At 67.0% G+C, this 224710-nt stretch carries 199 protein-coding genes, 1 tRNA gene and 2 pseudogenes (2 of these 202 only partly in view); 99 read left to right on the forward strand and 103 right to left on the reverse strand.

The annotated features are described in order from the left end of the window. From dnaK to LQ564_RS00935, 4 genes are all read left to right on the forward strand, one after another. Positions 1 to 475 carry the end of a molecular chaperone DnaK gene (gene dnaK / locus LQ564_RS00920; RefSeq protein WP_231056215.1) on the forward strand. Its footprint begins 1466 nt before the window's first position, so 475 of the gene's 1941 nt are visible here — the last part of the coding sequence; its start codon lies beyond the left edge, outside the window; its stop codon occupies positions 473 to 475. A gap of 132 nt (positions 476 to 607) precedes the next feature. Further along, positions 608 to 1738: a molecular chaperone DnaJ gene (dnaJ, locus tag LQ564_RS00925; RefSeq protein ID WP_231056216.1), complete on the forward strand. Its 1131-nt coding sequence runs from the start codon at positions 608 to 610 to the stop codon at positions 1736 to 1738. A gap of 102 nt (positions 1739 to 1840) precedes the next feature. Next, entirely contained in the window at positions 1841 to 2536 is a 696-nt protein-coding gene (gene can, locus LQ564_RS00930; protein ID WP_231056217.1) for a carbonate dehydratase, read from the forward strand. Continuing rightward, the gene (locus tag LQ564_RS00935) at positions 2514 to 2882 is read left to right on the forward strand and encodes a nucleotide pyrophosphohydrolase (RefSeq protein ID WP_231056218.1); all 369 of its coding nucleotides are present in this window, start codon (positions 2514 to 2516) and stop codon (positions 2880 to 2882) included. The genes can and LQ564_RS00935 overlap by 23 nt, the downstream gene beginning before the upstream one ends. 2 nt (positions 2883 to 2884) lie before the next feature. Here the strand turns inward: LQ564_RS00935 and LQ564_RS00940 are convergent, their stop codons facing one another. The 4 genes from LQ564_RS00940 to LQ564_RS00955 form a co-directional block, all read right to left on the reverse strand. Then, positions 2885 to 4492, reverse strand: coding sequence for a methyl-accepting chemotaxis protein (locus LQ564_RS00940; protein WP_231056219.1), 1608 nt, complete (start codon positions 4490 to 4492; stop codon positions 2885 to 2887). Positions 4493 to 4652: 160 nt separating this feature from the next. Beyond that, entirely contained in the window at positions 4653 to 4916 is a 264-nt protein-coding gene (locus LQ564_RS00945) for a hypothetical protein (RefSeq protein WP_231056220.1), read from the reverse strand. Between the two features lie 124 nt (positions 4917 to 5040). Continuing rightward, positions 5041 to 6495 carry an NADP-dependent succinate-semialdehyde dehydrogenase gene (gabD, locus tag LQ564_RS00950; protein ID WP_231056221.1) on the reverse strand — a complete coding sequence of 485 codons (1455 nt, stop codon included), beginning with the start codon at positions 6493 to 6495 and terminating at the stop codon, positions 5041 to 5043. An 84-nt stretch (positions 6496 to 6579) separates the two neighbouring features. Then, complete coding sequence (locus LQ564_RS00955; RefSeq protein WP_231056222.1) at positions 6580 to 7221, reverse strand: beta/gamma crystallin-related protein; 642 nt, start codon at positions 7219 to 7221, stop codon at positions 6580 to 6582. Positions 7222 to 7592: 371 nt separating this feature from the next. On the opposite strand from LQ564_RS00955, the gene LQ564_RS00960 reads away from it, so the two are divergent. The 3 genes from LQ564_RS00960 (at position 7593) to LQ564_RS00970 (ending at position 11357) form a co-directional block, all read left to right on the forward strand. Next, the gene (locus LQ564_RS00960) at positions 7593 to 8375 is read left to right on the forward strand and encodes a gamma-glutamyl-gamma-aminobutyrate hydrolase family protein (RefSeq protein WP_231056223.1); all 783 of its coding nucleotides are present in this window, start codon (positions 7593 to 7595) and stop codon (positions 8373 to 8375) included. 145 nt (positions 8376 to 8520) lie between these two features. Next, positions 8521 to 9891: a glutamine synthetase family protein gene (locus LQ564_RS00965; RefSeq protein WP_231056224.1), complete on the forward strand. Its 1371-nt coding sequence runs from the start codon at positions 8521 to 8523 to the stop codon at positions 9889 to 9891. A 32-nt stretch (positions 9892 to 9923) separates the two neighbouring features. Further along, the gene (locus LQ564_RS00970) at positions 9924 to 11357 is read left to right on the forward strand and encodes an aspartate aminotransferase family protein (protein WP_231056225.1); all 1434 of its coding nucleotides are present in this window, start codon (positions 9924 to 9926) and stop codon (positions 11355 to 11357) included. 165 nt (positions 11358 to 11522) lie between these two features. On the opposite strand, the gene LQ564_RS00975 is transcribed toward LQ564_RS00970, so the two are convergent. Then, positions 11523 to 12986: a high affinity choline transporter 1 gene (locus LQ564_RS00975; RefSeq protein WP_231056226.1), complete on the reverse strand. Its 1464-nt coding sequence runs from the start codon at positions 12984 to 12986 to the stop codon at positions 11523 to 11525. 164 nt (positions 12987 to 13150) lie between these two features. On the opposite strand from LQ564_RS00975, the gene LQ564_RS00980 reads away from it, so the two are divergent. Continuing rightward, positions 13151 to 13996, forward strand: a complete 846-nt coding sequence (locus LQ564_RS00980; RefSeq protein WP_231056227.1) for a hypothetical protein — start codon at positions 13151 to 13153, stop codon at positions 13994 to 13996. Here LQ564_RS00980 and LQ564_RS00985 read toward each other — a convergent pair. The 10 genes from LQ564_RS00985 to soxR form a co-directional block, all read right to left on the reverse strand. Then, the gene (locus LQ564_RS00985; protein ID WP_231056228.1) at positions 13993 to 14310 is read right to left on the reverse strand and encodes a hypothetical protein; all 318 of its coding nucleotides are present in this window, start codon (positions 14308 to 14310) and stop codon (positions 13993 to 13995) included. The genes LQ564_RS00980 and LQ564_RS00985 overlap by 4 nt on opposite strands. 196 nt (positions 14311 to 14506) lie before the next feature. Then, entirely contained in the window at positions 14507 to 15892 is a 1386-nt protein-coding gene (locus LQ564_RS00990; RefSeq protein WP_231056229.1) for a sensor histidine kinase, read from the reverse strand. Further along, entirely contained in the window at positions 15889 to 16554 is a 666-nt protein-coding gene (locus LQ564_RS00995) for a response regulator (protein WP_231056230.1), read from the reverse strand. Before LQ564_RS00995 ends, LQ564_RS00990 begins: the two co-directional genes overlap by 4 nt. A gap of 15 nt (positions 16555 to 16569) precedes the next feature. Next, positions 16570 to 17211, reverse strand: coding sequence for a tetratricopeptide repeat protein (locus tag LQ564_RS01000; RefSeq protein WP_231056231.1), 642 nt, complete (start codon positions 17209 to 17211; stop codon positions 16570 to 16572). Positions 17212 to 17221: 10 nt separating this feature from the next. After that, on the reverse strand, positions 17222 to 18010 hold the full coding sequence (locus LQ564_RS01005; RefSeq protein ID WP_231056232.1) for an SDR family oxidoreductase: 789 nt from the start codon (positions 18008 to 18010) through the stop codon (positions 17222 to 17224). Further along, complete coding sequence (locus tag LQ564_RS01010; protein ID WP_231056233.1) at positions 18010 to 18684, reverse strand: iron-containing redox enzyme family protein; 675 nt, start codon at positions 18682 to 18684, stop codon at positions 18010 to 18012. Before LQ564_RS01010 ends, LQ564_RS01005 begins: the two co-directional genes overlap by 1 nt. Continuing rightward, on the reverse strand, positions 18681 to 20174 hold the full coding sequence (locus LQ564_RS01015) for an AMP-binding protein (protein WP_231056234.1): 1494 nt from the start codon (positions 20172 to 20174) through the stop codon (positions 18681 to 18683). The genes LQ564_RS01010 and LQ564_RS01015 overlap by 4 nt, the downstream gene beginning before the upstream one ends. Then, complete coding sequence (locus tag LQ564_RS01020; RefSeq protein ID WP_231056235.1) at positions 20152 to 20772, reverse strand: thermostable hemolysin; 621 nt, start codon at positions 20770 to 20772, stop codon at positions 20152 to 20154. The genes LQ564_RS01015 and LQ564_RS01020 overlap by 23 nt, the downstream gene beginning before the upstream one ends. 79 nt (positions 20773 to 20851) lie before the next feature. Continuing rightward, positions 20852 to 21511, reverse strand: coding sequence for a glutathione S-transferase family protein (locus tag LQ564_RS01025; RefSeq protein ID WP_231056236.1), 660 nt, complete (start codon positions 21509 to 21511; stop codon positions 20852 to 20854). Positions 21512 to 21541: 30 nt separating this feature from the next. Continuing rightward, positions 21542 to 21994, reverse strand: coding sequence for a redox-sensitive transcriptional activator SoxR (gene soxR / locus LQ564_RS01030; RefSeq protein WP_231056237.1), 453 nt, complete (start codon positions 21992 to 21994; stop codon positions 21542 to 21544). 75 nt (positions 21995 to 22069) lie between these two features. Here soxR and LQ564_RS01035 point away from each other — a divergent pair, with 75 nt between their 5' ends. From LQ564_RS01035 to LQ564_RS01045, 3 genes are all read left to right on the forward strand, one after another. Continuing rightward, positions 22070 to 22522 (forward strand): ester cyclase, encoded by a 453-nt coding sequence (locus LQ564_RS01035; protein WP_231056238.1) that lies wholly within the window; start codon positions 22070 to 22072, stop codon positions 22520 to 22522. A 173-nt stretch (positions 22523 to 22695) separates the two neighbouring features. Then, a complete protein-coding gene (locus LQ564_RS01040) occupies positions 22696 to 22959 on the forward strand; it encodes a helix-turn-helix domain-containing protein (protein WP_231056239.1) in 264 nt (87 codons plus the stop codon). A gap of 2 nt (positions 22960 to 22961) precedes the next feature. Continuing rightward, positions 22962 to 24308: a type II toxin-antitoxin system HipA family toxin gene (locus LQ564_RS01045; RefSeq protein WP_231056240.1), complete on the forward strand. Its 1347-nt coding sequence runs from the start codon at positions 22962 to 22964 to the stop codon at positions 24306 to 24308. Between the two features lie 71 nt (positions 24309 to 24379). Here the strand turns inward: LQ564_RS01045 and LQ564_RS01050 are convergent, their stop codons facing one another. From LQ564_RS01050 to LQ564_RS01060, 3 genes are read right to left on the reverse strand one after another with little or no spacing between them, the layout of a single operon-like run. Next, complete coding sequence (locus LQ564_RS01050) at positions 24380 to 25120, reverse strand: LytR/AlgR family response regulator transcription factor (protein ID WP_231056241.1); 741 nt, start codon at positions 25118 to 25120, stop codon at positions 24380 to 24382. Next, entirely contained in the window at positions 25117 to 26238 is a 1122-nt protein-coding gene (locus tag LQ564_RS01055) for a sensor histidine kinase (protein ID WP_231056242.1), read from the reverse strand. Before LQ564_RS01055 ends, LQ564_RS01050 begins: the two co-directional genes overlap by 4 nt. A gap of 54 nt (positions 26239 to 26292) precedes the next feature. Next, entirely contained in the window at positions 26293 to 27885 is a 1593-nt protein-coding gene (locus tag LQ564_RS01060) for a response regulator (protein WP_231056243.1), read from the reverse strand. A 179-nt stretch (positions 27886 to 28064) separates the two neighbouring features. Here LQ564_RS01060 and LQ564_RS01065 point away from each other — a divergent pair, with 179 nt between their 5' ends. Both LQ564_RS01065 and LQ564_RS01070 read left to right on the forward strand, forming a co-directional pair. After that, the gene (locus tag LQ564_RS01065) at positions 28065 to 28841 is read left to right on the forward strand and encodes a DeoR/GlpR family DNA-binding transcription regulator (protein WP_231056244.1); all 777 of its coding nucleotides are present in this window, start codon (positions 28065 to 28067) and stop codon (positions 28839 to 28841) included. Continuing rightward, the gene (locus LQ564_RS01070) at positions 28838 to 29977 is read left to right on the forward strand and encodes an MFS transporter (protein ID WP_231056245.1); all 1140 of its coding nucleotides are present in this window, start codon (positions 28838 to 28840) and stop codon (positions 29975 to 29977) included. Before LQ564_RS01065 ends, LQ564_RS01070 begins: the two co-directional genes overlap by 4 nt. Positions 29978 to 29983: 6 nt before the next feature. Here LQ564_RS01070 and senA read toward each other — a convergent pair whose 3' ends face one another. The 8 genes from senA to hda form a co-directional block, all read right to left on the reverse strand. Beyond that, positions 29984 to 31144 (reverse strand): selenoneine synthase SenA, encoded by a 1161-nt coding sequence (senA, locus tag LQ564_RS01075; RefSeq protein ID WP_231057337.1) that lies wholly within the window; start codon positions 31142 to 31144, stop codon positions 29984 to 29986. Positions 31145 to 31163: 19 nt separating this feature from the next. Further along, on the reverse strand, positions 31164 to 31673 hold the full coding sequence (gene thpR / locus LQ564_RS01080; RefSeq protein ID WP_231056246.1) for an RNA 2',3'-cyclic phosphodiesterase: 510 nt from the start codon (positions 31671 to 31673) through the stop codon (positions 31164 to 31166). A gap of 9 nt (positions 31674 to 31682) precedes the next feature. Next, positions 31683 to 32531 carry a 3-methyl-2-oxobutanoate hydroxymethyltransferase gene (panB, locus tag LQ564_RS01085; RefSeq protein WP_231056247.1) on the reverse strand — a complete coding sequence of 283 codons (849 nt, stop codon included), beginning with the start codon at positions 32529 to 32531 and terminating at the stop codon, positions 31683 to 31685. A 73-nt stretch (positions 32532 to 32604) separates the two neighbouring features. Further along, a complete protein-coding gene (locus LQ564_RS01090) occupies positions 32605 to 32952 on the reverse strand; it encodes a DMT family protein (protein ID WP_231056248.1) in 348 nt (115 codons plus the stop codon). Position 32953: 1 nt separating this feature from the next. Further along, positions 32954 to 33427, reverse strand: coding sequence for a 2-amino-4-hydroxy-6-hydroxymethyldihydropteridine diphosphokinase (folK, locus tag LQ564_RS01095; protein ID WP_231056249.1), 474 nt, complete (start codon positions 33425 to 33427; stop codon positions 32954 to 32956). Beyond that, on the reverse strand, positions 33424 to 34809 hold the full coding sequence (gene pcnB / locus LQ564_RS01100; RefSeq protein ID WP_231056250.1) for a polynucleotide adenylyltransferase PcnB: 1386 nt from the start codon (positions 34807 to 34809) through the stop codon (positions 33424 to 33426). The genes folK and pcnB overlap by 4 nt, the downstream gene beginning before the upstream one ends. After that, positions 34802 to 35476, reverse strand: a complete 675-nt coding sequence (locus tag LQ564_RS01105) for an HAD family hydrolase (protein WP_231056251.1) — start codon at positions 35474 to 35476, stop codon at positions 34802 to 34804. Before LQ564_RS01105 ends, pcnB begins: the two co-directional genes overlap by 8 nt. Then, positions 35473 to 36156 (reverse strand): DnaA regulatory inactivator Hda, encoded by a 684-nt coding sequence (gene hda / locus LQ564_RS01110; RefSeq protein WP_231056252.1) that lies wholly within the window; start codon positions 36154 to 36156, stop codon positions 35473 to 35475. The genes LQ564_RS01105 and hda overlap by 4 nt, the downstream gene beginning before the upstream one ends. 226 nt (positions 36157 to 36382) lie before the next feature. Here hda and purM point away from each other — a divergent pair, with 226 nt between their 5' ends. Next, complete coding sequence (gene purM / locus LQ564_RS01115) at positions 36383 to 37426, forward strand: phosphoribosylformylglycinamidine cyclo-ligase (protein WP_231056253.1); 1044 nt, start codon at positions 36383 to 36385, stop codon at positions 37424 to 37426. Positions 37427 to 37627: 201 nt separating this feature from the next. Here purM and LQ564_RS01120 read toward each other — a convergent pair whose 3' ends face one another. Beyond that, on the reverse strand, positions 37628 to 39643 hold the full coding sequence (locus LQ564_RS01120; RefSeq protein ID WP_231056254.1) for a S9 family peptidase: 2016 nt from the start codon (positions 39641 to 39643) through the stop codon (positions 37628 to 37630). A gap of 263 nt (positions 39644 to 39906) precedes the next feature. On the opposite strand from LQ564_RS01120, the gene LQ564_RS01125 reads away from it, so the two are divergent. Further along, entirely contained in the window at positions 39907 to 40752 is an 846-nt protein-coding gene (locus LQ564_RS01125) for a sulfotransferase family protein (protein ID WP_231056255.1), read from the forward strand. Further along, positions 40749 to 46850: an Ig-like domain-containing protein gene (locus LQ564_RS01130; RefSeq protein ID WP_231056256.1), complete on the forward strand. Its 6102-nt coding sequence runs from the start codon at positions 40749 to 40751 to the stop codon at positions 46848 to 46850. Before LQ564_RS01125 ends, LQ564_RS01130 begins: the two co-directional genes overlap by 4 nt. Here the strand turns inward: LQ564_RS01130 and LQ564_RS01135 are convergent. The 4 genes and pseudogenes from LQ564_RS01135 to LQ564_RS01150 all read right to left on the reverse strand — a co-directional run bounded on the left by LQ564_RS01135 (position 46847) and on the right by LQ564_RS01150 (position 51465). After that, the gene (locus LQ564_RS01135; protein ID WP_231056257.1) at positions 46847 to 48904 is read right to left on the reverse strand and encodes a sodium:solute symporter family protein; all 2058 of its coding nucleotides are present in this window, start codon (positions 48902 to 48904) and stop codon (positions 46847 to 46849) included. The genes LQ564_RS01130 and LQ564_RS01135 overlap by 4 nt on opposite strands. A 92-nt stretch (positions 48905 to 48996) precedes the next feature. Then, positions 48997 to 49197, reverse strand: a pseudogene (locus tag LQ564_RS01140) (DUF4212 domain-containing protein); the annotation flags it as partial. Further along, positions 49187 to 50767: a sensor histidine kinase gene (locus tag LQ564_RS01145; protein ID WP_231056259.1), complete on the reverse strand. Its 1581-nt coding sequence runs from the start codon at positions 50765 to 50767 to the stop codon at positions 49187 to 49189. The pseudogene LQ564_RS01140 and the gene LQ564_RS01145, both read right to left, overlap by 11 nt. Continuing rightward, complete coding sequence (locus LQ564_RS01150) at positions 50764 to 51465, reverse strand: response regulator transcription factor (RefSeq protein WP_231056260.1); 702 nt, start codon at positions 51463 to 51465, stop codon at positions 50764 to 50766. Before LQ564_RS01150 ends, LQ564_RS01145 begins: the two co-directional genes overlap by 4 nt. Before the next feature lie 227 nt (positions 51466 to 51692). On the opposite strand from LQ564_RS01150, the gene recA reads away from it, so the two are divergent. The 6 genes from recA (at position 51693) to LQ564_RS01185 (ending at position 57614) form a co-directional block, all read left to right on the forward strand. Then, positions 51693 to 52775 carry a recombinase RecA gene (gene recA, locus LQ564_RS01155; RefSeq protein ID WP_231056261.1) on the forward strand — a complete coding sequence of 361 codons (1083 nt, stop codon included), beginning with the start codon at positions 51693 to 51695 and terminating at the stop codon, positions 52773 to 52775. A 28-nt stretch (positions 52776 to 52803) separates the two neighbouring features. Then, complete coding sequence (gene recX, locus LQ564_RS01160) at positions 52804 to 53262, forward strand: recombination regulator RecX (protein ID WP_231056262.1); 459 nt, start codon at positions 52804 to 52806, stop codon at positions 53260 to 53262. A gap of 809 nt (positions 53263 to 54071) precedes the next feature. Continuing rightward, positions 54072 to 54647, forward strand: coding sequence for a DUF2889 domain-containing protein (locus LQ564_RS01165; RefSeq protein WP_231056263.1), 576 nt, complete (start codon positions 54072 to 54074; stop codon positions 54645 to 54647). Positions 54648 to 54718: 71 nt separating this feature from the next. Continuing rightward, positions 54719 to 55888, forward strand: a complete 1170-nt coding sequence (gene sucC, locus LQ564_RS01170) for an ADP-forming succinate--CoA ligase subunit beta (RefSeq protein ID WP_231056264.1) — start codon at positions 54719 to 54721, stop codon at positions 55886 to 55888. A gap of 18 nt (positions 55889 to 55906) precedes the next feature. Continuing rightward, the gene (gene sucD / locus LQ564_RS01175; protein WP_227801952.1) at positions 55907 to 56788 is read left to right on the forward strand and encodes a succinate--CoA ligase subunit alpha; all 882 of its coding nucleotides are present in this window, start codon (positions 55907 to 55909) and stop codon (positions 56786 to 56788) included. A gap of 337 nt (positions 56789 to 57125) precedes the next feature. Beyond that, complete coding sequence (locus LQ564_RS01185; protein WP_272492071.1) at positions 57126 to 57614, forward strand: pilin; 489 nt, start codon at positions 57126 to 57128, stop codon at positions 57612 to 57614. A 90-nt stretch (positions 57615 to 57704) separates the two neighbouring features. Here LQ564_RS01185 and LQ564_RS01190 read toward each other — a convergent pair whose 3' ends face one another. Next, positions 57705 to 59759 (reverse strand): S9 family peptidase, encoded by a 2055-nt coding sequence (locus tag LQ564_RS01190; protein ID WP_231056265.1) that lies wholly within the window; start codon positions 59757 to 59759, stop codon positions 57705 to 57707. A gap of 121 nt (positions 59760 to 59880) precedes the next feature. After that, on the reverse strand, positions 59881 to 60336 hold the full coding sequence (locus LQ564_RS01195; RefSeq protein WP_231056266.1) for a fasciclin domain-containing protein: 456 nt from the start codon (positions 60334 to 60336) through the stop codon (positions 59881 to 59883). Positions 60337 to 60464: 128 nt separating this feature from the next. Here LQ564_RS01195 and LQ564_RS01200 point away from each other — a divergent pair, with 128 nt between their 5' ends. Further along, entirely contained in the window at positions 60465 to 61427 is a 963-nt protein-coding gene (locus LQ564_RS01200) for a MerR family transcriptional regulator (RefSeq protein ID WP_231056267.1), read from the forward strand. Here the strand turns inward: LQ564_RS01200 and LQ564_RS01205 are convergent. Then, a complete protein-coding gene (locus LQ564_RS01205) occupies positions 61414 to 62124 on the reverse strand; it encodes a flagellar brake protein (RefSeq protein ID WP_231056268.1) in 711 nt (236 codons plus the stop codon). The genes LQ564_RS01200 and LQ564_RS01205 overlap by 14 nt on opposite strands. 234 nt (positions 62125 to 62358) lie before the next feature. Between LQ564_RS01205 and LQ564_RS01210 the strand changes: the two genes are divergently transcribed. Continuing rightward, on the forward strand, positions 62359 to 62694 hold the full coding sequence (locus LQ564_RS01210; RefSeq protein ID WP_231056269.1) for a hypothetical protein: 336 nt from the start codon (positions 62359 to 62361) through the stop codon (positions 62692 to 62694). A gap of 9 nt (positions 62695 to 62703) precedes the next feature. Here the strand turns inward: LQ564_RS01210 and moaC are convergent, their stop codons facing one another. After that, entirely contained in the window at positions 62704 to 63216 is a 513-nt protein-coding gene (moaC, locus tag LQ564_RS01215; RefSeq protein WP_231056270.1) for a cyclic pyranopterin monophosphate synthase MoaC, read from the reverse strand. A 90-nt stretch (positions 63217 to 63306) separates the two neighbouring features. Here moaC and LQ564_RS01220 point away from each other — a divergent pair, with 90 nt between their 5' ends. Next, positions 63307 to 64896: a M48 family metalloprotease gene (locus tag LQ564_RS01220; RefSeq protein WP_231056271.1), complete on the forward strand. Its 1590-nt coding sequence runs from the start codon at positions 63307 to 63309 to the stop codon at positions 64894 to 64896. 208 nt (positions 64897 to 65104) lie between these two features. On the opposite strand, the gene LQ564_RS01225 is transcribed toward LQ564_RS01220, so the two are convergent. The 3 genes from LQ564_RS01225 to LQ564_RS01235 are packed head-to-tail and all read right to left on the reverse strand — an operon-like array spanning position 65105 to position 66897. Further along, complete coding sequence (locus LQ564_RS01225; protein WP_231056272.1) at positions 65105 to 65692, reverse strand: DUF2946 family protein; 588 nt, start codon at positions 65690 to 65692, stop codon at positions 65105 to 65107. 4 nt (positions 65693 to 65696) lie between these two features. Continuing rightward, positions 65697 to 66692: a YheT family hydrolase gene (locus tag LQ564_RS01230; RefSeq protein ID WP_231056273.1), complete on the reverse strand. Its 996-nt coding sequence runs from the start codon at positions 66690 to 66692 to the stop codon at positions 65697 to 65699. A 10-nt stretch (positions 66693 to 66702) separates the two neighbouring features. Beyond that, positions 66703 to 66897, reverse strand: coding sequence for a zinc-finger domain-containing protein (locus LQ564_RS01235; protein ID WP_159700734.1), 195 nt, complete (start codon positions 66895 to 66897; stop codon positions 66703 to 66705). Positions 66898 to 67138: 241 nt separating this feature from the next. Here LQ564_RS01235 and LQ564_RS01240 point away from each other — a divergent pair, with 241 nt between their 5' ends. The 12 genes from LQ564_RS01240 to LQ564_RS01295 all read left to right on the forward strand — a co-directional run bounded on the left by LQ564_RS01240 (position 67139) and on the right by LQ564_RS01295 (position 79900). Further along, positions 67139 to 67897 carry an AzlC family ABC transporter permease gene (locus LQ564_RS01240; RefSeq protein WP_231056274.1) on the forward strand — a complete coding sequence of 253 codons (759 nt, stop codon included), beginning with the start codon at positions 67139 to 67141 and terminating at the stop codon, positions 67895 to 67897. Further along, positions 67890 to 68234, forward strand: a complete 345-nt coding sequence (locus LQ564_RS01245) for an AzlD domain-containing protein (protein ID WP_231056275.1) — start codon at positions 67890 to 67892, stop codon at positions 68232 to 68234. The genes LQ564_RS01240 and LQ564_RS01245 overlap by 8 nt, the downstream gene beginning before the upstream one ends. A gap of 42 nt (positions 68235 to 68276) precedes the next feature. After that, on the forward strand, positions 68277 to 69488 hold the full coding sequence (locus LQ564_RS01250; protein ID WP_231056276.1) for a phosphoglycerate kinase: 1212 nt from the start codon (positions 68277 to 68279) through the stop codon (positions 69486 to 69488). A 76-nt stretch (positions 69489 to 69564) separates the two neighbouring features. Further along, positions 69565 to 71025 (forward strand): pyruvate kinase, encoded by a 1461-nt coding sequence (pyk, locus tag LQ564_RS01255; RefSeq protein WP_231057339.1) that lies wholly within the window; start codon positions 69565 to 69567, stop codon positions 71023 to 71025. A gap of 17 nt (positions 71026 to 71042) precedes the next feature. After that, the gene (gene fba / locus LQ564_RS01260) at positions 71043 to 72107 is read left to right on the forward strand and encodes a class II fructose-bisphosphate aldolase (RefSeq protein ID WP_231056277.1); all 1065 of its coding nucleotides are present in this window, start codon (positions 71043 to 71045) and stop codon (positions 72105 to 72107) included. Positions 72108 to 72484: 377 nt separating this feature from the next. After that, the gene (locus LQ564_RS01265; RefSeq protein ID WP_231056278.1) at positions 72485 to 73381 is read left to right on the forward strand and encodes a phosphoribosylaminoimidazolesuccinocarboxamide synthase; all 897 of its coding nucleotides are present in this window, start codon (positions 72485 to 72487) and stop codon (positions 73379 to 73381) included. Positions 73382 to 73385: 4 nt separating this feature from the next. Beyond that, complete coding sequence (purE, locus tag LQ564_RS01270) at positions 73386 to 73883, forward strand: 5-(carboxyamino)imidazole ribonucleotide mutase (RefSeq protein ID WP_231056279.1); 498 nt, start codon at positions 73386 to 73388, stop codon at positions 73881 to 73883. A gap of 3 nt (positions 73884 to 73886) precedes the next feature. Next, positions 73887 to 75080 carry a 5-(carboxyamino)imidazole ribonucleotide synthase gene (locus LQ564_RS01275; protein ID WP_231056280.1) on the forward strand — a complete coding sequence of 398 codons (1194 nt, stop codon included), beginning with the start codon at positions 73887 to 73889 and terminating at the stop codon, positions 75078 to 75080. Further along, complete coding sequence (locus tag LQ564_RS01280) at positions 75080 to 76105, forward strand: L-threonylcarbamoyladenylate synthase (RefSeq protein ID WP_231057340.1); 1026 nt, start codon at positions 75080 to 75082, stop codon at positions 76103 to 76105. Before LQ564_RS01275 ends, LQ564_RS01280 begins: the two co-directional genes overlap by 1 nt. A gap of 243 nt (positions 76106 to 76348) precedes the next feature. Beyond that, positions 76349 to 77719 carry an SGNH/GDSL hydrolase family protein gene (locus tag LQ564_RS01285; protein WP_231056281.1) on the forward strand — a complete coding sequence of 457 codons (1371 nt, stop codon included), beginning with the start codon at positions 76349 to 76351 and terminating at the stop codon, positions 77717 to 77719. Between the two features lie 55 nt (positions 77720 to 77774). Further along, positions 77775 to 78446 carry an OmpW/AlkL family protein gene (locus LQ564_RS01290; protein WP_231056282.1) on the forward strand — a complete coding sequence of 224 codons (672 nt, stop codon included), beginning with the start codon at positions 77775 to 77777 and terminating at the stop codon, positions 78444 to 78446. A 242-nt stretch (positions 78447 to 78688) separates the two neighbouring features. Further along, positions 78689 to 79900 carry an MFS transporter gene (locus LQ564_RS01295; RefSeq protein ID WP_231056283.1) on the forward strand — a complete coding sequence of 404 codons (1212 nt, stop codon included), beginning with the start codon at positions 78689 to 78691 and terminating at the stop codon, positions 79898 to 79900. 1 nt (position 79901) lies between these two features. On the opposite strand, the gene LQ564_RS01300 is transcribed toward LQ564_RS01295, so the two are convergent. Then, positions 79902 to 80831: a LysR family transcriptional regulator gene (locus LQ564_RS01300; RefSeq protein ID WP_231056284.1), complete on the reverse strand. Its 930-nt coding sequence runs from the start codon at positions 80829 to 80831 to the stop codon at positions 79902 to 79904. 177 nt (positions 80832 to 81008) lie between these two features. Between LQ564_RS01300 and LQ564_RS01305 the strand changes: the two genes are divergently transcribed. Genes LQ564_RS01305 through LQ564_RS01320 form a run of 4 tightly spaced genes read left to right on the forward strand, consistent with a single transcriptional unit; the run spans position 81009 to position 84361 of the window. Then, positions 81009 to 81734 (forward strand): MotA/TolQ/ExbB proton channel family protein, encoded by a 726-nt coding sequence (locus LQ564_RS01305; RefSeq protein WP_231056285.1) that lies wholly within the window; start codon positions 81009 to 81011, stop codon positions 81732 to 81734. After that, positions 81724 to 82143 (forward strand): ExbD/TolR family protein, encoded by a 420-nt coding sequence (locus LQ564_RS01310; protein ID WP_231056286.1) that lies wholly within the window; start codon positions 81724 to 81726, stop codon positions 82141 to 82143. Before LQ564_RS01305 ends, LQ564_RS01310 begins: the two co-directional genes overlap by 11 nt. Continuing rightward, positions 82140 to 83501 carry a cell envelope integrity TolA family protein gene (locus tag LQ564_RS01315; protein WP_231056287.1) on the forward strand — a complete coding sequence of 454 codons (1362 nt, stop codon included), beginning with the start codon at positions 82140 to 82142 and terminating at the stop codon, positions 83499 to 83501. The genes LQ564_RS01310 and LQ564_RS01315 overlap by 4 nt, the downstream gene beginning before the upstream one ends. Positions 83502 to 83506: 5 nt before the next feature. Beyond that, positions 83507 to 84361, forward strand: coding sequence for an alpha/beta hydrolase (locus LQ564_RS01320; RefSeq protein ID WP_231056288.1), 855 nt, complete (start codon positions 83507 to 83509; stop codon positions 84359 to 84361). Between the two features lie 77 nt (positions 84362 to 84438). Here the strand turns inward: LQ564_RS01320 and LQ564_RS01325 are convergent, their stop codons facing one another. From LQ564_RS01325 to LQ564_RS01345, 5 genes are all read right to left on the reverse strand, one after another. Then, positions 84439 to 85395 carry an IS1595 family transposase gene (locus LQ564_RS01325; protein ID WP_231056289.1) on the reverse strand — a complete coding sequence of 319 codons (957 nt, stop codon included), beginning with the start codon at positions 85393 to 85395 and terminating at the stop codon, positions 84439 to 84441. Between the two features lie 132 nt (positions 85396 to 85527). Continuing rightward, complete coding sequence (locus tag LQ564_RS01330) at positions 85528 to 88449, reverse strand: TonB-dependent receptor (RefSeq protein ID WP_231056290.1); 2922 nt, start codon at positions 88447 to 88449, stop codon at positions 85528 to 85530. 171 nt (positions 88450 to 88620) lie between these two features. Continuing rightward, on the reverse strand, positions 88621 to 90435 hold the full coding sequence (locus LQ564_RS01335; RefSeq protein ID WP_231056291.1) for a glycoside hydrolase family 28 protein: 1815 nt from the start codon (positions 90433 to 90435) through the stop codon (positions 88621 to 88623). Between the two features lie 11 nt (positions 90436 to 90446). Next, positions 90447 to 91649 (reverse strand): BT3233 family polysaccharide utilization protein, encoded by a 1203-nt coding sequence (locus LQ564_RS01340; protein ID WP_231056292.1) that lies wholly within the window; start codon positions 91647 to 91649, stop codon positions 90447 to 90449. Between the two features lie 18 nt (positions 91650 to 91667). Continuing rightward, entirely contained in the window at positions 91668 to 93080 is a 1413-nt protein-coding gene (locus LQ564_RS01345) for a glycoside hydrolase family 88/105 protein (RefSeq protein ID WP_231056293.1), read from the reverse strand. 148 nt (positions 93081 to 93228) lie between these two features. On the opposite strand from LQ564_RS01345, the gene garD reads away from it, so the two are divergent. The 4 genes from garD to LQ564_RS01365 all read left to right on the forward strand — a co-directional run bounded on the left by garD (position 93229) and on the right by LQ564_RS01365 (position 97469). Beyond that, complete coding sequence (gene garD / locus LQ564_RS01350; RefSeq protein ID WP_231056294.1) at positions 93229 to 94770, forward strand: galactarate dehydratase; 1542 nt, start codon at positions 93229 to 93231, stop codon at positions 94768 to 94770. Positions 94771 to 94851: 81 nt separating this feature from the next. After that, the gene (locus tag LQ564_RS01355) at positions 94852 to 95670 is read left to right on the forward strand and encodes an NAD-dependent epimerase/dehydratase family protein (protein ID WP_231056295.1); all 819 of its coding nucleotides are present in this window, start codon (positions 94852 to 94854) and stop codon (positions 95668 to 95670) included. A gap of 9 nt (positions 95671 to 95679) precedes the next feature. Continuing rightward, positions 95680 to 96567: an aldose 1-epimerase gene (locus LQ564_RS01360; RefSeq protein ID WP_231056296.1), complete on the forward strand. Its 888-nt coding sequence runs from the start codon at positions 95680 to 95682 to the stop codon at positions 96565 to 96567. After that, positions 96564 to 97469 (forward strand): alpha/beta hydrolase, encoded by a 906-nt coding sequence (locus LQ564_RS01365; RefSeq protein ID WP_231056297.1) that lies wholly within the window; start codon positions 96564 to 96566, stop codon positions 97467 to 97469. Before LQ564_RS01360 ends, LQ564_RS01365 begins: the two co-directional genes overlap by 4 nt. Positions 97470 to 97534: 65 nt before the next feature. Here LQ564_RS01365 and LQ564_RS01370 read toward each other — a convergent pair. Both LQ564_RS01370 and LQ564_RS01375 read right to left on the reverse strand, forming a co-directional pair. Then, a pseudogene (locus LQ564_RS01370) lies at positions 97535 to 98266 on the reverse strand (YdcF family protein); the annotation flags it as partial. Further along, the gene (locus LQ564_RS01375) at positions 98259 to 99152 is read right to left on the reverse strand and encodes a LysR family transcriptional regulator (RefSeq protein ID WP_231056298.1); all 894 of its coding nucleotides are present in this window, start codon (positions 99150 to 99152) and stop codon (positions 98259 to 98261) included. The gene LQ564_RS01375 and the pseudogene LQ564_RS01370, both read right to left, overlap by 8 nt. Positions 99153 to 99256: 104 nt before the next feature. Here LQ564_RS01375 and LQ564_RS01380 point away from each other — a divergent pair, with 104 nt between their 5' ends. Together LQ564_RS01380 and LQ564_RS01385 are read left to right on the forward strand one after the other, a co-directional pair. After that, the gene (locus LQ564_RS01380) at positions 99257 to 100117 is read left to right on the forward strand and encodes an SDR family oxidoreductase (RefSeq protein WP_231056299.1); all 861 of its coding nucleotides are present in this window, start codon (positions 99257 to 99259) and stop codon (positions 100115 to 100117) included. Positions 100118 to 100128: 11 nt separating this feature from the next. Continuing rightward, positions 100129 to 100617 (forward strand): AtaL-like protein, encoded by a 489-nt coding sequence (locus tag LQ564_RS01385; protein WP_231056300.1) that lies wholly within the window; start codon positions 100129 to 100131, stop codon positions 100615 to 100617. Here LQ564_RS01385 and LQ564_RS01390 read toward each other — a convergent pair. After that, positions 100604 to 101239: a DVUA0089 family protein gene (locus tag LQ564_RS01390; RefSeq protein WP_231056301.1), complete on the reverse strand. Its 636-nt coding sequence runs from the start codon at positions 101237 to 101239 to the stop codon at positions 100604 to 100606. The two genes, LQ564_RS01385 and LQ564_RS01390, sit on opposite strands and share 14 nt — an antisense overlap. Positions 101240 to 101268: 29 nt before the next feature. After that, positions 101269 to 103557 (reverse strand): pectate lyase family protein, encoded by a 2289-nt coding sequence (locus tag LQ564_RS01395; RefSeq protein WP_231056302.1) that lies wholly within the window; start codon positions 103555 to 103557, stop codon positions 101269 to 101271. A 272-nt stretch (positions 103558 to 103829) separates the two neighbouring features. On the opposite strand from LQ564_RS01395, the gene LQ564_RS01400 reads away from it, so the two are divergent. After that, positions 103830 to 104756, forward strand: a complete 927-nt coding sequence (locus tag LQ564_RS01400; protein WP_231056303.1) for a hypothetical protein — start codon at positions 103830 to 103832, stop codon at positions 104754 to 104756. Next, a complete protein-coding gene (gene cysC / locus LQ564_RS01405) occupies positions 104753 to 105376 on the forward strand; it encodes an adenylyl-sulfate kinase (RefSeq protein WP_231056304.1) in 624 nt (207 codons plus the stop codon). Before LQ564_RS01400 ends, cysC begins: the two co-directional genes overlap by 4 nt. Before the next feature lie 21 nt (positions 105377 to 105397). Here cysC and LQ564_RS01410 read toward each other — a convergent pair whose 3' ends face one another. The 7 genes from LQ564_RS01410 to LQ564_RS01440 all read right to left on the reverse strand — a co-directional run bounded on the left by LQ564_RS01410 (position 105398) and on the right by LQ564_RS01440 (position 116717). Next, the gene (locus LQ564_RS01410; protein ID WP_231056305.1) at positions 105398 to 107212 is read right to left on the reverse strand and encodes a glycoside hydrolase family 28 protein; all 1815 of its coding nucleotides are present in this window, start codon (positions 107210 to 107212) and stop codon (positions 105398 to 105400) included. Positions 107213 to 107282: 70 nt separating this feature from the next. Next, a complete protein-coding gene (locus tag LQ564_RS01415) occupies positions 107283 to 110099 on the reverse strand; it encodes a TonB-dependent receptor (RefSeq protein WP_231056306.1) in 2817 nt (938 codons plus the stop codon). A 254-nt stretch (positions 110100 to 110353) separates the two neighbouring features. Beyond that, positions 110354 to 111052 carry a FadR/GntR family transcriptional regulator gene (locus tag LQ564_RS01420; RefSeq protein ID WP_231056307.1) on the reverse strand — a complete coding sequence of 233 codons (699 nt, stop codon included), beginning with the start codon at positions 111050 to 111052 and terminating at the stop codon, positions 110354 to 110356. 110 nt (positions 111053 to 111162) lie between these two features. Next, on the reverse strand, positions 111163 to 112368 hold the full coding sequence (locus tag LQ564_RS01425; RefSeq protein ID WP_231056308.1) for a M56 family metallopeptidase: 1206 nt from the start codon (positions 112366 to 112368) through the stop codon (positions 111163 to 111165). Continuing rightward, positions 112358 to 112747 (reverse strand): BlaI/MecI/CopY family transcriptional regulator, encoded by a 390-nt coding sequence (locus tag LQ564_RS01430; RefSeq protein ID WP_231056309.1) that lies wholly within the window; start codon positions 112745 to 112747, stop codon positions 112358 to 112360. The genes LQ564_RS01425 and LQ564_RS01430 overlap by 11 nt, the downstream gene beginning before the upstream one ends. A 98-nt stretch (positions 112748 to 112845) precedes the next feature. Beyond that, the gene (locus LQ564_RS01435) at positions 112846 to 116010 is read right to left on the reverse strand and encodes a pectinesterase family protein (RefSeq protein WP_231056310.1); all 3165 of its coding nucleotides are present in this window, start codon (positions 116008 to 116010) and stop codon (positions 112846 to 112848) included. Continuing rightward, positions 116007 to 116717 carry a rhamnogalacturonan acetylesterase gene (locus LQ564_RS01440; RefSeq protein ID WP_231056311.1) on the reverse strand — a complete coding sequence of 237 codons (711 nt, stop codon included), beginning with the start codon at positions 116715 to 116717 and terminating at the stop codon, positions 116007 to 116009. The genes LQ564_RS01435 and LQ564_RS01440 overlap by 4 nt, the downstream gene beginning before the upstream one ends. 337 nt (positions 116718 to 117054) lie before the next feature. On the opposite strand from LQ564_RS01440, the gene LQ564_RS01445 reads away from it, so the two are divergent. The 6 genes from LQ564_RS01445 to LQ564_RS01470 all read left to right on the forward strand — a co-directional run bounded on the left by LQ564_RS01445 (position 117055) and on the right by LQ564_RS01470 (position 123785). Continuing rightward, entirely contained in the window at positions 117055 to 117786 is a 732-nt protein-coding gene (locus LQ564_RS01445) for a FadR/GntR family transcriptional regulator (RefSeq protein ID WP_231056312.1), read from the forward strand. Between the two features lie 100 nt (positions 117787 to 117886). Next, positions 117887 to 118804 carry a 5-dehydro-4-deoxyglucarate dehydratase gene (kdgD, locus tag LQ564_RS01450; RefSeq protein WP_231056313.1) on the forward strand — a complete coding sequence of 306 codons (918 nt, stop codon included), beginning with the start codon at positions 117887 to 117889 and terminating at the stop codon, positions 118802 to 118804. An 18-nt stretch (positions 118805 to 118822) separates the two neighbouring features. Further along, on the forward strand, positions 118823 to 120403 hold the full coding sequence (locus LQ564_RS01455; RefSeq protein ID WP_231056314.1) for an aldehyde dehydrogenase (NADP(+)): 1581 nt from the start codon (positions 118823 to 118825) through the stop codon (positions 120401 to 120403). Positions 120404 to 120494: 91 nt separating this feature from the next. Further along, the gene (locus LQ564_RS01460) at positions 120495 to 121901 is read left to right on the forward strand and encodes an MFS transporter (RefSeq protein ID WP_231056315.1); all 1407 of its coding nucleotides are present in this window, start codon (positions 120495 to 120497) and stop codon (positions 121899 to 121901) included. Beyond that, positions 121901 to 122797, forward strand: a complete 897-nt coding sequence (locus LQ564_RS01465; RefSeq protein ID WP_371873407.1) for an SMP-30/gluconolactonase/LRE family protein — start codon at positions 121901 to 121903, stop codon at positions 122795 to 122797. Before LQ564_RS01460 ends, LQ564_RS01465 begins: the two co-directional genes overlap by 1 nt. Positions 122798 to 122858: 61 nt before the next feature. Next, positions 122859 to 123785: a cupin-like domain-containing protein gene (locus LQ564_RS01470; RefSeq protein WP_231057342.1), complete on the forward strand. Its 927-nt coding sequence runs from the start codon at positions 122859 to 122861 to the stop codon at positions 123783 to 123785. Here the strand turns inward: LQ564_RS01470 and LQ564_RS01475 are convergent. The 6 genes from LQ564_RS01475 to LQ564_RS01500 all read right to left on the reverse strand — a co-directional run bounded on the left by LQ564_RS01475 (position 123757) and on the right by LQ564_RS01500 (position 130637). Next, the gene (locus tag LQ564_RS01475) at positions 123757 to 125868 is read right to left on the reverse strand and encodes a putative bifunctional diguanylate cyclase/phosphodiesterase (RefSeq protein WP_231056316.1); all 2112 of its coding nucleotides are present in this window, start codon (positions 125866 to 125868) and stop codon (positions 123757 to 123759) included. The genes LQ564_RS01470 and LQ564_RS01475 overlap by 29 nt on opposite strands. A gap of 118 nt (positions 125869 to 125986) precedes the next feature. Beyond that, positions 125987 to 126775, reverse strand: a complete 789-nt coding sequence (locus LQ564_RS01480) for a nucleotidyltransferase domain-containing protein (protein ID WP_231056317.1) — start codon at positions 126773 to 126775, stop codon at positions 125987 to 125989. Between the two features lie 13 nt (positions 126776 to 126788). Further along, positions 126789 to 127982 (reverse strand): acyl-CoA dehydrogenase, encoded by a 1194-nt coding sequence (locus LQ564_RS01485; RefSeq protein WP_231056318.1) that lies wholly within the window; start codon positions 127980 to 127982, stop codon positions 126789 to 126791. A gap of 178 nt (positions 127983 to 128160) precedes the next feature. Then, positions 128161 to 129105: an AraC family transcriptional regulator gene (locus LQ564_RS01490; protein ID WP_231056319.1), complete on the reverse strand. Its 945-nt coding sequence runs from the start codon at positions 129103 to 129105 to the stop codon at positions 128161 to 128163. Between the two features lie 43 nt (positions 129106 to 129148). Continuing rightward, the gene (locus LQ564_RS01495; RefSeq protein ID WP_231056320.1) at positions 129149 to 129988 is read right to left on the reverse strand and encodes an SDR family NAD(P)-dependent oxidoreductase; all 840 of its coding nucleotides are present in this window, start codon (positions 129986 to 129988) and stop codon (positions 129149 to 129151) included. A gap of 142 nt (positions 129989 to 130130) precedes the next feature. Further along, positions 130131 to 130637: a flavin reductase family protein gene (locus tag LQ564_RS01500; protein WP_231056321.1), complete on the reverse strand. Its 507-nt coding sequence runs from the start codon at positions 130635 to 130637 to the stop codon at positions 130131 to 130133. A gap of 120 nt (positions 130638 to 130757) precedes the next feature. Here LQ564_RS01500 and msrA point away from each other — a divergent pair, with 120 nt between their 5' ends. Then, complete coding sequence (gene msrA, locus LQ564_RS01505; protein WP_231056322.1) at positions 130758 to 131297, forward strand: peptide-methionine (S)-S-oxide reductase MsrA; 540 nt, start codon at positions 130758 to 130760, stop codon at positions 131295 to 131297. A 9-nt stretch (positions 131298 to 131306) separates the two neighbouring features. Here msrA and LQ564_RS01510 read toward each other — a convergent pair whose 3' ends face one another. Further along, positions 131307 to 132512, reverse strand: a complete 1206-nt coding sequence (locus LQ564_RS01510) for a class I SAM-dependent methyltransferase (protein WP_231056323.1) — start codon at positions 132510 to 132512, stop codon at positions 131307 to 131309. Positions 132513 to 132667: 155 nt separating this feature from the next. Then, entirely contained in the window at positions 132668 to 133864 is a 1197-nt protein-coding gene (pdxH, locus tag LQ564_RS01515) for a pyridoxamine 5'-phosphate oxidase (protein WP_231056324.1), read from the reverse strand. 89 nt (positions 133865 to 133953) lie between these two features. On the opposite strand from pdxH, the gene tcdA reads away from it, so the two are divergent. The 3 genes from tcdA to cysK are packed head-to-tail and all read left to right on the forward strand — an operon-like array spanning position 133954 to position 136402. Further along, positions 133954 to 134832 carry a tRNA cyclic N6-threonylcarbamoyladenosine(37) synthase TcdA gene (gene tcdA / locus LQ564_RS01520; protein ID WP_231056325.1) on the forward strand — a complete coding sequence of 293 codons (879 nt, stop codon included), beginning with the start codon at positions 133954 to 133956 and terminating at the stop codon, positions 134830 to 134832. A 35-nt stretch (positions 134833 to 134867) separates the two neighbouring features. Next, positions 134868 to 135410: an FKBP-type peptidyl-prolyl cis-trans isomerase gene (locus LQ564_RS01525; protein WP_231056326.1), complete on the forward strand. Its 543-nt coding sequence runs from the start codon at positions 134868 to 134870 to the stop codon at positions 135408 to 135410. 59 nt (positions 135411 to 135469) lie between these two features. Then, positions 135470 to 136402 (forward strand): cysteine synthase A, encoded by a 933-nt coding sequence (gene cysK / locus LQ564_RS01530; protein ID WP_231056327.1) that lies wholly within the window; start codon positions 135470 to 135472, stop codon positions 136400 to 136402. A gap of 17 nt (positions 136403 to 136419) precedes the next feature. Here cysK and LQ564_RS01535 read toward each other — a convergent pair whose 3' ends face one another. From LQ564_RS01535 to LQ564_RS01570, 8 genes are all read right to left on the reverse strand, one after another. After that, entirely contained in the window at positions 136420 to 136827 is a 408-nt protein-coding gene (locus LQ564_RS01535) for a hypothetical protein (RefSeq protein ID WP_231056328.1), read from the reverse strand. Next, positions 136787 to 137770, reverse strand: a complete 984-nt coding sequence (locus LQ564_RS01540) for a cation diffusion facilitator family transporter (RefSeq protein ID WP_231056329.1) — start codon at positions 137768 to 137770, stop codon at positions 136787 to 136789. Before LQ564_RS01540 ends, LQ564_RS01535 begins: the two co-directional genes overlap by 41 nt. Beyond that, positions 137767 to 138096, reverse strand: a complete 330-nt coding sequence (locus tag LQ564_RS01545) for an ArsR/SmtB family transcription factor (RefSeq protein WP_231056330.1) — start codon at positions 138094 to 138096, stop codon at positions 137767 to 137769. The genes LQ564_RS01540 and LQ564_RS01545 overlap by 4 nt, the downstream gene beginning before the upstream one ends. Positions 138097 to 138301: 205 nt before the next feature. After that, positions 138302 to 138538 carry a hypothetical protein gene (locus LQ564_RS01550; RefSeq protein ID WP_231056331.1) on the reverse strand — a complete coding sequence of 79 codons (237 nt, stop codon included), beginning with the start codon at positions 138536 to 138538 and terminating at the stop codon, positions 138302 to 138304. A 201-nt stretch (positions 138539 to 138739) separates the two neighbouring features. Next, a complete protein-coding gene (locus LQ564_RS01555; RefSeq protein ID WP_231057343.1) occupies positions 138740 to 140692 on the reverse strand; it encodes a metallophosphoesterase family protein in 1953 nt (650 codons plus the stop codon). Between the two features lie 105 nt (positions 140693 to 140797). Continuing rightward, positions 140798 to 143605, reverse strand: coding sequence for a M16 family metallopeptidase (locus tag LQ564_RS01560; RefSeq protein ID WP_231056332.1), 2808 nt, complete (start codon positions 143603 to 143605; stop codon positions 140798 to 140800). Positions 143606 to 143635: 30 nt separating this feature from the next. Next, positions 143636 to 144505, reverse strand: coding sequence for a metallophosphoesterase family protein (locus LQ564_RS01565; RefSeq protein WP_231056333.1), 870 nt, complete (start codon positions 144503 to 144505; stop codon positions 143636 to 143638). A gap of 10 nt (positions 144506 to 144515) precedes the next feature. Next, complete coding sequence (locus tag LQ564_RS01570; RefSeq protein ID WP_231056334.1) at positions 144516 to 144998, reverse strand: CinA family protein; 483 nt, start codon at positions 144996 to 144998, stop codon at positions 144516 to 144518. A 394-nt stretch (positions 144999 to 145392) separates the two neighbouring features. Between LQ564_RS01570 and LQ564_RS01575 the strand changes: the two genes are divergently transcribed. Together LQ564_RS01575 and LQ564_RS01580 are read left to right on the forward strand one after the other, a co-directional pair. Beyond that, complete coding sequence (locus LQ564_RS01575) at positions 145393 to 147429, forward strand: sensor histidine kinase, YfiR-like protein-associated (RefSeq protein WP_231056335.1); 2037 nt, start codon at positions 145393 to 145395, stop codon at positions 147427 to 147429. Further along, a complete protein-coding gene (locus LQ564_RS01580; RefSeq protein ID WP_231056336.1) occupies positions 147426 to 150101 on the forward strand; it encodes an EAL domain-containing protein in 2676 nt (891 codons plus the stop codon). Before LQ564_RS01575 ends, LQ564_RS01580 begins: the two co-directional genes overlap by 4 nt. Positions 150102 to 150181: 80 nt before the next feature. Here the strand turns inward: LQ564_RS01580 and thiL are convergent, their stop codons facing one another. Then, positions 150182 to 151144, reverse strand: coding sequence for a thiamine-phosphate kinase (gene thiL / locus LQ564_RS01585; protein WP_231056337.1), 963 nt, complete (start codon positions 151142 to 151144; stop codon positions 150182 to 150184). A 162-nt stretch (positions 151145 to 151306) separates the two neighbouring features. On the opposite strand from thiL, the gene LQ564_RS01590 reads away from it, so the two are divergent. The 5 genes from LQ564_RS01590 to LQ564_RS01610 all read left to right on the forward strand — a co-directional run bounded on the left by LQ564_RS01590 (position 151307) and on the right by LQ564_RS01610 (position 158215). Further along, positions 151307 to 153619, forward strand: coding sequence for an NADP-dependent malic enzyme (locus LQ564_RS01590; RefSeq protein WP_272492072.1), 2313 nt, complete (start codon positions 151307 to 151309; stop codon positions 153617 to 153619). 289 nt (positions 153620 to 153908) lie between these two features. After that, entirely contained in the window at positions 153909 to 154952 is a 1044-nt protein-coding gene (gmd, locus tag LQ564_RS01595; RefSeq protein ID WP_231056338.1) for a GDP-mannose 4,6-dehydratase, read from the forward strand. 3 nt (positions 154953 to 154955) lie between these two features. After that, positions 154956 to 155897, forward strand: coding sequence for a GDP-mannose 4,6-dehydratase (locus LQ564_RS01600; protein ID WP_231056339.1), 942 nt, complete (start codon positions 154956 to 154958; stop codon positions 155895 to 155897). Between the two features lie 35 nt (positions 155898 to 155932). After that, positions 155933 to 157036, forward strand: coding sequence for a glycosyltransferase family 4 protein (locus LQ564_RS01605; RefSeq protein ID WP_231056340.1), 1104 nt, complete (start codon positions 155933 to 155935; stop codon positions 157034 to 157036). Positions 157037 to 157045: 9 nt separating this feature from the next. Beyond that, positions 157046 to 158215, forward strand: a complete 1170-nt coding sequence (locus tag LQ564_RS01610) for a glycosyltransferase family 4 protein (RefSeq protein WP_231056341.1) — start codon at positions 157046 to 157048, stop codon at positions 158213 to 158215. A 57-nt stretch (positions 158216 to 158272) separates the two neighbouring features. Here LQ564_RS01610 and LQ564_RS01615 read toward each other — a convergent pair whose 3' ends face one another. Further along, a complete protein-coding gene (locus LQ564_RS01615) occupies positions 158273 to 159265 on the reverse strand; it encodes an HD-GYP domain-containing protein (RefSeq protein WP_231056342.1) in 993 nt (330 codons plus the stop codon). 25 nt (positions 159266 to 159290) lie between these two features. Then, positions 159291 to 162617: an MHYT domain-containing protein gene (locus LQ564_RS01620; protein WP_231056343.1), complete on the reverse strand. Its 3327-nt coding sequence runs from the start codon at positions 162615 to 162617 to the stop codon at positions 159291 to 159293. Between the two features lie 251 nt (positions 162618 to 162868). Between LQ564_RS01620 and LQ564_RS01625 the strand changes: the two genes are divergently transcribed. Then, positions 162869 to 163630: a substrate-binding periplasmic protein gene (locus LQ564_RS01625; protein WP_231056344.1), complete on the forward strand. Its 762-nt coding sequence runs from the start codon at positions 162869 to 162871 to the stop codon at positions 163628 to 163630. Positions 163631 to 163883: 253 nt separating this feature from the next. Here LQ564_RS01625 and LQ564_RS01630 read toward each other — a convergent pair. The 8 genes from LQ564_RS01630 to hutC all read right to left on the reverse strand — a co-directional run bounded on the left by LQ564_RS01630 (position 163884) and on the right by hutC (position 170424). Further along, positions 163884 to 163968, reverse strand: a tRNA-Leu gene (locus tag LQ564_RS01630). Positions 163969 to 164050: 82 nt separating this feature from the next. Next, positions 164051 to 164518, reverse strand: a complete 468-nt coding sequence (locus LQ564_RS01635; RefSeq protein ID WP_231056345.1) for a hypothetical protein — start codon at positions 164516 to 164518, stop codon at positions 164051 to 164053. A 243-nt stretch (positions 164519 to 164761) separates the two neighbouring features. After that, complete coding sequence (locus LQ564_RS01640) at positions 164762 to 166486, reverse strand: ArnT family glycosyltransferase (RefSeq protein WP_231056346.1); 1725 nt, start codon at positions 166484 to 166486, stop codon at positions 164762 to 164764. A 126-nt stretch (positions 166487 to 166612) separates the two neighbouring features. After that, the gene (locus LQ564_RS01645; RefSeq protein ID WP_036251257.1) at positions 166613 to 166882 is read right to left on the reverse strand and encodes a type B 50S ribosomal protein L31; all 270 of its coding nucleotides are present in this window, start codon (positions 166880 to 166882) and stop codon (positions 166613 to 166615) included. Positions 166883 to 167233: 351 nt separating this feature from the next. Continuing rightward, on the reverse strand, positions 167234 to 168496 hold the full coding sequence (rho, locus tag LQ564_RS01650; protein ID WP_231056347.1) for a transcription termination factor Rho: 1263 nt from the start codon (positions 168494 to 168496) through the stop codon (positions 167234 to 167236). A gap of 140 nt (positions 168497 to 168636) precedes the next feature. Next, entirely contained in the window at positions 168637 to 168963 is a 327-nt protein-coding gene (gene trxA, locus LQ564_RS01655; RefSeq protein ID WP_231056348.1) for a thioredoxin TrxA, read from the reverse strand. 231 nt (positions 168964 to 169194) lie between these two features. Continuing rightward, positions 169195 to 169593, reverse strand: coding sequence for a response regulator (locus tag LQ564_RS01660; protein WP_231056349.1), 399 nt, complete (start codon positions 169591 to 169593; stop codon positions 169195 to 169197). 111 nt (positions 169594 to 169704) lie between these two features. Then, a complete protein-coding gene (gene hutC, locus LQ564_RS01665; RefSeq protein ID WP_231056350.1) occupies positions 169705 to 170424 on the reverse strand; it encodes a histidine utilization transcriptional repressor HutC in 720 nt (239 codons plus the stop codon). Between the two features lie 157 nt (positions 170425 to 170581). Between hutC and ada the strand changes: the two genes are divergently transcribed. From ada to hutI, 9 genes are all read left to right on the forward strand, one after another. Beyond that, positions 170582 to 171637, forward strand: a complete 1056-nt coding sequence (ada, locus tag LQ564_RS01670) for a bifunctional DNA-binding transcriptional regulator/O6-methylguanine-DNA methyltransferase Ada (RefSeq protein WP_231057345.1) — start codon at positions 170582 to 170584, stop codon at positions 171635 to 171637. After that, positions 171634 to 172317 carry a 2OG-Fe(II) oxygenase gene (locus LQ564_RS01675; protein ID WP_231056351.1) on the forward strand — a complete coding sequence of 228 codons (684 nt, stop codon included), beginning with the start codon at positions 171634 to 171636 and terminating at the stop codon, positions 172315 to 172317. Before ada ends, LQ564_RS01675 begins: the two co-directional genes overlap by 4 nt. Before the next feature lie 93 nt (positions 172318 to 172410). After that, positions 172411 to 174081 (forward strand): amidohydrolase, encoded by a 1671-nt coding sequence (locus LQ564_RS01680; RefSeq protein WP_231056352.1) that lies wholly within the window; start codon positions 172411 to 172413, stop codon positions 174079 to 174081. 231 nt (positions 174082 to 174312) lie between these two features. After that, entirely contained in the window at positions 174313 to 176016 is a 1704-nt protein-coding gene (hutU, locus tag LQ564_RS01685) for a urocanate hydratase (RefSeq protein WP_231056353.1), read from the forward strand. A gap of 8 nt (positions 176017 to 176024) precedes the next feature. After that, complete coding sequence (hutH, locus tag LQ564_RS01690; protein WP_231056354.1) at positions 176025 to 177560, forward strand: histidine ammonia-lyase; 1536 nt, start codon at positions 176025 to 176027, stop codon at positions 177558 to 177560. Between the two features lie 19 nt (positions 177561 to 177579). Continuing rightward, a complete protein-coding gene (gene hutG / locus LQ564_RS01695) occupies positions 177580 to 178368 on the forward strand; it encodes an N-formylglutamate deformylase (protein WP_231056355.1) in 789 nt (262 codons plus the stop codon). Then, entirely contained in the window at positions 178365 to 179729 is a 1365-nt protein-coding gene (locus LQ564_RS01700) for a formimidoylglutamate deiminase (protein WP_231056356.1), read from the forward strand. Before hutG ends, LQ564_RS01700 begins: the two co-directional genes overlap by 4 nt. Positions 179730 to 179755: 26 nt before the next feature. Continuing rightward, a complete protein-coding gene (locus LQ564_RS01705; RefSeq protein WP_231056357.1) occupies positions 179756 to 180361 on the forward strand; it encodes a HutD/Ves family protein in 606 nt (201 codons plus the stop codon). After that, positions 180354 to 181568, forward strand: a complete 1215-nt coding sequence (hutI, locus tag LQ564_RS01710; RefSeq protein WP_231056358.1) for an imidazolonepropionase — start codon at positions 180354 to 180356, stop codon at positions 181566 to 181568. Before LQ564_RS01705 ends, hutI begins: the two co-directional genes overlap by 8 nt. Before the next feature lie 301 nt (positions 181569 to 181869). On the opposite strand, the gene LQ564_RS01715 is transcribed toward hutI, so the two are convergent. The 4 genes from LQ564_RS01715 to LQ564_RS01730 all read right to left on the reverse strand — a co-directional run bounded on the left by LQ564_RS01715 (position 181870) and on the right by LQ564_RS01730 (position 184912). Beyond that, complete coding sequence (locus tag LQ564_RS01715; protein WP_231056359.1) at positions 181870 to 182358, reverse strand: GNAT family N-acetyltransferase; 489 nt, start codon at positions 182356 to 182358, stop codon at positions 181870 to 181872. Then, positions 182355 to 183293, reverse strand: a complete 939-nt coding sequence (locus tag LQ564_RS01720) for a DMT family transporter (RefSeq protein WP_231056360.1) — start codon at positions 183291 to 183293, stop codon at positions 182355 to 182357. The genes LQ564_RS01715 and LQ564_RS01720 overlap by 4 nt, the downstream gene beginning before the upstream one ends. Positions 183294 to 183465: 172 nt before the next feature. Continuing rightward, a complete protein-coding gene (locus tag LQ564_RS01725; RefSeq protein WP_231056361.1) occupies positions 183466 to 183912 on the reverse strand; it encodes an Mpo1 family 2-hydroxy fatty acid dioxygenase in 447 nt (148 codons plus the stop codon). Positions 183913 to 183952: 40 nt separating this feature from the next. Beyond that, the gene (locus tag LQ564_RS01730) at positions 183953 to 184912 is read right to left on the reverse strand and encodes a LysR family transcriptional regulator (protein WP_231056362.1); all 960 of its coding nucleotides are present in this window, start codon (positions 184910 to 184912) and stop codon (positions 183953 to 183955) included. Positions 184913 to 185043: 131 nt separating this feature from the next. Here LQ564_RS01730 and LQ564_RS01735 point away from each other — a divergent pair, with 131 nt between their 5' ends. The 6 genes from LQ564_RS01735 to LQ564_RS01760 all read left to right on the forward strand — a co-directional run bounded on the left by LQ564_RS01735 (position 185044) and on the right by LQ564_RS01760 (position 192965). Then, positions 185044 to 185256 carry a hypothetical protein gene (locus LQ564_RS01735; RefSeq protein ID WP_231056363.1) on the forward strand — a complete coding sequence of 71 codons (213 nt, stop codon included), beginning with the start codon at positions 185044 to 185046 and terminating at the stop codon, positions 185254 to 185256. Further along, positions 185256 to 186098, forward strand: coding sequence for an alpha/beta hydrolase (locus LQ564_RS01740; RefSeq protein WP_231056364.1), 843 nt, complete (start codon positions 185256 to 185258; stop codon positions 186096 to 186098). Before LQ564_RS01735 ends, LQ564_RS01740 begins: the two co-directional genes overlap by 1 nt. Before the next feature lie 372 nt (positions 186099 to 186470). Then, positions 186471 to 187664: an efflux RND transporter periplasmic adaptor subunit gene (locus LQ564_RS01745; RefSeq protein WP_231056365.1), complete on the forward strand. Its 1194-nt coding sequence runs from the start codon at positions 186471 to 186473 to the stop codon at positions 187662 to 187664. Positions 187665 to 187668: 4 nt separating this feature from the next. Then, positions 187669 to 190863: an efflux RND transporter permease subunit gene (locus LQ564_RS01750; RefSeq protein WP_231056366.1), complete on the forward strand. Its 3195-nt coding sequence runs from the start codon at positions 187669 to 187671 to the stop codon at positions 190861 to 190863. 1 nt (position 190864) lies between these two features. After that, positions 190865 to 192352, forward strand: a complete 1488-nt coding sequence (locus tag LQ564_RS01755) for an efflux transporter outer membrane subunit (RefSeq protein WP_231056367.1) — start codon at positions 190865 to 190867, stop codon at positions 192350 to 192352. An 85-nt stretch (positions 192353 to 192437) separates the two neighbouring features. Continuing rightward, positions 192438 to 192965, forward strand: a complete 528-nt coding sequence (locus tag LQ564_RS01760; RefSeq protein ID WP_231056368.1) for a DNA-deoxyinosine glycosylase — start codon at positions 192438 to 192440, stop codon at positions 192963 to 192965. On the opposite strand, the gene LQ564_RS01765 is transcribed toward LQ564_RS01760, so the two are convergent. Next, on the reverse strand, positions 192966 to 194156 hold the full coding sequence (locus LQ564_RS01765) for a tetratricopeptide repeat protein (RefSeq protein ID WP_231056369.1): 1191 nt from the start codon (positions 194154 to 194156) through the stop codon (positions 192966 to 192968). Positions 194157 to 194223: 67 nt separating this feature from the next. Beyond that, complete coding sequence (locus tag LQ564_RS01770; protein WP_231056370.1) at positions 194224 to 195081, reverse strand: HDOD domain-containing protein; 858 nt, start codon at positions 195079 to 195081, stop codon at positions 194224 to 194226. Positions 195082 to 195238: 157 nt separating this feature from the next. On the opposite strand from LQ564_RS01770, the gene LQ564_RS01775 reads away from it, so the two are divergent. Then, a complete protein-coding gene (locus tag LQ564_RS01775) occupies positions 195239 to 195808 on the forward strand; it encodes a DNA-3-methyladenine glycosylase (RefSeq protein WP_231056371.1) in 570 nt (189 codons plus the stop codon). A 30-nt stretch (positions 195809 to 195838) separates the two neighbouring features. Here the strand turns inward: LQ564_RS01775 and LQ564_RS01780 are convergent, their stop codons facing one another. Then, entirely contained in the window at positions 195839 to 197536 is a 1698-nt protein-coding gene (locus LQ564_RS01780) for a methyl-accepting chemotaxis protein (protein ID WP_231056372.1), read from the reverse strand. Positions 197537 to 197563: 27 nt separating this feature from the next. Continuing rightward, entirely contained in the window at positions 197564 to 198019 is a 456-nt protein-coding gene (locus tag LQ564_RS01785) for a cache domain-containing protein (RefSeq protein WP_231056373.1), read from the reverse strand. 343 nt (positions 198020 to 198362) lie between these two features. On the opposite strand from LQ564_RS01785, the gene LQ564_RS01790 reads away from it, so the two are divergent. The 3 genes from LQ564_RS01790 to LQ564_RS01800 all read left to right on the forward strand — a co-directional run bounded on the left by LQ564_RS01790 (position 198363) and on the right by LQ564_RS01800 (position 202462). Further along, positions 198363 to 199742: a KamA family radical SAM protein gene (locus tag LQ564_RS01790; RefSeq protein WP_231056374.1), complete on the forward strand. Its 1380-nt coding sequence runs from the start codon at positions 198363 to 198365 to the stop codon at positions 199740 to 199742. A gap of 25 nt (positions 199743 to 199767) precedes the next feature. Then, positions 199768 to 201042, forward strand: coding sequence for an MFS transporter (locus tag LQ564_RS01795; protein ID WP_231056375.1), 1275 nt, complete (start codon positions 199768 to 199770; stop codon positions 201040 to 201042). A 100-nt stretch (positions 201043 to 201142) separates the two neighbouring features. Continuing rightward, positions 201143 to 202462 (forward strand): PQQ-dependent sugar dehydrogenase, encoded by a 1320-nt coding sequence (locus tag LQ564_RS01800; protein WP_231056376.1) that lies wholly within the window; start codon positions 201143 to 201145, stop codon positions 202460 to 202462. 134 nt (positions 202463 to 202596) lie between these two features. Here LQ564_RS01800 and LQ564_RS01805 read toward each other — a convergent pair whose 3' ends face one another. The 4 genes from LQ564_RS01805 to LQ564_RS01820 are packed head-to-tail and all read right to left on the reverse strand — an operon-like array spanning position 202597 to position 206754. Next, positions 202597 to 202926: a hypothetical protein gene (locus LQ564_RS01805; protein ID WP_231056377.1), complete on the reverse strand. Its 330-nt coding sequence runs from the start codon at positions 202924 to 202926 to the stop codon at positions 202597 to 202599. A 2-nt stretch (positions 202927 to 202928) separates the two neighbouring features. Further along, a complete protein-coding gene (gene ctaD, locus LQ564_RS01810; protein ID WP_231056378.1) occupies positions 202929 to 205430 on the reverse strand; it encodes a cytochrome c oxidase subunit I in 2502 nt (833 codons plus the stop codon). Then, a complete protein-coding gene (coxB, locus tag LQ564_RS01815) occupies positions 205427 to 206371 on the reverse strand; it encodes a cytochrome c oxidase subunit II (RefSeq protein WP_231056379.1) in 945 nt (314 codons plus the stop codon). Before coxB ends, ctaD begins: the two co-directional genes overlap by 4 nt. Further along, positions 206368 to 206754, reverse strand: coding sequence for a c-type cytochrome (locus tag LQ564_RS01820; RefSeq protein ID WP_231056380.1), 387 nt, complete (start codon positions 206752 to 206754; stop codon positions 206368 to 206370). The genes coxB and LQ564_RS01820 overlap by 4 nt, the downstream gene beginning before the upstream one ends. A gap of 90 nt (positions 206755 to 206844) precedes the next feature. Between LQ564_RS01820 and LQ564_RS01825 the strand changes: the two genes are divergently transcribed. The 3 genes from LQ564_RS01825 to LQ564_RS01835 are packed head-to-tail and all read left to right on the forward strand — an operon-like array spanning position 206845 to position 208635. Further along, positions 206845 to 207387: a c-type cytochrome gene (locus LQ564_RS01825; RefSeq protein WP_231056381.1), complete on the forward strand. Its 543-nt coding sequence runs from the start codon at positions 206845 to 206847 to the stop codon at positions 207385 to 207387. After that, complete coding sequence (locus LQ564_RS01830) at positions 207384 to 207737, forward strand: c-type cytochrome (protein WP_231056382.1); 354 nt, start codon at positions 207384 to 207386, stop codon at positions 207735 to 207737. Before LQ564_RS01825 ends, LQ564_RS01830 begins: the two co-directional genes overlap by 4 nt. A gap of 49 nt (positions 207738 to 207786) precedes the next feature. Further along, positions 207787 to 208635: a fumarylacetoacetate hydrolase family protein gene (locus LQ564_RS01835; protein WP_231056383.1), complete on the forward strand. Its 849-nt coding sequence runs from the start codon at positions 207787 to 207789 to the stop codon at positions 208633 to 208635. A gap of 170 nt (positions 208636 to 208805) precedes the next feature. Here the strand turns inward: LQ564_RS01835 and LQ564_RS01840 are convergent, their stop codons facing one another. Continuing rightward, on the reverse strand, positions 208806 to 209360 hold the full coding sequence (locus LQ564_RS01840) for a carboxymuconolactone decarboxylase family protein (RefSeq protein ID WP_231056384.1): 555 nt from the start codon (positions 209358 to 209360) through the stop codon (positions 208806 to 208808). Between the two features lie 117 nt (positions 209361 to 209477). On the opposite strand from LQ564_RS01840, the gene LQ564_RS01845 reads away from it, so the two are divergent. Beyond that, positions 209478 to 210803 (forward strand): aspartate aminotransferase family protein, encoded by a 1326-nt coding sequence (locus LQ564_RS01845; protein WP_231056385.1) that lies wholly within the window; start codon positions 209478 to 209480, stop codon positions 210801 to 210803. Positions 210804 to 211005: 202 nt separating this feature from the next. Here the strand turns inward: LQ564_RS01845 and LQ564_RS01850 are convergent, their stop codons facing one another. The 3 genes from LQ564_RS01850 to yjgA are packed head-to-tail and all read right to left on the reverse strand — an operon-like array spanning position 211006 to position 212886. After that, a complete protein-coding gene (locus tag LQ564_RS01850) occupies positions 211006 to 211674 on the reverse strand; it encodes an alpha/beta hydrolase (protein ID WP_231056386.1) in 669 nt (222 codons plus the stop codon). Beyond that, entirely contained in the window at positions 211671 to 212294 is a 624-nt protein-coding gene (gene mog / locus LQ564_RS01855) for a molybdopterin adenylyltransferase (protein WP_231056387.1), read from the reverse strand. The genes LQ564_RS01850 and mog overlap by 4 nt, the downstream gene beginning before the upstream one ends. Further along, positions 212284 to 212886 carry a ribosome biogenesis factor YjgA gene (yjgA, locus tag LQ564_RS01860; RefSeq protein ID WP_231056388.1) on the reverse strand — a complete coding sequence of 201 codons (603 nt, stop codon included), beginning with the start codon at positions 212884 to 212886 and terminating at the stop codon, positions 212284 to 212286. Before yjgA ends, mog begins: the two co-directional genes overlap by 11 nt. Positions 212887 to 212981: 95 nt before the next feature. Between yjgA and pmbA the strand changes: the two genes are divergently transcribed. The 3 genes from pmbA to LQ564_RS01875 are packed head-to-tail and all read left to right on the forward strand — an operon-like array spanning position 212982 to position 215014. Continuing rightward, the gene (pmbA, locus tag LQ564_RS01865; protein ID WP_231056389.1) at positions 212982 to 214334 is read left to right on the forward strand and encodes a metalloprotease PmbA; all 1353 of its coding nucleotides are present in this window, start codon (positions 212982 to 212984) and stop codon (positions 214332 to 214334) included. 11 nt (positions 214335 to 214345) lie between these two features. After that, the gene (locus LQ564_RS01870; RefSeq protein WP_231056390.1) at positions 214346 to 214585 is read left to right on the forward strand and encodes a hypothetical protein; all 240 of its coding nucleotides are present in this window, start codon (positions 214346 to 214348) and stop codon (positions 214583 to 214585) included. 9 nt (positions 214586 to 214594) lie between these two features. Beyond that, positions 214595 to 215014, forward strand: coding sequence for a DUF1801 domain-containing protein (locus tag LQ564_RS01875; protein ID WP_231056391.1), 420 nt, complete (start codon positions 214595 to 214597; stop codon positions 215012 to 215014). Here the strand turns inward: LQ564_RS01875 and LQ564_RS25885 are convergent. From LQ564_RS25885 to LQ564_RS01905, 4 genes are all read right to left on the reverse strand, one after another. After that, entirely contained in the window at positions 215005 to 216990 is a 1986-nt protein-coding gene (locus LQ564_RS25885; RefSeq protein ID WP_272492073.1) for a DUF4214 domain-containing protein, read from the reverse strand. The genes LQ564_RS01875 and LQ564_RS25885 overlap by 10 nt on opposite strands. A 241-nt stretch (positions 216991 to 217231) precedes the next feature. Beyond that, entirely contained in the window at positions 217232 to 217468 is a 237-nt protein-coding gene (locus tag LQ564_RS01895; RefSeq protein WP_231056392.1) for a hypothetical protein, read from the reverse strand. Next, entirely contained in the window at positions 217465 to 218604 is a 1140-nt protein-coding gene (locus tag LQ564_RS01900) for a M14 family metallopeptidase (RefSeq protein WP_231056393.1), read from the reverse strand. Before LQ564_RS01900 ends, LQ564_RS01895 begins: the two co-directional genes overlap by 4 nt. 63 nt (positions 218605 to 218667) lie before the next feature. Then, positions 218668 to 219522 (reverse strand): LysR family transcriptional regulator, encoded by an 855-nt coding sequence (locus LQ564_RS01905; RefSeq protein ID WP_231056394.1) that lies wholly within the window; start codon positions 219520 to 219522, stop codon positions 218668 to 218670. A 101-nt stretch (positions 219523 to 219623) separates the two neighbouring features. Between LQ564_RS01905 and LQ564_RS01910 the strand changes: the two genes are divergently transcribed. Beyond that, entirely contained in the window at positions 219624 to 220283 is a 660-nt protein-coding gene (locus tag LQ564_RS01910; protein WP_231056395.1) for an NAD(P)-dependent oxidoreductase, read from the forward strand. Here LQ564_RS01910 and paaX read toward each other — a convergent pair. Then, entirely contained in the window at positions 220280 to 221197 is a 918-nt protein-coding gene (gene paaX / locus LQ564_RS01915) for a phenylacetic acid degradation operon negative regulatory protein PaaX (protein ID WP_231056396.1), read from the reverse strand. The two genes, LQ564_RS01910 and paaX, sit on opposite strands and share 4 nt — an antisense overlap. A gap of 93 nt (positions 221198 to 221290) precedes the next feature. On the opposite strand from paaX, the gene paaA reads away from it, so the two are divergent. The 5 genes in view from paaA to paaE are tightly spaced (at most 16 nt apart) and all read left to right on the forward strand, a layout consistent with a single transcriptional unit that may run on beyond the window. Then, positions 221291 to 222280 carry a 1,2-phenylacetyl-CoA epoxidase subunit PaaA gene (gene paaA, locus LQ564_RS01920; RefSeq protein WP_231056397.1) on the forward strand — a complete coding sequence of 330 codons (990 nt, stop codon included), beginning with the start codon at positions 221291 to 221293 and terminating at the stop codon, positions 222278 to 222280. Positions 222281 to 222296: 16 nt separating this feature from the next. Then, positions 222297 to 222581 (forward strand): 1,2-phenylacetyl-CoA epoxidase subunit PaaB, encoded by a 285-nt coding sequence (paaB, locus tag LQ564_RS01925; RefSeq protein WP_159701094.1) that lies wholly within the window; start codon positions 222297 to 222299, stop codon positions 222579 to 222581. An 8-nt stretch (positions 222582 to 222589) separates the two neighbouring features. Continuing rightward, the gene (paaC, locus tag LQ564_RS01930; RefSeq protein WP_231057347.1) at positions 222590 to 223342 is read left to right on the forward strand and encodes a 1,2-phenylacetyl-CoA epoxidase subunit PaaC; all 753 of its coding nucleotides are present in this window, start codon (positions 222590 to 222592) and stop codon (positions 223340 to 223342) included. Continuing rightward, positions 223342 to 223854 (forward strand): 1,2-phenylacetyl-CoA epoxidase subunit PaaD, encoded by a 513-nt coding sequence (paaD, locus tag LQ564_RS01935; RefSeq protein WP_231056398.1) that lies wholly within the window; start codon positions 223342 to 223344, stop codon positions 223852 to 223854. The genes paaC and paaD overlap by 1 nt, the downstream gene beginning before the upstream one ends. 4 nt (positions 223855 to 223858) lie before the next feature. Continuing rightward, positions 223859 to 224710, forward strand: partial view of a 1,2-phenylacetyl-CoA epoxidase subunit PaaE gene (gene paaE / locus LQ564_RS01940; protein ID WP_231056399.1) — the 5' portion only. It continues 225 nt past the right edge of the window; 852 of the gene's 1077 nt are visible here — the first part of the coding sequence; it begins with the start codon at positions 223859 to 223861; its stop codon lies beyond the right edge, outside the window.

Here is a 224710-nt window from a genome sequence, read left to right on the forward strand (position 1 = left end):
CAAGGACAAGGCCACCGGCAAGGAAAACAAGATCACCATCAAGGCGAACTCGGGCCTGTCGGAAGAAGAAATCCAGAAGATGGTGAAGGACGCCGAGCTGAACGCGGAAGAGGACAAGAAGGTCAAGGAACTGGCCGAAGCCCGCAACCAGGGCGACGCGCTGGTGCACTCGACCCGCAAGTCCCTGACCGAATACGGCGACAAGCTGGAAGCCGGCGAGAAGGAAGCCATCGAAGCGGCGATCACCGACCTGGAGGGCGCGATCAAGTCGGGCGACAAGGCGGACATCGACGCCAAGACGTCAAGCCTCTCGGCCGCCTCGCAGAAGCTGGGCGAGAAGATGTACGCCGACATGCAGGCGCAGCAGGCCGGCGCGGCCGGCGGCCAGCAGCCGGGCGGCGAAGCTCCTGGCCAGCAGGCGCAAGCCGACGACGTGGTCGACGCCGACTTCAAGGAAGTGAAAGACGCGAAGTAATCTCCGGCGGCGCGGGTTGCGAGACCCGCTCCGCAGCACGGAACCACCGAGCCGCTGCGAACGAATGGTTCCCCGGCTCGGTTTTTTTGCATAAGACCGTTTCACAGAATTTAAACAAGCAAGGTGCCGCCAATGGCAAAGCGTGATTTTTACGAGATCCTCGGGGTCGCGAAGAATGCGTCGGAAGACGACATCAAGAAGTCGTACCGCAAGCTCGCGATGAAGTACCACCCCGACCGCAACCCGGACAACAAGGAAGCGGAGGAGAAGTTCAAGGAGGTCAAGGAAGCCTACGAGATGCTGACCAATCCGGAGAAGCGCGAGGCCTATGACCGCTACGGTCATGCCGGCGTCGATCCGAACATGGGCGGCGGCGGAGGCTTCGGCGGCGGCGCCGGCGGTTTCGGCGACGCCTTCGGCGACATCTTCGGCGACATCTTCGGCGGCGGCCGCGGCGGACGCAACGCCGGCCCGCAGGTCTACCGCGGCGCCGACCTGCGCTACAACCTCGAGATCACGCTGGAACAGGCGGCCAACGGCTACGAGACCACCATCCGCGTGCCGAGCTGGGACAAGTGCGACACCTGCCACGGCAGCGGCGCCAAGCCAGGCACGCAACCGGTCACCTGCACCACCTGCGCCGGCCATGGCCAGGTGCGCATGCAGCAGGGCTTCTTCAGCATCCAGCAGACCTGCCCGAAGTGCCATGGCAGCGGCAAGATCATCCCGGAACCGTGCGCGGCCTGCGGCGGCGCCGGACGCATCAAGCGCAACAAGACGCTGGAAGTGAAGATCCCGGCCGGCATCGACAACGGCATGCGCATCCGCTCGACCGGCAACGGCGAGCCGGGCACGAACGGCGGACCGTCGGGCGACCTGTATGTGGAAATCCACATCAAGCCGCACGCCGTATTCCAGCGCGAAGGCGACGACCTGCACTGCGAGATGCCGATCTCGTTCGCCAAGGCCGCGCTGGGCGGCGAAATCGAGGTGCCTACGCTCACCGGCAAGGTCTCGTTCACGGTGCCCGAAGGCACCCAGACCGGCAAGACTTTCCGTCTCAAGGGCAAGGGCATCAAGGGCGTCCGCTCGGGTTATACCGGCGACCTGTTCTGCCACGTGGTGGTCGAGACCCCGGTCAAGCTGACCGACAAGCAGAAAGACCTGCTGCGCGAGTTCGACCGCTCGACCAACGAGGGTGGCGCGAAGCATAGCCCGCAGAGCAAAGGGTGGATGGACAAGGTCAAGGACTTCTTCGAATAAGAAGCCGATCGAGGAACCGCCGACGGCAAATGCCCTCGGCGGTTTTTTTTCGTCCGGCTGGTATACTTTGCCTATTCAGTACGCATCACACAGGGAGAAAAATTGGATAACAAGACAACGGGCGTCACCGCCGAAGACCTTTTCGCTCGCAACCGCAAATGGGCCGCCTCCATGGTGGCCGAAGACCCGAACTTCTTCAAAGCGCTGTCGGAACAGCAGGCGCCGGAATACCTGTGGATCGGCTGCTCGGACAGCCGCGTGCCCGCGAATGAATTGCTGGGCATGGCGCCGGGCGAACTGTTCGTGCACCGGAACATCGCCAACGTGATCGCCCACTCCGACCTGAACGCCCTCTCCGTGCTGCAGTTCGCGATCGACGTCCTGAAGGTCAAGCACATTATCCTGTGCGGCCACTACGGCTGCTCGGGCGTGGGCGCCGCGCTGACCGGCGCCCGCGTGGGCCTGGCCGACAACTGGCTGGGACACGTCCGCGACGTCCGCGACAAGCACGGTAAATACCTCGGCAACGTGGTCGGCCGCCAGGCCGTCAACCGCCTGGTCGAACTGAACGTGGCCGAGCAGGTGATCAACGTGGCGCAAACGACCATCGTGCGCGACGCCTGGGAACGCGGCCAGCCGCTGACCATCCACAGCTGGGTCTACGGCGTGCACGACGGCTTGCTGCGCGACCTCGGCATCACGGTCAGCTCGTTTGAAGAGATCGCGCCGAAGCAGGCGCGCGTGCTGGAAGGCTACCTCGACGGCGACAAGGTCCGTGACGAACGCCGCGGACAGTGACTTGAACCGCCTGCGCGCGCTCGTGCGCACGTTCGTGGACGAGCGCGACTGGGACCAGTTCCACACGCCGAAGAACCTGGCCTCGGCCCTGACCGTGGAGGCGGCCGAGTTGCTGGAGCACTTCCAGTGGCTGCAGCATGGCGGCCCTGAAGAACTGGGCGACGCCAAGCTGCGTGAGGTGCGCCACGAGATGGCCGACGTGCTGGTCTACCTGGTGCGCCTGGCCGACAAGCTCGATGTCGACCTGTTCGCCGCGGTGGAAGAGAAGATGGTGCTCAACCGCGCCAAGTACCCGGCCGAGCAGGTGCGCGGCGACTCGCGCAAGTACTACGAGTACAAGAAGTAGCTTCAGGCCAGCGCCAGGGCGCGGACCTCGGAGGTTTCCTGCCGCCAGCCGCCGCGTCCCTGCGCCGTCCCCTCCAGCCGGAACACGCTGACCGCTTCCGCCAGCCGCGCCGACTGCTCCTGCAGCGACTGCGCCGCGGCTGCCGCTTCTTCCACCAGCGCCGCGTTCTGCTGCGTCACGGTGTCCATCTCGGCAACCGCGCCGTTGATCTGCTCGATCCCGGTTTCCTGTTCGCGGCTGGCCATGGTGATCTCGCCCATGATGTCGGTCACGCGCGCCACGCTGCGCACGATCTCGTCCATCGTCGCGCCGGCCTGCTCGACCTGGCGGCTGCCCGCGCCGACGTTCGCCACCGAGGCGTCGATCAGGCCCTTGATCTCCTTGGCCGCATTGGCCGAGCGCTGCGCCAGGGTGCGCACTTCGGAGGCCACCACGGCGAAGCCGCGGCCCTGTTCGCCGGCGCGCGCCGCCTCCACCGCCGCGTTCAGCGCCAGGATGTTGGTCTGGAAGGCGATGCTGTCGATCACGCCGATGATGTCGACGATCTTGTCCGCCGATGCGCGGATCGCGCCCATGGTCGTGGTCACGCCCGCGATCACCTCGCCGCCGCGCTCGGCCACGTGGGAGGCCTGCAGCGCCAGCTGGTTGGCCTGGCGCGCGTTCTCGGCGTTCTGGCGCACGGTGCTGGTCAGTTCCTCCATCGACGATGCGGTTTCCTCGAGCGAGCCGGCCTGCTGCTCGGTGCGGCTCGAGAGATCGAGGTTGCCGGTGGCGATCTCGCTTGACGCGGTGGCGATGGTCTCGGCGCCGCCGCGCACCTCGCCGACGATGGCGCGCAGGCTGGCGTTCATGTCGCGCAGGGCGCCCAGCAGCTGGCCGGTCTCGTCCTTCGATTCGGCCGCGATGACGCTGCTCAGGTCACCGGCGGCGACGGTGCGCGCCACCTCGACCGCACGGCGCAGCGGACGGGTGATCGAGCGCGTCACCAGCACGGTCGAGGCGCAAGCGATCAGCAGGGCCACCGTGCACAGCACGCCCAGCAGCAGCTGGCCTCGATGGCTCTCGGCGGCGATCGCGGCTTCCATCTTGCCGGCCTGCTCGCGCTCGTGTCCGGCCAGGGCGGCCAGGCCCGTGTCGTAGGCGCCGAGGGCGGTGGCCAGGCGCGCCTTGCCGTCCGCGATCGCGGCCGCGTCGCCGGCGGCATCGGCCGCCAGCAAGGCCTTGCGCACCTCGCTGTACTGCGCGCGCGTGGCCAGGATAGTCGCCAGCAGCGTCTTGCCGGCGTTGCTGGTCACGGTCCGGTCCAATTCCTTCATGATGACCGAAATGCGCTCGCTGGTCTGGCGCATGCCGGCTTCCGCCGCGCTGCGCTCGGCCGCATCTTCGGTGGCCAGCGCCAGCGCAGTGCGGTTCGCGTTCAGCACGATCGCGCTGCGCCATTCGGTCACCAGGCGCTCCTTCGGAATGGCGTCGTGCAGGATGCGCTGGCTCGCGGCATCGAAGTCGCGCAGCAGCCAGGCGCCGGCGCCGGTGAGCAGGATCATCAGGACCAGCAGCAGGCCATAGCTCGCGCCGAGGCGGGCGCCGATGCGCAGGTTGGATACGTTCATCTTCTTGTTCTTCCCAGTGAGGTACACGATGCTTCATGCGCTACGGTTGGTAGCGCGAAAGCGTTAACTAGCCGGGAAAAATTGTAGAAGGATTTTCAATGCGATTGAAAGAAATATATTAACCTGTGGAAACTGAACAACGACACCGTGGTCTCAATCCTCAACTGTCCAACTGGGCGATCGCCGGCTCCGGCCCGAGTTTCGGCTGGCCTTCGACGTAGCGCGACCTGGCCTGCGCCGCCGTCTCGATGCTGCGCACCATGTCGCGGATCGTCTTCGTGATCCATTCCTCGGGCGTGCCGACCAGGCGGCTGGCGAGGATCTGGTACATCTCGACCGTGGTGTTCTTCTGCGCGAGGTAGCTGTTGGTGCTGCCACAGGCGGCGAGCAGGGCCAGCGGGAAGAGAAAGGCGAGCTTGTTCATGGTGTCCCTTTCGTGGAGCGGTTCGAATGGGACGGATTGTAGGAAGCGACGCCGCCGGCGCACAGGTCTGCTGCGACCGGCGCGCCGAATCGCGGAATGGATGCGGCGTTTCGGGGAATGGGACTTACATTCCGCCCAGGCAGATGTACTTCAGGACCAGGTAGTCGTCCATCCCGTACTTCGACCCTTCGCGTCCCATGCCCGACTGCTTGACGCCGCCGAAGGGCCCGACCTCGTTCGAGATCAGGCCCGTGTTCACGCCCACGATGCCGCTCTCGATCCGCTCCGCCACGCGCCACACGCGGCCGACGTCGCGCGCATAGAAATAGGAAGCGAGGCCGAATTCGCTTGCGTTGGCCAATGCCTCCACTTCGTCCTCGGTCTTGAAGCGGAACAGCGGCGCCACCGGGCCGAAGGTCTCTTCGTCCGACAGGCGCATGGCCGGCGTCACGTCGAGCAGGATGGTCGGTTCGAAGAAGGTATGGCCGAGCGGATGGCGCTTGCCGCCGACCAGCACGCGGGCGCCCTTGGACAGGGCGTCCTCGATATGCTGCTCGACCTTCTCGACCGCCTTATCCTCGATCAGCGGGCCTTGCGTCACGCCCGGATCGACGCCGTTGCCGACCTTGAGCTTGCCCACGGCGGCGGCGAGCTTTTCCGCGAATGCATCGTAGACGCCATCCTGCACATAGATGCGGTTCGCGCAGACGCAGGTCTGTCCCATGTTGCGGTACTTCGAGGCGATGGCGCCTTCGACCGCCGCGTCGAGGTCGGCGTCGTCGAAGACGATGAAGGGCGCGTTGCCGCCCAGTTCCAGCGACAGCTTCTTGAGCGTCGGCGCGCACTGCGCCATCAGCTGGCGCCCGACCTGGGTGGAGCCGGTGAAGCTCAGCTTGCGCACCGTCGGGTTGGCGCACAGCTCGCCGCCGATGGCCCCGGAATCGCCGGTCACCACCGAGAACACGCCCGGCGGCACCCCGGCGCGCGCGCCCAGTTCGGCCATCGCCAGGGCCGAGAAGGGCGTCAGCCCGGCCGGTTTCAGCACGATCGGGCAGCCCGCGGCCAGCGCCGGGGCGACCTTGCGGGTGATCATCGCGGCCGGGAAGTTCCAGGGCGTGATGGCGGCGCACACGCCGATCGGCTCCTTGGTCACCAGGATGCGCAGATTGGGGGCGGGCGGCTCCAGCACGTCGCCCTCGATGCGCTTGGCCTGTTCGGCGAACCATTCGAAGAAGGAGGCGGCGTAGCCCACTTCGCCTTTGGATTCGGCGAGCGGCTTGCCCTGCTCGAGCGTCATCAGGAGCGCCAGGTCGTCGGCGTTTTCCATCATGAGCTCGTACCAGCGGCGCAGGACGGCGGCGCGCTCCTTGGCGGTCTTGCGGCGCCATGCGGGCCAGGCCTTGTCGGCGGCTTCGATCGCGCGGCGAGTTTCCTGCGCACCCATGTGCGGCACGGTGCCGAGGGTCTCGCCGGTGGCGGGATTGGTGACGGTGATGGTCGAGGCGTCGAAGGCATCAAGCCATTCGCCGCCGATGAAGGCCTGCTGGCGCAGCAGGCCGGGGTCGTTCAGTGTCGGCATGGCCGTGGTCTCCAGGGCTGTGTCGGGACAGCCATGGTAGACGTTTTCGCGCCGCGGGGGCGGACGGTCGGGAACGGGCCGGTGTCAGCGTACCCTGCGCACCGACGACACCATGCCGTCCAGGCCGCGCGGGAGCGAATGGCGGCCCGGCCCGTAGACGGCACAGCGCCCGCGGTAGTCGTCGTGCTCGCAGACTTGCCATTCGCCTTCGCGCACGATCATCGAACCCGCGCGGTCGTTGAAATTGCGTGAACGCAGGGACTGCACATCGCTTCCCAGCATCACGCCTTCACCGCTGAAATGGCGGTCGGCGAACAGCTCGACCGGTGGACCGCGCCGGTCGTCGTCCCTGGGCCCACGCCGTCCCCAGCCGCCATCGTCATGGCGCGGGTCGCGGTCCCGGTAGCCATCGCGTCCGCGTCCGCGCTCCAGTTCGCGTACCGACGACGCCTGGTCGTTGAAGCCGTCGAACATCCGGTATTCGCCCGGCCCCAGCACGATGCAGCGGCCGCCGAAATCCTTGTGCTCGCAGATTTCCCAAGTGCCCGAACGAACGATGGCCGACGACGCGCGGTCGTTGAACCCGATCCTGTCCAGGTTCGTGACCGGTTCACGCAGCATCAAGGGACGGCCGCGGTAGTCCGCATCCGTGAACAGCGAGATCTCGCCGGCGGCAGCGTGGTTGATCGATGCCAGCAAGGCGAGGGCGGCGAGCAGGGGTTTCATCGTTTCTCCATGAAATGCAGCGCGGGCACGACGCGCACCCGCTTGTCCTTACATAACGCAATTCCTCTGCAGCCGGTGCACTCGGCAGCTGTAACAGATTGCTACTGCATGACCATCCGATGGGATGAAAGAAAATTTCATCGAAGGCAGCCTCTTGAAATAATATTTCACGAATTGGCGATGTCTTAGCGTGTTGGCATGCTTCTCGAGTTACCGTTAAGCTTTTGCTATGAACACTAGGCAGATCAGCAGAACGCAAGCACCTTCTAGCGCCACATTGTTTTGGCGCAGTTGATCTGAGTCATAGGCCACTCGCGCCCGGACCAGAATGCTCTATCATGGTTTCGTGCGCTTCACGACAAGGTAGAGACATGCGCCCCATCGTCATCGTCCCCGCATGCACGCGTGATTTCGGCGAACATCCATATCACGCTGCCCAGCACAAGTACGTCGACGCCGTCGTCCTCGGCGCCGACTGTGCTCCCATGATCCTGCCCTCGCTGGGCGCTTCGCTCGACCTGGAAACCATGCTGTCCCTGTGCGACGGCATCATGCTGACCGGTTCGGCTTCGAACGTGCACCCGAGCTACTACTCCGAAGAAGTGCTCGACCCCAGCCTGCCGCAAGATCCGGCGCGCGACCAGACCACGCTGCCGCTGATCCGCGAAGCCGTGAAGCGCGGCATCCCGATCATCGCGATCTGCCGCGGCTTCCAGGAAATGAACGTGGCCCTCGGCGGTAGCCTGCACCAGGCGGTGCAGACCGTGGCCGGCAAGTTCGACCACCGCGAGAACCCCGAGCTCGGCATGGACGAGCAGTACGGCGACGCCCACAACGTGACGCTCACCCCGGGCGGCTGCCTGGAGCGCATGCTGGGCCAGTCCGAGATTCCCGTGAACTCGCTGCACGGCCAGGGCATCAATGAACTCGCGCCGGGAATGGTCGTCGAAGCAGTAGCGGAAGATGGGCTGGTCGAGGCGTTCTCGGTATCCACCGCGCCCGGCTTCACCCTGGCGGTGCAGTGGCACCCCGAGTGGCGCATCCAGCACAACCCCTATTCGATGAAGATGTTCGGCGCCTTCGGCAATGCCTGCCGCGAATACCAGGCGCAGAAGCTCGCCGCGATGCGCGAGCAACGACGGAGTTCCGCATGACCTTGTATGACCACCAGACGGCCGGCCTCTTGTGGGCTACCAGCGCCGTCCCCTAGCTTCCCTGCCTGACGCGAATGGCGCACCCGGCTGACGCCGGCGCGTGCGCGAGGTATCCGTAAAAGACAGACAGAGAAAAGGCAATATCATGGCAATCCGCGACAATTTTTCCTACACCGACATGGAGGAGTGGCTCAACGCGAAACGGGTCACCGAAATCGAATGCCTGGTGCCCGACCTGACCGGCGTGGCCCGCGGCAAGATCCTCCCCCGCATCAAGTTCACCGAAGACCGCGGCATGCGCATCCCCGAAGTGGTGCTGGGCATGACCGTCACCGGCAACACGCCGGAACGCGACGACTCCTACAACCGCGCCATCGCGGCCACCGACCGCGACATGATCCTGAAGGCCGACCCCACCACCATCACCATGGTGCCCTGGGCTGTCGACCCCACCGCGCAAGTCATCCACGACTGCTACTTCGCCGACGGCGAACTGGTCGACTTCGCCCCGCGCAGCGTGCTGCGCCGCGTGCTCAAGCTCTACGCCAAGCGCGGCTGGAAGCCGGTGGTGGCGCCCGAGCTCGAGTTCTACCTGACCGCGAAGAACATCGACCCCAACCTGCCGCTCTCGTCTCCGGTCGGCCGCAGCGGGCGCGCCGAGACCAGCCGCCAGGTCTACAGCATCGACGCGGTGAACGAATTCGACCCGCTGTTCGAGGACATCTACGACTACTGCGAGATGATGAACCTCGACGTCGACACCCTGATCCACGAGATCGGTGCCGGCCAGATGGAGATCAACTTCCTGCACGGCGACCCGCTGGGCCTGGCCGACAAGGTCTTCTACTTCAAGCGCACGCTGCGCGAAGCGGCCCTCAAGCACGAGATGTACGCGACCTTCATGGCCAAGCCGATGGCCGACGAGCCGGGGTCGGCGATGCACGTGCACCAGAGCGTGGTCGATGCGAACACGGGAAACAACATCTTCAGCAACCCGGACGGCAGTGCCTCGCCCACCTTCCGCCACTACATCGGCGGCCTGCAGCGCTACATGCCCTCCGCGATGGCGATCATCGCGCCCTACGTGAACTCCTACCGCCGCATCGTGCGCCACTCGGCCGCGCCGATCAACCTGCAGTGGGGCCAGGACAACCGCACGGTCGGCTTCCGCGTGCCGGTGTCGGGCGCCCAGGACCGGCGCGTGGAAAACCGCGTGATCGGCGCCGACGCCAATCCCTACCTGGCACTGGCGGTAACGCTGGCCTGCGGCTACCTCGGCATGACCGAACAGGTCGAGCCGAGCGCGATGGTGGAAGACAGCGCCTACAACATGCCGGTCGAGCTGCCGCAGGGATTGTCCGAGGCGATCACGCTGCTGCGCCGCGAAGACCGCTTGCGCGATGTCCTGGGCGAGCGATTCATCGACGTGTACTCTGCGGTGAAGGACCTCGAGCACCAGGAGTTCATGCGCGTCATCAGTCCGTGGGAGCGGGAACACCTGCTGCTCCACGTGTGATCGATTGGGTCCATTGAACATGGGAGCCAATCATGACCACCAATTCGCTGGTCTCCTCGCTGCGGATCGCAGCGCCGGAGACTTATGACACGCAAGAGCTGCAGCGGCTGGATGCCGCACACTACCTGCACCCTTTCACCGACCACGCCGCGCTGAGGGAACGGGGCGCGCGCGTGATCGTGCGCGCCGACGACGTCTACCTGTGGGACTCGGACGGCAAGAAGATCATCGACGGCATGGCCGGCCTGTGGTGCGTGAACGCCGGCTACGGCCGCGCCAGCATCGCCGACGCGGTCCACGCCCAGCTGCTGCAGCTGCCCTTCTATAACAGCTTCTTCAACACCACCAACGTCCCGGCCGTGAAGCTGGCCGCACTGCTGGCCGAGCTCTCTCCGACAGGCTTCCAGCACGTCTTCTTTACCGGCAGCGGCTCGGAAGCCAACGACACCATCGTCCGCATGGTGCGGCGCTACTGGCAGCTGGCCGGCAAGCCGGAGCGCGAGGTCATCATCAGCCGCCGCAACGCCTACCACGGCAGCACGCTGGCGGGGGCGTCACTCGGCGGCATGGCGGGCATGCACGCGCAGGGCGGCTTGCCGCTTCCCGGCTTCGATCACATCGGCCAGCCCAACTACGCCGAGGACGGGCGCGGCATGAGCGAGGCAGCGTTCGGGCTGCATGCAGCCGGCTGGCTGGAAGAGAAGATCCTCGAAGTCGGTCCCGAAAAAATCGCCGCCTTCATCGGCGAGCCGGTGCAGGGCGCGGGCGGCGTCATCATCCCGCCCGCCACCTACTGGCCAGAGATCCAGCGCATCTGCCGCAAGTACGACATCCTGCTGGTGTCGGACGAAGTGATCTGCGGCTTCGGCCGCCTCGGGGCCTGGTTCGGCTGCCAGCTGATGGGCTTCGAGCCGGACCTGATCGCGTTTGCGAAAGGGGTCACCTCGGGCTACGTGCCGCTGGGCGGGGTGCTGGTCGGCGCGCGGGTGGCGCACACCCTGATCGAGAAGGGCGGCGACTTCAACCACGGCTTCACCTATTCCGGCCATCCGGCCGCCTGCGCCGCGGCGCTGGAGAACATCCGCATCCTGCAGGCCGAGCGGCTGGTGGAGCGGGTGGCGCTCGAGACCGGGCCGCATCTGAAGGCGCGGTTTTCCGCATTGACGGCGCATCCGCTGGTCGGGCACGCCGAGACCTGCGGCCTGGCGGCGGGGCTGAACCTGGTGCGGCGCAAGGGGGCGTCGGTGCATGATTGCGAAGCGTTTCCGGCGCTGCAGGCGGTGGGGATGCTGTGCCGGAAGCATATGTTCGACAATGGCGTGATCATGCGCGCGGTGGGGGACCGGATGATCGTGGCGCCGCCCTTGTCGATGACGGTGGGGCAGATCGATGAGATGGTGGAGCGGATTGGGGTTTGCCTGGATTCGACGCTGGAGGAGGTGGTTCGGCGCGGGTGGTACGCGTAGAGCTTGGGTTCCGGCCTGCGCCGGAACGACGTTCAACTGCTAACGCAAGAATAGTCCGCAGCGGTCTCGGTCTTCTTCGCTAGCTGAAAAACCGTCGTACGCGCCACTGGCGCCTACGACTTCCGGCGAAGGCCGGAACCCAATTTCACGCAGAGCAGCGAGAACTCAAGCACTCGCCCCCGCAATATGCTTCGCCGGCTCACTCCGATTCTGGAACACCTGCGGCGCCAGCGACCCCGCGAACATGCCAACGAAGGCCGCTAGCAACCCCGCCAGCTGCCCCGGAAACGCCTCGCCCCACGTGGTCAGCTGCGGAAAGAACAGCACCCACACGAAGATCCCCGCCCCGATCGACAGGATCGCGCCCTGGGTCGTCGCCCGCTTCCAGTACAAGCCCATCACCAGCGGCACGAAGGCGCCGACCAGGGTCACCTGGTAAGCACTCGACACCAGCTCATAAATCGAGGTCCCTTCCATCGCGATCGCATACATCAGCACCAGCGCCGCGAAGATCACGATGGTGAGACGCATCGCGAACAGCTGCTGGCGGTCCGTCATCCCCGGACGCAGGTTCTTGAGGATGTTCTCGACGAAGCTGGTCGACGGCGCCAGCAGGGTCGCCGAGGAGGTGCTCTTGATCGCCGACAGCAGCGCCCCGAAGAACAGGATCTGCATGATCAAGGGCATCTTGGTCATGATGAAGGTCGGCAGCAGGCGCTGGTAGTCGTTCTTCGCGATCTCCATCGCCGAGTCGCCCATCACCACCACGGCCGCGGCCACGATGAACATCGGCACGAAGGCGAACAGGATGTAGCTGGCGCCGCCGATCACGGCGCCGGTGCGCGCGGTCGGCGCGTCCTTGGCCGACATCACGCGCTGGAACACGTCCTGCTGCGGGATCGAGCCGAACATCATGGTGATCGCCGCGCCGAAGAAGAACACGATGTCGGTGAAGCTCGGCTCCGGCAGCACGCGCCACAGGTCGGCCTGCTGCGCCATCGCCAGCACCTTGTCCGGGCCGCCGGCCAGGTCGGCGGCGAAGAAGGCGATGATGGCCATGCCGACCACCAGCACGATCATCTGGATGAAGTCGGTAATGGCGACGGCCAGGAAGCCGCCCACCACCACGTAGATCAGCACGGCCAGCGTGCCGATGATCATGCCGGTGGCCGGCGCCATCGCGCCATTGGTCAGCACCGTGAACACCAGGCCCAGCGCCGTGATCTGCGCCGCCACCCAGCCCAGGTAGCTCAGGATGATGGCCACCGAGCAGAACACCTCGATGCCCTTGCCGTAGCGCTGGCGGTAGTAGTCGCCGATCGTCAGCAAATTCAGCTTATATAGTTTGGTGGCGAAGAACAGGCCGACCAGGATCAGGCACATGCCGGCGCCGAAGGGGTCTTCGATGATCGCGTTCAGGCCGCCCTGCACGAACTTGGCCGGCACGCCCATCACGGTCTCGGCGCCGAACCAGGTGGCGAAGGTCGTGGTGATCACCATGATCAAGGGCAGGCTGCGGCCGGCCACGGCGAAGTCGGTGGTGTTCTTGATGCGCGAGCCGGCCCAGACGCCGATACCCAGCGTGCCGAGCAGGTAAAGCGCGACGAAAACGATCAACGTGGTGTTCATGCGGTGGCGGCTCCGGACAGGAAAATTATCGGGCGGAAAATCCGCGATTATAAAGGCAGATTCCGGCAGCAGGATCAACTTTGCGCGGTTTTGGACGCGAGTGTTGCTCTGCAGGGTAGAAAAGCAAATAATGTTCTCTTAACAATAGCTGATGGGGCTGGCGGATGGTGAGGAACGAAGCGTGGCACGACGAAATCGCCTGCGAGGGTGGGCCGGTGATGGTGGCGAACCTGGCCGATTTCATGCAGTGGCGGGGTTCTGAAGCGCTCCCTGCGTCGATGGCGACCGAACTGCATTACTGGTCCCCCTTCACGGGCGAGCTGCCCGAGGCCTGGCAGCCCAACGGGCCCAGCGGACACCAGTACCTGGCTTGCAGCGATCCGGCCGGCCGGCGCGCGGCGCTGATGGACTGGATCGTGGCGCGCTGGCCCGGCGCCGCGGTCGAGCGTGGCGACGGGCGCTGGACCGCCGTGCGTCCGGATGGGAAGAAGCTGCAGGCCGAACTGTCCCCCGACAGCGAATACGACCGCGCGATCCGCGACCTCGGCCAGGAGGGCATCCATCGCTTCGGGCAGGACGCCAGCGCCTATTTGTGGAGCGCCGCTCCCGGCCATGTCCGCATCGAGGTCGCCGCGTCGCGCAGCCTGGTGCTGCTCGCGCAAATCGAGTATGCCGACGGCGACGACGATGTCGCGCAGGCTTGGCGCCACGTGTCCGCAGCGGCTGCGCCGGTTGCCGGGGCGGGGCTGCGCTACCGGATCGACCCTGGCCCGGCCGTGCTGGCGTGGGCGCCGAACAGTGCGGGCGACGCCACCCGGCCGCTCGCCGCCATCGACGCGGGGCCCGGCCAGCCGGGCGTCCTGCTGGACCTCGCGCTTCCCGCCAGCGGCGTCTTGGTGTGGCTGGAGCCGGGCATCTACGCGTCCAGCCTGCACTACCACGAGGCCGACCGCTGGGCCGTTTCGTGGTGCAGGCTGGAACGGGTGCGGGACCCGCAGCTCGACGCCTAGTAGATCGTGGCGGGCGACCGTGTATCGACCGTGACGACCGCTTCCGGCGTCACGGTGGCGATGACCGTGTCGCCCGAACCGGCTGCGATATAGGTGTCGATCCTGAGCCGGCGATTGGCCCCGAAGCGCAGCTCGACGTGCGAATCGCCTTCCGGCTCGACCTCCACGGAGGTGACGACGCCGGGCATCAGGTCGCCGATCTGGTATGAGCGCCCCGAGACCTGCACGGTCACGGCGTGCATCGTCTCAGCGCTGACGTTGGTCAGGATGACCTTGGCCGGCTTCGGCAGCACCCCTTTGACAATGAGGAACACCAGTGCCGCGCAGACGAGGAACAACAGGTTCCTGCGCCACGATCGCGGCGCGCGGGGCGGCGCCGCCGGGCGCATCGCGCCCGTCATGGCCGGGCGTGCCGGGCGGGCGCGCGCCGGGAACAGCGGGGAGGGTAGACGGCGAGGCACATGGACAGCTCCTGACAAACGAATCCGGCAAGTCTACAACAGCCGGCGTTCAGACCAGCCCCAGCCCGACCTCCACCACCGTGCCCTGGCCGTCCGCCTTCGGCCTGATCGCGATGGTCCCGCCGTGCTGGTCGACGATCTCCTTGACGATGGCGAGCCCAAGACCGAAGCCGTCGCGGGTCGTGCCCTGCAGGCGGTAGTAGGGGGTGAACAGGCGCGCCACCTGCTGCGCCGGGATCGGGGCGCCGTCGTTCGAGACCGTCAGCAGCGCGCGGTTGCCCTGTCGCGCCAGCGTCACCTGGACGTCGCCGTGCGGCGTGCCGTGGACAGAGGCGTTATCGATCAGGTTCTGCAGCATGCGCCGCAGCTGGATGCCATTGCCGCGCACCCGGCAATCCTCGAGCGCCTCCAGCCCGATGCTCTGTCCGCGCCGGTCGATCAGCGGTTCGGTGGCGCCGATCACCTCGCAGCAGACTTCCAGCAGTGACAGCGTTTCCTGCGGCGCGGCATCGCCGCCGGAGCTGAGGCGGCTGAATGTCAGCAATTGCTCGGCCAGGCGGCTGGTGCGACGCGCGCCTGCCAGCGCCGACTCGATCGATCGGCAGCGCTGGGACTCGTCGGCGGCGCGCTGGGCGTTCTCCAGGTGCAGCTGGACCGCCGCGATCGGGGTGCGAATCTCGTGGGCGGCGGCGTCCAGGAAGCGCTGTTCGCGTTCCATGGCGGCGCGGGTGCGGTCCATCAGTTCGTTCAGTTCCGTCACGATCGGCATCAGCTCGACCGGCGCGACCGGCAGCGCGATCGGGTCGAGCGACTCCGGCTTGCGCGCGGCGATCAGGTCGGCCAGCTTCGACAGCGGCCGCAGGCCGCGCAGGATCAGGAAGTTGATCAGCGCCAGCAGCAACAGGCCGCCCAGCGCCAGCGGCGCCAGGATCGACATGCCGATGCCTTCGGCCAGCTCGCCGCGCACCTCTTCCTTCTCGGCCGTCATGATCCAGACGTTCCCGGAGCGCAGCACGAAGACTTCCCAGGTGACGCCGCCGATGACCTGCTCGGAAAAGCCGGGCTGCGGCGGCGCCAGCGCATGCATGGGCGCCGCCGCCGACTTCACCAGCAGGCGTCCGTCGCGCCATGCCTGGAAGGCGATCTTGGTTTCGTAGCGGTGGCCGAACACTTCAGGGAGATCGCTGGTGCTGGTTTCCAGCTCGCGCGGCAGCGTGATCACGATCGGGCTGCTGACCGTGGCCGAGGCAAGCTGATGCGCCGTCAACGCCTCCAGCACCCGCGCCGACGTCGCCAGGCGGGCGCTGAACAACTCGGTCGACTCGTGGCGCGCCACCCAGTGCGCGCCGAAGCCGATGCCGGCGAAGATCAGCAGGATGCCGGCCAGGCTGGCCAGCACCAGGCGCCGCCGCCCCGAGTACAGGCGCGGGCTCATGCGGCCAGGTCGCCGATGCGGTAGCCGACCCCGCGCACGGTCTTGACCACGCCGGGCGCCAGCTTGCGCCGCAGGTGGTGAACGTAGACGTCGATGGTGTTGCTCTCGCTGCCTTCGCCCCAGCCGTACAGCGATTCCTCGAGCTGGGCGCGGTTGAACACGCGCTGCGGGTTCTCGGCCATCTGCTTGAGCAGCATGAATTCCAGCCGGTTCAGTTCCACCGGCGCGCCGTGCCAGTTCACGCTCAGGCTGTCCAGGTTCAGGCTCAGGGGACCGAGCTGGAGCTGGTTGACCTGGCGCCCGCTGCGGCGCCGCGCCAGCACGCGCAGGCGCGCCAGCAGCTCGTCGAGTTCGAAAGGCTTGATCAGGTAGTCGTCGGCGCCCAGGTCGAGGCCGGCGATACGGTCGCGGGTGGCGTCGCGCGCCGACAGGATCAGCACCGGGATCGGGTTGGTGGCCGCGCGCAAGGCCTTGAGCACCGCGATGCCGTCCATGCCCGGCAGCCCGAGGTCGAGCACCATCAGCTCGAAATCGTTGTGCGCCAGCGCCGACAGGGCGGCTTCGCCGGTCGCCACGTGCTCGACCGTGTACTGGGCGCGGCGCAGCGCCAGCTGCAGGCCGCTGCTCAGCAGTTCATCGTCTTCAACCAGCAGAATCCTCAATGCTTGCTCCCCTGCTTATTTTCGCTTGGCCGCGATCTGTTCCAGCAGCTTGCCGATCTCGCCGCGCCGGCCTTCGTCGGCCAGCTTGCGGCCCGGGCGTGCCGGCGCCTGCAGCGCCTTGCGCAGCGCGCGTTCGGCGCCGTCGACGTCGCCCTTGCGCAACAGGTAGTCGCCATAGAAGAAGTTCGGGTCGATGCCGTCCGGGTTGATCGCCAGGCCGCGCCTGAGGTTCTCGAGCGCCTTCTTGTCGTCGCCGAAGCCGATCGGCCAGCCCGGCACCTGATAATACAACGAGCCGAGGCTGGTGTAGGCCGAGCCGGACAGCGCGTTTGAATCGAGCGTGATCGCCTGCTCCAGGTTCTTCTTCGCGTTCTTCACGTGCGACAGCGCGCCCAGGCCGCCCTTGGCGCCGGCATAGCTCGATTCGATGATCGCGTACCAGATCAGGACGTCGGCACTGTTCGGGTGCTGGGCGGCCACCTGGCGCGCCTGTTCGGTCAGGCGTTCGAAGCCCGCCTCCTGCTGGGCGGCCGGGACCTGGTACTTGACCTGTTCCCAGGCGCCCTGCAGGCGCGCGACCTCGTCGGGCACTGCGGCAGCCGCCGACAGCGCAACGGCGGCCATCAGGCCGGCCAGGAATCGGGTAAAGAAAGTCATGACGGTCTCCTTATGTCGGAAGGTGCTTGCGGATCACCGCGAGCTGTTTGCGGATGGCGCCGTCCGGGAGGCCGGGCAGCAGCTTGTTGACCAGCACGAAGAAGCGCTCCTGGCCGCCCAGGGTACGCTGCCAGGCGCGCGTGCCGAGGAAGTCCATGAAGGCGGCGGCCACCGCCTCGGGGCTGTCCTCCGCAGTGCGCAGCTCGCGGTTCATGGCGTCCACCGCAGTGCTGTTGATCGGGGTGCGGGTGGCGCGCGGCGCGAAGTGGCGCACCGCGACGCTGGTGTCGGACAGCTCGCGCCGCAGCGCCTGCGAGAAGCCGGCCAGGCCGGCCTTGCTGGCGCCGTAGGCGGCGAAGCCGGGAAAGCCGAGCATGCCGAACACCGAGCCGATGTTGACGATCTGCGCCGCCTGCGCTTCCTTCAGCAGCGGGATCAGGCGGCGCGTCAGCAGCATCGGCGCCAGCAGGTTGGTGTCGAGCATGGCGCGGATCTGCGCCGGCGACTGGGTCTCGAAGGCGTGGAAGTCGCTGACGCCGGCATTGTTGACCAGCAGGTCGATGCCGCCGGCGGCGCGCGCCGCCGCCTCGATCTCCACCAGGGTGCGGTCGTCGAGCAGGTCGCCGCAGACGATCCGGCACGGCACGCCCAGGCCCGCGGCCAGCGCCGCGAGCGGCTCGGCGCGGCGTCCGACCAGCACCAGCGCCGCGGCCCGCGGCGCCAGCGCGCGCGCGATGGCCGCGCCGATGCCGCCGCCGGCGCCGGTGATCACGGCGCGATAGCCCTGCGCGGCGGCCATCAGGCGGCGTCCCCGAACAGGGCGTCGCCGCGCGGCAGGCTGCGGAACACGTTGCCGTACAGGCCGTACATCATGCGCGCCATATGGGTCACGGCCTCGCGGTCGCGCTGCTCGTCGAGGCGGTTCACCAGGGCTTCGAAGAAGGCTACATGCTCCAGGTCCAGGCTGCCGTGCGAACTGAGGTAGCTGAACGCTTCCGGCGGCAGGCCGAGCGCGCCGCGCATGGTGTCGGCGGCGTGGGTGGCGAGCGCGGTGCTGGTCCCTTCCAGCACGTGCACCATGCCGAAGAAGGCCACCGGGTTATGGCGGTCGACCTGGTGGTAGGCGTACGCCACCATCAGTTCGGTGCTGGGGTGCGGGCGCGAGCGGCGCACCGCCTCGGCGTCGCCGCCGCAGGCCGCGATGTCGTTCAGGATCCATTCCTGGTGGCCGATCTCTTCCTCGATGTAGTCGGCGATCGACTGGCGCAGCCACTCGCGGCGCTCGTCCAGGCGGCTGCCGCAGGCCATCATCAGGGGCACGGTATGCTTGACGTGATGATAGGCCTGGCTCAGGAACGCGATGTACTGCGGCGTGGTCACGTTGCCCTGCAGGGCGTCCTGGATGATGGGGATGGAAAACAGCTGCTGCCGTTCCTGCTCGGTGTCTGCCTTGAGCTGGTCGAAAAAGGTCACGATGCGTGCTCCGTCTGGTCGAAAAGGGTGGCGATGCGGTCCGCGTACTGCTGCTGGATGAGCGGACGGCGCGGGCGGCCGTTGGCGGTGGCCAGGCCGTTGGCCGGGGTGAAGGGGGCGGCCGGCGCCCAGCGCCGCACCTGCGCGTAGTCCGGCAGTTCGCGGTTGGCCAGGTCGACCGCCTGTTGCAGCTGGGCCGCGGTGAGGTCGGCGCGCGCCGGCACCAGGAGCGCGCCGAGCCAGGGCTGGCCCTCGCCCACCACCAGCGCCTGCGCCACCAGGCCGGTGCCGAGCAGCGCCGACTCCGGCCACTCGGGCGACACGTTGCGGCCATAGCCGGTGATCAGGATGTCCTTCTTGCGGCCATCGATATGCAGGTAGCCGTCCTGGTCGAGGTGGCCGAGGTCGCCGGTGGCGAGCCAGCCGCCGCCCGCGCGCGGCTGCCCGAGGTAGTGGGCGGCGGGGCAGCGCACCTCGATCTCGCCGTCCTGGGCGATGCGCAGCGCGCGGTGCGCCAGCGGGCGGCCGACGCTGCCGTCGCGCAGCGCGCCCGGCAGGTTCAGCGCCACCACCGAGCAGCACTCGGACAGGCCGTAGCCCTCGAACACCGGGATGCCGCGCTCGCGCGCGGTGGCCAGGATGCGCGCCGGCGTGCGCGCGCCGCCGACGGCGACGAAGCGCAGGCTGGCCAGGCGCGGGTCGCCCGGCGCGGCGGCGGCCACCAGGGCGGCCAGCATCTGCGGCAGCAGGATCACGCTGCCGGCCTGGTAGCGCGCGATCGCATCCAGGCAGCGCTGCGGATCGAAGCCGCTGGCGCCGCTCAGGCCGACCTCGGCCAGCGGCGGGCAGATCGTGGTGGCGCCGCTCAGCAGGGCGGTGTAGGGGCCGGCGATGTTTTCCAGCAGGACCGCGAAGGGCAGCAGGCACAGGTGGCGTTCGATGCCCAGCGCGCCGAGTCCCTGGTGCAGGGCGCGCGCCACCTCCCATTGCTGGGCGCTGCCGAGGCATACGCCTTTCGGGGCCGCCGTGGTCCCGGAGGTGAAGGTGATCTTCTGCACGCCGTCCAGTTCCGCCGCAACGGCGGTGGAGGCGGCTGCGGGGCGCTGGCACAGCACCAGCGGGCCGCCGCAATCGATCAGCTCCGTGAAGCCGAGGGCGGCGCCCTGGAGCGGGTCGGCGCAGAACAGGGCCTGGGCGCCGCTGGCCTGGATCACGTGCTGCCACTGGGCCGGCGTGAAGAACAGCGGCAGCGGCACCAGGGTCAGGCCGGCGCGCTGGGTGGCCAGGTCGACCGCCAGCCATTCCGGGCTGTTGTCGGCCAGGATCGCGACCGGCGCGCCCGGCCGGCTGCGCAGCGCCAGCGCGGTGCGCAGGCGGGCGATGCGCTCGTCCAGCGCTGCGTGATCGAGATCGTGGACGCCGTCGGACAGCAGGGCGCGGCCGGCGGGGAAACGGTCGAAGGGGATGTCAGGAAAGCTGGTCGTGGCCATAGGAGATGTCGCCGAACATGACGTGGGGGTGGGTGTGGTAATAGCTGCCCCAGTGGCGCCCGCCGTCGGGCAGGCGCGCCGGGTCGGCCGGCGCCAGCAGCTGCGGCTGGAGGCGCAGGCGGCCGAAGGAATTCAGCAGGCTCGGGGTGGCGGTGAAGGCGACCCAGCGCAGGCCGAGGTTGTACAACAGGTGGGTGGTGCGCACGATCAGGGCGCGCGCCGCGCCGGCGTGGGCGGCGGCCAGGTTGCCGACTTCGACGATGCCGGCGCGTTCGACGGCCTGCCCGGTGCGCGCGGCGATTTCCTGCTCCAGCGGCGCGTCCAGGTACTGCTCGAGGAAGGTCGGACCACAGGCCGCCAGCGTGTAGCCGAGCGCCGCGATCCATTCGCCGCCGGCGCCGCGGATGCCGATCAGGGTGTCGCTGAAGTGCTCCAGGCGGGCGCCGTAGGTGGCGAGGAAGGTGGCGGCGATGAAGGCTTCGAGGCCGGCGCGCCGGCTGTCGCCGCGCGGCACGGTCTCGATGCGATGCTCGGGGCGCGCCGCGCCGCGCGCTGCCGGCGGGAGCAGGGTGTGTGCATCAGCGAAAACAGAGGACATGAACTTCTTCCAAATTTGTTGCGTTGGAAGAAGCCTATGGAAGCTGGATTAATCACAGATTAAACGCTCAGGCGTGCGCTCAGTCATGCTGGGGGGCACCCAGCGGGAACAGATTCCGGTAAGGTCGCGCTTCGTCGACCGCGCGGGCGAACGACGGCCGGGCCAGCAGGCGTGCGCGGTAGGCGGCCAGGCGTGGATATTTTTCTGAAATACGGTGCACCCAGTCTGCGTAGAACAGCGAAGGCGCGGCCGCGCAGTCGGCCAGCGTGAAGTCTTCGCCCACGGCCCAGGTTTTATCAGCCAGCTGCGACTCCAGCCAGCCATAGGCGCGCTCGAGCAGCTGCGCGGACCGCGCCAGCGCCTCTTCGCGCTTGATTGCATCGCCCGGGAGCGCGCCCGCCACGGCCGCCTGCATCGGCGCCATCACGTGGAGGTCGAAGAAGCGGTCGAGGAAGCGCACGTCGAGCGCCGCCATCGGATCGTCCGGCAACAGGCGAACCGGTCCCGGATGGGCAAGCTCCAGGTATTCGATGATGATGCTGGTCTCGACCAGGCGGCGTTGGCCGTCCGTCAGCATCGGGAATTTCGCGAGCGGCCAGTGCGCCAGCCATTCGTTCACGTGCTGCGGCGTGTCGGGGCCGAGGCTGCGGAAGTCGAAGGGGATATCGTTCTCGTACAGGGCGACGAGCAGCTTTTGCGTGTAGGACGAAAAGGGATGACCGTGGACGACGAGGGGCATTGCGGCTCCCGGCTGGCGAATCTGGCAAGTCTACAGCAGTTGCGCCCCGCTACCTTGATCGGCCAGTTCATCGAGAGGATTGCGCAGCTTGCAGGCCTTGATCGACAGGCAGCCGCAGCCGATGCAGCCATCGAGCTGGTCGCGCAGCCGGGTGAGCTGGGTGATGCGCTCGTCGAGCTCCGCCCGCCACAGGCGCGACATGCGGGCCCAGTCGGCGGCGGTGGGCGTGCGCTCGTCCGGCAGCGCGGCCAGCGCGGCGCTGATCGAGGCCAGCGAGATGCCGATGCGCTGCGCCACCTTGATCACCGCAACCCGGCGCAGGACGTCGCGGCCGTAGCGGCGCTGGCCGCCGCTGCTCCTCACGCTGCGGATCAAGCCCTTCGATTCGTAGAAGTGCAGGGCCGAGACGGCCACGCCGCTGCGCTGCGCGAGTTCGCCCACCGTCAGCGGCCGCGCCAGGTCGGCCGGATCGATCTTCGCCATGATGTTCCTCTTGACCTCAAGTTAACTTGAGGTTTTACACTCGCCTTCATCGATTGGCAAGTCCTGGAGGAAGTGGTGAACAATGGCCTGAGTACCGTCGCATGCAACAAGCAGCTGGTTCGCACCCTGTACGAGGAATGCATCAATGCGCGGCGGCTGGATCGGATCGAAGAACTGGTCGCGCCGGATTTCCTTGGCCCGCGCGGCGAACGCGGTCCACGCGAATTCCGCGCCACCATCGAGACCGTGCTGACCGGCTTTCCCGGCGTGCGCTTCCAGCTGCACGACCTGTTCGGCGAAGGCGACCGCGTGGCGCTGCGCTGGACCTTCCACGCCAACCACGGCGGCTGGTTCATCGGCCTGCCGCCCAGCAGCAACCGGGTGACGCAGGAAGGCCACGTCATCTACCAGATCCGCGACGGCCTGATCGTGCGCGCCTGGCTGCAGGCGGACCGGCTGGGCGTGCTGCAGCAGATCGGTGCGGTGCCGCGTTCCTTTGCTGACAGCAGGGCGCAGCGGCCTCTGTGAACGCCTGCCTTGTGTAGGCATTTCGCTGACCTGGAAAAATCGACGATTACCTGTTAGTCAGGGTCTGCCATTATCCGAATATCGGATAAATAAGTTTTATCCGACATTCGAATATATTGACTTTATCTGAAAATCAGATAAAGTGATGTTATCTGAATAACGGATATTTTCTCATGTCTTTCGCATCCAGCCACCACGCACTCTCGACGGCATCACACCTCGGGCAGCTCCTCAAGACTACGCGTAAACGGCACAAAATCACGCAAGCTGTGGTGGCAGGCTATGTCGGGATCAGCCAGAACCGCCTTTCACACCTGGAGAATCACCCCGAGGAAATCAGCGTCAAGCAGCTGCTCAGCTGGTGCGCGGCACTGGAGCTGGAGCTCAAACTCGGCGAGCGGGAAACGTCGGCAGCCAGCAGCTCGGCGGAGTGGTGATCGTGGGACGTCGCTCGCACAGCCAAACCCTCAATCTCTGGGCCAATGGAGAGTATGTCGGCCGCTGGACGGTCAACGCCGCTGGAAACTCGGAGCTGCAGTACGATGCCGGCTGGTGCGCCTCGGCGCGCGGGCGTCCTATCTCGCTGTCGCTACCCTTCAACCTGCACAATGAGCCGCTAAAGGGAGCCCGTGTCTCCCATTACTTCGAAGGCCTCTTGCCCGACAGCGATTCAATTCGCAGACGGGTTGCGGCCCGGTTCAAGACGGGCTCCATCGACGCGTTCGACCTGCTGGCCGCCATCGGCCGGGACTGCGTTGGCGCCCTGCAGCTGCTGCCGGATGGCGCGCAGCCGGAGAGCCTTGACCACGTGGACGGCACTGTCGTCGATGACGAAGCCATCGAGCGCCACCTGCTGGATGTGGTGAACCCAGACCAGCGCGGCGGCCCGCAGGACCCGGATGACGACTTCCGGATTTCCCTGGCGGGCGCGCAAGAAAAGGACGCATTCCTGTGGTGGGACGGCAAATGGATGAAGCCGCGCGGAGCGACGCCGACGACGCATATCTTCAAGCTTCCAATCGGGCTGGTCGGCGGTCGCAAAGCTGACTTCTCGACCTCGGTCGACAACGAGTGGCTCTGCCTGCGACTGTTCAAGGAATTCGGCTTGCCGACGGCGAACGCCGAGATTGCTGCCTTCGGCAAGCAGCGTGTCCTCGTCGTCGAGCGCTTCGACCGGGTGCGCGCGGCCAATGGCCGGCATCTGTTCCGGCTCGTCCAGGAAGATTTCTGCCAGGCCACCGGCGTGTCGCCTCTGGTGAAGTACGAGAATGAAGGCGGCCCGGGCCTGAAGCAAATTTTCACTTTGGTCCAGCAGTCGCAGCAGGCCAAAGAGGACATGCGCACGCTGATGGCGTCGCAGTTGCTGTTCTGGATGATGCGCGCGCCGGACGGCCACGCCAAGAACTTCAGTATCCAGCTGCTGGCCGGAACTGGCCGCTTCAAGCTGACACCCATTTACGATGTGATGTCGGCCTATCCCGTCATGGGCCCGGGCCCCAACCAGTGGTCGGAATACGACGTCAAAATGGCGATGGCCCTCCTCGGCAAGAACCGCCACTACCTGGCGCGTGACATCCAACGGCGGCACTTCAACAGCACCGCGAGAAAGGTCGGTTACGGTGATAACGCGGAGCCGCTGATCCAGGAGTTCATCGCCCGCACGACGGACGTCGTGGAGAAGGTCCGCAGCGAGCTTCCGGATGGCTTCTCAGCCGCAGTGGCGGACAAGGTCCTGGATGGCGTGCTGGCCGCGGCGCACGCGCTGGAAGCAATGCCGCCAAGTTAAGAACATTTGGCCGACCCTGGCTCAAGCAGCTCAGCGCGCTCTGCTCCTTGCGTCTGTTCCGAACGCCAGATTCAGATCGCCATATCCCGCAACACCTTCGACGCATCCCGGTTCGCCCCCAGCACCGTCCCATCGCGCATGTGGATCTGCAGCTGCGACTGTTCGTCCGCGCGCATCGACTCGACGAAGTCGAGGTTGACCAGGGCCGAGCGGTGGATGCGCACGAAGCGCGCTGGGTCGAGCTGGGCTTCGAGTTCCGAGATGCCGATGCGAACCAGGAAGCTTTGCCCGCGCGCCGCGATCACCGTGTACTTGGAATCAGCCTTCATGTATTCGATCTCGCCGATCGACAGCGGAAAGATGCGCCCACGGTCGCGCACCAGGATGCGTTCCAGGCGCGCCGGCGCCTGCGCTGCCTGGGTGAGCGCACTCTCGACGGTCTCGCGCGCATGCACGGGACCTTCGAGCAGCCGCTCCACCGCCTGCGTGAAGCGCGCCCCGGTGAAGGGTTTCAAGAGGTAGTCCACCGCATGCAGCTCGAACGCCGTCACCGCGTACTGGTCGTAGGCGGTGGTGAAGACGATCCTGGGAAGGTAGTCGAGCCGGCGCAGCACCTCCAGGCCCGTCATCTCCGGCATCTGGATGTCCATGAACACGACCTCGGGCCGCAGCTGGGTGATGCGGGCCAGCGCGCTGGCGCCGTCGGCCGCTTCGCCGATCAGGCGCAGGCCGGGATGGGCATAGATGGCGTCGCGCAGCACGTCGCGCGCCAGCGGTTCGTCCTCGGCGAAGAAAGCGGTGGTCGATGTCATGCGGCGAGCTCCTCGCGGACGGCTGGAATGGTGACGGAGACACAGAAACCCGCGCCCGGCGCGCTCTGCACGCGCATGGCGGCGCGGCTGCCGTAGTCGAGCTGCAGGCGCCGTTCGACGGTGCGCAGGCCGAGGCCGGGCGAGGCGGCGATGGTGGCCGGGTCGGCGCCGGGGCCGGTATCGCGCACCGTCATGGTCAAGACGCCGGTGGTGGCGTCGCGCCGGGTACGGATCTGCAGCACGCCGGGACGGCTGTGCGGATTGAAGGCGTGCTTGATGCTGTTCTCCACCAGCGGCTGCAGCGACAGCGCCGGCAGCGAATGGTCGCCCGCGTCCGCGTCCAGGTCCCACTCGACGTGCAGGCGCTCGCCCAGGCGCAGCTGTTCCAGCTCCAGGTAGTCGCGCACGAAATCGAGTTCGGCGTCCAGCGTTACGCGGTCGCTGCCGGTGCGCTCGGTGTCGAGCACATAGCGCAGCATGTCGGAAAACTGGAACAGCGCCGTCTCGGCCGCCGCCGGATTGCGCTGGGTGAGGGCGATGATCGAGTGCAGGGTGTTGAACAGGAAATGCGGATTGAGCTTGTTGCGCAGCGCGCTCAGTTCGGACGCGATCACCAGGTTCTGCGCGTCCTTCATCGCCAGCGCCTGGCGGTGCGCCTTTTCGCCCGCGCGGATCAGGTGAAAGATGCCGGCGCCGAGCAGGTAGGTCATGACGTGGTAGAGCAGCGGCCAGACATACCAGTTGATGGACCGGTTGACGGGGAACAGCACCCAGAACGTCCCCTGCGCGAGCAGCGCGAAGGCGATGGCCGCGACGACGTGGATGCCGAGGACCCTGAGCAGGCCGTACTCCTTGCGCTCGAGGATGCCGGTCAGCGGCCATGCCAGCGACAGCAGCAGGGCGGAAGGCAGCAGGCCGGCGAAGGTGACCACGCCGCGCATGAGGTCGAAGTGGCCTTCGGCCAGCTTGTCCAGCTGGTCGGCAAAGGACAGGAACAGCGCGTAGGCCAGCCAGGCCAGGATGTAGATGCGCCACATCAGGCTGAAGCGGGCTGGTTTGGAGGGTGAAGGGCTCATGTCGGTAGTGTCGCGCAGGGGGACGCCGGGCGCGAGCCGCATGCCGCGAATTGCGGGATCCGGTGCACGGAATGCGGCCCGGCGGCGCGAAGACGATCAGGGACAGGGCAGGGTGATCGTCAGCCGCGTGCGGCCGTGGCCCGTGTCCATGCTCACGCTGCCGCCCTGCACCTCGGCCATCAGGCGGATCGAGTAGGTTCCCAGTCCGCTGCCGCCGACCTTGTCGGACGGCGCGTACTTGTCGAAGAAGCGCTCGCGCGCCGCGGCCGGGACTTCGCCGGCGTTGTCGATCATGACGTGCAGGTTGCCGTAGCCCGGCGCGATGTTGACGCTGACCTTGCCGCCCGCGGGCGAGGCTTCGATGGCGTTCTTCAGCACGTTGTTGAACATCGAATAGCACAGCAGCGGCTCGCCCAGGCACATCACGTCCTCCGGCGGCGCGAACTGCAGCGCCACGTCGGCGCCGTCGCAGGCCAGCGCCACATGCCTGCATACCCGCGCCAGCAGCTCGCCCAGGTCGAACAGCTGCAGCGCCGCCTGGTAGCTGCCCTGCTCCATCTTGTAGACGTCCAGGGTCCGGTTGATCATCTCGAGCGCGTTCTCGGCCGCGGTCTCGATCATGTGGGCCTGCTCGCGCTGGGGTTCCGTGAGCTGGCCGGCGAGCAGGGACTGGCTGCCGTGCAGGGCCACCGCGATCGGGCTTTTCAGGTCATGGCGGGTGATGCGCTCGACGTCCTCGCGCAGGCGCGCGTTCTCGATCAGGAGTTCGTTCTGGCGCCGGATGTCCTGCATGGCGGTGGCCAGCAGCAGGTGGGCCGACAGGCGCGCCTTCAGGATGGTAGGGTCGGCCGGCTTCGACACGTAGTCCACCGCGCCCAGGCGCAGGCCGGCCACCACGTCCTCGCTGGCGTCGCGCGCGGACAGGAAGATGATCGGGATATGCGCGGTCTTCGGGTTGGCTTTGAGCTGGCGGCAGGTCTCGTAGCCGTCCATGGCCGGCATCATGATGTCGAGCAGGATCAGGTCGATGTGGAAGGCGTCCGCGATCTCCAGCGCCTTTTTGCCGCTGATCGCGACCTTGATCGCGTACTCGTCCTTCAGCACCCCGGCCAGCACCTCGATATTGGTCGGGATGTCGTCCACGATCAGCACCGTGGATTTCTTCACGCGCTCGCCGATCGGTGCGGTCAGGCCGATGACGTTCGATGCGGGCAGCAGGGCCGGCGCAGGTGCGGGCTCCGGCGCAGGGGCCGGGTTCGGCTTCGGCGCCGGTTGCGCAGGCCGCGCGAAGGGGTTTGGCGCCGCTTCCAGCGTCACGCCCAGCATGGCCATGAACTTGCTGGCGAAGCTGTGCACCGTGAAGGGCTTGATCATGTAGGCGTTCACGCCCGCCTGCAGCGCGGTGCGCACCGATTGCGGATTGGTCTCGGCGGTCAGCATCATGAACGGCGTGGTGGTGTAGCGGTGATCGGCGCGCATCCACTTGAGCAGGTCGATCCCGCTCATCACCGGCATGCCCCAGTCGCCGACCACGATGTCGATCTGCTGCTTGCGCATCAGGTCCTGCGCGGTCTTGCCGTTATCGGCCTGGAGCACGTTCAGGAACCCGAGCTCGGCCAGCACCTGGCGCACATGGGTGCGGATCAGGAGGTAATCGTCGACGATGAGGATGGCGGCGGACTTGTCCATGACGGTTCTCTTGCTTGAGTTGATGAAGTTTAGCAACTAATGATGAGGTCGCCTACGTGGAACGTTGTCGCCGTTGTGTGCATGCCCGCCTTGTTTTTGCGGGAACGGTCGTGTTTATCCGTAAACTTGCTTGTTTTTGCGTGTTTGCGTAGAGTGTCGGGCATTCAACAGGAGAATCCATGCAATTAGCCGAAGAACGGCGCCAGGCGATCGTCGACGCGGTCGAGCAGGATGGCCGGGTGCTGGCCGCCGAGCTGGCCCAGCGCCTGAACACGTCCGAAGACACGATCCGGCGCGACCTGCGCGAACTGGACGCGGCCGGCCTGCTGCGCCGCGTGCACGGCGGCGCGGTGCGGCGCGCGCCGCTGCCCAGCTTCGGCGAACGCGCCATCAGCGAGCTGCCGCGCAAGAACGCGCTGGCGCAGATGCTGCGCGACTGCGTGCGGCCCGGGGATACGGTGCTGATCGACGCCGGCTCGACCAACCTCGCTTTTGCGCGCCTGCTGGAAGACGGCCAGGCCGCCACCGTCGTCACCAACAGCCCGCAGGTGGCGCTGGCGCTGGGCGAATTCCGCCGCACCCGCGTGGTGCTGCTGGGCGGGACCTACAACGCGGCGAAGGGCGCGGTGATGGGCGCCTGGACTCTGGCCGAGCTGCAGGGACTGCGCGCCGACCTGTGCATCGTCGGCGTCTGCGCCATCGACCCCGAACGCGGCCTGGCCACCGAGGATGCGGAAGAAGCCACCATCAAGGCCGCCATGCTGGCCGGCAGCGCGCGCAGCGCGGCGGCGGTGCTCAATGAACGCCTGGGCGACAGCGCCGCCTTCCTGTTCGGCCGCCTGACGGAACTCGACCACCTGGTGCTCGAAGCCGACGCGCCGCCAGACACCATCGCCCGCCTGCGCCAGTCGGCGCCGGGTCTCGACATCCAACTCGCAGCAAAGGTCCGTGCATGACAGCGACAACATTGAACCAGGCCCGCTGGGCGGTCTCCACCGTCTTCCTGATCAACGGCGCCGGCATCGGTCTGTGGGCCGCGCACGTGCCGGTGGTGCAGGCGCGCCTCGGCATCGATACCGCGACCCTGTCGATGGTGCTGCTCACCATCGCCGCCGGCGCCCTGCTGGCGATGCCGCTGATGGGCGGCTTCACGGCGCGCTGGGGCACGCGCCGCATGACGCTGGTGGCGGGCTTCGCCTTCGTCCTCATGCTCGGCATCCTGATGGGCCTGAGCGACCTGACCCTGCTGTTCATCGCCGCCTTCCTGTTCGGCGTCGGCAACGGCGCGCTGGACGTCGCGATGAACGCCAACGCCAGCGAAGTCGAGACCGCGCGCGGCATCCCGACCATGTCGTCCTTCCACGGCTTCTTCAGCCTCGGCGGCCTGTTGGGCGCCGCGCTGGGCGGCGTGGTGATCGGCCAGGGCTGGGGCGACGGGCAGGGCGCGCTGGCGGCAGCCATTGTCAGCGGCGCCGTGCTGCTGGCTGTCGCGCCGCGGGTGATGTTCTTTGCCCCGACCCACGCGGGCGGCAGCCACTTCGCCCTGCCGCGCGGGGCCGCGCTCAGCCTGGGCCTGCTGGCGCTGCTGTGCTTCGCGGTCGAGGGCGCGCTGGTCGACTGGAGCGCCCTCCTGATGCGCGAACGCACCGGCGCCGAACCGGCCAGCGCGGCGCTGGCCTACTCCGCCTTCTCGATCGCGATGGCCGCCTGCCGCTTCGCCGGCGACCGCATGATCCTGCGTTTCGGCGCCATGCGCATCATGGTGCTGGGCGGCCTGGCCATGTTCGTCGGCCTGGCCACCGCGGTGCTGAGCACCGACTTCCTGCTGTCGGCCTGCGGCTTCGCCCTGATCGGCATCGGCGCGGCCAACGTGGTGCCGCTGCTGTTCGGCGCCGCCTCGCGCATCCCCGGCATGAGCGCCGGCGCGGGCGTGGCGGCGGTGGCGACGCTGGGCTACGGCGGCCTCTTGATGGCGCCGCCGGTGCTGGGTTATATCGCCGCGCACTCGAGCGTGATGGTCGCGCTGGGCATGCTGTCGCTGTCGGGACTGGTGATCGCGCTGAGCGCCGGCGTCATCAAGCGCAGCGCGTAGACACCTTCATAGGGCGCAACTGCGAAAGCCCGCGTAGATGTCGTCGCGCTCCGGCGTGAAGAAGTTGCGGTAGCGGGGCGAGCGCAGGCGCGGGGCGGTGGCGAAGGAGGCGCCGCGCAGGGTCTGGCGGCTGCCGAACCAGGGCGCCGAGTATTCGCGGTAGCGGTCGGGCGTGAAGCCGGGGTAGGGCAGGAAGGGCGATGCCGTCCATTCCCACAGCTGGCCCCAGGCGAATCCGGGGTGGCCGGAATGCGCGGCGAATTCCCATTCTTCCTCGCGCGGCAGGCGCCGTCCGGCCCAGCGGCACCAGGCCTCGGCCTCGTGCAGGGTGACGTGACGCACCGGGGCAGCGGGGTCCAGCGCCACCTGGCGGCCGAAGCGGATCCCGGTCCAGTCGTCCCCAGCGCGGCGCCAGTAGCGCGGCGCCTGCCGTCCCTGCTGCGCCAGCCAGTGGCGGCCGGCCCCGCTCCAGTGGCCGGGATCGTCATAGCCGCCGTCCTGCACGAAGCGGAGATAGGCGGCGTTCGATACCAGGCCGGCGTCGATCGTGAGCGGGGCGACGGTAAGCAGCGCCGCCGTTTTTTCGTTGTCGAACACGAAGCCGCGCGACTGGTCGCCGCCGCGCTGGAAAGCGCCGCCGGCGAAGGCGATCTCGCCTGCCGCTGCAGGCCAATCGGCGACGTCCTCCTCGACCGGGGCCGCCGCGCCCAGCGTCTGCAAGGTGTAGAGCAGGGCTTCGCCATGCATGTCTTCGTGCGCCAGCGCCAGCCGGTAGGGGTAGAGCGCGGCGTCGTCATCCGGCGCATGCGACAGGCGCGCGAGGATCGCCTTCAGCACGGCGCCGCAATAGGACTTGATGACCTCAGGCTGCAGGCCGAGGGTCCAGCGCGCCGCGTGCGCCACCCTGCCCGAATCGAACAGGGCGTCGCCCTGCGCCAGCAAGGACGCGCCGCCGGCCTCGCCCGGCGAACTGCCCGTCGCCTCGCGCAGCACGAACCATTCGGCGAACCAGGCCGCATGGCCCAGTTCCCACAGCGGCGGATTGACGATCGACAGGCGCGGCAGCCGCGCCGGGTCGTCGTAGCCTGCGGCCGCCAGCGCATCGAAGAGCGACAGGGTGCGCCGCCGCGCAGCGGCCAGGGCGGCGGCGAGCGCGCCGGCGTCCATCGTGCGCAACGACGCCTGCTCACCCATAGTCGCGCAGGACGGTGTAGACGCCGTCCTTCGATTCGACCAGCGCATAGCCGCGCACGTCCCACAGCACCGGCGGCCCTGCCGACGGCAGGACGGCAGTGCCGGCGCGGCGCGCCATCGTCACGTGCGGCCGGTAGGCGCGTCCCTCCGGCTTCAGCCCGAGGGCGACGAGGGCATCGGACAGGCGCGCGTGCAGCGCCAGCAGTTCCGGCGGCTGCACAAGCGGCTCCAGCACCGCGATCCCGTTATGCCACGCGGCCGGGCGGCCGAGCTCCAGGCGGAAGGGTGCGAAGGGGACGGCAAAGCCGTCGAGCAGCGCGGGCAGCCGCTCGCTCGGCAGGGCGCCGAGGAAGTGCAGGGTGACGTGCAGCTTGTCCGGATCGACGGGAGAGGCGCCCCTGGGCCAGGTCCAGGCGTCGCGCCATTGCGTGAGCAGGCGGCGCACCGCCGGATCCGGCCACAGGGCCAGGAACAGACGGGTGGTATCAGGCTTCCCGTCCATGGCCATCCTTCAGAAGCAGTGTTCCGGCGCCGGGAAGCTGCCGTCCTTCACCGCCGCCACGTAGGCGGTGACCGCGGCGTCGATGCTGGTCTGGCCCTCCATGAAGTTCTTCACGAAGCGTGCCTTGCGGCCCGGGAAGACGCCCAGCAGGTCGTGCATCACCAGCACCTGGCCCGAGCAGTCGGGACCCGCGCCAATGCCGATGGTCGGGATCGACAGCATGTTCGTGACTTCCTTGCCGAGCGCCGCCGGAATGGCTTCCAGCACCACCAGCGAGGCGCCGGCGGCCTGCAGCGCCAGCGCGTCGGCGCGCAGCTGCTCGGCCGCGGCATCGGTCTTGCCCTGCACCTTGAAGCCGCCGAAGGCGTGCACGAACTGCGGGGTCAGGCCGATGTGGGCGCACACCGGGATGCCGCGTTCGACCAGGAAGCGCACGGTCTCGCCGAGCCAGGCGCCGCCTTCGATCTTGACCATCTGGGCGCCGGCGCGCATCAGGGTGACGGCGTTGTTGTAGGCCTCGACGGGCGTGGTGTAGCTGCCGAAGGGCATATCGGCCAGCACCAGCGCCAGCTTGTTGCCGCGGGCGACAGACGCCGTGTGGTAGGCGACGTCCGCCACCGTGACGGGCAGGGTCGAGTCGTAGCCGGCGCAGACCATGCCCAGCGAATCGCCGATCAGGAGCACTTCGACGCCGCAGCGGTCCATCAGCGAGGCGAAGCTGGCGTCGTAGGCGGTCAGCATGGTGATCTTGTCGCCCGCCGCGCGCATGGCGAGCAGCGAGGGCGCGGTCACGGCCTTGCGCGCGCGCCTCAAGGCGTCGTTGGCGGCTGGGTTCTCGCCCTGCAGGTAAGCGCTCATGGGAATCCTTTAAAACGATCGTTCGGAAAACGCGTAGTGTAATCCGCTTGCGCGAAACGCGCAGCGAGGCGTTCTAGGAACGGAAGATGAAGTACACCGCCCCGACCAGGCACAGCGCCGCCCACACATAGTCGAGCTTGAACGGTTCGTTCATGTACAGCATGGCGAAGGGCACGAACACCGACAGCGTGATCGCCTCCTGCATGATCTTCAGCTGCGCCAGGCTGAACTGGGTGTGGCCGATGCGGTTGGCCGGCACCTGCAGCAGGTACTCGAACAGGGCGATGCCCCAGCTGATGAGGGCCGCGACGTACCAGGCGCGGTTGTTCAGGCTTTTCAGGTGCCCGTACCAGGCGAAGGTCATGAAGATGTTCGACAGGACCAGCAGGCCCGCGGTCTGGAACCAGATCGGCAATCCCATATCAGAAGACTTTCTTGACGGCCTGCTGGGCGACCAGCGGCAGGTAATCGTGGACCGGCCCGATGCCGGGAATGACGAGATCCGGCGCGATCTCGGCCAGCGGCGCCAGCACGAAGCCGCGTTCGTGCATGCGCGGATGCGGCACGGTCAAGGTATCGCTGTCGATCTGCTGCTCGCCATACAGCAGCAGGTCGAGGTCGAGCGTGCGCGGCGCGTTGCGGTAGGGGCGCTCGCGGCCGTGCGCCTGCTCGATGTCCTGCAGCGCGCCCAGGAGTTCGTAGGGATCGAAAGCGGTGTCGATGCAGGCCACCGCATTGATGTAATCGGGGCCGCTTGAATCGACCGGCGCCGTGCGGTACAAGCCCGAGGTCTCGGTCACGGTGGTGCCCTCCAGGAGGGCAAGCCGGCGCAGCGCATCGAGCACATTGGCCTGCGCGTCGCCCAGGTTGGCGCCGATCCCCACGAAGGCGATCATTCCTCGCCGCCTTGCGCAGCCGCCGGGCCTTCGCCGCCGGAGCGGCGCGGACCGCGGCGCGGCGGACGCTTGCGCTTCGCCGGTGCCCCGGCTTCGCCGCCGCGCGGACGCGCATTCGCCGCCGCCAGCAGCGCTTCGCGCTCACCGCCTTCGGCCGCATAGAAGGCCGTCCACCATTCGCCGATCTCGCCCGGCAGCTCGCCGGATTCGCAGCGCAGCAGCAGGAAGTCGTAGCCGGCGCGGAAGCGCGGGTGCTCCAGCAATTTATAAGGCGCCTTGCCGGTGCGGCGCTCGAAGCGCGGCTGCATGGCCCAGATGTCGCGCATGTCGGTGGCGATGCGGCGCTGCAGGGCCAGGTTCTCGGTCTGCGTTTCCAGCACGTCGTCGGCCGCCAGGTGCAGGGCCGGGATCGGCGCTTCGCCGGCGGCGCGGTAGGCGTTCCACTTCTCCAGCACCTGGTGCCACAGGAGCGAGGCGAACAGGAAGCCGGGCGAGACGCCCTTGCCGGCCTTGACGCGGCCGTCGGTCGATTCCAGTGCGAGCGTCACGAACTTCATGCCGATCGGCTGCTCCAGCACCACGTCCAGCAGCGGCAGCAAACCGTGGTGCAGGCCGGCCGAGCGCAGCTCCTTCAGGCAGGCCAGCGCGTGGCCCGACAGCAGGAGTTTCAGCATCTCGTCGAACACGCGCGCCGCCGGCACGTTGTCGATCAGCGGCGCCATGACGGGGATCGGCGCGCGCGTGGTCGGCTCGATGGTGAAGCCGAGTTTCGCCGCGAAGCGCACCACGCGCAACATGCGCACCGGGTCTTCGCGGTAGCGCGCTTCCGGCATGCCGATGATGCGCAGCGTCTTCGCGCGGATGTCCTCGATGCCGCCGTGGTAGTCCAGCACGGTCTGCGTCGCCGGGTCGTAGTACATGGCGTTGATGGTGAAGTCGCGCCGCGCCGCGTCCTCGTGCTGGGGACCGAAGTTATTGTCGCGCAGGACGCGGCCGTGTTCGTCCTTTGGCGCGTTGTCGCTGCCGTTGCCGCGGAAGGTCGTCACTTCGAGCAGGTCCTGGCCGAACATCACGTGCACGATCTGGAAGCGGCGGCCGATGATGAAAGCGCGCCGGAACAGGCGTTTCACTTGCTCGGGCGTGGCGTCGGTGGCGATGTCGAAGTCCTTGGGCTTCACGCCCAGCAGCAGGTCGCGCACGGCGCCGCCGACGACGAAGGCCTGGAAGCCGGCTTCCTGCAGGGTCTGGGTCACCGTGATCGCATTGCGCGACACGTTGCGCGGGTCGATCTTGTGCTCGTCAAAGCCGAGGATGACGGGCTGGGTCGGGTCGCGGCCGTCTTCTTTCACGCCGAGGATCTTGCGGATGAATTTCTTAATCATTGAATAGATGGAGTGTTGGCCAACCCTGCGCCTGGGCATGGGCGGCGAGCTTGGCGCTCGGGTTGGTGGCGACCGGGTGGCTGACGATCGACAGCAGCGGCAGGTCGTTGTGCGAGTCGCTGTAGAAGTGGCAGCGTTCGAAATCCTCGAAGCGCGCACCCAATCGTTCCAGCCAGGCGTGCATGTGAGCGATCTTGCCGGGGCCCGAGGTCGGGGTGCCGACGAGCTTACCGGTCAGGTTTCCGCTCGCGTCGTATTCCGGCATCGCGCCGATGTGGTGTTCGACGCCGAAGCGGGCCGCGATCGGCGCCGTGATGTGGTAATTGGTGGCGGTGATGATGGCCACCAGGTCGCCGGCGTCCTGGTGTTCGCGCACCAGCGCCAGCGCCTTCGGCTTGATGGCCGGCTCGATCACCTCGCGCATGTAGCGGGCGTAGATCGCGTCCAGCTCGGCGCGCGAAAAACGCGCCAGGGTGCCGAGGGCGAACTCGAGGTATTCGACCGGGTCGAGGATGCCGGCCTGGTACTGGGCGAAGAATTCGTCGTTGCGGCGGCGGAAGGCGGTCTCGTCCACGGCCCCGATGCGCACCAGGAACTCGCCCCATTCGTAGTCCGAATCGATCGGCAGCAGGGTATGGTCGAGGTCGAACAGCGCAAGGTTTTTCATTCTTTGGTTTCCGACTGCTGGTTTTCTTGCAGCAACAAATCACGCAGCAGCGGCAGGGTGACGGGGCGCTGGGTCTCGAGCGAATACTGGTCGAGGGCGTCCAGCATCGTCGCCAGCGACCGCATGTCGCGCTTGAAGTGAGACAACAAATAGGGTAACACGCTGGCCGACAGCGTCAAACCGCGCGCTTCGGCGGCTTGCGTGAGCGCCGCGATCTTCTCGTCGTCCGACAAGCCCTTGATCTGGTAGACCAGGCCCCATCCCATGCGCGTGCGCAGGTCTTCGCGCACCCCCAGCACGGCCGGCGGCACCGGGCCGGTGCAGACCATGTAGGCGCCGTGCTCGCGCACCTGGTTGAACAGGGCGAAGGCGTCGATCTGGCGCTTGGGCGACAGGCGGTCGGTATCGTCGAGCAGGTAGAGGGTGACGTCCGGGCTGTGCGTGAACTGGTCGGCCGGCGCGTCGAAGGGGATGTAGCGCGAGGCCGGGCTGGCCGCCAGTGCCTGCAGCAGGTGGGTCTTGCCGGCGCCGGTGTCGCCCCACAGGTAGGCGTAATGCTCGCGCGAAGCGCGCTGCGCGAACTGGTGCATCAGGTGCGCCAGTTCGGCATTCTCGCCCACCTGGAAGGTGTCGAGGCTGTGCGCCGGCTCGGCGCCTAAGTCGAGCACCAGCTGCTTCATGGCGTCATCAAGCCTGTGCTGGAGATCATCAAGCCACCGCCAGCCGGGATGCCGGGCGGAACGTGGATTGTGCGGGCTCCGGGGTCAGGAAAAAGGGCATGCCGATATTGTTATTCTGTTAAGCCGAGTAGAAACGGGAGTTCGATGGAAGCCGTTTTGTTAAAATAGCGGATTGACCAGGTTTGGGTCGCCGCCTTCTATTTTACCGCCTCCGCTGCCAAATACCATGAGCCAACCATCTAATGTTTCCCTCTCCTACCGTGACGCCGGCGTCGATATCGATGCGGGCGACGCCCTGGTCGAAGCGATCAAGCCCTTCGCCAAGCGCACCATGCGCGAAGGTGTCCTCGGCGGCATCGGCGGTTTCGGCGGCCTGTTCGAGATCAGCAAGAAGTTCAAGGAACCGGTCCTGGTCTCGGGCACCGACGGCGTCGGCACCAAGCTGAAACTGGCCTTCGAGCTGAACCGCCACGACACGGTCGGCATCGACCTGGTGGCGATGAGCGTGAACGACATCCTGGTGCAGGGCGCGGAACCGCTGTTCTTCCTCGATTATTTCGCATGCGGCAAGCTGGACGTGCCGACCGCGACCGCCGTGGTCAAGGGCATCGCCCAGGGCTGCGAAGAGTCCGGCTGCGCCCTGCTGGGCGGCGAGACCGCCGAGATGCCGGGCATGTACCCGGACGGCGAATACGACCTGGCCGGCTTCGCCGTCGGCGCGGTGGAAAAATCGCAGATCATCGACGGCAGCAAGATCGTGCCGGGCGACGTCGTGCTGGGCCTGGCCTCGTCGGGCATCCACTCGAACGGCTACTCGCTGGTGCGCAAGATCATCTCGGTCGCCAAGCCGGACCTGGAAGCCGACTTCCACGGCCGTAAACTGTCCGACGTGCTGATGGCGCCGACCCGCCTGTACGTGAAGCCGATCCTGGCCCTCATCGCGGCGATGGAAGTGAAGGGCCTGGTGCACATCACCGGCGGCGGCCTGGTCGAGAACATCCCGCGCGTGCTGGGCGAGAACCTGACCGCCGTGCTGGACGCCTCGTCGTGGACCATGCCGCCGCTGTTCACCTGGCTGCAGCAGCACGGCGGCGTGGCGGATTCGGAAATGCACCGCGTGTTCAACTGCGGCATCGGCATGACCGTGATCGTCTCAAAAGAAAATGCGGATGCGGCCATCGCCCAGCTGAAGGCGGCGGGGGAGACGGTGTATCGCATTGGCGAGATTCGTGCGCGTGAGGAAGGGCAGGCGCAGACGGTTGTTCAGTAATTCGATCTGCTGTTGACGAAACGGGCGCCGAGGCGCCCGTTTTTGTTTGCGTTTGTGGTACGCGACGAACCTGGATCCCGGCCTTCGCCGGGATGACGGTTTTGAAGCTGATGGATGAACAGCGTTAACTTAATTCTTGCGTTAGCAGGGGCCCGTCATTTCGGCGAAGGCCGGAATCCAATTTTGTTGAGCAGCCGTTGACTACTTGTTGGCCCCCGTCCCAATGTGCTTATCCAAAAACTTCTCCACCCGCCCCCAGAAATCCACCCTGGTCTCCAGCAGCGACCAACCATGCCCCTCCTCTGGATACATCACCCACTCCACCTCCTTGTTGTGCGCCGCCACCGCGTCGCGGAACTTGCTGCCGTGGTAGATCGGCACGCGGCGGTCGGCGCCGCCGTAGGCCAGCAGGACCGGCTGGGTGATGCGCGCCGCCTGCTCGATCGGTGAGGTTGCCTTGAGCTGGGCCGCATCCTTGACCTGGTCGCCGACCAGCAGCGGCATGCCGTGGATGCGGTAGTCGTCCTGCAGGTCGGACTTGAAGCTCCAGTGGCCGTCGTACAGCAGGTTGATGTCGGTGACGCCGAAGTAGTTGACCGCGCACTTGTACAGATCCGGGTCCTTCACCAGGCCCATCAGCGCCGCATAGCCGCCGTAGCTGCCGCCCGCGATGCAGATGCGCTGCGGATCGGCGTAGCCCTGGGCGATCGCCCAGCGCGCGCCGTCGGCGACGTCGTCCTGCATCGCCAGGCCCCACTGGCGCCAGCCGGCGCGGTAGTGGGCCTGGCCGTAGCCGCGGCTGCCGCGGAAGTCGGGTTCCAGCACCGCGTAGCCGCGCGACGCCAGGAACTGGGTCTGCCCATTCCAGCCCCAGTGGTTGCCGCGCACATAGGGGCCGCCGTGCACCAGCATCACCAGCGGCAGGTTCTTCTTCGCGCCGCCGGCCGGCAAGGTCAGCAGGGCCGGGATCTCGCGCCCGTCGCGCGCCTTGTAGCGCACCGGTTCCTGGCGTCCCATGCGGGCCGGGTCGATGCCGTCGCGGCTGCGGCCGACCGCGACCAGGGCGCCGGTCCTGGTGTTGTAGGCGCGGTAGAACACCGGCCGGGTGTCCGAGTACGAGCGCACCAGCACCCATTGCGCGTCCGGCTGCGAAGGTACCGAGATCGTATTGACGGTGCTGGGCAGCTGCTTGTCGACGGCTTCCTGGACCGCCTGCATGTCCTTGTCGAACCAGACGTTGGCGCGGGCGTCGGTCTCGATCGACACTCCCAGCACCTTGCCGCGCCGCGTCACCAGGCCGCCGGTGAAGTCGTAGCCGCGCGTAACCACCACCGGCTCGGGACTGAGCTTGCCGCTGGCCAGGTCGAAGGTGTGCAGCGATGCGGTGTCCTGGCCCGCCTGGGCCAGCACGAACAGGGCGCCGTCGGAGCCGAAGCCGACCGGCGCGAAGGCGCCCGGGCTGCCAGTATAAGTGGCGAATTCGGCGATGGTGCGCCAGTCGTCGCCACCCGGTTCGCGGTAGTGGATGGTGGTCTTGCCGCCCTCGCTCTGGGTGGCCAGGCGCGGCTCGCCCGCGTTGTCGAGCAGCCAGCGGTCGACGTTGCCGGGGCGCTTGACCGTCTTCACCTGTCCGGTCAGCGTGTCGAGCTGCAGCAGGTTGACGGTGCGGACCTCGCCCAGGTTGTTGAATTCGGGGCTGACGACGTAGGCCCGGCTCGAATCCTGGGCGCCGCGCTGGCCCAGCATGAAGGTATTCCAGGACAGCAGGCGGCGGTTGATGTTGGAGCCGGTCGCCATGGTCTCCTGCGGCGCGCGCCGGTTGGCCAGCTGGCGCATGGCTGAGCCGTCGCGGTTGACCGCATACAGGCCGCTGCCCAGGACCTGGCCGCCCGGGCCGGTCTGCTTGTCGCTGACGTTGTACAGCAGGCGCTCGTCGTTCACCCACTGGAAGTCGAGGATGTCGGCATCGCTGAAGCCGGCGACCAGGCGCGGCTTGTTGTCCTGCAGGTCGAGCACCACCAGCGCGTCGCGCCGGCCGGGCGCGCCCGAGATCGCGGCCAGGTAGCGGCCGCTCGGGGACAGCGCCGCGTCTTCCAGCAGCGGCTTGGAGAAGAAGGCTTCGATCGGGACCGGAGCCGGGGCCTCGGCCTGGGCAGGTGCCGCGGCGAGGAGGGCAAGGATGGCTGCGGCGGGCAGCGTGCGGGAAAGGATGGACATCGGATCGCTCGTTATAGTAGTCGTGGGCCATGCAGGCCCGGCCACCATACCAGTATTGATGCGCCGGCAAAATGGGCGGAAGTGCTTTCATGCTGGACGCATGCGCGAGACGTGAAGGCGATCCGATCGGGGGGGGGTGATTTTTCGATAAGACCGAAATCCAACGGTTGGCTGGGAAATCGGCAATTTCGTCATCTATTGATTGTGAGCAATTTCCTTTTGAGACATTATCAAGAACGATCGTTTGTCCATGATTTCCGGGTATGACCTCTCCGCATCGCACATTCCACTTCATCTCCGGTCTACCGCGCTCCGGCTCGACCCTGCTGTCCGGCATCCTGCTGCAGAATCCGCGCTTCCATGCCGGCATGACGAGCCCGGTTGGGTCGCTCTGCACCGCGGTGCTCGGGCAAGTCAGTGCCGGCAGCGAATTCGCACCGGTAGTCGGCGCCGACAAGCGCCGCGCCCTGGTGCGCGGCCTGTTCGACACGTATTACGCGGATATCGACAGGGAGGTGGTGTTCGACACCAACCGCGGGTGGTGCGCCCGCATGCCGATGCTGCACGACCTGTTTCCCGGCGCGAAGGTGATCGCCTGCGTGCGCAACGTGGCCTGGGTCATGGACAGCTTCGAGCGCCTGCACCGTGCCAATCCCTATGAGGGCACGCGCCTGTTCGGCGCCAATGCGCGCACCGTCTACAGCCGGCTGGAAGGGTTGGCCCAGCACGACAGCACCGTCGGCTTCGCCTGGTCGGCGCTGCGCGAGGCCTTCTATGGCGAGCACGCGTCTTCGCTGCTGGTGGTCGACTATGAACTGCTGGCGCGTGCGCCGGCCAAGGTGATGGGCCTGGTCTACGACTTCCTTGGCGAACCCCGTTTCGAGCATGACTTCGACAACGTCGCCTACCAGGCCGACGAGTTCGACGACCGCCTGGGCGCCCCGGACCTGCACCGCGTCAAGGCGCAAGTGAAGTTCACTCCGCGTCCCACGATCATTCCGCCCGACCTGTTCGAGCGCTTCGACAAGATGTCCTTCTGGAACGACAAGGCCGGCAGCGCCGCCAACGTCATCACCAGCCAGCCAGCACAACCAGGAAAAACAGCATGATGTCCAGCACCACCGATACCGCGGCCGACCAGCTCGTGATCGCCGCCGCACGCAAGGAAATCGTCTTCATCGAGGACAACGTTCCCGACATCACGACCCTGATCGGCGCCATGGGCGCGGGCAAGGAAGTCATCATCCTCGATGCGACCCGGGATGGCCTGCGGCAGATCGCCGACGCCCTCGCGGGCCGCGCCGGCATCGACGCTTTGCACATCGTGTCGCACGGCGCCGCCGGCAGCGTCGGCCTCGGCACCCTGCTGCTCGATTCCGCGGCGCTCGGCACGCATGCGGAGGCGCTGCGCACGATCGGCGCCAGCCTGGCCGCCGGCGGCGACATCCTGCTGTACGGCTGCGACATCGGCGCCGGCAGCACGGGGCAGGCCTTCGTCGACGGGTTGGCGATCGCGACCGGCGCCGACGTCGCCGCCTCGTCGGATCTCACCGGCAGCGCCGCGCTGGGCGGCGACTGGGACCTGGAAATCAGCAGCGGCGGCATCGAGACCACGGCGGCTGGAGATGCGTCCCTGTCGCAGCTGTATCGCGATACGCTCGGCATCACGGGCGTCACTGTCGATTTCGAGAGGACCGACCGCTTCCAGAACATTGGCGGTTACGGCGGCGGCGCCAATGACGTGATCTACCGGGTCAACGATAGCAGTGCCTATCAGTTGAAGATCGACGGCACTCAGCGCAACGTCGCATTGGTGAATGGCGCCGGCTTCATTTCGTCGGATACCGGCGGTGCAGGCGAGACCATGGTGACGTTCTCCTTCGCTGGCGGACAGGTTTTTTCCCCGACGTCCATCGGTGTGACAAGCTACCAATACGCGAACCAGCAACTGGTATTCAAAGGCTACGATAGCGCGAACAATCTGGTCGGCACCAAAACCGGTACGGCGGACTTCGGGATGGGTCATTACAACACGATCTCCCTGGCAGGCCTGGAAAATATCGCGACCTTGAAGCTCGTTGCCAACCCGGCGTCGAACATGGGCAAGCTGTTTTACCTGGCCTTCGACAACTTTGCGCTGACCAATATACAGCCAGCTGGTCCGGGAGTGAGTTCCGTCTCTTCGTCCAATGCGAACGGGGCGTACAGGGCCGGCGACACAATCAGCGTGACAGTGAACTTCGACCGCGCGGTCGATGTCGCGGGCGGTGTGCCGACCCTGCAGCTCGAGACCGGCAGCACTGACCGGTTCGCCGTTTACAGGAGCGGCAGCGGCACCAGCACCCTGACCTTCGAATATACGGTCCAGGCCGGCGACACCAGCTTCGACCTCGACTATACGAGCACCACTGCACTGGCATTGAACGGCGCGACCATCAAGTCGCACGCCGACGGCGTCGACGCCCTGCTGACCCTGCCCACGCCCGGCGGCATCGGCTCGCTCGGCGCCAACAAGGCGATCGCGATCGACACCACCGCTCCCGCCGCGCCGTCGCTGCCGACGCTGAGCCCGGGCAGCGACGGCGGAACGGTCGGCGACAACCTGACCAACCGCGACAAGCCGACCATCACTGGCACGGCCGAAACCGGCGCCACCATCAGGCTGTATGACGGCGCGACCGAGATCGGCAGCGTCACCGCCACCGGCGGCGCCTGGTCGATCACGCCTACCGCTTCGCTGGCGCAAGGCGCGCACGGCCTCACCGCCAGGGCGACGGACGCCGCCGGCAATGTCAGCGCCGCCTCCCAGACCCTGAACCTCACGATCGACACCACGCCGCCGACTTTGAGCATCGCCAGCTCCACGCCGGCGCTGCGCAGCGGCCAGTCCGCCACCATCACCTTCTCGTTCAGCGAAGACCCGGGCGCCAGCTTTAGCAGCGGCAGCGTCACGGTCAGTGGCGGTTCCCTGGGTACGGTCAGCGGCAGCGGCGCGACCCGGACCGCGATCTTCACCCCGACGTCGAACTTCCAGGGCAGCGCCAGCATCACCGTCGCCGCCGGCGCCTATCAGGATATCGCCGGCAACAACGGCGGCGCCGCGAACACGCCCTCGATCGTCATCGACACCCTCGCTCCGGCGGCGCCAGCGGTGCCCGACCTGGCCGCCGCCAGCGACAGCGGCGACCCGGACATCGCCAACGCGAATACCGACAACGTCACCAACGTCGCCATGCCGACCTTCGGCGGCGCCGCCGGCAGCGCGGAGGCCGGCGCTATGATCCGGGTGTACGACGGCGCGGCCCTGATCGCCACCACGACCGCCCTCGGCAATGGCAGCTGGTCAGTGGACAGCAGCGTCGCCCTGGCGGAGGGCCAGCACACCATTACCGCGATCGCCACCGACGCCGCCGGCAACGCCAGCGCCGCCTCCGGCGCACTGACGCTGACGATCGACCTGACGCCGCCCGGCGTGCCGGCCGTGCCCGACCTGGCCGCCACCAGCGACAGCGGCGCGTCCGCGGTCGATAACCTGACCAATGCCGCCACCCCGACCTTCGGCGGCGCGGCGGGCAGCGTCGAGGGCGGCGCCATCGTCAAGCTCTACGATACCGACGGCAGCGTGATCGCCAGCACGGTCGCCAACGGCGACGGCAGCTGGTCGGTCGCCAGCACCGCGCTGGCGGACGGCGCACACGCGATCAGCGCCAGGGCCATCGACGTGGCCGGCAATGTCGGTGCGGCCTCGAGCGCCCTGATGGTGACGATCGACCGCACGCCGCCCGCCGCCCAGGCGCTGAACGCCGTTTTCTCCGCCGATACCGGCAGCTCCAGCACCGACCTGGTTACCAGAGCTGCCGCGCAGACCATCGCGGGTACGCTGAGCGCGGCGCTGGCGGCAGGCGAGCGCGTCGAAGTCTCTCTCGACAACGGCTATTCCTGGACGACGGCCGTCGCCGACGGGACTGCCTGGTCGCTTGACGGGGTCACGCTGGCCGGCAGCAATACCTTGCAGGTCCGCGTCAGCGATGCCGCCGGCAACGCCGGCACGTCGTACACCAAGGCCTACGTGCTCGATACGAGCGCGCCGGCGGCGCCCTCCACGCCCGACCTGGACGCCGCATCCGACACCGGCAGCGCCGACCACGACGACATCACCGGCGACACCACGCCCATCTTCAGCGGCAGCGCCGAAGCCGGCGCCACCGTCTACCTGTACGACGGCGCCACCCTGATCGGGAGCGGCGTCGCCACCGGGGGCGCCTGGCGTATCGAGAGCACGACGCTGGCGGCGGGAAGCCACGACATCACCGCCCGTGCGTTCGACCTGGCCGGCAACACCAGCGCCGCCTCGCAGGCGCTGACGATCCAGGTCATCACCGATGCGCCCACCACGAAGGCGACCGCACTGCAGTTCTCGGCCGACAGCGGCGCGCTCGCGAACGACCTGGTCACCCGGGTGGCGGCCCAGACCCTGTTCGGCACGCTGGATGCGGCGCTGGCCTCGGGCGAGCGGGTCGAGGTCTCCATCGGCGGCGGCGCCTGGCTGGCCGCCACGGCCAGCGTCGGCAGCAGGACATGGGGCCTGCCCGCGACGCTGGCTGCCGGCACCCATCCGGTCGCGGTGCGCGTGACCAATGCCGTCGGCAACAGCGGCGAAGCATTCACGCGGGACTATACGCTCGACACCGTCGCCCCCACGGTGACGATCACCAGCGACGTCCCGAGCCTGAAGGCCGGGCAGAGCGCAGCCATCACCTTCACCTTCAGCGAAGACCCGGGCGCCACCTTCAGCTGGGACGGCAGCGCGGGCGACATCGTGGTCAGTGGCGGCGCCCTGTCCGCGCTGTCCGGCTCGGGCCTGGTGCGCACCGCCGTCTTCACACCGGCCGCCGATACCAACGCAGGCACTGCCAGCATCTCGGTGGCTGGCGCCAGCTATGTCGACCTGGCCGGCAATGGCGGCGCGAGCGGCTCGCTCGCGTTTTCCTACGACACGCTGGCGCCCGCGGCGCCGTCGGCCCCGGTCCTGGCGACGGGCAGCGATACCGGCGTGCTCGCCACCGACCGGATCACCGCCAACAACCGTCCGACCTTCACCGGCAGCGCCGAATCCGGCACGACCGTCACCCTGGTCGACGGCGCCGGCAATGCGATCGGCAGCGGCGTCGCCGTCGATGGCGCCTGGGCCATCGTCCCGACGGCGGCGCTGGCCAACGGCGCGCATGCGGTCAGCGCCAGGGCGACGGACAGCGCCGGCAACGTCGGCACGGCCAGCGCGGCGCTCGTCGTCCATATCGATACGGTCGCGCCGGCGCTGAGCATCACCAGCAACGTCGCGCAGCTGAAGATCGGCGACAGCGCGACCGTCACCTTCACCTTCAGCGAGGATCCGGGCGCGACGTTCACGCGCGCCGACATCACTGTCGATGGCGGCACGCTCGGCGTATTGAGCGGCTCCGGCCTGACCCGCAGCGCCGTGTTCACCCCGGCCGCCGGCATCGACGGCGGCGTGGCCACGATCACGGTCACGGCTGGCAGCTATACCGACGCGGCAGGCAATGCCGGCGGCGCCGGCACGACCCCGCTGCTGCGTTTCGACACGCTGGCGCCGGCGGCGCCGTCCATCCCCGACCTGGATGCCGCCTCCGACACCGGCGCGTCCGACAGCGACAATCTCACCACCGACACCACGCCGACCTTCAGCGGCACGGCGCCGTCCGGCGTCACCGTCAGGCTGTACGACGGCGCCACCGAGATCGGCTCCGCGCTCGCCACCGGCGGCACGTGGAGCATCACCAGCAGCGTGCTGGGAATGGGCGCGCACAGCATCACCGCGGTCGCCGTGGACGCCGCCGGCAACCGTTCGGCGGCGAGCCAGGCCATCGCCTTGACGATCGAAGCGCCGCCCGCCCCACCCAGCCCGCCGAGCCCGCCGCTGGTGGACGGCATGCCGGTCCAGACCGGTCCGGTGACCCTGCCGGGCGGTGTAAACGGCACCTCGGTCAGCGTGCCGATCGTCACTGGCGGACGCGCCGAGACCGACGGCGCCGCCGGCCTGGCCGATATTCCGCTGGCCACCGGCAACGGGGCGACCCAGCTGCTGGCCCAGCTGCCGGCCGGCTACGGCCTGTCAGGAATCGGCGCCAGCGTGGGGCCGGCCGCCGGGCTAGAATTCCTGATCGCCTCGATCAAGTCCGCCACGCCGGGCCACGCGGCCGGCGACCAGGGCCACCTGGTGGCGAACGGCGCCAGCTACCTGGCGGGCCTGCAGTATGGGTCCCTGCTGGTGCAGACGGTGAAGCCGGTGAGCACGGCCGACGCCACTGGCGCGCTGGTGCTGCGCGGCTTCGATCCTTCCGGCAGCCAGCAGACGGCGCTGGTGATCGATACCGCCGGCCTGGCGAACGGCGCGCGCCTGGAACTCGTCGACATCGACTTCGCGGCCGTGGTCGGCAAGGGCGCGGTCCTGGCCCGCGGCGACGGCGCCGTCCTCACCGGGGATGGCGCCAGCCTGCACTTCACGGTCGCGGCAGGCGGCTCCAGCCAGGTCTTCTCCGGTGGTGGCGCGGACCTGCTGACCTTCGGCCTGCCTGCCGCGCCGTCTTCCGCGAATGGACGCACCAGCGCCCGCCTCATGTCCGGCGAGGGCAGCACCATGCTGCACGGCGGACAGGATGCCGACACCGCAGCGTTCGCGGGCGTGCGCGCCGACTTCGACGTCGTGTCGCACAACGGTTATGTGGTAGTCAGCAGCAAGGCGACGCCGCAGTCGAAGGCGCTGGTGGTCAACGTCGAGCAGCTGCAGTTCAGCGACGGCATCGTCGCGGTCGAGAACGGGAAGCAGCTGGCCACGCTGGCCGGCATGTACCAGAGCGTGCTGGGACGCCAGGCCGACCTGGGCGGCTTTGAATTCTGGGCCGACCGCCACGACGACGGCGTCAGCTGGGGTGCGATCGCGCTGACGATGATCGGTTCGAACGAGCGCCTGTCGGGCAATGCCGGTTTCGACGGCGATGCCGCCCACGACATCGCCCTGCTGTACCAGGCATTGTTCAAGCGCGCGGCGGATGCCGACGGCATGGCCTTCTGGCTGCGCGCGATGAATGGCGGCATGGGCCTGGAGCAGGTGGCGGGCCATTTCGTCGAGTCGGCCGAAATGGTGGGTCACCAGCGCGCCGCCACGGACTGGGACTTCTTCGTTTAGCCTTCCTGTTCCGGCGCGCGAATGTAGTCGGCCATCCCTTCGCTGGTCCTGCTCGGCGGCGCGCTGAGCAGGCTGCCGGCGACGGTGGCCAGCAGCCCCGCCGGCACCCCGAACACGCCCGCCGCCAGCGGCTGGATGCCCAGCCAGGACGCATCCAGGCTGCCGCCCAGCGTCGGACTGGCGCGCAGCATGTACCACAGGCAGACCATCAGCCCCGTCACCATGCCGGCGATCGCCCCGGTATGGTTGGCGCGCTTCCAGAACACGCCCAGCACCAGCACCGGGAACAGGGTCGACCCGGCCAGCGAGAAGGCCGCCCCGACGAGCGACAGGATGTCGGCCGGCCGCTGCGACGCCGCATAGGCCGCGATGAAGGCCACCGCCAGCAGCAGGAGTTTCGAGATCGTCACCCGCTTCTGTGTCGAGGCGCCCGGGTCGACCATCTTGTAGTAGACGTCGTGCGACAGCGCGTTCGAGATCGCCAGCAGCAGGCCATCCGCGGTGGACAGCGCCGCCGCCAGGCCGCCGGCCGCGACCAGGCCCGAGATCACGTAGGGCAGGCCGCCGATCTCCGGCGTGGCCAGCACCAGCACGTCGGCGTCGATCGCCAGTTCGGCCAGCTGGACGATGCCATCGCCGTTGATGTCGGCCACCTTGATCAGTGGCGAGACCTTGTCGACGTTGGCCCAGTAGGAGATCCAGGTCGGCAGCGCGCTGTAGTCGCTGCCCACCAGCGAGGTGTAGATGTCGTACTTGGCCAGCACGGCCAGCGCCGGAATCGTCAGGTAGATCAGCAGGATGAAGAACAGGGTCCAGAACACCGACACCCGGGTCTCGTTGACCGAGGGCGTGGTGTAGGCGCGCATCAGGATGTGGGGCAGGGCGGCGGTGCCGAACATCAGGCAGAACACCACGGCCATGAAGTTGTTGCGGCGCTTGTCGGATTCCGCTTCGGTGGCGCCGGGGAAGGGCGTGGCGTGCGGCTCGGGCGGGCGTGCCCGCGCGAGATTCGCGTCTCTAGCGTCGCGCCACCGGGCGCGCGCCTCGTCGACCGAACCCGGATAGGTGTTCAGGTCGCGCTCGGCCTGGCGCACCTCGCCCAGCGAGGCATTGCGGGCGCGGACCTCGGCCAGCGCGCGCTGCGCGTCCAGTTTGCCGGCCTCCCAGGACGCCGGCAGCGCCGCGATGCGGGCCGCGTATTCGTCGGCGCGGCGCCGGAATTCGGCGCGCACCTGTTCCTCGCGCGGGTCCCTGGCCAGCTGCGCTTCGCGCGCCGCCAGTTTGGGGAGCAGCGAACCGTAGGCCACCTGCGGCACCGGATTGTCGGCGTGCTTGGCCGACAGCCAGATGGTCGGAATCAGGAAAGCGACCAGCAGGATGATGTACTGCGCCACCTGGGTCCAGGTGATGCCGCGCATCCCGCCCAGGAAGGAGCACACCAGGATGCTGGCCAGGCCGAGGAAGATCCCGACCGAGAAGTCGACCCCGGTGAAGCGCGAGCAGATCAGCCCGACAGCGTAGATCTGCGCCACCACATAGGTGAAGGAGACCACGATGGTGGCGCCGACCGCCAGCGCGCGCACCGGCCCGCCGCGCCCGCCCGCGCCGCCGCCGTAGCGCGCCGCCAGGAAGTCGGGGATGGTGTACTGCGCGAATTTGCGCAAGTAGGGCGCGATGAGCAGGGCCACCAGCACGTAGCCGCCGGTCCAGCCCATGATGTAGGCCAGGCTGTCGAAGCCGTACAGGTAGAGCCCTCCGGCCAGGCTGATGAAGCTGGCCGCCGAGATCCAGTCGGCGGCGGTGGCCATGCCGTTGAACAGGGCCGGCACGCGGCGCCCGGCCACGTAGTATTCGGTGACGTTGGAGGTGCGCGCGATGACGCCGATGGTGGCGTACAGGGCGATGGTGGCGAACATGAAGATGTAGCCGATCCAGAGGCGCGGCATGCCCTCCTGCTCGAGCAGGGCCAGGGCCACCAGGAACAGGGCGAAGCAGGCGGTGTACCAGAGGTAGTAGCGCGACAGCTTGCGGAAGTAGGGCGGCTTGGCGTTCACGCGTTGTCCTTCGTCTGGTCCAGCGTGGCCAGGTGGCGCCGGTCCAGCACCCGCATGCGCCAGGCGTAGAAGGCGATCACGGCCAGCGACACCAGCGAAGCTCCCTGCGCCGCCATGTAGAACGAGAGCGGCCAGCCGAAGATGGAGAAGTGCGACAGCTCGCGCGCGAAGAAGATGGTGCCGAAGCAGGTGACCAGCCACAGCACCAGCAGCACCGCGGTCATGCGCCGGGTGCGCTCCCAGTGGGCGCTTCTGACTGCCAGCAGGCGCGCGTGATCGGATTCAGTCGGCATCGAGGGGTTCCTGGACGGGTGGCGGGAAGGTCAGGCGGAACAGGCTGCCCGGGTACTTCTTGGAATGGCTGCGCGGGTTGTTGAAGATGTCGATCTCGGCGCCGTGCTGCTGGGCGATCTCGCGCACGATGGCCAGCCCCAGGCCGCTGCCGGCTACATTGCTGCCGAGGATGCGGTAGAAGCGCTCGAACACGTGGGCGCGTTCGGCGGGCGCGATGCCGGGGCCGGTGTCCTCGACTTCGAGCAGCGCGTGTTCGCCGTCGCGCCGCACCCGCACCGTGACGCTGCCGCCCGATGGCGTGTAGCGCAGCGCGTTGTCGATCAGGTTCGACAGCAGCTCGCGCAGCATCAGGGCGTTGCCGGCGATGTGCAATTCGCCGTCGCCGGGCGCATCGGGCGGCTCGAAACCGAGGTCGATCCGGTTCGCGAACGAGGCCTGCACCCAGTCCTGCACGGTGGCGCGCGCCAGTTGGGCCAGGCAGATCTCTTCGAACGCCAGGCCGGCGTGCGGCTGGTTCTCGGCGCGGGCAAGGGCCAGCAGCTGGTTGACCAGGCGCGTGGCCGATTCCGAACTCTTGGCCAGCTGCTCGAGCGAACGGTGGATCTCGCCCGGGTCGACCTGGCGCAGCGCCAGCTCGGACTGCATGCGCATGCCGGCCAGCGGCGTCTTCATCTGGTGCGCGGCGTCGGCGATGAAGCGCTTCTGCATTTCCACCGTCTGCGCCAGGCGCTCGAGCATGTCGTTGAAGGAACCGACCAGCGGCGAGATCTCTTCCGGCACCTGGCGCGGGTCGATCGGCGACAGATCGTCCTGGGGCCGCGCGCGGATCCGCTCCTGCAGCTCGGCCAGCGGCGACAGGCCGCGCGAGAGCGCGAACCAGACCAGGGCCAGGATCACCGGCAGGATGATGAACTGGGGCAGGATCACACCCTTGATGATCTCGTTGGCGAGGTTGGCGCGCTTGTCCAGCGTTTCGGCCACCTGCACCAGCGCCAGCTCAGGCGCCGGGTCGGACGCCGTGCCCGGCTCGCGCAGCGGGTCCAGGTTCACGTAGGAATAGGCGACCCGCACCGGCGTGCCGTGGATGCTGTCGTTGCGGAACACCACCGCGCCGCCGCGCGCCAGCTCGTCGCCGCTGCCGGGGCGCGGGCGCGGCAGGTCGCGGTCGCCGTCCAGGTGCAGGCCGGCCGGGCCGCTGATCTGGAAGTAGACGCTGTCGACGTCGTCGGCGCGCAGCACGTCGCGCGCGCTGCCGGGCAGCTGCACCACCGGGCGGCCGGACTCGGTGCGGATCTGCTGCGACAGCACGGTGACGCGGTCTTCCAGCGCATCGTCGAAGGGCTGGTTGGCGATCGACTTCGCCACCAGGTAGGTGATCGCGATGCTCATCGGCCACAGCAGCAGCAGCGGCGCCAGCATCCAGTCGAGGATCTCGCCGAACAGCGAGTGGCGGATGTTCTCGTCCGGCTCGGGGTTGGGCGGGACGTAGAGCGGGGCGGGCGGCGCCGCCGGCACGGCTCCCGGCGGTTCGGGCGGGCCCGCGTCGAGCCCGGCGTCGCGGTCGTTCACTTGGTGTCGAGCGTGGCGCCGCGCGGGACGTCGGAGTATTTTTCGAGGCAGTAGCCGAGGCCGCGCACGGTGGCGATGCGCACGCCGCCGACCTCGATCTTCTTGCGCAGGCGGTGCACGTACACTTCGATGGCGTTGTTCGAGACCTCCTCGCCCCATTCGCACAGGTGGTCGACCAGCTGCTCCTTCGACACCAGGCGGCCGGTGCGCGCCAGCAGCACTTCGAGCAGGCCCAGCTCGCGCGCCGACAGGTCGAGCATCTGGTCGTTGATGTAGGCGCTGCGGCCGACCTGGTCGTACACCAGCGGTCCGTGTTTCACGACGGTGGGGCCGCCGCCGGCGCCGCGGCGGGTGAGGGCGCGCACCCGCGCTTCCAGCTCGGACAGGGCGAAGGGCTTGGCCATGTAGTCGTCGGCGCCGAGGTCGAGGCCCTCGACGCGCTGCTCGACCGAATCGGCGGCGGTGAGGATCAGCACCGGCAGCAGGGACGAGCGGGCGCGCAGGCGGCGCAGCACTTCCAGGCCGGACAGCTTGGGCAGGCCGAGGTCGAGGATCAGAAGGTCGAACTCCTGGGTGGACAAGGCGGTGTCGGCATCCTGGCCGTTCTTGACGCAATCGATGGCGTAGCCGGACTGGCGCAGGGACCGCGTTAAGCCATCGGCAAGTACGCTATCATCTTCGGCGAGCAAAATTCGCATGGGGACCTCGGTAATACATTTAGAGCACAATGGCCCCTATTGTGTTTGATTTATCGCAACAATGCGAGCCTACCACACCGGCATTTTCTGCTTGCGTAAAATACTGGATTTATATACAGTAGTGGCTTGATTTCGCTAGTCAGAACCACTGGATTTTTATACAGTAGTGCTCTTGATTTCGCCTGGTAGCGCCCCTACCTTGCCTACTCCACAGCTGAAAGTACACCATGGACGACAAAAAAACCGCATTAAACGCCGCTGAAAAGGGCAAGGCGCTCGCAGCCGCCCTGGCGCAGATTGAAAAGCAGTTCGGCAAGGGTTCGGTCATGCGCATGGACACCAGCGCACCGGTCGAGGAAGTGCAGACTGTTTCCACCGGCTCGCTGGGCCTGGACATCGCGCTGGGCGTCGGTGGCCTGCCGCGCGGTCGTATCGTCGAGATCTACGGTCCGGAATCGTCGGGTAAGACCACCCTGACCCTGCAGACCATCGCCCAGATGCAGAAGCTGGGCGGCACCTGCGCCTTCATCGACGCCGAGCACGCGCTCGACGTCACCTATGCGCAAAAGCTGGGCATTAACCTGGGCGACCTGCTGATCTCTCAGCCGGACACCGGCGAGCAAGCGCTGGAAATCACCGACGCCCTGGTGCGTTCGGGTTCGGTCGACCTGGTGGTCATCGACTCGGTGGCGGCGCTGACCCCGCGCGCCGAGATCGAAGGCGACATGGGCGACTCGCTGCCGGGCCTGCAGGCACGCCTGATGTCCCAGGCGCTGCGCAAGCTCACCGGTTCGATCAACCGCACCAACACCCTGGTCATCTTCATCAACCAGATCCGCATGAAGATCGGCGTGATGTTCGGCAGCCCGGAAACCACCACCGGCGGTAACGCGCTGAAGTTCTACGCCTCCGTGCGCATGGACATCCGCCGTACCGGCTCGATCAAGTCGGGCGACGAAGTCATCGGTAACGAAACCAAGGTCAAGGTCGTCAAGAACAAGATTGCGCCGCCGTTCAAGGAAGCCCACTTCGACATCCTGTACGGAGAAGGCACCTCGCGCGAAGGCGAGATCCTGGACCTGGGCGCCGACAACAAGATCGTCGAGAAGTCGGGTTCCTGGTACTCGTACAATGGCGAGCGTATCGGCCAGGGCAAGGACAATGCCCGTCAGTTCCTGAAAGACCGTCCGGCACTGGCACGCGAAATCGAGAACAAGGTCCGCGCCGCCCTGGGCGTGCGCGAACTGCCGCCGGTGCTGGCTGCTGTCGAAGACGGCGGCAAGGCAGCACTGAAGGCGGTCGGCGAGTAATTGCCGCGTTGCGGAGCAGTAGAAGCACATGCCAGCACCCCAGCTCAGCCTGAAAGGACGCGCGCTTCGTTTCCTCTCGATGCGCGAACACAGCCGGCTCGAGCTGGGCCGCAAGCTCGCGAAGTATGCCGAGGAGGGCGACGACGTGGAAGCCCTCCTGGATTTCCTGGAAAAGAACAACTGGCTGTCGCAGGAACGTTTTGCCGAATCCCTGGTCCACAGGAAGGCGGGCCGTTTCGGCAACAGCCGCGTGATGGCCGAGCTGCAAAGTCACGGCCTCGACGGCGAGAAGCTGGCCGAAATCAAGGCCTCGCTCGCCGACACCGAAACGACGCGCGCCAGGGAAGTCTGGCAGCGCAAGTTCGGCACCGTCGCCGTCGATGCGGCCGAGCGTGCCAAGCAGATGCGTTTTCTCCTGCAGCGTGGGTTCTCCCAACGCGCTGCCCGGATCGCAATGCAGGGCGCTCCCGACGACGACGAGCTGTAGGGCAGGGTCGTCGTTCGGACCTGCTTCCCCTGACGAGCCGGCCTGGCCCCAGGCTGACTCCGACGATATGCCAGGCGCAGCCGCAAGCCTGATATATCACCCTCATTCTTTGCGCTCCCACCCGGGCAGCACAGCTCCGGCGCCAGCGTGGAGCGTCATTCCCGATATGCCTCGGCATATTCCTCAACGGGCGATGGCGCTGCACGCTGGCGCTTGTCTTTTTACACCGTGTGCGCCAGTCGCCCGGCTCGCACCCCGCTTTTGTAGGGTGGGCGGCTTTCCCCGACACGATGACTAGCCCGTCCCTCAGCGCCGCCCACGCGTTCAACCAGCCCCAAGATCATCACCGAAGTCGGTCCCAATTCTGTTCGACCATTCCGAAAACTCGTTACCGGACAGAGCAGGTCAGCGGACGTAGATGAGTATCTCTCTATAGATATTGGTAACACCTGTACAGGGACATAGGTAACACATGCACAGGGACATAGGTAACACCTGTCTAGGGACATAGATAACAACTCCACCGCCCCAGCAACAGGCTCAGCCCCGCGTCCAGCTCATCAATTGGCCCAGCCACTTCCCAGATCCGTCCAGCCACCCGCAACATTGCCCGCTCAGCAATAAACCACCCAAATACCCATGCAACGCGGCAAAAAGCCCTCTGTTGCAGTGCAACCGACAACATGCTGTGCTAAACTTCCACGGTTTAAGCAGCGCCGCATGAGCGGTTGTTACCGTAGAAGCTACGGCAACGTGCATGAAGCACACTGGCTGCACCACTAAGCGCCGCGCAAGCGGCAATGGTTTTTATGCCCCTGTCTCCTCCCGTATCGCGCTCGCTCCGGCATACGCGCGCCATCACCGTCGACGCCTATGCGCGCGACGATGGCCTGTGGGATCTGGACGCCAGTATCCGCGACGTCAAAACCCGTGACATCCAGCTCCCCTCCGGCGATCGGTCCGGCGGCATGCCGGTGCACGACCTCAAGCTGCGCGTGACCATCGACCGCCAGCTGAACATCGTGGACGCCGAAGCCGCGTCCGATGCCGTTCCCTATCCCGGTTTCTGCGAGACCATCGGCCCCGCCTACAAGAAGCTGATCGGCCTGTCGCTGATGAACCATTTCCGGTTGCACCTGAAAGACCGCCTGTCCGGCGTGCTCGGCTGCACCCACCTGACCGAATTGGCCCAGCTGCTGCCCACGGCGGCGCTGCAAGCCTTTGCCGACGACGAGTTCGACACCCGCGGCGGCGCCGACGCGAATGTCAACCCCGCCTCGGCCGAACGGCCCTTCGAGCTCGACCGTTGCCATGCGCTGCGCAGCGACGGCCCCGCCGTGGCCATCTACTATCCCCGCTGGTCGATCAAGGCCGTGTCGGGTTAGGATTCGATGTTTGTCATTTAGTTGTTAAACCGTATTTCTCATTCAGTACATAGAAAAGAAGGGAAGCCAGCATGAAGATCCATGAGTATCAAGGCAAAGAGATCCTCCGAAAATTCGGAGTGACCGTTCCGCGCGGCATTCCGTGCATGAACGTGGAAGAGGCCGTCAAGGCCGCTGAAGAGCTGGGCGGCCCGGTCTGGGTCGTCAAGGCGCAGATCCATGCCGGTGGCCGTGGTAAAGGCGGCGGCGTCAAGGTCGCCAAGTCGCTGGAACAGGTCAAGGAATACGCCGACCAGATCATGGGCATGCAGCTGATCACGCACCAGACCAGCCCGGAAGGCCAGAAAGTGCGCCGCCTGCTGATCGAAGAAGGCGCGGACATCAAGAAAGAACTGTACGTCTCGCTGGTCACCGACCGCGTCACCCAGAAAGTCGTGCTGATGGCCTCGTCGGAAGGCGGCATGGACATCGAAGAAGTCGCGCACAGCAACCCGGAAAAGATCCACAACGTCGTGATCGAACCGTCGGTCGGCCTGCTTGATGAACAAGCCGACGACATCGCCCGCAAGATCGGCGTGCCGGAAGCGTCGATCGTCGACGCCCGCACCAATCTGCAAGGCCTGTACAAAGCCTACTGGGAAACCGATGCATCGCTGGCCGAAATCAACCCGCTGATCCTGACCGGTTCGGGCAAGGTCATCGCACTGGACGCCAAGTTCAACTTCGACTCGAACGCCCTGTTCCGTCACCCGGAAATCGTCGCCTACCGCGACCTGGACGAAGAAGATCCGGCTGAAGTCGAAGCATCGAAGTTCGACCTGGCTTACATCTCGCTCGACGGCAACATCGGCTGCCTGGTGAACGGCGCCGGCCTGGCCATGGCGACCATGGACACCATCAAGCTGTTCGGCGGCGAGCCGGCCAACTTCCTCGACGTCGGCGGTGGCGCGACTGCAGAGAAAGTGACCGAAGCATTCAAGATCATGCTGAAGAACCCTGGCCTGAAAGCCATCCTGGTCAACATCTTCGGCGGCATCATGCGCTGCGACGTGATCGCCGAAGGCGTCATCACCGCATCGAAGGCCGTGTCGCTGCAAGTGCCGCTGGTCGTCCGTATGAAGGGCACCAACGAAGACCTGGGCAAGAAGATGCTGGCCGATTCGGGCCTGCCGATCATTTCCGCAGACACCATGGAAGACGCAGCGAAGCAGGTCGTTGCCGCTGCCGCTGGCCAAGCCTAATTCGCGAAGGAATACAACATGTCCATTCTGATTAATAAAGACACCAAAGTCATCACCCAAGGTATCACCGGCAAGACCGGCCAGTTCCACACCCGCATGTGCCGCGACTACGCGAACGGCCGTGAAGCCTTCGTGGCCGGCGTGAACCCGAAGAAAGCCGGCGAAGACTTCGAAGGTATCCCGATCTACGCGACCGTCAAGGAAGCCGCATCGGAAACCGGCGCCACCGTGTCGGTCATCTACGTGCCGCCGGCAGGCGCCGCCGCCGCGATCTGGGAAGCCGTCGAAGCCGAGCTGGACCTGGCAATCTGCATCACCGAAGGCATTCCTGTCCGTGACATGATGGAAGTCAAGGATCGTATGGCCAAAGCCGGTTCGAAGACCCTGCTGCTGGGCCCGAACTGCCCAGGCCTGATCACCCCGGACGAAATCAAGATCGGCATCATGCCGGGTCACATCCACCGCAAGGGCCGTATCGGCGTCGTGTCGCGTTCGGGCACCCTGACCTATGAAGCAGTCGGCCAGCTGACCGCACTGGGCCTGGGCCAGTCGTCGGCAGTCGGTATCGGCGGCGACCCGATCAATGGTCTGAAGCACATCGACGTGATGCGCATGTTCAACGACGATCCTGACACCGACGCGGTCATCATGATCGGCGAAATCGGCGGTCCGGACGAAGCGAACGCCGCTCAGTGGATCAAGGACAATATGAAGAAGCCGGTCGTCGGCTTCATCGCCGGCGTCACCGCGCCTCCGGGCAAGCGCATGGGCCACGCCGGCGCGCTGATTTCGGGCGGCGCCGACACCGCGCAAGCCAAGCTGGAAATCATGGAAGCCTGCGGTATCAAAGTCACCAAGAACCCGTCGGAAATGGCTCGCCTGCTGAAAGCAATGCTGTAATCTGACTGATTCGACAAGGTCGACGAGAACGGGGAGCGAAAGCTCTCCGTTTTTTTTCGCCTGTCAAAAGATGGCACGACATGGAGTGCCAAAATTTCTCTGCAACATGACAAATTGCGTTACATAAACTTGCTCGCTGACAAAAATTGCTGAGCTTGGGTGACAAAATTTGTCACCGCTCAAGCCAAAACTTGCGTTGGCACGGGCTTTTCTTATCTCTGGATTAATAAAATCAGCGTTTTTGGGGCTGGCACACCGCTTGCATATAAGAAAGCGTGGCAACAAGCAGTAACCCCAACAACCCTGTAGTACCCCAACTAAACCTGGAGAGATGAACATGAACTTCAAACAGCAACTGCAAGCCAAGAAAGCCCAAGGCGGTTTCACCCTGATCGAACTGATGATCGTCGTCGCAATCATCGGTATCCTGGCAGCTGTCGCCATCCCGGCATACCAGGATTACATCGCCAAGTCGAAGGCCGCTGCTGCCTACGCCGACATCGCTGGCGGCAAGACCGGTTACGAAATGGCCTTCGTTGAAGGCAGCACCACTGATGCAGCCGAATACCTGAAGAAGGCCGGCCTGGCTACCTCGAGCGGCAACTGCTCGACCCTGGCTGCAACCGTTCCTGGTTCGGACGGCGCCGCAGCTGCCGCTCTGAGCTGCACCGTCGCCAACCCGGGCCGTCTGGGCACCGCAGGTAATGTGAAAGTCACCCTGGCACGTAGCGCTGACGGCATCTACACCTGCAAGGTTGTCGGTTTCCCGACCGGTACCGGTTCGGAGAAGTACCTGCCGGCAGGCTGCACCGCCTCGGCTACCTAATCACCCTAGGTTAAGCTGACCGTACAAGCGGTCAGCAAAAAGAAAGAGACCGCCGCGGCGGTCTCTTTTCATTTCAGCGTCGAAAAGCGCTTACTGCTGCAGGTGGCGATCCAGCCACTTCATCACGGTGTGATGCCACTGCACCGAATTCGCCGGCTTGAGCACCCAGTGGTTCTCGTCCGGGAACACCAGCAGCTGGCTCTCGATGCCCTTGCGCTGCAGCGCCGTGAAGGTGCCGAGCGCCTGCGCGGTCGGGATGCGGAAGTCGAGGTCGCCCTGGATCACCAGCATCGGCGTCTTCCACTTGTTCACATGGTGGACCGGGTTGAAGCGCTCGTGGTTTTCCGGAACGGTGAAGTAGGCGCCGCCGTTTTCCCAGTCGGTGAACCATTGCTCCTCGGTCGAGTAGGCCATGCCGCGGCTGTCGAACACGCCGTCATGGTTGACCAGGCAGCGGAAGCCGTCGTTCCAGTTCCCAGCGATCCAGTTCATCATGTAGCCGCCGTAGGACGCGCCCAGCGCGCAGCTGCGGCCGCGGTCCAGCCAGGGGAACTTCTGCACCGCCGCCTCCAGGCCCTTCTGCAGGTCTTCGAGCGGCTTGCCGCCCCAGTCGCCGCTGATCGCATCCGTGAACTTCTGGCCGTAGCCGGTCGAGCCGTGGAAGTCGATGAACACGGTGGCGTAGCCGGCGCCCGCATACACCTGCGGATTCCAGCGGTAGCTCCAGCCGTTGCCGAAGCTGCCCTGCGGCCCGCCGTGCACCAGGAAGGCGACCGGATACTTCCTGCCGGCTTCGGCGTTCCACGGTTTCATCACGTGGCCATAGACGGTGTCGCCGTTCGCCCCCTTGAAGCTGAACTGCTCGTACTCGCCCCAGCGCACGTCCGCCAGGCGCTCGCTGTTCAGCGTCGTCAGCTGGACCGGCTTGCCGTCCAGCTTCATCGAGAACAGTTGCGCGCCGGACGCCAGGTTGGCCTGGGTATAGGCGACGGTATCGCCGCGCACGTCGAAGGCGCCGATCGCGCCCTTGCCGGTCAGCGGCGTCACCTTGCCGCTGGTCACCTCGATTGAGAACAGGCGATGCTGGCCGACGTCCTCGGCATCGACGATCAGCGCCTTGCCGTCGGCGCGCCACTGCAGGCTGCCGGCCGAACGGTCCCAGTCCGCCGCCAGCTTGCGCCTGGCGCCGCTCGCCACGTCCATCAGCATGATCTGGTAGCGATCCGCCTCGAAGCCCGGGCGCGCCATCGCGAGATAGGCAAGGGTGCGGCCGTCCGGTGAGAACACGCCCTTGGTGTCCCAGGCCAGGTTGTCGGCCGTCAGGTTGCGCGGCGCGGCGCCGCCCTGCGAAGGCACGGTGTACAGGTCGAAGTTGGTCGACCAGGCCTCGGTCTTGCCGGCGATGCGCGCCGCGAACACGATGCTCTTGCCGTCCGGGCTGAAGCGGAATTCCTCGCGGTCGCCGAACGGTTTCGACGGAACGTCGCCGTCGAGCGTGCCCGACAGGGACACCGGCGCGCCGCTCGCCTTGCCGTTCGCATCGAGTGTGGTCGAGAACAGCACGTTGTTGCGGCCATCGTTCCAGGTATCCCAGTGGCGCACGAACAGGCGGTCGTACAGCTTGCCGTTGGCCTTGTCCTGTTCCTTCGCATCGAGCCGGGCCTTGGTGCAGGCAAGGTCGGCGCAGTCGCGGAACACCGACATGCCCAGCGCCAGGCGATCGCCCTGCGGCGACACGCGGAAGCTCTCGACGTCGAGCGGCAGGTCGGTCACCTGCACCGGCTCGCCGCCGGCAACGGACACGCGCCACACCTCCGACGAGCCCGAGCGGGTCGACAGGAAATACACGGCGTCGCCGCGCGCCGACCATTCGGGCTCAAGGCTGCTCGACGCGTGGCTGGTCAGGCGCCGCGGCGCCGCCTTGGCGGCCTTCAGGTCGACCATCCAGAGTTCGGTATGGCCGCGGTTCTTGGCCATGTCCGTGCTGCGCACGGTGTAGACGACGCGCGCGGCGTCGGGCGACACGGCCGGGCTGCCCACCCGTTCCATGTTCACCAGGTCTTCCACGGTGAAGCCGCGCGGCGCCGCCATCGCGGTGGTGGCGGCCAGGGTCGCGGCCGCCAATATCGGCAAACAAAATCTCATTGCATCCTCTCGATCATGCGGGACAGGGCCGAATGCCCCGTCCGTAGCCATGCAATCTACCATGCGCCGGCCCGCGCTCACGCGGGGCTGGCGATCAGAGGAAGCGCTGCTTTCGCCGTGCTTACTTCGGCATGATGACGGTGTCGATCACATGGATGACGCCGTTATCCGCCGCGATATCAGTCTTGGTGACAGTTGCCTTGTCAACCATGACCTTGCCGCCGCTGGTCTTGACCGTGAACGAGCTGCCCTCGACCGTCTTGACCATGCCCGGCTTGACGTCCGCCGCCATTACCTTGCCCGGCACCACGTGATAGGTCAGCACTTTGGTCAGGGCTGCCTTGTCCTTGAGCAGCGCATCGAGCTTGGCTTTCGGGATCTTGGCGAACGCCGCGTCGGTGGGCGCAAACACCGTATAAGGACCCGGACCTTTCAGGGTGTCGACCAGGCCGGCCGCCTGGACAGCGGTCACCAGGGTATTGAAGGACCCGGCCGACTTGGCGGTGTCAACGATGTCCGCTGCCTGAACGGCACTGACGGCAAACACGATGGGGAGTGCTGCTAGAAACTTTTTCATGGCGTGCTCCTAAGTTAGATGGATGAAAAGCCCGAGTTGCAATACACACTATAGAAAACGAACCAATCTATGTCTAATGTTTGACTCTATAATTATTAATAAATATGGTTCAAAAAAGGTTCATAGAAATGGATTCTGAAGATAAAGAGGTTCGTAACCGGGTCATGTATCGCTCCGGTACCGCAGCAAGGCTTGCCGGCCTGCCGGTCGAAACGCTGCGGGTATGGGAGCGTCGTTACCGCCTGTCGGAGGTCCAGCGTTCCGAGCATGGTCAGCGCCTGTATTCGGTAGAGCATGTGGAAAGGCTGGCCATGCTCAAGCAGTTGGTGGACCAGGGGCATGCGATCGGCCTGTTGGCCGAGCTGCGTCGGGAAGAGTTGAAGGCAATGCTGGGCGGTCGGGATCCATCCAGGGCGCAGGCGTCGATACGTGCGCTGGTAGTGGGCGGCAGCCTGCCGCGCCGGCTCGCTGCCCTGGGCGATGAAGCCAGTGGTATTCGCATGCTCGGGCATTGCGCTCATCTCGAGGAACTGCACGACCTGGCACAGGACAGCGTTGCCGACGTGCTGATCGTCGAGCAGTCGGAACTGGACGAGGGTATCGCGGCAAGGATCGCCGAGGTGCGGGCCCGGCTTGGAATCCATGCTGTGCTGGTCCTGTACCGATTCAGCGCCAACGCAACCATTCGCGCATTGCGGATCCAGGGCTGTCTGGTCGCACGCGTACCGGCCGACATCGGCGAACTTGCCTTCCTGTGCCGTTCGGCCGTGCGCGGCATGCGCCTGCCCGAGCAAGCCGCTCCGGCCACCACACCGAGGCGCTACGACGACGACGCGCTGGCTGCGCTGGCGCAGATCAATCAGGGCCCGGCATGCGAATGCCCGCGCCACCTGGCTGAGGTACTCATGACGGTAGGGAGTTTCGAACGCTATAGCGCGCAATGCGGTTCACGCAATCCGGAAGATGCCGAGCTGCATGCTCGTCTTGGGCGTGCAGCGGCGCAGGCGCGCGCTGTCCTGGAAGAGGCGATGGCGCAGCTGATCCTGGCGGAAAACCTGGCGCTGCCGCAGACCTTGCTCACACGATCTTGAGCCGGTCCGCCAGCAGCGCCTCGTAGGTCATATTCTGCAGCAACGTATAGTGCATGGGGTCGAGCTGCAGGAACTGCAGGCCGTAGCTGTACATCTCCGGCTTGTCGCCCGTCGCCTGGCTCGCGGTGCGGTTGCGGACGATGGCGCGGGTCTCGATGCGCACCGCGTGGGTGCCGGACGGCGGCAGCACCGTGAAGTCGAGCATGACTTCCTCTCCGTCGGGCGGCAGGTCCTGGGGCGCATGGATGCGCACACCCGTGACCGACACGTCGACGATGCTGCAGTCGACCGGTTGCGCCTCGGGGCCGAGCCCGCGCACGCTGGCCGCGATATCGGCCTTGACCCGCGCCGCGCCACGCAGGCTGGTGCCCTGGATCGAGGTCGGGAAGGACAGGTGGACGTAGAACAGCGGCCGCTGGAACATCCGCTCGATCGTGCAGGCGAAGGAGCACACGTTCACGCCTGAGAACACCCGGAGCGTGACGCGCTCGCCGTCGCCCAGCGTGATCGGCGCGCCGTGTTCCATCGGAATCTTGACGATCATGTACTCGTCCTTGACGTAGCCGATGAGCGTCGAAAAATGCTGGATCGGCTTGACCTGCCGATGCGTAATGAACTGCAGCCGCATGCCGACTTGCAGGTTCATTGCCTCGAACTCGAAATCCTGGGTCTTGAGTTCCTGAACTTGGCTGTTCATCAGACGGGCGCGCATGTCGCGAAAAATGCAAAGCTGACATGATATCAGGGATGCCTTTTGGAAATATTGCGGAATGTAACGCCTATGCGCTTGCAAACCTTGCTTCCCTGACAAAGGCGGGACATCCACGACAAAAGCATGAGCAGCATCTGCTTTGGTAATACACTCGATGGTGCGCCGCACAAATGACCTGCAGCGGCCAGCCATCCTTTCCTCTCTACAGGAGACCGCATCATGTCGACGAGCGCGCATCCGAACCCTGTCTTCCATCCCATGCCTCCGGCACTGTTCGACATGTGGTCGAACGTGGCCGGCGCATATGGGGAAGCAATGCAGGCGAATACCCAACAACTGCTGCTGAGCTCAGCCCGGGTGATCCAGGAGCAGATCCTGCAGGCCTTCTTTGCCTTTTCGGCGTCGTGCGCCGAAGCCTTGGCGAAGAACGCGATGTCGGTTCAGGAGCAGTCGATGAAGCGGCTTGCCGAGGCAAACGGGAAAGCGGTCGGCATGGTGGGGCAGGGCTTGGTACGGGTTTGGGTGGACAGCATGCAGACGGCAACGCGAAGCTGAAGGCAGGGCTCAGGATAGTGGATCGGCGAGTGCTGTCCAGTCGCCCGACTTGCCGCCGTGCTTTTCCAGTACACGGATATTGGTCATGACCATGCCGCGATCCACGGCCTTGCACATGTCGTAAATGGTCAGCAGCCCGACCTGCACCGCGGTCAGCGCTTCCATCTCCACCCCGGTCTTGCCGATCGTCTCCACCTGCGCGCGGCAATGCACGCAGCTCGCCGCCGCATCGATCTCGAAGTCCACCGCCACCCGGGTGATCGGCAGCGGATGGCACAGCGGCACCAGGTCGCTCGTGCGTTTCGACGCCATGATCGCCGCGATGCGCGCAATGCCGATCACGTCGCCCTTCTTTGCCGTGCCCGACTGGATCAGCGCCAGGGTTTCCGGTTTCATGCGGATGGTGCCGGCGGCGACGGCGATGCGGTGGGTGTCCTGCTTGGCGCCGACGTCGACCATGTGGGCTTGGCCGGTGGAATCGAAATGGGTCAGGCCGTCGGCCGGCGGGGTATGGGAAGTCATTGCCAGGTAATTATTAAGAGGTGATTAAGGTCGGGTAACAAAGTGCTCGGCAGCCAGCAACGCGGCCGCGGATGGGGTTATCATAGCATTGTGAAATCCGCTCCCAGCCCAGCATCGGCGCGCCGCTGGCGCCCAGCGCTCACTGCCGTGGCCCTGTGCACGACGGCCGCGTTCGCCTTCGCCGCTCCCGCCGAGCCCCTGCAAAAGCTCGACTCCACCCGCCTGCCGACGCTCGGTGACACCGCGCGCGCGGACCTGTCGCCCGTGCTCGAGCGTAAGCTCGGCGAGATGATCATGCGCGACATCCGGCGCGATCGCGATTATCTCGACGACGCGCCCATCATCGAGTACCTGAACAACTTCGGCGGCGCCCTGGTCGCGGCGGTGCCCGGCGCGCGCGGCGAGACCAATGCCGATTTCTCCTTCTTCGCGGTGCGCGACGTGAACCTGAACGCGTTCGCGCTGCCCGGCGGCTTCATCGCCGCCCACACGGGCCTGATCGTGGCGGCGCAGACCGAATCCGAGCTGGCCGGCGTGATGTCGCACGAGATCGGCCACGTCACCCAGCGCCACATCGCGCGCAGCCTGGGGCAGCAGAAGCAGGATGCGCTGCTGCCGCTGGCGGCGATGATCCTGGCCGCGCTGGCCGCCAAGTCGAGTCCCGACGCCGCGATGGGCGTGCTGATGGGCGGCCAGGGCATGGCGGTCCAGCGCCAGCTGAACTTCGGCCGCGACGCCGAGCGCGAGGCGGACCGGGTCGGCATCCAGATCATGGCCGCGGGCGGCTACGACACCACCGGCATGGTCGGCTTCTTCAAGCGCCTGCAGACCGCGACCCGCCTGACCGGCGACATCCCCGCCCACCTGGCCCACCTGAGCAGCCACCCGCTGACGGCCGAGCGCATCACCGACATGCAGGCGCGCATCCGCGAGATCCCGAAGAAGCCGCGGGTCGACAACGTCGACTTCCAGCTGATCCGCGCGCGGGCCCGCGTGCTGCAGGACGAAAGCGTCAGCGGCCGCCGCGACACCCGGATCGCGCTCGAGGCCCAGCTCAAGGAACAGCACCGCCACCTGCAGGCCGGCGCGCAGTACGGCCTGGCCGTGATGGCGCTGCGCCAAGGGAACGCGAACGAGGCCCAGGGCTGGCTCGACAAGGCGCGCGCCACCATGACGCCGAAGGAAGGGGTGTTTTCAGGCGAATCGCATGGGGGCGACGGCGCGACGCTGTTCACCGGCCTGCAGATCGACATCAAGCTGGCGCCGGGCCAGCCGCCGGCGTTCGCGGAACAGGCGGTGCAGCTGGCGGATGCGGCGCGCCAGCGCTATCCGCTCTCGCGCGCGCTGGCGCACCAGTACGGCGAAGCGCTGATCGCCGCCGGCAAGTTCGACGAGGCGACCCGCTACCTGCGCGAACAGACCATGCAGTATCGCGAAGAAGCGAAGCTGCACGACATGCTGGCCAAGGCCTATTCGAAGCAGGGCAAGATCGGGCTGCAGCACATGTCGCTGGCGGAGTCGTACGTCGTGGCCGGCGCGCTGCCGGCGGCGGTGGCCCAGCTCGAGCTGGCGCGCAAGGCGAACGATGTGTCGTTCTATGATCAGGCGGTGATCGATGCGCGCGAGCGGGAACTGAAGGAAAGGCAGAAGGCGGAGAAGGACGAGTTCAAGGACTTGTAGTTGGTCCGGACCACGAATGGTGGGTGCTCCGGCTGCGTGTTCAACCTCGGACGTCGCCTTGATTCATCATCGGTTTGAACGCGTGGGCGGGGGACCGCCCACCCTACGAGGGTGTGAAAAATTCGTCTATGGCTGCGTTGCCTCGTCTCGCCGTACGAGTGTACTGTCTTCGACTCGGCGCCTTGCCATAGCCGTTTTTTCACACCCTCTACATTCCGGGTTGCTGCACGTAGCCGAAACGGCGGGGCAGGGCCTCCGCGGCGAGGCGTTCGACGCGCAGGCGCTGCTCCCCGACCACCAGCGTCAACGCTTCCGCGTCGTCTTCCAGCCACGCGACGATCGCCTCGTCCGACGCCGGCTTCCCATCGATTTCCATGCGCGCCAGCACCTGCGCCACGTCGCGGTCATCGAGCTGCGCCACGCATTCTCCCGCCTGCAGCACCACGGCGCCGGCTTCGGTCATGAACGCGGCGTCGAGCGCCGGCATGGGCTGCCCGGTCTGCAGCACGAAGCCCTGGCTCGGGTCGGTGCGGGCGATGAAGGGCGTCGCCTCGAGGTTCACGTAGACCCGCTGCGGCCCGTTCTGGAAGTACCAGTTGCCCTTGCCGTCGTGGGCGTAGTTACGGTTGATGAAGCCGACCAGCGTCTGGTTCGTGAGCTTGTCGCCCGGTGCATCGGCCCGCTGCGCCGCTTCGTCGCGCATGCGCCAGTTGCCGCGCGCATCGAGCGCCAGCCAGCCGTAGCAGTGCGGCACGTTCGGCCACTTGGCCATTGCCTGTTTTACGATGTCGTCCATAGCCTCAAGCTTCGCATGGTTCGGCCGCGCCGGTCGCGCGGCTGGGGGAATGGGCGCTGTCGAAGAAGTCCAGGATGCGGCGCGGCAGCCAGTCGATCCGTCCGGGGAAGGGGCCGGCGGGGAAGCCGACGTGGCCGCCTTCCTCGGGGTACTCCAGCGTCACCGCCCTGGATGCCGATTGCGGCAGGTGGCGGCCCGGCAGGAAGGGGTCGTTTTGCGCATTCAGCACCAGGGTCGGCACGGTGATCGCGTCCAGCACGTGGCGGGCGCTGGCGCGGTGCCAGTAGTCGTCGGTGTCCTTGTAGCCGTGCAGCGGCGCGGTCACGACGTTGTCGAAGGCGTACAGGTCGCGCGCCCGCAGCAGGGCGGCGCGGTCGAACAGGCCGGGGTAGCGTTCCAGCTTGGCCAGGCATTTCGGTTTCAGGGTCTGCAGGAACATGCGGGTGTACAGCATGTTCAGGCCGGAGCCCAGCGCTGCGCCGCCGCGCGCCAGGTCGAGCGGGGCCGAGATGGCGCAGGCCGCCGCGACGAAACCGGCGCCGTGGCCGGATTCGCCCAGCCAGCGCAGCAGCGCATTGCCGCCCAGGGACACGCCGGCCAGGAACAGCGGGCCGCGCATTGCTGCCGAGCTGCGCGCCTGCAGCTTGCGCACGATCCAGTCGACCTCCTGCGCGTCGCCGGAGTGATAGAAGCGCGGGGCCAGGTTGGCTTCGCCGGAACAGCCGCGGAAATGCGGCACCGCGCCCGACCAGCCGCGCGCGTGCAGCGCCGCCATCAGGCTGCGTGCGTAATGGCTGTCGGACGAGCCTTCCAGTCCATGGAACAGCACCACCAGCGGCTGGCCCGGCTGGCCGTCGACGAAATCGACGTCGATGAAATCGTCGTCCATGGTCGGCCAGCGCTCGCGCCGATAGGCGACCGCAGGCTTGGCGACGCAGGTCGCCGGATAGATGGTCTGGAGGTGGCCGCCGGGCAGCCAGGCGGGCGCCCGGTACTGCATGGGAGATGGATCAGTGGTGCTTCAGCTCGACGCCGGGCGCCAGGCGGTACTGGGTGCCGCAGTAGGGGCACTTGGCGTCGCCGTGGTGATCGAAGTCGAGGAAGACGCGCGGGTGCGAGGACCACAGCGGCATTGCCGGATTCGGGCAGTGCGCCGGCAGGTCTTTGGCCTCGAGTTCCACCACGGGCATCGTGTTTTGGGTCATCTGGTTCTCCGTCAAGCGTAATGTAAGCAAAGGCACGATTCTACCGGATTCACCTGCATGCCGAAATGATCGGTAGAATAACGAACTGACCACAATCCAGCCCGGGCGCGCGATATGTCTTCCAGCAGAGTCGGGGCGCCGCCCGCAGCACACCCGCCGCACACTTTGACATGCGTTTCATGCTAGATCGTTTCAAGCCCGCCGCCGCAGCTGCCCCCGACGGCCGTTGCAGGAAAGCCACATGAGCGGCGCCGTGCCGCCAGGCCAGCCCCTCCCTGACACCGACACGGTCGAAGCCCAAGACCCCGAAGCCTGGCGCGAAGGCTTCAAGACCGGCTTGCCGACCCTGTTCGGCATCGGCGCCTGGGGCCTGGTGGTCGGCATCGCCATGGTCAAGACCGGCCTCACGGCCTGGCAGGCGACCGGCATGACCCTGCTGGTCTTCGCCGGTTCCGCCCAGCTCGCTTCACTGCCGCTGATCGCGGCCGCCGCGCCGATCTGGGTGATCTTCGCCACCGCCCTGGTCGTCAACCTGCGCTTCGTCATTTTCTCCGCCCTGCTGGGGCCGCACTTCGCCCATCTGCCCTGGAAGCAGCGCTTCCTGCTCGGCTATATCTCGGGCGACCTGACCGTGGCCCTGTTCCTGCAGCGCTATCCGACGGTCGAGCGGGTGGCGGGCAAGCTGTCCTACCTGAAGGGCCTGATGTATCCGAACTGGTTTGCCTGGCAGGCCGGTTCCCTGGTCGGCATTTTCCTGGGCAGCACCATCCCGACCGAATGGGGCTTGGGCTTCGCCGGCACCCTGGCGATCCTGTGCATCATGGTCCCCTTGGTCATCAACCACGCCGCCCTGTGCGGGGTGCTGGTCGCCGGCGCCGTCTCGGTGCTGGCCTATGGGTTGCCGTACAAGCTCGGCCTGCTGCTAGCGGTCGTGGTCGGCATGGTGACCGCCATGCTGATCGAAGAGAACCTGCTGAAGAAAAAGGTGAGCCATGGCTGATTGGGAAATCTGGGCCACCATCGGCGTCCTCTGCGTGGCCACCGCCGCCACCCGCAGTTCGTTCTGGCTGATCGGCCACCGCGTCACCATCCCGCCGCGCGTGCAGGAGATGCTGCGCTATGCGCCGGCCTGCGCGCTGGCGGCGATCATCGGGCCGGATCTGCTGATTGATCCGCAGGCCCAGATCCAACTCACTATTGCGAACCCAAAGCTGATTGCGGGCGTCGCCGCTTTCGCGTTTTACCTGTGGCGGCGCAGCATGCTGATGACGATTGTGTTCGGCATGTTGGTCTTCACTCTGTTGCGTGTCTCGCACGTTTTTGGACAGGTCGGCTAATGTACAATGACGTTTTTTCACTATTTCACTGTTGACTAGCCAATGGACGACGTTCTCAGTTTCACCCGCCTGCAAGACCTGATCGACCGTGACGCGCTGAAAAACAAGCGCGTGTTCATCCGCGCCGACCTGAACGTGCCGCAGGATGACGCTGGCAATATCACCGAAGACACCCGCATCCGCGCCTCCGTGCCGGCGATCCAGGCTGCCCTCAAAGCCGGCGCCGCCGTGATGGTCACCTCGCACCTGGGCCGTCCTACCGAGGGCGAGTTCAAGCCGGAAGACAGCCTGGCGCCGGTCGCCGCGCGCCTGTCCGAGCTGCTCGGCCAACCGGTCGAACTGAAGCAGGACTGGGTCGACGGCGTGGATGTCGAGCCGGGCCAGGTCGTGCTGCTGGAAAACTGCCGCGTCAACAAGGGTGAAAAGAAGAATTCGGACGAGCTGGCCGAGAAGATGGCGAAGCTGTGCGACGTCTACGTCAACGACGCCTTCGGCACCGCCCACCGCGCGGAAGCCACCACCCACGGCATCGCGAAATACGCGCCGGTGGCCGTGGCCGGCCCGCTGCTGGCGGCCGAACTCGACGCCCTCGGCAAGGCCCTCGGCAAGCCGAACCGTCCGCTGCTGGCCATCGTGGCCGGCTCGAAAGTGTCGACCAAGCTGTCGATCCTGCAGAGCCTGGCGGGCAAGGTCGACAAGCTGATCGTCGGCGGCGGCATTGCCAACACCTTCATGAAGGCCGTCGGCCTGAACATCGGCAAGTCGCTGCACGAAGCCGACCTGCTGGGCGAAGCGAAGCAGATCATCGACATGATGGCCGCGCGCGGCGCGCAAGTGCCGATTCCGGTGGACGTGGTCTGCGCCAAGGAATTCAGCCCGAGCGCAGCCGCGACGGTGAAAGACGTGGCGGACGTGCAGGACGACGACATGATCCTCGACATCGGCCCGAAGACCGCCGCCCAGCTGGCCGAGCAGGTCGCCAAGGCCGGCACCATCGTCTGGAACGGTCCGGTCGGCGTGTTCGAGTTCGACCAGTTTGCCGAGGGCACCAAGACCCTGGCCATGGCCATCGCGAATTCCCAGGGCTTCTCGATCGCCGGCGGCGGCGACACCCTGGCCGCGATCGCCAAGTACGATATCGGCGACCGCATCGGTTACATCTCGACCGGCGGCGGCGCCTTCCTCGAATTCCTGGAGGGGAAAACCCTGCCGGCAGTCGAGATCCTGCTCCAGCGTAACGCCACACAGAAGTGAACACAGCGCAGCTTTCGACAGCTGCGCTTCTCTTTTCAGAATCAAGGATTCCCATAACATGCAAGCTGCGCGCCCCCTGTACAACGCCACCAAGATCGTCGCCACCATCGGCCCTGCGTCGACCGACTTCGATATCCTCGTGAAAATGATCCGTGCCGGCGTCGACGTCGTGCGCCTGAACTTCTCGCACGGCAAGGCGCAGGACCACATCGACCGCGCCGCCCTGGTGCGCCGCGCGGCGGCCGAATGCGGCGTCGAGGTGGCGATCATGGCCGACATGCAGGGTCCGAAGATCCGCGTCGGCAAGTTTGAAGAGGGCAAGATCTTCCTGAACAATGGCGACAAGTTCATCCTGGATGCGCGCTGGGGCGACAACGGCGAGCTGGGCAACCAGGAACGCGTCGGCCTCGACTACAAGGCGCTGCCGCGCGACGTCAAGCCGGGCGACAAGCTGCTGCTGAACGACGGCCTGATCGTGCTGGTCGTCGACAAGGTCGTGGGCCAGGAAATCTGCACCACGGTCAAGGTCGGCGGCGAGCTGTCGAACAACAAGGGCATCAACCGCCAGGGCGGCGGCCTGACCGCGCCGGCCCTGACCTCGAAGGACATGGAAGACATCAAGACCGCGATGAGCTTCCAGGCCGACTACCTGGCCATTTCCTTCCCGAAGAACGCCACCGACATGGAAATGGCGCGCCAGCTGGCCAACATCGCCGGTGAAGCCTACGGCCACAAGCCGATGATGATCGCCAAGATCGAGCGCGCCGAAGCGATTCCGGTGCTGCAGGAAATCCTGGACGCCTCCGACGGCATCATGGTCGCGCGTGGCGACCTGGCGGTCGAAGTCGGCAATGCCGCCGTGCCGGCCCTGCAGAAGCGCATGATCCAGATGGCCCGTGCTTCCAACAAACTCGCAATCACCGCGACCCAGATGATGGAGTCGATGATCGTCAACGCCGTGCCGACCCGCGCCGAAGTGTCGGACGTCGCGAACGCCGTGCTGGACGGCACCGACGCCGTGATGACCTCGGCCGAAACCGCATCGGGCAAGTACCCGGTCGAAACCGTCGAAATGATGGCCGCCATCTGCCTCGAGGCGGAACAATCCGAATACAACAAGCGTGACGCAGATTTCCTGAATGTCCAGTTCACCCGCATCGACCAGTCGATCGCCAACGCCACCCTGTTCACCGCGCACCACCTGCGCGTGAAAGCGATCGTGGCGCTGACCGAATCGGGCTCGACCGCACTGTGGATGAGCCGCCACTCGATCGATACGCCGATCTTCGCCCTGACCCCGCTCCAGACGACGCAGCGCAAGGCGTCGCTGTACCGGAACGTGCGAGCATTCCACCTTCTGCAGGAAGGGGGCAGCCACGCCGTGCTGCGCAAGGCCGAAGAAGTCCTCATCAAGGAGGGCATGGTGCGCAAGGGCGACCTGATCGTCGTGACCTGGGGTTCCCCGATGGGCCAGGCCGGCGGCACCAATGCACTCAAGATCGTGCGCGTGGGCGAGCTGGACGAAATAGTTTCTTAATTGTTTGGAGAACCACCATGGCACTCGTATCGATGCGTCAATTGCTGGACCACGCCGCGGAACACGGCTACGGCCTGCCGGCATTTAACGTCAACAACCTGGAGCAGGTGCAGGCCATCATGGCCGCCGCCGACGCCACCTGCAGCCCGGTCATCATGCAAGCCTCGGCCGGCGCCCGCAAGTACGCCGGCGAAGCCTTCCTGCGCCACCTGATCGACGCCGCCGTCGAAGCCTACCCGCACATCCCGGTCGTCATGCACCAGGACCACGGCCAGTCGCCGGCGGTCTGCATGGCCGCGATCCGCTCCGGCTTCACCTCGGTGATGATGGACGGCTCGCTGGAAGCCGACGGCAAGAGCGTGGCTTCGTATGAGTACAACGTCGAGGTGTCGAAGGAAGTCGTGAAGTTCGCGCACTCGATCGGCGTGACGGTCGAAGCCGAACTGGGCGTGCTCGGTTCGCTGGAAACCATGAAGGGCGACAAGGAAGACGGCCACGGCGCGGACCGCACCATGACCCGCGAAGAGCTGCTGACCGACGTGGCGCAGGCCGCCGATTTCGTGGCCAAGACCCAGTGCGACGCGCTGGCGATCGCGATCGGCACCTCGCACGGCGCGTACAAGTTCACCCGCAAGCCGACCGGTGACATCCTGGCCATCGACCGCATCAAGGAAATCCACCAGCGCATTCCGAACACCCACCTGGTGATGCACGGCTCGTCGTCGGTGCCGCAGGAACTGCTGGCGATCATCCGCGAATTCGGCGGCGACATGAAGGAGACCTACGGCGTGCCGGTCGAAGAGATCCAGGAAGGCATCAAGCACGGTGTCCGCAAGATCAACATCGACACCGACATCCGCCTGGCCATGACGGCTGCGATCCGCAAGTACATGTTCCAGAACCCGTCGAAGTTCGACCCGCGCGACTACCTGAAGCCGGCGCGTGAAGCAGCGACCGAGGTGTGCAAGGCGCGTTACCTGTCGTTCGGTTGCGAAGGCATGGCGGCGAAGATCAAGCCACTGCCGCTGGACAAGATGGCCGAGCGATACAAGGCGGGTGAGCTGGCGCAGATCGTGCAGTAACTGAAGCAAGAGAAGCTGGCTGCGCAGCAGGAATCGCGCAGCCACCTTTTATCCGCCACCCTCAAACAACGTCGTCCCGGCGCAGGCCGGGACCCAATTTCCCCAGCAAACCACTACGCTTGATTGCACCACAATGCGAGCAAACTTGGGGGAGCAATGCCAGTGGCATTGTTCCCGCCTTCGCCGGAACGACGTGCAAGTGCGGCTGGTGAACGCGACGTGAACTGGTCTTCATACCAAATTGGGTTCCCGCCTTCGCGGGAACGACGTGGTGGTGAGCAAATTGACGTAAAATTACGCACTTGGCCCAGGCCACCCCCAGACCTGACCCACTCGACCGGCCTGAAACCGGTCCCGTTTCCCTGATCAATCCCTCTATGAACAGCCTCTACAAATCCACCATCAAGTCCCTGCCACTGCTCGGTCACGGCAAGGTGCGCGACAATTACGCTGTCGGCGACGACAAGATCCTGATCGTTACCACCGACCGCCTGTCGGCCTTCGACGTGGTCATGAACGAGCCGATTCCCGGCAAGGGCATGGTGCTGAACCAGATGAGCGACTTCTGGTTCGAGAAGCTCGGCCACATCGTGCCGAACCACCTGACCGGCGTGGCGCCGGAGTCCGTGGTGGCGCCAGATGAAGTGGAGCAGGTGCGCGGCCGCTCCGTCGTGGCCAAGCGCCTCAAGCCGATCATGGTCGAAGCCGTCGTGCGCGGCTACATCATCGGGTCGGGCTGGAAGGATTACCAGGCGAGCGGCGCGATCTGCGGCATTCAGCTGCCGGAAGGCCTGCGCCAGGCCGACAAGCTGCCGCAGCCGCTGTTCACTCCGGCCGCCAAGGCCGACCTCGGCGAACACGACGAGAACATCTCGTTCGAAGAGATGGAAAACCGCATCGGCAAGGAACTGGCCGCCAAGATGCGCGACGTCAGCATCCAGCTCTACACCGCCGCCGCCGAATACGCGGCGACCAAGGGCATCATCATCGCCGACACCAAGTTCGAGTTCGGCCTGGACGACGATGGCGTCATGCACCTGATGGACGAAGTCCTGACCGCCGATTCCTCGCGCTTCTGGCCGGCGGATTCGTACGCGCCGGGCATGTCGCCGCCATCGTTCGACAAACAGTTCGTGCGCGACTACCTGGAAACCCTGACCGACTGGGGCAAGACCGCCCCGGCCCCGGCGCTGCCGGCGGACGTGATCGAGAAAACCCAGGCCAAGTATTTCGAAGCCATCGAACGCCTGACCGGCGAGAAGCTGAAGGCGTAACAGGATGACCGAGCAAGCAAAACCAGTCGTGGGTGTCATCATGGGTTCCTCGTCCGACTGGGACGTGATGAAGAACGCCGTGGACGTGCTCAAGCACTTCGGCGTGCCGTTCGAGGCGCAGGTGATTTCCGCGCACCGCATGCCGGACGAGATGTTCACCTACGCCGAGACCGCGCGCAGCCGCGGCCTGCGCGCCATCATCGCCGGGGCCGGGGGCGCCGCCCACCTGCCGGGCATGGTGGCCGCGAAGACCATCGTGCCGGTGCTGGGCGTGCCGGTGCCATCGAAGTACCTGCGCGGCGAGGATTCGCTGCTGTCGATCGTGCAGATGCCGAAGGGCGTGCCGGTGTCGACCTTCGCCATCGGCGAAGCCGGCGCCGCGAATGCGGCCCTGACGGCGGTGGCCATCCTGGCCGCGACCGACGACGCGCTCGCGGAACAGCTGCTGGCCTTCCGTGCCGAGCAGACCGCGGCCGCCCAGGCCATGACCCTTCCCGTTTGACGCATGAGTAATTCGTTTCTCCCAACCGCGCTCGGTAAGGGCGCGTCCGCCGTCCTCGGCGTGATGGGCGGCGGCCAGCTGGGCCGCATGTTCGCGCACGCCGCCCAGGCCATGGGCTACCAGGTGGCGGTGCTCGAACCGAGCAAGGTCAGCCCGGCAGGGCAGGTCGCCGAGCGCCTGATCTCGAAGGCCTACACCGATCCCGACGGCCTGGCCGAACTGGCGCGGCAATGCGTCGCGGTGACCACCGAATTCGAGAACGTCCCCGCCGACAGCATGGCCTGGCTGGGCGAGCGCACCTTCGTGGCGCCGAGCGCATCGTGCGTGTCGATCGCCCAGGACCGCATCGCGGAGAAGCGCTTCTTCGTCGACTGCGCGCCGGCATCAAGCGTGATGCCGGCGCCGCACAAGACCATCGCTTCGCATGCCGACATCGACGCCATCGGCGACGATCTGCTGCCGGGCATCCTCAAGACCGTGCGCATGGGATACGACGGCAAGGGCCAGGTGCGCGTGCGTTCGCGCGAGGACGTGCGCGCCGCCTTCGATGCGATGGACGGCGTGACCTGCCTGCTCGAAAAAATGCTGCCGCTGGCCTACGAAGTCTCGGTGCTGACCGCGCGCGGCGCCGATGGCGCGTCGGTGGTCTACCCGATCGCCGAGAACGTGCACCGCGACGGCATCCTGTTCACGACCACCGTGCCGGGCCCGAACGTGTCCGACGCCTGCGCGAAGCAGGCCCAGGATGCGGCGCGCGCCATCGTCGCCCAGCTGGGCTACGTCGGCGTGCTGTGCATCGAGTTCTTCGTGCTGGAAAACGGCACGCTGGTGGTCAACGAGATGGCGCCGCGTCCGCACAACAGCGGCCATTACACGATCGATGCCTGCGTGACGAGCCAGTTCGCGCAGCAGGTGCGCGCGATGGCGCGCCTGCCGCTGGGCGACGTGCGCCAGCATTCTCCCGCCGTCATGCTGAACATCCTCGGCGACGTCTGGTTCGAGGGCGACTCCGACACCCCGCGCGAACCGGCCTGGGACCGCGTGCTGGCGCTGCCGGGCGCGAACCTGCACCTGTACGGCAAGGACGATCCGCGCCGCGCACGCAAGATGGGCCACGTCACCTTCGTCGCGCCGACCTTGGCGGAAGCACAGGCCAGCCTGCGCGCAGCCTGCGACATCCTGGGGATCCCAGCGTGATGGAGGGGCTGGACCAGGCGGCCATCGACGCCGCCGCGCGCGCACTGGAAAGCGGCCAGCTGGTCGCCTTCCCGACCGAGACCGTCTACGGCCTCGGCGCCGACGCCGAGAACCCGCAGGCCGTGGCGGCCATCTACGCCGCCAAGGGCCGCCCGCAGGACCACCCGGTGATCGTGCACCTGGCGCCAGATGCGCCGCTCGACTACTGGGCCGCCGGGATCCCGGCCGAAGCCCATGCGCTGGCCGATGCCTTCTGGCCCGGCCCGCTGACCATGATCCTGAAACGCGCCGCGAACATCCCGGACGCCGTCAGCGGCGGCCAGGACACGGTCGGCCTGCGCTGCCCCTCGCACCCGGTCGCGATCGCGCTGCTGCGCGCCTTCAAGGGAGGCCGTGGCGGCGTCGCGGCGCCCTCGGCCAACAAGTTCGGCGCCGTCAGCCCGACCCTGGCCCAGCACGTGCGCGACGAGTTCGGCGCGGACGGCTCGGTCGCCATGGTGCTCGACGGCGGCGCCTCGCAAGTCGGCATCGAATCGACCATCGTCGACCTGTCGCGCCTGGCCACCCACGGCCCGGTGCTGCTGCGTCCCGGCCACATCAGCGCCGAGGCGATCGCCGCGGTGATCGACCAGCTCCCGAACGCGCCTGACGCTGCCGCCCCGCGCGCCTCCGGCACCCTCGAATCGCACTACGCGCCGCACACGCCGGTGGCGATGCAGGACAGCGCCCAGCTGCGCCAGACCGTGGCCGGGCTGGCGGCAAAGGGCCGAAAGGTCGCGCTGATCCACTACACCGACCTGCCGCCGACCCACGCCGCCCAGCGCCTGCCGGCCACCCCCGACGGCTTCGCCCACGCCCTCTACGCGGCGCTGCGCGCGATGGACGGGCAGGGCGCCGACGTGATCCTGGTCGAGGCGCCGCCGCAGGGTGGCGACTGGCTCGGCGTCAACGACCGCCTGCGCCGCGCCGCCCACGGCTCGACCGGCATCGTCCACGGCCTGCTCAACGGCCAGGTCGACGCCTGAGCCGATATTGCAGGAAGCCCGTCTTTACGGGCTTCCTGCGGTGTTTCCTTACAAATTCATGCTACTGCCGCGCTCGCGAGCAGCGCTATAATCCCTTCCCCCGAGGCATTGCTTGCTTGTCAGCCAAAACTGACGCCCCAGCAACTGTTTCGCTATACAAGCAACATGAACACTGGCATATTAATGAGATACGAATAGCACGGCCGTTCGTTTCAGAATAAATCGACTCTTTTAGGAGACACAATGCGTCATACCAAACTCGCGCTCGCCGTTCTGACGGCGGCCGTGCTGACTGCGTGCGGCGGTAGCAGCCCGGCAGGCGGCGACCAAACGCAAAAGCTTACCTTCACCCAGCAGGTGTCCTTCGGCGACAGCCTGTCCGACGTCGGCACCTACGCGGTCGGCGCGGTCAAGACCCTTGGTGGCGGCAAGTTCACCATCAACGGTGACGGCACCGCGAAGAATCCTGAACTGAACGGCAAGATCTGGGTCGAATTCATGGCCGCCGAGCTGAAGCTGCCGGCCCCGTGCCCGGCCCAGACCGGCCTGCTCGGCAATGCCGCCCAGGGCTTCTCGGTCCCGGTGGTGCAGAACCTGAACTGCTTCAACTACGCCCAGGGCGGCTCGCGCGTGACCAACCCGATCGGTCCGGGCAATCCGTTCACCGGCTCGCCGATCGGCGAAACCACCGTGCCGCTGGTGACCCAGGTCGCCAACCACCTGGCCCGCACCGGCAACAAGTTCAGCGGCACCGAACTGGTGACCCTGCTGTCGGGCGGTAACGACGTCCTGATGCAGCTGAACGCACTGCAGACCGGCGCCACCGCCGCCGGCAGCGCCGCCGGCGCCCAGACCTTCGCCACCTCGCTGACCGCCCAGCTGGCCGCCGGCGCGACCAACCCGCAGACCGCCGCCCAGGCGATCGGCGCGGCCATCCAGGCCGAGAGCGCACGCGCAGGCAGCACCACCCAGACCATCGTCGCCGCCGCCGTCGGCGCCGCCGCGCGCCAGCCGGGCAATGCCGCCGTGGCGCAAGCCAGCGTGTACACCCCGATGGTCGCCAAGGCGCAAACGGATGCGACCGCCGCCGGCGCCAAGGCCGGCGCCGACTACGCCACCGCCAACGGTCCGAAGCTGGTCCAGGAACTGGCCCTGGCGGGCTCGCAGATGGCGACCGTCGTGAAGAACGAAGTCCTGGCCAAGGGCGCGAAGTACGTGATCGTGGCCAACCTGCCGGACGTGGCCAGCACGCCGGCCTCGAAGACCAAGTCGGCCGACATCCAGACCCTGACCGCCGCCATGGTCAACGCCTTCAACACCGCGCTGAAGAACGGCCTCGGCGCCGATGATCCGCGCGTCCTGTACGTCGACCTGTACAGCGTCAGCAACGATCAGGTGAAGAACCCGGCGCCGTACGGCCTGACCAACACCACGACCCCGGCCTGCGGCCCGAACCCGCTGGGCACCACCTCGCTGGTCTGCACCAACGCCAACACCATCGCGGGCGACGTCAGCCACTACATGTTCGCCGACGAGATCCATCCGACCCCGTTCGAGAACAACCTGATCGCCCGCTACGTCCTGAAGGACATGGCGATCAAGGGCTGGCTGTAAGCGCGCCACAGGCCCGCCCGGGGAGGGCGGGCCTCCATGACAATCAGGAGAAAAAATGAAAGCAATCGTCAAAGTCCTGGCCATGGCCGCAGCGCTGGCATGCGCCTCGACCGCTTCGGCCCAGTCGGCCGGCCAGTTCACCGCCAAGTTCGGCCTCAACCAGCTGACCCCGAAGGTCGAAAGCGGCGACATCAGCGCCCCGGCCCTGCCGGGCACCAAGGCCGACGTCGGCAGCGACATCCAGCCGGTGCTGATCTTCGCCTACGGCATCACCGACAACATCTCGCTCGAAGCGGCGCTGGGCACCCCGTACAAGCACAAGATCTACGGCGCCGGCGCGATCCAGGGCACCGGTGAGCTGGGCACGGTCGAGGCGCTGCCGCCGACCCTGTTCGCCCAGTACCGCTTTGGCGCCCCGACCGCGGCCTTCCGTCCCTTCGTCGGCATCGGCGCGACCTATGCCTACTTCATGAAGGAACGCGGCTCGGCCAGGATGACCGCGATCACCAACCCGGGCAGCGGCGTGCCGACCACCTTCAGCATCGACAACAAGTTCACCTACACCGCGCAAGCCGGCGTGGCCGTGAACTTCAACGAGAAGTGGTTCGCCGACGTGACCGTCAACAAGAGCCGCCTGCGCACCGACGTGCACTTCTCGACCGGCCAGACCCAGCACATGAAGCTGGATCCGGTGGCGGTGGTGCTGGCTGTGGGCTACAAGTTCTGAGAAGCGTTTCGCTTCCCCAAAAGGCCCGCCGTGTGCGGGCCTTTTTCGTAGGGTGGGCGGTCCTCCGCCCACGCGTTCAACGCACGGTCGAAAGCCACGGAGCGGGCCCGGATACGTGATTTGAACGCGTGGGCGGAACCTGCCCACCCTACGATTTTCGAAAGCAGTCTTGCGCGGCGCGCTGTGAATGGATGGGTGCGAGAGACCTACAATTCTCCCAACCCACCCGCAAAGGAAATGATATGAACCATTCCACCGCCCCCGACATCTCACCCGGCATGGTGCGCCTGCTGGCCATCTCCGCCGGCGTCATCGTCGCCAACCTCTATTATTCGCAAACCCTGGTTGGCCCGATCAGCGCCGCCACCGGCCTGTCGCCCGAAGCCGCCGGCCTGATCGTGACGCTGACCCAGATCGGCTACGCCATCGGCCTGCTGTTCATCGTGCCGCTCGGCGACCTGCTGGAGAACCGCCGGCTGGTGTTCGCAGCCTTGCTGGCCACCAGCGTCGCCCTGGCCCTGGCGGCCTTCAGCAGCAGCGCCTGGATGTTCCTGGCCGCCTCGCTCGGCATCGGCCTCGGCTCGGTGGCGGCGCAGGTGCTGGTGCCGTTCGCCGCCCACCTGTCGCGCGAAGAGACGCGCGGCTACAACGTGGGCAAGGTGGTCAGCGGTCTGCTGCTGGGGATCATGGTGGCGCGTCCCGCCGCCAGCCTGATCGCCGACCATGGCGGCTGGCACCTGGTGTTCGGCGGCGCCTCGGTCGCGATCCTGGTGCTGGCCTTCGTCCTGCGCCGCAAGCTGCCCGAGCGCGTGCCGGCGCACCAGCTGGGCTACGGCCGCCTGATCGGCTCCCTGTGGACGCTGTTCGCGACCACCCCGGTGCTGCGCCGCCGCGCCGCCTACCAGGCCGGCCTGTTCGGTTCGTTCAGCCTGTTCTGGACCGTGACGCCGCTGGTGCTGTCGGGCCCGCAGTTCCACCTGTCGCAGACCGGGATCGCGATTTTCGCCCTGGTCGGCATGGCCGGCGCGATCGCCTCGCCGGTGGCGGGACGGCTGGCGGACCAGGGCCACACCCTGATGGCCACCGCGATCGCGCTGGCGCTGGCCGTGATCGGCTTCGCGCTGCCCCTGATCGAGCCGGCTTCGCGCGGGCTCGGCATCGGCATCCTGGTCGTCGCCTCGATCGTGCTGGACATGGCAGTGGCGGCCAACCTGGTGCTCGGCCAGCGCGCCATCTTCACGCTCGGCGCGGAAGTGCGCAGCCGCCTGAACGGCATCTACTTCGCGCTGATCTTCAGCGGCGGCGCACTGGGTTCGGCGCTGGGCGCCTGGGTCTACGCCCACCACGGCTGGCACGGCGCCCTGCTGGCTGGCATGGCTTTCCCGGCGCTGGCCCTGGTCTACTGGTTCACCGAGCTGGCCGGCCGCCCGGCGCTCTCCGGCAAGCCAGTCTGAATCAGGCGTCCGGGATGCCGGCGCGGCCCAGGTGCTCCGCCAGCAGCTCGACGAAGGCGCGGATCTTTTGCGATCCGCGCCGGTTTTCCTGGTAGACGGCGTGCATCGCGACGTCCATCGGCCCCGGATTCACTTCGTACTCCTCCATCACCCGCACCAGCCGGCCGGCGCGCAGGTCGGCGTGCACCAGCCAGTGGGCCAGCATCGCCACGCCGAGTCCCGCGACGGCGGCCTGGCGCAGCACGTCGGCGTTGTCGGCCTGGACCACGCCGCGGATCGGGATCTCTTCGACGACCGCATCGATGCCGTCGCGCTTGCGCAGGCGCCAGCTGCGGCGGTTGTCGGTAAAGCTGAACTGCAGGCAGTCGTGATCGGCCAGGTCCGCCGGCAGGCACGGCGCGCCGTGGCGTTTGAGGTAAGTGGGGCTGGCGCACAGCACGCGCTGGTGCGCGGCGAGGCGGCGCGCCACCAGCCGCGCTTCCGGATCGATGCCGCCCATGCGGATGGCGACGTCGATCGATTCGTCGGCCAGGTTCACCACCTCGTTGCTCAGGCGCAGATCCAGCACCAGGCGCGGATGGCGCACCCGCAGGTCCGGCAGCATCGGCGCGATGTACAGCGAAGCGAAGGTGGGCGGCGCGGCCACGCGCAGCACGCCCTTGACCTCGTCCCCATGCTCGCTCACGGCATCGTCGGCGGCCTCCAGCTGGTCCAGGATGCGCAGCGCGTCGTCCAGGTAGCCGAGGCCCGCTTCGGTCAGCGTGACGCTGCGGGTCGAGCGGTTCAGCAGGGCCACGCCCAGGCGCGCTTCGAGCGCGTCGATCACGCGCGTGACCGAGGAAGTGGCGAGGCCGAGCTGGCGCGCGGCGCTGGAAAAGCCGCCGCTGGCGGCGACGGTGCAGAAGGTCTTGAGTTCGGCGAAGCGGTCCATGGAATCCTTGCGCGATGCGACCGGGTCATCATTTCACACGGCGCGCAGCGTGACAAGTCGGTCTGTCTTCTACCTACCATGGGTAATATATATTCATTTGGAGAGATGCTGAAATTCTATTTAAAAGAACATTCAGCTGCTAGGATATGGAAACAATAATTTCCAATTCGAGGAGCGATGTTGAAGAACCTTCTTGCCCTGACAGCCTTGCTGGGCGCTGCATCCAGCGCCCGCGCGGCGGACCTCAAGCTGATCGACCAGCTGCACGAGGGCGGCGCCGCGATCGTCGTCACGCTCGGCCTGTCGGTGCTGTTCGTCGCGGTCAGCATCGAGCGCCTGCTGCACCTGCGTGCACGCGCCGTGGCGCCCGCCGGCCTGGCCGACGAGGCGCGCGCCTTGTGGGACTCGCCCGATCCGGCCGCCCTGCACGCCGCGGCGCAGGAGAGCAACAGCACGCTGGGGCGCATCATCGCCTACCTGGCGGCGCATCGCGGCCAGCCCCATGCCTACGTCAGCAGCGGGGCCGGCGACATCGCCTCGCTGGAACTGCGCCATCACCAGCAGAAGTTCTATGCCCTGTCGATCGTCGCCACCGTGGCGCCCATCGTCGGCCTGCTCGGGACCGTGCTGGGCATGATCGACGCCTTCAATGTGATCGCCTACCAGGAGGGCATGGGCAATCCCGCGCTGCTGGCCGGCGGCATCTCGAAAGCCCTGATCAACACGGCGGCCGGCCTGGCCGTGGCGCTGCCGGCGCTCGGCATGCACCATTACTTCAAGCACCGCCTGGCGTTCTACAGCCTCACCCTCGAAAACCAGGTAAACGGTTTGCTGCGCGAGTGGTTCGCACCAAGCGCCGCAGCGGACAGCCCGAACCTGCACGTGGTGCACCATGCGCATTGAGCTGGGCGCGGACGAGCCGCCGGAAATCGGGCTGATCGCCCTGATCGACTGCATCTTCTTCCTGCTGATGTTCTTCATGATCGCGACCTCGTTCAAGCAGCCGGAAGCCGAACAGCAGATGGAGCTGCCGGTGGTGCTGCCGGCGGCCCAGATGAGCCTCGATCGCGCGAGCGCGGCGCCGGCGGCGCTGGCGATCGGCGTCGACAAGGAGGGCAAGCTCTACCTCGATGGGAAGAACGTCACGGTGCAGCAGCTGCACGACCGCCTGAAAGCGCAGGCGGCCGCCGATCCGGCGCGCCCGATCCGCATCGACGGCGACGAAATGGCGCGCTACCAGGACATCGTCCACGTCCTCGACCTGTGCCAGTTCGAGGGCTTCACCAGGATCGCGATGCACACGCGCCAATGACGACCGGGTTCCAGATGCGTTCATCGCGCTGGTGCCTGGCTGTGTCGGTCGGGCTGCATGCGGCCCTGGCGGTGTGGCTCTACCATGCCGGCTACACGGCAGTCGTGCGGCGCCAGGATACGGATGTCGCCGCCAGCGTGCAGGCGACGGCGCGGGCCGGAACGCAGGCCCGGATGGCGCGGCGCATGGACGATCTCAAGAAGATCAAGGAACTGCTCAAGCAGTCCACCAACCGGACGCCGCAGCCGGCGCCGCCGGAGGCCACCGCAGAGACAGAGGCGGAACCCGAGCGGATGCTGGAGCAGGCGCACGAGCTGTCGCGCGCCATCGACGAACTTGGCCGCGAGCTGAAGGCCGAGGAACTGGCGCGTCTGACCGCCAGGACGAAGGAAGAGGCGCGTGCGGAAGTGGATGCGGAGGCGCCGGCCGATCCCCCGCCCGACCCTGCCGGCAGCACTGACCCGGCTTCCGAACTGGCCAGCCTCGAAGCCAGGGCCCGCGCCGTGCTCGCCGGCCGCGCCGAACAGCTGGCGCGGGAGCGCAACGGCGTCCAGGTCGAGGGCCAGGCCGCGGGCACGGGCCTTGGCAGCGGCATCGGCGAAGTCAGCGCATCCGGACAAGGGCACGCGCTGGGCGGCCCGCCGCCGGGCGCGCAGGGCCTGGCGGCCGAGGAAATCGCACGCTTCATGCGCGAGGGGACGGAACCGGAAAGAGAGAAGAACAGCCGGGTGTACAAGAGCGGCAGCCGCGACATCTTCGCGAGCGCCAAAGGCGTGGTGCCCGGCGTCGACGCGGCACGGATGGTGCGGGGCCGCGGACGCATGTTCGGCGCGGGCGGACAATACGCGAACCGCATTTACCTGAACAGCTGGTACATCATCGGCCCTTTCGAGGGAAACCATGGCAGGGAGCTGTTCGACAACCCGAAGTACCCGCCCGAAGACGCGGTGCTGCTCGACGCGGTGTACTACGGAAAAGACAAGCGCCTCGTCAAATGGGAATACCTGAACACGGCGCGCTATCCCCTGGTCCCGCGCGGCGAGGAAGAAAATGCGGTCTACTACGGCTACACCGAAGTGTTCATGGACCGCGAGCGCGACATGCTGGTGTGGATCGGCGCCGACGACGACGCGTCTGTCAAGGTCAACGACCGCTTGATCTGGAAGGGTGGAGATTCGGGCAAGCGCTGGTTCTACCAGAGCGTGTACACGGGCAGGACGACCTACCAGCGCGACTACAACCGCACCGAGGGCCAGCGCCAGGTGCGCTTCCGGAAAGGCCGCAACACGGTCTTCTTCAAGCTGTCCAACGGCCCGACGCGGCTGTTCTTTTCGATGGTGCTGACGCCGGTACAATGACGGGCATGAAGCGATCGACATGGAAAGCGGCGGCCGCGACCCTGCTGCTCGCCGCCTGCGGCGCGGGCGCCAGCTGGGTGGCCGGCGGCACGCTCATCGCCGGCGCGCAGCACGCCGTGGCGGCGCCGGATGCCGGCCTGCGCAGCGTGACGCTGGCGACGCCGGGCGGCCAGCCGGTCGAAGGCTGGCTGCTGCCAGGGACCGGCAAGGGCGCGCTGCTGCTCCTGCACGGCATCCGCGCCGACCGCACCCAGATGCTGGCGCGCGCCCGCTTCCTGCATGCGGCCGGCTACGCGGTGCTACTGGTCGACCTGCCCGGCCACGGCGCCAGCCCCGCGCCGGCCATCACCTTCGGCCTGCGCGAAGGCGCGGCGGTCAAGGCATCGCTAAATTACCTGCGCCGTACCTGTCCGGGCCAGCGCATCGGCGTGATCGGGGTCTCGCTCGGCGCGGCTTCCTATGTGCTGTGCGCCGACTGCCCGCGCGCCGACGCCGTGGTGCTGGAATCGATGTATCCGACCATCGAGGAAGCGCTCGAGGATCGCCTGCGCATGCGCGTCGGCGCGCTGGCGCCGCTTCTTTCGCCGCTGCTGCTCGGGCAGCTGTCGTTGCGGCTCGACATCGAGCCGGCGCAGCTGCGGCCGATCGCGCGCATGGCGGAGCTGGGCGCGCCGGTCTTCATCGCGTCGGGCGACGCCGACCTCCACACAACGATCGCCGAAACACGCCGCATCTTCGATGCCGCGACGGGCGAGAAGCTGTTGTGGGAAGTGCCCGGCGCCGCGCACGTGGACCTGCATCGCTTCGGGCCGGCCGAATACGAACGCCGCATCCTCGCTTTCCTGGATCGGCACTTGTAGGGTGGCCGGAGAATCCGCCCACCCTACAAACAACAAAAAAGGCTGTGTTCGCGTTAGTTATGTATTTGCAGCCTCCTTCACTGAACTTGTCGTACCGCAGCACATAGCCACTGCGCTGGTGTACGCAACACTTGCGCATCCAGTAATCGCTGCCACCCGGAATAGTTCGCCAGGTAGCGGCTGGCCACGCCCTTGAAGCGCACCAGCCAGTTCTTGAAGCGGCTGTGCCAGCCATTCACGTTCTGGATGTGGATCGCGCCGCGTGCGCGCCGGCCCGCCCGCACGTTGACGGATTCATGCGTGATTCCGGCGTCGAGGGCAAACCGGACATAAGCCGCAGCGCCATCGCTGATGAGCAGACCGTCACCCGGCAGCACCGGCCGCAGGCAGGTGCGCAGTTGCGCAGCGGTCACGGGACCGCGTCCGGTATGAAAGTCCAGCGTCGTGCCGATGCGGTCACGCGCCACCAGCAGGCAATCATGCTCGCGGTTGATGCCGCGCCGCCGGGCGGCGCCACCACGCTTGCGCGGCGGGCGCGACAAGGTGCGCGAACCCTTCTGCGATTCCAGTCTGTAGGTTTCGTCGGCCTCCACGATTCCCGTCAATGCTGCGGGCCGGTGCCGGGCGGCGCCCGGCGCGAATCGGTGGCGCCAGCGAAAACTCGTCGTGCGATGCACGCCGGTCGCGAGCGCCGCGTCGCGCACGGTGCGCGATTCCAGCAAACACTTGATATAAGGCAGCCAGCACTCGCGCTTGCGCAGCCGGGCCAGCGGCGTGCCGGTCAGCGCATTGAAGGAGCGGCGACAACCCAGGCAGCGATAACGCTGCAGGCCGCTGGCGAAGCCGGAGCGGTGCAAGCGCGCGCAAGCACAATGCGGACAGGGCCGGCCTGCCGCGGCCGCTTCGATGAGCGCGAGGCACTCGGCCGGGTCGCGGATGCTGTCGAGCCAGTCGCGCAGCCGGGCCAGATCAGTGCTGGACAATGGCGCGGCCGTCAAGAGGGCTAGCAATTCGTCGAAGCTCGGGCTTTGCATCGTCACTCCAGATGAGTTAACTCGACGATGCGTAAGACTTCGGCAACGCGATTTGGTTCACCCAACGATCGCGAACACAGCCACAAAAAAAAGCCCGCGCAAGCGCGGGCCGAAGGTCACACCAGAGAACTCTTAGAACTTGTAGCGCAGGCCGGCCAGGAACTCGCGGCCGGTGACGTTGTTCACCACCACGCTGTTGCGCGCGCGGCTGATGAACTGGTCGTTCGGCTCGTTGGTCAGGTTGACGCCTTCCAGCGTGAATTCCAGCTTCTCGTTCCACTTGTACGACAGCGACACGTCCACGTTGAAGGTTTCGTTCTTGCCCTCGACGTCGTTGTTGTTCTGGCCCGGCACGCGGGTGATGAACGAGGAGCGCTTGGCTCCGGAGACGCGCGCGCTGAACTTGCCGTCGTCGTAGTAGAAGGTCGCGTTCCACGACTTCGGCGACAGGTTCAGCAGGTCGTCGACGATGCGCTCGTTGCTGGTCGGCGAAACGGCGTATTCGATCTTCGAGCTGACCTTGGTGTAGTTCAGCAGGGTGCCGAAGTTGCGGCCCCAGCCCGGGAGGAAGGTGAACGGCTGCTGGTAATTCAGCTCGAAGCCTTTCAGCTTGCCGCCGTCGGTGTTGATCGGGGCGGTCACCTGGAACACCTCTTCGCCGCTGAAGTTCGACGGCAGCAGCGACAGCGGCAGGCCGGTCTCGCGGAACGGCACGTTGGTGCGCAGCGACTGGATGTAGGTGTCGATGTTCTTCTGGAACAGGCCCAGGCCCACGAAGGCCTTGTTCGCGAAGTAGTACTCGAAGCTCGAGTCGAAGGTTTTTGCGCGGAAGGGTTTGAGCAGCGGGTTGCCGGTGTTGATGGTCAGCGTGCCGGTGGTCGAGATGGTGCCGCCCGGCGACAGGAAGCCCAGCTGCGGCCGGGTCATCACCTTGGCCGCGCCGAAGCGCACGATGAAGTCGCGGGTCAGGTTGGCCGCCACGTTGAACGAGGGCAGGGTGTCCTTGTAGTCGTGGTTGACCTGCACCGCGGTGCCGCCGCCGGCCGCCTGGTAGCCGATCGCTTCCAGTTCGGTCTTCACGTGGCGCACGCCGAAGTTGCCGCGCAGCGGGATGTCCCACAGGTCGTACTTGAACTCGCCCATCAGGTAGAAGCCGTCGTCGCGTTCGCGCACGGTGCGGTTGTTGCCGCGTGCATTGCCGTTGGTGATCGAGGACAGCGTGAAGTCGCCCGGACCGCCGGCGGGGCCGGCCTTGATGCAGTTGCAGTAGATGTCGTAGGCGGCGGCGATGGCGGACAGGTTCGGGATCACCCAGCTGCCGACGTTGCCCTGGCCGAAGCCGGTCAAGGTCGAGGTCAGGCCGGTGGCGCCCGATGGCGGCGCAAAGATCGTGTCGTTCTGGTTCACGCGGCGGAACTCGTAGGTGTCCGACTCGTATTTCTTGACGCCGGCGCCGGCCTTGAAGGTCAGGTTGTCGCTCGCTTCCCAGGCCAGGTCGAACTGGCCGACGTCGTTGACGTTGGTCGCGCCCTGCGGACGGATGCGGATCTCGCTGGTGGTGGTGTTCGGGACCGTGGTCGGCTGGGTGCCGCTGGTCACGCGCGGCACGCCGATGATGCCGAGCGCACCGTTGGCGGCCGCCGGGTCGAAGGGGTAGCCGATGGTGGCGGAGCGGCTGTCCTGGCGGAAGTCGAGGGTGTAGCCGTTGACGTTCAGCGCGTCCAGGGTCACCGTGGTCTGGACCGGATTGCGGAACTTCGAGTTGGCGCGGCCGACCTTGGCGCTCATGCTCCAGGTGTCGTTGAACTTGTGCTCGAAGCTCAAGGTCGGCTGGGTGAAGGTGGTGGTCAGCTCGTCGAAGCGCTGCTCGGAGCGGATGTCGACGCCGTTGTACTTGCCGTACAGGAGGGCGCCGTTCGGCGCGTACTGGGCTTCGACCACGCTGATTTGCGGCTTGCCGCCCTGGCTCGCGCTACGGCTGAAGGAGATCGCTTCCAGGAAGTCTTCCTGGCGCGTCGCGTCCAGCTTCGAATACAGCATGTCGAAGGTGAGCAGGGAGCCGCGCGCCGGACGCCATTGCACCGACGCGGTCAGGCCGAGGCGGTCCTGGTCGTGGGTCAGGCGGCCGTAGCGCGGCAGGCGCGGGTGGAAGTTGTTCGGATTGCTGGCCGCGTTGTACGCGTCGGTGGCAGCTTGCGAGGCCGGCAGGCGCGGCACGCCTTGCGCGGCCGGGCCGCAGGTGGTGGCGGTGGAGTTCGACGGGTTCGCGGTCACGCCCTGCGGCGCGCACCAGCCGCCCGAGGACGGGCCGTTGTCCCAGCGGACGGTGCTGAAACCGTCTTCCAGCACGCGGCGCTTCGAGAACGCGCCCGAGATCAGCACGCCCAGGGTGCGGTCCATGAAGGTGTTCGACAGCATGAAGGCGACGCGCGGGTCGACCTTCTCGGAGCCGTCGTTGTACTTGCCCTTGGCCGCGATGGTGGCGTTGAAGCCGCGCAGGTCGAAGGGACGCAGGGTCTGCAGGTCGACGGTGGCGCCGAGCGAGCCTTCGTCGACGTCGGCCGAGGAGCTCTTGCGCACCGTGAGGGAGCTGAACAGCTCGGAGGCGAACACGTTGAAGTCGAAGCCGCGGCCGCGGTTGGTGCCGCCCGAGCTGTCGGTGCCGCCGGTGGTGGCGAGGCCCTCGATGCCGTTGATGCGCACGCGGGTGAAGTCCTGGCCCAGGCCGCGCACCGTGATGCTGCGGCCTTCGCCGGCGTCGCGGTCGATCACCACGCCCGGCACGCGCTGCAGCGACTCGGCCAGGTTCGTGTCCGGGAACTTGCCCATGTCCTCGGCCTTGATGACGTCGACGATGCCGTTGTCCTGGCGCTTGGCGTTCAGCGCGCTCTCGAGCGAGGCGCGCAGGCCGGTCACCTGGACTTGCTGGATCTGCTGGGGAGCGCCGGCATCCTGGGCGAATGCGGGGCCGACGGAAAGGATCGAAACCGAGGCGGTGCCGAGCAGGCACGCGGTGAGTTTGCGCAAGACTACACGCTGCGAACGTTGTTTCATGCTGTCTCCATGCGTTTTTATTCGGGCTGGCCTGCCCTCTACGGCTCGTATTTATCTGGTCAGGCCGGTTTCCGGATTCTAGACCATAACTTGCCGTTTTGGTCAGACCACTCCGAAATAAATACGTCGAATTGGTCTGACCTGCGCTGGAGACTTATTTACAGCTATTACTTAAGCGAGAGAAGTGTTGTATTTCTTTCCCGCAATGGTGACGTTGTCCAGCGTGATGCCGGTGGCGTTGTGCACGAACCAGGGTTGCGCCCCGTTCTTCGGCGTGCCGAAATCCGAGTCGCTGATGCGCACGCGGGTGATCGGCGGGATCGCCGCACCCGCCGGGCCGTTGTAGCTCGAGGCAACGGGGCCCAGCAGCACGAAGGCCTGGTAACAGGAGAAGCTGCCGTCCTTCGTCTTGGCGTCCTGCGTGCGCACGCCGCGGATGTCGATGTCCGAGACCTGCGGCGGGCGGGTGCGCACCGCGTCGTCGGCCGGGACGTAGTCGCAATCGATGGTGATGATCGCGCCGGCGGTCGAGGCTACCCGCTGCGTGATCTCTTTCGCCCCGTCGAGCGGCTTGTACCAGCCCGGCTCGATCTGCACGCCGTTCGGGATCGTCACGTCGCGCACGTAGAGGTGGCGCAGGAAGCCGCCGCGGTTCATGTTCGTCTTCAGGCGGATCGCGGTGTTGAGCGGATCGCTGGCCCAATGCACGTTGCGGAACTCGAGGTTGCGTGCGTAGATGTGCTCGATGCCGCCGGCCATCTCGCTGCCCAGGGTCACGCCGCCGTGGCCGCTATTCATGATGCAGCGCTGGATCACGATGTTGCGGGTCGGGCCGAATTGGGTGTCCAGGTTCTTGCCGGCCTTGATCGCGATGCAGTCGTCGCCGTTGTTGAAGGTGCACTCCTCGACCAGCACGCCGTCGCAGGCCTCGGGGTCGAAACCGTCGCTGTTCGGGCCCAGGCTTTCCATGTTCACGCCGCGGATCACCAGGTCGCGGCAGTTGACCGGATGGTGCAGCCAGAACGGCGCCGCATTCACCTGGTAGCCCTGCATCAGCACCTTGGTGCAGCCGATGAATTCGATCATGCAGGGGCGCAGGAAGTGGCCGCGTCCGAACACGCGTTTCGCGACCGGCACCCTGGCTTCCGACAGGGCAGGGAGGTAGCGCGAATCGGTCTGCCAGCGGTCGCCTTCACCCTGGATCAGCGCGCGCTGGTCCGCAGGCATGTTCGGCGCGACCTGCGCCAGCGGCGCATTCACCGGGTTCGGTGCGATCTCGGTGCGGATGCGTTCTGGCTTGCCGCGGCCCTTCCAGTCCCACCAGCACTCGTCCTTCTTGTGCTCGAAGGGCGCGCCGCCCTGGCCGTTCAGGATGCTGGTCCAGTCGGCGCCGGTGAGCGCGATATTGGTCTGGTTGTAGGCATAGACCATCGGCGAATAGTTCAGCACATCGTTGCCCTGCCAGCGCGACAGGGTCAGCTTGCCGTTGGCGCCGCAATCGAACTCGCCGTGGCGCGCATAGTGCTCCGGGTTGGCGGAGAAGTGCACGCGCGCGCCGGCGGCGAGGTGTACGTGCACGTTCGACAGCAGCACGATCGGGCCGGCGCAGTACCAGTCGCCGGCCGGGATCACGACCCGGCCGCCGCCCTTGGCGTTGCAGGCCTTGATGGCTTGCGTAATGGCGGGATAGGCGTCGGGTGAATCCGGCGCCGGGGTCTTCAGGACGCCGTTGACCAAGGAGGCGGTCTGGCCTTTGGTCTCGACCATGGCGCAGGGCCTGGCGCCATATGCCGTGATCGGGAAGTCCTCTTCACGGAAGCGCTGCGGCGTGGCGAAGCGCGCGACGATGTCGTCGGCGCGCTTCCACGGATCGGCGGCATTGGCGCCGGCGCCGGTGGATTGGGTGGCGCAGCCGGCGCCGCCCAGCACGAGGCCGGCGGCGGGGACGGTGCGCAGCAGGGCGCGGCGGCGGGGCTGGAATCGCATCCGTTTCCCCCTTACTGCTGGCGCGCGAGGGTCACGCGCACCGGGCTGTTGGCGCGGGTCGCGGCGTCCTGCAGGTATTTCTGCCACTGCGCGAGCGAGGTGATCTCGCCGGCGCGGCTCCAGGCGCCGCCCGCGTAGTAGCGCAGCGGCTTGCCGGAGCTGGCCTTGGCCAGGATCAGTTCATTCAGCTCGTCCTGGGCGAAGCCCTCCGCATCCGGGATCACGACCGCGGTGCCGAAGGCGTCGTTGCTCTTCTGCTCGACCCACTGCAGCAGCACCTTGCCTTCGCGCTTGACCGCGACCTTCGGGTCCTGGTTCTTGTCGCTCGGATTCTTGTTGAGGCCCACGCCGATCGTGATCGGCTCCTTGCCCTCGTAGGTGAAGGTCGAGTCGATGCGGTCGAGCTGGTGGCCGGCGTCGACGGTGAAGCGTTTGATCTCGCTGACCTGCTTGCCGCTAGCGTCCCAGGCGCTGTAGTGCAGCTCGAAGATGGCGCGCACCGGGCCGTTGGCCAGCACCTTCCAGTTGGCGTAGTTCACGCTGGTGTAGAGCTGCTTGCCGTCCCAGACGCCGGCGCCGCCCGCGCCGCGCGACTTGCCGACGTTGTACATGTCCATGCCCTCACCCTCGTCCTTGTGGTAGTGGTCATGGCCCTTGTTGTACCAGCGGTCGACGATCGGATACGGCACGCGCTTGAACCACAGGTCCAGGCCACTGGTCACCAGCACTTCCTTCTTCATGCCTTCCGGCGACGGGGCGGCCAGGGCGGGACCATAAGTGCGGTGGGCGATCTTGTCGTTCTCCCAGCCGAAGTCGTCGAGACGTTCCGGCACGTAGCGCGCAAACGCCTTGACCGGGAATACCGGCGCCACCGTGTCGATCTTCTCGACGGTGAAGCTGGCGCTCTTCTCGCCGGCCGCGAAGCTATGCTGGAAAATCAGTTCGCCATAAGCCGCGCCGACGCCTTTCGGGTCCTTGGCCAGCGGCGCGACGTTGGTCACCTGGTAAGGCAGCACATTGCCCTTGGCGTCCTTGACCGCGATCTTCTGGATCAGGGCGCCCGGCAGGGCGGCATTGACGTCGCTCCAGGGGATGGTGATGGTTTCCGACGGGCGGGCGATGGACAGGTCGTGCTGGACGGTGACGGCCAGGCGCTCGGCGGCGTAGGCGCTGAGTGCGGAAGAAAGTGCAGCTGCAAGGATCAGTCGTTTCATCGTTCGATCGCCTTTACTTTAATGGTGTTCGCGGTAGTCGGTCTTGCCGCCCTTGGGCATGTAATGATACGTGCGAACCTTGTGCTGCACTTCGAAGGCCGGATTCTTGACCAGCTTGATGATCTCGGCGCCGGCCAGCAGCATCGGCCCGTAGCCGTGCAGCGCGTGCACGCTGGTCGGGCGGTTGTAGTAATAGACCATGTCGCCCGCCAGGGTGGTGCCGACGCAGGTGCCTTCGACTTCGCCCTTGGCGGTGATGCGGGTGCTCAGGCCCGCCCAGCCGGCCTGCGCGATCGAGCCGTAGGTGGTCGGGCTGACCCAGCCCTGGTTGACGGCGTGCGCGATCACGTAGGTGAAGATGGCGCTGGCCGAGGTCTCCAGGTAGGAGTCGTTACGGTCGATCATCTGGTGCCACAGGCCGGTGCCCGACTGCAGTTCGGCGATGCCCTTGATCGACGCGCGCAGCTGGTTCAGCACCTTCTCGTAGCCAGGGTGGTCTTTCGGCAGCACGTCGAGCAGGTCGGACATGGCCAGCACCGCCCAGCCGTTGGCGCGCGCCCAGTAGAAGCGCGGCGCGTTCGGGTGGTTCGCATGCCAGCCGTGGGTGTAGACGCCCAGCTGCGGATTGAACATGCGCGAGGTCATGCCCATCACGTTGTTGACGGCATCGTCGAAGTGCTTGCGGTTGCCGGTGAGGCGGCCCATCTCGGCCAGCGCCGGGATGCTCATGTACATGTCGTCGGCCCACAGCGAGACTTCCTGCGGACGCTTGCGCGCCATCGTGCCGTCCTCCAAACGGAACTGCTTGTTGGCGACCCAGTCGCTGCAGGCGTCGATCATCGGCTGCAGGTCCGGGCCGATCTTTTTGAGGCGCGCGCGGATCAGGGCCGCGCACATCGAGCCGGAATCGTCCAGCGAGCGCGGGTCGAGGAAGCGCGAGAAGCTGTTGGCGCGTTCGAGGTGGAACTTCTGTTCCTGGGCGCGGAAGTAGGGGAGGGTCTGGGCGAAGAAGTTGAAGTGGCGCTGGGTCATCGCGGTGAAGCTCGCGTCGCCGGTGGCTTCCGCGGCCTTCAGCAGGCCCGAGTGGACCACGCCCATTTCATAGACCTGGATGCCGTAGTCGCCGGCGCTGGGCTCGAAGATCGCATCGGCGTTCGGGGTCTTGAGGTCGAAGATCTGGTCGCCGGTCTTCTTGCTGATGATCCGGGTCGGCGTCGCGCCGTCCATGTAGCCGCGGATCAGCTTGAGCTGGGCCGTGACTTCGGCCACCTGCGGCATCTTGTAGGGCACCGGGTAGGTGCCTTCGGCCGCGTCCAGCAGGTTCTTGTTGTCGGTATTGCGGTATTGGCCGCCCTGGGCCAGGGCGGGGCCGCAAGCGAGTGCGCAGCCCAAGAGGGTGGCGAGCGAAGCTGCCAGCAAGGTGGTCTTCATATGTCTCCAGTCGGCGTGTTGTCTATATAGTGCAACTTATTGGTCAGGCCATTCTAATTTGGTCGGGCCAAAATCGCAAGGTGGACTAGCCACTGTCAGATGTTGTATGGCATACTGAAAAAGAACCTACCGACCAAGGCAACACATCATGACCCAAGACCTCCCGCGCACCATCCGCATGCAGGCCAGCGACAACGTCGCGATCGTCGTCAACGACGGCGGGCTGCCGGCGGGCACCGTCTTCCCCGACGGCCTGACCCTCGTCGAGGGCGTGCCGCAGGGGCACAAGGTGGCGCTCAAGGACTTCGAAGACGGCGAAGCCGTGATCCGCTACGGCGTGACGATCGGGTACGCGGCCGGCGCGATCCCGCGCGGCAGCTGGGTGTCGGAACGCGTGCTGCGCATGCCGGCGGCGCGCTCGCTCGACGACCTGCCGATCGGCACCCACGCGCGTCCGGTCACCGAAGCGCTCGAAGGCTATACCTTCGAAGGCTACCGCAACAAGGACGGCTCGGTCGGCACCCGCAACCTGATGGCGATCACCAGCACCGTGCAGTGCGTCTCGGGCGTGATCGACTATGCGGTCAAGCGCATCCGCGAAGAGCTGCTGCCGCGCTACCCGAACGTCGAGGACATCGTCGCGCTCGAACACGTGTACGGCTGCGGCGTCGCGATCGACGCGCCCGGCGCGAGCATCCCGATCAACACCATCCGCAACCTGGCGCGCAACCCGAACTTCGGCGACAGCGTGATGGTGGTCAGCCTCGGCTGCGAAAAGCTTCCCCCCGCGCGCCTGTTCCCGGCCGGCGCGATCCCGATCGGGAATGCGGAACCGTCGGTCGTCACGCTGCAGGACCAGAAGCACGTCGGCTTCATGTCGATGATCGATTCGCTCATGACCACCGCCGAGCAGCACCTGCAGGAACTGAATGCGCGCCAGCGCGTGACCTGCCCCGCGTCGGATCTCGTGGTCGGCGTGCAGTGCGGCGGCAGCGACGCCTTCTCCGGCGTGACCGCGAACCCGGCGGTGGGCTTCGCCACCGACCTGATCGTGCGTGCCGGCGGCGCCGTGATGTTCTCCGAAGTCACCGAGGTCCGCGACGGCATCGACCAGCTGACCGCGCGCGCCGCGACGCCGGAAGTGGCGGCGGCGATGGTGCGCGAGATGCAGTGGTACGACGATTACCTGGTGCGCGGCGGCGTCGACCGCAGCGCCAACACCACGCCCGGCAACAAGAAGGGCGGCCTGTCGAACATCGTGGAAAAGGCCATGGGTTCGATCGTCAAGTCGGGCACGACTGCCATCACCGGCGTGCTGTCGCCGGGCGAGAAGCTGCAGCAGAAGGGCCTGATCTACGCCGCCACGCCTGCCAGCGATTTCATCTGCGGCACCCTGCAGATGGCGGCCGGCATGAACGTGCACATCTTCACCACCGGCCGCGGCACGCCCTACGGCCTGGCCGCCGTCCCGGTGATCAAGGTGGCGACCCGCACCGAGCTGGCCAACCGCTGGCACGACCTGATGGACGTGAATGCCGGGCGCATCGCCAGCGGAGAGGCTACTATTGAGGATGTGGGCTGGGAGCTGTTCCGCCTGATCCTCGACGTGGCGAGCGGGCGCAAGACCTGGGCCGAACACTGGAAACTGCATAATGCGCTGGCGCTGTTCAACCCGGCGCCGGTGACCTAAAAAAGATACTGCGCCAACGCGGGGTGGTCGGCATTGTGCCGACCACCCCGCGTTGGCGCGACGGATTCAAGGAGTCTTGGAATGACTGAAGCTGCAAAAGGCAAACCCTTCAAACGCATCCTGCTGACCGGCGCCGCCGGCGGCCTGGGCAAGGTCCTGCGCGACCGCATCAAGCCCTGGGCCGAGGTGGTGCGCCTGTCCGACGTGGCCGACATGGGCGAAGCGCGCGAGGGCGAGGAAATCGTCCAGTGCGACCTGGCCGACAAAGAGGCCGTGCTGAAGCTGCTGGAAGGCGTGGACGCGGTGCTGCACTTCGGCGGCATCTCGACCGAGAAGCCGTTCGAGCCGATCATGCAGGCCAACATCCTCGGCGTGGCCAACCTGTACGAGGCGCTGCACAAGGCCGGCACCCGCCGCGTGATCTTCGCCAGCTCGAACCACGCGATCGGCTACCACCACGTGAACACCGTGCTGGACGCGAACTCGCCGACCCGCCCGGACAGCTACTACGGCCTGTCGAAAGTCTTCGGCGAGCAGATCGCGCGCTACTACTTCGACCGCTTCGGCATCGAGACCGTCTGCATCCGCATCGGCTCGAGCTTCCCGGAGCCGGCCAACAAGCGCATGATGAGCACGTACTTCTCGTACGACGATCTCACCGAGATGCTGCGCTGCTCGCTGTTCGCCCCGCGCGTCGGCCACACCATCGTCTACGGCATGTCGGACAACGACAGCGTCTGGTGGGACAATCGCCTGGCCTCGCACCTGGGCTACAAGCCGAAGGACAGCTCGTCGAAGTTCGCCCACCTGTTCCCGGACACTTCCGAGTTCCCGGAAAAGGACGACGTCACCACCATGTACCAGGGCGGCAAGTTCCTGCTCGACGGGCCGCAGTACTAAGCCATACCGATGCCGACGCCGGTGCTGGAACGCCTGACCCTGCAGAATGGCCGCCTGATGGCGGAAGTGCTGCCGCAGGTGGGCGGCGGCCTGGCGCGGCTCGACTGGCTGCGCGGCAGCGAACGCGTACCGCTGCTGCGCGGCCTGCCCGACGGCTTCCCCGGCATGCCGCTGCCCGGCCAGCTGGCCTGCTTCCCCCTGGTCCCGTGGTCGAACCGGATGGCGCCCACGGGCTTTACCTTCGACGGCGTGCAGGTCGTGCCGCAGCCGAACCGCGAGGGCGAGCCATGCCCGATCCACGGCGACGGCTGGCAGCAGCGCTGGCGCATCGCGGCGCACCACGAAACCTCGCTGACCCTGAGCCTGGACCGCTGGGACGCCAGGCCCTTCGCCTATACCGCCGAACTGCGCTACACCCTGGCCATGGATGCGCTGGTGGTGGAACTCAGCGTGCGCAATGCGGGCCGCACGGCGCTGCCCTTCGGCCTCGGGCTGCATCCGTGGATGCCGGATCCGGGCGGGGCGCTGCTGCAGGCGGGCGCGAACAGCATCTGGATGGCGGGGCCGGACAAGCTGCCAATTGCACGACAGGACATCCCTGCGCATTGGCGCTTCGATCATCCATCGTCGCTGCCGCAGGACGGCGTCGACAACGTGTTCGAAGGCTGGCATGGCGACGCGCGCATCGCCTGGCCCGCGCGCGGCGTGGCGCTCGAGGTGGCCGCCGACATGGATTACTTCATCCTCTACGTGCCGCAGGGACGCGACGTGTTCTGCTTCGAGCCCGTGGACCATCCGATCAACGCGCACAACCTGCCGGGGCAGCCCGGCCTGACGGTGCTGGCGCCGGGCGGCACCTTGCGGCGCCGCTGCGTGTTCCGAGGAGAGGCATTGTGAAACGACTCGTTCCTGGTGTGATGCTGGCCCTGGTGGCGACGGGCGTGTGGGCGCAGACGCCCTACAACGCCGAGACCACCTACCGCAAGCTGATCCGCGACTATCCCTTCATCACGATCGCCAGCGGCGAGGCGCCGGCGACGGTGCAGGTACGCAAGGACCTGGTCTACCTGCAGCATCCGGACAGCGCGCTTGCGCTCGACCTCTACCTGCCCGCAGCGTCGGCCAAGCCGGCGCCGCTGGTGATCCTGGTGCACGGCGGCGGCTGGGCCAGCGGCGATCGCGCCGGCATGGCGCCGCTGGCGGCGCGTCTCGCCGCACGCGGCTTCGCGGCGGCCACCGTCAGCTACCGGCTGTCGGGGCAGGCGCGCTATCCGGCGGCGATCACGGATGTGAAGGAATCGGTGCGCTGGCTGCGCGAGAATGCGGCCGCTTTCGGCATCGACCCGGCGCGTGTGGTCATCTCGGGCGCCTCGGCGGGCGGGCAGATCGCGTCGCTGGTCGGCATGCTGGAGCCGAAGGCAATCCGCGCGGTGATCAATATCGACGGCCTGTCCGACTTTACCTCCGAGGACGCGCGCAAGAACGAGGACGATCCGAACAAGAAGCCGTCGGCGGCCGGCGCCTGGTTCGGCGGCCGCTATTCGGAGACGGCGCCGCTGTGGCGCGACGCCTCGCCGATCACCCACGTGGGCAAGGACAGCCCGCCGGTGCTGTTCATCATCAGCGGCGTGCCGCGCTTCTCGGTGGGACGCGAGGCGATGGCGGCCAAGCTGGCGTCGCACGGCATCGCGAGCGACACCGTGGCGCTGCCCGGCACGCCGCATTCGTTCTGGCTGTTCGACCCCTGGGTCGAGCCGACCGTGGAGGCGATGGACGCCTTCCTGCGCAAGACCTTGTAGGGTGCGCCGCCCAGGCCCACCCTACCGCCTGAACGCAACTTGTACCAGCCCAGTCCGATCAGCTCATAGCTCGCATACCACGAGCGCCGCATTCCTTCGGCGCTCGGCACCCATGCGCTGGCGCTCCTCGCCTGGCCGCGCAGGAAGACGGTCGGCGCATCCACTACCTCCAATCCCGCACGTTCAAAGGCCGCATGCGAGCGCGCCATGTGCATCGCATCGGTCACCAGCAGCACCCGCGTGACGCCCTGCGCGCGCAGCATGGCGGCGCTGAAGGCCGCGTTCTCGGCGGTGTCGCGCGAGCCGCGTTCGACCCACTGCACCGGCACGCCGAAGTCCTCGCGCAGGGCGGCCGCCATCGCGTCGCCGAAGGAATAGACGCGGTCATTCCCGAGCGGCTTGCCGGCGAAGCCGCCGCTGACCAGCAGCGGCAGGCCGGTGGCGCGCTGCAGGTGCGCCGCGTAGCGCAGGCGCGCCAGGGCCACGTAATCCGGGATGCTGCGGCCGCCGTATTCGGGCGCATCGCGCAGCTGGCCGGCGGCCAGCACCACGATGGCCTGGGCGCCGGCGTCCTTCGGCGCGGTCAGGGGCGTGGTCATGTTTTCCAGCGGCGTGACCAGGAAGTCGGCGACGGCGGTGGTCGACAGCAGCGCCAGCAGTGCGAATCCGGTGGCAGCGATCGCGCGGCCGGCGCGTGGCCGCCAGCGCCATATCACGAGCCCGATCACGATCAGCAGGAACAGGTTCGAAGGCGGCAGGATCAGGCTGCGCGGGATGGCGTTGAGAATCTCAAGCATGGGCGTCGAAGTCGATATGGGCAGCCAGTTCGTCCGGCGTCCCGTTGGGGAAGGAAGATTTCAGGTAGTCGAGGAAGGCGGACACGCGCGCGCTCAGCAGGCGGCGCGACGGGTACAGCGCCCACAGCGCGATCTCGGGCGCATCGGCGTCGCCCAGCGACACCAGCCGGCCGTCCGCCAGATCATGGCTGACGAGCGAGATGGGCAGGCGCCCGGCGCCCGCACCCATGCGCACCGCGTCGCGCACCATGATCATCGAGGACAGCGACAGCACCGGCTCCACGGCGAGCGGCGGCGCGTCCTTGCGTTTCCACACCGTGGCCCCGCCGCCATCGCGCACCACCGCCGGCAGCGGCGCGCCGTCGGTCGGGAGAGCCAGCTGCGGACTGGCCACCATCACCAGCCGGTCGCGCAGGAAGATCCGTCCCACCAGGGTCTCGTCCGGATCCGGATTCACGCGCAGGACCAGGTCGTAGCCTTCCTCGACCATGTCCACCACCCGGTCCTCGGTGGTGACTTCCAGCCGCACTTCCGGGTACTTCAGTGCGAAGCGGGCCGCCAGCCGCCCCATCGCGGTCTGCGAGAACAGCAGCGGCGCGCTGATGCGCAGGCGCCCGCGCGGCTTTTCACCGCCGGATGCGATCACGGCGGCGGTCTCGTCGATCTCGGTGAGGAGGACCGAAGTGCGCTCGTGCAGCGCCCGTCCTTCCTCGGTGAGTTTGAGGGTACGCGCGCCGCGTTCGAACAGGCGCAGGCCGAGCTCGCGTTCCAGTTCCGCGACCCGGCGCGACAGCGTCGCCTTCGGGCGGCCTGATTCGCGCGCGGCGCGGCCGAAGCCGCCGTGCTTGGCCACGAGGTTGAAGTCGACCAGGGCAAGGAGGTCCATATGTTTCATCCATGAGACGGTATGTCCAAGTATAAGGGCTATCGGTCCACCTGTGGGATGAATACCATGGACTCACCCTTTCAACCACAGCACAGGAGCACATCATGACCATCCTCGTTACCGGCGCCACCGGCCAGATCGGCCGCCAGGTCGTCCAGCAACTCATCGACCGCGGCGCGCAAGTGCGCGCCCTGGTCCGCGATCCGGCCAAGGCCGACTTCCCGTCGCAGGTCGACGTCGTCCAGGGCGACCTGCTCGACCCCGATTCGCTGCGCGCAGCCTACCAGGGCGTGAAGACCATGTTCCTGCTGAACGCCGTCGCCCCCGACGAATTCACCCAGGCGCTGATTGCGCTGAACCTGGCGAAGGAAGCCGGCATCGAGCGCCTGGTCTACCTGTCCGTCATCCACAGCGACCGCTACCTGAACGTGCCGCACTTCGCCGGCAAGTACGGGGTCGAGCGCGTGATCGAGGACCTGGGCTTCAGCGCCACCATCCTGCGTCCAGCCTACTTCATGGAGAACGACGCGACGGTCCTCGATGTGGTGCGCGAGTACGGCGTCTACCCGATGCCGATCGGAGGCAAGGGCCTGGCCATGATCGCGACCAGCGACATCGCCGAGATCGCGGCGGTCGAACTGGTCCACCGCGACCGCGCCACCCGCCCGATCCCGAACGAGCGCTACAACCTGGTCGGCCCCGACACCCTGAGCGGCCAGGACGCGGCCGCGGTCTGGTCCGAGGTGCTGGGGCGCCCGATCAATTACGGCGGCGACGACACCGCCGCCTTCGAGCAGAACCTGCGCCGCTTCATGCCGGGCTGGATGGCCTACGACATGCGCCTGATGGCCGGCCGCTTCCAGAACGAAGGCATGGTGCCCGAGCCTGGCGACGTCGCGCGCCTCACCGCGCTGCTCGGCCGCCCGCTGCGCAGCTACCGCGACTTCGCCGCGTCCATCGTCTAAAGGAGAGCATCATGATCTATTCGACCGCTTCCGTCCCCGTGAATCCGGCAGGACAAACCCCCTTGACCCGCGAACAGGCCTGGGCCGGCCTGGTGCTGAAGGCGCGCGACGCGCGGCTGTTCCTGCCGCCCGGCCTGTGCACCCGCTGCGACGTCGTGGAAGAGGGCGACGGCCACATCGTGCGCGACGCCACCATCGGCGGCGCCGACCTGCGCGAGATCATCGCCTTCGAGCCGGGGAACAAGGTGAGCTTCTTCCAGGCGTCCGGGCCGCGCGAAGGCGTGATCGTCAACGAGCTGTTCGAAGACGAAGCCGGCCGGCTGCAGCTGCGCTTCTACTGCTACCTCGGCCTGCGCGGCAAGGCGCCGGGCGGACCGGAGGAGCAGGCCGAGCAAGCCATGATGGACAGCGAGCAGGGCTACCGCGCCGCGCTGCTGTCCACCCTGCGCCGCACCCGCGAGCTGCTCGCCGCGGGCACGCTGCCGGTCACGGATGCTTGATGCGGGATGGGCGACGGCGCCGCACCGCCGTCATGCCCGCCAGGGCAAGGCCGAACAAGCCCAGCGAGGCCGGCTCCGGCACCCCGGCCGGCTCCGCATACGGCAGCACGTTCAGCAGGTCGAGCGCCCACGACCCGTTGCGGCGCACGTCCATCTCGTCGACGAAGCCGTTGCGGAAGTTGCGGTACGCCTCGCCCTGGTAGTAGAAGCCGTCCGCCAGGTTCTCGCTGACGCTGTAGTTGTTGTACTGCTGGAGCGAGACGGTATAGCTGCCCGGCCCGAGCTGCAGGCTGAGGTTGACGTCCCAGCACTGGCGCGTGACGGCGTCGGCGCCGACGTGGCGGCATTCGCCGTCGTCCTGCTGGGCCACCAGCTGGCCGCCGGCGTCGAACAGGGCGATGATGGGGTCGAAGCCGCCGCGCGCGATGGCCTGGCCGGCGGCATTCACGCCGCCTGCATAGGACCAGCTGCGCAGGCCGACGGTGGACAGTTCGGCCACGGAAAAGCGGATCAGCTGGACGTCGTTGTCGTAGTCGAACTGCCCGGTGTACGACAGGTTGCCGGCGCCCGCGCTCGAGGCGGTGCACATGGCGAGGAAGAAGGCGATCGGTGCGAGTTTCATGAAGTAGTCTCTTTCGTATGGGTTGACGCTCAGTTCAGGCCGCCGCCGATGACGGACAGCTTGCTGAAGGTGGCCGACTGGGCGGCGGTATTGCTGCCCGAGGACACCGCCATGCCCACGTACAGGGTGGTGGCCGTGACGTTGACGCTGGTCGCTTCGGTCCACGTCAAGCCGTCGCGCGAGGCGGCCGAGTAGAGCGCGTTGCCGCGCCGTTCGATGCGCACCCAGACCGGCAGCGTGCTCGTGCTGTAGCCCGGCAGGACCGACTTGTTGTCGCCGTTGATGGCGCGCCGGATCTCGCCGGTATTGGCGTAGCGCGCGGTCCAGGCGTAGGTCCCCGATCCCGACAGCGAATCGGTCGCCAGCAGGCCGGCGCGGGCGCCGCTGCTGCTGCCGCCTTGCGTGAGCAGCCGGGCCGTCATCACGAAGTTGCCGGTCAGGGGCATGTACTTGAAGTAGTGGTTGTAGCTGGTCGAGGTCGAGATGTTGCCGGCGCCGGTGATCGTCCACACGCCGTTGAGCAGCTTGCTCGATACGGCCGCCGTCACCGCGGGGTTCATGGCGCCCTGGCCGACGCCGCCGTTGCAGGCGAACAGGCCGGTGCAGACCGGCGCCGTGCCGACTGGCGGCGTGGTCGGCGTGCCCGGATCGGTCGGCGTGGTCGGCGGCGTGGTTGGTGGCGTACCAGTGCCGGCCGCGCTGCAGGTCGCGCCCGTGCCCGGGTTGTTGACGCGGCCGGCGCCGGCGTTGTTCTTCACGTAGACGCAGGCCTGGTCGGCCGGCAGCGCGGTGTAGGCGTAGGGCGGGGTCCACAGGGACAGGCGCGGCAGGCCGGGGTCGGCCAGCAGCGCGGCCGAGATGTCGATCGCGCCGCCGACCCAGGGCTTGGTGTCGTCGCCCTTGTCGTTGATGAACAGCTCACCCGAGGCGCGGTAGCTGACCGCATCCTTGCCGCCGGAGACCTTGCCGCCGACCTGGGACGGTTTCAGGTTCTTGAACAGGTAGTAGTTATTCTCGGACAGCACGTCGGAGCGGTAGCGCACGTCGAGGCCGCCCTGAAACTTCATGTCCGGGTCGGCCGGGCTGGTGTCGCCTTCGAGCAGGTTGTTGAAGGTGTGCAGCTGGCCGAAGCGGATCAGGGGCAGGCGGCTGGCGGTGCCGTGCCAGTGCAGGCCGTGGAAGGTCACGTGCAGGCGCTTCTCGTCGCTCCAGGCGCGGCCGCTGTCGCCGTTGCCGACCAGGGTGGTCTTGCCGTGCTTCGTGAAGATGCTGTTCGACAGGGTCACGTAGTCCGAGCCGCGCACGATGTCGAGGGCGCCGTCGTGGCGGGTGTCGCTGGCCAGGCGGTCGGGCGTGTCGCCGTCGCTCATGGTGATGTGGTCGACCCAGACGTTCTGCGAGCGCGAGATCGTCACGCCGTCCGCATAGGCATTCGCCGAGTCTTCCGGGTTCACGTCCCAGGGCGTGTCGATGGCGAGGTTGCGGATGATGACGTTGCGGGTCCAGGTCGGGAACAGGTCGCCGTCCTTGCCGGCGGCGATCCAGGCCTTGAAGTCGGCTTCGGGGTCGCCGCCCTGCGCCAGCGCCAGTTCGGAACCGATCAAGAGGGTGGTGCCGGTGATGCGCGCCGCGCGGCCCTGGGCGTCGTTGATGCCGACCAGGGTGGTGTTCGAGGGGATGTTGATGGAGCCGCCGAACTTCTGGTCGGTGTAGCTCTCGTATTCCTTGAACACGGTATTGTTGGCGCTCATGCGCAAGTCGATGTGGCCGATCACGCGGATGATCTTCGGCGCCAGTCCCGCCTCGTTCAGGGCGGCCACCAGCTGCTGGCCGTTGTAGACGGTATAGACGTGCTGGGGCGCCGCATTGCGCCCGCCCGTGACCACCACCCGCGCATGCCCGCTGCCGTCGCGCCGGAAACCGTGCCAGCCGTTGGCGGGAGCGGCGTCGCACTCGAAGGTGAGGGCGCCATTCGTCGGGTCGGAGGTGGCGAACTGCCAGTTCGGCAGCACCGGCGCGGCGCGGTAGTTGGACGGCGAGTGCTTGCCGCCGACCAGCACCGGCGGACCGGGCCGGCGGGCGCCATAGCTGCCCAGCTGCAGCGGCGTGGAGGGGCCGGTGAGCGTCTGGGCATCGATGCCGTCGAGGGCGATGGCGGGGCAGGCGCCGGTGCCGGCGGCAACCGAACCGGCCGTCCTGCTCATGGAACTGGTGGATACGCGCGCCTCCGGCGTGGACGCGCTGTCGCCTGCGCCGCAGCCGGCGAGGGCGAGCGCAATCGACGAGGCAAGGCAAAGCTGATGCAAGTTGGCTTTCATCCGAGGTCTCCTGTTATGTTTTTGAGAACTTAAATTGACCGGGCCAATTGTATGTTTGCTCTGACCACCCTCAATTTGGCCCGACCAATTTATTCAATGTAACGACAATCAGGTCATGGGTCCAGCATTTTGTTCAAGAATATGCAAGCTTGGCGTAATCCTGCGTACGGGCTGTAAATGGCCGGCATTTTCCCGCCTGCTCGCCGTCTAGCGATGGCGCGAAGTCGGTTAGACTTGGCGCCAGTGCTTAATCAACGTGGATAGGAAGCGGAATGGCTGTACAGAATATTTTTATTGCCGGGATGGAGAAGTGCGGTACGTCGGCGCTGTACGCTTGGATGGTGGCCAATGGCTTGGCGGAAGAACGGGTGCCGGGCGTCAAGGAGCCCTATCTGTACGCGAACGACGCACCGCATCCGCCGCGCACGCGTACGTCCAGCCTGCCGCTGCTGGACGCCAGCGTCGGCTATGCCGGCAACGCCGCGGTGGTGGCCCGCATGCCCGAATACGACACCCGCATCGTCCTGTGCCTGCGCAACCAGCTCGAGCGCACCTGGAGCGCCTACAAGATGAAGAAGCTGATCTTCGGCGCCCGCGCCGACGAGCGCATCCACCACCTGTCCTCGCAGGGCAATGCCGAGACCGGACGCCGGCGCCTGGACGAACTGGAATTGGACCAGGAAACGTACAGCATCACCAGGAGCTACTTCCCGCGACGCTCGCATCACCACGTCGACCGCTACCTGCAGAAGGAAAGGGAGCACCTGTGCAGCCATGACTTCGCCGGCCGGATCGAATACGAGCTGTCCTTCTTCCTGGCGCGCCGGATGCTGCCCTTCCTGTCCGTGCTGGACGCCAGCTTCCTGTATCGGCCGATGCGCAACCTGCTCGAACGTTACCAACCCGAGGACCTGTCCGTGGTGTCGGTGAACCGGCTGGCGGACGCCGCCGACCGGCGCCGTTTCGTCAACGGCGTGTTCGGCAAGGATGTCGAAACGCCCGACGTGCCCTTCTCGTTCAGCAGCGGCGAAGTCGCGTTCGCCGAGCCCAAACCCGATTTCAACGACAAGTCCTTCGACCTGCTGCGCGCCGCCTTCCGTTACGATCTGTCGCAGGCGCGCGCGCTGATCGCCACGACCCGCTTCGGCGACAGCCTGCTCGACAACGCGGCCCTCGACCGCTACCTGGACCCGCGATGACCCGCCGCGAGGTCTTCAACGACGCCCTGTTCTGGCAGGGCCAGTCGGTCTCGATGGAAGACCGCGAACGCCTGGGCGGCCACGCGGCGGCGGTGCTATGGTTCACCGGTCTGTCCGGCTCCGGCAAGTCGACCCTGGCCAGCGCCGTCGAGCGGCGCCTGCACGCCCTCGCATGCCGCACCTTCGTGCTCGACGGCGACAACCTGCGCCACGGCCTGTGCAGCGACCTGGGGTTTTCCAGCGCCGACCGGCACGAGAACATCCGCCGTGCCGGCGAAGTGGCGGCGCTGTTCGTGCAGTCGGGGGCGATCGTGCTGAGCGCCCTGATCTCGCCGTTCGAGAGCGACCGCGCACGCGCGCGCCGGCTGGTGCCGGAGGGGCGCTTCTTCGAGATCTACTGCAACGCCAACGTGGACGAATGCGAGCGGCGCGACGTCAAGGGCCTGTACCGGCGGGCGCGCAGCGGCGAGGTGCGCGACTTCAGCGGCATCTCCTCGCCCTATGAGGCCCCGGACGCGCCCGAGCTGGTCCTGCATACCGCCAGGGACAGCGTCGAGCAATGCGTGGAGGGGGTGATCGCGATGCTGCAGGCGCGCCTCGGATTGCCCGGGGCGCGATAGCCGCAGGCGCGCTGATTGCGCTTACGCCTGCAGGGTGGTGTTGACCACCTTGCCGGCGATGGTCACGTTGGTCAGGACGACGTTCTTCACGTTGTAGGTGTAGATCGGCTGCGCCGCGTTGACCGGGGTGCCGAAGTCGCAGTCGGTGATGGTGACGTCGCGGATCGGCAGCACCTCGGCCGGCGTGTCGCCGTTGTAGTCAAAGGCGACGGGGCCGAGCAGCAGCACCGCCTGGTAGCAGGAGCGCGGCCCGTCCCGGGTCGCCACATTCCCCACCTTGACATTTGAAATGTGCACGTGCTCCACCACCGGCGGGCGGGTGCGCACATTGTCGGCCCTGGGCGCGTAGTCGCAGTCGAAGGTGATCACCGCGCCGGCGCCGGCGCTGACCGATTTCGGCTGGATCGGCGAACCGGGAAGCGGCGTGTAGAACTGGGGCTTCAGGTTCACGCCGTTCGGCATCAATACGTTGCGCACATAGAAGTGGCGCAGGAAACCGCCGCGGTTCATATTGGTCTTGAGGCGGATCGCGATGTTCAGCGGATCGGTGGCCCAGTGGCTGTTGCGGAACTCGATGTCCTGCGCATACACGTGCTGGATCCCGCCCGACATCTCGCTGCCCAGGGTCACGCCGCCGTGGCCGCTGTTCATCACGCAATGCTGGATCACCACGTTCTGGGTCGGGCCGAACTGCGTGTCGAGGTTCTTGCCGGCCTTGATCGCGATGCAGTCGTCGCCGCTGTTGAAGGTGCAGTGCTCGACCAGCACGGTGTTGCAGGCTTCGGGGTCGAAGCCGTCGCTGTTCGGGCCCAGGCTGTTCATGTGGACCTTGCGGATCGCGAGCCTGCTGCAGTTGACCGGGTGGTGCTGCCAGAACGGCGAGCCGTTCAGCTGGTAGCCCTGCAGCAGCACGTCGGTGCAGCCGATGAATTCGACCATGCAGGGACGCAGGTAATGGCCGCGTCCGAACACGCGCTTGGCCGCCGGCACGCCCGCTTCCGACAGGGTCGGCAGGTAGGCTTCGTCGGTGCGCCACTTGTCGTCCTTGCCTTCCATGAGCGCGACCTGGGCGTCGGAGAGCCCTGGCGCGACCGCGCGGATCGTCGCGGGATTGAGCGGGTTCACGGCGGTCTGCGCCTCGTGCTGGCGCGCGCCCTTCCTCTTGCCCTTCCAGTCCCACCAGGTGTCGCCGTTCGCCTGCGGCACGCCGCCCTGGCCGTCCAGGATGCTGGTCCAGTCCTCGCCGGTGAGGGCGATATTGGTCTGGCCGTAGGCATACACCATCGGCGAGTAGTTCAGGCAGTCGTTGCTCTGCCAGCGCGAGATCACCAGCTTGCCTTTGGCGCCGCAGTCGTAGTCGCCGTATTTCGCGAAGTCCTCGGGGTCGTTGCTGAAGTAGACGTGGGCGCCCCTGGCCAGGTGCACGTTGACGTTCGACTTCAGGACGATCGGGCCCTTCACCAGCCAGTTCCCGGCCGGGATCAGCACGCGCCCGCCGCCGGCCTGGCTGCAGGCGGCGATCGCCGCGGCAATCGCCGCGTAGCAGTCCCTGGCGTTCGGGGCCGGCGTCGTGAGCTGGCCCGGTTCGTGGTGGGCGAGGAAGCCTTCCACGGTCACGGTGTCGCAGGGGGCGGCGCCGTAGGCGGTGATATTGAAGTCGCGCTTGGGGAAGGCGAGGGGTTTCCTGAACGCGTCGATGATGCCTTGCGCGCGGGCCCACGGGTCGTCCCTGGCCGGTGCGGCGAATGCCGGTGCGCCGAGGCCGAAGCCGGCTGCGGAAACGCCAACGCCGCGCAGGAGGGCGCGGCGTTGCGGGTTGATGTGCCTGGAGGTCATCGGGTCTTCTCCTGCGGTGGTCAAGGTCGCCGGCCACCGTACGCGAACCCGGTGGCCGGCGTGGCGCTGCTTAGAAGCTGTAATCCGCGCGCACCGTGAAGGTGCGGCCGATCGGCTTGGCGACGTTACGTGCGAACACCACGCGCGAGGAGAGGCGCTGGTTCGACAGCGGCGGATCCTCGTCGAACAGGTTGTTCACGCCCAGGCCGAGCTTGAGCTGCTTGTTGACCTTGTAGCTGGTCGACAGGTTGTACACGCGGTAGGCCGCGATGCGGTTGAAGAAAGGCTGGCCCGGCTTCTGGGTCGGCAGCGCATTGGTGTCTTCGTAGCTCGAGGCGTACTGCTGCGTCAGCTGGGCGAAGAAGCCGTTGTACGACCAGTTCACGCGCGCCTGGTGCTTCCACTTGAACACATAGGTGTTCGATGCGGTCGCGCCGGTGGACAGGGCGCCGTTGCGGCCGACGCTGTCGAACCATTCGCCGCCCGACTCGTTCTGGCCTTCGTACTTGTCGGTGTAGGTGCCGTCCAGCGAAAAGCCGAAGCGTCCCCAGCTCGAGGTCGGGTAGACGTAGTTCAGGCCGATGTCCACGCCCTGGGTGCGCAGGCCGCCCATGTTCAGGCGGGTCTTGGTGATGTAGGCCAGGGTGCCGTCAGCGTTACGCACGAACAGGTCGCCGTACTTCTCGATGTTGTTGAAGATCGTGTCTTCCGAGACCTGGGCGATGGTGCCGGTCATGTCGATCTTCCAGAAATCGACGGTGGCCACGAAGTTCTTCACCGGCTCGACCACGAAGCCGACCGTGTAGGTCTTCGACTTTTCCGGATCCAGGTCGGGATTGGCGCCGGTCAGGGTGGTCAGGCGGGTGTTGCAGACGCGGGTCGGGTCCAGGTTCAGGCCGGCGTAGCGCGGGTCGGTGGTGAGGGTGCCGGTGCCGGTCACGCCAGGGGTGGCGCTCGGGCACAGCAGCGGATCGTCCCAGTTCGACGAGGACGGGGTCAGGGTACGCTCGCTGCCGTACAGTTCCGGCAGGGTCGGGGCGCGGAAGCCCTTGCTCACCGTGCCGCGCAGCATCAGCTGCTTCATGGGCTGGTAGCGGAAGCTGGCCTTCGGGTTGACGGTGTTGCCGAAGTCGCTGAAATGGTCGGCGCGCACCGCGAAGTTCAGGTTCAGTTCCTTGGTCACCGGGGCGTCGAGTTCGGCGTAGGCGCCGGCCACCCGGCGCGAACCGCTCGGGTTGCGGCCCGGGGTGCCCGACACCTTGTAGACCACCTCGTTGCCCAGCATGTTCATGTTTTCCTCGAAGGACTCGCGGTGCCAGTCGGCGCCGACCGCCAGGCCGAGGGCGCCGCCGCCGAGGTCCATCAGGGTGCGCGACAGGTTGACGTCGGCGCCGTAGTAGCGCACGTCGGCATTGCGGTATTCGAGGCCGTCGGCCGAGATGCTCTCGAGGTAGTCGCGGCCGGCCTGGTCCTGCGGGCCGAAGGGGTTCAAGATGCCCTTTTCCACCCCTGCGTACAGGCCCGGGGTGCGCACGAAGTTGTCGCGGAAGCCGATGTTGCGCTGGCTGTAGGCGTAGGAGACGCCGGCGCGGTAGTCCCAGCCCCCGAAGAAACTGAGCTGTCCCTCGTCCTGCACCACCAGGCGGTGGTTGAGCTGTTCGTCGTGGGTGGTGACGGCGCCGAGTTCGTCCAGGCTCCAGGTCAGGGCCAGGTCTTCGCCATTCAGGCCGGCCACGGCCGGCACGCCGCCGCTGCCGCCCGGGTACCACTTGCTGGCCCTGGTGATCATCAGGGGACGGCGCGAAGCGGTCAAGCGGTCGTAGTCGGTGCTGGCGCCGAACGGCTGCGGCGCGTCGGAGGCGTCGATATAGGACTTCGACAGGTTCAGTTCGACGGTCAGGATGCCGCCGTCGCCGTGCGCCAGGCTGGCCTTGGTGAACACGGTCGCCTGCTGCGCTTCCGGCAGCAGTTCCGGATAGTAGGTCGGGTCGGTGATGCAGGTCTTGCCGCCGTTGGCGTTGGTGCGGGTCGACGGGATCGTGGTCTGGACCGCGTACGGGGTCACGCAGCCGGCTGCGAAATACGGATTGCCGGTGATGCTGGCCGACTTGCCGTTGCGGTAGATGGTGAAGTTGGCCGGCGAAGCCGCGCCGCCCGAGGTGTTCGGGGTGAAGGCGGTGCCGCCCAGCTGGACAATCTTGGCCGGGTCGGTGATGTTCGGGCGGTCGCGCTGCAGCAGCGAGTCGCGGCGCTGGACGTCGATCGCGGTGTAGACGTTCCAGCCGTCGCTGGCCAGGTCGCCCTTGCCGATCACCAGGCCGGCGCGGCGCTGGGCGCCTCCGCCCGACTGCTCCGGCTGCACGGTGCTGGCGCTGGCCGTCACGCCGGTGATCGAACGCTTGGTGATGAAGTTGACCACGCCGGCGATCGCGTCGGTGCCGTACAGGGCCGAGGCGCCGTCGCGCAGCACTTCGACGCGCTCGATGGCGGCCATCGGGATCACGTCGACGTTGACGGAACTGTCGCCCAGCGCCTCGTTGGCCAGGCGGCGGCCGTTGAGCAGCACCAGGGTGCGGTTGGTGTTCAGGCCGCGCATATTGATCATCGTGCCGCTGCCGCCGCCACCGACCGGTTCGTTGGTCGAGGCCACGGTCAGGGCCACGGCGACTTCCGACATCGTGGTCAGGCCGCGGTTGACCAGTTCTTCCGCCTTGATGGTCGTGAGGGGCAGGGCGTTCTCGGTGGCGAGTCGCTTGATCGAGGAACCGGTGACTTCGACGCGCTGCATCGGCGCTTCCTGCGCGATTGCGACGTTGGTCAGGGCCATGACTGCAGCGGACACTGCCGACAGAAGGAAGCGCGGATGGGAGGTTGTACGGTGTTTCATATGTCTCCTGCTTTGTTTTCGTCAAGCGCGCCCAGGGTCCTCCCGGATCGCGCGGGGTGGGGCGATTCTACTTTGGTCTGACCGCTTTCGCAATCTGGACGAGCCAGTTATTTTTCGGTCTACCGGTAAATACAAAGTGGTCAGACCAATTATGTCAATAGCAAGACAGCGGTGCATGCGGCGGCGTGGGTGGGCCGGAGCCACCGTGGCGGGCAGGGCAGGGAGACGGCCGGGCGCGTGACCGGCCGGGCGGATCAGCCGCGCGAGAAGGTGCGGGTGACGCGGTCCAGGTGGGCGCGCATCGCGGTGCGGGCGCCGGCCACGTCGTGCGAGGCGATCGCGGCGAAGATGTTGCGGTGGTCGAGCAGGGTCTGCTGGCGCAGTTCCTCGGTCTGGAAGTGTTCCTTCAGCTTGTGCCACAGCGAGCCGCGCTGGCTCCACAGGTATTCGATCACGCCGACCATCGCGCTGTTGCCGGTGGCGCGCGCGATCGCCAGGTGGAAATTGCGGTCGGCCGACTCGTTGCCGGCGCGTTCCTCGTGGTGCTGCTCCATCTCTTCGACCGCGCGCAGGATGGCGTCGATGGCCGAATCACTGGCGTGCTTGGCGGCCAGCGCCGCCACCTCGACCTCGATCAGGCGGCGCGCGGCCAGCACCTCGAAGGGGCCGGGGCCGGCGGTCGGCACCTCGGCCTGCGGCTTGGCCTGCTCGCTGACGTAGACCCCCGAGCCGCCGCGCACTTCGACCGTGCCGCCCAGTTCCAGGGCGATCAAGGCTTCGCGCAGCGAGGTGCGGCTGACGCCGAGCTTGCCGGCCAGCTCGCGTTCGGCCGGCAGGCGCTCGCCCGGACGGATATTCTCGGCGCGGATCAGTTCTACGATCTTGCTCGAGACCACCCGGTACAGCCTTGGCTCGTTGCCGCCGTTTTCGTTCGGCGCAGCGGTTTTTTTCATCGATGGGTCCGTCGTGGATAAATGGTGGCCGATGCCAAACAAGGAATCTTAGTTTGGCGCGGGTAATGTTGCAAGTGGACCAACCAATTATACGCGAACGGCGGCCATGTTTACGGCTGAGGTGTTACGGTCATCGCCATGCTGAATGCCTTGTCGCCTTCGCCGACCCGGACGGTGGCCGCTTCGCCCACCCGGGTCAGCAGGGTGGGCGCCGTTACCAGGGCCGCGCCCTTGAACAGCTTTCCGGTCAGCCAGACCTTGTCCGGCGTCTCGCCCGGATGCACGATCATGTCGAGGCGCCACTCGCCCGAGCTGACGCTGAACTTCTCGCCGGCCGGCGTGATTACGCGCGGGATCATCCCCTTCCCGTCGCTCTGGAAGGCGTCCGCCTTGACGTCGAAGCCGAAAGGCGAGCTGCTGCCGTCGACGAGGGCCAGGGACACCATGTACTGGGACACGGCCACAGGCTGCTGCGCGCGGGCGCCCAGCGTGGCGCCGAATGCGCCCAGCGCCATCAGGGCGAGGATGCAGCGGCCGGCGGCGCGGCGGAAGGTTCCGGGTAGGGTGTGCTGCAGACTCATGATGCGCTCCTTGGTGGGGTGAGGGGATTGCCATTGGCAGTGCAGGCCGGCGCGGAAGGCGCCGGTGTGGGACTTCAGGAGGGCTTCGGCGTAGACGCGGCGCTGGCCCGGATGCTGCTGGATGACGGCGGCGTCGCAGGCCAGTTCCTGGTCCTGGCGGAAGGCGCGTGCGCCCAGGTGGACCAGCGGATTGAACCAGAAGACGCACTGGAACAGGCTTGCCGCCAGGTTGGCCGGCAGGTCGCCGCGGGCGATGTGGGCGCGTTCGTGGGCGAGCACCAGGGCCTGTTCGGCAGGCGAATAGCGCGCCGCGAAATCGTCGGGCAGCACGACCCGTGGACGGAACAGGCCGACCGAGGCCGGCCCGGCCGCGCCGGCCCTGGCCCGGCGCAGGAAGGCGCGCTGACCGAGGGCGAAGCGCAGCGCCATCGCTGCCGCGCCAATGGCCCAGGCAAGCATCAGCATGTCGGCTTGGCCAGACGACGGGACGGCGGCCGTGGCCTGCGCCGCCAGCGATTGGACCGGGCGCAGCACCTGGATCGTTTGCAGCACCTGGGCCGGGCGGCTAGGCGCCAGGCTCGCGAACACGACGAGCGGCATCAGCAGCCAGGCCTGGTAGGCCAGCGCCGCGCCGAGCCAGCGCCGCAGCGGCCGGCGCAGGACCAGCAGGACGAGGATCGCCAGGCCGGCGAACAGCGCACCGCGCAGGATCAGGCCGGTGAATTCACTGGCCATCGTCCATCTCGTCGATCAGCTTGCGCAGCTCCTGGATATCGGCCTGCGACAGCTTTTTCCGGCTGCCGAAGTGCGCGACCAGCGGCGCGATGCGTCCGCCGAACAGGCGCTGCACCAGGCTCTCGCTTTCACGCGCCAGCCAGGCTTCGCGCGGCAGGATCGCGGAGTAGAGGAAGCGCCGGCCATCCTTTTCGGCGGCGATCGCGCCCTTCTTCAGCAGGCGGTTGAGCAGGGTCTTGACGGTGGCGGACTGCCAGTGCTGGCTTTCCGATAGGGCGACGACGACCTGTTCGGCCACGACCGGGCCGGGCGCGCGCCACAGCACTTCCATGACGTGGGATTCGGCATCGCTGATGTTGATTGCGGGTGGTGTGGGCATGACGTACCATTTACAAATGTAATCTTGAGGTGATGATTACAGCTGTAAACGGTATTGTCAAGCCGGCTTTTCGTAGGGTGGGCGGAGGACCGCCCACCCTACTGGGGATTCCAGCCGCGGCCGGCGAACACTGTGGCGCGGCTGGACAGGCGTGCCGCGGCCTCGCGGTCCAGCTGGAAGCCGCCATAACTGCGCGGCTGTCCATCCTCGCTCCTGTTGCCGTACTCGCCCCAGCCGCCCTGCAGGGGATTCGGCAGCGGCTTGCGGTACCAGGCGTCTTGCGCCACGTGCGGGCCGATGATGTTGTCGATGAAGACCACGTTGTCCCAGGTGCTCGGCGTGCCCGGCGAGCGCACGAAGTAGGTCGCGCCATCCGGCGGCAGGTTGCCCGCCGGGCCGGGGCCGCGCGTGATGCGCGAGCGCAGGAAGATGAAGCCCGGCTCGTCCTTGCCCACGGTGCGCGCCTGCACGATGTAGCCACCGCTCTCGCGGTTGGCGCTGTCGCCGACGGTGCGCAGTTCGCTTTCCTCGAACAGGGCGGCGCGGTTGTTCCCCCAGATGAAGTCGACGTTGCCTTCGATGAGCGAGCGGTAGAACCAGGCGTAGCCGGTCAGCTGCAGGGTGTCCTGCTCGGAGATGAAATGGGCGTTGCGCACCTGCAGGCGGCCGCGGTCGCTGAAGAAGAAGATCGTCTCCGCCTGGGCCGAGTGGCCGTCGCTGCGCAGGGTGCTGTTGTGCAGGGCGATGTCGCGGATCTCGAGCATGTCCACGTCCTGGGCCAGGAACAGCGAACGGCCGCCCGAGAAGCCCGGCGTGCCGATCAGCTGGCTGGCGCCCGACCCCGGGTTGCGGGTGTCGCTGTTGGCGGCGCGGATGATGGTGTGTTCCCGGCTCTGGCCGCGCAGGGTGACGTTGTCCTTGTCGACCAGGTAGAGGATCTCCGGATAGACGCCGTCGCGCACGTTGACGGTGATCGCCTTGTCGCGCGGCTGGCGCATGGCGTAATCGAGCGCGCCCTGCACCGTGCGGAAGTCGGCGCGGCCGTCGTCGTCCACGGTGATGCTGTCGCCGACCGGTTGATAGGGCGTGGTGTGGAAGGACCAGCGTGCTCCCTTGAATCCGTCAAGCCGCACCAGGCGCGCGTCGATCACGGCCTCGTATTCTTCACCGTAGGCGAGCGGCTGCGGCATGCGCACGTAGAGCTCCTTGTCCACGACCTTGATCGCATGCTGGCGCACCAGGCGCTGGCGTGCCTGGGACCCGAGCGCGGTGATGGTTTCGCCGGGACGGACCACGGCGACCAGCGCCTTGTCGCGCTTGCGGTAGACGCGCACGCTGCCTTCCTTGCCCAGCACCGGCGCCTGGTCGAACACGAGGCGCAGCGGCGCATCCGTCGGCACGCCGCGCGCGCCTTGCGCCGGGTGGGCGGTGGCGCCAGGCGGGAGGGTGGCGCCGTCCGGCGCCATGAAAGGTGTCTGCACCTCGACCGTGAAGATCGCCTGCGCCCACGGATCGTCGACGCTGCGCACGGTGACCGTGGTGCTGCCGGCCGCCAGCGGCGTCACGCGCAGGCCGCCCTCGGCCGCTTCGACCGTGGCGATGCGCGCGTCCTGCGCCTGGGCCGTGACGACGGGCGCGCCGCCGAGGCGGATCGCTTCCGGCGCGTCGCCCGCCTGCAGGGCGATGCGGTCGGCGCCGACGTGCACGCTCACGCGCTCGGGCAGGCCGGCGGGGCCGCTGCGCAGGTCGAGCAGGGTGTTGGCGCCCGTCTCCCAGCCGACCGGCTGCACCGCCGGCATGGCGGTGGCGAGCAGCCAGGTGGCGCGGTCGCCATCCACCGAGACCGACAGCGACGGACCTTTTACATTGGGGCCGGCGCTGGGCTCGGCCGCGAAGCGCAGCACCACCGGCACGCCGGCAGGCGAGGCGTTGCGGCGCACCTGCTTGATGCGTTTGACTTCGCCGCCGCGCGACTCCAGCAGCTCGATGTGCAGCACCTTGCCGTCGTCGGCCAGCTGCAGGCTGGCGCCCTGCCAGTCGCCGTTCGCATCCTGGCGTGCGCGCAGGATGAAGGGCGCGCCCTTGCCTGGGACGACGCGCGCTTCGGCGAAGCCGTCGGATTTGCCCAATAAAGGCTGCGGGCCCGCGTTCTCCATCACATGGTGCGCCACCTCGCTCGCCGGCAGGGCCGTGAAGCGGTAGGGCACGCGCCAGCCGACGTCGCCGCCGAAGTGGCAGTCCTGCAGGGCCTGGCCGTTGAGCAGCGAGCCGCTGTCGTTGAAGACGCCGTGGCTGGAGGCGGGGTCGCGCACGATCTGCTTGCAGGCGGTGGCGCCCTCGATATCGAAGGCGTTGGCGCTCGAGATCACGTGCGAGGCGTGCGCCACGCCGATGCTGTAGCCGTGGGCGTAGACCGGATGCTTGCGGTCGCCGACATAGTAGTTGTTCAGCAGGTGCACCTGGCCATAGCGCACGCGCGGCGCGCGTTCGGCGACGTGCTCGAACAGGTTGCCCTTGAGGGTGATGCGCAGGTGGCCGGCGTCGCCGGTGGCGCGGTCGCCGGAACCGATCAGCATGTTCTTCTCGTGCTGGCCGAAGCGGTTGTAGCTGACGCTGACGAAGTCCGCGCCCTGGTTGATGTCGAGGGCGCCGTCGTGGCACTGCTTCAGCTTGCCGTTCTCGACCGGCTGCCTGTCGTCGGTATCGGGGGCGTCGGTGAAGCTGTTGTGGTCGATCCAGACGTGGTGCGAGGCGGAGACGGTGATGCCGTCGAACGAGGAGTTCCAGTTGCCCTTCGGTCCATCCTTCGCGTCCCAGCGCGGCCCGACGTCGCAGGGATTGCGGATCGCGAGGTTGCGGATCACGACCTGCTCGGCGTTGGCCACGATGAGCGAACCGTTGACGAAGCCGGCGTTCGGCGCCACGCCGATCAGGGTGGTGTGCGAGGGGATGCGCACGATGCCGCGCTGCGCCTGGTCTTCGGTGGAGGCGAAGGCGCGGCCTTCGCTCATGTCGATGGTAGCGGCCACGCGGACGATGCGGGCCGGCGCCTGGGCGCCGAGCGCGGCCAGCAGTCCGGCGCGGTCGCGCACCGTGAACACGTGTTCGGGCCTGGCGAGCGCGCCGCCGCGGGTGCCGCCATCGTGAGCGGCCCAGCCGTCGGACGGCGCGTGCTGGCGTTCGGTCAAGGCGATCGGGGCGGCGAATGCCTGGCCGAAGGCGCCGGCCAGGGCGAGGGCGAGGAGGGTGGCGCGCGGGTTCAACGTGCACCTCGCAGATCGGCGGCCAGGGCCGGCACCTTGCGCGGCAGTTCGCTGGCCATGATGCCGGCGAAGCGTTCCGCACCGGCCGGTCCCAGGTGGGTGTAGTCGAAGTTGGCCCCAAGGCGCGCCAGCTTGTCGGCTTCCTTCGGTCCCATGGCCTGCACGGCGCTGAGTGACAGGGCATTCAGGTCGACCAGCGGCGCGCGGGTAGCGCGCGCGATGTCGCGGATGGCGCCGGCCCAGGGGGCGAGGTCGTTGTGCACATAGCCGCCCTTGAAGCTGCGGCGGGTCAGGGGCGTGACCAGCACCGGCTCGGCGCCCAGGGCACGGGCCTCCTCCACGTAGCGCTTCATGTTGGCGGGGAACTCGGTGACGAAGTCGGTCGAGCGTCCTGGTTTGCCCGGCTGGTCGTTGTGGCCGAACTGGATCAGCACGTAGGTCTTGCGGAAGGCCGCGCCGTCCTGCAGCAGCCTGGTCACCTCGTCCCAGCGGCCTTCGGCGCGGAAGCTCCCCGAACTGCGGCCACCGCGCGCCAGGTTCAGGCAGGCGGTTTCAGGCGTGAAGCGGGCGCACAGGGCGTCGCCGTAGCCGGTAGTGCTGGCCATGGTGGAGTCGCCGACCAGGATGATGCGGTCGGGCAGGGCGGGGGTTGCGTGCACGTGAGCGGCAAGGAGCAGGGGGAAGAGGGCAAGGGCGGGGCGTAGCATGGGCGGTCTCCTGATTATTCGGTCGATTCTATTTTGGCCTGACCAATTTATCAAGCGGTCAGGCCGGAGCGTAAAGACTGCGTACGCTTTCTTCGTTAACCCCTGCACCGTCGTACGCGCCACTGGCGCCTACGACTTCCCGCGAAGGCGGGAACCCAATTTTGCGTGCGCTAACGGAACGCATAAGAACTTGGATTCCCGCCTGCGCGGGAATGACGGCTCATGAGTAGGAGGGGAAAGCAAGCGTACCCGTAACATAGACATCTTGTTGTAAGACGTCAGACATCTTGTAATGATATATAATCGTCTTATCCCTTTCTCATCCCCACATCCTCCCATGGTCCCCACGCAGCGCAAGCCCCGCAATCTCGCCCAGGGCGTCGTCGAACAGATCAGCGGCAGCATCCGCCAGGGACTCCTGAAACCCGGCGAGAAGCTGCCCACCGAATCGTCGATGATGGCGCAGCACGGCGTCAGCCGCACCGTGGTGCGCGAGGCGATCTCGCATCTGCAGGCGTCGGGCCTGGTGCAGACCCGGCACGGCATCGGCACCTTCGTGCTGGAACCCGCGCCGAGCGCCGGCCTGGGCATCGACGCCGAGAGCATATTGACCCTGCGCGACGTGCTCTCGATCCTCGAGCTGCGCATCGGCGTGGAGACCGAGACCGCCGGCCTGGCGGCGGTGCGCCGCAGCGACGAGCAGGTGCGGGAGCTGGGTGTGGCGCTGGGAGAAATGCACGAGGCGATGGCGTCCGGCAGGCCGGCGGCGGATGCCGACAAGCGCTTCCACCTCCTGATCGCGCAGGCCACCGGCAACCGCTATTTCGCCGACATCCTGGCCCAGCTGGGCAACGCCATCATTCCGCGCGCGCGCCTGAACACGGTGGAGCTGGAGCAGGACAAGCCGGCCAATTTCAACGAGCGCGTCAGCCGCGAGCACGACGACATCTACCGCGCCATCGAACGGCGCGACCCGGAAGCGGCGCGCGCCGCGATGCGCACCCACCTGTCCAACAGCCGCGAACGTCTGGTCGAAGCGCAGCGCCGCATCGAAGCCCGGATCAATTAAAAAACCATCGAACATTTTGCTTGCCGGGTCGACGTTTAGGTTGTACGATGACATACAACTTACCGCAGTATCCCATCATAACTGTCCTGGAGACCCCGCAATGCAACCGCTCGAGCTACAAAAAGTCCTTTCGCACGGCCTGCTGTCCTTCCCGATCACCGACTTCACCGCCGACCTCGAGTTCGACAAGGCCGGCTACCAGAAGCGCCTCGAATGGCTGGCCCCGTACGGCGCCACCGCGCTGTTCGCCGCCGGCGGCACCGGCGAATACTTCTCGCTGCACGGCGAAGAGTACGGCCAGATCGTCAAGACCGCGGTCGACACCTGCGCCGGCACCGGCGTCGCGATCCTGGCAGGCTGCGGCGGCCCGACCCGCGCGGCCATCGCCCACGCACAGGAAGCCGAGCGCCAGGGCGCGCAGGGCCTGCTGCTGCTGCCGCACTACCTGACCGAATCCAACCAGGACGGCCTGATCGCCCACGTCGAAGCGGTGTGCCGCTCCGTGAAGATCGGCGTCGTGGTCTACAACCGCGCCGCCTGCCGCCTGACCCCGGAATCGCTGGCCAAGCTGGCCGACCGCAACCCGAACCTGATCGGCTTCAAGGACGGCATCGGCGACATCGAACTGATGGTCTCGATCTGGCGCAAGATGGGCGACCGCTTCAGCTACCTGGGCGGCCTGCCGACCGCGGAAGTCTATGCCGGCGCCTATAAAGCGCTGGGCACCCCGGTGTACTCGTCGGCCGTGTTCAACTTCGTGCCGCAGCTGGCCATGGACTTCTACCACGCCACCGCCGCCGGCGACACCGCGACCACCAACCGCCTGATCGACGAATTCTTCCTGCCTTACCTGGACATCCGCAACCGCAAGGGCGGCTACGCCGTCAGCATCATCAAGGCCGGCGCACGCCTGGTCGGCCATGGCGCGGGCCCGGTGCGTCCGCCGCTGACCGACCTGACCGCGGAAGAAGACCAGATGCTGCTGGCCCTGATCCAGAAGCAGAAGAACCCGGTCTAAGGGTAAAAGGCAAGCGTCATGACGATTACTGGTGAAATGATCATCGGCAGCCAGCTGGTCCGCGGTAGCGCGGGCGAGCAGCGTGCCTACAACCCCTCGACCCGCGCCGAGTTCGAGCCTGCCTTCGGCCAGGCGACGGGCGACGACGTGGAACGCGCCTGCGCCCTGGCGCAGCAAGCCTTCGACCCGTACCGCAGCCTGCCGCTCGAGCAGCGCGCACGCTTCCTGGAAGCGGTGGCGGAACAGATCCTGGCGATCGGTTCGGAACTGATCGAACGCGCCCAGCAGGAAACCGGCCTGCCGCAAGCCCGCCTCGAAGGCGAGCGCATGCGCACCGTGACCCAGCTGCGCCTGTTCGCGAAAGTGGTGCGCGACGGCCGCTTCCTGGGCGCGACCATCGACAGCGCGCTGCCGGAACGCACTCCGCCGCGTCCCGACCTGCGCCTGGCCAAGATTGGCCTGGGCCCGGTCGCCGTCTTCGGCGCCAGTAACTTCCCGCTGGCCTTCTCGGTCGCCGGTGGCGACACGGCGTCCGCACTGGCCGCCGGCTGCCCGGTGGTGGTGAAAGCCCACGGCGCCCACCTCGGCACCTCGGAACTGGTCGGCCGCGCCGTCCAGCGCGCAGTGCAGGAATGTGGCCTGCCGGAAGGCGTGTTCTCGATGCTGTTCGGCGACGGCCGCACCATCGGCCAGCAGCTGGTGGCTAATGCCGCCATCAAGGCGGTCGGCTTCACCGGCTCGCGTGGCGGCGGCACTGCGCTGATGCGCACCGCAGCTAGCCGCAACGAACCGATCCCGGTCTACGCCGAGATGAGCAGCGTGAACCCGGTGTTCCTGCTGCCGACCGCGCTGGAAGAGGGCGGCGCCGCGCTGGCGAACGGCTTCGTCGATTCGCTGACCCTGGGCGTCGGCCAGTTCTGCACCAACCCGGGCCTGGTGTTCGCGGTCAAGGGCGCGGCGCTGGATGCGTTCACCGCCGCCGCAACCACCGCGCTGGCAGGCAAGGGCGCCGGCACCATGCTGACCGCCGGCATCCATGAAGCCTACAACAGCGGCATCGCACGCTTCGGTTCGACCGAAGGCCTGCGCCTCGTTGCACAAGGCAGCACGGAAGGTATCGGCTGCGCCGCGCAAGCCGCGCTGTACGAAGTCGACGCTGCCGCCTTCATCGCCAACCCGGACCTGCAGGACGAGATCTTCGGACCGGCGGCGCTGGTGGTGCGCTTCGACAGCGAAGAGCAGCTGCTGCAGGCGGCCGAGAAGCTGCACGGCCAGCTGACCGCGACCGTGCACGTCAAGCAGGCCGACCATGCACTGGCCGCCAAGCTGCTGACTATCCTGGAACGCAAGGCGGGCCGCGTGCTGTTCAACGGCTTCCCGACCGGCGTCGAGGTCTCGCATGCGATGGTCCACGGCGGCCCGTTCCCGGCCACCAGCGACAGCCGCACCACCTCGGTGGGCGCGACCGCCATCGACCGCTTCCTGCGTCCGGTGTGCTACCAGAACCTGCCGGCGGACTTGCTGCCGGAGGCGCTGCGCGACGACAATCCACTCGGCCTGGCACGCGTGCTGGACGGGGACCTGAAAGTCGCCATGTAATACCGGGGGGGCGCTGATTGCGCCCCCTTTTGTCGATTGAAGTACCAGCCGGCGGAGACTCCGGCTGTTTCACTTGAAAAGAACTGATCACATGAATCAGCAAGTCATGAGCCGCCCAGAGAAGACCGGGGAGCTGGCCTCCACGGTGGGCAAATACCGCTGGACCATCTGCGGTCTGCTGTTCTTCGCCACCACCATCAACTACCTCGACCGCCAGGTCCTGAGCCTGCTGGCTCCCTTGCTGACCAAGGAATTCGGCTGGTCGAACACGGACTACGCCAACATCACGGCGACCTTCCAGTTCGTGTACGCGATCTCGATGCTGTTCGCCGGCCGCGTGATCGACCGCCTCGGCACCAAGCGCGCCTTCGTGCTGGCCATCGTCGTGTGGTCGATCGGCGCCATCGCCCACGCCTACGCGATCGGCATCGGCACCGCCGTCAACAACATCTTCACCACGCTCGGCCTGGCCGCGGTGCCGGTCTCGATCATCGGCTTCATGGTCGGCCGCGCGGTGCTGGCGATCGGCGAGGCGGGTAACTTCCCGGCCGCGATCAAGGCCACCGCCGAGTACTTCCCGAAGCGCGAGCGTTCCTTCGCCACCGGCATCTTCAACTCGGGCGCCAACGTCGGCGCGATCCTGGCGCCGTTGTCCGTGCCGCTGATCGCCGAGTACTGGGGCTGGCAGGCCGCCTTCATCGCGGTCGGCGCGGTCGGCTTCCTGTGGATGGGCCTGTGGCTGTGGCTGTACGACACGCCGGAACGCCAGAAGCGCCTCTCCGCCGGCGAGCTCGCCTACATCAACAGCGACAGCACGCCGGTCGAAGCGGCGCCCGTCGCGGCCGACAAGCCGAAGGCATCGTGGTTCAAGCTGCTCGGCTACCGCCAGACCTGGGCCTTCACCTTCGGTAAATTCATGACCGACGGCGTGTGGTGGTTCTTCCTGTTCTGGCTGCCCAAGTACATGTCCTCGCAATACGGCCTGACGGGCCCGGAGATGGTGATCCCGCTGGCGGTCCTGTACAGCATGACCATGGTCGGCTCGATCGGCGGCGGCTGGCTGCCGACCTGGTTCATCGACCGCGGCGCCAGCATCTACCAGGGCCGCATGCGCGCCATGCTGACCATCGCCCTGTTCCCGCTGGTGGTGCTGCTGGCCCAGCCGCTCGGCACCATGGGCTACTGGTTCCCGGTGATCCTGATCGGCATCGGCGCCTCGGCCCACCAGGCATGGTCGGCCAACCTGTTCACCACGGTGTCGGACATGTTCCCGAAACACAGCGTCGGCTCGGTGGTCGGCATCGGCGGCATGGCCGGCGGCCTGGGCGGCGTCCTGATCACCAAGCTGGGCGGCTGGCTGTTCGACTACTACGGCGCGCAAGGCCACATGGAGACCGGCTACATGATCATGTTCTCGATCTGCGCGCTGGCCTACCTGGTCGCCTGGGCCGTCATGAAAGCGCTGGTGCCGGCGCACCGCGAGATCACCGACCTGTGATGAGCGACATGCAGATCGAACGACTTGAGGGCGTGCACTGCGCCACCGGCGAAAGCCCGACCTGGAATGCGGTGGAAGGCGCGTGGTACTGGGTCGACATCCCGGCGCGCCGGGTCTGGCGCCTGGACCACGCGACCCGCGCCGCGCGCTACTGGGAAGCCCCGGAGATGGTGGCCTGCGTGGCCGCCGCCGACGACGGCAGCCTGGTGGCGGGCATGGAAACCGGCATCTTCCGCCTGACCCTGGGCGAGGATGGCGACGCCAAGGTCACGCTGCTGGCTGCTCCTCCGGCTTCGGAGCTGGGCGAGGGCATGCGCTTCAACGACGGCCGCTGCGACCGGCAGGGCCGCTTCTGGAGCGGCACCATGCTCATGGACATGGGCGCGGCGCGCGCGGTGGGCGGCTTGTACAGCTACAGCGCACAGGAGGGTCTGGTCGGTCCGGTGGTAAGCAATATGCTGACCCAGAACGGCCTGGCCTGGTCGCCGGACGGCCGCACCATGTACCTGTCGGATTCGCATCCGCAGGTGCGCACGGTGTGGGCCTTCGACTACGACATCGAGACCGGCACGCCGTCCAACCAGCGCGTGTTCGCGGATCTCTCCAAGCAGAAGGGCCGCCCGGATGGCGCCGCGGTCGATGCCGAAGGCTGCTACTGGAGCTGCGCCAACGACGCCGGCCTGCTGCAGCGGTTTACCCCTGGCGGCAAGCTCGATCGCGAGATCGCGCTGCCGATGGCCAAACCGTCGATGTGCGCCTTCGGCGGGCCGGAGCTGGACGTGCTGCTGGTGACGTCGATCGATCCGGGCACCGGCGGCGACGCTGGTTCCGTCGTGCTGCTCAAGCCCGGCATGAAGGGCGTGGCCGAGACGCCTTTCGTTACCGGCCGCCTCTGATTCGACTTTTCCTGCCCGACGCGCTACCCTGTCCGGTTTCGTGAAACCGGATGTGAAAACGATGTCGGGCAAGGGAAGTGAATCGAAGGGGCTGCCGCCGCTGCCAACCCTGGCCGCGACGCCGGAAGAAGCGGCGGCGCGCAAGCTGGCGCAGGAAGAACGCGATGCCGCCGTGCGCGGCGTCGACTCCATCGCGGCGATGCGCGAGGCCGTCAAGGCGCATGCGCGCAGCCTGCCGCTGCTCACCGACATTCCTCGCATCAAACGTCTCGACGCCCAGGCCTTCGCCGAACGCGCGGCGCAGGGACTGCCTTTCCTCATGACTGGCGTGGTCAGTCGCTGGCCTTTGTTGCGCCTGACTCCCCACGATTTGCGCGAACAGTACGGCGAGATGCCGGTGCGCGCCCGTACCGGCGACTACATCCGCCAGGCCTTCCGCGCCGACCGTCCGATGCGCGACATGACTTTGCGCGAATACCTCGATCTGGAGCCCGGCCGCATCCACGGGCCGGACGAGCCGCCGCCCTATGTCGGGAATATGGAGCTGCGCGAGTTGAACCGCCTGTGCCACTGGCCGGCCTATTTTCAGAAGATGGGACCGCCGCGCTTCTGGCTCGGACCAATCGGCACCATGACGCCGTTGCACTGCGATTTCGACGACAACATCTTCGCGCAGATCTGGGGGACCAAGCGGATCTTCCTGGTGCCGCCGCATCATGACGAATTCCTCTACGTGCGGGAGGCGAATCCGGTGCTGTTCGGATCGCCGTTCGATCCGGAGCAGCCGGATTTCGATACGTATCCGCTGGCGCGGCAGGCGAATGCGGTGGAAGTGATCGTGGAGCCGGGGGATATGCTGTACGTGCCGGCCGGGTGGTATCACCAGGTGCGGGCGCTGACGTTCTCCTTGTCGTCCAATCGCTGGGCGCGTGGAAAACCGCTGTCCCTACGAAAACCCGTCAGTGGACCATCCGGGCGTACTGGGTGAAATGCTCGGCGCTGAGCGCGTGCTGGTATAGAAAGCCCTGGTAGATGAAGCAGCCGGCATCGGACAGGAACTGCCGCTGCCCCGGCGTCTCCACGCCTTCCGCGATCACCTGCAGCCCCAGGCTGTCCCCCAGCGCGATGATCGAGCGCACGATCGAGGCGTCGTTCTGGTCGGTCAGCACGTCGCGCATGAAGGAGTGGTCGATCTTGAGCTGGTCGAGCGGGAGCTTGCGCAAATAGGCCAGCGAGGAGTAGCCGGTGCCGAAGTCGTCGAGCGAGAAGCTGATGCCGCGCTGCTTCAGGGTCGACATGGTGTGGGCCGTGTGGGTGAAGTCGCTCACCACCAGGCTTTCGGTCAGCTCCAGTTTCAGCCCCGAAGGCTGGACGCCGGTCTCTTCGAAGATCTGCTGCAGCATCGGCACGAAGTCCGGCTCGGTGAACTGGCTGGCGCTGACGTTCACCGACAGGGTCAGGCCCGCCGTGTCCGGCCAGCGCTGCCAGCGCGCCAGTTCGGCGCAGGCGGTCTGCAGCACCCAGCGGCCGATGTCGATGATCAGGCCGCTCTCCTCGGTGGCCTGGATGAATTCGGACGGGTACAGCAGCTTCCCGCTCGGCAGGCGCCAGCGTAGCAGGGCTTCGGCGCCGATCACGCGGCTGCTGCGGTCGAGCTGCGGCTGGTAGTGCAGCACGAATTCGTTGTCGCGCAGCGCGCGCCGCAGGCCGCTTTCCAGCTCGGCGCGGGCCGACCACGCGGCCTGCACCGCCGGGTCGTGGAAGCGGTAGGTGTTGCGGCCGCAGGCCTTGGCCTGGTACATGGCGGCGTCGGCCTGGCGCAGGGTCGATTCGACCGTGTCCACGGTGCCGGAGAGCGTGGTGACGCCGACGCTGACCGACACCGAATACATCATCTCGGCCAGCTGGAAGGGTGCGGCCATCCCCGCCACCACCTTGGCCGCCACCGTCTCGGCATTGGCGGCGGCGCCTTCGCGCGTGTCCTCGACCGGCTGGATCAGGATCACGAATTCGTCGCCGCCCAGGCGCGCCACCAGGTCGGCTTCGCGCACGCAGTGCTCGAGGCGGCGCGCCACCGCCTGCAGCAGCATGTCGCCGGCGGCGTGGCCCTGGGAGTCGTTCAGGTACTTGAAGTTGTCGAGGTCGCAGAACATCAGGGCCCCGCACTTGCGCGTGCGCGCGCTGCCCAGCAAGGCGCGGCGCAGGTGGTCGAGCAGGCTGGCGCGGTTCGGCAGGTCGGTCAGCGGGTCGAAGAAGGCGAGGTGGTAGATCTTCGCCTCGTGGTGCTTGCGTTCGCTGATGTCGGTGCTGATCACCAGGATCTTCTGCCCGGCGCAGCCTTGGTCGGCCGCGAGCAGGGTCCAGCGGGTATCGGTCTCGATGCAGACGCCGTCGCGCCGCAGGTGCGACAGCTCGCCCGACCATTCGCCGTTGGCGAGGGTGCTCTCCCAGGCCACGTGGTAGGCCTGCAGCTTGTCGCACACCAGTTCCGAGAACTTCCTGCCGCGCGCCTCCGCCGCGCTCCAGCCGTACAGGCACTCGGCGCCGTTGTTCCAGTAGGTGATGCGCGAATTCATCTCCATCGCGACGATGGCGTCGTGCGCCTGCTGCAGGTAGGAGGCCTGTTCGCGCGCCAGCAGGTCGGCGTCGTGCACGCGGGTGTAGTCGAACAGGAAGCCTTCCAGCAGATGCCCGCCGCCGTGCGCGGTGGCCGTGCCCTGCTCGTAGATCCACTTCAGCGCGCCGTCGGCGCAGCGGATGCGGTAGGTCATCTGGAAGGATTGGCCCTTGTGGAGCGCCATCGCGATGCGGCACTCGACCGCGGGGCGGTCTTCGGGGACGATCAGGCTGGCGAGGGACAGGCCGGGGCGCGCCATGAAGGCGCCGGCGGGGTGGCCGGTGAGCTGTTCGATGCCGGCGCTGACGAAGTGCACCGTCCAGCTGCCGTCATTCAGGCAACGGTAGGCCGCACCCGGCAGGTTTTGCAGCAAGCGCTCGAGCGACAGCGCATGCGGATCCCCGGCAGTGGGCAACTGCAGTCCTTCCGGTACGCTTTTCGGGCCTTTCGACATGGCTTTGTCGTCGAAAACGTTTATGCGAAGCTAATGCCTATAGTAAGGCATAAATTCGCCGTATTGACGCAGCGATTGAAAACAAAAAATTACTGTTGCGTGGATTACCCACGCTGCATCAGTCCCAGGTCTCGCGCAGGACGTCGCGGAACAGCGCGGACAGCAGGGGCTCGGACTGGCTGCGGGCGTCGCGCGGAATGTGAAGCGTTTCCAGGCGCGTCAGTTCGGACACGATGAAGCCCTGGATCGCCGGCACCTGCGGCGCCAGCCCGAGTTCCGGCGCGGCGCGCTTGGCTTCGAGCAGGGCGTCGATGGCGTCGCGCAAGGCGGGTTCGCCGTCGATCGTCGACAGCAGGCGGCCGAATTCGATCGGGGCAGGCGCCTGGTGGGCGAGCAGCCAGCGCACCGCGAGCAGGGGGCGCAGGACGTAGAAGTATTTTTTCAGCGGGACGCGTTCGGTCTGCAGATAGCCGCGGAAATTGGTCTTGGCCATGCTGCGGTAATGGTGCACACCGCGTTCCACCGAGTATACCTGCGGCAGCAGTGCGCGCGCCCGCGCGGCAAAGGAGCCGGCCGATTCATATACCAGGGGCGACTGGATCCATTCGACGAAGCCGGGATTCGAGCGCTGGAACAGGCGCAAGGCCTTGCGCAGGTCCCAGCCGTTGATGTCCATCTCGTCGACGATCGGATATTCGATCACGTCGCGCTGCTCTTCCAGGCCGACGGACAAGTACCACTCCGGCCGGTTCACGTAGATGAAGCGGCCGTCGTAATCGCTGTCGGGCGAGGCGAAGCCCCAGGCGCGGCTGCCGGATTCCACGGCGAGCAGCACCTTGACGCCGTGCTCGGCCTCGGCGCCGCGCAGGCGGCGCCGGACCTCGTCCTGTTTGTCGGCGCCGATCAAGGCCGGCGGCCGGTCAGAATGCGGCGATGCCGGTCTGGGCGCGGCCCAGGATCAGCGCGTGGATATCGTGGGTGCCTTCGTAGGTATTGACGACCTCGAGGTTGACCATGTGGCGCACGATGCCGAACTCGTCCGAGATGCCATTGCCGCCGAGCATGTCACGGGCGGTGCGGGCGATGTCGAGCGACTTGCCGCAGGAATTGCGCTTCATGATCGAGGTGATCTCGACGGCGGCGGTGCCTTCGTCCTTCATGCGGCCCAGGCGCAGGCAGCCCTGCAGGCCGAGGGTGATTTCGGTCTGCATGTCGGCCAGTTTCTTCTGCACCAGCTGGTTGGCGGCGAGCGGCTTGCCGAACTGCTTGCGGTCCAGCACGTACTGGCGCGCGGTGTGCCAGCAGGATTCCGCCGCGCCGAGCGCGCCCCAGGCGATGCCGTAGCGCGCCGAGTTCAGGCAGGTGAACGGGCCCTTCAGGCCGCGCACCTCGGGGAAGGCATTTTCTTCCGGGCAGAACACCTCGTCCATGACGATCTCGCCGGTGACCGAGGCGCGCAGGCCGAACTTGCCGTGGATCGCCGGGGCGGAGAGGCCCTTCCAGCCTTTTTCCAGCACGAAGCCGCGGATCGCACCTTCGTCGTCCTTGGCCCAGACCACGAACACGTCGGCGACCGGGGAATTGGTGATCCACATTTTCGAACCGCTGAGCGAATAGCCGCCCTCGACCTTGCGCGCGCGCGTGACCATCGAACCCGGGTCGGAGCCGTGGTTCGGCTCGGTCAGGCCGAAGCAGCCGATCCATTCGCCAGTGGCCAGTTTCGGCAGGTATTTTTGCTTGGTCTCTTCATTGCCGAACTCGTAGATCGGCACCATCACCAGCGAGGACTGCACGCTCATCATCGAGCGGTAGCCGGAATCGACGCGCTCGACTTCGCGCGCGATCAGGCCGTAGGCCACGTAGTTCAGGCCGGGGCCGCCGTACTGTTCGGGGATGGTCGGGCCGAGCAGGCCGAGTTCGCCCATCTCGCGGAAGATCTCGACATCCATGCGCTCGTGGCGGAAAGCCTCGAGGATGCGCGGCTGCAGCTTGTCCTGGCAATAGGCGGCCGCGGCGTCGCGCACCATGCGCTCGTCGTCATTCAGCTGGCTGTTCAGCAGCAGGGGGTCGTCCCAGTGGAAGGCGGCTTTGCGGGGCGAATCGGAATGGCTCATGGATCTTCCTGTCTCGATGGTTTTTATGACAAAAACGAAGGCGCGCACCGCTCCCTGGGCCGCGCCATAGCCTGACCATTATAGGAATGACGCCGAACGGTATCTTTTGAAACTGCGACAGGCATTTTCATTTTTGACCAGCGGGCAATGCCGATCACGCGGACGTTTTCCGCCCACATTATTGGGTGAAGGAGACGGCTTCGCTCAGGCCGGCGCTGCGCAGGCGCACCATGTCGCGCGTCGGCGCACTGCCGAAATGGCGCGCATATTCCCGGCTGAACTGGGATGGGCTGGCGTAGCCGACCCGCTGGCAGGCCAGCCCCGCATCCATGCCGGTCGACAACATCAGCCGCCGCGCTTCCTGTAGGCGCAGCGTCTTCTGGAATTGCAGCGGGCTCATCGAGGTGAGCGACTTGAAGTGCTCGTGCAGCGACGAGGTGCTCATGTGCGCCAGCTCCGCCATGTCGTCGATGCGGATAGGCTGGTCGAAGTTGCGGCGGATCCAGTCGACCACCTTGCCGATCCGATGCGATTCGACCCGCCCGAGCTGGGCCAGGCGGGCGCCGAAGGGGCCGCGCAGCAGGCGCAGGACGATCTCGTCCATGGCCAGCGGCGCCAGCAGCTCGGCTTCCTCGGGCTGGCTCGCCAGGGTCAGCAGGCGCGCGGCGGCGTCGATGACGGGCTCGCCGGCCTGGGCCACGTAGACCGCGCGCCTGTCGGGCACGGCCGGGACGCCGTCCGGATATGCCTTCAGGATCAGCTCCGACAGGCGTTCCTGGTCGAAGTCGAGCCGGAACGACAGGTAGGGCGCGGCCACGCTGGCCTGCCGGATCATGGCGGCGATCGGCAGGTCGAGCGAGAAGATCATCATGCGCGAGGGATCGTACTCGTAGGACTCGTCGCCAAGCATGACGGTCTTCGCCCCCTGCGCCACGATGCACAGGGCGGCGCAGTGCAGGCCGTGCACGAGTTCCGTGCTCGTGTTCGAGGCGCGGATGGCGTGCACGCCCGGGATGCAGGTCTGGAAACTGCCGTCCTGCGGCGCATGGGCCGTGAGCAGGCCGGCCAGCCGCGCGAGCGCCGGCGTGGCGGGTGGGGAGGGGGGTGGGACGAGCGAGTTCATGATCTTGTCCCATTCAGGATACACCAACGCCACGCGGCTTTGCTCAGGCATCGGCATGGTCCGTCGAGCGCGACAGTTCGGCCATGCCCTGCATCTCGGACAGGCGCGCATCGACTTCGGCATGCGCCATCGCGAGCGCATCGCTGCCCGCCAGGAAGTGCTGCGGCGGATTCGCCATAGTGGCGAGCTGGATCACCACGTCGCCCAGCTTGACCGGATCGCCCAGTTGCTTGCCGTGGTAGGCCCCGTAGGCGCCCGCGACCGTGCCGTGGGCGGCATAGTCCTCGATCACTTTACTTCCGTAGCGCACCGAGCTCTGGTCGAGGAAGTCGGTGCGGAAGAAGCCCGGCTCGACGGTGGTGACGTGGATGCCGAACTTGCCCAGTTCCAGCGCCAGCGAGGAGCTCAGGCCTTCGATCGCATACTTGGTGGCGCAATACACCGCGGCGCCGTCGAAGCCGGTGCGGCCGGCGATCGAGCTGATGTTGATGACGTGGCCGCTGCGCTGTCGGCGCAGGACGGGCAGGGCGGCGCGCAGCACGTGCATCACACCGAACACGTTGACGCCGAACTGTTGCGCGATTTCCTCGGTGGACAGTTCTTCGAAATTGCCGAGCAGACCGTAGGCGGCGTTGTTGACCAGCACATCGATGCGGCCGAAGCGGTCGACCGCGGCCTGGATCGCGGCCGGAGCCTGTGCTTCCTGGGCGACGTCGAGTGCGACCAGTTCGACCTGGGCCGGATCGACGTTTGCGAAGGCTTCTTTCAGTTGAGCAAGGCTGCGGCCGGCTGCGACGACCTGGTCGCCGCTGGCGATGGCTGCCTGGGCGATGCTGGCGCCGATGCCGCGGTTGGCGCCGGTGATGAACCAGACTTTGGACATGATCTTCTCTCCAGTTGGTGCCGCGTCGAATGCGGCGTTAAGGTGAGAAGCATGGTAGGGCGCGGCTTTCGTCAGGACTTGCCTGAAACTCCGGACAACTGGCGCAATCCTCGGCAAGTGCCGCTTTTGCGCCAGTGACGGCTTATCCGGTCGTGCCGAATCGTCCGCCGTGGAACAGCAGCGCCGACTGCGGATGCACGGCGCATTCCTCGACTTCGCCGACGAAGATGACGTGGTCGCCTTCCGGATAGCGGCTGCGGTTGTGGCACTCGAACCAGGCCGAGACGCCCTTCAGGATCGGCTGGCCGGTGCGCGACAGTTCGTAGTCGACGCCGTCGAAGGGGTTGGCTTCGCTGCGGCGCGAAAAGCGCAGCGCCAGGTCCTGCTGGCCGGCCGCCAGCACGTTGATCACGTAGTGGGAATTGCCGCTGAAGATGGGCAGGCTGTTGGCGCCGGCGCCCAGGCTCCAGAGGACGAGCGGAGGCTCCAGCGAGACCGAGTTGAAGGAGCTGGCGGTCAGGCCGCGAAAGGTTCCGTCGGCAAGGCGCGTGGTGATGACGGTGACACCGGTAGCGAATTGCGACAGGGCGTGGCGGAAATGGGCCGAATCGAAGCCGCGTTCCGTGGCGCGGGGAGTACGTGTATTCATAGGATGCGCCATTATGCCACTGTCGGGCCGAATGGCGGTGCAGGTGAGGTAGTGCACTGCACGATCGTTCACTTTGCGTTACATTAAAGATCATTAAAACTGACGAATGCAAGGTGTGCGATGAGCGAGCAAACAGCAACCGAAGTGGCCATCCTGGGCGGCGGATGCTTCTGGTGCACGGAGGCGGTCTACCTGGAAGTGCGCGGGGTGACGCGCGTGGAATCCGGCTACATGGGCGGGCACGTGGTGAATCCGACCTACGAGCAGGTGTGCTCGGCCACCACCGGTCACGCCGAGGTGGTGCGGCTCGAGTTCGACCCGTCCGTGATCAGCTACCGCGACATCCTCGAGATCTTCTTCACCATCCACGACCCGACCACGCAGGACCGCCAGGGCAACGACGTCGGCCCGCAGTACCGCTCGGTGATCTTCACCACCTCCGACGAGCAGGACGCGACGGCGCGCAAGGTGATGGCCGAGATGGCGGCGGTGTGGGACGCGCCGATCGTGACCCAGATCGTGCCGCAGGAGACCTGGTACAAGGCGGAGGACTACCACCAGAATTATTTCGCGCAGCATCCGCTGCAGGGATATTGCGCGTTCGTGGTGGCGCCGAAGGTGGCGAAGTTCCGTAAAACCTTCGCCGAGCGGATGAAATAACCGCCGACCCTACAGGTACATGTAACGTCTCGACCACGGGATCTGGGCCGGATCCTGCCCCGCCTTCCCGCACACGATCTGGTACAGGCTGATCCGGTCATGCGCGAAGGCATACGCGCAGCCGGCCAGGTAGACGTGCCAGATCCGGAAGCGCTTTTCGTCCGTCAGCGTCCGGATCTTTTCCGCATTCGCCTCGAAGCTGTCGGTCCACGCCGCGCAGGTGCGCGCGTAGTGGCGGCGCAGGTTTTCCACGTCGCGCACTTCCAGCCCGCCCTCCTGCATGGTGCGCACGACGGTCGCCAGGTGGGCCAGTTCGCCGTGCGGGAACACGTACTGGTCGATGAAATCCCCGCCGCCGTAGGCGGTGGCGCGGTTGTCGGCGTTGGTGGTGGTGATGCCGTGGTTCATCGCCACGCCGCCGTCCGCGAGCAGGCTGTTTATTTGTGAAAAATAGGCCGGCAGGTGCTGCACGCCGACGTGTTCGAACATGCCGACGCTGGTGATGCGCTCGAATTGCCCCTGCACGTCGCGGTAGTCCTGCAGCCGGATCTCGACCTGGCCCTGCAGCCCGGCACGCTCCACGCGCTCGCGCGCGAGCAGCGCCTGGTTTTCCGACAAGGTGATGCCGACGCAGCGCGCCCCGAACTGCTGGGCCGCGCGCAGCACCAGCGCGCCCCAGCCGCAGCCGATGTCGAGCAGGCGCTGGCCGGGGCGCAGGTTGATCTTGCGCAGGATGTGATCGATCTTCTTCTGCTGCGCCGTGGCCAGGTCCTCGTCGCCGTCCTCGAAATAGGCGCAGGAATACACCATGCCGGGGTCGAGCCAGGCGGCGTAGAAGGCGTTGGAGACGTCGTAGTGGTAGCGGATCGCTTCCGCGTCCAGGGCCCGGCTGTGCGGCACATGGCGGCGCAGGGCGTCGGCCAGCCGGCTGCGGCCCTTGCCGAGGTGCTCGGCCAGCGCATTGCCGACGCTGATGATGTCGGCGGCGCGGCCGCTGACGTCGATCGCGCCTTCGACATAGGCCTTGCCCAGGCTGTACAGCGACGGCGAGCGCAGGTAGCGCAGGGCGGAGCGGTGCGGCACGCGGATGGTGACGCGCGCGGGGTCGGTGGAGAAATCGAGCCGCTCGCCGTCCCATAACTCAACCCGCAGGGGCAGTTTGAGCTTGTCGCCCAGGCCTGTGCTCCAGGCCCCCAGCTTCATCTGTTCGAACACGGTCCACCTCCCGCATCGGGGCCGGAAGCGCGTGCTGGACGCGGGTCCGGCTACGAGTGTGTGAAAAATTCGTCGATGGCTGCGTTGCCTCGTCTCGCCGTACGATTGTACTGTCTTCGATTCGGCGCCTTGCCATCGCCGTTTTTTCACACCCTCTACGGTTGCAAACGCAGTCGCGTCCAGCTGCCGTCTTCCTGCCGCTCGTAGACGATGCGGTCGTGGAAGCGGGAGCGGCGCCCCTGCCAGAATTCCAGGCGTTCGGGCACGAGGCGGAACCCGCCCCAGTTTTCCGGACGCGCCGGATCGTCACCGGCCCCCTGCGCCACCTGCTCGTAATTCTGTTCGAGCGCGGCGCGGCTGCCGATGGGAGCGCTCTGCTGCGATGCGATGGCCGACAAGCGACTCTTCAGCGGACGGCTGCGGAAGTAACGGTCGCTTTCCTCGACGGACGTGCGCTCCACACGTCCTTCGATGCGAACCTGGCGTTCCAGTTCACTCCAGAAGAATAGCAGAGCCGCATGCGGGTTGTCCTGCAGCTCCTCGCCCTTGCGGCTGTCGTAGTTGGTGTACCAGGTGAAGCCGCGCTCGTCGAACTGCTTGACCAGCACGATGCGCGAACTCGGGCGGCCGTTCGCCGCCACCGTGGACACCGACATCGCGTTCGGCTCGTTCACCTCGGCCTTGATGGCCTGCTCGAACCATTGGGTGAACTGCAGCATCGGGTCATCCAGCACATCGGTCTCGTTCAGGCTGGCCTGGCCGTAATCCTTGCGCAGGTCGGCGACGGCCTGGCCGATCGCGGGGGCCACCGGCGCGATGGGCGCGATCCCGCGGCGACGCTGCATCGCCTGGCCCAGCTGGGTCATCTGCTCCGGCGAGAACAGGCGCAGCGCCATCGGCGCCATCGTGCTCTCCTCGCGCTCCATGTGCGCCGCGTAGCGCTGGCAGAAGCGCTGCACCGCGCTGGCCGACAGCGCCGTCGACGTTCCTTCGGCGATCAAGGTGAGCTGCTCGTGCAGGTCTTGCCACAGCGCGTCCATGTCCTTGTGGTCCTGCAGGATGACCGGCGCCAGCGCCTGCAGCGTGGCCGCATCCTCGCCCTGGGCGACGGCGCGCAGCATCGGGATCAGGTCCTGCTCCTCGTCGTCATGGTGCAGGTGGGCGGCTTTTTCGAAGTACTTCAAAACCGCTGCCGCGGCCTGGCGCGCCTGCTCGTCGGCGCCGAATTCGGGCAGGTGGGCGAGCAGCTTGTCGAGGGTGGACAATTGCTTGCGGATGCGGTTGTGGCAATGCTTGAGGACGGCGATCGGCTGGTCGAAATCGGGGGCGGTGTCGTGCAGGAGGGTGGTCATGGGGCGATTTGTCGACAGACGAAAAAAATTTGATTGACGAAGGATTATTTTAGTGCAGTTGCGCAAGAGTCGTCCGCTAAAATGGCGGGATGAACCTGAACGATACCCCCACTCTCGCACCAACCCTGGACGATGAAGTCGACTTCGCGCGCCGCTTCGGCGGGATCGCGCGCCTCTACGGCGAGCGTGCACTCGAACGCTTCCGTGCGGCGCACGTTTGCGTGATCGGTGTCGGCGGCGTCGGTTCCTGGATCGTCGAGGCGCTGGCGCGCAGCGCCGTCGGCCACCTGACCCTGATCGACCTCGACAACGTGGCCGAATCGAACATCAACCGCCAGCTGCAGGCGCTGACGTCAACCATCGGCATGCCGAAGATCGAGGCGCTGAAGGAACGCATCGCGCAGATCAACCCGTTCTGCAAAGTCACCCTGGTCGAGGATTTCATCGACCCGCAGAACCTTGAGAGCATGATCGCCGGTAAAGGTTTCGACTACGTGGTGGACGCCATCGACGGCGTCAAGTCGAAAGCCGCGCTGATCGCGTACTGCAGCGCGAATACATTGCCGCTGGTCGTGATCGGCGGCGCCGGCGGGCAGACCGACCCGACCAAGATCGAAGTGCGCGACCTGGCCCGCACCGAGCAGGAGCCGCTGCTGAAAAAGGTGCGCAAGATCCTGCGCGCACAATATGGCTTCGCCAAGGGCGAGAAGCACAAGTACCACATCGACGCCGTGTTCTCGATGGAGCCGCTGCGCTATCCGGACGCGGGCGACGCCTGCGCCATCGACGCCAATAGCATCACCGGCCTGAACTGCGCCGGCTTCGGTTCGAGCATGGTGGTCACCGCCACCTTCGGCATGGTCGCGGCCGGCCACCTGCTGCGCAAGCTGGCCGACGCGGCCAATGCCGAGCCGCTGGATGTTGCTCACGTGCAAACTGTGCAAGTCGAAGAGGCCTTGCTATCATAGGATCAGTTATCGATCACTTTGATGGAAGAACCCACATGATCCGTCGTACCGTATTTGCCGCACTGACGCTCGCCTTCGCCGCGAGCGCATCCGCCCAGGACACCACCCAGCAGCAGCAGGACCCTTCCAAGCCGACCACCCAGCCGGCGCCGGAGCAGCAGGCCGTGCCGCAGGCCACCCAGCCGCAGGCGGTGCAGCCGCAGGCCGAGGCGGCGGCGCCGGCCGCGCCGACGCCGCAGGTCGAGATCATCGACCGCGTGGTCGGCAAGGGCAAGGAAGCCACCCGCGGCAGCAGCGTGTACGTGCACTACACCGGCTGGCTGCACAAGCCGCTGGCGCCGAAGCAGCGCGGCAAGAAGTTCGATTCCTCGTTCGACCGCGGCGAGCCGCTCAACTTCCAGCTCGGCGCGGGCAGCGTCATCAAGGGCTGGGAACAGGGCGTGGCCGGCATGAAGGTGGGCGGCAAGCGCACCCTGATCATCCCGAGCGCGCTGGCCTACGGCAAGCGCGGCGCCGGCGGCATGATCGCGCCGGACGCCGACCTGATCTTCGACGTGGAACTGGTCGACGTGAAGTAAGTCAAATGGTCGGGCCGGGCCTTTGCCGTCCCGGTCCGGCACACTGCGGGGAGGTTGGCATGCGTATCGCAAACGACGTCACTGAACTCATCGGCAACACGCCGCTGGTACGGATCCGCAGGCTGGCGCAGGGCGCCGGCGCCGAGATCCTCGGCAAGCTCGAATACCACAACCCCGCCCACAGCGTGAAGGACCGCATCGGCCTGGCCATGATCGAGGCCGCCGAGCGCGCCGGGCGCATCCGGGCCGACACCGTCATCGTCGAACCCACCAGCGGCAACACCGGCATCGCCCTCGCGATGGTGTGCGCCGCGCGCGGCTACCGCTGCAAGCTGGTGATGCCCGAAACCATGAGCAACGAGCGCCGCATGCTGCTGCGCGCCTACGGCGCCGAGCTGGTGCTCACGCCGGGAGCGGAAGGCATGCTGGGCGCGATCCGCCGCGCCGAGGAACTGGTGGCGTCCGACCCGCGCTGCTTCATGCCGCAGCAATTCAACAATCCGGCCAACCCGGAAGTCCACCGCCACACCACCGCCGAGGAGATCTGGGCGGATACCGACGGCAAGGTCGACATCCTGGTCGCGGGTATCGGCACCGGCGGCACCATCACCGGCGTGGGCGAAGTCATCAAGGCGAGAAAGCCCGGCTTCCAGGCGATCGCCGTGGAGCCGGAAGCTTCGCCCATGCTGTCGAAGGGCACCAAAGGGCCGCACCCGATCCAGGGCATCGGCGCCGGCTTCGTGCCGGAGGTGCTCAATACCGGCATCTACGACGAAGTGATCGCGGTGAAGAACGAGGACGCTTTCGAGACCGCCCGCGCCGCGGCGCGCGAGGAAGGCTTGCTGGTCGGGATTTCGTCGGGCGCCGCCCTGTGGGCCGCGATCCAGGTGGCGCGCCGGCCGGAAAATGCGGGGAAGATGATCGTGACCATCATTCCCTCGTTCGGCGAACGCTATCTCAGCACGGCGCTGTACGCGAACCTGGCCGGCTGAAGCGGTTTATCTTTCCACTATCCAGGATAGCTGATCGTCGGGCCCCGACGAAGCATAGCGGTCCTTCCTGTCGATACGGCGCAGTTCCGCACGAGCCTTCCTGGCATCGGGCGGGATCGATCTTCGGCCTGGTTTGACTCGAAGCGGGCATTCCATTCGATAAATATGCGCCATTGTTCGACCGCGAGATCCAGTACCGATCGCGCGAGGGGGCATACCATGAAGGTGTCAATGAACTGGTCTTGTGCGTCGTCGATCAGGGACAGGAAGCGATGGGGTATGCCATCGATATCGGCAATGCCGGCCCTCGGACCGTCCCACCATCCGTTTTCCACGTAGACCTGCTCGGGCGCGCCGAAGGTTTGCATCTGCAGCTCGAGCCGCTCAGTGGGCGTGGTCATGATCGTGCCCATGGCCGTGATCATGCCCGTCCAGCGTGCAGTCATGGTGGGTCGTGCCTTCTTCCACCTGCAGGGTCGCGTGGTGGATCGCGAAATCGCTGCGCAGCCGCGCGGCGATCTCGTCCAGCACGTGGTCGCCCGGATAACCGCCCGGCATGACGACGTGGGCCGTCAGCGCGTTTTCGGTGGTGCTCAGCGCCCAGATATGCAGGTCGTGCACCTCCTTCACACCGGGCTGGCCGCGCAGGTAGTCGCGCACCTTGCCCGCATCGACGCCCGGCGGCACCGCCGCCATCGACAGCAGCACCGACTCGCGCAGCAGCGACCAGGTGCCGAGCACGATCACCACCACGATCGCCAGGCTCACCGCCGGGTCGATCCAGGTCCAGCCGGTGCCCATGATGACCAGGCCCGAGATCACCACGCCCAGTGACAGCGCCGCGTCGGCCGCCATGTGCAGGTAGGCGCCGCGCAGGTTCAGGTCGCCCTTGCTGCCTGCCATGAACAGCCAGGCCGAGAAACCGTTGATGACGACGCCGATGCCTGCGACGATCGACACCGTCAGGCCCTGCACCGGCGCCGGCTCGACGAAGCGCTGCACCGCCTCCAGCGCGATGGCGCCGCAGGCGACCATCAGGAGCAGGCCGTTGCCCAGCGCCGCCAGGATCGACGAGCCGCGCAAGCCGTAGGTATAGCGTCCGGTCGGCGCGCGTTTGGCCAGCGTGGCCGCACCCCAGGCCAGCACCAGGCCCAGCACGTCCGACAGGTTGTGGCCGGCGTCCGCCATCAGCGCGGTGGAGTGGGCGATGAAACCGTAGATGAATTCGATGGCGACGAACAGCGTGTTCAGGCCGATCGCCAGCGCGAACGCGCGGCCGTGGCCGGCCGGGTCGGGCATGTGGTGATGGTGGTGTCCGAAGCCGTGGGAGTGGCCGTGGTCGTGATCGTGGTCGTGATGCTGGCTCATGCGTCCATTCCATTGGCGGGTTCGGCGATGTGCTCGAACATATTGGCGAGCAGGCTGCTGATGTGGGCATCGGCAGCTGCGTAGAAAACCTGCTTGCCCTGGCGCTCGGCCTTGACGATGCGGGCGGCGCGCAGCAGGCGCAGGTGGTGGCTGACCAGCGAGCTGGACAGGTCGAGCGAAGCGGCGATGTCGCCTACCGCCGTCGGCTGCGACAGGCAGGCCAGCACGATGCGCAGGCGGGTGGCGTCGCCGAGCAGGTGGAAGAGGTCGGCGAGTTCTTCGACGGCGCCAGGGGCGTAATCCGGGTCGGGTTTCATATTCAACATGTGAAGATCTGTTCACATGTTATGTAAAAACGTCCCAATAGGCAAGCCAGTGAGGATCGCGATCGGGGGGAGCCATGCGCAACCGGTACTGGAAAGAGCCGATGAGGATGATGTATGGGCGCCGCATCTCACTGTCAGCAAACCGGGTCTGGTCCGAGGAGCCGCTGTTGCCCATGGCGGAAGGACGAGTTCCGCCTTGAGCCTGCTAAAGGTTTCTTGGAGCAATACGGCGTTCGGGAGGATCGCCCTCTTCAAAGCCGGCGACAAATAGCATGAGCAGGTCGCTCGGCACCTTCTCATGTCCTGCTTCGAGCAGATTGTTGGCAATCATCGTGAGTTTGACCGGGTTGGCCTCGCCCCCGGTATTGTCGACTGCGCGCCTTGTAACTTTGCCGAGCTCAAATGCTAATTCGGCAATTATCGATCTGCCTGTGTCGTTCATGTCATGTTCCTTCGTTGAGTATCTGGCTGGACTCCGCCGTCAAGATCAGCATAGCAGGTCACGGAGCCGAACAAGCGCAGTCCTTCAGGAGGACAGGAAACAACTCACAGCAGGCCTTGCCCCAGCCCTTCGAGCGTTTTCACCGCGGTCGCTTGAAGCCACTTCAGCACCAGCTGCGCCGTCGGCAGTGCGATTGCTTCGTCAATGCTTTGCCATGTTCCGCCCGGCAGCCGCGCCAAGCGTCGCTGCCGGCTCCGGCGCCAGGAAGCGGGTCGAGGGCCGGCCGTCGGCGTTGTGCTGCACGATGCGCAGCGGCCGTCCTTGCGGGTCGAGCCACACCTGGCCGATGCCGGCGCCGTTCCAGACACGTTCGCCATGCCGGCGCGTGTCGGGCAGGTGCGGCGTGAGGGCGAGATCGCGGCGCTGGGTGAACCAGTTCAGCGGCGAGCGCGGGGAATACAGCCAGCGGTTGAGGCGGTCGAACCATTCGAGCAGGCGGCGCGGGAACTCGTTCTTGATGCCGCTGCTGGTGATCTGCCAGACATGCGGCATGCGGTCCGCATCGCGCACCTCGACATCGTAGGCAAAGGAATAGTGCACGTCGCCCGACAGGACCACGTAGTTGCCGGGAGTGCGCGAATGGCGGACGATGTTCAGGATGCTGCTGGCCGCGCCGCGGTGCGCCATCCAGTTCTCGGCGTCGACGGTCAGGGCCAGGCCGGCGAAGGTCGCGACCCGTTGCACCACCTCGATCAGCTTGACCCCGAACATCGGCGTCGGCGAGACGATGACGGCGGCCGTCTCGTCCAGCAGCGCGTGCTGCAGCTCGGTCAAGGATTCCCAGTCCATCAGGCCGGAGGGATGGCCGGGCCGGCGCCGGTTGCGCCAGCGCCGGGTGCGGGTATCGAGCACGATGATCGTGGGCGTGGTCGGCAGCACGAAATCCCACTGGCGGAAGGACAGCAGGCGCTTGACCAGCGCGTCCTGCAGGGCCGCGTCCAGCCGGCCACCCGCGTCGCCCGCATCGCCTGTGGAGACCAGCGCCGCCGTATCGTCCAGTATCGTGTCGAACACGTCCGGGCGGTTGCCCCAGCCCTGGCACAGCATGTAGGCGATCAGCGCATTGCCCACGATGCGGCGCGCGAACGGATGTCCGTAGACCGTGGATTCCCACTTGGCCGACAGGTTCCAGTCGTCGGTGATGTCGTGGTCGTCGAAGATCATCAGGGTCTGCACGTGCGCGAGCAGGCGGGCGGCCCGCGGCAGGTCGTGGCAAAAGCCTGCCATGTCCCGCGACTCGCGCCGCCAGCGCTGCGCATGCCTCGGCATGAGCGGCGGCGCCGGCGCGTCCGCCACCAGCGCCCACGGCACGGGCGACCAGGCCAGCAGGTACATGGCCATCACCTCGGCCAGGGTCACCAGGTGGTTGTGCGCGTTCGCGGTGGTGAAGATCGGCTTTTCGCTGCCGCCGAAGAAGCGGTCGCGCAGCGCGTCGTTGGACCGGGCCGCGGGCAGCAGTTCTTCGCGCCGGTAGTAGCCGGCCGGGTGGCGGTACAGCGCCTCGCTGTCGGCGACCACGGCGCCGTCCAGGGATTCGCCGTACAGGCCCAGGCGTTCGATGAGCGCGTGGATCGCGGCCAGCATCGGCCCCGCCACGTCGTCGGCATACACCTGGTCGCCGCACAGCATGAGCATGGCGGGCCGCTCCTCGGCCTGTGCGATGTGTTCGGCCAACAGGGCGTCGGCGCGCGCCAGGCCGTCGCGCGCGGGATGGTGCGGCTTGCGGCAGGAGCCGAACAGGATGTTGTCGCTGCGGCTGCGCAGCACCAGGTTCGGCCGGGCCGCGCCGGCATGGAGCAGGTGCGGCGCCCAGTGCGCGATGCCGGCTTCCTTGCCGTCGTCCTGCGCAACGAGCAGGTCGTACTCGATGACGGTGTCCTGCGGCAGCGGCTCGGGCAGCACGGCGTCGATCAGGTGCAGGCAGGCGTGGCGGCCGACGCGCACCACGCGGCAGCTGCGCGCGTCGAGCGCCAGGCGCCGCGGCGCAGCACCCCCGGGCGCCAGCACCAGCGTCAGGTCGAGCGGCGCGCTGCCGACCAGCCATAGCACCAGGCGGCCCGGCTCGAGGCGGCGCAGGATGGGACCGGCCAGCACGGGTGGCAGGCCCGCGGGGACGGGAGTCTGGGTCAATCGGGCACGATACTGGTTGGATGAACGAACCAGTGTAGCAGACGCGCCGGAGCGCCCGCGGACGCCACGTCAGGGTGCGGGCCGGGGCAGCTGCCCGTCGCTGTCGCGCACTTCCGCTGTCCCCAGGCCGAGCGGCTGCAACTGCGGCAGGATGCGTTTCCGGTCACCGACCGCGATCACCTTCATCCTGGAGGGATCGAGATGGGTGCGCGCCGCATCCTGCACCTGGCTCGCGGTGACGGCGCGCAGCTGCGCCGGCAGCTTGCTGTAGTAATCCAGCGGCAGGCCATAGACGAACAGCTCCACCAGGCTGGAGCCGACATCGGCATTGGTCTCGAACTGGCCCGGCAGCGACAGCAGCATGGCGTCGCGCGCCGCCGCCAGTTCGGCAGCCGGCAAGGGCGCAGCGCGCATGCCCTCGACTTCCTTGAAGATCTCGCGCACCGAGGCGCCGGTATGCGCGCGTTCGACGGTGCTGTCGATGAGGAAGGGACCTTGTGTGCGGTCGAAGCGAAAGCCCGAATAGATGCCGTAGGTGTAGCCCTTGGTCTCGCGCAGGTTGTTGTTCAAACGGCTGGAGAACATGCCGCCCAGCGCGCCGTTCATCACCTGCAGCGCGGCGAAGTCCGGAGTCGAACGGGCCACGCCGGGACCGATCACGCGCAGCGCGGTCTGGCCGGCGCCGGGATGATCGACCACGACCAGGCGCGCCTTCGTACCTTGCGGCGCATCCGGTTCGCCGGCGGGCGCATCGGCGGCCTTCCAATCGCCGAAGTGCGCTTCCACCAGCGCCTTCAGGTCCGCCAGCTTGATGTCGCCCGACACCACCAGCGCCGCATTCGACGGCACGTAGTGGCGGCGCCAGAAGCCAACGAGGTCGTCGCGCGTGACGGTTCGGATCGCCGGCTCGGTGCCGAGCTGGCCGTAGCCTTTCGGGTGCTTGCTGCCGTAGAAGGCGCCGGCGGCCGCGATCGCGGCCACGGTTTCCGGATCGTCGCGCTGCTGGATCAGGTCATTCACGCGGCTGCTGCGCTGGCGCTCGACTTCGGCGGTCGGGAAGGCCGGGTGCAGTGCGACGTCGGCCAGGATGGCGAGCGCCGGGGCGAAGCTGGCGCGCAGGGACAGCAGCGAGACCGAGGAAGCGTCCACGCCGCTGCCGGTGTCCAGAAAAGCGCCGAGCTGCGCGATCTCGTCGGCGATCTGCGGCGCGCTGCGGGTGGCCGTGCCTTCTTCCAGCATCTGCGCCGTGAAGCCGGCCAGGCCGGGCAAGGTGTCCGGATTGGCGGCGCTGCCGCTGCGCAGCACCAGCTGGGCCGACACCAGGGGCAGGGCTGGATTGTGGTGGTGCAGGACCGTGAGGCCGTTGGCGAGCTTGAAGGTCTCGCCCTGCGGCAGCGTGAAGGCGGGCGCCGGGCCGGCTTGCGGCGCCTTTGCGCGCCAGGCTTCCGGCGTGTTGATGCCCTGGCTGGCGGATTTTCCCGCGCGCGGCGTGCGTGGGCGCGGCGGGTCGATCACCACTGGACTGCCGGGCAGGCCGGTAACGACGGCGCGGGCGTTCTTCGCGAGGTAGCTGCGCACCACGCGCTGCACGTCCTGCGGCGTCACGCGGCGCAGCGCCTCGATGTCCTTGGCGAGGTAGCCCGGGTCGCCCGTGTACTGGTTGTAGTGGTTCAGCTGGTCCGCGAGGCCGTCGCCGCCCAGCTTTTCCATGGAACTCAGGAGCGCGGTCTCGAGGCTGTTGCGGGCGCGTTCGACTTCGCGCTGCGACGGACCCTGCTCGCGCAGCAGCGCCAGCTCCGCGTCGACCGCCGCTTCGAGCGTGCGCGCGTCGACGCCGTTCTTCGCGATGACGTCGATGACGAAGGTCGAGGTGATGCCGTAGGAGTTCTGCGCCGCGTCGACTTCCTGCGCGATCTGGCGCTCGTAGACCAGGGATTTATACAGGCGGCTCGACTTGCCGCCGCCGAGGATCTCGGCCGCCACCGCCAGCTCGATGTCGCCCGGCTGGTAGGCTTGGGGCGTGAGCCAGCCCATGAACACGCGCGGCAGCTCGACCCGGTCGTGCACCACGACCCGGCGCTCGCTCGTGATCGGCGGCGTCTTCACGGCCGGCCGCGCCACCGGCTCGCTGCGGCGCAGGCCGCCGAAGTAGCGTTCCACCAGGGCGCGGGTTTTCGCCTTGTCGATGTCGCCGGCGATCACGATGCTGGCGTTGTTGGGGCCATAGTAGCGCGCGAAGAACTGGCGCACGTCGTCGAGCTTCGCGGCCTGGATGTCCGCGTGCGAACCGATGATCGGCGAATAATAGGGGTGGTCCTTGGGGAACATCGCGTGCGCCAGGGCTTCCTCGACCACGCCATAGGGCTCGCCCTCGACGGTCTGGCGGCGCTCGTTGCGCACCACGTCCTGCTGGTTGGTCAAGGCCTTCTGGTCGAGCACGTCGAGCAGGTAGCCCATGCGGTCGGCGTGCACCCACAGGGCCAGTTCCAGCTGGTTCGACGGCACCGTGTCGTAGTAGTTGGTGCGGTCGTAGTCGGTGCTGCCGTTGCTGTCGGTGGCGCCGGCGCCCTCCAGCAGCTGGTCGGCCAGGCCGCGCGGGATGTGGCGGGTGGCCGAGAACATCATGTGCTCGAACAGGTGGGCGAAGCCGCGCAGGCCGGGCGCCTCGTCGGCGGGGCCGACGTGGTACCAGATGTTGACCGCGACGATGGGCAGGCGCCGGTCTTCGACCAGGATCAGCTGCAGGCCGTTGGACAGGGTGGTTTTTTCATACGCCACGGTGGGCAGCGGCGTCTGGGCGTGCGGTTCGGAAGGAAGGGATGCGAGCATGAACAGGGACAGCAGGATGAATGGCTTGAGCAGCGAGAAGGGCTTCATGGCGTGCTCCAGGACGCTAGTATAACGGGATCAGTGGCACGCCCGGCGGCCGTGGTCCGGCGCCGACCCCGCCGGCACCCGGCCTGGCTCGGCCGGCAGGAAGCGCCAGGCGTAGGCATCCGCCAGCAGGCGCAGTTCGAGCACGCCGTCCAGGTTCGCTTCGCGCGCCTCGCTGTTGGGCTGGAAGAAAACGAAGGGCGTGGCATAGGCGCCGCCGGTGCCGACCACGAACTGGCGCACCCCGCGCGCCGCATCCAGCCGGCCGTCGGCGTCCTGCGGCGCGAAGCGCTCGTAATCGTGGTCGTGCCCCGACAGCACCAGCTCGGCGCCGGCCGCGTGCAGCAACTGGAAGGCATCGCGCATGCGCCCCGGCGGCGGATGGCCGCCCGAGCTGTACAGCGGGTGGTGCCAGAAGGCGAGGGTGCATTTCGCCGGGTCCTTCTTCAACTCGTCGCGCAGCCAGGCGATCTGCGCCGCATGCGCCGCGCCCTTCAGGTTGCTGTCGAGCGAGATGAGGTGCCAGCCGCCCAGCCGCAGGCTGTAGTAGCCGCGTCCCGCGCGCTCGCCGAAGTAGGCAAAGTAGGGCTTGGCGCCGGGCGTGGCGTATTCGTGGTTGCCGGGTGTGGGCCAGGTACGGTCGCGAAAGCGCCCCCAGGTCGGCGCGTAGCAGTTGGCGAACTCGCTCGCCGCGCCGACCGGGTAGGTGTGGTCGCCCAGGCTCAGCACCGCGGCGCGCGGGTCGGCGCGCAGCAGCGGCTCGACCAGGGCGGCGGTGGCGGCGGCGCCGGACCAGCGCGGGTCGGGATGCTTGCAGCGCGCGATGTCGCCGGCCGCGTAAACGGTGTAGACCTCGGCGGCGCCAAGCAGCGGCGCGGCCGCCAGCAGCAGCAGCGCGCCCATGAGGGCGCGGCTACTCAATGAAGCGCAGCAGGCCCTGCAAGGCGTGCGCCACGGCCTGCTCGCGCACCGCCTGGCGGTCGCCCTGGAACACCAGGCGCTCGGTAAAGGTCGTGTCGCCGCGCGCCCAGCCGAAGCAGACCGTGCCCACGGGCTTGCCCGGCACCGCGCCGGTGGGGCCGGCGATGCCCGTGGTGGAGACCGCGACGTCGGCCGTGCTGTTGCCCAGCGCCCCTTCGGCCATGCGGCCGGCGACTTCCTCGCTGACCGAGCCGAACTGCGCGATCAGCGCGGCCGGGACTTCCAGCAATTCGGTCTTGGACACGTTGGAATAGGTGACGAAACCGCAGTCGAACCAGGCGGTGGAGCCGGCGACGTCGGTGATGGCCTGCGAGATGCCGCCGCCGGTGCAGGATTCCGCGGTGGACAGCACCAGGCGCCTGGCCTCGAGCGCCCGGCCTACTTTGCTGGCAAGATCGAAAATATCGTTGGTCACGAGAGGCTCCTTGGGGTACTGTCCAGGCCGATGAAAGGATCGAGGATAATGCGCGAACCGGCGCCGCCGCTTGATGCAGGCCACATCGGAGGCGCGCAGTTCATTCTAGCGCGCTCCGCACCCATCCGGCACACGGCGCCCCGATTCAATTGCGCCGCGTATGTACGCACGACGGCAGGGGCGCATTGTGAAAGGTTCCGTGCGACATGACACTTTACGGTAGGCTATGCTGGCTCGCCCGCCGTCCAAGCGGCGGGCCTCCTTTTTCCCGTTTTTTGCAGGACCCAGGAATGCCGCTCGAACGATCTGCGCGTGACCGGATGGGGCCGGCGCAACCGTGCGGCACGGCGGCGCGCCCGGCTCCCGCCGACCCATCCGCCCGGCCGGAGGCCGCATGACGCCCCTGCGTTCGATCCGCAGCAAGCTGGTGTCGGCGGTGATGGCGACCACGCTCGCCGCGCTGCTGGTGTCGATCGCCATCATCATCGGCTACGACCTGCGCAGCTACCAGCGCGCCCTGCTCATCGACCTCTCGACCCAGGCCGAACTGGTCGGCCACATGTCCTCGGCCGCACTGACCTTCGACGACCCGCGCCTGGCCAACGAGAACCTGGCGCTGCTGCGCACCCGCCCGATGGTGCGCGCGGCCGCCATCTACGACGCCAACGGCGAGCTGTTCGCCTCCTACCAGGGCAAGGACGAGACGCGCGCCATGCCGGCCCAGCTGTCCGGGACGCCGCGCAGCGACCGCGACGACCTGGTGGTCCACCACCGCATCGTCGAAAACGGCGAGACCCTCGGCACGGTCTACCTGCGCGCCGAGAACCAGCTGGTCGCGCGCACCCTCGATTACCTCAGCATCGCGCTCGGGGTCACGCTGCTGGCGATGGGCGTGGCCTACCTCCTGATGCGCCGCATGGGCCGCGTCGTGACGGCGCCGATCGTCGCCCTCACCGAGATCGCGCGCGACGTGGTCGCCACCCGCGACTATTCGCGCCGCGCGCCGCGCATCAGCGACGACGAGGCGGGCGAGCTGGTCGACTCCTTCAACGCCATGCTGCGCGAGATCGAAGGCCGCACCCGCGAGCTGGAAACCTCCAGCATCCAGACCGCGCGCGAGGCGGCCGAGCGTTCGCGCGCCCAGCAGGAAGTGATGCGGCTGAACGAGCAGCTCGAGCAGCGCGTCGACGAACGCACCCTGCAGCTGGCCCTGGCGAACGCCGAACTGGCCAACGCCATCGAAGAGGCGAGGAGCGCCAACCAGGCCAAATCCGCCTTCCTGTCGTCGATGAGCCACGAGCTGCGCACGCCGCTCAACGCCATCCTCGGCTTCGCCCAGATCCTCACCAGCGATTCGCTGCCCTCGACCCTGGAGCAGAAGAAGGAGTTCGCGAACCACATCCTGAAGAGCGGCCGCCATTTGCTCACCCTGATCAACGAGATCCTCGACCTGGCCAAGGTGGAGTCGGGCACCGTGACCCTGTCGATGGAGCCGGTGGCGCTCGCCGACACCCTGCTGGAAACCCGCACCATGGTCGAGCCGATCGCGGCCGGCCGCGGGGTGCGGGTGCTGTATCCGGACGTGACGGGGGCGGTGGTGCTGGCCGACCGCACCCGCCTGAAGCAGGTGCTGCTGAACCTCCTGTCGAACGCGGTCAAGTACAACCGCGAGGCCGGCGCCGTGGTGCTCGGCTGCGAGCAGGTGGGCCCGAGCCGGATCCGCCTGTCGGTGCAGGACACCGGCGCCGGGCTCGATGCCGAGCAGGTCGCCAGCCTGTTCCAGCCCTTCAACCGGCTCGGCCAGGAAGGCGGGCAGCAGGAGGGCACCGGCATCGGCCTGGTGGTCACCAAGCGCCTGGTGGAGCTGATGGGCGGCCAGATCGGCGTCAGCAGCAGCCCCGGCGTGGGCAGCGTGTTCTGGATCGAACTGGCCACCACCGCGCCGCTGGCGCCGCACGTGCAGGAGGAGGAGGCGCAGGAGACAAGCGAAGCGGCGGCCCTGCCGGGTGACGGCGAGCCGCACCTGATCCTGTACGTCGAGGACAATCCGGCCAACCTGCGCCTGGTGGAAGAGATCATCCGCTTCCGCACCGACCTGCGCCTGCTGTCGGCGCTCGACGGCCACGTCGGCCTGTCGCTGGCGCGCGCGCACCTGCCCGAGATCATCCTGCTCGACCTGAACCTGCCCGGCATGAGCGGCCTCGAGGTGCTGCGCCAGCTGCGCGCCGACCCGGCGACCGCCGGCATCCCGGTGTTCGCGCTCTCCGCCAACGCCATGCCGCGCGACATCGAGCGCGGGCGGGCGGCGGGCTTCAACCGCTACCTGACCAAACCGATCGAGATCGACAAGTTCACCGAAGCGATCAACAGTACCCTGGCCCAGCTCCGCACCGCGCAAGGCGGCGGGGCGGCCGCAAGGAAGGCCGAATGATTTCCCTGAACGACATCCGCCGCGCGCGCATCCTCGTCGTGGACGACGAGCCCGTCAACGTCCAGCTGCTCGAATACCTGCTCAAGACCACGGGCTACGAGAACGTCACGGCGACCTACGACCCGCGCCAGGTCGTGTCCCTGCACCTGAAGCACCGCTTCGACCTGATCATCCTCGACCTGCACATGCCGGACATGGACGGCTTCGACGTGATGGAAGCCCTGAAACCGCTGGAAGCCGATTCCTGGCTGCCGGTGCTGGTGGTGACGGCCGAGCCGGACAAGAAGCTGGCCGCGCTCGAAGCCGGCGCGCGCGACTTCATCGGCAAGCCCTTCGACACGGTCGAGGTGATGACCCGCATCCGCAACCTGCTGGAAGTGCGCCTGCTGCACCGCGAGTCGCAGGACTACGGCGTGCAGCTCGAGCGCGAGGTGCGCGAACGCACCGCCGAGCTGGCGCGCTTTCGCGGCGCGATGGACGCCACGCCCGACGCCATCTTCCTGATCGACACCGCCAGCATGGCGATCGTCGACGTGTCCGACGGCGCCTGCCGCATGCTGGGTTTCTCGCGCGACGCCCTGATGCGGATCGACCCGGTGGCGCTGGGCCTGGCCACGCGCGAGCTGCTCGAACGCCACCTGGCGGAGGCCGCGCGCGCGGGGCTGGACGGCGGCGGCGAGGAGCAGGCGCGTTTCGATGCGCTGCCCGGCGACATCGTCGAAACCGAGCTGCTGCGCGCCGGCGGGCAGGGCGCGGTGCAGGTCGAGATCAGCTGGAAGCTGCAGGACCTGGGAAAAAGCCGCATGCTGATCGCGGTGGTGCGCGACATCAGCGAGCGCCTGCACGCGCAGGAAAAGCTGCTGCACATGGCCAGCTACGACGCGCTCACCGGCCTGTCGAACCGCACCCTGTTCTTCCGCAACCTGCGCGACGCGATCGAACTGGCGCGCGACAAGAACTGGCGGGTGGCGGTGCTGTGCATCACCCTGGACCGCTTCAAGATCATCAACGATTCGCTCGGCACCCAGCTCGGCGACGAGCTGCTGCGCCAGTTCAGCGGCCGCCTGGTGCGGGTGGCGCGGGTGCGCGATTCGGTCGGGCGCCTGGGCGGCGACGAGTTCGCGCTGACGCTCTCGATGCAGCGCGACCAGCAGGAAGCGGTGAACGTGGCCAACGAAGTGCGCGAGATGCTGCGCACGCCCTTCGATCTGCACGGCCAGCAGGCCGCGCTGACGGCCAGCATCGGCATCGCCATGTACCCGGACGACGCGACCGAACCTGGCACCCTGGTGAAGTACGCCGACACCGCGATGGTGCGCGCCAAGGAGGCCGGGCGCGACGGCTACCGCTTCTTCACCGCCGGCATGAATGTGCAGGTGCTGGCGCGCCTCGACCTCGAACTGGCGCTGCGCGGGGCGCTCGAGGGCGGGCAGTTCGTGCTCTACTACCAGCCCAAGCTGGAGCTGAACACCGGCCGCATCTCGGGCGTGGAAGCGCTGCTGCGCTGGAACCGGCCCGGCTACGGCCTGGTGTACCCGGCCGAATTCGTGCCGATCATGGAAGAGACCGGGCTGGTGGTGCGGGTCGGCGACTGGATCGTCGACGAAGCCTGCCGCCAGATCGCGGCCTGGAACGCGGAAGGCATCCGCGACGTACGGGTGGCGGTGAACGTGTCGAGCCGCCAGTTCGTCGAAGGCGACCTGGAAGGCGTGATCCGCGCCTCGCTGGAGAAGCACGGCGTCGAGCCGGGCATGCTGGAACTCGAGCTGACCGAAAGCGCGCTGATGTCGAACGCCGAGCACACCATCGGCGTGCTGGGGCGCCTGAAGGAACTCGGCATCCGCATCGCGATCGACGATTTCGGCACCGGCTATTCGTCGCTGGCTTACCTGAAGCGCTTCCCGATCGACAAGCTGAAGATCGACATCGCGTTCGTGCGCGACATCGTCACCAACCCGGACGACGCGGCGATCGCGCTGGCCATCATCAGCATGGCGCACAGCCTGCACATGCAGGTGATCGCCGAGGGCGTCGAAACGCGCGCCCAGATGGCCTATTTGCGCCGCCACCGTTGCGACGAGATCCAGGGCTTCCACTTCTCGCGCGCGCTGCCCGCCGACGAACTGGCCCGGCTGGTGCAGGTCAACCACGCCCAGCCGGACACCCCGCCGGACCCGGACGACAAGGTGCAGACCTTGCTGATCGTCGACGACGACGTCAACGTGCTCACCGCGCTGCACCGCTTGTTCAGGCGCGACAACTACCGGGTGCTGACGGCGTCGTCGCCGGCCGAGGGGTTCGAGTTGCTGGCGCTGTACCGGGTGCAGGTGATCCTGTGCGACCAGCGCATGCCGGTGATGAGCGGGACCGAATTCCTCAGCAAGGTCAAGGAGATGTATCCGGAGACGATCCGGATCATCCTGTCGGGATATACCGGGGTGGAGACGGTGCTCGATTCGATCAACCGCGGTGCGATCTACCGCTTCTATACGAAGCCGTGGCATGACCTGCAGCTGCGGGAGAATATTCGGCTGGCGTTCCGGCATTACTGGCTGACGTATGGGCCGTATGATGATCGGAAGGTGCCGAGGGAAGAGAAGGAGGGTGGTGGTTCGCCGGCTGAACTTGGATCCCGGCCTGCGCCGGGAGTCTTAGGCGCCAGTGGCGCGTAAGACGGTCTTGAGGCCAACTCAGTAAGCACGTCGTTCCGGCGAAGGCCAAAGTGATGCCACTGGCATCACTTCGGCCAAGTTCAACCGAAGTGATCCCACCCGCTCAGCTTGAGGTCGACCGACGCACCGTGCGCATCGACGAACCGTAATCCCGCTTCAGCCTCGATCCGCCCCACCCGCGTCACCGCCGTCCCACTCGCCCGGCCGGCCTCGAGCACCGCTTCACGATTAGCAACCGGCGCCGTAAAGCACAACTCATAATCATCCCCACCCGCCGCGGTGAACCTGCGCCTCAGCGCCCGATCCTGCCGCGCCAATACCGGCCCCGCCGGCAGCGCATCCACGTCCAGCGTGGCGCCGACGCGCGACGCCGCCAGGATGTGCCCGATATCCCCCACCAGCCCATCCGAGATATCCAGCGCCGCACGCGCAACCGGCCGCGCCGCCAGCGCCAGCCCGAGCGCCACGCGCGGCGCCGGCATGTGCATCCGCTGCGCCGCCTGCGCGTGATCGTCCGCGGATAGCGTCAACTCGTCCCAAGCCACCGCCAGGGCCAGGCGCGCATCCCCCAGCGTCCCCGATACCCAGACATCGTCCCCGACCCTTGCCGCGTCGCGCCGCAGCGCGTGCCCCGGCATCAGCTCGCCGAACACGGTGATGCAGATATTGAGCGGCCCCTTGGTCGTGTCGCCCCCGATCAGTTCGCAATCGTGCGCATCGGCCAGCGCGAACAGCCCGCGCGAAAACCCGTCCAGCCACACCGGGTCGGCCGCCGGCAATGCGAGGGCCAGCGTGAACCCGAGCGGCCGCGCCCCCATCGCCGCCAGGTCCGACAGGTTCACCGCCAGGCTTTTATGGCCCAGCATGAAGGGATCGGCCCCGGCAAAGAAATGCCGGTCCTCGACCAGCATGTCGGAGGAAATTGCCAGCTGGAAGCCAGGCGTGGGCGTGAGCAGCGCGCAATCGTCGCCGATGCCGAGATCGGCGCGCCCTGGCCGGTCGCGCTTGAAGAACTGCTTGATGAGGTCGAATTCGGAAAGCATGGCACCGATTGTACCGATTTATAAGACGGACTAATGGATGAGCTTGACTTATTGGCAAGTCTTATGCATCAAAGTGCTTCTTGTTGAAAATACGTAGCCTTTGTCAAAGCCCGGTCTGATAAAATTGGAGGTTCCCCTCTAGTTTCAGGAAGGCTGCCCGGCATGGACTCGTCATCGGACAAAAAAGAAGAATTGCGTCAACAACTGCGTGCAGCAGCACTCGAATATCACCAGATTCCCCGTCCCGGCAAGATCAGCGTGACGCCCACCAAGGGCCTGCTGAACCAGCGCGACCTGGCGCTGGCCTATTCGCCGGGCGTCGCCGCCCCTTGCGAGGAAATCGTCAAGGACCCGGCCAACTCGTACAAATACACGGCGCGCGGCAACCTGGTCGCCGTGATCTCGAACGGCACCGCCGTCCTCGGCCTCGGCAACATCGGCCCGCTGGCCTCGAAGCCGGTCATGGAAGGCAAGGGCGTGCTGTTCAAGAAATTCGCCGCGATCGACGTGTTCGACATCGAGGTCAACGAAAGCGATCCCGATAAACTGGTCGACATCATTGCCTCGCTCGAGCCTACTTTTGGGGGCATCAACCTGGAAGACATCAAGGCGCCCGAGTGCTTCTACATCGAGCGTAAGCTGCGCGAGCGGATGAAGATTCCGGTCTTCCACGACGACCAGCACGGCACCGCCATCATCGTCGGCGCGGCCATCCTGAACGGCCTGAAAGTGGTCGGCAAGGACATCAAGCACTGCAAGCTGGTGGTCTCCGGCGCCGGCGCGGCCGCGCTGGCCTGCCTCGACCTGATCGTCGACCTCGGTTTCCCGATCGAGAACATTTTCGTGACCGACCTGGCCGGCGTGGTCTACAAAGGCCGCACCGAGCTGATGGACCCGGACAAGGAACGCTTCGCGCAAGAGACCGAGCACCGCTCGTTGCGCGACGTGATTCCGGGCGCCGACATCTTCCTCGGCCTGTCGGCCGGCGGCGTCCTGAAACAGGACATGGTCGCCACCATGGCGCCGAACCCGCTGATCCTGGCGCTGGCCAACCCGAATCCGGAAATCCTGCCGGAAGACGTGAAGGCCATCCGCAGCGACGCCATCATCGCGACCGGCCGTTCGGACTATCCGAACCAGGTCAACAACGTCCTGTGCTTCCCCTACATGTTCCGCGGCGCCCTGGACTGCGGCGCGACCACCATCACGCGCGAAATGGAAATCGCGGTGGTGCACGCGATCGCCGACCTGGCCCACGCCGAGCAGTCGGACATCGTGGCCTCGGCCTACGGCATCGCCAACCTGTCCTTCGGCCCGGAATACCTGATCCCGATGCCGTTCGACCCGCGCCTGCTGACGCACATCGCCCCGGCGGTGGCCAAGGCGGCCCAGGACGGCGGCGTCGCCACCCGTCCGATCGAAGACCTCGCGGCCTATGCCGAGAGCCTGCAGCAGTTCGTCTACCGCAGCGGCACCTTCATGAAGCCGCTGTTCTCGGTCGCGAAGAAGGCGCCGCTGGAAGCCAAGCGCATCGTCTACGCCGAGGGCGAGGACGAGCGCGTGCTGCGCGCGGTGCAGGTGGTGGTCGACGAGAAGCTGGCGCGCCCGATCCTGGTCGGCCGTCCGGCGGTGCTGGAAAAGCGCATCGAGAAGTTCGGCCTGCGCCTCAAACTGGGCCAGCACGTGGACGTGATCAACCCCGACTTCGACGAGCGCTATCGCGACTACTGGCAGGCCTACTACGAGCTGGGCATGCGCAAGGGCGTGACCATCGACATGGCCAAGCTCGAGATGCGCCGCCGCCATACCCTGATCGGCGCGATGATGGTCAAGAAGGGAGATGCCGACGGCCTGATCTGCGGCACCTACGGCACCACCCAGATGCACCTGCACTACATCGACCAGGTGCTGGGCAAGCGCGAAGGCAGCAAGGTCTACGCGGCGATGAACTTCCTGATCACCCAGGACCGCCAGCTGGCCATCGTCGACACCCACGTCAACGAGAACCCGAGTGCCTGCGAACTGGCCGAGATCACCGTGATGGCGGCGGAGGAGATGGAACGCTTCGGCATCCAGCCGCGCGCGGCCCTGCTGTCGCACTCGAACTTCGGCACCTCGAACAGCGAGTCGGCGCAGAAGATGCGCGCCGTGCTGCCGCTGGTGCAGGCCAGGAAGCCGGACCTCGAAATCGACGGCGAGATGCATGGCGACACCGCGATCGAAGCCAAGGTGCGCATGAAGATCATGCCGAACTCGAAGCTCACCGGTGACGCCAACCTGCTGGTGATGCCGAACATCGACGCCGCCAACATCTCCTACAACCTGGTCAAGAGCGCTGCCGGCAACGGCATCGCGATCGGCCCGGTCCTGCTCGGATGCGCCCGCCCGGTGCACATCCTGACCCCGTCGTCGACGGTGCGCCGCATCGTCAACATGACCGCGCTGTGCGTGGTGGACGCGGTCTCGCAACGCTGATCGTTTTGTAACGGGTGGTCGTTATCGGCCACCCGATTTTGCGTTGCCTCAAACGAACATGTCATCTGTTCGTCATCATTCGTCGCTGTTTGTCTTCACGCAAATACAACGGTAACAAACCGTAAGCAGGCGACGTACCCCAGCCGTTTGGGGGCATAATGTCGGTATAAGTGTTGCATTAATTGCAGCTATTCCTATCGTGCAAGGGGACGACCGTTTCCTCTCTGTTACAATCCGGGCTTTGCTGTGTCTGGCGGCCTGCGAGACCATCTTCTAGAAATCCAAGAATATGCAAACTTCCAAAAGAGCCTTGATCACTGGCATTACCGGCCAGGATGGCGCCTATCTCGCGCAGATCCTCCTGGAAAAGGGCTACCACGTGACGGGCACTTTCCGCCGCTCCAGCTCGGTGAACTTCTGGCGCATCGAAGAGCTCGGCATCCAGGCGCACCCGAACCTGAACCTGGTCGAATACGACCTGACCGACCTGTCCTCCAGCATCCGCCTGATCGACACCAGCAAGCCGGACGAGGTCTACAACCTGGCGGCGCAGAGCTTCGTCGGCGTCTCCTTCGAGCAGCCGGTTACCACCGCCTCGATCACCGGCCTGGGCGCCGTCAACCTGCTGGAAGCGATCCGCATCGTCAATCCGAAGATCCGCTTCTACCAAGCGTCCACTTCCGAGATGTTCGGCAAGGTGCAGGCCATCCCGCAAGTCGAAGAGACCCCGTTCTACCCGCGCAGCCCCTACGGCGTGGCCAAGCTGTACGCGCACTGGATGACGGTCAATTACCGCGAGTCTTACGGCATCTTCGGTTCCTCGGGCATCCTGTTCAACCACGAGTCGCCGCTGCGCGGCCGTGAATTCGTCACCCGCAAGATCACCGACTCGGTCGCCAAGATCGTCCTGAACAAGCTCGACGTGCTGGAACTGGGCAACCTGGACGCCAAGCGCGACTGGGGCTTCGCCAAGGAATATGTCGAAGGCATGTGGCGCATCCTGCAGGCCGACGAGCCGGACACCTTCGTGCTGGCCACCAACCGTACCGAGACCGTGCGCGACTTCGTCAGCATGGCCTTCAAAGGCGCCGGCATCACCGTCGAATTCACCGGCGAAGGCGAGAACGAAGTCGGCCACTGCGCCCGCACCGGCAAGGCGCTGGTGCGCGTGTCGCCGAAGTTCTACCGCCCGGCCGAAGTCGACCTGCTCATCGGCGACCCGGCCAAGGCCAAGCGCGTGCTCGGCTGGGAGCCGAAGACCTCGCTGGAAGAGCTGTGCCAGATGATGGTCGACGCCGACCTGCGCCGCAACGAAATCGGCTTCTCGTTCTAAATCATGGAACGCGTGGCGACGGACGACATTCCTGCCTTCATCGGCGGCAGGGAAGGCGAGGGGCGCCGCGCGCTCATCACGGGACTGCGCGGCTTTACCGGCCGCTACCTGGCGCAGGAACTCAGCAACGCCGGCTACCGTGTGATCGGCACGGTGATGCCGGGCGAGGAAACCGGCCCGGACATCTACCCGGTCGACCTGATGGACCGCGAGGCGGTGCAGCGCGTGGTCGACGAGGTCCAGCCGGACGTGGTCGCCCACCTTGCCGGCATCGCCTTCGTTGCCCACAGCAACGCCGAACTGATCTACCGCGTCAACGTGGTCGGCACGCGCAACCTGCTGGAAGCGTTGGCGGGTGGCGGGCATCGTCCCACCAGCGTGCTGCTGGCCTCGTCGGCCAACATCTACGGCAACGCCAGCGTGCCCGTCATCGACGAGAACGTGGCGCCGTCCCCGGCCAACGACTACGCCGTCTCCAAGCTGGCGATGGAATACATGGCGCGCCTGTGGATGGACAAGCTGCCGATCGTCATTGCGCGCCCGTTCAACTACACCGGCATCGGCCAGGCCGAGAACTTCCTGCTGCCGAAGATCGTCTCCCACTTCCGCCGCAACGAACAGCGCATCGAGCTGGGTAACCTGGCGATCGCGCGCGATTTTTCCGACGTGCGCATGGTGGCGCGCGCCTACCGGCGCCTGCTGGCCGTGGCGCCCGGCGGCGAAGCCTTCAACGTCTGCTCGGGGGCCTCGCATTCGCTGGCCAACCTGATCGACATGATGAGCGAGATCGCCGGCTACCACATCGACGTGCAGGTGAACCCCGCTTTTGTCCGCGCCAACGACGTGCTCACCCTGGCGGGCAGCAACAGCAAGCTGACCGCGGTGATCGGCCAGCTCGACCCGACGCCGCTGTCCGAGACGCTGCGCTGGATGTACCTGGCGTGAGCAATGGCGGTCTCACCGTCGGACTCGGAACGACCATGATCGAACCGGGCCTGACCAAGGGCCGCCTCGACGGCATCGGCGTCTACACGCAAGCCCTGCTGCGCCACCTGCCGCGCGCCGGCTGCCAGGTCGCTCCGTATTCCTGGCCGCGCCCGCGCTCCGCACGCGGGGCGGATATCACTGTTGGCCAGGCGCTGCCGCAATCCTTCGAAGCCGCTTCCATCGTGGATCTGGTGACGCCCGCCGCGCACCGCGTGCACATGCCTGCGGATATTTTCCACGCCACCGATTACCGCATCGTGCGCATGGACTGCCCGGTGGTGGCGACCCTGCACGACGCGCTCCCCATCAAATATCCCGAGTGGTGCAGCCCGCGCCTGCGCCGCACCAAGAACTGGCTGCAGCGCAAGGCGATCGCGAAAGCCGACCACGTGATCGCGGTCTCGCACTTCGCCACCACCGAACTGGTGGAATATTTCGGCGTCGATCCGCGCCGCATCTCGGTGGTGCTGAACGGCGTCGATCCGGAATGGCTGCAAGAGGCCGATCCGCAGGCGGTGGCGGCGGCGCTAGCGCGCTACCAGCTACGCCCCGGCTATTTCCTCACTGTCGGCACGCTGCAGCCGCGCAAGAACGTCGAGCGCCTGCTGGATGCCTGGCTGCTGCTGCCCAAGCTGCTCCGCGAAGAACGCGGCCTGGTCGTGGTCGGCGCGCCCGGCTGGCGCTGCGAGACCCTGCTGGCGCGCCTGGCGGCCGCCCGTGAAGCCGGCGAGAACGTCGTGTGGCTGGACAAGGTTCTGGAAGCACAAGACCTGCGCCTGCTGTACGCCGGCGCCGGCGTCTTCGTCTTTCCTTCGCTGTACGAAGGCTTCGGCATCCCGGTGCTGGAAGCCTTCGCCGCCCGCATTCCCGTGGTGGCCTCGAACGCCAGCTCGCTGCCCGAGGTGACGGCCGGCGCCGCCCTCGAGGTCGATCCGCTCGACACCGCGGCGATGGCCGACGCCATGCGCATCCTGGCCGAGAACGCCCCCGAGCGCGCGCGCTGCGTCGCCGCCGGCCGGGCGCGCGCCGAACAACTGACCTGGCAGGACACCGCACGGCAAACCGCCGACGTGTACCGCGCCGTCCTTTCGCAGTAAGCTCCCAACATGCGTGTCCTTCATTTCTACAAGACGTACTATCCGGACTCGGTCGGCGGCATCGAACAGGTGATCCGCCAGCTGTGTGTCGGCACGACGCGCCTGGGCGTGACCAATACCGTGCTGTCGCTGTCGCGCCAGAAAAACCTGGCGCCGATCCAGTTCGACGGCCACACCGTGGTCCGCATGCCGCTCAATTTCGAGATCGCCTCGAACGCCTGCTCGATCCAGTCGCTGGGCGCGCTGTCGCGCATGGCGCGCGAGGCGGACGTGGTGCACTACCACTTCCCCTGGCCCTTCATGGACCTGGCGCACTTCATGGCGCGCGTGGACAAGCCGACCGTGGTCAGCTACCACTCCGACATCGTGCGCCAGAAGCGCTGGCTGCGCCTGTACCAGCCGCTCAAGCACCGCTTCCTGGCCAGCGTCGACAGCATCGTCGCGGCCTCGCCCAACTACCTGGAATCGAGCACGGTGCTGGCGCGTTACCCGGACAAGACCCGCGTCATCACCTATGGCCTGGACAAGTCGACCTATCCGAGCGTGGACCCGTGCCGCCTGGCGCACTGGCGCGAGCGGGTGGGGCCGAAGTTCTTCCTGTTCGTGGGCGTGCTGCGCTACTACAAGGGCCTGCACATCCTGCTGGAAGCGGCCAAGGGGCTCGACTATCCGATCGTGATCGTCGGCACCGGCCCGGAAGAAGCGGCGCTGAAGGAGCAGGCCGCGCGCCTGGGCCTGAAGCACGTGCTGTTCACCGGCGCGCTGGAGGAAGCCGACAAGGCGGCTTTGCTCACCCTGGCCTACGGCCTGGCCTTTCCCTCGCACCTGCGCTCGGAAGCCTTCGGCATCTCGCTGCTGGAAGGGGCGATGTACGGCAAGCCGATGATCTCCTGCGAGATCGGTACCGGCACCACCTACATCAACGTCGACGGCGAGACCGGGCTGGTGGTGCCGCCGTCGAACGCGCAGGCGCTGCGTGGCGCGCTGCGCACGCTGTGGGAAAACCCGGAGCTGGCGCGCGACATGGGGGCGAGGGCGGAGGAGCGCTACCAGGCGCTGTTCACGTCGGAGCAGATGGCGGCGGGGTATACGGCGCTGTACCAGGAGCTGGTGGCCAAGCGGTCGACGGCGGGCGCCGGGACCGGTGTGGGTTTGGTGGACGTACCGCCGGCACGGTGATTCGTCATCGGGGTCGACGTTGTAGCGTGGGCGGGTTTCCCGCCCACGTTCCCCACATCAGGCTTCGGCCCAGCGCTGCTGCACCGTGCGCACCGCCGGCATCTGCTCGATGAACAGATCGACCAGCTGCGGATCGAAATGCCGCCCCTTCTGCTCGCGCAGGAAATTCAAGGCCTCTTCTTCCGTCCACGCCTTCTTGTACGGCCGCTTCGAGGTCAGCGCATCGAACACGTCGGCGATCGCCACGATCCGTCCCACCATCGGAATCTCGTCGCCGCGCAGTCCGCGCGGGTAGCCGCTGCCGTCGTATTTCTCGTGGTGGGTGAGCGCGATCTGGCGCGCCAGGTCCAGCATGCCGCCTTCGTGCTCGCCGATGATCTCGGCGCCGATCGTCACGTGGCTCTGCATGATCTTCCATTCGTCCGGGTCGAGCGGTCCGGGTTTCTGCAGGATGCGGTCGGGGATGCCGATCTTGCCGACGTCGTGCATCGGCGCCGCGTGCAGCAGGTCGTCCGCCTCGATCTCGCTCATGCCGAGGGCGACGCCGAGGATGCGCGAGAAGTGGCTCATGCGGATCACGTGCAGGCCGGTCTCGTTGTCCTTGTACTCGGCCGCCAGGCCCAGGCGCTGGACGATCTCGAGGCGGCTGGCGCGCAGCTCCTCGGTGCGCACCAGCGACAGGTGGGTGCGCACGCGGGCGCGCACGATCGGCGGGCTGACCGGCTTGGTGATGTAGTCGACCGCGCCGGCTTCGAAGCCTTCCAGCTCGTCGGCGGTGTCGGTCAGCGCCGTCACGAAGATCACCGGGGTCGAGGCCGTATGCGGATTGGCCTTCAGGGCGGCGCAGACTTCGTAGCCGGACATCCCCGGCATCATCACGTCCAGCAGGATCAGGTCGGGGCGTTCCTGGCGCGCCAGGTCGAGCGCGCGGGCGCCGTCCTTGGCGAACAGCAGGCGGTAGTGATCCTGCAGGATCTGGCGCAGCAGTTGCAGGTTGCTGGCTTCGTCGTCGACCGCCAGGATCAGCGGGAGGTTGTGCGGTTGGGGCATGTTGGTCTGTTGATCTGAACGCGGCTCATTCGCCGAGGGTGGCCATCACGGCTTCCAGTTGCTCCAGCGCGGAGTCGAACTCGAAGTCGCCGATCGCGGCCTGGACCTGGGCCACGCGCGGCGCCACCGGATGGCCGGCCAGCGCGGCGGCCAGGCTCGCCATGGCGGGGTCGTTGAGGGCGCCGCGGCGCAGGGCCTGCAGCAGCACGCCGCCGGCGCGGCGCGCGCGCGCCAGGGCGCCGGCGCCGGCAGCGCCGGCGGCGCCGGCGGTGGCGGCCGGCGGCGGGCTGCCGCCGTGGATCGCCGCCAGGGCTTCGCCCAGGGCGGCGGTGGAGGCGTCGAGCGCGCTTGCCGCCGCCCGCTCGTCGGTCGGCACGGCATTGGTTGCGTGTTCCAGTTTCGACAGCGCGTCCGACAGCCGTTCCAGGCCGACGTTGGCGGCCACGCCGCGCACCTTGTGCGCCAGCATGCGCAGTTCCTGGTGGGCGCCGCCGGCCGCGTGCAGCTTGAGGGTGGTGGCCAGGTCGGCGTACTGGCGGCCGAAGTGGTCCAGCGCTTCCAGGTAGACGTCTTCCTTGTCGGCCCAGCGGTGCAGGCCGGCGCGCCGGTTCAGCACTTCGCGCGCCGCGCCGCCGGCGTCGGCCGCATCCTTGTCGGCTTGCTGGCTGATGCCGAGCACGCGCGCGATCTCGTGCGACAGCGCGAACCAGTCGACCGGCTTGCTGGCGAAACCGTCCATCCCGACTTCGACGCTGGCGCGGCGGTGCTCGGCCAGCACGCTGGCCGTCATCGCGATCACCGGGGTGCGCTTGCGGCCGCTCGCCGCTTCCGCCGCGCGGATCGCACGGGTGGCGGCCAGGCCGTCCAGGGTCGGCATCTGAAAGTCCATCAGCACCAGGTCGTAGTCGCCGCTGGCGGCCTGCTCGACCACGGCGGCGCCGTCCGCCACCGCGCTCAAGCGATGCCCGCGGCGCGACATCAACAGCTGCAGCAGTTCCAGGTTCTGCGGCACGTCGTCGGCCGCCAGCACCTTCAGCGGCGGCAGCACCGCGGCGCTGCGCACGCGCGGGGCCTGCTGGACGAAGCGCGCCAGCACCAGCGGCAGGCGCACGTGGAAGGTGGCGCCCTTGCCGAGTTCGGATTCGGCCCAGATCTTCCCGCCCATTAGCTCGACCAGTTGCTTGCTGATCGTGGTGCCCAGGCCGGTGCCGCCGAAGCGGCGCGTCATCGAGGCGTCGGCCTGGGTGAAGGGGTCGAAGATCGCCTGCAGGCGCTCGGGCGCGATGCCGATGCCGGTGTCGCTCACCGCGATGCACAGCTGGTCGGCCTCCGGCCAGACCCGCAGGGTGACGGCGCCCTGGGCGGTGAACTTGATCGCGTTGTCGAGCAGGTTGGTGAGCACCTGGCGCACCCGCAGCTCGTCGCCGCGCAGGCCGGTCGGCAGCGCCGGGTCGTAGTGGATGTCGAGGTGCAGGCCCTTGGCGCGCGCGTTCGCGGCCAGGGTCGAGGACAGCTCGTCGATCAAGGAGAGCAGGTTGTAGTCGTTCTGCTCCAGTTCGACCGCGCCCTTTTCCAGCTTGGCGGTGTCGAGGATCTCGTTCAGGAGGCGCAGCAGGGCGCGGCCGGCGTTGCGGATGGTGTCGAGGTGGCGCCGCTGGTCCTTGTTCAGCTCTCCGTCGAGCAGCACGTCGGTGAAGCCGAGGATCGAGTTCATCGGGGTGCGGATCTCGTGGCTCATGTTGGCGACGAACGTCGCGCGCGCGGCCGCGGCCTGCTCGGCCTTGTCCTTGGCGTCGCGCAGCGCGTCTTCCATCTCGCGCCGTTCGGTGATGTCGAGGATGACGCCGTCCAGCCACTCGAACTCGCCGCGCTCGTTGCGCACGCCGCTGCCGTTTTCCCACAGCCAGCGCACGCTGCCGTCGGCGTGCAGCACGCGGTATTCGACCAGGTAGGGGCGGGCGTCGGCCAGCGCGCTGTCGATCGCCTCGTTTACGCGCACGCGGTCGGCGGCGTGGATCAGGGTGCCGAAGCGGCGGCGCGGATTGGCGCCGGTGAACTCGGCGGGCGCGTAGCCGGTGACGCGTTCGACCGCGTCGCTGATGAAGACCATCGGCCAGTCGTCGTCCAGCGTGCAGCGGAAGGAGATGCCGGGGATGTTGCCGATCAGGGAGCGGAACTGCGCTTCGCTGGCGTGCAGCGCCTGCATGATGGCGCGGCGCTCGCTGATGTCGGTGATGAAGCAGACGAACAGGTCCTGCTGGCCCAGCAGCGCGTGGCCGATCGCGCGGCGGATCGGCACCAGGCTGCCGTCCTTGCGCTTGCCCATGATCTCCATGCTGTCCGACATCGCGTCGGTGAAGCCTTCGCGCGTGAGCACTTCCAGGCCGTCGCGCGAGACCGTGTCCTCGTCGGCGATCAGGAGCGCCGCATTCTGTCCGATGATGTCGGCGCGGCGCCAGCCGAAGATGCGCTCGGCCGAGGCGTTGAATTCGGTGATGGTGCCGTCGCGCGTGATGGTGATCACGCCGTCCACCGTGGTGGTGAGCAGGGCGCGCATCCAGGCTTCGCTGGCCCGCAGGTCGAGGAACATCTGGCGGTAGCGCAGCAGGCCGTTGACGGCCGCCACCATGGCGGTGAAGCCCATGGTGATGATCGAGATCGACAGCGCCAGGAAGGAGCTGTTGGAGCCGCCCATCGCGCCCGGTTCGACGTCCCCGACGAAGCGCGCCGCCGCCATGCCGGTGTAGTGCATGCCGGAGATGGCGCAGCCCATCACGATCGCGGCCAGCAGCAGGCGGCGCGATTCGGACAGCGACTGGAAGCGCGACAGGCCGAAGCGCACTCCGAGCGCGATGGTGGCCAGCACCACCGCGACCACGATCGACAGCGCGAACATGGCCGGGTCGTAGCGCAGCTGCAGGCGCATCTGCATGCCGGCCATGCCGGCATAGTGCATGGCGCCGATGCCCGCGCCCACCACCACGCCACCGACCAGCAGGGTGCGCAGGTCCAGGCGCGAACGCGTGAACAGGGTCATGGTGACGGCCGACGCCCCGATGCTCGGCAGCGCCGACAGGATGGTGGTCCAGGGATCGTAGGTGATCGTCGTGCACAGGTTAAAGGCCAGCATGCCGATGAAGTGCATGGCCCAGACGCCGGCGCCCAGCGCCAGGCTGCCGCTGGCCATGACCAGCACCCGGTGCGAACGGCTGGCGGCGGCCTGGCCGGCGATCTGCAGGCCCATCCAGGACGAGAAAATGGCGATCAGGACCGACAGCAGCACGAAGCGCGGTTCATAGACGCCGAAAGTGAGCAGCGACGGGTCGTCCGGTACTGAGAATAACTGGAACATGGATGGGCGTTTATGCGAACTGGCGTGCGGTTTCCGGAATGGTCCAGCCAGTATCGCATTTTCACCTGGGAAATTGTTGTTGTTCCTGAGAATATTGCTGATTTTACTGATTTTCTGTGGCGTGGACGCCACCACCGTGTCACATGCGTTATGGAAAAAAACTGTGTGCTGATATGCTGTCCTGCAGGTCAACGCAATACTGTGTGAGGCCGGTAGCCATGTTGTCCAATCGATTTCTCTTCGTTTTTTCTATGCTTGCCGGACTGGCCTCCACCATCCCGGCTGCGGCTGCCGTTGCGGTCGAGCCCGCCCGGCTTTACATCACGACCGAGCTGCTGGCGCCGTCGAGCATGATGGAAGGCGGACGCGTGGTCGGCATCGCCACCGACAAGGTGCGTGAAGCGATGCGCCGCAGCGGCGTCGACTACCGCATCGAAGTGCTGCCCTGGAAGCGCGCCTACCACGCGGCGCTGACCCGCGGCGACGCCTGCGTTTACTCGACCACCCGCACGCCCGAGCGCGAGGCCTTGTTCAAATGGGTGGGGCCGACCGACATCGCCCAGTGGGTGATGCTGGGACGCGCCGACCGCAAGCTGCGCCTGCGCAGCCTCGCCGACGCGCGCGGCCTGCGCATCGGCACCTATAACGGCGACGCGCGCGAAGCCTGGCTGCGCAGCCGCGGCTTCACCCTCGATTCGACGTCCAACGACCTCTCCAACCTGAACAAGCTGATGGCCGGCCGCATCGACCTGTGGGCCGCCAGCATGCGCAGCGACAGCAATGTGCTGGCGCGCTTCGGCTACCAGAAGCAGGTCGTGCCGCTGCTGGTGTTCAACGAGATCGGCGTCTACCTGGCCTGCAACCGCGCGGTGCCGGACGAACTGATCGGGCGCCTGAACGGGGCCTTCGCCGACATGGCGCGCGACGGCACCGGGCGCCGGATCGAACGCAGCTACGAGGGCTGGGAACCGGCGCCCGGGCCGGCAGGCCCACGAGGCAGGCCGGAGTTCTGATCAATTTGCTTCGGCCTTTCGGGCAACACTGTAAATCTTTCCGACAGGTGACAACGAGGTGGCGCAGCAAGCAGGTGCGCGCTGGCGCGGTCCGTTGCGGCTATCCATGCGGATGCACGGGCATGCCATGCCCCGGGGCGGCGCAAAGGCGCGGCGCTTTATGCGCCATGAATGTCGGAAAGGTTTACAGCAAGAATGGTATGGGACAGGCCAGGCTGGGCGCCTGTGCCGGTGATGCAGGGTTGCTAGGGGTTGGTGCCTCCGGCCGGAATCGAACCGGCACGCCTTTCGGCGCTTGATTTTGAGTCAAGTGCGTCTACCAATTCCGCCACAGAGGCCCGATAGCAGGCGCGCATCTTAGCATACCGTTTGTGTAACTGACCAGTACCGTGCGGCGTAGCGGAAACTGGCCAGCGAAAATCAGCAGGCGATGCGCTGCTGCAGCAGGCGCAGGCTGCCCACCGGGCCCACCACCTGCAGCGCGTGCGGCGAGACCGCCACCACGATGGAGCCGTCGCGCGCGCTCAGCCAGGGGCGCGGGCGGAAGTAGCTGAGGTGGTCGGGGTCGGACACGGTGCGGCGGTAGCCCAGCGAGACCAGGGCTTCGTCGAGCGTGCCGAGCATGTGGTGGGCGTCGAAGCGGGTGCTCATCTCGAAGCGGCCCGGGCCCATCATGGCGGCCGGCAGCAGGGCGCCGGCCAGCGCAGGCAACACAATGAAGGGCAGCGGCGTATCGGGATCGATGAAGTGCAGGGCGCCGATCAGCAGCGGCACGCCGAGCAGCAGCGTGAGCATCCAGGGCAGCAGCTGGCGCCAGGTGCCCTGTCGGGCCAGGAAATAGGGCCGTTCGCGAATTCTGACGATTTCTGAAAAAGTTACGCTTTTCATGGGGTTCTCCTCGCAGCGCTGCTCGAGCATGTTGGGTTCGCACGGCAAACATGCGACCGTTTTTATTTTGAACACCAACCCGATCAGGAGATTGACTCCGCTCAAAAGCACTGCCTTGCGAACCTAGGTTCTCACATCGGATTGGCGAGCTGCGCACCGCTGGAAAGCATGCAGGAATCGTGCCAGAAACAACAAAGCCGCCGGCACAGGGGCCGGCGGCTTTGTCTTGTCATTACGGTGGCGTCAGGGACGGCGGAACAGGCGGAAGCGTTCGTAGCGGTCGGAAGCGCGCCGGCCTTCCCACAGCACGGCGAAGCCGCGCACGCCGTGGCGGCGCGCCTGGCGGTCGTCGCTGCGGCTGCGGTCGCGGATGTCGTCCTGGATCAGCACGTAGCGGCACTCGCCCGCGTCCAGCCTGGCGAAGGGCAGGCGGCCGAAGTAGGCGAAGGAGGCGCGCTGGGCCGGGCCGACGTTGCTGTCGATGCAGTCGGCGTCGTGCGGCAGGGTCGCTGCGATCTGCTGGGCCACGCCGGCGTAGCTCTTGCCGTAGTTGAGGTCGGGCAGGAACAGGGTCATCAGGAGCACCCACAGCAGGATCAGGCCGCTCGAGGACAGCACCACCGCGCGCCACAGCACCGGCGGGCGGCGCGACAGGCGCCAGTGGACCAGCATGACCCACCCGACGCTCACAGCGGCCGCCACCACGAAGGCGACGATGCCGACTTCCGGCCGGAAGCCCGGCACCAGCTTGAGCGCGTTCTTGGCCAGCTGGGCCGGCCAGCCGGTCAGCTTGGCGATCCAGAACAGCCACACCAGGGCGCCGAGGATGGTCAGCACCATCACCGAGAACCAGTCGATCGCGTTGATCGCGCCGCGCTTCATGGTCGGCAGGCCGAACGCCGCCATCAGGGCCAGCGGCGCGAGCATCTTGAGGAAGTCGCCGTTTTCCAGCGCCGGGTCGCACAGCAGCAGCGCGGTCAGGGCCAGGAAGAAGAACACCGGCATGACGATGTGCAGCAGGTGCTGCTGGCGGCGCCAGGCCCAGATCGCCCACACGGCGAAGGGCCAGGCCGGCCAGAAGAACCAGACGCCGATGCGGAAGAAACCCTTGAGCGTGTCGAGGGTCGGCAGGCCGATCTGGCTGGCGTTCCAGTCCAGCCACTCGCCGACCGGCGACAGGCCGTAGGGCTGGACCAGCGCGGCCGGCACGATCCAGACCAGGGTGATAAGAAATCCGACACCGGCGGCGATGCCCATGTGGCGCAGGGTCGCGTTGGTGGCCAGCTTCAGGTAGCGGGTGCAGGCGACCAGGGCCACCAGCAGCACGAGCGGCGGCAGGATGCCGCGGGTGAGGGCGAGACCGCCCAGCGACAGGCCGACCAGCACCGCGTTGCGGGTCGAGGCGTGCTCGACGTAGCGCACCGCGCGGTACAGGAAATAGGCCAGCAGGGCGCCCTGCAGGGTCGCGGCCAGGGTCAGGTGGCTCTGCACCAGGAGGCCCAGGCAGCCGAGGTAGATCAGGACCGCGGTGTCGCCCAGGGTGCGGCCATAGTCGTCGGGTTCCGGCTGGCCGCCGAAGGCCAGGCGCAGCGGCTGCGCTTCGGCGCGCCGGCCCAGATGAAAAGCGGTGTACCACAGCGACATCGCTCCGGTCACGAAAATGCCGATGGTCGAGACGCGCGCGGCCAGCACGTCGCCCAGGATCCAGCCGAACAGCTTGATGCAGAGCGCGCCCAGCCAGAACGCGAGCGGGCCTTCCTCGGTAGCGGCCAGGCCGGCGATGTTCGGGTACAGCCAGTCGCTGAACGAGCCGTGCGCCATGGTCCACATGATGCCAAAGGGGCCGGCGTCTTCCTTCCACGGATCGCGGCCGATCAGGCCCGGCAGGATGTACAGCATGCCCAGCGCGAGCAGGGCCCAGCGGGGCAGCGCCAGGGTGGCGGCGGCGGGGAGGCGGACGGGTTTCATCGGATTCATGATGCGGTAAAGATCAGTCGCGTAGTATAGCCGCGAAAAAAAAGAAGCCGGCAGGCCGGCTTCTTTTGTGGCAACCCAGGGCGCTATGGCCCGGGGCTTGCGTGGTGCCTGGGCGAATTAGCCGTTGGCGACCGAGGTCTTCGAACCGACCGAGCCGAACTTCTGACGGAACTTCTCGACGCGGCCAGCGGTGTCGACGATCTTGTGCTTGCCGGTGTAGAACGGGTGCGATTCAGCCGAGACTTCGATCTTCACCAGCGGGTATTCCTTACCTTCGTAGGTAGCGGTTTCGCGGGTGTTGATGGTCGAACGGGTGATGAACTTGAAATCGCACGACACGTCGTGGAACAGGACTTCGCGGTAATCCGGATGGGTATCGGTCTTCATGATGAGTGCTTTCGATTGAGTAGGTAGCCAAACGGCACTTCGTCGGTCGACTTGCTTCTTGACCCGATTGCCGATCACTTGCCAGGGTTGGACTGAACCGGAGATTATAGAGGGGTTTGGGGGAGGTGGCAACTGGGGTGGTGCAAGGATGCGGGGAGGTGTGCGCGTAAAATTGGATCCCGGCCTGCGCCGGGATGACGGTTTCAAGGCTAACAAAGGAATCGTGGCGACGATGTTCATGCGCCCTGTTAACGTCGTCCCGGCGAAGGCCGGGATCCAAGTTCTTACGCATACCGCAAAACAAAAAGGCGGCCCGCAGGCCGCCCCATTCGCGCAACGTGCAGCGAAGGCTCAGCCCCCGCGGCGCATCATGTCAAAGAATTCGACATTGTTCTTGGTCGCGCGCATCTTGTCGAGGATGAACTCCATCGCCTCGATCTCGTCCATCGAGTACAGCAGCTTGCGCAGGATCCAGATCTTCTGCAGCTGGTCCGGCTTGATGAGCAGCTCTTCGCGGCGGGTGCCCGATTTGTTCAGGTTGATGGCCGGGTAGACGCGTTTCTCGGCCAGGCGGCGCTCGAGGTGGACTTCCATGTTGCCGGTGCCCTTGAATTCCTCGTAGATCACGTCGTCCATGCGCGAGCCGGTTTCGATCAGCGCGGTCGCGACGATGGTCAGCGAGCCGCCTTCTTCCACGTTACGCGCGGCGCCGAAGAAGCGCTTCGGACGCTGCAGGGCGTTGGCGTCGACACCGCCGGTCAGGACCTTGCCCGATGCCGGAATCACGGTGTTGTAGGCGCGCGCCAAGCGGGTGATCGAGTCCAGCAGGATCACGACGTCCTTCTTCATCTCGACCAGGCGCTTGGCTTTTTCCAGCACCATCTCGGCGACCTGCACGTGGCGGGTGGCCGGTTCGTCGAAGGTCGACGCCACGACTTCGCCGCGCACCGAACGCTGCATCTCCGTCACTTCTTCCGGACGCTCGTCGATCAGCAGGACGATCAGGGTCACGTCCGGGTGATTCGCAGTGATCGCGTGGGCGATGTGCTGCAGCATGACCGACTTGCCCGACTTCGGCGAGGCGACCAGCAGGCCGCGCTGGCCCTTGCCGATCGGCGAGATCAGGTCGACGATGCGGCCGGTGATGTTCTCGGCGCCGTTCATGTCGCGCTCGAGGCGCAGCGGCACCTGCGGGTGCAGCGGCGTCAGGTTCTCGAACAGGATGCGGTGCTTCGAGGCTTCCGGCGATTCGCCGTTGACCTTGTCCACCTTCACCAGCGCGAAGTAGCGCTCGCCGTCCTTCGGCGTGCGCACTTCGCCTTCGATCGAGTCACCCGTATGCAAATTGAACCGGCGGATCTGCGACGGCGAGATGTAGATGTCGTCGGTCGAGGCCATGTAGCTGGCATCCGGCGAACGCAGGAAGCCGAAGCCGTCCGGCAGCACCTCGAGGGCGCCGTCGCCGAAGATCTGTTCGCCCTGCTTCGCGCGCTTTTTCAGGATCGCGAACATCAGTTCCTGTTTGCGCAGGCGGGCTGCGTTGTCGATGTCGAGGCCGATGGCCATCTCCAGCAGCGCGGAGACGTGCATTGCCTTCAGTTCAGATAAATGCATGTTTGTGTGGGTGTCCCGTGACGGGAAAGTAAAGGTAGGGGAGGGAACGACGGGGTTTGTAAGCTGGGAAGCACCGGAGCCGATAGCTTCCCGACGATGACGGCAGCGCGGGCGCGCCGCCGCCGCTCATGGTAACAGTATCAGATGTTGCTGTCGATAAACTGAGTCAGCTGGCCCTTGGCCATGGCGCCGACCTTCTGCGCCGCCGCGACACCGTTCTTGAACAGGATCAGGGTCGGGATGCCGCGGATACCGAACTTGGCCGGCACGGCCTGGTTCGCGTCGACGTCGACCTTGGCAATGACCAGCTTGCCTTCGTATTCCTTGGCGACTTCTTCCAGGATCGGCGCAATCATCTTGCACGGACCGCACCACTCGGCCCAGAAGTCGACCAGCACCGGGCGCTCGGACTTGAGCACCTCGGCATCGAAGGTTGCATCGCTGATGTGTTTAATGTTTTCGCTCATAGGTTCCTCAGATGAGGTAAGGATCAAATAACGCCTGGCGGCCTGGGCCGATCCTGCGAGGCCCCGGGCACGGCTTCCGTGCTGTGCTCATCTAATAAATGAGCTGCTACACAATGGTGGAGGCACTGTGTGCAAAAAACAATATGGAAGGACGGCAAGGGGGTGTCAGGCGGGGATGTGCCGAATAATACCCCATTTTTTTAAAAAGTGTGGGTCGGCTTGTACAAAATCTCAACACTGCAGCGCATGGCGTAGCTGCTCGAGCGCGAGCGGCTTGCGGAAGGCGCCCGCCACCTGCAATCCGAGAACGCGCGCCAGCTCGGTGGCGGCGTTGCGCACGCCGTCCGCCATGGCCGAGACCACGATCACCTGGCCGCGGAAACCCTGGCTCGCCGCGGCCTGCAGGAACTCGATGCCGTCCATGTCCGGCATGGCCAGGTCCAGGATCAGCAGGTCGGGCGCGTGGCGCGGCAACGCGGCCAGCGCGCACCTGGCGTCGAGCTCGGCGTGCACGTCGAGGGGCGCGCCGATCATGCCCAGCATGTCGCGCAGCACGTCGAGCATGAAGCGGTCGTCGTCGAGCAGCAGCACGCGCCGGGGCGTGAGGAAAGGCGCGGACGATGGCTGCATGAGAGACCCTGGGTAAATTGACCCGGGCCATTATGGCGAAGTTTTCCACTTCCGTGGAGATATTGAACAGCAATTTGCAAGGCGCCACGCGGCGCCTGCCGGGACAGGTGCTTACTGCACGCTGCCGGTGAAGCGCGCCAGGTGGCCCGGATGCCACATCGTCGCCACCGAGGCGACCCGGCCGCCGGACGTGGTGCGGCGGTGCAGCACCAGGCAGGGCGCATCCGGGGCGATCGCCAGCATGGCCGCGACCTCGCCCGGCGCCGGCTGGGCTTCGATGCCGTAGGTGGCGCCCTGCAGCGGCGCGGCCGCCATCAGGTGCTCGTTCGGGGTGATCGCGGCGAAGTCCTGCTCCAGGTAGCGCGGCGCGCAGGCCGGGTTGACCCAGCGGTCCTCGACCTGGATCGGCACGTCGTTCTCGAAGTGCACGATGATCGAATGGAAGAGCTGGACGCCGGTCTCGAGCTCGAACTCGAGCGCCAGGTCGTCGCCGGCGGTTTCGGCGCGCAGCAGCAGCAGCTGGCTGCGGTGGATGCGGCCGCGCGCGCGGATCTCGTCGGCGATGTTGCGAATCTCGACCAGGGTCGCCTGATACTTCTGCGGCGCCACATAGGTGCCCGAACCCTGGCGCCGCACCAGCGCGCCCTCGGCCGTGAGTTCGCGCACGGCGCGGTTGACGGTCATGCGCGAGACGCCGAACTGGCGCACCAGCGCCTGCTCGGACGGCACCAGGTCGCCTTCCTTCCAGCGGCCGGACGCGATCTCGCCGACCAGGTAATCCTTGATACGCTGGAAAATGGGGGTGCTGTCTTGCGCGATCTGTTCTTCCAAACTACTCTCCGGGGAGGCATGCGATAGAGGCGCGGCACGATGCCGCGACCCGGATTCTAGCACCGCAATTCGAAAGCAAGAGCCGGAGTGACCCGCTTCCGGGCGCATCTTATCCTGTGCGCATCGCTACATTACCGGGACATCCATCATGAATGCCATGACCGCGCCGTATGACACCGACGAGATGCGCTGGACCGCGGTCCAGCGCCGCGACCGCGACGCCGACGGCCGCTTCTATTATTCGGTGCGCAGCACCGGCGTCTACTGCCGGCCTTCCTGCCCCTCGCGCGGCGCCCTGCGCGCCAACGTCGCCTTCCACGCCAGCCCCGAGGAGGCGGAACGCGCCGGCTTCCGGCCCTGCCTGCGCTGCGAGCCGACGCTGCCGCCGCTGGCCGAACGCCAGGCCGCGGCCGTGGCCCGGGCCTGCCGCCTGATCGACGAGGCCGAAGATACGCCGAGCCTGGACAGCCTGGCCCAGGCCGTGGGCCTGAGCCGCTTCCACTTCCACCGCCTGTTCAAGCAGCATACGGGGATCACGCCCAAGGCCTACGCGGCGGCGCGCCGCACCGCGCGCCTGCAGCAAAGCCTGCCCGGCGCCGCCAGCGTCACCGATGCGCTGTACGACGCCGGCTTCAATTCCAGCGGACGCTTTTACGAGGGAGCAGCGGGCGCGCTGGGCATGCTGCCCGGCCGCTACCGTGCGGGCGGGCAGGGCGAGACCATCCGCTTCGCCGTCGCCGGCTGCTCGCTGGGCGCGATCCTGGTCGCCTCCACGGAGCAGGGCATCTGCGTGATCCTGATCGGTGACGAGCCGGAGCCGCTGGTGCACGACCTGCAGGAGCGCTTCCCGCAGGCCGAACTGATCGGCGCCGAGCCCGAGTACGAGGCCGTGGTGGCGCAGGTGGTTTCGTTTGTCGAGACGCCGCGCATCGGCCTCGACCTGCCGCTCGACGTGCGCGGCACCGCCTTCCAGCGCCGTGTGTGGGAAGCGCTGCGCGCGATTCCGGCCGGCGTCACGGTCAGCTATGCCGAGCTGGCGGAGCGCATCGGCATGCCGACGGGGGCGCGTGCGGTGGCCAGCGCCTGCGCGGCGAACCCGGTGGCGGTGGCGATTCCCTGCCACCGCGTGGTGCGCACTGGCGGCGGACTGTCCGGCTACCGCTGGGGGATCGAGCGCAAGCGCACGCTGATCGAGCGCGAGGCGGGGCAGTGATCGCCTGGGAGCGGGTGGGCGAGGAGCTGGATGCCTTCGGCTGCGCCGTGATACCGGGGCTGCTCGCGCTTGACGACTGCCGGGCGGCGGCCGCGCTGTACGAGCGCGCGAACCTGTTCCGCAGCCGGGTCGTGATGGAGCGCCACGGTTTCGGGCGCGGCGAGTACCAGTACTTTTCCTATCCGCTGCCGGCGCCACTGGAGGCGCTGCGCTCCAATCTGTATCCGCCGCTGGCGGCGATCGCCAACCGCTGGCAGGCGGCGCTGGGGTTGGATGCGCGATTTCCCGATTCGCATGCGGAGTACCTGGCGCGCTGCCACGCGGCCGGGCAGGTGAAACCGACGCCGCTGCTGCTGCGCTACCGCGCGGGCGACTACAACTGCCTGCACCAGGACCTGTACGGCGAGCTGGTGTTCCCGCTGCAGGTGGCGGTGCTGCTATCAAGCCCGGGCGAGGATTTCGACGGCGGCGAATTCGTCCTGACGGAACAGCGCCCGCGCATGCAGTCGCGCGCCGAGGTGGTGCCTTTGAAGCAGGGCGACGCCGTCGTGTTCGCGGTGAACCAGCGGCCGGTGAACGGCACGCGCGGCGTGTATCGCGTCGCGATGCGCCATGGGGTCAGCCGGCTGCGCAGCGGCACCCGGCACACCCTGGGGATCATCTTCCACGACGCGGGGTGAAGGTCCCTATGCCCGCACCTTGATTTTCTATACACTCCTCGATGCCGTGCCCACGAAGCACGGACACCCTCATACAACGGAGAATAGAAAAGCATGCGCGCGCGCCAGATCCCCCTTTCGTCACTGATCGTCCTCGCCGGCCTCGGCGTCCTGTCCTCGGCCCACGCCGACACCGTCATCACGAACGCCAACGGTTACACCCTGAACGCCAAGGGCGAGCTGGTGCAGTTCAGCGCGATGGCGTTCGACGACAAGGGCCGCATCACGGCGGTCGGCAGCAACGCCGACGTGACGGCCAAGGCACGCGGCGCGCGCCAGGTCGACATGCAGGGCCGCACCGTGCTGCCGGGCCTGATCGACGCCCACGGCCACGTGTTCGGCCTGGGCCAGCAACTGACCCAGCTCGACCTGTCCGCCACCACCTCGCTGGCCGGCGCCACCAAGGCGATCGCCGACTACGCCAAGGCCAATGCGAACCACGCCTGGATCCGCGGCCGCGGCTGGAACCAGGAGAACTGGAAGCTGGGCCGCTTCCCGACCGCCAAGGAACTCGACGCCGTGGTGGCGGACAAGCCGGTCTGGCTCGAGCGCGTCGACGGCCACGCCGGCTGGGCCAACAGCCGCACCTTGGCGCTGGCCGGCATCACCAAATCGACCCCGGACCCGGCAGGCGGCAAGATCATGCGCGATGCGAACGGCGAAGCGACCGGCGTGCTGGTCGACGCGGCGCAGGAACTGGTGACCAAGGTCATGCCGGCCCAGACCGAAGCGGAAGGCCGCCTGGTGCTGGATAAATCGCTGCAGGAGATCGCGCGCGTCGGCATCACCGCCGTGCACGACGCCGGCATCGGCGTGGCGGAAGACCGTCTGTACCGCGACTACGCGGACAATAAAAAACTGACCGCGCGCGTCTACGCCATGATCGGCGGCACCGGCGAGGATTTTGACCAACTGGCAAAAAATGGACCACTGAAGGACTACGCCGACGGCATGTACGCGCTGCGCGCGGTGAAGCTGTATTCCGACGGCGCCCTGGGCAGCCGCGGCGCCGCGCTGATCAAACCCTACAGCGACGAGCCGCATTCGCACGGCCTGCTGTTCTTCAAGAGCGCGCAGATGGACGCGATGATGACCAAGGCCATGCGCAAGGGTTACCAGGTCAACGTGCACGCGATCGGCGACGCCGGCAACAAGCAGATCCTGGACATCTACCAGAAGGAGATCGGCGTCACCAGGAGCGCGGCGCAGCGCCACCGCATCGAGCACGCCCAGGTGGTGACGGCGCAGGACATCCCGCGCTTCCAGACTTTGGGCATCATCCCGTCGATGCAGCCGACCCACGCGACCTCGGACAAGAACATGGCCGAGACCCGCGTCGGCCCGGAGCGCATCAAGGGCGCCTACGCCTGGCGCACCTTCCTGCACCAGGGCTCGCGCATCGCCTGCGGCTCGGACTTCCCGGTGGAGTCGCCGAACCCCTTCTTCGGCATCCACGCCGCCGTGACCCGCATGGACCACGCCGGCCAGCCGGTGGCGGGCTGGTATCCGAACCAGGCGATGTCGCTGAAAGAAGCCTTCCGCTGCTTCACGCTGGATGCGGCTTATGCCGGCCACCAGGAGAACAGCCTCGGTTCGCTGGAGCCGGGCAAGCACGCCGACTTCATCGTGATCGACCGCGACCTGTTCCGCATGTCGACGTATGACATCTTCAAGACCGGCGTGCTCGAAACCTGGGTCGGCGGTCGTCAGGTGTTCAAAAAGTAGAGTAGACGACGCGTCGAGATAATCGTAGAGGGTGTGAAAAACGGCTACGGCAAGGCGCCGAGTCGAAGACAGTACGCTCGTACGGCGAGACGAGGCAACGCAGCCGTAGAAGAATTTTTCACACCCTCATAGGGTGGGCGGTCCTCCGCCCGCCAAATGCAGCCCCGATATTGGTTGACTTGCTTGTATAGACAACCTATATTCATCGCAGATCCCAACCCAGGAGCCGCCATGAATTCTCCGATGCCTCACGATCCCCGCTTCGACCCCTCCCGCGTGATCCGCGCTCCGCGCGGCACCGAGCTTTCCTGCAAGAGCTGGCTCACCGAAGCCGCCTACCGCATGCTCCAGAATAACCTCGACGCCGAGGTGGCCGAAAACCCGCAGGCCCTGGTCGTCTACGGCGGCATCGGGCGCGCCGCGCGCAACTGGGAATGCTTCGACCAGATCCTCGCCTCGCTGCGTACGCTGGAAGACAACGAAACCCTGCTGATCCAGTCCGGCAAGCCGGTCGGCGTGTTCCGCACCCACGCGGACGCCCCGCGCGTGCTGCTGGCGAACTCCAACCTGGTGCCCAAGTGGTCCAACTGGGAACACTTCAATGAACTCGACCGCAAGGGCCTGTTCATGTATGGCCAGATGACTGCCGGCAGCTGGATCTACATCGGCACCCAGGGCATCGTGCAGGGCACCTACGAGACCTTCGCCGAAGCCGGCCGCCAGCACTTCGGCGGCGACATGGCGGGCCGCTGGATCCTGACCGCTGGCCTGGGCGGCATGGGCGGCGCCCAGCCGCTGGCGGCCACCTTCGCGGGCGCGGTGTCGCTGAACATCGAGTGCCAGCAGAGCAGCATCGATTTCCGCCTGCGCACCCGCTACCTCGACAAGCAGGCGAAAGACATCGACGAAGCTCTGGCACTCATCAAGGAACACACCGCCAGGCGCGAAGCCGTCTCCATCGGCCTGCTCGGCAACGCCGCCGACGTGCTGCCGGAACTGGTGCGCCGCGCCAAGGCCGGCGGCCTGGTCCCGGACCTGGTCACCGACCAGACCTCGGCCCACGACCTGATCAACGGCTACCTGCCACAAGGGTGGACCGTCGAGGAGTGGAAGGCCGCCCAGCAGGACCCGTCCCAGCACGCGCGCTTGACGTCCGCCGCCGCCGCATCCTGCGCCGTCCACGTGCGCGCCATCCTCGACTTCAAGGCCATGGGATCGCACGCCGTCGACTACGGCAACAACATCCGCCAGGTGGCCAAGGACGAGGGCGTCGAGAACGCCTTCGACTTTCCCGGCTTCGTGCCGGCCTATATCCGTCCCCAGTTCTGCGAAGGCCGCGGCCCGTTCCGCTGGGTGGCGCTGTCGGGCGACCCGGAAGACATTTATAGAACCGACGCCAAGATCAAGGAGCTGTTCCCGCAGCACGCGCGGGTGCACCGCTGGCTCGACATGGCGCGCGAGCGCATCGCCTTCCAGGGCCTGCCGGCGCGCATCTGCTGGCTGGGCCTGGGCGAGCGTCACCTTGCCGGCCTGGCCTTCAACGAGATGGTGCGCACGGGCGAACTGAAGGCGCCGATCGTGATCGGCCGCGACCACCTCGACACCGGCTCGGTCGCGAGCCCCAACCGCGAAACGGAAGCCATGCGTGACGGCACCGATGCGGTGTCCGACTGGCCGCTGCTGAACGCCCTGCTGAACACCGCGGGCGGCGCGACCTGGGTCTCGCTGCACCACGGCGGCGGCGTCGGCATGGGATACTCGCAGCACTCGGGCGTGGTGATCGTGGCCGACGGCACCGATGCCGCCGCCGAGCGCCTGGCGCGCGTGCTGGTGAACGACAGCGGCTCGGGCGTGATGCGCCATGCCGACGCCGGCTACGAGAGCGCGATCGCCACCGCGAAGAAGAATGGCCTGAACCTCCCCATGATCAAGTAAAAGACACCATGAACAGCATGACCCTGCAACCCGGCGCATTGACGCTGTCCGACCTGCGCGCCGTGTGGGCGGCGCCCGTTTCGATCTCGCTCGCCCCCGAGGCGTGGAAGGCGGTCGAGGAATCGGCCGCCCTGGTCCAGTCCATCGTCGCCAAGGGCGACCCGGCCTATGGCATCAACACCGGCTTCGGCATCCTGGCCAAGGCCCACATCCCGAACGACCAACTGGAGGCTCTGCAGCGCAACCTGATCCTGTCGCATGCGGTGGGCACCGGTGAACTCATCGCCGACAATATCGTCCGCTTGATCGTGCTGACCAAGATCGGCAGCCTGGCGCGCGGTTACTCGGGCGTGCGTCCGCTGATCCTCGAGACCCTGATTGCGCTGTACAACGCGGGCATCATGCCGGCGATTCCGAGCCAGGGCTCGGTCGGCGCCTCGGGCGACCTGGCGCCGCTGGCGCACATGACCCTGGCCATGCTGGGCGTGGGGCCGGTGCGCTACAAGGGCGAACTGATGGAGGCATCGGCGGCGCTGGAGGCTGCCGGCATCGCACCCGTGACCCTGGCCGCGAAAGAAGGCCTGGCCCTGATCAACGGCACCCAAGTCTCGACCGCGCTGGCCCTGCACGGCCTGTTCATGGCCGAGCGCCTGCTGGAAGCCGGCATGGTGGCGGGATCCCTGTCGGTCGACGCGGCGCGCGGCAGCGATGCGCCGTTCGACGCGCGCATCCACGCGGTGCGCGGCCAGCCGGGCCAGATCGCGGCGGCGCAGATCTACCGCGAACTGGTGAAGGGCAGCGCCATCCGCGCCTCCCACCTGGTCGGTGACGAGCGCGTGCAGGACCCGTACAGCCTGCGCTGCCAGCCGCAGGTGATGGGCGCGGCGATGGACCTGATCGCCAACGCCGGCCGCACCCTGCTGATCGAGGCGAATGCCGTCACCGACAATCCACTCCTTTTCCCGGACGACGGAGCGATCGTCTCGGGCGGTAACTTCCACGCCGAGCCAGTGGCCTTCGCCGCCGACACCCTGGCGCTGGCCATCGCCGAGATCGGCGCGTTATCGGAACGCCGCATCGCGCTGCTGATCGACGCCAACCTGTCCGGCCTGCCGGCCTTCCTGGTCAAGGAACCGGGCCTGAACTCGGGCTTCATGATCGCCCACGTCACCGCCGCCGCGCTGGCCTCGGAAAACAAGTCGCTGGCCCATCCGGCCAGCGTCGACAGCTTGCCGACCTCGGCCAACCAGGAAGACCACGTCAGCATGGCGACCTTCGCGGCGCGCCGTCTGGACCAGATGGCGCACAATACGGCGGTCATCGTCGGCATCGAGCTGCTGGCGGCGGCGCAGGGCATCGAGTTCCACCGCCCGTTGACGAGTTCGAACCACCTCGAGCACGTGCACGCCCAGCTGCGCACCAAGGTCGCGCCCTACGATGCGGACCGCTTCTTCGCGCCCGACATCGAGGCCGCGCGCAAGATGGTCGTCGAGGGCGAGCTGTCGGCGTCTTGCAAGGAACTGTTCACGGTGCTGCATCCCTAATCAACCACCAGGAGAGGACATGGATTTCCGGTTCAAGGCAGGCAGGCTTCCCATGCTCGTGTCGATGCCGCACGCGGGCACCGACATTCCGGACGAGGTGCTGGCGTCGATGTCGCCCTGTGCGGCGGCCACCGCCGACACCGACTGGCACCTGCCCGAGCTGTACGGCTTCCTGGAAGAGATGGGCGTCTCGACCATCTCCGCCCGCTGGTCGCGCTACCTGATCGACCTGAACCGGCCTCCCGAGAACACCAACCTGTATCCGGGCATGGACACCACCGGCCTGTGCCCGGTCGACACTTTTGGGCGCGAGAGCCTGTATCTCGAAGGCCGCACGCCGGATGAAGCCGAAGTAAGGCGCCGGCTCGAACGCTACTGGATGCCCTACCACGAACAGCTGCGCGCGGAACTCGACCGATTGAAACGGGAATTCGGCCGCGTGGTGCTGTGGGACGCGCATTCGATCGCATCTGTCGTGCCGCGCTTCTTCGAAGGACGCCTGCCGGACCTGAACTTCGGCACCGCCGACGGCAAATCCTGCGATCCGGGCCTGGAGCAGGCCGTGGTCGGCGTCGCACGCGCCCAGGACCGCTTCAGCATCGCCGTCAACGGCCGCTTCAAGGGCGGCCACATCACGAGAAAGTACGGCCAGCCGGCGCAGGACGTGCACGCGATCCAGCTCGAGATGTGCCAGTGCCTGTACATGAATGAAGCACCGCCGTTCGAATACCGTCCCGAGGTCGCGGGCGAGGTCCAGCCGCTGCTGAAGGACATGATCGGCGCAGCAAGCGCGTGGGTGCGCACATGAGAGCCCTGTTCGCCCGCCACGCCTTGCTGCCGGAGGGCTGGCGGCGCGACGTGCTGCTCGAATGGGATGCGCATGGCGACCTGACCCGGGTCGAGACCCAGGCCGCCGCGCCGCTGGGCGTGCCACGCGCCGAGTACGTCCTGCCGGGCATGGTGAATCTGCACTCGCACGCCTTCCAGCGCGCGCTGGGCGGCCTGACCGAAGTGGCGGGCGAGGGTCCGGACAGCTTCTGGACCTGGCGCGACCTGATGTACCGCTTCGCCGCCCGCATCACGCCGGAACAGATCGAGGCGATCGCCGCCCAGCTGTTCGCGGAGTGCCTGCGCCATGGCTACACCGCGCTGTGCGAATTCCACTACCTGCAGCGCGGGCCGGATGGCGAAACCTACGCGCGCCCCGCCGAGACGGCCGAACGGGTCGCCAGCGCCGCCCACGCCACCGGCATGGGTTTGACCCTGCTGCCCGTGCTGTACAGCCACGCCGGCTTCGGCGAGCAGCCCCTGAAACCCGAGCAGCGGCGCTTCCGCACGAGCGTCGACGATATCCTCGGCATTGTCGAGGCATTGAGCCCGCTGCGCGGCGGCCAGCTGGAGGTCGGCGCCGCGCCGCATTCGCTGCGCGCGGCCACCATCGACCAGATCCGCGAACTCGCCGCGCAGCTGCCCCAGGGCCGCCCGCTGCACATCCACATCGCCGAACAGCAGGCCGAAGTCGAGCAGAGCATCGCCAACTCGGGCCGGCGGCCGGTCGAAACCCTGTTCGACCGCTTCCATGTGGACGAGCGCTGGTGCCTGGTGCATGCGACCCATCTGAACGACGCCGAGGTGCAGGCCATCGCCCGCAGCGGCGCCGTGGCCGGCCTGTGCCCGACCACCGAAGCCAATCTCGGCGACGGCCTGTTCCCGCTGCGCGCCTTGATCGACGCGGGCGGACGCTTCGGCGTCGGCAGCGACAGCCACGTCTCGCAAAGCCCTGTGGAAGAGCTGCGCTGGCTGGAATACGGCCAGCGCCTGCTGCATCAGCGCCGCAATATCGCGTTTGTCTCCCAACAGCGCGACGTCGCCCAGTACTTGTGGCAAGCTGCCCTGCGTGGCGGCGCCCAGGCGGCAGGCCGCAAGGTCGGCAGCCTGGCGGAAGGCCTGCGCGCCGACCTGCTGGTGCTGGACCACGACCACCCGAACCTGGATGGCGTCCGCGACGAGGAAGTGCTGGGCCGCTTCCTGTTCTGCGGTAACGACAACCTGGTGCGCGACGTGCTGTGCGGCGGGCGCTGGGTGGTGCAGGCGGGGCGCCACGTGGCGCAGGATGCGATCGCGCAGCGCTACCGCGTGGCCGTGAACGAATTACGCGAGCTCAGCTAATTCAAGCTGAATGAGAGAGGCAAGCAATGACCACCCTGATCCCCTTCGCAGGACTGTCGCCGGTGCCATGGAAGAACGGCGGCGGCAGCACGACCGAAATCGCCATCGGCCCGCCGGATTCCGGCTTCGAGGATTTCGACTGGCGCGTCAGCCTGGCCACCATCGAGAAGGACGGCGCCTTTTCCCTGTTCCCCGGCGTCGACCGTACCCTGGTGCTGGTCGAGGGCCACGGCATGACGCTCGACATCGACGGCGAGCCGACCCTGGTCACGGACGCCGATCCGGTGGTCGCCTTCGACGGCAGCTCGGTCGTGCAAGCCAAGCTCGCGCGCGGCGGCAGCACCGACTTCAATGCGATGACGCGCAGCGACCGCTGCTACCACACCTTCGGCCGCCGCCGCCTGGAGGGCAACTCCACCTTTGTCGCGCGCGCCGACGTGACGGTGCTGTTCCTGGCCGAGGGCGACACCTTGGAGCTGCGCAACGAACAGGAGCGCATCGGCCTGGTGCGCTACGACGCGGTGGTGCTCGAGGGCGGCTCGACCTGGAAGCTGGAAGCGGGGCAGGGCATGGTCTACATCGTCGACGTCTGGTACCACGGCGACGAGGACGACGAGGAATTCCATGACTGAGGTCGCGGACCTCCTGTTCACCAATGTGCACCTGGCCACGATGGTGGACGGCTACGGCGAGATCGAAAACGCCGCGCTGGCCGTGCGCCACGGCCGCATCGCCTGGATCGGCCCACGCGCCGAGGCGCCGCCGGCGCGTGAAGAACACGACTGCGGCGGCGCCTGGATGACGCCCGGCCTGGTCGACTGCCACACCCACATCGTCCACGCCGGCAACCGCAGCAAGGAGTGGGAAGCGCGCCTGAACGGCGCCAGCTACGAGGACATCGCGCGCCAGGGCGGCGGCATCATGTCGACGGTGCGCGCCACCCGCGCCGCGAGCGTCGACGATCTGCTGGCGCAAAGCCTGCCGCGCGTGGCCCGGCTGCTGGCGGAAGGCGTCACCACGCTCGAGATCAAGTCCGGCTACGGCCTGGAGGCGGCGGCCGAGGAACGCATGCTGCGCGCCGCGCGCGAGGTGGCGGCGCGCCTGCCGGTGCGGGTGGCGACCACCTTCCTGGGCGCGCATGCGCTGCCGCCGGAATACGCGGGACGCCCCGACGACTACGTGGACATGCTGTGCACGCAGATGCTGCCGCGGCTTGCGAACGAGGGCCTGGTGGACGCGGTGGATGCCTTCTGCGAACGGATCGGCTTCACCCATGCGCAGACCGAACGCATGTTCGCGGCCGCGCGCCGTCTCGGCCTGCCCGTCAAGCTGCATGCCGAGCAGCTGTCGAACCAGGACGGCGCGGCGCTGGTGGCGCGCTACGGCGGCCTGTCGGCCGACCACCTCGAGCATCTGGACAGCGCCGGCATCGAGGCGATGGCGCTTGCCGGCACCGTGGCCGTGCTGCTGCCGGGCGCCTATTACTTCCTGCGCGAGACGGCCGCGCCGCCGGTCGAGGCGCTGCGCGCGGCCGGCGTGCCGATGGCGGTGGCCACCGACTGCAATCCCGGCACCTCGCCGCTGACGTCTCTGCTGCTGGCGATGAACATGGCGGCGACGCTGTGGCGCCTGACGCCGCAGGAAGCGCTGCTCGGCGCCACCATCCACGGTGCCCGCGCGCTTGGCCTGGAGGGCCAGATCGGCACCCTGGAAACGGGCAAGCTCGCGGACCTGGCGCTGTGGGACATCGCCCGCCCGGCTGACCTGGTGTATGCGATGGGCGCCAATCCCTGCCGCGCCGTGGTGAACGGCGGCATCGTGCGCGCCGTCCGGGTTTAGGTCGTACTGCGGCTGAAACGCTGCGGTTCCGCACATCGGCCGCATTCAAGAGAAGTGTTTTTGACAGGCATCAAATCGCCTACCGCGAATTGGGGAATGATGGACTGAACGCATCGCATCACACAGGGTTCGAACAGAAAAATTGGCATCGTAACAACGGTAACGAGTTGTAAAGCTTCATTGCCGCTTAAGTATCGACGCCTATAGTGAAACTGTGTGATTCACCATCTCCCCTCCCCATTGACAAAAATGGGTTCGCCCACGGCGCCTTTACGGTCCGTGGGCTTTTTCTTGTGCGCGCTTAGATACGCCGTTCCGCCAGTGCGGACAGGCTGTCGCCCGTGACACGGCAGATACGCCAGTCAGGCAAGATATCCGCGCCCATGGCCTTGTAGAACTGGATTGCCGGCTCATTCCAGTCCAACACCGACCACTCGAAACGGCCGCACTGGCGCTCGACCGCGATCTGCGCGAGGCGCTTGAGCAGCTGGGTGCCGTAGCCCTTGCCGCGGTGCGATTGGCGCACGTACAGGTCTTCCAGGTACAAGCCCTTCTTGGTGAGGAAGGTCGAGAAGTTATGGAAGAACAGCGCGAAACAGACCACTTGCCCATCCTCTTCGCCGATGATGGCTTCGCAGGACGGACGTGAGCCGAACAGGCCTTCCTGCAGCAGGGCGTCGGTGGCGACCACCATGTGCTCGAGTTTTTCGAAGACCGCCAGCTCCCTGATCATCGACAGGATATGGGTGACGTCGTGCGGCGTGGCGGGGCGGATGCTAAAAGTGCTCATGGTGTTTCGAGTGGGTTGTTGAGATTGGCGGTTTCTACTTTCTGGGCAGCGGGCGCGCGCAGGGCCCAGGCCACGCTGGCCAGGCACAGGACCATGCCGGCGAATTCGATGGGGCCGGGGCGATAGCCTTCCAGCTGGATCGACAGCAGCACCGACAGCACCGGCGTGATCACGCCGATATACACGGTCTTCTGGGCGCCGATGCGGCCGATCAGGGTGAAGTAGGCGAAGAAGGCGATCACGGAGCCGAAGATCGACAGGTAGACCAGGCCGCCCCAGTAGGTGGCGCTGGCCGGGATCACGAAGCGGTCGCCGTGCGCCAGCGACCAGATGGTCACCAGGCTCGCGCCCCACAGCATCGACCAGGCCATGGTCAGCGGCAGGTTCTCGCATTCTTCCTTGACCTTGGTGACCACGATGCTGCCGGCCGAACTGGCGATGGTGGCGGCCAGGGCCAGCACCACGCCGGCGATGAATTCCGCGCTGCCGCCGGCCTGGAATTCAAGCCAGGCGGCGCCGATCGAACGCGAGAACAGCAGCGCCACGCCGGCGATCGCCGCGACCCCGCAGCCGATGGTGCGGCGGTTGATCACGGTGCCGAAGAACAGGCTGGAGAGCAGCGGCGTCCAGAACACCATCAGCGCGAACACCACCGCCACCAGGCCCGAGACCACGTGCTGCTCGGATTCGTAGGTGCACAGGTAGGAGATGCAGAAGGTCAGCACCCCCTGCAGCGCCATCCACTTGTGCACGCGCCACGGCAGGATCAAGCGGTCGCGCTTGACCAGGCAGATCAGGAACAGCGTGGCGGCGGCCAGGAAGAAACGGTAGGCCACCGAGACGGCGGGCGGGGCCTCGCCCAGTTGCAGGGTGATGGCGAAGAAGGTCGAGCCCCAGATCAGGGCGGCGATGGTGAAGAGGGCGGAGGAGGGCATCGCGGGAGTATACGTGCTTCCTCGGTTCGCCGCACGTGACGATATACCGTTTATGTAGGGTGGGCCTGGGCGGCCCCGCGGGCCCCCGCCCACGCGTTCAAATCACGGTGATGCTGCCCGCGCGGCTATGCTATTGCTGGTTGGGCGCGTGGGCGGAGGACCGCCCGCCCTACTAGTAAGCGAAATTCAGGCGGCGGTAGAGGAAGGAAAGCACGAACAGCGGGCCAATGAGAAGAAAGCGCAAATCATCGAAGAACGACGGCTTCTTCCCTTCGATCTTGTGCCCGATGAACTGCCCGATCCACGCCACCACGAACACCGCGATCGACACCGGCAGCACCGTGAACTCCGGCATGATCGCAAGAATCCCCAGCATCACCGCGCTCATCACGCCCATCCCGACCGCGAACTGCGGCGACAGCTTGACGTAGTAGAACAGCGAAACAAGGGTGACCGCGATCGCCACCGCCGGATGGATCGCCCACAGGATCCCCAATAAACTCAGGACGATCAGCGGGATGCACACGAAGTGGATGATCTCGTTGGTGTGGTTGCGGTGGCTCTCGGCGTATTGCGCCAGCAGGATGTCGATGTTGCGCGGCTGCGAACTGGGGTTCATGGCTGTCTCCTGTGGATCTGTTGTCCTGTTCCGTCCGATTCTACACGGTCTCCGCCTGCAAATCAGCAGGCGCCGCGACCGGCCGCGGAGGCTGCAGGCGCAGGTTCGGATGCGCCGCGAACAGCTCCGATACCCACTCCACGAACACCCGCACCTTGGCCGACAGGTGGCGGTTCTGCGGGTAGACGATGTGCACCGGCAGCGGGTCGCTGCGCCACTCGGGCAGCACCGGCACCATGCGGCCGGCGGCGATGTAGCCGGTCAGGAGGTAGTCGGTCATGGTGATGATCCCCAGTCCGGCCAGCCCCGCCTGCACGTAGGCGTTGGAATCATTGAGCGCAATCGCGCCGGGCAAGGCGACCTCGATGCGTTCGCCGTCGCGGGTGAAATCCCAGTTCATGATCTTGCCGTTCTTGGCCGAGAAGTAGTTCACGCAGCGGTGGCGTTCGAGGTCGCGCGGGTGCTGCGGCATGCCGTGGCGCGCGATGTAGTCGGGCGAGGCGGCGGTCACGAAGTTGATCACGCCGACGCGGCGCGCGATCAGGTTCGGGTCGATCAGCTCTCCGCCGCGCACCGCGCAATCGACACCTTCCTCGACCAGGTCGACCGGGCGGTCGGTGCTGCCCAGTTCCATCGTGATGTCCGGGTAGCGCTCGAAGAAGGCCGGCAGGGCCGGGATCAGGATCTCGGTCGCCAGGCCCGAGGGCGTGTCGACGCGCAGCCGTCCGCTGGGGCTGAGGCGGTGGCGCGACAGCGATTCCTCGGCGTCGCGCACGTCCGACAGGATCTGCACGCAGCGCTCGTAATAGGCCGCGCCGTCCGAGGTGATCATCACCTGGCGCGTCGTGCGGTGCAGCAGCTTGACCGACAGCGTCGATTCCAGCGTCTGCACCAGGGTCGAGACGGTGGCCTTGGGCAGGTTCAGCATCTCGGCCGCCTTGGTGAAGCTGCCGCAGTCGACCACCTGGATGAATACTTCCATGGCCTGGAGTTTGTTCATGGAAAGGCTCCCAAATACATGATTGTTCGGTTTTATGAACAATCAATTCGATATTGACATCTTTATCTGATTGAAGATGATGACTATAGTGTGTGCATTGCAGCAAAAAGTAAACACATACGGAGCAGGTCATGAGCATTCGAGACGGTATCTTCACCACGGTAGCAGTCGCCCTGAGCGGGGTCGCGCTGGCAGGCCTGCTGGCGACCGACGCGTACTCGCAGGCCGCCGGCGCGGAAGCGCGCGGCCTGAAGGCGCTCTCGATGCAGGTCGAACTGGGCAGCGAAGCCTGCCTCGACGATTCGGACGGCCACCTGGCCGCCGCGCCGAAAGGGGCTGTTTGATGAGCGCGGTGCTCGACGACGTCCAGAGCACGGTCGACGTGCGCGAGCTCGAGGTCGGCGGCGCCGAAGGCCCGCTGGCGGCGCGCCTCTACCTGTCGAAGGCGCCCGGCGCGCCGGCCAAGCGCGACACCCTGGTCGTGTTCTTCCACGGCGGCGGCTTCGTCTCGGGCGACCTGCAGGAAGCCGACGAATTCCTGCGCTACCTGACCGAGTGCGACGCCAGCCGCGCCGTGCTGGCCTCGAACTACACGCTGGCCACCGTGAAGCCGTTCCCGGCCGCGGTGGAAGACGCCCATGCCGTGCTGCTGTGGGCGAACAAGCACAAGGCGAAGCTGGGCTGGTCCGGCAAGAAGCTGGTGGTGGCCGGCATCGAGGCCGGGGCCAACCTGGCGGCCGTCTGCGGCCTGATGGCGCGCGACCGCGCCGCCCCGAAGCTGGCCGGCCAGATCCTGATCATGCCGATGCTCGACCCCGGCCTGTCGACCTGCTCGATGCGCCAGATGAACGAATGCCCGGACCGCGAGCACATGACCAATGTCTGCGCCGAAGCCTACCGGGGCTACCTGCCGCATGCCGCGGACCGTGCCCACCCGTATGCCTCGCCGCTGCGCTCGACGCGCCTGAAGAACCTGCCGCCGGCCCTGATCCTGTCGGCCGAGGGCGACCCATTGTGCGACGAGGCCGAACAATACGGCGCCAAACTGATCAACTCCGGCGTGCGCACCACCGTGCGGCGCATGCCGCCCGCGCCCCTGGCGGAACCGGGCGGGCGCAACGACTGTGCCTGCAAGGTGCACGCGATGGGTGAAATCGCCACCTTCCTGGCCGCCCTGGACCGCTGAGCAGCCAGCACCGGACCACACAATCCGCTGTCTCCCGAACACCGTGCCGCGTGGCGCGGGGAGGCCCTGTTTTTCCCAAAATTCGCCGCTTCAGCAGCGTCGTGAGGGACTTCTTCAAGAAAGGTGAGCCATGAAGCATGCAACTACAGCCAGCCGGCCTGGCCACCCGCGCGCCATGCGCTGTTGACCCTGGCGCCCTGAGCGGCCCGCGCCGCTCCCCTACATCGTAACGAATTGGTCATCCACGCCACGCGCGTGGAGAGGGCCTCTTTTTTCCTCGCATCCGGATCCGTACCGGACGCGATAGGGATTGTTTTGTCTCTTAGTTTGTCACCATAAGAAAGGTTGATCATGAATAACCAACAACGACGGATGGGCACAGTCAAAACGCTCGTGGGCCTGCTGGCCGCCGCGGGCCTGGCCGGGGCGGTCCTGAACGGCTGCTCCGACGCCAACAGCAAGGATGAACCGAAGGCGGCGGCTGCGGCGCCGGCCGGGCCGCCGGTATCGGCGGCGATCGTCGTCACGAAGCCAGTCGCCGAGACCCAGGAATTCTCGGGCCGGCTGGAAGCGGTCGAGGTGGTCGAGATCCGTCCGCGCGTGAGCGGCTACATCACGGCCGTGAACTTCAAACCGGGCGCCGAAGTCAAGAAGGGCGACGTGCTGTTCGTGATCGACCCGCGTCCCTACCAGGCCGAAGCCGACCGCGCCGCCGCCGCCGCCGGCGCCGCGCGCGCCAAGGCCGACCTGGCGCGCCTGGAACTGCAGCGCGCCGAGCGCCTGCTGGCGGACAAGGCGATCGCCCAGCGCGAGTTCGACGAGCGCGCCAGCGTGCAGAAGGAACTCGACGCCGGCGCCCGCGCCGCGCAAGCCCAGTCCGAGGCCGCACGCCTGAACCTGTCGTACACCCGCATCACCGCGCCGATCGACGGCCGCGTCTCGAAAGCCGAGATCACCCTCGGCAACCTGGTCGACGGCAGCGCCGTCCTGACCTCGGTCGTGTCGACGGACCGCATCTACGCCAGCTTCGACGGCGACGAAGAAACCTACCTGCGCGTCGGCAGCCGTGTCCAGCGCGGCGCCCCGGCCACCGTGAAGGTCGGCCTGAGCAGCGAGGAAGGCTTCCCGCACGAAGGCAAGCTGGAATTCGTCGATAACCGCCTCGACGCCGACACCGGCAGCGTGCGCATGCGCGCCACCCTGGCCAATCCGGACCGCCTCCTGGTGCCGGGCCTGTTCGCCCGCGTGCAGGTCGGTAACGGTGTGGCCAGCGACGCCGTCGTCATCAACGACCGCGCGGTGGGCACCGACCAGTCCCGCAAATACGTGGTGGTGGTCGGCGCCGACAGCAAGGCCGAGTACCGTCCGGTCACCCTGGGCCCGGTGGTCGATGGCCTGCGCGTGGTGCGCAGCGGCCTGAAACCGGGCGAGAAGATCGTCGTCAACGGCCTGCAGCGCGTGCGTCCCGGCGCGCCGGTCACCGCGCAGATCGTGCCGATGGACGCCGTGGCCGCAGCGGCCGCCGCGAAAGCCGGCACGCAAGTCGCCCTGAATACGAAGGAGTAATCCCATGAACTTTTCCCGCTTCTTCGTCGACAAGCCGATCTTCGCGGTCGTGCTGTCGGTGATCGTCTTCGTGGGCGGCCTGATCTCGATCTTCAAGCTGCCGATTTCCGAGTATCCGGAAGTGGTGCCGCCGTCGGTCGTGGTGCGCGCCCAGTACCCGGGCGCGAATCCGAAGGTGATCGCCGAGACCGTGGCCGCGCCGTTGGAAGAGCAGATCAACGGCATCGAGGACATGCTCTACATGACCTCGCAGAACACCTCGGACGGCGCCCTGGCCCTGACCCTGACCTTCGCGATCGGCACCGACATCGACCGCGCCGAAAGCCAGGTGCAGAACCGGGTGCAGCGCGCGCTGCCGCGCCTGCCCGAGGAGGTGCGCCAGATCGGCGTCACCACCGTCAAGAGCTCGCCCAACCTGACCATGGTGGTCCACCTGAATTCGCCGGACGGCCGTTACGACGACCTCTACCTGCGCAACTACGCGGTGCTGAACATCAAGGACCAGCTGGCGCGCCTGAACGGCATGGGCGAAGTCCAGCTGTTCGGCTCGGGCGACTACGCGATGCGCGTCTGGCTCGATCCGCAAAAGGTCGCGGCGCGTAATCTCACCGCGGGCGACGTCGTCGCCAGCATCCGCGAGCAGAACGTGCAGGTCGCGGCCGGCGTCGTCGGCCAGGGCCCGTCCAAGGACGCCGAGTTCCAGCTGACCGTCAACACGCAGGGCCGCCTGTCGAGCGTCGAGGAGTTCGGCGACATCGTCGTGAAGGCCAATGAAGACGGCGCCGTCACGCGCCTGAAGGACGTCGCGCGCCTGGAGATGGGTTCCAGCTCCTACGCGCTGCGTTCGCTGCTGAACAACAAGTCGGCGGTCGCGATTCCGATCTTCGAGGCGCCGAACGCCAACGCGCTGCAGCTGTCGACCGACGTGCGCAACACGATGGAAGCGTTATCCAAAGACTTCCCGGAAGGCGTCGAGTACAGCATCGTGTATGACCCGACCCAGTTCGTGCGCGAGTCGATCGACTCGGTGATCAAGACCCTGCTGGAAGCCGTGGTGCTGGTCGCGCTGGTCGTGATCGTGTTCCTGCAAACCTGGCGCGCTTCGATCATCCCGCTGCTGGCGGTGCCGGTGTCGGTGGTCGGTACCTTCGCTGTGATGCTGATGTTCGGCTTCTCGATCAACACCCTGTCGCTGTTCGGCCTGGTGCTGGCGATCGGTATCGTGGTCGACGACGCCATCGTGGTGGTGGAGAACGTCGAGCGCAACATCACCAACGGCTTGTCGCCGCATGATGCGACCATCCAGGCCATGAAGGAAGTCTCGGGCCCGATCATCGCGATCGCCCTGGTGCTGTGCGCGGTGTTCGTGCCGATCGCCTTCGTCGCCGGCCTCACCGGCCAGTTCTACCGCCAGTTCGCCCTGACCATCGCGATTTCGACCGTGATCTCGGCCTTCGTGTCCTTGACGCTGGCCCCGGCCCTGTCGGCCGCGCTGCTCAAGGCCCACGATGCGCCGAAGGATGCGCTGACGCGCGGCATGGACAAGGTGTTCGGCCGCTTCTTCGCCGCCTTCAACCGCTTCTTCAGCCGTTCCTCGCACAAGTACGAGGGCGGCGTGAAGACGGTCCTGCGCCGCAAGACCGCAACGCTGGGCGTCTACCTGGCGCTGGGCGTCGCCGCCGTGTTCATGTTCAAGGTGGTGCCGCCGGGCTTCGTGCCGGCCCAGGACAAGGGTTACCTGATCGGCTTCGCCCAGCTGCCGGACGCCGCTTCGCTCGACCGTACCGATGAAGTGATCCGCAAGATGTCGAGCATCGCCAAGGAAATCCCGGGCGTCGAATCCTCGATCGCCTTCCCGGGCCTGTCGATCAACGGCTTCACCAATGCGCCGAACGCCGGCATCGTGTTCACCGGCCTGAAACCGTTCGCTGAGCGCAAGGGCCACCCGGAGCAGTCGGCCGAAGCCATCGCCGCCGAGATCAACAAGCGCATGGGCGCGGTGGAAGACGCCTTCGTGATGGTGCTGCCGCCGCCGCCGGTGAACGGCCTGGGCACCACCGGCGGCTTCAAGCTGATGCTGGAAGACCGCGGCAATCTCGGCTACGACGAACTGTATAAAGCCACGCAGGCGCTGCAGATGAAGGCCTGGGGCACCCCGCAACTGGCCGGCGTGTTCTCGAGCTACCAGATCAACGTGCCGCAGCTGTTCGCGGACGTCGACCGTGTGAAGGCCAAGCAGATGGGCGTGCCGCTGGCGACCATCTACCAGACCTTGCAGGTGAACCTCGGTTCGCTGTACGTGAACGACTTCAACCAGTTCGGCCGCACCTACCAGGTGCGCGTGCAGGCCGATGCGCAGTTCCGCTCGCAGCCCGAGCAGATCGCGCAGCTCAAGGTCCGCAACGACAAGGGCGAGATGATCCCGCTGTCGTCGCTGATGCAGGTGAAGGACAGCTATGGCCCGGACCGCGTCCAGCGCTACAACAACTACGTGGCGGCCGACATCAACGGCGGCGCGGCCCCTGGCGTCTCGTCGGGCCAGGCCCAGGCCATCATGGAGCAGCTGGCCAAGGAAACCTTGCCGAAAGGGATCGCCTATGAATGGACCGACCTGACCTACCAGGAGATCCTGGCCGGTAACACCATGATCTACGTGTTCCCGCTGTGCGTGCTGCTGGTGTTCCTGGTGCTGGCCGCCCAGTATGAAAGCTGGACCCTGCCGCTGGCGGTGATCCTGATCGTGCCGATGTCGATCCTGTGCGCCCTCATCGGCGTCAAGCTCTCGGGTGGCGACAACAACATCTTCACCCAGATCGCGCTGTTCGTGCTGGTGGGGCTGGCCTCGAAGAACGCGATCCTGATCGTGGAATTCGCCCGTGAACTGGAAGACCACGGCCGCAGCATCCTCGACGCCGCGCTGGAAGCTTCCCGTCTGCGCCTGCGTCCGATCCTGATGACGTCGATCGCCTTCATCATGGGTGTGGTGCCACTGGTGTTCTCGGCCGGCGCCGGCGCCGAGATGCGCCACGCGATGGGTGTGGCGGTGTTCGCCGGCATGCTGGGCGTGACCTTCTTCGGCCTGTTCCTGACGCCGCTGTTCTACGTCCTGCTGCGCACGTTCGCCAAGCGTTTCGAGAAAAAAGCCCCGGCCGCCGCTGGTAATAACACGAGCGCACCGAGCCTGGAAGGAGTGCATTGAGATGAAAAGCATGATCGCAAAGGGCGTGGCCCCGCTGTTGGCAGCATTGCTGCTGACGGCTTGCGCCACCCCCGAATTCAAGCAGCCGGCGGTGGAAACGCCGACCGCCTTCCGTGAATCGCAAGTGCCGACCACCGTGGTGGAAGGCGTCGACGGCACGCGCTGGAAACCGGCGCAGCCGGCCGAAGCCCAGCCGCGCGGCCAGTGGTGGCTCATCTTCAACGACCCGGCGCTGACCGCGCTGGTCGATGAAGCGAGCGCCAACAACGCGAACCTAGCGGTGGCCGCCGCCCGCGTGAAGCAGGCGAGGGCGATCGCCGGCATCGCGCAGGCCGACCGCGTGCCCCAGATCGGCGTCGGCATCGGCGCGCAGCGTGCCCGGCCCTCGGCGCTGGAATCCGGCCTGCCGCAGGGCACGCCGATGCAGCCGGTGACCAGCTACTCGGCCCAACTGAGCGCCAGCTACGAGGTCGACCTGTTCGGCCGCGTGGCCGCCAATGTGGCGGCGGCGCGCGGCGATGCGGCGACGTCGGAGGCCAACTTCCGCTCGGTGCTGCTGGCCCTGCAGGCCGATGTGGCCCAGACCTACTTCCGGCTGCGCGCGCTGGACGCCGAACTCGACACCGTGGAACGCACGGTGCGGCTGCGCGAGGAAAGCGTCAACGTCAACCAGCGCCGCTTCGACCTGGGCGACATCGGCGAATTCGACCTGTCGCGCGCTAGAACCGAGCTGGCCACCGCCCGCGCCGAGGCCATCGGCCTGCAGCGCGAGCGCGCCAATGCCGAACACGCGCTGGCGGTCCTGCTGGGCAAGCCGGCGTCGAACTACGTCGCCGGCCGCAGCCCGCTGCTGGACGCGACCGCGCTGCCGACCATTCCAGCCGGCCTGCCGTCCTCGCTGCTGGAGCGCCGCCCCGACATCGTCGCCGCCCAGCGTGCGATGGAAGCCTCGAACGCCCGCATCGGCGTGGCGCGCGGCGCCATGTTCCCGGCGCTGACCATCAGCGCGGCCGGCGGCGGCGTGGGCGGCGCGTTCTCGGACGTGTTCCGCTGGAGCAGCCGTTCGTGGGTGCTGGGTCTCTTGACCTCGATGCCGATCATCGACGGCGGCCGTAACCGCGCCAACGTCGAGCGCAGCGAAGCGGTGCTGGAAGAATCGGTTGGGACCTACCGCCAGAGCGTGCTCACGGCCTTTGCCGAAGTCGAGGACAACCTGGCCGGCCTGCGCATCCTGTCCGGCCAGGCCGGCGAGATCGACGCCGCCCTGGTCTCGGCGCGCCGCTCGGCCGACCTCGCGCAGAAGCTGTACGACGCCGGCCGCTCCAGCTACCTGGAACTGCTGGATGCGCAGCGCAACCTGGCGACCGTCGAACGCACCGCGGTCCAGCTGCGCGGCAACCGCGCGGTGACCACCGTGGCCCTGGTCCGCGCGCTCGGCGGCGGCTGGGATGCCGGTCGCATCGACGGCCAGGCCGTGGCGCAGAACTAAGCTTTACCTCTCCAGGCGTTGTTTTGCCCTTTGCGGCGGGTGCGCGAGTACCCGCCGTTTTTTTCGTCCCGCTACAATCGTGGCCATGGCGACTTCTTTCCCGACTCTCACCGGCCTCGCGCCGGTCATCGCGTTTGATACCCGCGTCCTCGTTCTCGGCAGCTTCCCCGGCGCCGCTTCACTGGCGGCCGGCAAATACTACGCGCACCCGCGCAACCAGTTCTGGCCATTGATTTCGGCAGTGGTCGGGGAAGACCTGGCGGCGCTGCCCTACGAGGAGCGGCTACCCCGACTGCTGGCGCGCGGCTTTGGCCTGTGGGACGTGCTGGCCGGCTGCGAACGCGAAGGCAGCCTCGATTCCGCGATTCGCAAACCGGCCGCCAACGATTTCGAACGCTTGAAGACCCTGTGTCCGCAGCTGGAAACGGTGGGCTTCAACGGCCAGGCATCGGGCAAGTTCGCGCCGCAGTTTGCGCAGGCCGGCTACCGCACCGTGGTGCTGCCGTCGAGCTCACCCGCGCACATGGCGATGAGCTTCGAGCAGAAACTGGCGGTATGGCGCGGATTGGCGCAAGAGCCGGATGCGCCTGTCGTCCAGCCGGCCCTGTTCTGATCACTGGTAGCGGCTCTGCTCGACACCCCGCCGCGCATCCATGCTGATCTGCCTGAGATACGCCAGCTTCGCCGAATACTGCTCCCTCACCTCGCGCCGCGTGCTGTGCTCGACGGCCAGCGCCAGCTGCTCGCGCGCGTCGCCCACCTCACCCATGCGCGCATACGCGATCCCCAGCCAGAAGCGGAACTCGTCATTGAACGGCGCCCTCCTGATCTCGCGCTCGAACAGCGACTTCGCCTTGCCCGGCTCGCCGCCCTGCAGCGCCAGCATGCCCTGGTCGAAGTAGTAGTAGGGCGGCACCGGCTCGATGCCGTTGATGCGGGTGGCAAGCGCCAGCGCTTCGTCGCGCTTGCCCAGTTCGAGCAGCACCGGATGCAGATTGCGCATCACCAGCACGTTCTCCGGCTCGCGCGCCATCGCCGAGCGGTAGGTCTGCTCGGCGATGGCGAGGTCGCCGTGGCGCGCGTAGATGACGCCGAGGGTGTTGAGGACGGTGACGTTCTTGGGCCGCGCCTGCACCGCGGCGCGCGCCCACCAGTAGGCGTCGTCGAGGCGCCCGTGCACCAGCATCTCGGCGGCGCGGTTATTGGCGTACAAGGCGACGATGTCCTGTTCCTCGATCACGCGCGAGCGCAGGCGCGCGGCGGCGTCGCTCGGGATGAAGTCGACCAGCAGCTGCATCTCGCTGCCCGGCGAATGCACGTTCGGCATGCGGCGGTCGCTGAGCAGGATGTTGACGTGCGAGCTGGCCAGGAACAGGCCGGCCTCGCGACTCCAGGTGTTCTGGGCGTCGATGTTCTGGTACTGCACCGGCATGCCGAGGGCCTTGGCGAAGGCCGCCGTCATGATCACGAGCGAGAGGCAGTTGCCGGTGCGGTCGGCGTAGGTTTCGGATGCGGTGCGGGTCTTGCTGGATTCGTATTCGAGCTGCAGGTCGGACTTGCGGTACAGGGCCTCGACCAGGCCGTGGCGCTCGCCGCGTTCGCGCAGGATGGAAGCGAACCTGGAACTGTTCAGGTAAGCCTGCATGGCCGGGCTGAGGTCGAACAGGGTGTCGGTACGGACCGGCTCCGAGGGCGGTGCGAAGGTCGCGTCGGCGAAGACCGGCGGGGGAGGTTCGACGGGCGGCTGGACGCTGGCGCAGCCGGCCAGCAGGGACAGCGACAGCAGGACCGCAAGGCGCTTCATGTCTTCCTCCGTATTGACAACTTATGGAGGAAGTATCGGCCTGCGCGGCAGGCTTGTCAAAGCATGCTTACTCGGTGTGGAAGGCTTCCACCAGCTCGTCCAGCAGCTCGCCGGTTTCCTCGCTTGATAAGCCGAGGTAGGCGCAGGCGGCGGCGCCGCCCTTGGCCCATTCCAGTGACTCGCCATGGCCTTGGTAGCGGCAGATCGCGCTCTCGGCCAGCACCGACAGCGCCACCAGCGAGCGCACCGCGCCGGAGGTGGCGGGGTCGTCGAGGACGGCGAAGTCGTGGTGGTGCAGGATGGCCCAGCCGACGTCGCCGGACAGGCCCCAGTTGCGCGCCAGCAGGCAGCCGACCGCGGCGTGCGAGGTCGAATGGCGCTCGTCTTCCAGCGCCGTGAACGGTCGGTCGGTTTCCAGCGAGGCGTCGGCGTAGGTGCGGGCGTAGTCGGCGAAGCGTTCGATCAGGAGCGGCACGCCGGTATCGCAGAACAGGCCGAAGGTGTGGGCCACGTCGGCTTCGCCGATGCGCAGGCGGCGCGACAGGAACACCATGGCCTGGGCGCGGCGGGTCGAGATGTCCCAGAAGCTGGCCAGGCTGGCGCTGTTGGCCGGAATCGCCTGGCGCGCCAGCAGCCCGGTCATCAGGGCCGCGACCTGGTTAATCCCCAGGAACAGGATCGCCTGCTCGATCGACTTGGCCTTGCGGCGGCCGCCGTAGATCGCGGAATTCGCCAGCTTCAGCAGGGCGCCGGACATGCCGACGTCGCTCGCCACGATCTTGCCGATGGCTTCCGGCGACGGATCTTCCGACGCCAGCTCGCGCTGCATGTCGGCCAGCAGGCTCGGACGCGGCGGGATGCGGATCGACTTGATCAGGGCGTCGACCTGGTCGAGATGCGGAAGAGGATCGGCGACGGTATTCATGGGCGCGGGAGCAGAAGGACTGCGGGAGGGAAGCGGACGACCTTGCCACTATACCCCAGGCCGATATTTCTTGCACTTGGGCAATGCTCATTTGTGTCAATTTCACCAAAGAGACAGCGCTGCGACACCGTTTTAATGGCGGAATTACAATCCACACATGGCTATTTCGACAATTGCAGGAATCGACTTCACGGCGCCGGCGGAGACCGTGGCGCGCCAGCTGATCGGGGTAACGGTGCTGGTGGACGGCGTCGGCGGCCGGATCGTCGAGACCGAAGCCTACGACCGCGAAGACCCGGCCTCGCACGCATTTTCCGGGCCGACCGAGCGCAATGCGTCGATGTTCGGGCCGCCGGCCCATGCCTATGTCTACCGCTCCTACGGCATCCACTGGTGCCTGAATTTCGTCTGCCGCGAGGCGGGGCACGGGGCCGGGGTCCTGATCCGCGCGCTCGAGCCGACCGTGGGGCTGGACACGATGCGGGTGCGGCGCGATGCCGACGGCGAGTGGCTGCTGTGCTCGGGGCCGGGCAAATTGTGCCAGGCGCTGGGGGTGACGCGGGCGCTCAATGGCCAGCCGATTTCCCTGCCGCCGTTCGAATTGGCGCCGGCGCCGCCGGGGCTCGAGGTGGTGACCGGGCCGCGCATCGGGATATCGAAGGCGATGGATGTGCCGTGGAGGTTCGGGCTGGCCGGGTCGCGTTTCGTCAGCCGGCCGTTCAGGTAGCATCCACCGTTAACGGTCTGACGGGTAACACTACGCTTGACGCCGTTGTGGTGCGGCGGAAGGCAGGGCGGGGATGGGCCGCCCGCGCATCGGGCTCCCATCCGCGCGGCGTTCCTGCAGGCCGTGGAAGCCTTCCGTATCCGCTTCCTCTTCCTCCTCGATCGCCACCGCCGGCGCCCCATCCGCCAGCTTGAAGATCGACACCGCCTTCGCCAGCGTCACGGTTTGCTCGTGCAGGCTTTCCGCCGCCGCCGCGGCCTGTTCGACCAGGGCCGCGTTCTGCTGGGTCATGCCGTCCATCTGGCCGACCGCCTTGTTCACTTCGGCGATGCCGTCGGCCTGTTCGGTGCTGGCCACGCTGATGCGGCCGATGATGTCGTTCACCTGGCGCACCGAGGCGACGATGTCGCCCATGCTGCCGCCGGCTTCGCTCACCGAGGCGCTGCCGTCCTCGATGATCTTCACCGAGTCGGCGATCAGGGCCTTGATCTCGCGCGCGGCCGCGGCCGAGCGCTGGGCCAGGGTGCGCACCTCGGCGGCGACCACGGCGAAGCCGCGCCCCTGTTCGCCGGCGCGCGCCGCTTCCACTGCGGCGTTCAGGGCCAGCAGGTTGGTCTGGAAGGAGATGCCGTCGATGACGCCGGTGATCTCGACGATCTTGCGCGAACTGGCCTGGATCGATTCCATCGTCGCCACCGCGCGCTCCACGGCGTTGCCGCCGTTGGCCGCCAGCTGCGCCGCCTCGGCGGCCAGGTTCGAGGCAAGGCGCGCGTTGTCGGCGTTGTGCTTGACCGCGGTGGTCAGTTCTTCCATGGTGCTGGCGGTCTGCTCGAGCGAGCCGGCCTGCATCTCGGTGCGGGTCGACAGGTCGAGGTTGCCGCTGGCGATCTCCTTCGAGGCGGTGTCGATCGACTGGACCGCCTTCATGATGCTGCGCAGGGCGCCGTCCAGGCGCGAGATCGAGTGGTCGAGCGCGCGCGCGGTGTCGGCGATCTCGTCGCGTCCGGCGCCCGCCGTGCTCGAGGTGCGCAGCTGGCCCTCGGCCAGGTCGCCGACCACCGTGGCGATCGACCGGATATCGGCCAGCATGGCGCGCCGCACCAGCATCGTCACCACCAGGGAAAGGCCGATCGACAGCAGCACCAGGGCCGCCATGCTGATGCCGAGCGTGCGGAATTCGGCCTTGGCGGCGGTGTAGGCTTCCACGCTCAGCTTCTTCTCCAGCGCGGCGAGGCGCTGCAGTTCGGTGTCGAGCGCGACGAACTGCTTCTCGGCCTTCTGCATCGAGTTGGTGGCGATCGACTGGTCGACCTGGGCCAGTTCGATGGTCTCTCCGACCAGCTTGCGGTAGGCCGCCAATGCGGTCAGCGAGTTGTCCAGCGGCGTGCGTTCCTCCAGCGCCGCCGCCTTCTTGAGATCGCCGAGCTCGTCGCCGATCTGCGCATGCTTCTTGTGGATGTCCGCGGTCAGGGCCGCCAGGCGGCTCTGGGCGAAGCTGCCGTTGACCCAGGCCAGCAGCTGGTAGATGTTGGCGTGCGCGAAGCGCGCGTCGCCGGCGACGTCGGCCACCGCCTGCAGGCGCGCGGCGCGCACCTGCACCATGTGCTCGAGCGAGGCGTTCTGGCGCACCATGCCGTAGTAGGCGGCTGCCGACAGCATGGTCAACAGCACCAGCACCAGTCCCGGGGCCAGCAGGAGTTTGGGCCCGATCCGCAATTTGTTCAGCATGCTCGACTCCGGGAAGGTGGAAGGATCTTACTTCTTGTAGATGCCGGCTTCCAGCACCACGTCGTCGACCCGCTGGATGTAGGTGGTCTTCGGCTCGATCTTGCCGCTGCTCGGGTTCTTGTACTGGTAGTCCACCCAGCCCTTGCCCTTGGCGGCGGCGAGGTCGATGATCTCGCGGCGGTACTTCTTGCCGTTGGCGTCGGGGACGTCGGTCAGGTCCTTGCCGACGATCGAGGGGTTGATCGGATGCGCCAGCACGATGCCGGTCTTCAGGTCGCGCATGTCGATGTAGAGTTCGCCCTGGACGTAGTCGGCATCCTTGGCGTTGATCTTCTTCATCATCTCGTCCTTGCCCTTGGCCTTGACCAGGGCGACGCCGCGTTCGACCATGGCGATGGCGTCCTTCTCGGTCGGGCCGTTGGCCAGGGCAGGCGTGGCGGCCAGGACGAGGCAGAGGGCGGCGGTGGTGGCGATCAGCTTCATGGTGTACTCCTCGGGTTAGTGTTCTTGGGCCAATATTTCTGAAGTGCATTGGCAAATGTACCGGGGTGGAAGGCGTGAAGATTGCGCTGGCGCAATCGCAAGAAGAACATATGGTCGGAACGTTGTGCATTGGTGTCAGCCGGTGCCGCCACTCGAAATAAGGATGTTGCTGACCAGCCTTTGACCCGTTTTGCGTATTTATTGCTTTAACTCCTTGAGCCGGGCTCGTGTGATTGATAGGCGGCAATTCGCGAGTATTTCCGAAACGTAAGATGAATTCCTTCCGGCAATGCCCAATCGGGCATCGTGCCGGCCTTTCATCATCGTCCCATGGAGAATTCCCGTGATCACGACCGAAGCGACGCCTTCCAAGTTCAAGCCGTATACCCGCCAGACGATCCAGCAGGCGCGCCAGTGGCAATGGCTGACGCCGGAGCTGCAGGAAGCGGTGCAGGTGGTCTCGCATGTGCTGCCGTTCCGCGTCAACGCCTATGTGCTGGATGAGCTGATCGACTGGGACAAGGCGCCGGACGATCCGATCTACCGCCTGACCTTCCCGCACCGCGACATGCTCCCGAGCCAGGAATACGAGCAGCTGCGCGATCTGGTCCTGGTCAAGAAGGACGAGGCGGCGACCGCGAAGCTGGTGCACGCGATCCGCATGCGCATGAACCCGCACCCGGCCGGCCAGATGACCCACAACGTCCCGCGCGTGAACGACGCGCCGCTAAAAGGCCTGCAGCACAAGTACAAGGAAACCGTGCTGTTCTTCCCGAGCTCGGGCCAGACCTGCCACGCCTACTGCACCTTCTGCTTCCGCTGGCCGCAGTTCGTCGGCATGGACGACATGAAGTTCGACGCGCGCGAGTGCAGCGAGCTGGTGTCCTACCTGGAGAACCATCCGGACGTGACCGACGTCCTGATCACCGGCGGCGACCCGATGATCATGAATACCCGTTCCCTGGCCGAATTCCTCGAGCCGCTGCTCGAGCCGAACCTGGCCCACATCCAGAACATCCGCATCGGCACCAAGTCGGTCGCGTATTGGCCGCAGCGCTTCGTGTCGGACAAGGATAGCGACGACCTGCTGCGCCTGTTCGAGAAGGTGGTCAGGTCGGGGAAGAACCTGGCCATCATGGGCCACTACAACCACGCGGTGGAGCTGCGCCACCCCATCGCCCAGCAGGCGGTGAAACGCATCGTCGGCACCGGCGCCACCTTGCGCATGCAGGGCCCGCTGATCCGCCACATCAACGAAGACCCGAAGAGCTGGGCCGAGCTGTGGACCACCGGCGTGCGCCTGGGCGCCATTCCCTATTACATGTTCGTCGAGCGCGACACCGGCCCGCGCGACTATTTCGCCCTGCCGCTGGCGCGCGCCCACCAGATCTTCCAGGAAGCGTATTCGATGGTGTCGGGCCTGTCGCGCACCGTGCGCGGCCCCTCGATGAGCGCCTTCCCGGGCAAGGTGGTGATCGACGGCGTGGTGACCATCAACGGCGAGAAGCTGTTCGCGCTGCAGTTCCTGCAGGCCCGCAATCCCGAGTGGGTGCGCCGTCCCTTCTTCGCGAAATACGATCCGGACGCCACCTGGCTGGATCACCTGAAGCCGGCCTTCGGGCGCGACAAATTCTTCTTCGAGATGGAAAGCGGCGGCCCCCTGCGCGGACCCGGCGGGCGCGTGATCCCGCTGGTGCCGGCCACCCAGCGCGACGCCGCCTGACGCCGGGCCGCAGCGCGAGCCGGCCATGCAGGACACCGCCACCGCGCCACGCCTGTCCGGCGTGGCGGTTTTCTTCTACGTCTTCCTGCCCTTCGCCCTGGGCCACTACCTGTCCTCCCTGCTGCGCAACGTGAACGCGGTGCTGGCCTCGCACCTGGTGGGGGCGCTCGCGCTCACGCCGGGCGAACTGGGCTTGCTCACCAGCGCCTTCTTCTTCGCCTTCGCGCTGGTGCAGCTGCCGGTCGGGATCGCGCTCGACCGCTTCGGGCCGCGCCGGGTGCAGCTGGTGATGATGCTGGTCGGGTCGCTCGGCGCGCTGCTGTTCGCCCACGGTTCGACCTTCGGCCAGCTGCTGACGGCGCGCGCCGTGATGGGCTTCGGCCTGGGCGGCTGCTTCATGGCGGCGGTGAAGGCGGTCTCCAGCTGGATCGCCCCGAGCCGGCTGCCCTCGGTGCACGGCTACCTGATCGCGGTCGGCGGCCTCGGCGCCGCGACCGCCACCATGCCGGTGCGCCTGGCGCTCGACTACCTGGAGTGGCGCGGGCTGTTCGTGGTGCTGGCGGCCCTGGTGGCCTGCACCGGCCTGCTGGTGGCGCTGCTGTACCCGCGCACCGAGGGGCCGGCGCCGCACCGCGGCCCGCTCGGCCAGGCCCTGCGCCAGGTGTTCCGCGCGCCGGTGTTCCGGGCCACGGCCTCGCTGGTCCTGGTCCCGCATGCGGTGTTCTTCGGCATCCAGGGCCTGTGGATCGGACGCTTCCTGTCGGACGTGGCGCGCTTCCCGGACGAGGCGGTGGCCTACCTGCTGTACATGGGCATGGCCTCGGTGATCTTCGGCGCCATCGCGGTCGGCATGATCACCGAATGGGCGGGCCGGCGCGGCGTGGCGCCGCTGGACGTGGCGGCGGCCGGCATCGCCGTGTTCCTGCTGGTGCAGGCCGGCTTCATCGCCGGCTACAAGCCGAGCTTCCAGCTGCTGTCGGTGCTGTTCACGCTGGTGGGGACGATCACCGGCATCGAGTACGCGATCATCGCCCAGGCCATGCCGCGCGAACTCACCGGACGCGCCGCGACCTGCCTGAACCTCCTGATCTTCATCGGCGCCTTCGTGGTGCAGGCGGGCTTCGGCCTGCTGGTCGGCCTGTGGACGCCGGACGCCGCCGGCCACGCGCCCGCCATCGCCTACCAGCTCGCCTTCCTGGTGCTGGTGCTGGTGCAGCTGCCCGGCCTGGCGCGCTTCGTCCTGCGCCGCCGGCGCGAGGCGGCCGCACAAGCGATGGCGGCGGTGCCGGCGGTGTCCTGAGGCCGGCTTGCCTCGGCGGTAACGGGCGGCGTAGTATTGCCACTTCGCGCAGTATGTGGCGATACGGACGCCGTCCGTGCCGAACGAGAGAACAATAGCCATGCCTGACCACACCCCGCGGCGCCTGCCGGCGTATGTCCTGTTGCTGCTGCTCGCCGCCTGCGGCGACAAGTCCACCCTGCCGGTCGGCGCCGACGTCGGCCTGACGCCGACCATCAAGGCGCCGGTGAAACGCCTCATTCCGACCGTCGACATCGCCCCCGCCAGGGGCTGGCCGGCAGGCGGCAAGCCGACCGCCGCGCCCGGACTGGCGGTGAACGCCTTCGCATCCGGCCTGGACCACCCGCGCTGGCTGTACGTGCTGCCCAACGGCGACGTGCTGGTGGCCGAGACCAACGCCCCCGAGCGGCCCGAGGACAAGAAGGGTATCAAGGGCTATGTGATGGGCAAGGTGATGGCGAAGGCCGGCGCCGCGGTGCCGAGCGCCAACCGCATCACCCTGCTGCGCGACCGCGACGGCGACGGTGTGGCCGAGGTGAAGCAGGTGTTCCTGCAGGGGCTGAACTCGCCCTTCGGCATGGCCCTGGTGGGCGACACGCTGTACGTGGCGAACACCGACGGCATCGTGCGCTTCCCCTACCGCGCGGGCGAGCTCGAGATCACCGCGCCGCCGCAGCCGGTGGCGGCGCTGCCGGGCGGCCCGCTGAACCATCACTGGACCAAGAACATCATCGCCAGCCCGGACGGCCGCAAGCTCTACGCCACCTCGGGCTCGAACAGCAACGTGGCCGAGAACGGCATCGAGCAGGAAGTCGACCGCGCCGCCATCCTCGAAGTCGACATCGCCACCGGCGCCACCCGCGTGTACGCTTCCGGCCTGCGCAATCCGAACGGGCTGGCCTGGCATCCGCAGACCGGGGCCCTGTGGACCGTGGTGAACGAGCGCGACGAACTGGGCAGCGACCTGGTGCCCGACTACCTGACCTCGGTGAAGGAGGGCGCCTTCTACGGCTGGCCTTACAGCTACTACGGCCAGCACGTCGACGAGCGCGTCAAGCCGCCGCGTCCTGACCTGGTGGCCAAGGCCGTCGCGCCCGACTACGCCCTCGGCGCCCACGTGGCGGCGCTCGGACTGGCCTTCTATACCGGCAAGCTGCTTCCCGAGCAGTACGCGGGCGGGGCCTTCATCGGGCAGCACGGGTCGTGGAACCGCACGCCGCTGTCGGGGTATAACGTGGTGGCCGTGCCGTTCAGGGATGGGAGGCCGAGCGGGAAACCGGTGGAGGTGCTCAGCGGCTTCGTGGACAAGAACGGCGATGCGCTGGGAAGGCCTGTCGGCGTGGCGGTCGACAAGCCGGGCGCGGTGCTGGTGGCGGACGACGTCGGCAACGTCATCTGGCGCATTACGCCCAGCCGATAAACGTGGAGGGTGTGAAAAAACGGCTATGGCAAGGCGCCGGGTCGAAGACAGTAGACTCGTACGGCGAGACGAGGCAACGCAGCCATAGACGAATTTTTCACACACTCGTAGCGTGGGTGGCGGGGCCGCCCACGTTATGCACAGCCCTGGACCAGCAGCAGCGGCAGGCCGGTCCAGACGATACCGACGAAGGCCAGCACGGCGCCGAGCGACGCCGACCAGTCCACCAGCGCGGCATCCTTCGCATTGCGCAGGATGCCGCGCTCGCGCCACAGCAGCCAGGCGCACAGCGCCAACGCCAGCACCGTCGCAATCCCCATCGGCAGCAGGTCCGGCCCGCCGGCGCGCATGAGCGCCGGCGTGCACTGCGCCGCCGCCAGCAGGTAGCAGAAGGTGAAGTGCCCCGCCCACACCAGCAGGGGCAGGGTGCCGCGCAACAGCTGTCGCCAGAATCGGTCTTGCATGTTCACTCCATCAGCAGCGGCAAGCCCTGCACCAGCAGCATGCCGGCGATGCCCTGCAGGGTGACGTAGTGCCAGATCAGGGCGACGTTGTCGAGCGTCGCCCGGCTGTGTTCACCCAGGTGGCCGCGCCAGTGGCGCAGCGCCAGGTAGGGGCCGGCGATCGCCAGCAGCACCACGTGCAGGCCCTGGTAGCCGAGCAGCCCGCCGATGCCGGCGGCCCAGGCGCTGACGGTCGGGTCCAGCCCGGCGAACTGGTGGCCGCGCAGGTCGAGCAGGAAGGAGGCCGCGGTGCAGCCCAGCGCCAGCAGCACCAGCCAGGGCAGGCGCGCCTTGCCGAGCGAGCGCATGGCGAGCAGGATCAGCGCCGAGGAAGCGAGCAGCAGGCCGCCGGATGCCAGCGTCCAGGGCAGGGTGGGCAGCGCCGCGCCGGGCGGCGGGCAGACCATCAGGCGCATCGAGGCGTGCACGTAGGCATAGCCGAAGGAAGTGAAGATGCAGGCGTCGACGATCAGCGTGATGAAGATGCCCCACCAGGATTGCGAGGCGGTCCCCTTGGCGCCCACCTTCAGCACCAGGTCGTCGGCCACGCGCGCCTCCCTGATCGGCGGCTTGCGGTCCGACTCCCACAGCCAGGCCACGGTGCCGGCCACCGCCATGATCCCGAAGATCCAGGCCAGCAGCACCGCCTTCACCGTCAGCAGCAGGAAGAAGCCGGCGGTGCCGAGCGCCGCGATCACGGGCAGCCAGCTGTCGGTCGGCAGCACCATCAGGTAGCGCGGTTCGGCCGACACGGGGCTGGTGGCGATGGTTTCGCGCAGGCCGGTGGCGGTGCCGGGCAGGTAGTGCTGGCCGCGGTCGACTTCCTCGGACAGCGTCGGCTGCTCCCACAGCGGATTGATCGTGGTGATGCGCGGGATGCTGCGGTTGCCGTAGGACTCGGAGGTGAGCCATTCGAGGGTCGGCGCATTCCACGGGTTGCCGACTTCCTTCTCGGGCCGGCGCAGGGTGCGCACCGCGTCGACGATGAACAGCAGCACGCCGAAGGCGAAGATGAAGGCGCCGACGGTGGAGAGCAGGTTCAGGAAGTCCCAGCCGAGCTGCGCATCGTAGGTATAGACCCGGCGCGGCATGCCCTGCAGGCCGGTGATGTGCATCGGGAAGAAGGCGAGGTTGAAGCCGCCGAACATCATCCAGAACACCCAGCGCGCCAGCCGCTCCGACATGCGCTGGCCCTTGACCAGCGGCAGCCAGTAGTACATCGCCGCGAACACCGGGAACACCATGCCGCCGATCAAGACGTAGTGCAGGTGGGCGACGATGAAATAGGTGTCGTGCACCTGCCAGTCGAAGGGCACCACCGCGACCATCACGCCGGTCAGCCCGCCCAGCACGAAGATGAACATGAAGCCCATCAGGAACAGGGCCGGGGAATTCATCTGCACGCGGCCGTTCCACAGGGTGGCGATCCAGGCGAACACCTGGATCCCGGTCGGGATCGCGACCGCCATGCTGGCCGCCGAGATGAAGCTCATCTCGAGCACGCCCAGGCCGGATGTGAACATGTGGTGGGCCCACAGCCCGAAGCTGAAGAAGCCCACGCCGACCAGGGCCACGATGATGGCGCGCCGCCCCACCAGCGGGGTGGCGGCGATGGTCGGGACCATGGTCGAGACCATGCCGGCCGCCGGCAGGAAGATGATGTAGACCTCGGGGTGGCCGAAGAACCAGAACAGGTGCTGCCACAGGATCGGGTCGCCGCCGCGGTCGGCGATGAAGAAAGGCCAGTCGAAGGCGCGTTCCAGTTCCAGCAGGGCGGTGCCGGCGATCACGGCGGGGAAGGCGAACACGATCATCACGGCCACCACCAGCATGGCCCAGGCATACACCGGCATGCGGCGCAAGGTCATGCCGGGGGCGCGCGTGAACAGGATGCCGACGATGAGTTCGACCGCGCCCGCGATCGCCGAGATCTCGATGAAGCCGATCCCCAGCAGCCAGAAGTCGGCGTTCAGGCCGGGCGAATACTGCTCCCCGGTATAGGGCGGATACATGAACCAGCCGCCGTTCGGCGCCAGGCCCACGAAGATCGTGCAGAAGAAGGCCAGGCCGCCGAAGGCATAGGCATAGAAGGCATAGGCCGACAGGCGCGGGAAGGGCAGGTCGCGCGCCCCCAGCATGTTCGGCAGCAGGTAGACCGCGATCGCCTCGACGATCGGAATCGCGAACAGGAACATCATCACCGTGCCGTGCATGGTGAAGACCTGGTTGTAGGTCTCGGGCGAGAGCAGGGCGTTGTCGGGCACCGCCAGCTGCACCCGCATGACGAGGGCCAGGATGCCGGCCAGGATGAAGAACAGCAGGGCGGTGCCGATGTAGAGCAGGCCGATGCTGGTGTTGTTCACCGAGCTGAAAAAGCGCCAGCCGGTCGGCGTGCGCCACACCTCCTTGAGCCGGTCGAATTCGCCGTCCGGCCGCGGCAGGGAATTGGGGAGCTGCTGGGTCATTTCAGGGACTCGAGATAGGCGGCCAGCGCGGCCAGGGATGCGGGATCGAGCTCGCGCGAGCCGGGCATGAAGACGCCGGGCTTGGACGTGTGCGGGTCGGCGATCCAGCCCGCCAGGCTGTCGCGCCGGGTGGGCAGGGCGCCGGCGCCGATGTGCATGCGGCTGCCCACGTGGGTGAGATCGGGCCCCAGGCGCGACTCTTCGGCCACGCCGCGGACCGTGTGGCAGGCCTGGCAGCGCTGCGCCAGGAACAGCTCGCGGCCCTTGGCCAGCTGCGGGCTGTCGGCGGGAGCGGCCGGCTGTGCCTGGCGCGCCAGCCAGGCGTCGAAGTCCTGCTGGGTCGAGGCGACCACGTGCAGCGCCATCTTCGCATGCTGTTCGCCGCAGTATTCCGCGCACTGGCCGCGGTAGACGCCGGGCTTCTCGGCGCGCAGGCTCAGGCCCGTCACGCGCCCCGGCACCATGTCGCGCTTGCCCGCGAGCGCCGGCACCCACAGGCTGTGGATCACGTCGGCCGAATTCAGGCCCAGGTAGACCGCGCGCCCCACGGGAATATGGATCTCGTTGGCGGTGACGATCTCGCGTCCGCTCACCGGGTCGTGGTAGCGCACTTCCCACCACCACATCTTGGCCGTGACCGAAATCGTGAGTGCATCCTGCGAGGATTGCGGCGCCAGCTGGGCGCTGCGCCAGGTGCTCCAGCCCAGCAGGGCGGAGAGCACCACGACCGGGAAGGCGACGCCGCCGCCGCCGATCCACAGCATGGCGCGCGCGGGACGCTCGTGGCGGCGCAGGCTGAGGAAGAGCAGCGCCATCACGGCGATGAAGATCAGCGTGCCGGCGCCGAACAGCACCCAGGTGAAGTGGCTGATGATGAGGGCGTCCCAGCCGGCGGGGTGCAGGACGGACTGCGCGTTATCGAGCGGGAGCACGGCGTTCATCGCAGCGTGTACAGGTAAGCCGCCATGTGGCGCGCCTCCTGCTCCGTGAGGCCCATCGGCGGCATCTCGGTGCCGGGCTTGAGCGCATGCGGCACGCGCAGCCAGCGCACCATGTTGTCGGGACTGTTGGGAATGCCGCCGGCGATGTAGCTCAGGCGGCCGATGTAGTCGAGCGAAGGGCCGGAGTCGCCCGCGGCGCCCTGCACGCCCGGGATCGCGTGGCAGGCCCCGCACTGGTACTGGGTCACCAGGCGCAGGCCCTGATCGATGTCGCCGCCGGGCACGTTCGAGGCGCGCTCTTCCTTGCAGCCCGCCAGCGCCGCCACGCAGGCCAGCGCCAGGGCGGCGCGGTGCAGGACGGGAGGAGTGGGAAGGGTGCGCACGCTTGGAACTCGCTATTGTGAAGGGGCTTTTATAATACACAAACCATGATGCAATTTTTCTAACGAATCCAATCGGACGCACCCCGCCCCATGCTCACCAACCGCCAACGGCTGATCGTCAAGACCGCTGCCTTCACGCTGCTGGCGGCGGGCGCCATCGCCGGCGCGGCCGGCCTGGCGCTGCTCTACGGCGGCTGGTACAACATCGGCGCCACGGCCCAGCACTACGCCTTCATCTATACCGTGCTGGAAGAGGGCATGAAGCAGTCGGTGCGCAACCATGCCGAGGACGTGAAGACGCCGCGCCTGGGCGGCGCGCAGCAGCTGCAGCTCGGCGCCCGGGTCTACCGCGACAAATGCCTGCAGTGCCATGGCGGGCCGGGCGTGGCCCAGTCGACCATCGGCATGAGCATGCAGCCCATTCCCGGCCCGCTGGTCGACGCGACCCAGCGCTGGGATCCGAACGAGCTGTACTGGGTGACCAAGCACGGCATCAAGATGAGCGGCATGCCGGCCTGGGAATACCACCTGAGCGAGGACGAGCTGTGGGCGGTGGTGGCGTTCGTGACGGTATTGCCGTCGATGGATACCCAGGCGTTCAAGGCAGCGACGGCGCCGGAGGCGGCGCGATGAGACTACTGCTTGCGCTATTTGCCTCCATGACGCTGAGCGCGTGCTCGGTCGAGCGCCCGCCCGGCGGCGTGGTGGGCGACCCGGTGCGCGGCAAGATCGCCCTGACCCAGTACGCCTGCCAGTCCTGCCACCTGATTCCCGGCGTGCCCGGATCGAAGGTCTACGTCGGCCGGCCGCTGTCGGAGATGGGGCAGCGCAAGGTGCTGGCCGGATCGGTGCCGAACGACCAGGCCGGCCTGGTGCGCTGGATCCGCGATCCGCAAGCGATCGACCCGCATACGGCGATGCCGAACATGGGCGTCAGCGAGCGCGATGCGCTCGACATGAGCGCCTACCTCCTGAGTCACTAGCGGCGTTCCTTGGTATCATCCCCGGTTTCATTCATTCAGGAAGACGAGCATGAGATTGGTGCGCTATGGCCGCCCGGGCAAGGAAAAACCGGGACTGTTCGACGAAGAGGGCCGCCTGCGCGACCTGTCCGGCATCATCGGCGACATCGACGCGTCCGCCTTGTCCGACAAGGCCCTGCGCAAGCTGGCCAAGGTCGACTGGAAAACCCTGCCGCTGGTACGCGGCAACCCGCGCCTGGGCGTGCCGGTGGCGAAGGTCGGCAAGTTCATCGGCGTCGGCATGAACTACGCCGACCACGTCGCGGAGACGGGCGCCACGATGCCGACCGAGCCGGTGTTCTTCACCAAGGCGATCAGTTCGCTGAACGGCCCGGACGACCCGATCCAGCTGCCGAAAGGCTCGAAGAAGACCGACTGGGAAGTCGAACTGGGCGTGGTGATCGGGACCCGCGCGCAGTACGTCGGCGAAGAGGAAGCGCTGAAGTACGTGGCCGGCTACTGCGTCGTCAACGACGTGTCCGAGCGCGCCTTCCAGTTCGAGATGGGCTCGCAGTGGGACAAGGGCAAGGGTTGCGACACCTTCGGGCCGGTGGGACCGTTCCTGGTCACGCGCGACGAGATCTACGACGTGCAGGACCTGGACCTCTACCTGGAACTGAACGGCAAGCGCATGCAGACCGGGAATACGGCGAGCATGATCTTCAGCGTGGCGCACATCGTCAGCTACGTGTCGCGCTTCATGACCTTGGAGCCGGGCGACATCATCACCACCGGCACGCCGCCGGGGGTGGGGATGGGGCGCTCGCCGCAGCGGTTCTTGAAGAAGGGCGACAAGCTGCGGCTTGGGATTGCGGGGCTGGGGGAGCAGCAGGCTGAGGTTGTGGCGTTTTCAAAATAAGCGTTTGCGGTCTGCGGGCAAAATTGGATCCCGGCCTTCGCCGGGATGACGTTGTTTTATGTTGCGGTTGAGCTGACTGTAGCATCTCATTCATCGCTAGCCTGAAGACCGTCGTCGTTCCGGCGAAGGCCGGAACCCAAGTTCGCACCGCAGCCAATAGCGCACAAACGCTAGTCCGGCAACCTCTCCCCACCCTCGAACGGCACCCCCGTCCTGGCCGTATTCATCACCATCGCCAGGAACGTGTAATACCCATTCAACCCCATCAAGTCCACCACCCCCTGCTCGCCGAACAGCGCGAGCGCATCCGCATACACCCGGTCCGACACCGACCTGGCTTCATGCAGCTCGATGCAGAAGTCATGCACCACCGCCTCGTCCACCAGCATGTCCGCGGGCCGGCGCCGCTCGGCGATCGCGTGGATGACCGAGGCCGGAATTCCCACCTGCGCCGCGATCGGCGCGTGGATCGCCCACTCGACCTGTTGATTCCACTGGCGCGCCGTCACCAGGATGGCCAGTTCCGACAGCCGAACCCCGATGGCGCTGCGGTAGCGCAGGTATTCGCCCATGCGCTGGGCGTACTCCATCAGTTCCGGGCTGCGCAGCAGCGGGACGAAGGGGCCGTAGACGGCGCCGCGCGGGCCGTCGATGATGGCCTGGGCGGCGGCGCGCTGTTCCGGCGTCATGTCCTCTGGCGCGATCGGTCCGAGTCGGTCGGTCATGGCGAAGGGTGACTGTTGTAATCGGTAAATAATTGCACAGCGTCCCAACAAAATCAAAAGAACCCTCGCGCCACACGCTTATCGTCAATCCTTCACCAGAAGGGAAGGGAGCAAGCCATGAGCCACATCCTCCATCGCAATCTGCGCCAGGTACCGCCCACCGCGGTGGCAGGCGACGGCATCCGCATCCGCGACAAGGCCGGCCGCGTCTATATCGACGCCAGCGGCGGCGCGGCCGTGTCCTCGCTGGGCCACGGCCATCCGGACGTGATCGCCGCCATGCACCGCCAGATCGACAAGCTCGCCTACGCCCACACCGGCTTCTTCACCACCGACGCCGCCGAGGAGCTGGCCGACGTCCTGATTGCCGGCGCGCCGCAGGACATCGGCGCGGTCTACCTGGTCTCGGGCGGCTCGGAAGCGATGGAGACCGCGCTCAAGCTGGCGCGCCAGTACTGGGTCGAAGCCGGCGAGCCGCAGCGCAAGCTGTTCATGGCGCGGCGCCAAAGCTACCACGGCAATACCCTGGGGGCGCTGGCGGTGGGCGGCAACGAGTGGCGGCGCAGGGATTTCGCGCCGCTGCTGATGGACACGGTGCGCGTCTCCGCCTGCTACGAATACCGCGGCCGCGCCGCCCATCAGAGCACCGCCGACTACACCGCCGGCCTGCTCGACGAACTGGAAACCCGCATCCTGGAGGCCGGGCCGGAGAACATCATCGCGTTTGTTGCCGAACCGGTGGTGGGCGCCACCGGCGGCGCGATTCCGCCGACGCCCGGCTACTTCCAGGGCGTGCGCGAGATCTGCGACCGCTACCGCATCCTGTTCATCGCCGACGAGGTGATGTGCGGGATGGGCCGCACCGGCAGCATGTATGCGATCGAGCAGGACGGCGTGGCGCCCGACATCATCGTCGCGGCGAAGGGGCTGGCGGCCGGCTACCAGCCGATCGGCGCGGTGCTGGCGCACCGGACCATCGCCGACTGCCTGCGCAAGGGCAGCGGCGTGTTCCAGCACGGGCACACCTACATCGGCCACCCGGTGGCGGCCGCCGCGGCGCTCGAAGTGCAGAAGGTGATCGCGCGCGACGACCTCCTGGCGCGGGTACGCAGCCGCGGCGCCACCCTGCGGCGCATGCTGGGCGACGTCTTCGGGGTGAACGAGCACGTGGGCGACATCCGCGGGCGCGGGCTATTCCTGGCGCTGGAATTCGTTCAGGACCGCGCGAGCAAGGCGCCGTTCGCGCCGGAGCGCAAGCTGCATGCGGCGATCAAGGCCAAGGCGATGGAGAACGGGCTGATGGTGTATCCGATGGGCGGGACCATCGATGGGCAGCATGGGGACCATGTGCTGCTGGCGCCGCCGTTCATTGCGACGGCGGCGGATTTGTCGGAGATCGTGTCGCGGTTGTCGGATGCGGTGGATGCGGCGTTGAGGCAGTGACGTTTAGACCGCTATCGCCAAGATCCTCGTACGCCCCACTGGGGCCTACGACTTCCGGCGAAGGCCGGTACCTAAGTTTGTCGCGTTAAGTCAGCGTATGCTTGATGCGTTAGCGGTGCGCATACAAAATCGGATCCCGGCCTTCGCCGGGATGACGTTCATAAGCTAACGGGAAAAGAATACTTCGCAGGTGTGCCGGCGGTTAGGCGAGCACCTTCCTCATCCACGTCGAAACATCCTGCACCTCCTCCAGGCACAGCGAGTGCTGCATCGTGTACTGGTGCCACTCCACGTCATAGCCCAGGTCCTCGAGCACCTGCGCCGACTGCTGCGCACGCACGAAGGGCACCACGTTGTCGTGCAGCCCGTGGGCCATGAAGATCGGCGTGGCCAGGCTGGCCTCGTGCCGTTCGGCGGCGGCCACGTTCGCCAGCGGCAGGTAGCCCGACAGGCACAGCATGCCCGCCAGCTTTTCCGGATGGCGCATGCCGGTCTGCAGCGTCATCGCGCAGCCTTGCGAGAAGCCGGCCAGGATGATGCGCGAGGCGGGGATGCCGCGCGACTTTTCGCGGGCGATCAGGGCCTCGACGTCGCGCTGCGAGGCGCGCAGGCCGCCTTCGTCTTCGCGGCGGCTCAGGTCCGCGTTGCTGATGTCGTACCAGGCGCGCATCACGTAGCCGCCGTTGATCGTCACCGGCATGGTCTTCGCGTGCGGGAAGACGAAGCGGATGCCGGGCAGGCTTGATAAATCCAGCTCGTTCACCAGCGGCACGAAGTCGTTGCCGTCGGCGCCCAGGCCGTGCAGCCAGATGACCGCGATTTCCGGATTCGGCGCGGTCTCGATCTCGATGTTTTCCAGCAGTTGGGTCATTCGGTTTTCCTTGATGCCGCGGGAGGACGCAGCGCCGACTTCGGGCGGAAGGTCTTGCTCACCAGCGGGTTGGTTTCCATGTACGGGCCGCCAATCAGGTCGATGCAGTAGGGGACCGCGGCGAAGATGCCGCCGACGACCACGTTGCCGGCGTCGTCCTTCAGGCCTTCCAGCGTTTCCTTGATCGACTTCGGCTGGCCCGGCAGGTTCATGATCAGGGCAGCATGATCCTGCGTTTCCCTGATCACGGCGGTCTGGCGCGACAGGATCGCGGTCGGCACAAAGCGCAGGCTGATCTGGCGCATCTGCTCGCCGAAGCCCGGCATCTCGCGGGTACCCACGGCCAGCGTCGCTTCCGGCGTGACGTCGCGCCGCGCCGGGCCGGTGCCGCCGGTAGTCAAGACCAGGTGGCAGCGGGCGGTGTCGACCAGGTCGGCCAGGGTGCGCTCGATCTCCGCGCGTTCGTCGGGGATCAAGCGGGTTTCAAGTCGAAATGGCGTGGTGATCGCCTGCGCCAGCCAGTCGGACAAGGCGGGAATGCCCTTGTCCTCGTAGACGCCGCCGCTGGCGCGGTCGGAAACCGACACCAGGCCGATCACCAGCTCTCGATCACTCGTCATCGGATTCCTCGTCGCCGGATTCGTCGTCGTCATCCGCGGCTGCCTGCTTCGGTTTCCTGCCCAGGTCCTTCAGGATCTGGAAGATCTCGCGGTAGGCCTTCGGCGGCTTGTTCTCCGCCTGCTCCTTGCGCGCGTTGCGGATCAAGGTGCGCAGCTGCTGCACGTCGAGTTCCGGGTGCTCTTCCAGCAGCTGGGTCAGGGCCTTGTCGTCGGCCAGCAGCTTTTCGCGGCGGCGCTCGAGGGCGTGCAGGGCGGCGGTTTCGGCTTTCGAGGCGCCTTTCCAGCCCTCGATGGTGCGCTGGATGACGGCGACTTCTTCCTCGTCCAGGGTGCGCATCTTCTTGCCCACGAACTGCAGCGCGCGGCGGCGGCCTTCGTGGTTGCTGATGGTCTGGCAGGTCAGGATGGCTTCCTTGACGTCTTCCGGCATCTCGACGCGCTTGACGCGGTCGCGCGGCGCGTCCACCAGCTGTTCGCCGAGCTTCTGCAGCTCGTTCGACTGGCGCTTGGCCTCCGACTTGGACGGGCGTTCGTATTCTTGCTCGAATTCGTTGGACTGGAAGCCGACGGAGCCGCGGTTTGGATTAGGCATGATATGAATTGATCCGATTGGCGCTTGGCCGATCAGTGAAAACTGTAAACGGCTGCTATGATAACTGTTTTAGGTCTTGACACGAAAAACACGACATGAACGACTCCGCTTTTACCCATACGCAGGACCAGCTGAAACAGCTAGCGCGCGACGTCCTGGCGTTCGCAAAAGAGCAGGGCGCGACCGATGCCTCGGTCGAGATCAGCGAAGGCAGCGGCCTGTCGGTTTCCGTGCGTAAGGGCAAGATCGAGACCATCGAACAGAACAAGGACAAGGGCATCGGCGTCACCGTCTACTACGGCCAGCGCCGCGGCAACGCCAACACCTCGGACTTCTCGACCAGGTCGCTGAAGGACACCGTGGAAGCGGCCTGGAACATCGCCCGCTTCACCGCCGAGGACGACTGCGCCGGCCTGCCCGACGCCGACCTGCTGGAAACCAATCCGCGCGACCTGCGCCTGTTCTACCCCTGGCAGATCAGCACCGAAGAGGCGGTCGAACTGGCCCAGCGCTGCGAGAACGCGGCCTTCGAGGTCGACCCGCGCATCGGCAACAGCGAAGGGTCGAGCGTCTACGTGCAGCAGTCGCACTTCGTCGGCGCCAACTCGCGCGGCTTCATCGGCGGCTACCCGTTCTCGCGCCATACGATCTCGGTGGCCCCGATCGCGGGCAAGGGCAACAAGATGCAGCGCGACGACTGGTACACCTCGGCGCGCGACCCCAAGAAACTGGCCAGGCCGGAAGCGGTGGGCCGCTACGCCGCCGAGCGCGCGCTGGCGCGCCTGAACGCGCGCAAGCTCGACACCCGCACCTGCCCGGTGCTGTTCGAGGCGCCGCTGGCCGCCGGCCTGCTGGGCGCTTTCGTGCAGGCCGTGTCGGGCGGCGCGCTGTACCGCAAGTCGACCTTCCTGCTCGATTCCCTCGGCAAGCAGGTGTTCCCTGACCACATCAACATCGTCGAAGACCCGCACCTGGTCGGCGCGGTCGGCTCGGCGCCTTTCGACGAAGAGGGCGTGCGCACCACGCGCCGCAAGGTGATCGACAAGGGCGTGCTGCAGGGTTACTTCCTGTCCTCGTACTCGGCGCGCAAGCTGGGCATGCAGACCACCGGTAACGCCGGCGGCTCGCACAATCTCGACATCGTCTCGACCAATACCAAACGCGCCGACGACTTCGAAGGCATGCTGCGCAAGATGGGCACGGGCCTGCTGGTGACCGAACTGATGGGGCAGGGCGTGAACTACGTCACCGGCGACTATTCGCGCGGGGCGTCGGGCTACTGGGTCGAGAACGGCGTGATCCAGTATCCGGTCGAGGAAATCACCATCGCGGGCAATATGCGCGAAATGTTCCAACAGATCGTGGCCGTCGGTAACGACGTCCTGCAACGCGGCAACAAGACGACCGGCTCGATCCTGATCGAGAAAATGGTCATCGCCGGCAGCTGAAAGGAACACCCATGAGTAAATTCGTCCGCATCGACAAGGAAAACAGCCAGAAGACCGTGCTGCTGAACCTCGACCTGGTCGCCACCGTCGAGCTGTCCCAGCAGTCCGACCTGCTCAGCTCGGGCAACGACAGCCGCAAGGTCTACACCACCTTCCTGGCGCCCGACAAGACCGCCATCGCGACCCTGCATTTCGACACCGTCGACGATGCGAACGCCTGGGTCGGCAAGCACCTGGGCGTGGAACTCTGACGGCCAGCCATGGCCAGCAAGACCGTTCCAACCGATAGCAGCTTCGAGGCTTACCTCGAGGCCATTGTTGACCCCGTCCGCCGCCAGGATTGCGCAGTCCTCGCGGCGATGATGGAAGGCCTCGCCGGCGCGCCCGCCGTGATGTGGGGGGCGAGCATCGTGGGCTTCGGCAGCTACCACTACCGCTACGACAGCGGCCGCGAAGGCGACGCGCCGCTGCTCGGCTTTTCCTCGCGCAAGGGCGACATCAGCGTCTACCTGTCCTGCGACGATCCGCCGTTGGCGGCGCTGCGCGAGAAACTCGGGCGGCACAAGATGGGCAAGGCCTGCCTCTACCTGCGCCGGCTGGATGACGTCGACCGGCAGGTGCTGGAAGCCATGCTGGTGCACGCGGCCGACACCGCGCGCGCCCGCTATCCTCAGCCGTAGGGCGTGTAGGCTACGCCGTTGGCGATCAGTTCCGTCGTCGCCGCGCGGTTTTCCGGTCCTTCGCTGAAGGCGGCCAGCACCGTGGGCAGGTCGGCGCGCTTGCTGTCCAGCACATCCAGCCAGAAGTTGTAGCCGCCCGCTTCCGGTTCGCGGTGCAGGATGTTCTTGTACAGGCGCATGACGATCTCGGCATTGGTCGGCGTGCTGCCATACATCTCCCGGAATTCCTGGGAGGCGACGAAGCTGGCGGCGACGTCGCCCAGGCTCACGCCTTTTTCCATCATCGACAGGTAGAAGCCCATCCCGCTCGGGTCGGGTGCGCGGTCGAAGGCGGCGCGGTAGATGCGGTAGGCCTGGCCGGCCACGCCGTCGGTGTCGAGCGCGTGGTGGCGGTCGGTGAAGACCAGGCGCTCCACCCCGGTCAGCAGGTCGCTGCCGTCGCCTGCCGCGCCGCTGCGCTTGTCGACCACCTGGATGCCGTTTGCGCCACGCGTGATCGTGTAGTCGCTGCTGGCGCCGGAATAGTTCGCGGTGTCGATTCCGGCGCCGCCAACCAGGACGTCGTTGCCGGCGCCGCCCGTTAACACGTCGTTGCCGTCGCCGCCGTCGAGGCGATCGTCGCCGCTGCCGCCGGTCAGGAAATCGTTGCCGGCGCTACCGGTCTTGTTGACCGGCGTCGCCGCCGGTGGCGCAGGATTGGGATCGATGCCGCCCAGGAAGTTATTTGCGTTAAGGCTGGCCGCGGTGACGCCTTCCAGCGTCAGCACCGTGTGATAGGCATGGACTGCGCCCGTGCCGTCCGGATCGAACATCAATGCCGTGTTCGCGCCATCCTGCACCAGGCGCAGGCTGCCGTTCGCGAACGGATTGCCGGTGCCGGCGAATCCCAGGAGCGGGCGCACGTCGATGCTGTCGCCGCTCCCGAAGTCGACGATCCGCACATCGGCGGTGGCGCCGGCCGCCATGTCGAAGGCCTGGAGCACATAGGTATCGCTGCCGTCGCCGCCCCGGATGTCGAGGTGGGTATCCGACGGACTGCTCCACCACAGTTCGATCCGGTCGTTGCCCGACCCGCCGTAGGCGGCGCCCCGGGCGGCGGCCGGGGCGTCGAGGACAAGGCGGATGGTGTCGTCGCCGGCGCCGCCGAAATAATCCTCGCCGCCGTGGCCGACCAGGGTATCGTTGCCGTTGCCGCCATTCAGGGTGCCGGTAGTGCCGGCCTGGGTGGCCAGGAAGTCGTTGCCCTCGCCGCCCGTCAGGATGTTGTCGCCGGCCTCGTCATGCAGCGAATCGTCGCCGTCTCCGCCGTCGAGCACGTCGTCGCCGGCGCCGCCGAACAGGAAGTCGCGGTCCGCGCCGCCATACAGGACGTCGTCGCCGGCTTCGCCGCGCAGTTCGTCGATGCCGCCATTGCCATGCAGGACGTCGTTGCCGTCGCCGCCGTAGAGATAGTCGTTGATCAATCCGGTGCGCGGCGCTTCGTCGCCACCATACAGGATGTCATCGCCGCCGTAGCCGTAGAGCTTGTCGTTGCCCGCGCTGCCGCCGGAGAGCGAGTCCGCGAAATCGCTGCCATGGAGCGTGTCGTTCTGAGCGGTCCCGGTGGCAGTCACGGGCCTGGGGCTGATGCCGGTCACGAACAGCACGTTCAGCCCGCGGTCCGATACCGGATTGCCGGCCAGGTCGACCACCGCGTCCAGGCTGAACATGATCGTGTAGATGCCCTTCGGTTGCAGCTCGTCCGGGGGATCGAAGATGAGGGTGTTGTTCGACAAGGTCAAGCGGGCGTTGCCGCTTATATCGGCCGTGTACACGGTTCCCACGCCCGACAAATGCAAGGTCACCGTCCCGCTGCCGAGCTTGACCGGCTCATTGAAGACGAACACCAGATCATTGCGAACGTCGTGACCGGCGACGGGATAGCTCACCACCAGCGGCGGCGTCGTATCGGCGACGTCGTAGGAAGAGCCGCTCATGCTTCCGGAAACAAGTGGGCCGTGCGGAAGGTCGGTGGCGAATGTCTGCATGGTCGAAACGGGTCGATGGGAACGCGTCAATATCGCCCAATCTGTAAATTGTGTCGAGAAATTATTGCAACAAATGAGGAATTATGAGGCATGCATATCCAGCGCATCGACGAGGTCGTATGGAATGTGCATAAAAAACGCTCCACCGAGGTGGAGCGTTTGCTTGATCATTCTTATCGAAAAATGGCGGTCAGCCGGCCTGCTCGATCCGGCTCAGCCGCTGACCATGAATGCCCCACGTACGGGGCTCGCCATCGACCGTCGCCTTCAAGGCCCAGCCGGTGCCGATCTTCTCGACCGTCACCTCGGTTTCCAGTTCCTTCGCCACCTTCTCGGCCCAGCCCTGGGCCGCGCCGCGGCCCTTGAACAGTTCCTGGCCGTCGACCACGACGGTGGCGTCGAACACGGATGCGGAAAAGACGCTCATGCCTTGTTCAGCGCGCGGATGGCGTTCAGCACCGGCTGCAGCACGGCGGCGCCCAGGCGCGCGCTGCGGGCGCCGTCCCAGCCGACCTGCGGGTCCGGGTCGTTGGCGTTGTCCTTGAACGGCAGTTCCAGGGTCAGGGACAGGCAGCCGAAGGCGTGGGTGATGTGCGGCGAGCCCATGGTCAGCGTTTCGTCGGTGAAGGGCGTGGCGCCGTAGCCGTGCACGTCCTGGAAGTCGGGGCTGGCGATCTTGAAGTCGTCCATGAACGTCTTCTGCTGCGCCGCCTGCGCTTCTGTCCAGGTCGGAAGCGATTCGCTGCCGGCCACGAAGACGTAGGGCAGGCCCTCGTCGCCGTGCACGTCCAGGCACAGGTCGACGCCGGTTTCATGCATCTTCTTCAGCACCAGGAACACTTCCGGGCTGCGCTCCATGGTCGGGTTCATCCACTCGCGGTTCAGGTTGGCGCCGGCCGCGTTGGTGCGCAGGTTGCCGCGCACCGAGCCGTCCGGGTTCATGTTCGGGACCACGTAGAACACGGTTTCCTTCAACAGCTGGCGGCCGAACGGGTGGGCCGGGTCGAGCAGGGCGTCGAGCATGCCTTCCACGAACCACTCGGCCATCGTCTCGCCCGGGTGCTGGCGTGCGATCACCCAGACCTTCTTCTTCTCCGGAATTGGCTCGCCGATGACCAGCATGTTCAGGTCGCGGCCGTCGACGGTGGAGCCGAGGTCCAGCATGCGCACGTTCTCCGACATCTGGGCGCGGTCGAGCAGCTCGAGGTGGCGTTCCCACGAGTAGGGCTCGAAGTAGGCGTAGTAGACGCTGTCCATGCCCGGGGTGTGCTCGATCGTCATCACCTGGCCGTCGAAGGAGGTCGGCACGCGGAACCAGTTCACGCGGTCGTAGCTCGCCATCGCCTGGTAGCCTTCCCAGCCGGCCGGATAGGCGGCCTGGCCCGCGTTCAGGAAGCGGATGGTGCAGGCTTCGCCTTGCGCGCCCTGCAGGCGGAAGTAGAACCACTGGATGATGTCGGCGTGCGAATCCTTGCGGATGTTCAGGTCGATGGCGTTGGCGCTGGTGGCGTTCACGACCTCGATGGCGCCGGCGTCGAACTGGCTGCTGATCTTGATAGACATGGTATGTCCCGGGTATGGGTGTTGGGTAAAAGAGCGATCATACCCCCATTTGGCGCGCCTTCGCTAGCCGGAAAGACAACCCGGGAGCGCGGCGAAATGGCGGCGCAAGGCGTCCAGCGCGACCCGGGTCTTGGCCGGATCGCCGCTGCGGCCGGGCGTCAGGGCCGTCACCGGCAGCGCGGGCAGCGGCACGCCGGGCAGCACCCGTACCAGAAGGCCGCGCGCCAGGGCGGGCGCCGCGTCGGCGTGCGCGAGCCGCGCCAGGCCCAGGCCCTGCTCGCACAGTTGCTGCAGGGTGAGCTGGTTGTTGCAGACGATGCGCGCGCCGCTGTCATGTTCGCGCGGCGACGCCAGCCAGTGGTGCGCCGCCAGGTCCTCCGCTGTCTGCGGCATGCCGTGCGCTTCGATGTAGACGGGAGCGGCGCACAGGATGATCTCGAAGCGGCCGAGCGGACGCGCGACCCAGTCGGAATCGGGCAGCGTGCCGGCGCGCAGCGCGATGTCGATGCGCGCATCGACCAGGTCGATCATGGCGTCGTCGAGCAGCAGCTGCAGGCGCAGCTGCGGCCAGGCCGCCAGCACCGGGGCCAGGGCCGGTGCGATGTGGGCGCCGAAGCCGACCGGCGCGGCGATGCGCAATTCGCCCACCGGCGCGTCACGCGCCTGCGCCAGCGCGTCGCCGGCGGCGCCGGCGGCGTCCAGCATCCGGCGGCAGTGCGGCAGGCAGCGCGCGCCGGCGTCGGTCAGGGTCAGCTTGCGGGTCGAGCGGTGCAGCAGGGTGACGCCGGTCTCGCGTTCGAGCGTGCGGATCGCCTGGCTGACGGCGGAGGGTGTCATGCCGAGGCGGCGCGCGGCGGCGCTCATGGAGCCGGCGGCGACGGTTTCGGCGAAGACGGCATAGAGCTTCAGGTCGGTCATTTGTAAGTCCAGCTTCAAGGTGCTGGCGATTCTAGACCGCTTATCACCGGACCGTGAAGCAGATATCGTCATGCTTTACTTTTCCACACAAGGAGTCACCCATGAAGATCGCCCTCATCGGCGCCACCGGATTCGTCGGCGCAGCCGTCCTCGCCGAGCTGCTGCGGCGCGGCCACGAGGTCGGCGCGCTGGTGCGCGACGCGGCGCGCCTGGCGCCGCAAGCCGGCCTCGCCCCGGTGGTGGCGGACGCCTACGATGCGGACGCGGTGTCTGGCGCGGTGCGCGGGCACGACGCGGTGGTCTCGGCCTTCAATCCGGGCTGGAACGATCCGGCGCTGTACGAGAATTTCATGCGCGGCAGCGCGGCCATCGCACGTGGCGTGGAAGCGGCCGGCGTGCGGCGTTTGCTGGTGATCGGCGGCGCGGGCAGCCTGTACGTGGCGCCCGGCGTGCAGCTGGTCGACACGGAAGAATTCACAGCGCACGTGCCGCCGAATATCGTGCCGGGCGCCCGCGCGGCGCGTGACGCGCTGGACCTGATGCGCGCGCACACCGCGCTGGAGTGGACTTTTCTCAGCCCGCCCGCCTTCCTGGGGCAGGGCGAGCGCACCGGCGCGTATCGGGTGGGCGCGGACGATCTCTTGAAATCGGGCGACCGTCCGGCCGGCATCGCCGTGGAAGACCTGGCGCTGGCGGTGGCGGACGAGATCGAAACGCCGCGCCACCTGCGCGCACGCTTCACCGTCGCCAGCCCGCTTTAATCGAGTCCGCCGAAGCGTCCGCGATATTGCGCGTCGGCCGGCGGCGTGGCTTCGTCCTCCTTGCGCAGCATCGCCATCACGTGCTCCTCGGCGCGCGCCTGGACCTGGCGGTAGATGCGCGCGGCCAGCGCGTAGGCTTCGCTGCCCGGCCACGGCGCGGGCAGCAGCGCGAGCGGAAGCATCGGGTCGTGCAGCTGCACCCGGCGGTAGGCGTGGACCAGCAGGGTGCGGATCGCGAACGCATCCTGCGGCGCCAGGCTGTCTCCCATCTCGGCGATGGGCGTGAAGGTGTCGATGAAGCCGCGGTAGCTTGCCCTGACCGCGGACAGGTCCCAGGCATCGTTCACCAGTTCCGGCAGCGGCCGCGAGCCGGCGCCCGGCAACTCGGCCGCCTTGCACACGAACACCTTGCCCTCGGCGCCGGCGCGCGCCAGGATCTCCCGCAAGGTCTCGCGGTCCGGCGCCGGGTGCGCCATCACGCCGGTGGCCAGCATCGCGAAGCCTTCCCACTCCAGCTCCTTGCGCAGCAGCGTGCGCAGGTCGGCGTCGATGCTGCCGTTCGGGGCCAGCACGAAAGTCCAGCGCCCGTCCCAATCCAGGCCCGGCGCCGAATAGATGCGGCGGTTGGCGCGTTCGAAGCGCGGCAGCGCCTTCGGTTCGAGCGCGTAGCGGCTGCGCCGACCCTCGCGGCTGGCGACCAGCCAGCCTTCCTGCACCAGGCGGAACACGCTGGTGCGCACCAGGCGGTCCGACACGCCCAGCGGCCCCAGCAGTTCGATCATGCTGCCCAGCCAGAAGGCGCCGCCGTGCGGGGCGATGGTGTCGCCGCACAGGGTCATCACCAGCGATTTATGGCGCGGCGGCTCGGTCGTGAGGAAGCGTTCGATCCAGGCGCCGCTGCTGAGCTGTGTCATGTTGTAGAGTTCGCAATATGATTCAAAATTCTGGTGTACATCCGATTTTTTGTATCGTATTATGGTTTGGAGAACTTCGCAACGGAGACCGACATGTACGCACAGATGGTGGAGACCGGACTCAAGAAAGTCCGTACCGAGGAAGACATGAGCGCCGAGGAACAGGCGTTCCAGGCGCGCATCGACGCCGGCATCAAGATCGAGGCCAAGGACTGGATGCCCGAGGCTTACCGCAAGACCCTGATCCGCCAGATCTCGCAGCACGCGCACAGCGAGATCGTCGGCCAGCTCCCGGAAGGGAACTGGGTCACGCGCGCGCCGACGCTCAAGCGCAAGTCGGTCCTGCTGGCCAAGATCCAGGACGAGGCCGGCCACGGCCTGTATCTCTACAGCGCCGCCGAGACCCTGGGCGTGTCGCGCGACGAGCTGTTGCAGGCGCTGCACGCCGGTAAAGCCAAGTATTCGAGCATCTTCAACTACCCCACCCTGAGCTGGGCCGACATGGGCGCGATCGGCTGGCTGGTCGACGGCTCGGCCATCATCAACCAGATCCCGCTCTGCCGCTGTTCCTACGGCCCGTATGCGCGCGCCATGATCCGCGTCTGCAAGGAAGAGTCCTTCCACGCACGCCAGGGCTACGACATCATGATGAGCCTTGCCCAAGGCACGCCGGAGCAGAAGGCGATGGCGCAGGATGCGCTGAACCGCTGGTGGTGGCCGTCCCTGATGATGTTCGGCCCGTCGGACGCGGAATCCGTCAACAGCGCCCAATCGACCGCCTGGCGCATCAAGCTGTTCTCCAACGACGAGCTGCGCCAGCGCATGGTCGACCAGACCGTGCCGCAGGCCGAATACCTGGGCCTCACCATCCCCGACCCCGACCTCAAGTGGAACGCCGAACGCGGTTCCTACGACTTCGGCGAGATCGACTGGAGCGAATTCCAGAACGTCCTGAAGGGCAACGGCCCCTGCAACCGCGAGCGCCTGCGCACCCGCGTGAAAGCGTACGAAGACGGCGCCTGGTTCCGCGACGCCCTGGTCGCCCACGCCGACAAGAAAGCCGCCGCGAAAGCCGCCGCATAACATCCGGAGACACGAAATGAGCAAAGAATGGCCCCTGTGGGAAGTCTTCATCCGCAGCCAGCACGGCCTCGCCCACAAGCACGTCGGCAGCCTGCACGCCCCTGACGCCGAGATGGCGATCAACAACGCGCGCGACGTCTACACCCGCCGCAACGAAGGCGTCAGCATCTGGGTCGTGCGCGCCCAGGACATCGTCGCCAGCAGCCCGAGCGACAAGGAAGCCCTGTTCGAGCCCGCCAACAGCAAGGTCTATCGCCACCCGACTTTCTTCCCGATGCCGGAAGAAGTGAAGAACCTGTGAGCCCCGCCGTGGATGCGAAACTCGACTATCTCCTGCGCCAGGGCGACAACGCCCTGATCCTCTCGCAGCAGCTGTGCCAGCTGTGCGGCAAGGGCCCGGCCCTCGAAGAAGACATGGCGCTGTCCAACGTCGCCCTCGACCTGCTCGGCCAGACCCGCATGTGGCTGTCGTATGCCGGCGAATGCGAAGGGCGCGGGCGCGACGAAGACCGCCTGGCCTTCGACCGCGACGCCCAGGATTACCGCAACTGCCTGCTGGTCGAACAGCCCAACGGCAGCTATGCCGACACGATGATGCGCCAGTTCCTGTTCGATACCTGGCACTACTTCCTGATGGACGGCCTGACCCGCTCGAGCGACCCGCGCATCGCCGAGATCGCGCAGAAGTCGATCAAGGAAGTGACGTATCACCTGCGCCGCTCCGGCGATCTGGTGGTGCGCCTGGGCGACGGCACCGACATCAGCCACGCCAAGATGCAGACCGCGCTCGACGAGCTGTGGATGTACAGCGGCGAGATGTTTATCTACGACGCCGTCGACGACGCGATGGTGGAGCAGGGCGTGGCGCCGGGCGCGGACAGCCTGCGCAAGCACTTCCTCGACCACCTGGCCGACGTGCTGAACGAAGCCACGCTCAACATGCCTTCGCCGGATGCGTGGATGCAGCGCGGCGGCAAGCAGGGCCGCCACACCGAGCGCCTCGGCTACATCCTGGCCGAGATGCAGTTCCTGCAGCGCGCCTATCCGGGAGCGCAGTGGTAATGACCGCCGTGGACGTCAGCATCGAGCAGGTCTGGGGTTGGCTCGGCGAGGTCGCCGATCCGGAGATCCCGGTCATCTCGGTGGTCGATCTCGGCATCGTGCGCGACGTCGCTTTCGAAGGCGACACCTGCGTGGTGACGATCACGCCGACCTACTCGGGCTGCCCCGCGATGCAGGTGATCTCGGACTCCGTGAAGGAAGCCTTGCTGGCGCACGGCCTGATTGATGTCCGCATCGTCAGCCGCCTGTCGCCCGCCTGGACCACCGACTGGATGAGCGACGCCGGCAAGGCAGCGCTCAAAGGCTACGGCATCGCGCCACCTAGCCAGCAGGCGATCGATATCAGCGGCCTGCATGCCGGCATCCGCCGCCGCGCCGCGCCCGATGTGTCCTGTCCCAACTGCGGCTCGCCGCACACCCAATTGACCAGCGAATTCGGCTCGACCCCGTGCAAGGCGCTGTACAAGTGCCTGGACTGCCGCGAGCCCTTCGACTACTTCAAGTGTCATTAAGAAGATGAGCAAATTCTATCCACTGAGCATCGCCAAGGTGAAGCATGAGACGCGCGACGCCATCGCCGTCACCTTCGACGTTCCACCAGAGCTGAAGCCGCAATTCGCCTACCAGCAGGGCCAGCACCTGACCTTGCGCGCGATGATCGACGGCGAGGACGTGCGCCGTTCCTACTCGATCTGCTCGGCGGTGCAGGACGACCAGCTGCGCGTGGCGATCAAGCGCGTCGGCGGCGGCCAGTTCTCGACCTGGGCCAACGAGCACCTGCAGCCGGGCGTCACGCTGGAAGTGATGCCGCCGATGGGCCACTTCAACGTGCCGCTCGATCCGACGAGCGAACGCCACTACCTGCTGTTCGCGGCCGGCAGCGGCATCACGCCGATCCTGTCGATCATCAAGACTACCCTGCTGGCCGAGCCGAAGAGCCGCTTCACCCTCGTCTATGGCAACCGCGCCTCGTCGAGCGTGATCTTCCGCGACGAGCTGACCGACCTCAAGGACAGCTACATGGACCGGCTCAAGCTGGTGTATGTGATGAGCCGCGAGCAGCAGGACATCGAACTGTTCAACGGCCGCATCACGGAAGAAAAGTGCGGCCATTTCCTCAAGCACTGGATCGACGTCCGCGACATCGACGTCGCCTTCATCTGCGGCCCGGAAGACATGATGCACGGCGTCTCGCGTTCGCTGCAGGCGGCCGGCCTGGCCAAGGAAAAGATCCGCATCGAGCTGTTCGCCGCCAGCATCCCGAAGCACGAACACAAGCCGCGCAAGGTGGAAGCGGGCGCCCAGCATCAGACCGAAGTCACCGTCATCATGGACGGCAACGCCGCCAGCTTCACGATGGACAAGGAC

The sequence above is a fragment of the Massilia phyllostachyos genome (assembly GCF_021044825.1).
GTDB classification, from domain to species: Bacteria; Pseudomonadota; Gammaproteobacteria; order Burkholderiales; family Burkholderiaceae_D; genus Telluria; species Telluria phyllostachyos.

What these genes read in the sequence shown, in the direction of transcription:
- dnaJ (WP_231056216.1), top strand. Translation starts at nt 608, where the DNA reads ATGGCAAAGCGTGATTTTTACGAGATCCTCGGGGTCGCGAAGAATGCG.
- LQ564_RS00940 (WP_231056219.1), bottom strand. Translation starts at nt 4,492, where the DNA reads ATGAACGTATCCAACCTGCGCATCGGCGCCCGCCTCGGCGCGAGCTAT.
- LQ564_RS00945 (WP_231056220.1), bottom strand. Translation starts at nt 4,916, where the DNA reads ATGAACAAGCTCGCCTTTCTCTTCCCGCTGGCCCTGCTCGCCGCCTGT.
- gabD (WP_231056221.1), bottom strand. Translation starts at nt 6,495, where the DNA reads ATGCCGACACTGAACGACCCCGGCCTGCTGCGCCAGCAGGCCTTCATC.
- LQ564_RS00955 (WP_231056222.1), bottom strand. Translation starts at nt 7,221, where the DNA reads ATGAAACCCCTGCTCGCCGCCCTCGCCTTGCTGGCATCGATCAACCAC.
- LQ564_RS00960 (WP_231056223.1), top strand. Translation starts at nt 7,593, where the DNA reads ATGCGCCCCATCGTCATCGTCCCCGCATGCACGCGTGATTTCGGCGAA.
- LQ564_RS00965 (WP_231056224.1), top strand. Translation starts at nt 8,521, where the DNA reads ATGGCAATCCGCGACAATTTTTCCTACACCGACATGGAGGAGTGGCTC.
- LQ564_RS00970 (WP_231056225.1), top strand. Translation starts at nt 9,924, where the DNA reads ATGACCACCAATTCGCTGGTCTCCTCGCTGCGGATCGCAGCGCCGGAG.
- LQ564_RS00975 (WP_231056226.1), bottom strand. Translation starts at nt 12,986, where the DNA reads ATGAACACCACGTTGATCGTTTTCGTCGCGCTTTACCTGCTCGGCACG.
- LQ564_RS00980 (WP_231056227.1), top strand. Translation starts at nt 13,151, where the DNA reads ATGGTGAGGAACGAAGCGTGGCACGACGAAATCGCCTGCGAGGGTGGG.
- LQ564_RS00990 (WP_231056229.1), bottom strand. Translation starts at nt 15,892, where the DNA reads ATGAGCCCGCGCCTGTACTCGGGGCGGCGGCGCCTGGTGCTGGCCAGC.
- LQ564_RS01000 (WP_231056231.1), bottom strand. Translation starts at nt 17,211, where the DNA reads ATGACTTTCTTTACCCGATTCCTGGCCGGCCTGATGGCCGCCGTTGCG.
- LQ564_RS01005 (WP_231056232.1), bottom strand. Translation starts at nt 18,010, where the DNA reads ATGGCCGCCGCGCAGGGCTATCGCGCCGTGATCACCGGCGCCGGCGGC.
- LQ564_RS01015 (WP_231056234.1), bottom strand. Translation starts at nt 20,174, where the DNA reads ATGGCCACGACCAGCTTTCCTGACATCCCCTTCGACCGTTTCCCCGCC.
- LQ564_RS01020 (WP_231056235.1), bottom strand. Translation starts at nt 20,772, where the DNA reads ATGTCCTCTGTTTTCGCTGATGCACACACCCTGCTCCCGCCGGCAGCG.
- LQ564_RS01025 (WP_231056236.1), bottom strand. Translation starts at nt 21,511, where the DNA reads ATGCCCCTCGTCGTCCACGGTCATCCCTTTTCGTCCTACACGCAAAAG.
- soxR (WP_231056237.1), bottom strand. Translation starts at nt 21,994, where the DNA reads ATGGCGAAGATCGATCCGGCCGACCTGGCGCGGCCGCTGACGGTGGGC.
- LQ564_RS01040 (WP_231056239.1), top strand. Translation starts at nt 22,696, where the DNA reads ATGTCTTTCGCATCCAGCCACCACGCACTCTCGACGGCATCACACCTC.
- LQ564_RS01050 (WP_231056241.1), bottom strand. Translation starts at nt 25,120, where the DNA reads ATGACATCGACCACCGCTTTCTTCGCCGAGGACGAACCGCTGGCGCGC.
- LQ564_RS01055 (WP_231056242.1), bottom strand. Translation starts at nt 26,238, where the DNA reads ATGCGGCTCGCGCCCGGCGTCCCCCTGCGCGACACTACCGACATGAGC.
- LQ564_RS01060 (WP_231056243.1), bottom strand. Translation starts at nt 27,885, where the DNA reads ATGGACAAGTCCGCCGCCATCCTCATCGTCGACGATTACCTCCTGATC.
- LQ564_RS01065 (WP_231056244.1), top strand. Translation starts at nt 28,065, where the DNA reads ATGCAATTAGCCGAAGAACGGCGCCAGGCGATCGTCGACGCGGTCGAG.
- LQ564_RS01070 (WP_231056245.1), top strand. Translation starts at nt 28,838, where the DNA reads ATGACAGCGACAACATTGAACCAGGCCCGCTGGGCGGTCTCCACCGTC.
- senA (WP_231057337.1), bottom strand. Translation starts at nt 31,144, where the DNA reads ATGGACGCCGGCGCGCTCGCCGCCGCCCTGGCCGCTGCGCGGCGGCGC.
- thpR (WP_231056246.1), bottom strand. Translation starts at nt 31,673, where the DNA reads ATGGACGGGAAGCCTGATACCACCCGTCTGTTCCTGGCCCTGTGGCCG.
- panB (WP_231056247.1), bottom strand. Translation starts at nt 32,531, where the DNA reads ATGAGCGCTTACCTGCAGGGCGAGAACCCAGCCGCCAACGACGCCTTG.
- LQ564_RS01090 (WP_231056248.1), bottom strand. Translation starts at nt 32,952, where the DNA reads ATGGGATTGCCGATCTGGTTCCAGACCGCGGGCCTGCTGGTCCTGTCG.
- folK (WP_231056249.1), bottom strand. Translation starts at nt 33,427, where the DNA reads ATGATCGCCTTCGTGGGGATCGGCGCCAACCTGGGCGACGCGCAGGCC.
- pcnB (WP_231056250.1), bottom strand. Translation starts at nt 34,809, where the DNA reads ATGATTAAGAAATTCATCCGCAAGATCCTCGGCGTGAAAGAAGACGGC.
- LQ564_RS01105 (WP_231056251.1), bottom strand. Translation starts at nt 35,476, where the DNA reads ATGAAAAACCTTGCGCTGTTCGACCTCGACCATACCCTGCTGCCGATC.
- hda (WP_231056252.1), bottom strand. Translation starts at nt 36,156, where the DNA reads ATGAAGCAGCTGGTGCTCGACTTAGGCGCCGAGCCGGCGCACAGCCTC.
- purM (WP_231056253.1), top strand. Translation starts at nt 36,383, where the DNA reads ATGAGCCAACCATCTAATGTTTCCCTCTCCTACCGTGACGCCGGCGTC.
- LQ564_RS01120 (WP_231056254.1), bottom strand. Translation starts at nt 39,643, where the DNA reads ATGTCCATCCTTTCCCGCACGCTGCCCGCCGCAGCCATCCTTGCCCTC.
- LQ564_RS01125 (WP_231056255.1), top strand. Translation starts at nt 39,907, where the DNA reads ATGACCTCTCCGCATCGCACATTCCACTTCATCTCCGGTCTACCGCGC.
- LQ564_RS01130 (WP_231056256.1), top strand. Translation starts at nt 40,749, where the DNA reads ATGATGTCCAGCACCACCGATACCGCGGCCGACCAGCTCGTGATCGCC.
- LQ564_RS01150 (WP_231056260.1), bottom strand. Translation starts at nt 51,465, where the DNA reads ATGCGAATTTTGCTCGCCGAAGATGATAGCGTACTTGCCGATGGCTTA.
- recA (WP_231056261.1), top strand. Translation starts at nt 51,693, where the DNA reads ATGGACGACAAAAAAACCGCATTAAACGCCGCTGAAAAGGGCAAGGCG.
- recX (WP_231056262.1), top strand. Translation starts at nt 52,804, where the DNA reads ATGCCAGCACCCCAGCTCAGCCTGAAAGGACGCGCGCTTCGTTTCCTC.
- LQ564_RS01165 (WP_231056263.1), top strand. Translation starts at nt 54,072, where the DNA reads ATGCCCCTGTCTCCTCCCGTATCGCGCTCGCTCCGGCATACGCGCGCC.
- sucC (WP_231056264.1), top strand. Translation starts at nt 54,719, where the DNA reads ATGAAGATCCATGAGTATCAAGGCAAAGAGATCCTCCGAAAATTCGGA.
- sucD (WP_227801952.1), top strand. Translation starts at nt 55,907, where the DNA reads ATGTCCATTCTGATTAATAAAGACACCAAAGTCATCACCCAAGGTATC.
- LQ564_RS01185 (WP_272492071.1), top strand. Translation starts at nt 57,126, where the DNA reads ATGAACTTCAAACAGCAACTGCAAGCCAAGAAAGCCCAAGGCGGTTTC.
- LQ564_RS01190 (WP_231056265.1), bottom strand. Translation starts at nt 59,759, where the DNA reads ATGAGATTTTGTTTGCCGATATTGGCGGCCGCGACCCTGGCCGCCACC.
- LQ564_RS01195 (WP_231056266.1), bottom strand. Translation starts at nt 60,336, where the DNA reads ATGAAAAAGTTTCTAGCAGCACTCCCCATCGTGTTTGCCGTCAGTGCC.
- LQ564_RS01200 (WP_231056267.1), top strand. Translation starts at nt 60,465, where the DNA reads ATGGATTCTGAAGATAAAGAGGTTCGTAACCGGGTCATGTATCGCTCC.
- LQ564_RS01205 (WP_231056268.1), bottom strand. Translation starts at nt 62,124, where the DNA reads ATGAACAGCCAAGTTCAGGAACTCAAGACCCAGGATTTCGAGTTCGAG.
- LQ564_RS01210 (WP_231056269.1), top strand. Translation starts at nt 62,359, where the DNA reads ATGTCGACGAGCGCGCATCCGAACCCTGTCTTCCATCCCATGCCTCCG.
- moaC (WP_231056270.1), bottom strand. Translation starts at nt 63,216, where the DNA reads ATGACTTCCCATACCCCGCCGGCCGACGGCCTGACCCATTTCGATTCC.
- LQ564_RS01225 (WP_231056272.1), bottom strand. Translation starts at nt 65,692, where the DNA reads ATGGACGACATCGTAAAACAGGCAATGGCCAAGTGGCCGAACGTGCCG.
- LQ564_RS01230 (WP_231056273.1), bottom strand. Translation starts at nt 66,692, where the DNA reads ATGCAGTACCGGGCGCCCGCCTGGCTGCCCGGCGGCCACCTCCAGACC.
- LQ564_RS01235 (WP_159700734.1), bottom strand. Translation starts at nt 66,897, where the DNA reads ATGACCCAAAACACGATGCCCGTGGTGGAACTCGAGGCCAAAGACCTG.
- LQ564_RS01240 (WP_231056274.1), top strand. Translation starts at nt 67,139, where the DNA reads ATGAGCGGCGCCGTGCCGCCAGGCCAGCCCCTCCCTGACACCGACACG.
- LQ564_RS01245 (WP_231056275.1), top strand. Translation starts at nt 67,890, where the DNA reads ATGGCTGATTGGGAAATCTGGGCCACCATCGGCGTCCTCTGCGTGGCC.
- LQ564_RS01250 (WP_231056276.1), top strand. Translation starts at nt 68,277, where the DNA reads ATGGACGACGTTCTCAGTTTCACCCGCCTGCAAGACCTGATCGACCGT.
- fba (WP_231056277.1), top strand. Translation starts at nt 71,043, where the DNA reads ATGGCACTCGTATCGATGCGTCAATTGCTGGACCACGCCGCGGAACAC.
- LQ564_RS01265 (WP_231056278.1), top strand. Translation starts at nt 72,485, where the DNA reads ATGAACAGCCTCTACAAATCCACCATCAAGTCCCTGCCACTGCTCGGT.
- purE (WP_231056279.1), top strand. Translation starts at nt 73,386, where the DNA reads ATGACCGAGCAAGCAAAACCAGTCGTGGGTGTCATCATGGGTTCCTCG.
- LQ564_RS01275 (WP_231056280.1), top strand. Translation starts at nt 73,887, where the DNA reads ATGAGTAATTCGTTTCTCCCAACCGCGCTCGGTAAGGGCGCGTCCGCC.
- LQ564_RS01280 (WP_231057340.1), top strand. Translation starts at nt 75,080, where the DNA reads ATGGAGGGGCTGGACCAGGCGGCCATCGACGCCGCCGCGCGCGCACTG.
- LQ564_RS01285 (WP_231056281.1), top strand. Translation starts at nt 76,349, where the DNA reads ATGCGTCATACCAAACTCGCGCTCGCCGTTCTGACGGCGGCCGTGCTG.
- LQ564_RS01290 (WP_231056282.1), top strand. Translation starts at nt 77,775, where the DNA reads ATGAAAGCAATCGTCAAAGTCCTGGCCATGGCCGCAGCGCTGGCATGC.
- LQ564_RS01295 (WP_231056283.1), top strand. Translation starts at nt 78,689, where the DNA reads ATGAACCATTCCACCGCCCCCGACATCTCACCCGGCATGGTGCGCCTG.
- LQ564_RS01300 (WP_231056284.1), bottom strand. Translation starts at nt 80,831, where the DNA reads ATGGACCGCTTCGCCGAACTCAAGACCTTCTGCACCGTCGCCGCCAGC.
- LQ564_RS01305 (WP_231056285.1), top strand. Translation starts at nt 81,009, where the DNA reads ATGTTGAAGAACCTTCTTGCCCTGACAGCCTTGCTGGGCGCTGCATCC.
- LQ564_RS01310 (WP_231056286.1), top strand. Translation starts at nt 81,724, where the DNA reads ATGCGCATTGAGCTGGGCGCGGACGAGCCGCCGGAAATCGGGCTGATC.
- LQ564_RS01315 (WP_231056287.1), top strand. Translation starts at nt 82,140, where the DNA reads ATGACGACCGGGTTCCAGATGCGTTCATCGCGCTGGTGCCTGGCTGTG.
- LQ564_RS01320 (WP_231056288.1), top strand. Translation starts at nt 83,507, where the DNA reads ATGAAGCGATCGACATGGAAAGCGGCGGCCGCGACCCTGCTGCTCGCC.
- LQ564_RS01325 (WP_231056289.1), bottom strand. Translation starts at nt 85,395, where the DNA reads ATGCAAAGCCCGAGCTTCGACGAATTGCTAGCCCTCTTGACGGCCGCG.
- LQ564_RS01330 (WP_231056290.1), bottom strand. Translation starts at nt 88,449, where the DNA reads ATGAAACAACGTTCGCAGCGTGTAGTCTTGCGCAAACTCACCGCGTGC.
- LQ564_RS01335 (WP_231056291.1), bottom strand. Translation starts at nt 90,435, where the DNA reads ATGCGATTCCAGCCCCGCCGCCGCGCCCTGCTGCGCACCGTCCCCGCC.
- LQ564_RS01340 (WP_231056292.1), bottom strand. Translation starts at nt 91,649, where the DNA reads ATGAAACGACTGATCCTTGCAGCTGCACTTTCTTCCGCACTCAGCGCC.
- LQ564_RS01345 (WP_231056293.1), bottom strand. Translation starts at nt 93,080, where the DNA reads ATGAAGACCACCTTGCTGGCAGCTTCGCTCGCCACCCTCTTGGGCTGC.
- garD (WP_231056294.1), top strand. Translation starts at nt 93,229, where the DNA reads ATGACCCAAGACCTCCCGCGCACCATCCGCATGCAGGCCAGCGACAAC.
- LQ564_RS01355 (WP_231056295.1), top strand. Translation starts at nt 94,852, where the DNA reads ATGACTGAAGCTGCAAAAGGCAAACCCTTCAAACGCATCCTGCTGACC.
- LQ564_RS01360 (WP_231056296.1), top strand. Translation starts at nt 95,680, where the DNA reads ATGCCGACGCCGGTGCTGGAACGCCTGACCCTGCAGAATGGCCGCCTG.
- LQ564_RS01375 (WP_231056298.1), bottom strand. Translation starts at nt 99,152, where the DNA reads ATGGACCTCCTTGCCCTGGTCGACTTCAACCTCGTGGCCAAGCACGGC.
- LQ564_RS01380 (WP_231056299.1), top strand. Translation starts at nt 99,257, where the DNA reads ATGACCATCCTCGTTACCGGCGCCACCGGCCAGATCGGCCGCCAGGTC.
- LQ564_RS01385 (WP_231056300.1), top strand. Translation starts at nt 100,129, where the DNA reads ATGATCTATTCGACCGCTTCCGTCCCCGTGAATCCGGCAGGACAAACC.
- LQ564_RS01390 (WP_231056301.1), bottom strand. Translation starts at nt 101,239, where the DNA reads ATGAAACTCGCACCGATCGCCTTCTTCCTCGCCATGTGCACCGCCTCG.
- LQ564_RS01395 (WP_231056302.1), bottom strand. Translation starts at nt 103,557, where the DNA reads ATGAAAGCCAACTTGCATCAGCTTTGCCTTGCCTCGTCGATTGCGCTC.
- LQ564_RS01400 (WP_231056303.1), top strand. Translation starts at nt 103,830, where the DNA reads ATGGCTGTACAGAATATTTTTATTGCCGGGATGGAGAAGTGCGGTACG.
- cysC (WP_231056304.1), top strand. Translation starts at nt 104,753, where the DNA reads ATGACCCGCCGCGAGGTCTTCAACGACGCCCTGTTCTGGCAGGGCCAG.
- LQ564_RS01410 (WP_231056305.1), bottom strand. Translation starts at nt 107,212, where the DNA reads ATGACCTCCAGGCACATCAACCCGCAACGCCGCGCCCTCCTGCGCGGC.
- LQ564_RS01415 (WP_231056306.1), bottom strand. Translation starts at nt 110,099, where the DNA reads ATGAAACACCGTACAACCTCCCATCCGCGCTTCCTTCTGTCGGCAGTG.
- LQ564_RS01420 (WP_231056307.1), bottom strand. Translation starts at nt 111,052, where the DNA reads ATGAAAAAAACCGCTGCGCCGAACGAAAACGGCGGCAACGAGCCAAGG.
- LQ564_RS01425 (WP_231056308.1), bottom strand. Translation starts at nt 112,368, where the DNA reads ATGGCCAGTGAATTCACCGGCCTGATCCTGCGCGGTGCGCTGTTCGCC.
- LQ564_RS01430 (WP_231056309.1), bottom strand. Translation starts at nt 112,747, where the DNA reads ATGCCCACACCACCCGCAATCAACATCAGCGATGCCGAATCCCACGTC.
- LQ564_RS01440 (WP_231056311.1), bottom strand. Translation starts at nt 116,717, where the DNA reads ATGCTACGCCCCGCCCTTGCCCTCTTCCCCCTGCTCCTTGCCGCTCAC.
- LQ564_RS01445 (WP_231056312.1), top strand. Translation starts at nt 117,055, where the DNA reads ATGGTCCCCACGCAGCGCAAGCCCCGCAATCTCGCCCAGGGCGTCGTC.
- kdgD (WP_231056313.1), top strand. Translation starts at nt 117,887, where the DNA reads ATGCAACCGCTCGAGCTACAAAAAGTCCTTTCGCACGGCCTGCTGTCC.
- LQ564_RS01455 (WP_231056314.1), top strand. Translation starts at nt 118,823, where the DNA reads ATGACGATTACTGGTGAAATGATCATCGGCAGCCAGCTGGTCCGCGGT.
- LQ564_RS01460 (WP_231056315.1), top strand. Translation starts at nt 120,495, where the DNA reads ATGAATCAGCAAGTCATGAGCCGCCCAGAGAAGACCGGGGAGCTGGCC.
- LQ564_RS01465 (WP_371873407.1), top strand. Translation starts at nt 121,901, where the DNA reads ATGAGCGACATGCAGATCGAACGACTTGAGGGCGTGCACTGCGCCACC.
- LQ564_RS01470 (WP_231057342.1), top strand. Translation starts at nt 122,859, where the DNA reads ATGTCGGGCAAGGGAAGTGAATCGAAGGGGCTGCCGCCGCTGCCAACC.
- LQ564_RS01475 (WP_231056316.1), bottom strand. Translation starts at nt 125,868, where the DNA reads ATGTCGAAAGGCCCGAAAAGCGTACCGGAAGGACTGCAGTTGCCCACT.
- LQ564_RS01485 (WP_231056318.1), bottom strand. Translation starts at nt 127,982, where the DNA reads ATGAGCCATTCCGATTCGCCCCGCAAAGCCGCCTTCCACTGGGACGAC.
- LQ564_RS01490 (WP_231056319.1), bottom strand. Translation starts at nt 129,105, where the DNA reads ATGAACTCGCTCGTCCCACCCCCCTCCCCACCCGCCACGCCGGCGCTC.
- LQ564_RS01495 (WP_231056320.1), bottom strand. Translation starts at nt 129,988, where the DNA reads ATGTCCAAAGTCTGGTTCATCACCGGCGCCAACCGCGGCATCGGCGCC.
- LQ564_RS01500 (WP_231056321.1), bottom strand. Translation starts at nt 130,637, where the DNA reads ATGAATACACGTACTCCCCGCGCCACGGAACGCGGCTTCGATTCGGCC.
- msrA (WP_231056322.1), top strand. Translation starts at nt 130,758, where the DNA reads ATGAGCGAGCAAACAGCAACCGAAGTGGCCATCCTGGGCGGCGGATGC.
- pdxH (WP_231056324.1), bottom strand. Translation starts at nt 133,864, where the DNA reads ATGACCACCCTCCTGCACGACACCGCCCCCGATTTCGACCAGCCGATC.
- tcdA (WP_231056325.1), top strand. Translation starts at nt 133,954, where the DNA reads ATGAACCTGAACGATACCCCCACTCTCGCACCAACCCTGGACGATGAA.
- LQ564_RS01525 (WP_231056326.1), top strand. Translation starts at nt 134,868, where the DNA reads ATGATCCGTCGTACCGTATTTGCCGCACTGACGCTCGCCTTCGCCGCG.
- cysK (WP_231056327.1), top strand. Translation starts at nt 135,470, where the DNA reads ATGCGTATCGCAAACGACGTCACTGAACTCATCGGCAACACGCCGCTG.
- LQ564_RS01535 (WP_231056328.1), bottom strand. Translation starts at nt 136,827, where the DNA reads ATGATCACGGCCATGGGCACGATCATGACCACGCCCACTGAGCGGCTC.
- LQ564_RS01540 (WP_231056329.1), bottom strand. Translation starts at nt 137,770, where the DNA reads ATGAGCCAGCATCACGACCACGATCACGACCACGGCCACTCCCACGGC.
- LQ564_RS01545 (WP_231056330.1), bottom strand. Translation starts at nt 138,096, where the DNA reads ATGTTGAATATGAAACCCGACCCGGATTACGCCCCTGGCGCCGTCGAA.
- LQ564_RS01550 (WP_231056331.1), bottom strand. Translation starts at nt 138,538, where the DNA reads ATGAACGACACAGGCAGATCGATAATTGCCGAATTAGCATTTGAGCTC.
- LQ564_RS01560 (WP_231056332.1), bottom strand. Translation starts at nt 143,605, where the DNA reads ATGAAGCCCTTCTCGCTGCTCAAGCCATTCATCCTGCTGTCCCTGTTC.
- LQ564_RS01565 (WP_231056333.1), bottom strand. Translation starts at nt 144,505, where the DNA reads ATGGGCGCGCTGCTGCTGCTGGCGGCCGCGCCGCTGCTTGGCGCCGCC.
- LQ564_RS01575 (WP_231056335.1), top strand. Translation starts at nt 145,393, where the DNA reads ATGACGCCCCTGCGTTCGATCCGCAGCAAGCTGGTGTCGGCGGTGATG.
- LQ564_RS01580 (WP_231056336.1), top strand. Translation starts at nt 147,426, where the DNA reads ATGATTTCCCTGAACGACATCCGCCGCGCGCGCATCCTCGTCGTGGAC.
- thiL (WP_231056337.1), bottom strand. Translation starts at nt 151,144, where the DNA reads ATGCTTTCCGAATTCGACCTCATCAAGCAGTTCTTCAAGCGCGACCGG.
- LQ564_RS01590 (WP_272492072.1), top strand. Translation starts at nt 151,307, where the DNA reads ATGGACTCGTCATCGGACAAAAAAGAAGAATTGCGTCAACAACTGCGT.
- gmd (WP_231056338.1), top strand. Translation starts at nt 153,909, where the DNA reads ATGCAAACTTCCAAAAGAGCCTTGATCACTGGCATTACCGGCCAGGAT.
- LQ564_RS01600 (WP_231056339.1), top strand. Translation starts at nt 154,956, where the DNA reads ATGGAACGCGTGGCGACGGACGACATTCCTGCCTTCATCGGCGGCAGG.
- LQ564_RS01605 (WP_231056340.1), top strand. Translation starts at nt 155,933, where the DNA reads ATGATCGAACCGGGCCTGACCAAGGGCCGCCTCGACGGCATCGGCGTC.
- LQ564_RS01610 (WP_231056341.1), top strand. Translation starts at nt 157,046, where the DNA reads ATGCGTGTCCTTCATTTCTACAAGACGTACTATCCGGACTCGGTCGGC.
- LQ564_RS01615 (WP_231056342.1), bottom strand. Translation starts at nt 159,265, where the DNA reads ATGCCCCAACCGCACAACCTCCCGCTGATCCTGGCGGTCGACGACGAA.
- LQ564_RS01620 (WP_231056343.1), bottom strand. Translation starts at nt 162,617, where the DNA reads ATGTTCCAGTTATTCTCAGTACCGGACGACCCGTCGCTGCTCACTTTC.
- LQ564_RS01625 (WP_231056344.1), top strand. Translation starts at nt 162,869, where the DNA reads ATGCTTGCCGGACTGGCCTCCACCATCCCGGCTGCGGCTGCCGTTGCG.
- LQ564_RS01635 (WP_231056345.1), bottom strand. Translation starts at nt 164,518, where the DNA reads ATGAAAAGCGTAACTTTTTCAGAAATCGTCAGAATTCGCGAACGGCCC.
- LQ564_RS01640 (WP_231056346.1), bottom strand. Translation starts at nt 166,486, where the DNA reads ATGAAACCCGTCCGCCTCCCCGCCGCCGCCACCCTGGCGCTGCCCCGC.
- LQ564_RS01645 (WP_036251257.1), bottom strand. Translation starts at nt 166,882, where the DNA reads ATGAAGACCGATACCCATCCGGATTACCGCGAAGTCCTGTTCCACGAC.
- rho (WP_231056347.1), bottom strand. Translation starts at nt 168,496, where the DNA reads ATGCATTTATCTGAACTGAAGGCAATGCACGTCTCCGCGCTGCTGGAG.
- trxA (WP_231056348.1), bottom strand. Translation starts at nt 168,963, where the DNA reads ATGAGCGAAAACATTAAACACATCAGCGATGCAACCTTCGATGCCGAG.
- LQ564_RS01660 (WP_231056349.1), bottom strand. Translation starts at nt 169,593, where the DNA reads ATGCAGCCATCGTCCGCGCCTTTCCTCACGCCCCGGCGCGTGCTGCTG.
- ada (WP_231057345.1), top strand. Translation starts at nt 170,582, where the DNA reads ATGACCGCGCCGTATGACACCGACGAGATGCGCTGGACCGCGGTCCAG.
- LQ564_RS01680 (WP_231056352.1), top strand. Translation starts at nt 172,411, where the DNA reads ATGCGCGCGCGCCAGATCCCCCTTTCGTCACTGATCGTCCTCGCCGGC.
- hutU (WP_231056353.1), top strand. Translation starts at nt 174,313, where the DNA reads ATGAATTCTCCGATGCCTCACGATCCCCGCTTCGACCCCTCCCGCGTG.
- hutH (WP_231056354.1), top strand. Translation starts at nt 176,025, where the DNA reads ATGAACAGCATGACCCTGCAACCCGGCGCATTGACGCTGTCCGACCTG.
- hutG (WP_231056355.1), top strand. Translation starts at nt 177,580, where the DNA reads ATGGATTTCCGGTTCAAGGCAGGCAGGCTTCCCATGCTCGTGTCGATG.
- LQ564_RS01700 (WP_231056356.1), top strand. Translation starts at nt 178,365, where the DNA reads ATGAGAGCCCTGTTCGCCCGCCACGCCTTGCTGCCGGAGGGCTGGCGG.
- LQ564_RS01705 (WP_231056357.1), top strand. Translation starts at nt 179,756, where the DNA reads ATGACCACCCTGATCCCCTTCGCAGGACTGTCGCCGGTGCCATGGAAG.
- hutI (WP_231056358.1), top strand. Translation starts at nt 180,354, where the DNA reads ATGACTGAGGTCGCGGACCTCCTGTTCACCAATGTGCACCTGGCCACG.
- LQ564_RS01715 (WP_231056359.1), bottom strand. Translation starts at nt 182,358, where the DNA reads ATGAGCACTTTTAGCATCCGCCCCGCCACGCCGCACGACGTCACCCAT.
- LQ564_RS01720 (WP_231056360.1), bottom strand. Translation starts at nt 183,293, where the DNA reads ATGCCCTCCTCCGCCCTCTTCACCATCGCCGCCCTGATCTGGGGCTCG.
- LQ564_RS01725 (WP_231056361.1), bottom strand. Translation starts at nt 183,912, where the DNA reads ATGAACCCCAGTTCGCAGCCGCGCAACATCGACATCCTGCTGGCGCAA.
- LQ564_RS01730 (WP_231056362.1), bottom strand. Translation starts at nt 184,912, where the DNA reads ATGAACAAACTCCAGGCCATGGAAGTATTCATCCAGGTGGTCGACTGC.
- LQ564_RS01735 (WP_231056363.1), top strand. Translation starts at nt 185,044, where the DNA reads ATGAGCATTCGAGACGGTATCTTCACCACGGTAGCAGTCGCCCTGAGC.
- LQ564_RS01740 (WP_231056364.1), top strand. Translation starts at nt 185,256, where the DNA reads ATGAGCGCGGTGCTCGACGACGTCCAGAGCACGGTCGACGTGCGCGAG.
- LQ564_RS01745 (WP_231056365.1), top strand. Translation starts at nt 186,471, where the DNA reads ATGGGCACAGTCAAAACGCTCGTGGGCCTGCTGGCCGCCGCGGGCCTG.
- LQ564_RS01750 (WP_231056366.1), top strand. Translation starts at nt 187,669, where the DNA reads ATGAACTTTTCCCGCTTCTTCGTCGACAAGCCGATCTTCGCGGTCGTG.
- LQ564_RS01755 (WP_231056367.1), top strand. Translation starts at nt 190,865, where the DNA reads ATGAAAAGCATGATCGCAAAGGGCGTGGCCCCGCTGTTGGCAGCATTG.
- LQ564_RS01760 (WP_231056368.1), top strand. Translation starts at nt 192,438, where the DNA reads ATGGCGACTTCTTTCCCGACTCTCACCGGCCTCGCGCCGGTCATCGCG.
- LQ564_RS01765 (WP_231056369.1), bottom strand. Translation starts at nt 194,156, where the DNA reads ATGAAGCGCCTTGCGGTCCTGCTGTCGCTGTCCCTGCTGGCCGGCTGC.
- LQ564_RS01770 (WP_231056370.1), bottom strand. Translation starts at nt 195,081, where the DNA reads ATGAATACCGTCGCCGATCCTCTTCCGCATCTCGACCAGGTCGACGCC.
- LQ564_RS01775 (WP_231056371.1), top strand. Translation starts at nt 195,239, where the DNA reads ATGGCTATTTCGACAATTGCAGGAATCGACTTCACGGCGCCGGCGGAG.
- LQ564_RS01780 (WP_231056372.1), bottom strand. Translation starts at nt 197,536, where the DNA reads ATGCTGAACAAATTGCGGATCGGGCCCAAACTCCTGCTGGCCCCGGGA.
- LQ564_RS01785 (WP_231056373.1), bottom strand. Translation starts at nt 198,019, where the DNA reads ATGAAGCTGATCGCCACCACCGCCGCCCTCTGCCTCGTCCTGGCCGCC.
- LQ564_RS01795 (WP_231056375.1), top strand. Translation starts at nt 199,768, where the DNA reads ATGCAGGACACCGCCACCGCGCCACGCCTGTCCGGCGTGGCGGTTTTC.
- LQ564_RS01800 (WP_231056376.1), top strand. Translation starts at nt 201,143, where the DNA reads ATGCCTGACCACACCCCGCGGCGCCTGCCGGCGTATGTCCTGTTGCTG.
- LQ564_RS01805 (WP_231056377.1), bottom strand. Translation starts at nt 202,926, where the DNA reads ATGCAAGACCGATTCTGGCGACAGCTGTTGCGCGGCACCCTGCCCCTG.
- ctaD (WP_231056378.1), bottom strand. Translation starts at nt 205,430, where the DNA reads ATGACCCAGCAGCTCCCCAATTCCCTGCCGCGGCCGGACGGCGAATTC.
- coxB (WP_231056379.1), bottom strand. Translation starts at nt 206,371, where the DNA reads ATGAACGCCGTGCTCCCGCTCGATAACGCGCAGTCCGTCCTGCACCCC.
- LQ564_RS01825 (WP_231056381.1), top strand. Translation starts at nt 206,845, where the DNA reads ATGCTCACCAACCGCCAACGGCTGATCGTCAAGACCGCTGCCTTCACG.
- LQ564_RS01830 (WP_231056382.1), top strand. Translation starts at nt 207,384, where the DNA reads ATGAGACTACTGCTTGCGCTATTTGCCTCCATGACGCTGAGCGCGTGC.
- LQ564_RS01835 (WP_231056383.1), top strand. Translation starts at nt 207,787, where the DNA reads ATGAGATTGGTGCGCTATGGCCGCCCGGGCAAGGAAAAACCGGGACTG.
- LQ564_RS01840 (WP_231056384.1), bottom strand. Translation starts at nt 209,360, where the DNA reads ATGACCGACCGACTCGGACCGATCGCGCCAGAGGACATGACGCCGGAA.
- LQ564_RS01845 (WP_231056385.1), top strand. Translation starts at nt 209,478, where the DNA reads ATGAGCCACATCCTCCATCGCAATCTGCGCCAGGTACCGCCCACCGCG.
- LQ564_RS01850 (WP_231056386.1), bottom strand. Translation starts at nt 211,674, where the DNA reads ATGACCCAACTGCTGGAAAACATCGAGATCGAGACCGCGCCGAATCCG.
- mog (WP_231056387.1), bottom strand. Translation starts at nt 212,294, where the DNA reads ATGACGAGTGATCGAGAGCTGGTGATCGGCCTGGTGTCGGTTTCCGAC.
- yjgA (WP_231056388.1), bottom strand. Translation starts at nt 212,886, where the DNA reads ATGCCTAATCCAAACCGCGGCTCCGTCGGCTTCCAGTCCAACGAATTC.
- pmbA (WP_231056389.1), top strand. Translation starts at nt 212,982, where the DNA reads ATGAACGACTCCGCTTTTACCCATACGCAGGACCAGCTGAAACAGCTA.
- LQ564_RS01870 (WP_231056390.1), top strand. Translation starts at nt 214,346, where the DNA reads ATGAGTAAATTCGTCCGCATCGACAAGGAAAACAGCCAGAAGACCGTG.
- LQ564_RS01875 (WP_231056391.1), top strand. Translation starts at nt 214,595, where the DNA reads ATGGCCAGCAAGACCGTTCCAACCGATAGCAGCTTCGAGGCTTACCTC.
- LQ564_RS25885 (WP_272492073.1), bottom strand. Translation starts at nt 216,990, where the DNA reads ATGAGCGGCTCTTCCTACGACGTCGCCGATACGACGCCGCCGCTGGTG.
- LQ564_RS01895 (WP_231056392.1), bottom strand. Translation starts at nt 217,468, where the DNA reads ATGAGCGTCTTTTCCGCATCCGTGTTCGACGCCACCGTCGTGGTCGAC.
- LQ564_RS01900 (WP_231056393.1), bottom strand. Translation starts at nt 218,604, where the DNA reads ATGTCTATCAAGATCAGCAGCCAGTTCGACGCCGGCGCCATCGAGGTC.
- LQ564_RS01905 (WP_231056394.1), bottom strand. Translation starts at nt 219,522, where the DNA reads ATGACCGACCTGAAGCTCTATGCCGTCTTCGCCGAAACCGTCGCCGCC.
- LQ564_RS01910 (WP_231056395.1), top strand. Translation starts at nt 219,624, where the DNA reads ATGAAGATCGCCCTCATCGGCGCCACCGGATTCGTCGGCGCAGCCGTC.
- paaX (WP_231056396.1), bottom strand. Translation starts at nt 221,197, where the DNA reads ATGACACAGCTCAGCAGCGGCGCCTGGATCGAACGCTTCCTCACGACC.
- paaA (WP_231056397.1), top strand. Translation starts at nt 221,291, where the DNA reads ATGTACGCACAGATGGTGGAGACCGGACTCAAGAAAGTCCGTACCGAG.
- paaB (WP_159701094.1), top strand. Translation starts at nt 222,297, where the DNA reads ATGAGCAAAGAATGGCCCCTGTGGGAAGTCTTCATCCGCAGCCAGCAC.
- paaD (WP_231056398.1), top strand. Translation starts at nt 223,342, where the DNA reads ATGACCGCCGTGGACGTCAGCATCGAGCAGGTCTGGGGTTGGCTCGGC.